Annotated in this window: 219 protein-coding genes, 7 tRNA genes, 2 rRNA genes and 5 pseudogenes (2 of these 233 cut by a window edge); 91 read left to right on the top strand and 142 right to left on the bottom strand. The window is 34.2% G+C overall.

Going from position 1 to position 230686, the window contains the following annotated elements; genetic code table 11:
* The 3 genes from ASM33_RS01630 to ASM33_RS01620 all read right to left on the bottom strand — a co-directional run.
* A protein-coding gene (locus tag ASM33_RS01630) for a glycosyltransferase (RefSeq protein ID WP_112477195.1) crosses the window boundary here: on the bottom strand, positions 1–1445 show its 5' portion. It extends 883 nt beyond the left edge of the window; the window shows 1445 of its 2328 coding nt (coding positions 1–1445); its start codon is at positions 1443–1445; its stop codon lies beyond the left edge, outside the window.
* Positions 1402–1833, bottom strand: coding sequence for an NAD-dependent epimerase/dehydratase family protein (locus tag ASM33_RS01625; protein WP_237342933.1), 432 nt, complete (start codon positions 1831–1833; stop codon positions 1402–1404). Before ASM33_RS01625 ends, ASM33_RS01630 begins: the two co-directional genes overlap by 44 nt.
* A gap of 68 nt (positions 1834–1901) precedes the next feature.
* On the bottom strand, positions 1902–2810 hold the full coding sequence (locus ASM33_RS01620; protein WP_110409331.1) for an IS4 family transposase: 909 nt from the start codon (positions 2808–2810) through the stop codon (positions 1902–1904).
* 40 nt (positions 2811–2850) lie between these two features.
* Here ASM33_RS01620 and ASM33_RS01615 point away from each other — a divergent pair, with 40 nt between their 5' ends.
* Both ASM33_RS01615 and ASM33_RS01610 read left to right on the top strand, forming a co-directional pair.
* Positions 2851–3837, top strand: coding sequence for an integrase core domain-containing protein (locus tag ASM33_RS01615; RefSeq protein ID WP_157956347.1), 987 nt, complete (start codon positions 2851–2853; stop codon positions 3835–3837).
* 235 nt (positions 3838–4072) lie between these two features.
* Positions 4073–5041 (top strand): IS110 family RNA-guided transposase, encoded by a 969-nt coding sequence (locus tag ASM33_RS01610; protein WP_110409333.1) that lies wholly within the window; start codon positions 4073–4075, stop codon positions 5039–5041.
* Positions 5042–5399: 358 nt separating this feature from the next.
* Here ASM33_RS01610 and ASM33_RS01605 read toward each other — a convergent pair whose 3' ends face one another.
* Complete coding sequence (locus ASM33_RS01605) at positions 5400–5708, bottom strand: transposase (protein ID WP_237342907.1); 309 nt, start codon at positions 5706–5708, stop codon at positions 5400–5402.
* A 38-nt stretch (positions 5709–5746) separates the two neighbouring features.
* Between ASM33_RS01605 and ASM33_RS01600 the strand changes: the two genes are divergently transcribed.
* Positions 5747–7222 (top strand): IS4 family transposase, encoded by a 1476-nt coding sequence (locus ASM33_RS01600; protein WP_157956338.1) that lies wholly within the window; start codon positions 5747–5749, stop codon positions 7220–7222.
* On the opposite strand, the gene ASM33_RS01595 is transcribed toward ASM33_RS01600, so the two are convergent.
* The 3 genes from ASM33_RS01595 to ASM33_RS08460 form a co-directional block, all read right to left on the bottom strand.
* A complete protein-coding gene (locus ASM33_RS01595) occupies positions 7148–7705 on the bottom strand; it encodes an NAD-dependent epimerase/dehydratase family protein (RefSeq protein WP_237342932.1) in 558 nt (185 codons plus the stop codon). The two genes, ASM33_RS01600 and ASM33_RS01595, sit on opposite strands and share 75 nt — an antisense overlap.
* A 149-nt stretch (positions 7706–7854) precedes the next feature.
* Positions 7855–8592, bottom strand: coding sequence for an NTP transferase domain-containing protein (locus ASM33_RS01590; protein ID WP_237342931.1), 738 nt, complete (start codon positions 8590–8592; stop codon positions 7855–7857).
* Between the two features lie 259 nt (positions 8593–8851).
* On the bottom strand, positions 8852–9034 hold the full coding sequence (locus ASM33_RS08460; RefSeq protein WP_162297600.1) for a hypothetical protein: 183 nt from the start codon (positions 9032–9034) through the stop codon (positions 8852–8854).
* A gap of 2309 nt (positions 9035–11343) precedes the next feature.
* On the opposite strand from ASM33_RS08460, the gene ASM33_RS01575 reads away from it, so the two are divergent.
* Together ASM33_RS01575 and ASM33_RS01570 are read left to right on the top strand one after the other, a co-directional pair.
* Entirely contained in the window at positions 11344–12378 is a 1035-nt protein-coding gene (locus tag ASM33_RS01575) for a virulence RhuM family protein (protein WP_110409336.1), read from the top strand.
* Between the two features lie 984 nt (positions 12379–13362).
* Entirely contained in the window at positions 13363–14409 is a 1047-nt protein-coding gene (locus ASM33_RS01570) for a hypothetical protein (RefSeq protein ID WP_110409337.1), read from the top strand.
* Positions 14410–16084: 1675 nt separating this feature from the next.
* Here ASM33_RS01570 and ASM33_RS01565 read toward each other — a convergent pair.
* The 3 genes from ASM33_RS01565 to ASM33_RS01555 form a co-directional block, all read right to left on the bottom strand.
* Positions 16085–18283 (bottom strand): AAA family ATPase, encoded by a 2199-nt coding sequence (locus ASM33_RS01565; RefSeq protein ID WP_110409338.1) that lies wholly within the window; start codon positions 18281–18283, stop codon positions 16085–16087.
* A gap of 259 nt (positions 18284–18542) precedes the next feature.
* Complete coding sequence (locus ASM33_RS01560; RefSeq protein WP_237342930.1) at positions 18543–19430, bottom strand: BRO family protein; 888 nt, start codon at positions 19428–19430, stop codon at positions 18543–18545.
* 84 nt (positions 19431–19514) lie between these two features.
* The gene (locus ASM33_RS01555; protein WP_110409339.1) at positions 19515–23066 is read right to left on the bottom strand and encodes a DEAD/DEAH box helicase; all 3552 of its coding nucleotides are present in this window, start codon (positions 23064–23066) and stop codon (positions 19515–19517) included.
* Between the two features lie 491 nt (positions 23067–23557).
* Between ASM33_RS01555 and ASM33_RS01545 the strand changes: the two genes are divergently transcribed.
* From ASM33_RS01545 to ASM33_RS01500, 10 genes are all read left to right on the top strand, one after another.
* Positions 23558–24229, top strand: coding sequence for an ankyrin repeat domain-containing protein (locus ASM33_RS01545; RefSeq protein WP_110409340.1), 672 nt, complete (start codon positions 23558–23560; stop codon positions 24227–24229).
* A 216-nt stretch (positions 24230–24445) separates the two neighbouring features.
* Positions 24446–25039, top strand: coding sequence for an ankyrin repeat domain-containing protein (locus ASM33_RS01540; protein WP_157956358.1), 594 nt, complete (start codon positions 24446–24448; stop codon positions 25037–25039).
* A gap of 15 nt (positions 25040–25054) precedes the next feature.
* Complete coding sequence (locus ASM33_RS01535; protein ID WP_110409342.1) at positions 25055–25432, top strand: recombinase family protein; 378 nt, start codon at positions 25055–25057, stop codon at positions 25430–25432.
* A gap of 94 nt (positions 25433–25526) precedes the next feature.
* Positions 25527–25946 carry a DUF2924 domain-containing protein gene (locus tag ASM33_RS01530; RefSeq protein WP_110409343.1) on the top strand — a complete coding sequence of 140 codons (420 nt, stop codon included), beginning with the start codon at positions 25527–25529 and terminating at the stop codon, positions 25944–25946.
* Entirely contained in the window at positions 25947–27215 is a 1269-nt protein-coding gene (locus tag ASM33_RS01525; RefSeq protein WP_110409344.1) for a recombinase family protein, read from the top strand. It begins immediately after the preceding gene.
* The gene (locus tag ASM33_RS01520) at positions 27199–27630 is read left to right on the top strand and encodes a hypothetical protein (RefSeq protein WP_110409345.1); all 432 of its coding nucleotides are present in this window, start codon (positions 27199–27201) and stop codon (positions 27628–27630) included. The genes ASM33_RS01525 and ASM33_RS01520 overlap by 17 nt, the downstream gene beginning before the upstream one ends.
* Positions 27631–27800: 170 nt before the next feature.
* On the top strand, positions 27801–28484 hold the full coding sequence (locus ASM33_RS01515) for a JAB domain-containing protein (protein ID WP_110409346.1): 684 nt from the start codon (positions 27801–27803) through the stop codon (positions 28482–28484).
* Between the two features lie 16 nt (positions 28485–28500).
* Entirely contained in the window at positions 28501–29484 is a 984-nt protein-coding gene (locus tag ASM33_RS01510) for a hypothetical protein (RefSeq protein WP_110409347.1), read from the top strand.
* A 14-nt stretch (positions 29485–29498) separates the two neighbouring features.
* Positions 29499–29837, top strand: a complete 339-nt coding sequence (locus ASM33_RS01505) for a helix-turn-helix domain-containing protein (protein WP_237342929.1) — start codon at positions 29499–29501, stop codon at positions 29835–29837.
* A 56-nt stretch (positions 29838–29893) separates the two neighbouring features.
* Positions 29894–30292 (top strand): helix-turn-helix domain-containing protein, encoded by a 399-nt coding sequence (locus ASM33_RS01500; protein WP_110409348.1) that lies wholly within the window; start codon positions 29894–29896, stop codon positions 30290–30292.
* Here ASM33_RS01500 and ASM33_RS01495 read toward each other — a convergent pair.
* Complete coding sequence (locus ASM33_RS01495) at positions 30289–31494, bottom strand: hypothetical protein (RefSeq protein WP_110409349.1); 1206 nt, start codon at positions 31492–31494, stop codon at positions 30289–30291. The two genes, ASM33_RS01500 and ASM33_RS01495, sit on opposite strands and share 4 nt — an antisense overlap.
* Before the next feature lie 340 nt (positions 31495–31834).
* On the opposite strand from ASM33_RS01495, the gene ASM33_RS01490 reads away from it, so the two are divergent.
* The 3 genes from ASM33_RS01490 to ASM33_RS01480 all read left to right on the top strand — a co-directional run bounded on the left by ASM33_RS01490 (position 31835) and on the right by ASM33_RS01480 (position 35559).
* Entirely contained in the window at positions 31835–32899 is a 1065-nt protein-coding gene (locus ASM33_RS01490; RefSeq protein ID WP_110409350.1) for an ankyrin repeat domain-containing protein, read from the top strand.
* Positions 32892–34775, top strand: coding sequence for an ankyrin repeat domain-containing protein (locus ASM33_RS01485; protein WP_162297599.1), 1884 nt, complete (start codon positions 32892–32894; stop codon positions 34773–34775). The genes ASM33_RS01490 and ASM33_RS01485 overlap by 8 nt, the downstream gene beginning before the upstream one ends.
* 364 nt (positions 34776–35139) lie before the next feature.
* Complete coding sequence (locus tag ASM33_RS01480) at positions 35140–35559, top strand: helix-turn-helix domain-containing protein (protein WP_157956356.1); 420 nt, start codon at positions 35140–35142, stop codon at positions 35557–35559.
* Between the two features lie 224 nt (positions 35560–35783).
* Here the strand turns inward: ASM33_RS01480 and ASM33_RS08890 are convergent, their stop codons facing one another.
* From ASM33_RS08890 to gatB, 9 genes are all read right to left on the bottom strand, one after another.
* Positions 35784–35852 (bottom strand): hypothetical protein, encoded by a 69-nt coding sequence (locus ASM33_RS08890; RefSeq protein WP_410543249.1) that lies wholly within the window; start codon positions 35850–35852, stop codon positions 35784–35786.
* Complete coding sequence (locus ASM33_RS08790; RefSeq protein WP_257791005.1) at positions 35839–35961, bottom strand: hypothetical protein; 123 nt, start codon at positions 35959–35961, stop codon at positions 35839–35841. The genes ASM33_RS08890 and ASM33_RS08790 overlap by 14 nt, the downstream gene beginning before the upstream one ends.
* Positions 35962–36296: 335 nt before the next feature.
* A tRNA-Ile gene (locus ASM33_RS01475) sits at positions 36297–36370 on the bottom strand.
* 9 nt (positions 36371–36379) lie between these two features.
* On the bottom strand, positions 36380–36652 hold the full coding sequence (rpmA, locus tag ASM33_RS01470) for a 50S ribosomal protein L27 (protein WP_110409353.1): 273 nt from the start codon (positions 36650–36652) through the stop codon (positions 36380–36382).
* Positions 36653–36662: 10 nt separating this feature from the next.
* Positions 36663–36965 carry a 50S ribosomal protein L21 gene (gene rplU / locus ASM33_RS01465; protein ID WP_110409354.1) on the bottom strand — a complete coding sequence of 101 codons (303 nt, stop codon included), beginning with the start codon at positions 36963–36965 and terminating at the stop codon, positions 36663–36665.
* Between the two features lie 107 nt (positions 36966–37072).
* Positions 37073–38713: an ankyrin repeat domain-containing protein gene (locus tag ASM33_RS01460; RefSeq protein WP_162297598.1), complete on the bottom strand. Its 1641-nt coding sequence runs from the start codon at positions 38711–38713 to the stop codon at positions 37073–37075.
* 4 nt (positions 38714–38717) lie between these two features.
* Entirely contained in the window at positions 38718–39467 is a 750-nt protein-coding gene (locus ASM33_RS01455) for an IS5 family transposase (RefSeq protein WP_110409356.1), read from the bottom strand.
* A gap of 79 nt (positions 39468–39546) precedes the next feature.
* Positions 39547–41547, bottom strand: coding sequence for an NB-ARC domain-containing protein (locus ASM33_RS01450; RefSeq protein WP_112477193.1), 2001 nt, complete (start codon positions 41545–41547; stop codon positions 39547–39549).
* Between the two features lie 41 nt (positions 41548–41588).
* On the bottom strand, positions 41589–43013 hold the full coding sequence (gene gatB / locus ASM33_RS01445) for an Asp-tRNA(Asn)/Glu-tRNA(Gln) amidotransferase subunit GatB (protein WP_110409359.1): 1425 nt from the start codon (positions 43011–43013) through the stop codon (positions 41589–41591).
* A gap of 333 nt (positions 43014–43346) precedes the next feature.
* On the opposite strand from gatB, the gene ASM33_RS01440 reads away from it, so the two are divergent.
* Genes ASM33_RS01440 through gmk form a run of 3 tightly spaced genes read left to right on the top strand, consistent with a single transcriptional unit; the run spans position 43347 to position 47115 of the window.
* A complete protein-coding gene (locus tag ASM33_RS01440) occupies positions 43347–44597 on the top strand; it encodes an ankyrin repeat domain-containing protein (protein WP_110409360.1) in 1251 nt (416 codons plus the stop codon).
* Complete coding sequence (locus ASM33_RS01435; protein WP_110409361.1) at positions 44594–46528, top strand: pentapeptide repeat-containing protein; 1935 nt, start codon at positions 44594–44596, stop codon at positions 46526–46528. The genes ASM33_RS01440 and ASM33_RS01435 overlap by 4 nt, the downstream gene beginning before the upstream one ends.
* Positions 46525–47115, top strand: a complete 591-nt coding sequence (gmk, locus tag ASM33_RS01430) for a guanylate kinase (protein WP_110409362.1) — start codon at positions 46525–46527, stop codon at positions 47113–47115. The genes ASM33_RS01435 and gmk overlap by 4 nt, the downstream gene beginning before the upstream one ends.
* Before the next feature lie 48 nt (positions 47116–47163).
* On the opposite strand, the gene ASM33_RS01425 is transcribed toward gmk, so the two are convergent.
* Positions 47164–47556 (bottom strand): TraR/DksA family transcriptional regulator, encoded by a 393-nt coding sequence (locus tag ASM33_RS01425; RefSeq protein WP_110409363.1) that lies wholly within the window; start codon positions 47554–47556, stop codon positions 47164–47166.
* Between the two features lie 103 nt (positions 47557–47659).
* Here ASM33_RS01425 and ASM33_RS01420 point away from each other — a divergent pair, with 103 nt between their 5' ends.
* Positions 47660–48310 (top strand): heme exporter protein CcmB, encoded by a 651-nt coding sequence (locus ASM33_RS01420; protein ID WP_110409364.1) that lies wholly within the window; start codon positions 47660–47662, stop codon positions 48308–48310.
* 49 nt (positions 48311–48359) lie between these two features.
* Here the strand turns inward: ASM33_RS01420 and rimM are convergent, their stop codons facing one another.
* From rimM to ASM33_RS01400, 4 genes are all read right to left on the bottom strand, one after another.
* Positions 48360–48869, bottom strand: a complete 510-nt coding sequence (gene rimM, locus ASM33_RS01415; protein ID WP_110409365.1) for a ribosome maturation factor RimM — start codon at positions 48867–48869, stop codon at positions 48360–48362.
* 65 nt (positions 48870–48934) lie between these two features.
* Entirely contained in the window at positions 48935–49381 is a 447-nt protein-coding gene (gene ybeY / locus ASM33_RS01410; RefSeq protein ID WP_110409366.1) for an rRNA maturation RNase YbeY, read from the bottom strand.
* Between the two features lie 135 nt (positions 49382–49516).
* A 5S ribosomal RNA gene (rrf, locus tag ASM33_RS01405) occupies positions 49517–49623 on the bottom strand.
* A 69-nt stretch (positions 49624–49692) separates the two neighbouring features.
* Positions 49693–52460: ribosomal RNA gene (locus ASM33_RS01400) — 23S ribosomal RNA — on the bottom strand.
* Between the two features lie 346 nt (positions 52461–52806).
* Here ASM33_RS01400 and ASM33_RS01395 point away from each other — a divergent pair.
* From ASM33_RS01395 to ASM33_RS08455, 3 genes are all read left to right on the top strand, one after another.
* Positions 52807–53883 carry a methyltransferase domain-containing protein gene (locus tag ASM33_RS01395; protein ID WP_110409367.1) on the top strand — a complete coding sequence of 359 codons (1077 nt, stop codon included), beginning with the start codon at positions 52807–52809 and terminating at the stop codon, positions 53881–53883.
* A gap of 61 nt (positions 53884–53944) precedes the next feature.
* Positions 53945–55729, top strand: coding sequence for a ribonucleoside-diphosphate reductase subunit alpha (locus ASM33_RS01390; protein ID WP_110409368.1), 1785 nt, complete (start codon positions 53945–53947; stop codon positions 55727–55729).
* A 311-nt stretch (positions 55730–56040) separates the two neighbouring features.
* Positions 56041–56193, top strand: a complete 153-nt coding sequence (locus ASM33_RS08455) for a hypothetical protein (RefSeq protein WP_162297597.1) — start codon at positions 56041–56043, stop codon at positions 56191–56193.
* A 32-nt stretch (positions 56194–56225) separates the two neighbouring features.
* Here ASM33_RS08455 and ASM33_RS01385 read toward each other — a convergent pair whose 3' ends face one another.
* On the bottom strand, positions 56226–56861 hold the full coding sequence (locus tag ASM33_RS01385; protein ID WP_157956354.1) for a P44/Msp2 family outer membrane protein: 636 nt from the start codon (positions 56859–56861) through the stop codon (positions 56226–56228).
* A 125-nt stretch (positions 56862–56986) separates the two neighbouring features.
* Positions 56987–57445 (bottom strand): P44/Msp2 family outer membrane protein, encoded by a 459-nt coding sequence (locus tag ASM33_RS01380; RefSeq protein WP_157956353.1) that lies wholly within the window; start codon positions 57443–57445, stop codon positions 56987–56989.
* Positions 57446–57899: 454 nt separating this feature from the next.
* Between ASM33_RS01380 and ASM33_RS01370 the strand changes: the two genes are divergently transcribed.
* Positions 57900–58082: a hypothetical protein gene (locus tag ASM33_RS01370; protein ID WP_112477191.1), complete on the top strand. Its 183-nt coding sequence runs from the start codon at positions 57900–57902 to the stop codon at positions 58080–58082.
* 239 nt (positions 58083–58321) lie between these two features.
* On the top strand, positions 58322–58789 hold the full coding sequence (ruvX, locus tag ASM33_RS01365; RefSeq protein WP_110409372.1) for a Holliday junction resolvase RuvX: 468 nt from the start codon (positions 58322–58324) through the stop codon (positions 58787–58789).
* Between the two features lie 16 nt (positions 58790–58805).
* Here ruvX and gyrA read toward each other — a convergent pair whose 3' ends face one another.
* Positions 58806–61508, bottom strand: coding sequence for a DNA topoisomerase (ATP-hydrolyzing) subunit A (gene gyrA / locus ASM33_RS01360; protein ID WP_110409373.1), 2703 nt, complete (start codon positions 61506–61508; stop codon positions 58806–58808).
* A gap of 199 nt (positions 61509–61707) precedes the next feature.
* Between gyrA and petA the strand changes: the two genes are divergently transcribed.
* On the top strand, positions 61708–62292 hold the full coding sequence (gene petA / locus ASM33_RS01355; RefSeq protein ID WP_110409374.1) for a ubiquinol-cytochrome c reductase iron-sulfur subunit: 585 nt from the start codon (positions 61708–61710) through the stop codon (positions 62290–62292).
* A 17-nt stretch (positions 62293–62309) separates the two neighbouring features.
* Here the strand turns inward: petA and ASM33_RS01350 are convergent, their stop codons facing one another.
* The 4 genes from ASM33_RS01350 to ASM33_RS01335 form a co-directional block, all read right to left on the bottom strand.
* Positions 62310–63038: an ABC transporter ATP-binding protein gene (locus ASM33_RS01350; RefSeq protein ID WP_110409375.1), complete on the bottom strand. Its 729-nt coding sequence runs from the start codon at positions 63036–63038 to the stop codon at positions 62310–62312.
* Positions 63031–63813, bottom strand: coding sequence for an MlaE family ABC transporter permease (locus ASM33_RS01345; RefSeq protein WP_110410529.1), 783 nt, complete (start codon positions 63811–63813; stop codon positions 63031–63033). Before ASM33_RS01345 ends, ASM33_RS01350 begins: the two co-directional genes overlap by 8 nt.
* Before the next feature lie 195 nt (positions 63814–64008).
* Positions 64009–64362, bottom strand: coding sequence for an Asp-tRNA(Asn)/Glu-tRNA(Gln) amidotransferase subunit GatC (locus ASM33_RS01340; protein ID WP_110409376.1), 354 nt, complete (start codon positions 64360–64362; stop codon positions 64009–64011).
* Positions 64352–65290, bottom strand: a complete 939-nt coding sequence (locus ASM33_RS01335) for a ribose-phosphate diphosphokinase (protein ID WP_110409377.1) — start codon at positions 65288–65290, stop codon at positions 64352–64354. Before ASM33_RS01335 ends, ASM33_RS01340 begins: the two co-directional genes overlap by 11 nt.
* A gap of 42 nt (positions 65291–65332) precedes the next feature.
* On the opposite strand from ASM33_RS01335, the gene ASM33_RS08290 reads away from it, so the two are divergent.
* On the top strand, positions 65333–65476 hold the full coding sequence (locus ASM33_RS08290; protein WP_157956352.1) for a hypothetical protein: 144 nt from the start codon (positions 65333–65335) through the stop codon (positions 65474–65476).
* Positions 65477–65541: 65 nt separating this feature from the next.
* Entirely contained in the window at positions 65542–66564 is a 1023-nt protein-coding gene (locus ASM33_RS01330) for an Mrp/NBP35 family ATP-binding protein (RefSeq protein WP_110409378.1), read from the top strand.
* A gap of 170 nt (positions 66565–66734) precedes the next feature.
* Here ASM33_RS01330 and prfB read toward each other — a convergent pair.
* A protein-coding gene (gene prfB, locus ASM33_RS01320; protein WP_179947424.1) for a peptide chain release factor 2 occupies positions 66735–67833 on the bottom strand; the annotation gives its coding sequence in 2 pieces (ribosomal slippage) (positions 66735–67757 and positions 67759–67833; 1098 coding nt in all).
* Between the two features lie 154 nt (positions 67834–67987).
* On the opposite strand from prfB, the gene mgtE reads away from it, so the two are divergent.
* On the top strand, positions 67988–69355 hold the full coding sequence (gene mgtE / locus ASM33_RS01315; RefSeq protein ID WP_110409381.1) for a magnesium transporter: 1368 nt from the start codon (positions 67988–67990) through the stop codon (positions 69353–69355).
* Between the two features lie 361 nt (positions 69356–69716).
* Positions 69717–70676, top strand: coding sequence for an IS5 family transposase (locus tag ASM33_RS01310; RefSeq protein ID WP_110409214.1), 960 nt, complete (start codon positions 69717–69719; stop codon positions 70674–70676).
* Between the two features lie 196 nt (positions 70677–70872).
* Here ASM33_RS01310 and rho read toward each other — a convergent pair whose 3' ends face one another.
* Positions 70873–72288 carry a transcription termination factor Rho gene (gene rho / locus ASM33_RS01305; protein WP_110409382.1) on the bottom strand — a complete coding sequence of 472 codons (1416 nt, stop codon included), beginning with the start codon at positions 72286–72288 and terminating at the stop codon, positions 70873–70875.
* Between the two features lie 299 nt (positions 72289–72587).
* On the opposite strand from rho, the gene ASM33_RS01300 reads away from it, so the two are divergent.
* Genes ASM33_RS01300 through plsY form a run of 4 tightly spaced genes read left to right on the top strand, consistent with a single transcriptional unit; the run spans position 72588 to position 76693 of the window.
* On the top strand, positions 72588–73931 hold the full coding sequence (locus ASM33_RS01300) for an alanine/glycine:cation symporter family protein (RefSeq protein ID WP_110409383.1): 1344 nt from the start codon (positions 72588–72590) through the stop codon (positions 73929–73931).
* Positions 73932–73936: 5 nt separating this feature from the next.
* Positions 73937–75400 (top strand): alanine/glycine:cation symporter family protein, encoded by a 1464-nt coding sequence (locus ASM33_RS01295; protein WP_110409384.1) that lies wholly within the window; start codon positions 73937–73939, stop codon positions 75398–75400.
* A 10-nt stretch (positions 75401–75410) separates the two neighbouring features.
* Complete coding sequence (locus ASM33_RS08285; RefSeq protein ID WP_157956351.1) at positions 75411–76118, top strand: hypothetical protein; 708 nt, start codon at positions 75411–75413, stop codon at positions 76116–76118.
* Positions 76118–76693, top strand: coding sequence for a glycerol-3-phosphate 1-O-acyltransferase PlsY (gene plsY, locus ASM33_RS01285; protein ID WP_110410530.1), 576 nt, complete (start codon positions 76118–76120; stop codon positions 76691–76693). The genes ASM33_RS08285 and plsY overlap by 1 nt, the downstream gene beginning before the upstream one ends.
* On the opposite strand, the gene ASM33_RS01280 is transcribed toward plsY, so the two are convergent.
* From ASM33_RS01280 to ASM33_RS01260, 5 genes are all read right to left on the bottom strand, one after another.
* A complete protein-coding gene (locus tag ASM33_RS01280; protein ID WP_110409386.1) occupies positions 76684–78552 on the bottom strand; it encodes a hypothetical protein in 1869 nt (622 codons plus the stop codon). The genes plsY and ASM33_RS01280 overlap by 10 nt on opposite strands.
* Positions 78553–78607: 55 nt before the next feature.
* The gene (locus ASM33_RS01275; RefSeq protein WP_110409387.1) at positions 78608–79504 is read right to left on the bottom strand and encodes a cation diffusion facilitator family transporter; all 897 of its coding nucleotides are present in this window, start codon (positions 79502–79504) and stop codon (positions 78608–78610) included.
* Between the two features lie 26 nt (positions 79505–79530).
* Positions 79531–79603 (bottom strand) — tRNA-Val (locus tag ASM33_RS01270).
* A gap of 50 nt (positions 79604–79653) precedes the next feature.
* On the bottom strand, positions 79654–80331 hold the full coding sequence (gene radC / locus ASM33_RS01265; protein ID WP_110409388.1) for a RadC family protein: 678 nt from the start codon (positions 80329–80331) through the stop codon (positions 79654–79656).
* A gap of 230 nt (positions 80332–80561) precedes the next feature.
* Positions 80562–81593 (bottom strand): extracellular solute-binding protein, encoded by a 1032-nt coding sequence (locus tag ASM33_RS01260; RefSeq protein ID WP_110409389.1) that lies wholly within the window; start codon positions 81591–81593, stop codon positions 80562–80564.
* Between the two features lie 189 nt (positions 81594–81782).
* Between ASM33_RS01260 and ASM33_RS01255 the strand changes: the two genes are divergently transcribed.
* On the top strand, positions 81783–82907 hold the full coding sequence (locus tag ASM33_RS01255) for an IS4 family transposase (protein WP_110409390.1): 1125 nt from the start codon (positions 81783–81785) through the stop codon (positions 82905–82907).
* A gap of 204 nt (positions 82908–83111) precedes the next feature.
* Here ASM33_RS01255 and ASM33_RS01250 read toward each other — a convergent pair whose 3' ends face one another.
* From ASM33_RS01250 to rpmE, 5 genes are all read right to left on the bottom strand, one after another.
* Positions 83112–84071 carry an IS5 family transposase gene (locus ASM33_RS01250; protein ID WP_110409214.1) on the bottom strand — a complete coding sequence of 320 codons (960 nt, stop codon included), beginning with the start codon at positions 84069–84071 and terminating at the stop codon, positions 83112–83114.
* A 116-nt stretch (positions 84072–84187) separates the two neighbouring features.
* A complete protein-coding gene (locus ASM33_RS01245) occupies positions 84188–85174 on the bottom strand; it encodes an integrase core domain-containing protein (RefSeq protein ID WP_157956349.1) in 987 nt (328 codons plus the stop codon).
* A gap of 199 nt (positions 85175–85373) precedes the next feature.
* The gene (locus ASM33_RS01240) at positions 85374–86834 is read right to left on the bottom strand and encodes a hypothetical protein (RefSeq protein WP_110409391.1); all 1461 of its coding nucleotides are present in this window, start codon (positions 86832–86834) and stop codon (positions 85374–85376) included.
* Positions 86835–86941: 107 nt separating this feature from the next.
* Positions 86942–87733 carry an NAD kinase gene (locus tag ASM33_RS01235; RefSeq protein WP_110409392.1) on the bottom strand — a complete coding sequence of 264 codons (792 nt, stop codon included), beginning with the start codon at positions 87731–87733 and terminating at the stop codon, positions 86942–86944.
* Between the two features lie 34 nt (positions 87734–87767).
* Entirely contained in the window at positions 87768–87980 is a 213-nt protein-coding gene (gene rpmE / locus ASM33_RS01230) for a 50S ribosomal protein L31 (protein ID WP_110409393.1), read from the bottom strand.
* A gap of 124 nt (positions 87981–88104) precedes the next feature.
* Here rpmE and fabD point away from each other — a divergent pair, with 124 nt between their 5' ends.
* Positions 88105–89079 carry an ACP S-malonyltransferase gene (gene fabD / locus ASM33_RS01225; protein WP_112477189.1) on the top strand — a complete coding sequence of 325 codons (975 nt, stop codon included), beginning with the start codon at positions 88105–88107 and terminating at the stop codon, positions 89077–89079.
* Here the strand turns inward: fabD and gpmI are convergent.
* Both gpmI and ASM33_RS01215 read right to left on the bottom strand, forming a co-directional pair.
* Positions 89076–90611 carry a 2,3-bisphosphoglycerate-independent phosphoglycerate mutase gene (gpmI, locus tag ASM33_RS01220; RefSeq protein WP_110409395.1) on the bottom strand — a complete coding sequence of 512 codons (1536 nt, stop codon included), beginning with the start codon at positions 90609–90611 and terminating at the stop codon, positions 89076–89078. The two genes, fabD and gpmI, sit on opposite strands and share 4 nt — an antisense overlap.
* Before the next feature lie 32 nt (positions 90612–90643).
* A tRNA-Asn gene (locus ASM33_RS01215) sits at positions 90644–90715 on the bottom strand.
* Positions 90716–90888: 173 nt separating this feature from the next.
* Between ASM33_RS01215 and ASM33_RS01210 the strand changes: the two genes are divergently transcribed.
* Positions 90889–91122, top strand: a complete 234-nt coding sequence (locus ASM33_RS01210; RefSeq protein ID WP_110409396.1) for a hypothetical protein — start codon at positions 90889–90891, stop codon at positions 91120–91122.
* Here the strand turns inward: ASM33_RS01210 and ASM33_RS01205 are convergent.
* Positions 91113–92588, bottom strand: coding sequence for an IS4 family transposase (locus tag ASM33_RS01205; protein ID WP_157956338.1), 1476 nt, complete (start codon positions 92586–92588; stop codon positions 91113–91115). The genes ASM33_RS01210 and ASM33_RS01205 overlap by 10 nt on opposite strands.
* A 106-nt stretch (positions 92589–92694) precedes the next feature.
* Here ASM33_RS01205 and ASM33_RS01200 point away from each other — a divergent pair, with 106 nt between their 5' ends.
* The 4 genes from ASM33_RS01200 to ASM33_RS01185 all read left to right on the top strand — a co-directional run bounded on the left by ASM33_RS01200 (position 92695) and on the right by ASM33_RS01185 (position 98188).
* Positions 92695–93621, top strand: coding sequence for a hypothetical protein (locus ASM33_RS01200; protein WP_110409397.1), 927 nt, complete (start codon positions 92695–92697; stop codon positions 93619–93621).
* 220 nt (positions 93622–93841) lie between these two features.
* The gene (locus tag ASM33_RS01195; protein WP_110409398.1) at positions 93842–95323 is read left to right on the top strand and encodes a hypothetical protein; all 1482 of its coding nucleotides are present in this window, start codon (positions 93842–93844) and stop codon (positions 95321–95323) included.
* Positions 95324–95545: 222 nt separating this feature from the next.
* Positions 95546–96514 (top strand): hypothetical protein, encoded by a 969-nt coding sequence (locus ASM33_RS01190; RefSeq protein ID WP_110409399.1) that lies wholly within the window; start codon positions 95546–95548, stop codon positions 96512–96514.
* A 144-nt stretch (positions 96515–96658) separates the two neighbouring features.
* On the top strand, positions 96659–98188 hold the full coding sequence (locus ASM33_RS01185) for an ankyrin repeat domain-containing protein (RefSeq protein WP_110409400.1): 1530 nt from the start codon (positions 96659–96661) through the stop codon (positions 98186–98188).
* 68 nt (positions 98189–98256) lie between these two features.
* Here the strand turns inward: ASM33_RS01185 and ASM33_RS01180 are convergent, their stop codons facing one another.
* The 4 genes from ASM33_RS01180 to ASM33_RS01165 form a co-directional block, all read right to left on the bottom strand.
* A complete protein-coding gene (locus ASM33_RS01180; RefSeq protein ID WP_110409401.1) occupies positions 98257–100560 on the bottom strand; it encodes a hypothetical protein in 2304 nt (767 codons plus the stop codon).
* 509 nt (positions 100561–101069) lie between these two features.
* Complete coding sequence (locus ASM33_RS01175) at positions 101070–102428, bottom strand: DNA recombination protein RmuC (RefSeq protein ID WP_110409402.1); 1359 nt, start codon at positions 102426–102428, stop codon at positions 101070–101072.
* Between the two features lie 106 nt (positions 102429–102534).
* Positions 102535–103815, bottom strand: coding sequence for a hypothetical protein (locus ASM33_RS01170; RefSeq protein WP_110409403.1), 1281 nt, complete (start codon positions 103813–103815; stop codon positions 102535–102537).
* Positions 103816–103955: 140 nt separating this feature from the next.
* On the bottom strand, positions 103956–105209 hold the full coding sequence (locus ASM33_RS01165; RefSeq protein ID WP_110409404.1) for a phage major capsid protein: 1254 nt from the start codon (positions 105207–105209) through the stop codon (positions 103956–103958).
* A gap of 36 nt (positions 105210–105245) precedes the next feature.
* Here ASM33_RS01165 and ASM33_RS08785 point away from each other — a divergent pair, with 36 nt between their 5' ends.
* Positions 105246–105368 (top strand): hypothetical protein, encoded by a 123-nt coding sequence (locus ASM33_RS08785; RefSeq protein WP_257791004.1) that lies wholly within the window; start codon positions 105246–105248, stop codon positions 105366–105368.
* Positions 105369–105584: 216 nt separating this feature from the next.
* On the opposite strand, the gene ASM33_RS08280 is transcribed toward ASM33_RS08785, so the two are convergent.
* From ASM33_RS08280 to ASM33_RS01135, 5 genes are all read right to left on the bottom strand, one after another.
* Positions 105585–105845 (bottom strand): hypothetical protein, encoded by a 261-nt coding sequence (locus tag ASM33_RS08280; RefSeq protein ID WP_157956350.1) that lies wholly within the window; start codon positions 105843–105845, stop codon positions 105585–105587.
* Between the two features lie 37 nt (positions 105846–105882).
* Positions 105883–107331, bottom strand: coding sequence for a hypothetical protein (locus ASM33_RS01160; RefSeq protein ID WP_110409405.1), 1449 nt, complete (start codon positions 107329–107331; stop codon positions 105883–105885).
* A 406-nt stretch (positions 107332–107737) separates the two neighbouring features.
* Positions 107738–108688 carry an IS5 family transposase gene (locus tag ASM33_RS01155; RefSeq protein ID WP_110409406.1) on the bottom strand — a complete coding sequence of 317 codons (951 nt, stop codon included), beginning with the start codon at positions 108686–108688 and terminating at the stop codon, positions 107738–107740.
* 302 nt (positions 108689–108990) lie between these two features.
* On the bottom strand, positions 108991–110379 hold the full coding sequence (locus ASM33_RS01150; RefSeq protein WP_237342928.1) for an iron-containing alcohol dehydrogenase: 1389 nt from the start codon (positions 110377–110379) through the stop codon (positions 108991–108993).
* A gap of 84 nt (positions 110380–110463) precedes the next feature.
* The gene (locus ASM33_RS01135) at positions 110464–111450 is read right to left on the bottom strand and encodes an integrase core domain-containing protein (protein WP_157956349.1); all 987 of its coding nucleotides are present in this window, start codon (positions 111448–111450) and stop codon (positions 110464–110466) included.
* Positions 111451–111697: 247 nt separating this feature from the next.
* On the opposite strand from ASM33_RS01135, the gene ASM33_RS01130 reads away from it, so the two are divergent.
* Together ASM33_RS01130 and ASM33_RS01125 are read left to right on the top strand one after the other, a co-directional pair.
* Complete coding sequence (locus ASM33_RS01130; RefSeq protein WP_110409408.1) at positions 111698–112465, top strand: polysaccharide deacetylase family protein; 768 nt, start codon at positions 111698–111700, stop codon at positions 112463–112465.
* Positions 112466–112482: 17 nt separating this feature from the next.
* Complete coding sequence (locus ASM33_RS01125) at positions 112483–114069, top strand: penicillin-binding transpeptidase domain-containing protein (RefSeq protein ID WP_110409409.1); 1587 nt, start codon at positions 112483–112485, stop codon at positions 114067–114069.
* 220 nt (positions 114070–114289) lie between these two features.
* Here ASM33_RS01125 and ASM33_RS01120 read toward each other — a convergent pair whose 3' ends face one another.
* On the bottom strand, positions 114290–114676 hold the full coding sequence (locus tag ASM33_RS01120) for a hypothetical protein (protein ID WP_110409410.1): 387 nt from the start codon (positions 114674–114676) through the stop codon (positions 114290–114292).
* 263 nt (positions 114677–114939) lie between these two features.
* Between ASM33_RS01120 and ASM33_RS01115 the strand changes: the two genes are divergently transcribed.
* Positions 114940–115926: an integrase core domain-containing protein gene (locus tag ASM33_RS01115; RefSeq protein WP_157956349.1), complete on the top strand. Its 987-nt coding sequence runs from the start codon at positions 114940–114942 to the stop codon at positions 115924–115926.
* A gap of 64 nt (positions 115927–115990) precedes the next feature.
* On the opposite strand, the gene ubiB is transcribed toward ASM33_RS01115, so the two are convergent.
* A complete protein-coding gene (gene ubiB / locus ASM33_RS01110; RefSeq protein WP_110409411.1) occupies positions 115991–117412 on the bottom strand; it encodes a 2-polyprenylphenol 6-hydroxylase in 1422 nt (473 codons plus the stop codon).
* Positions 117409–118149: a metal ABC transporter ATP-binding protein gene (locus ASM33_RS01105; protein ID WP_110409412.1), complete on the bottom strand. Its 741-nt coding sequence runs from the start codon at positions 118147–118149 to the stop codon at positions 117409–117411. The genes ubiB and ASM33_RS01105 overlap by 4 nt, the downstream gene beginning before the upstream one ends.
* Here ASM33_RS01105 and ASM33_RS01100 point away from each other — a divergent pair.
* Positions 118141–119025, top strand: a complete 885-nt coding sequence (locus ASM33_RS01100) for a zinc ABC transporter substrate-binding protein (RefSeq protein WP_110409413.1) — start codon at positions 118141–118143, stop codon at positions 119023–119025. The genes ASM33_RS01105 and ASM33_RS01100 overlap by 9 nt on opposite strands.
* Here the strand turns inward: ASM33_RS01100 and ASM33_RS01095 are convergent.
* The 10 genes from ASM33_RS01095 to ASM33_RS01045 form a co-directional block, all read right to left on the bottom strand.
* Complete coding sequence (locus tag ASM33_RS01095) at positions 119015–120232, bottom strand: ankyrin repeat domain-containing protein (protein WP_157956348.1); 1218 nt, start codon at positions 120230–120232, stop codon at positions 119015–119017. The genes ASM33_RS01100 and ASM33_RS01095 overlap by 11 nt on opposite strands.
* A 249-nt stretch (positions 120233–120481) precedes the next feature.
* Positions 120482–121840 (bottom strand): ankyrin repeat domain-containing protein, encoded by a 1359-nt coding sequence (locus ASM33_RS01085; protein WP_110409415.1) that lies wholly within the window; start codon positions 121838–121840, stop codon positions 120482–120484.
* A gap of 229 nt (positions 121841–122069) precedes the next feature.
* On the bottom strand, positions 122070–122780 hold the full coding sequence (ccmC, locus tag ASM33_RS01080; RefSeq protein WP_110409416.1) for a heme ABC transporter permease CcmC: 711 nt from the start codon (positions 122778–122780) through the stop codon (positions 122070–122072).
* Between the two features lie 100 nt (positions 122781–122880).
* Complete coding sequence (locus ASM33_RS01075; protein ID WP_110409417.1) at positions 122881–125097, bottom strand: type IV secretory system conjugative DNA transfer family protein; 2217 nt, start codon at positions 125095–125097, stop codon at positions 122881–122883.
* A gap of 28 nt (positions 125098–125125) precedes the next feature.
* Complete coding sequence (virB11, locus tag ASM33_RS01070) at positions 125126–126118, bottom strand: P-type DNA transfer ATPase VirB11 (protein ID WP_110409418.1); 993 nt, start codon at positions 126116–126118, stop codon at positions 125126–125128.
* A gap of 1 nt (position 126119) precedes the next feature.
* Entirely contained in the window at positions 126120–127619 is a 1500-nt protein-coding gene (locus ASM33_RS01065; protein ID WP_110409419.1) for a TrbI/VirB10 family protein, read from the bottom strand.
* Positions 127620–127635: 16 nt separating this feature from the next.
* Positions 127636–128445: a P-type conjugative transfer protein VirB9 gene (gene virB9, locus ASM33_RS01060; protein ID WP_237342986.1), complete on the bottom strand. Its 810-nt coding sequence runs from the start codon at positions 128443–128445 to the stop codon at positions 127636–127638.
* Positions 128432–129115: a VirB8 family type IV secretion system protein gene (locus ASM33_RS01055; protein ID WP_110409420.1), complete on the bottom strand. Its 684-nt coding sequence runs from the start codon at positions 129113–129115 to the stop codon at positions 128432–128434. Before ASM33_RS01055 ends, virB9 begins: the two co-directional genes overlap by 14 nt.
* A gap of 63 nt (positions 129116–129178) precedes the next feature.
* On the bottom strand, positions 129179–130264 hold the full coding sequence (locus ASM33_RS01050) for a GTP cyclohydrolase II (protein ID WP_110409421.1): 1086 nt from the start codon (positions 130262–130264) through the stop codon (positions 129179–129181).
* Positions 130265–130294: 30 nt separating this feature from the next.
* A tRNA-Leu gene (locus tag ASM33_RS01045) sits at positions 130295–130382 on the bottom strand.
* Between the two features lie 196 nt (positions 130383–130578).
* Between ASM33_RS01045 and ASM33_RS01040 the strand changes: the two genes are divergently transcribed.
* Together ASM33_RS01040 and ASM33_RS08630 are read left to right on the top strand one after the other, a co-directional pair.
* The gene (locus ASM33_RS01040) at positions 130579–131850 is read left to right on the top strand and encodes a metallophosphoesterase (RefSeq protein WP_110409422.1); all 1272 of its coding nucleotides are present in this window, start codon (positions 130579–130581) and stop codon (positions 131848–131850) included.
* A 140-nt stretch (positions 131851–131990) separates the two neighbouring features.
* Positions 131991–132682 (top strand): annotated as a pseudogene (locus ASM33_RS08630) (IS5 family transposase); the annotation flags it as partial.
* Here ASM33_RS08630 and ASM33_RS01030 read toward each other — a convergent pair.
* Positions 132676–134133, bottom strand: a complete 1458-nt coding sequence (locus ASM33_RS01030; protein ID WP_110409219.1) for an IS4 family transposase — start codon at positions 134131–134133, stop codon at positions 132676–132678. The pseudogene ASM33_RS08630 and the gene ASM33_RS01030 overlap by 7 nt on opposite strands.
* A gap of 56 nt (positions 134134–134189) precedes the next feature.
* Between ASM33_RS01030 and ASM33_RS01025 the strand changes: the two genes are divergently transcribed.
* Positions 134190–134498, top strand: coding sequence for a transposase (locus ASM33_RS01025; RefSeq protein ID WP_237342907.1), 309 nt, complete (start codon positions 134190–134192; stop codon positions 134496–134498).
* A 358-nt stretch (positions 134499–134856) separates the two neighbouring features.
* Here the strand turns inward: ASM33_RS01025 and ASM33_RS01020 are convergent.
* Together ASM33_RS01020 and ASM33_RS01015 are read right to left on the bottom strand one after the other, a co-directional pair.
* A pseudogene (locus tag ASM33_RS01020) lies at positions 134857–135824 on the bottom strand (IS110 family RNA-guided transposase).
* Positions 135825–136059: 235 nt separating this feature from the next.
* Positions 136060–137046: an integrase core domain-containing protein gene (locus tag ASM33_RS01015; protein ID WP_157956347.1), complete on the bottom strand. Its 987-nt coding sequence runs from the start codon at positions 137044–137046 to the stop codon at positions 136060–136062.
* Between the two features lie 40 nt (positions 137047–137086).
* On the opposite strand from ASM33_RS01015, the gene ASM33_RS01010 reads away from it, so the two are divergent.
* The gene (locus ASM33_RS01010) at positions 137087–137995 is read left to right on the top strand and encodes an IS4 family transposase (protein ID WP_110409331.1); all 909 of its coding nucleotides are present in this window, start codon (positions 137087–137089) and stop codon (positions 137993–137995) included.
* Between the two features lie 349 nt (positions 137996–138344).
* Here ASM33_RS01010 and ASM33_RS01000 read toward each other — a convergent pair whose 3' ends face one another.
* Positions 138345–138881 (bottom strand): 5-formyltetrahydrofolate cyclo-ligase, encoded by a 537-nt coding sequence (locus ASM33_RS01000; protein ID WP_110409425.1) that lies wholly within the window; start codon positions 138879–138881, stop codon positions 138345–138347.
* Positions 138865–139494 (bottom strand): ferredoxin reductase domain-containing protein, encoded by a 630-nt coding sequence (locus ASM33_RS00995; RefSeq protein ID WP_110409426.1) that lies wholly within the window; start codon positions 139492–139494, stop codon positions 138865–138867. Before ASM33_RS00995 ends, ASM33_RS01000 begins: the two co-directional genes overlap by 17 nt.
* 83 nt (positions 139495–139577) lie before the next feature.
* Here ASM33_RS00995 and ASM33_RS00990 point away from each other — a divergent pair, with 83 nt between their 5' ends.
* The 3 genes from ASM33_RS00990 to ASM33_RS00980 are packed head-to-tail and all read left to right on the top strand — an operon-like array spanning position 139578 to position 142240.
* Positions 139578–140687: a D-alanine--D-alanine ligase gene (locus tag ASM33_RS00990; protein WP_237342984.1), complete on the top strand. Its 1110-nt coding sequence runs from the start codon at positions 139578–139580 to the stop codon at positions 140685–140687.
* On the top strand, positions 140668–141510 hold the full coding sequence (locus tag ASM33_RS00985) for a cell division protein FtsQ/DivIB (protein WP_110409427.1): 843 nt from the start codon (positions 140668–140670) through the stop codon (positions 141508–141510). The genes ASM33_RS00990 and ASM33_RS00985 overlap by 20 nt, the downstream gene beginning before the upstream one ends.
* Positions 141511–141532: 22 nt before the next feature.
* Positions 141533–142240: a pyridoxine 5'-phosphate synthase gene (locus tag ASM33_RS00980; protein WP_110409428.1), complete on the top strand. Its 708-nt coding sequence runs from the start codon at positions 141533–141535 to the stop codon at positions 142238–142240.
* On the opposite strand, the gene ASM33_RS00975 is transcribed toward ASM33_RS00980, so the two are convergent.
* From ASM33_RS00975 to rplM, 3 genes are all read right to left on the bottom strand, one after another.
* Entirely contained in the window at positions 142233–142544 is a 312-nt protein-coding gene (locus ASM33_RS00975; protein ID WP_110409429.1) for an HU family DNA-binding protein, read from the bottom strand. The genes ASM33_RS00980 and ASM33_RS00975 overlap by 8 nt on opposite strands.
* A gap of 135 nt (positions 142545–142679) precedes the next feature.
* Positions 142680–143126: a 30S ribosomal protein S9 gene (rpsI, locus tag ASM33_RS00970; protein WP_110409430.1), complete on the bottom strand. Its 447-nt coding sequence runs from the start codon at positions 143124–143126 to the stop codon at positions 142680–142682.
* Between the two features lie 10 nt (positions 143127–143136).
* Positions 143137–143595 (bottom strand): 50S ribosomal protein L13, encoded by a 459-nt coding sequence (gene rplM, locus ASM33_RS00965; protein ID WP_112477185.1) that lies wholly within the window; start codon positions 143593–143595, stop codon positions 143137–143139.
* A gap of 132 nt (positions 143596–143727) precedes the next feature.
* Here rplM and ASM33_RS00960 point away from each other — a divergent pair, with 132 nt between their 5' ends.
* The 3 genes from ASM33_RS00960 (at position 143728) to ASM33_RS00950 (ending at position 146219) form a co-directional block, all read left to right on the top strand.
* Positions 143728–144969 (top strand): TolC family protein, encoded by a 1242-nt coding sequence (locus ASM33_RS00960; protein ID WP_110409432.1) that lies wholly within the window; start codon positions 143728–143730, stop codon positions 144967–144969.
* Positions 144970–144988: 19 nt separating this feature from the next.
* Positions 144989–145564: a DUF2497 domain-containing protein gene (locus ASM33_RS00955; RefSeq protein WP_112477183.1), complete on the top strand. Its 576-nt coding sequence runs from the start codon at positions 144989–144991 to the stop codon at positions 145562–145564.
* 91 nt (positions 145565–145655) lie between these two features.
* Entirely contained in the window at positions 145656–146219 is a 564-nt protein-coding gene (locus ASM33_RS00950; protein WP_179947423.1) for an RlmE family RNA methyltransferase, read from the top strand.
* A 166-nt stretch (positions 146220–146385) separates the two neighbouring features.
* Here the strand turns inward: ASM33_RS00950 and ASM33_RS08780 are convergent, their stop codons facing one another.
* Positions 146386–146514 carry a hypothetical protein gene (locus ASM33_RS08780; protein WP_257791003.1) on the bottom strand — a complete coding sequence of 43 codons (129 nt, stop codon included), beginning with the start codon at positions 146512–146514 and terminating at the stop codon, positions 146386–146388.
* 182 nt (positions 146515–146696) lie between these two features.
* Between ASM33_RS08780 and ASM33_RS08925 the strand changes: the two are divergent.
* Positions 146697–147682, top strand: a pseudogene (locus ASM33_RS08925) (IS110 family RNA-guided transposase).
* A 299-nt stretch (positions 147683–147981) separates the two neighbouring features.
* Here the strand turns inward: ASM33_RS08925 and ASM33_RS08625 are convergent.
* Entirely contained in the window at positions 147982–150552 is a 2571-nt protein-coding gene (locus ASM33_RS08625; RefSeq protein WP_237342925.1) for a WD0745 family porin, read from the bottom strand.
* Between the two features lie 444 nt (positions 150553–150996).
* On the opposite strand from ASM33_RS08625, the gene ASM33_RS00920 reads away from it, so the two are divergent.
* Positions 150997–152325: a lipase family protein gene (locus ASM33_RS00920; RefSeq protein WP_110409437.1), complete on the top strand. Its 1329-nt coding sequence runs from the start codon at positions 150997–150999 to the stop codon at positions 152323–152325.
* A gap of 44 nt (positions 152326–152369) precedes the next feature.
* Here the strand turns inward: ASM33_RS00920 and ASM33_RS00915 are convergent, their stop codons facing one another.
* From ASM33_RS00915 to ASM33_RS08620, 3 genes are all read right to left on the bottom strand, one after another.
* Positions 152370–153197, bottom strand: coding sequence for a 3'-5' exonuclease (locus ASM33_RS00915; protein WP_110409438.1), 828 nt, complete (start codon positions 153195–153197; stop codon positions 152370–152372).
* Positions 153190–154074 (bottom strand): GTPase Era, encoded by an 885-nt coding sequence (gene era / locus ASM33_RS00910; protein ID WP_110409439.1) that lies wholly within the window; start codon positions 154072–154074, stop codon positions 153190–153192. Before era ends, ASM33_RS00915 begins: the two co-directional genes overlap by 8 nt.
* A 62-nt stretch (positions 154075–154136) precedes the next feature.
* Entirely contained in the window at positions 154137–154916 is a 780-nt protein-coding gene (locus ASM33_RS08620) for a hypothetical protein (protein ID WP_237342924.1), read from the bottom strand.
* A 162-nt stretch (positions 154917–155078) separates the two neighbouring features.
* On the opposite strand from ASM33_RS08620, the gene ASM33_RS00900 reads away from it, so the two are divergent.
* The 3 genes from ASM33_RS00900 (at position 155079) to lpdA (ending at position 159065) form a co-directional block, all read left to right on the top strand.
* Positions 155079–155936, top strand: a complete 858-nt coding sequence (locus tag ASM33_RS00900; RefSeq protein ID WP_110409440.1) for an Rpn family recombination-promoting nuclease/putative transposase — start codon at positions 155079–155081, stop codon at positions 155934–155936.
* Between the two features lie 380 nt (positions 155937–156316).
* Positions 156317–157432: a hypothetical protein gene (locus ASM33_RS00895; RefSeq protein WP_110409441.1), complete on the top strand. Its 1116-nt coding sequence runs from the start codon at positions 156317–156319 to the stop codon at positions 157430–157432.
* Positions 157433–157679: 247 nt separating this feature from the next.
* The gene (lpdA, locus tag ASM33_RS00890) at positions 157680–159065 is read left to right on the top strand and encodes a dihydrolipoyl dehydrogenase (protein ID WP_110409442.1); all 1386 of its coding nucleotides are present in this window, start codon (positions 157680–157682) and stop codon (positions 159063–159065) included.
* On the opposite strand, the gene ASM33_RS00885 is transcribed toward lpdA, so the two are convergent.
* Positions 159062–159544 carry a hypothetical protein gene (locus tag ASM33_RS00885; protein ID WP_110409443.1) on the bottom strand — a complete coding sequence of 161 codons (483 nt, stop codon included), beginning with the start codon at positions 159542–159544 and terminating at the stop codon, positions 159062–159064. The genes lpdA and ASM33_RS00885 overlap by 4 nt on opposite strands.
* Before the next feature lie 91 nt (positions 159545–159635).
* Here ASM33_RS00885 and murG point away from each other — a divergent pair, with 91 nt between their 5' ends.
* Both murG and ASM33_RS00875 read left to right on the top strand, forming a co-directional pair.
* Positions 159636–160709: an undecaprenyldiphospho-muramoylpentapeptide beta-N-acetylglucosaminyltransferase gene (gene murG, locus ASM33_RS00880; RefSeq protein ID WP_110410532.1), complete on the top strand. Its 1074-nt coding sequence runs from the start codon at positions 159636–159638 to the stop codon at positions 160707–160709.
* Positions 160710–160859: 150 nt separating this feature from the next.
* Positions 160860–161984, top strand: coding sequence for an IS4 family transposase (locus ASM33_RS00875; protein WP_110409390.1), 1125 nt, complete (start codon positions 160860–160862; stop codon positions 161982–161984).
* A 147-nt stretch (positions 161985–162131) separates the two neighbouring features.
* Here ASM33_RS00875 and ASM33_RS00870 read toward each other — a convergent pair whose 3' ends face one another.
* From ASM33_RS00870 to carA, 36 genes are all read right to left on the bottom strand, one after another.
* Complete coding sequence (locus ASM33_RS00870) at positions 162132–163439, bottom strand: M48 family metalloprotease (protein WP_110410533.1); 1308 nt, start codon at positions 163437–163439, stop codon at positions 162132–162134.
* Positions 163440–163513: 74 nt separating this feature from the next.
* Entirely contained in the window at positions 163514–164158 is a 645-nt protein-coding gene (ribB, locus tag ASM33_RS00865) for a 3,4-dihydroxy-2-butanone-4-phosphate synthase (RefSeq protein WP_110409444.1), read from the bottom strand.
* A gap of 3 nt (positions 164159–164161) precedes the next feature.
* Entirely contained in the window at positions 164162–164656 is a 495-nt protein-coding gene (gene greA, locus ASM33_RS00860; protein WP_110409445.1) for a transcription elongation factor GreA, read from the bottom strand.
* A gap of 9 nt (positions 164657–164665) precedes the next feature.
* On the bottom strand, positions 164666–166207 hold the full coding sequence (gene atpA, locus ASM33_RS00855; RefSeq protein WP_110409446.1) for a F0F1 ATP synthase subunit alpha: 1542 nt from the start codon (positions 166205–166207) through the stop codon (positions 164666–164668).
* On the bottom strand, positions 166204–166764 hold the full coding sequence (gene atpH / locus ASM33_RS00850; RefSeq protein WP_110409447.1) for an ATP synthase F1 subunit delta: 561 nt from the start codon (positions 166762–166764) through the stop codon (positions 166204–166206). The genes atpA and atpH overlap by 4 nt, the downstream gene beginning before the upstream one ends.
* A 12-nt stretch (positions 166765–166776) precedes the next feature.
* Complete coding sequence (locus ASM33_RS00845; protein ID WP_110409448.1) at positions 166777–167148, bottom strand: YraN family protein; 372 nt, start codon at positions 167146–167148, stop codon at positions 166777–166779.
* Positions 167149–167168: 20 nt separating this feature from the next.
* Positions 167169–167597, bottom strand: a complete 429-nt coding sequence (rplQ, locus tag ASM33_RS00840) for a 50S ribosomal protein L17 (protein WP_110409449.1) — start codon at positions 167595–167597, stop codon at positions 167169–167171.
* Between the two features lie 7 nt (positions 167598–167604).
* Entirely contained in the window at positions 167605–168672 is a 1068-nt protein-coding gene (locus tag ASM33_RS00835; RefSeq protein ID WP_110409450.1) for a DNA-directed RNA polymerase subunit alpha, read from the bottom strand.
* A 22-nt stretch (positions 168673–168694) separates the two neighbouring features.
* Complete coding sequence (gene rpsK / locus ASM33_RS00830) at positions 168695–169081, bottom strand: 30S ribosomal protein S11 (protein WP_110409451.1); 387 nt, start codon at positions 169079–169081, stop codon at positions 168695–168697.
* Between the two features lie 23 nt (positions 169082–169104).
* Positions 169105–169473 (bottom strand): 30S ribosomal protein S13, encoded by a 369-nt coding sequence (gene rpsM, locus ASM33_RS00825; RefSeq protein WP_110409452.1) that lies wholly within the window; start codon positions 169471–169473, stop codon positions 169105–169107.
* 59 nt (positions 169474–169532) lie between these two features.
* Positions 169533–170183 carry an adenylate kinase family protein gene (locus ASM33_RS00820; RefSeq protein WP_110409453.1) on the bottom strand — a complete coding sequence of 217 codons (651 nt, stop codon included), beginning with the start codon at positions 170181–170183 and terminating at the stop codon, positions 169533–169535.
* The gene (secY, locus tag ASM33_RS00815; protein ID WP_110409454.1) at positions 170180–171508 is read right to left on the bottom strand and encodes a preprotein translocase subunit SecY; all 1329 of its coding nucleotides are present in this window, start codon (positions 171506–171508) and stop codon (positions 170180–170182) included. The genes ASM33_RS00820 and secY overlap by 4 nt, the downstream gene beginning before the upstream one ends.
* Before the next feature lie 3 nt (positions 171509–171511).
* Entirely contained in the window at positions 171512–171982 is a 471-nt protein-coding gene (gene rplO / locus ASM33_RS00810) for a 50S ribosomal protein L15 (RefSeq protein WP_110409455.1), read from the bottom strand.
* A gap of 3 nt (positions 171983–171985) precedes the next feature.
* Positions 171986–172498: a 30S ribosomal protein S5 gene (gene rpsE / locus ASM33_RS00805; RefSeq protein ID WP_110409456.1), complete on the bottom strand. Its 513-nt coding sequence runs from the start codon at positions 172496–172498 to the stop codon at positions 171986–171988.
* 12 nt (positions 172499–172510) lie between these two features.
* Entirely contained in the window at positions 172511–172882 is a 372-nt protein-coding gene (rplR, locus tag ASM33_RS00800) for a 50S ribosomal protein L18 (RefSeq protein ID WP_110409457.1), read from the bottom strand.
* A gap of 5 nt (positions 172883–172887) precedes the next feature.
* The gene (gene rplF / locus ASM33_RS00795; protein ID WP_110409458.1) at positions 172888–173433 is read right to left on the bottom strand and encodes a 50S ribosomal protein L6; all 546 of its coding nucleotides are present in this window, start codon (positions 173431–173433) and stop codon (positions 172888–172890) included.
* 16 nt (positions 173434–173449) lie between these two features.
* Positions 173450–173845 carry a 30S ribosomal protein S8 gene (gene rpsH / locus ASM33_RS00790; protein WP_110409459.1) on the bottom strand — a complete coding sequence of 132 codons (396 nt, stop codon included), beginning with the start codon at positions 173843–173845 and terminating at the stop codon, positions 173450–173452.
* 21 nt (positions 173846–173866) lie between these two features.
* On the bottom strand, positions 173867–174175 hold the full coding sequence (gene rpsN / locus ASM33_RS00785) for a 30S ribosomal protein S14 (protein WP_110409460.1): 309 nt from the start codon (positions 174173–174175) through the stop codon (positions 173867–173869).
* 16 nt (positions 174176–174191) lie between these two features.
* Positions 174192–174725, bottom strand: a complete 534-nt coding sequence (rplE, locus tag ASM33_RS00780) for a 50S ribosomal protein L5 (RefSeq protein ID WP_110409461.1) — start codon at positions 174723–174725, stop codon at positions 174192–174194.
* A 6-nt stretch (positions 174726–174731) separates the two neighbouring features.
* Entirely contained in the window at positions 174732–175049 is a 318-nt protein-coding gene (gene rplX / locus ASM33_RS00775; protein ID WP_110409462.1) for a 50S ribosomal protein L24, read from the bottom strand.
* Positions 175049–175408 carry a 50S ribosomal protein L14 gene (rplN, locus tag ASM33_RS00770; protein WP_110409463.1) on the bottom strand — a complete coding sequence of 120 codons (360 nt, stop codon included), beginning with the start codon at positions 175406–175408 and terminating at the stop codon, positions 175049–175051. Before rplN ends, rplX begins: the two co-directional genes overlap by 1 nt.
* Positions 175409–175421: 13 nt before the next feature.
* Positions 175422–175658: a 30S ribosomal protein S17 gene (rpsQ, locus tag ASM33_RS00765; RefSeq protein ID WP_110409464.1), complete on the bottom strand. Its 237-nt coding sequence runs from the start codon at positions 175656–175658 to the stop codon at positions 175422–175424.
* Complete coding sequence (rpmC, locus tag ASM33_RS00760) at positions 175651–175854, bottom strand: 50S ribosomal protein L29 (RefSeq protein WP_110409465.1); 204 nt, start codon at positions 175852–175854, stop codon at positions 175651–175653. Before rpmC ends, rpsQ begins: the two co-directional genes overlap by 8 nt.
* A gap of 11 nt (positions 175855–175865) precedes the next feature.
* Positions 175866–176279 (bottom strand): 50S ribosomal protein L16, encoded by a 414-nt coding sequence (gene rplP / locus ASM33_RS00755; RefSeq protein WP_110409466.1) that lies wholly within the window; start codon positions 176277–176279, stop codon positions 175866–175868.
* A gap of 14 nt (positions 176280–176293) precedes the next feature.
* Positions 176294–176914 carry a 30S ribosomal protein S3 gene (gene rpsC / locus ASM33_RS00750; RefSeq protein ID WP_110409467.1) on the bottom strand — a complete coding sequence of 207 codons (621 nt, stop codon included), beginning with the start codon at positions 176912–176914 and terminating at the stop codon, positions 176294–176296.
* A 3-nt stretch (positions 176915–176917) separates the two neighbouring features.
* Complete coding sequence (gene rplV / locus ASM33_RS00745) at positions 176918–177304, bottom strand: 50S ribosomal protein L22 (RefSeq protein ID WP_110409468.1); 387 nt, start codon at positions 177302–177304, stop codon at positions 176918–176920.
* Between the two features lie 5 nt (positions 177305–177309).
* Positions 177310–177603 (bottom strand): 30S ribosomal protein S19, encoded by a 294-nt coding sequence (gene rpsS / locus ASM33_RS00740; protein WP_110409469.1) that lies wholly within the window; start codon positions 177601–177603, stop codon positions 177310–177312.
* A gap of 3 nt (positions 177604–177606) precedes the next feature.
* Positions 177607–178431, bottom strand: coding sequence for a 50S ribosomal protein L2 (rplB, locus tag ASM33_RS00735; protein ID WP_110409470.1), 825 nt, complete (start codon positions 178429–178431; stop codon positions 177607–177609).
* A gap of 1 nt (position 178432) precedes the next feature.
* A complete protein-coding gene (locus ASM33_RS00730; protein WP_110409471.1) occupies positions 178433–178720 on the bottom strand; it encodes a 50S ribosomal protein L23 in 288 nt (95 codons plus the stop codon).
* Entirely contained in the window at positions 178717–179331 is a 615-nt protein-coding gene (gene rplD / locus ASM33_RS00725) for a 50S ribosomal protein L4 (protein WP_110409472.1), read from the bottom strand. The genes ASM33_RS00730 and rplD overlap by 4 nt, the downstream gene beginning before the upstream one ends.
* A gap of 2 nt (positions 179332–179333) precedes the next feature.
* A complete protein-coding gene (gene rplC, locus ASM33_RS00720; RefSeq protein ID WP_110409473.1) occupies positions 179334–180056 on the bottom strand; it encodes a 50S ribosomal protein L3 in 723 nt (240 codons plus the stop codon).
* A gap of 10 nt (positions 180057–180066) precedes the next feature.
* Positions 180067–180387 (bottom strand): 30S ribosomal protein S10, encoded by a 321-nt coding sequence (gene rpsJ, locus ASM33_RS00715; RefSeq protein WP_110409474.1) that lies wholly within the window; start codon positions 180385–180387, stop codon positions 180067–180069.
* Between the two features lie 13 nt (positions 180388–180400).
* Positions 180401–181573 carry an elongation factor Tu gene (gene tuf / locus ASM33_RS00710; RefSeq protein WP_110409475.1) on the bottom strand — a complete coding sequence of 391 codons (1173 nt, stop codon included), beginning with the start codon at positions 181571–181573 and terminating at the stop codon, positions 180401–180403.
* A 77-nt stretch (positions 181574–181650) separates the two neighbouring features.
* Positions 181651–181721: transfer RNA gene (locus tag ASM33_RS00705), tRNA-Gly, on the bottom strand.
* A gap of 4 nt (positions 181722–181725) precedes the next feature.
* A tRNA-Tyr gene (locus ASM33_RS00700) sits at positions 181726–181808 on the bottom strand.
* Between the two features lie 108 nt (positions 181809–181916).
* On the bottom strand, positions 181917–183041 hold the full coding sequence (carA, locus tag ASM33_RS00695; RefSeq protein WP_110409476.1) for a glutamine-hydrolyzing carbamoyl-phosphate synthase small subunit: 1125 nt from the start codon (positions 183039–183041) through the stop codon (positions 181917–181919).
* Between the two features lie 217 nt (positions 183042–183258).
* Between carA and ASM33_RS00690 the strand changes: the two genes are divergently transcribed.
* Both ASM33_RS00690 and ASM33_RS00685 read left to right on the top strand, forming a co-directional pair.
* The gene (locus tag ASM33_RS00690; RefSeq protein WP_237342923.1) at positions 183259–183729 is read left to right on the top strand and encodes an SDR family NAD(P)-dependent oxidoreductase; all 471 of its coding nucleotides are present in this window, start codon (positions 183259–183261) and stop codon (positions 183727–183729) included.
* Between the two features lie 450 nt (positions 183730–184179).
* Positions 184180–184776, top strand: a complete 597-nt coding sequence (locus tag ASM33_RS00685; RefSeq protein ID WP_110409477.1) for a hypothetical protein — start codon at positions 184180–184182, stop codon at positions 184774–184776.
* Between the two features lie 12 nt (positions 184777–184788).
* Here the strand turns inward: ASM33_RS00685 and fsa are convergent, their stop codons facing one another.
* The 5 genes and pseudogenes from fsa to pstC form a co-directional block, all read right to left on the bottom strand.
* Entirely contained in the window at positions 184789–185430 is a 642-nt protein-coding gene (gene fsa / locus ASM33_RS00680; RefSeq protein ID WP_110409478.1) for a fructose-6-phosphate aldolase, read from the bottom strand.
* Between the two features lie 4 nt (positions 185431–185434).
* Positions 185435–185668, bottom strand: a complete 234-nt coding sequence (locus ASM33_RS08275; RefSeq protein WP_157956346.1) for a hypothetical protein — start codon at positions 185666–185668, stop codon at positions 185435–185437.
* Between the two features lie 269 nt (positions 185669–185937).
* On the bottom strand, positions 185938–186279 hold the full coding sequence (locus ASM33_RS00670; RefSeq protein ID WP_110409480.1) for a F0F1 ATP synthase subunit epsilon: 342 nt from the start codon (positions 186277–186279) through the stop codon (positions 185938–185940).
* A 5-nt stretch (positions 186280–186284) separates the two neighbouring features.
* The gene (gene atpD, locus ASM33_RS00665) at positions 186285–187715 is read right to left on the bottom strand and encodes a F0F1 ATP synthase subunit beta (RefSeq protein ID WP_110410534.1); all 1431 of its coding nucleotides are present in this window, start codon (positions 187713–187715) and stop codon (positions 186285–186287) included.
* 93 nt (positions 187716–187808) lie between these two features.
* A pseudogene (gene pstC / locus ASM33_RS00660) lies at positions 187809–188738 on the bottom strand (phosphate ABC transporter permease subunit PstC); the annotation flags it as partial.
* 136 nt (positions 188739–188874) lie between these two features.
* Between pstC and rpmH the strand changes: the two are divergent.
* The 3 genes from rpmH to ASM33_RS00645 all read left to right on the top strand — a co-directional run bounded on the left by rpmH (position 188875) and on the right by ASM33_RS00645 (position 189732).
* Positions 188875–189009, top strand: coding sequence for a 50S ribosomal protein L34 (gene rpmH, locus ASM33_RS00655; RefSeq protein ID WP_110409482.1), 135 nt, complete (start codon positions 188875–188877; stop codon positions 189007–189009).
* A 52-nt stretch (positions 189010–189061) separates the two neighbouring features.
* Positions 189062–189361: a ribonuclease P protein component gene (gene rnpA / locus ASM33_RS00650; RefSeq protein WP_237342922.1), complete on the top strand. Its 300-nt coding sequence runs from the start codon at positions 189062–189064 to the stop codon at positions 189359–189361.
* A gap of 86 nt (positions 189362–189447) precedes the next feature.
* Positions 189448–189732, top strand: coding sequence for a hypothetical protein (locus ASM33_RS00645; protein WP_110409484.1), 285 nt, complete (start codon positions 189448–189450; stop codon positions 189730–189732).
* Between the two features lie 162 nt (positions 189733–189894).
* Here the strand turns inward: ASM33_RS00645 and ASM33_RS00640 are convergent, their stop codons facing one another.
* The 3 genes from ASM33_RS00640 to ASM33_RS00630 all read right to left on the bottom strand — a co-directional run bounded on the left by ASM33_RS00640 (position 189895) and on the right by ASM33_RS00630 (position 192331).
* Positions 189895–190050, bottom strand: coding sequence for a GIY-YIG nuclease family protein (locus tag ASM33_RS00640; RefSeq protein ID WP_110409485.1), 156 nt, complete (start codon positions 190048–190050; stop codon positions 189895–189897).
* A gap of 240 nt (positions 190051–190290) precedes the next feature.
* A complete protein-coding gene (gene groL, locus ASM33_RS00635) occupies positions 190291–191943 on the bottom strand; it encodes a chaperonin GroEL (protein ID WP_110409486.1) in 1653 nt (550 codons plus the stop codon).
* Between the two features lie 97 nt (positions 191944–192040).
* Positions 192041–192331, bottom strand: a complete 291-nt coding sequence (locus ASM33_RS00630; RefSeq protein ID WP_110409487.1) for a co-chaperone GroES — start codon at positions 192329–192331, stop codon at positions 192041–192043.
* A 142-nt stretch (positions 192332–192473) separates the two neighbouring features.
* Here ASM33_RS00630 and ygfZ point away from each other — a divergent pair, with 142 nt between their 5' ends.
* Complete coding sequence (ygfZ, locus tag ASM33_RS00625; protein WP_110409488.1) at positions 192474–193268, top strand: CAF17-like 4Fe-4S cluster assembly/insertion protein YgfZ; 795 nt, start codon at positions 192474–192476, stop codon at positions 193266–193268.
* On the opposite strand, the gene dxr is transcribed toward ygfZ, so the two are convergent.
* Positions 193227–194423: a 1-deoxy-D-xylulose-5-phosphate reductoisomerase gene (gene dxr, locus ASM33_RS00620; protein WP_110409489.1), complete on the bottom strand. Its 1197-nt coding sequence runs from the start codon at positions 194421–194423 to the stop codon at positions 193227–193229. The genes ygfZ and dxr overlap by 42 nt on opposite strands.
* 369 nt (positions 194424–194792) lie before the next feature.
* Here dxr and ASM33_RS08920 point away from each other — a divergent pair.
* Positions 194793–195760, top strand: a pseudogene (locus tag ASM33_RS08920) (IS110 family transposase).
* A 65-nt stretch (positions 195761–195825) separates the two neighbouring features.
* Entirely contained in the window at positions 195826–196086 is a 261-nt protein-coding gene (locus ASM33_RS00605) for a GIY-YIG nuclease family protein (RefSeq protein ID WP_410543247.1), read from the top strand.
* A gap of 178 nt (positions 196087–196264) precedes the next feature.
* Here ASM33_RS00605 and ASM33_RS00600 read toward each other — a convergent pair whose 3' ends face one another.
* Entirely contained in the window at positions 196265–198733 is a 2469-nt protein-coding gene (locus ASM33_RS00600; RefSeq protein ID WP_110409493.1) for an ATP-binding protein, read from the bottom strand.
* Positions 198734–199037: 304 nt separating this feature from the next.
* Between ASM33_RS00600 and ASM33_RS00595 the strand changes: the two genes are divergently transcribed.
* The 7 genes from ASM33_RS00595 (at position 199038) to ASM33_RS00565 (ending at position 206628) form a co-directional block, all read left to right on the top strand.
* Positions 199038–199583, top strand: a complete 546-nt coding sequence (locus ASM33_RS00595; RefSeq protein WP_110409494.1) for a hypothetical protein — start codon at positions 199038–199040, stop codon at positions 199581–199583.
* 116 nt (positions 199584–199699) lie between these two features.
* On the top strand, positions 199700–201478 hold the full coding sequence (locus ASM33_RS00590) for a hypothetical protein (protein WP_110409495.1): 1779 nt from the start codon (positions 199700–199702) through the stop codon (positions 201476–201478).
* Positions 201479–201585: 107 nt separating this feature from the next.
* Positions 201586–203343, top strand: coding sequence for a hypothetical protein (locus ASM33_RS00585; protein ID WP_110409496.1), 1758 nt, complete (start codon positions 201586–201588; stop codon positions 203341–203343).
* Positions 203344–203459: 116 nt separating this feature from the next.
* Positions 203460–205217: a hypothetical protein gene (locus ASM33_RS00580; RefSeq protein ID WP_110409497.1), complete on the top strand. Its 1758-nt coding sequence runs from the start codon at positions 203460–203462 to the stop codon at positions 205215–205217.
* 5 nt (positions 205218–205222) lie between these two features.
* Positions 205223–206050, top strand: a complete 828-nt coding sequence (hemF, locus tag ASM33_RS00575; RefSeq protein ID WP_110409498.1) for an oxygen-dependent coproporphyrinogen oxidase — start codon at positions 205223–205225, stop codon at positions 206048–206050.
* 137 nt (positions 206051–206187) lie between these two features.
* Positions 206188–206511 (top strand): thioredoxin, encoded by a 324-nt coding sequence (trxA, locus tag ASM33_RS00570; protein WP_110409499.1) that lies wholly within the window; start codon positions 206188–206190, stop codon positions 206509–206511.
* Between the two features lie 43 nt (positions 206512–206554).
* Positions 206555–206628 (top strand) — tRNA-Ile (locus tag ASM33_RS00565).
* 54 nt (positions 206629–206682) lie between these two features.
* Here ASM33_RS00565 and ASM33_RS00560 read toward each other — a convergent pair.
* The 4 genes from ASM33_RS00560 to trmB all read right to left on the bottom strand — a co-directional run bounded on the left by ASM33_RS00560 (position 206683) and on the right by trmB (position 209073).
* Positions 206683–206889 carry a hypothetical protein gene (locus ASM33_RS00560; protein WP_110409500.1) on the bottom strand — a complete coding sequence of 69 codons (207 nt, stop codon included), beginning with the start codon at positions 206887–206889 and terminating at the stop codon, positions 206683–206685.
* A 158-nt stretch (positions 206890–207047) separates the two neighbouring features.
* On the bottom strand, positions 207048–207560 hold the full coding sequence (locus ASM33_RS00555) for a hypothetical protein (protein WP_110409501.1): 513 nt from the start codon (positions 207558–207560) through the stop codon (positions 207048–207050).
* Between the two features lie 110 nt (positions 207561–207670).
* Complete coding sequence (locus ASM33_RS00550; RefSeq protein ID WP_110409502.1) at positions 207671–208375, bottom strand: TerC family protein; 705 nt, start codon at positions 208373–208375, stop codon at positions 207671–207673.
* A gap of 44 nt (positions 208376–208419) precedes the next feature.
* On the bottom strand, positions 208420–209073 hold the full coding sequence (trmB, locus tag ASM33_RS00545; protein ID WP_110410535.1) for a tRNA (guanosine(46)-N7)-methyltransferase TrmB: 654 nt from the start codon (positions 209071–209073) through the stop codon (positions 208420–208422).
* Between the two features lie 156 nt (positions 209074–209229).
* On the opposite strand from trmB, the gene ASM33_RS00540 reads away from it, so the two are divergent.
* From ASM33_RS00540 to ASM33_RS00525, 6 genes are all read left to right on the top strand, one after another.
* Positions 209230–210879 carry a 30S ribosomal protein S1 gene (locus ASM33_RS00540; RefSeq protein WP_110409503.1) on the top strand — a complete coding sequence of 550 codons (1650 nt, stop codon included), beginning with the start codon at positions 209230–209232 and terminating at the stop codon, positions 210877–210879.
* 27 nt (positions 210880–210906) lie between these two features.
* A complete protein-coding gene (locus ASM33_RS00535) occupies positions 210907–211185 on the top strand; it encodes an HU family DNA-binding protein (RefSeq protein WP_110409504.1) in 279 nt (92 codons plus the stop codon).
* 99 nt (positions 211186–211284) lie between these two features.
* Positions 211285–211452, top strand: coding sequence for a hypothetical protein (locus ASM33_RS08270; RefSeq protein ID WP_157956344.1), 168 nt, complete (start codon positions 211285–211287; stop codon positions 211450–211452).
* Positions 211453–211461: 9 nt separating this feature from the next.
* The gene (locus tag ASM33_RS08265; protein ID WP_157956343.1) at positions 211462–211641 is read left to right on the top strand and encodes a hypothetical protein; all 180 of its coding nucleotides are present in this window, start codon (positions 211462–211464) and stop codon (positions 211639–211641) included.
* Entirely contained in the window at positions 211632–211958 is a 327-nt protein-coding gene (locus ASM33_RS00530) for a cell division protein ZapA (RefSeq protein ID WP_110409505.1), read from the top strand. Before ASM33_RS08265 ends, ASM33_RS00530 begins: the two co-directional genes overlap by 10 nt.
* Positions 211959–212119: 161 nt before the next feature.
* Positions 212120–213076, top strand: a complete 957-nt coding sequence (locus ASM33_RS00525; protein ID WP_110409506.1) for a hypothetical protein — start codon at positions 212120–212122, stop codon at positions 213074–213076.
* Between the two features lie 49 nt (positions 213077–213125).
* Here the strand turns inward: ASM33_RS00525 and ASM33_RS00520 are convergent, their stop codons facing one another.
* Positions 213126–213404: an FAD assembly factor SdhE gene (locus ASM33_RS00520; RefSeq protein WP_110409507.1), complete on the bottom strand. Its 279-nt coding sequence runs from the start codon at positions 213402–213404 to the stop codon at positions 213126–213128.
* 99 nt (positions 213405–213503) lie between these two features.
* Between ASM33_RS00520 and rseP the strand changes: the two genes are divergently transcribed.
* The 4 genes from rseP to fabZ are packed head-to-tail and all read left to right on the top strand — an operon-like array spanning position 213504 to position 217959.
* A complete protein-coding gene (gene rseP / locus ASM33_RS00515) occupies positions 213504–214628 on the top strand; it encodes an RIP metalloprotease RseP (protein WP_110409508.1) in 1125 nt (374 codons plus the stop codon).
* 8 nt (positions 214629–214636) lie between these two features.
* The gene (bamA, locus tag ASM33_RS00510) at positions 214637–216943 is read left to right on the top strand and encodes an outer membrane protein assembly factor BamA (protein WP_110409509.1); all 2307 of its coding nucleotides are present in this window, start codon (positions 214637–214639) and stop codon (positions 216941–216943) included.
* The gene (locus tag ASM33_RS00505) at positions 216944–217504 is read left to right on the top strand and encodes an OmpH family outer membrane protein (protein ID WP_110409510.1); all 561 of its coding nucleotides are present in this window, start codon (positions 216944–216946) and stop codon (positions 217502–217504) included.
* 8 nt (positions 217505–217512) lie between these two features.
* Complete coding sequence (gene fabZ, locus ASM33_RS00500) at positions 217513–217959, top strand: 3-hydroxyacyl-ACP dehydratase FabZ (protein ID WP_110409511.1); 447 nt, start codon at positions 217513–217515, stop codon at positions 217957–217959.
* A gap of 308 nt (positions 217960–218267) precedes the next feature.
* Here fabZ and ASM33_RS00495 read toward each other — a convergent pair whose 3' ends face one another.
* The 6 genes from ASM33_RS00495 to ASM33_RS00470 form a co-directional block, all read right to left on the bottom strand.
* Positions 218268–220046 (bottom strand): actin-bundling T4SS effector WalE1 family protein, encoded by a 1779-nt coding sequence (locus ASM33_RS00495; RefSeq protein WP_110409512.1) that lies wholly within the window; start codon positions 220044–220046, stop codon positions 218268–218270.
* 157 nt (positions 220047–220203) lie between these two features.
* Complete coding sequence (hemA, locus tag ASM33_RS00490; protein ID WP_110409513.1) at positions 220204–221418, bottom strand: 5-aminolevulinate synthase; 1215 nt, start codon at positions 221416–221418, stop codon at positions 220204–220206.
* Between the two features lie 73 nt (positions 221419–221491).
* Complete coding sequence (locus ASM33_RS00485; RefSeq protein ID WP_110409514.1) at positions 221492–224158, bottom strand: host RNA manipulator TomO; 2667 nt, start codon at positions 224156–224158, stop codon at positions 221492–221494.
* A gap of 113 nt (positions 224159–224271) precedes the next feature.
* A complete protein-coding gene (locus tag ASM33_RS00480; protein WP_110409515.1) occupies positions 224272–225183 on the bottom strand; it encodes a hypothetical protein in 912 nt (303 codons plus the stop codon).
* A 40-nt stretch (positions 225184–225223) separates the two neighbouring features.
* Positions 225224–227131: a molecular chaperone HtpG gene (gene htpG, locus ASM33_RS00475; RefSeq protein ID WP_110410536.1), complete on the bottom strand. Its 1908-nt coding sequence runs from the start codon at positions 227129–227131 to the stop codon at positions 225224–225226.
* Positions 227132–227222: 91 nt separating this feature from the next.
* Positions 227223–228416: a bifunctional 2-C-methyl-D-erythritol 4-phosphate cytidylyltransferase/2-C-methyl-D-erythritol 2,4-cyclodiphosphate synthase gene (locus tag ASM33_RS00470; RefSeq protein WP_179947421.1), complete on the bottom strand. Its 1194-nt coding sequence runs from the start codon at positions 228414–228416 to the stop codon at positions 227223–227225.
* A 135-nt stretch (positions 228417–228551) separates the two neighbouring features.
* Between ASM33_RS00470 and ftsY the strand changes: the two genes are divergently transcribed.
* The gene (ftsY, locus tag ASM33_RS00465; protein WP_110409517.1) at positions 228552–229466 is read left to right on the top strand and encodes a signal recognition particle-docking protein FtsY; all 915 of its coding nucleotides are present in this window, start codon (positions 228552–228554) and stop codon (positions 229464–229466) included.
* Between the two features lie 58 nt (positions 229467–229524).
* Here the strand turns inward: ftsY and ASM33_RS00460 are convergent, their stop codons facing one another.
* Together ASM33_RS00460 and ASM33_RS00455 are read right to left on the bottom strand one after the other, a co-directional pair.
* Positions 229525–230028, bottom strand: coding sequence for a protein-disulfide reductase DsbD domain-containing protein (locus ASM33_RS00460; protein ID WP_110409518.1), 504 nt, complete (start codon positions 230026–230028; stop codon positions 229525–229527).
* A 195-nt stretch (positions 230029–230223) separates the two neighbouring features.
* Positions 230224–230686: the end of an acetyl-CoA carboxylase biotin carboxylase subunit gene (locus ASM33_RS00455; RefSeq protein WP_110409519.1), read on the bottom strand. Its footprint extends 1658 nt past the window's final position; the window shows 463 of its 2121 coding nt (coding positions 1659–2121); its start codon lies off the right edge, out of view; its stop codon occupies positions 230224–230226.

Raw genomic sequence — 230686 nt, 5'->3', positions numbered from 1 at the left:
ATTGACATTATCTTAGGTTTTATCCCTTTGGCTTTCTTCTCCTCTTTAACATTACTATATGGTGAAAAACATTCACACATTACACAAGCAAAGTTACAATAATCTGGATTAGTATCAAAAGTAATTCTCCAAGGACCAGGTTTTACAGGTACTGATTTACCTTTACTTGTAATAACATTACGGTAAACCTTGTTAAGTTGCTCAGTGTGCTCACTTATAGAAGGTACATCACCACTTTTAGTATAAAGATAACCTCTTTGGGCAAGTTTACTATGTAACTTCTGATCTGTAGATAGAACTTGCATTTTCTCTAACAAGCTATTTATATCTCTATGTTTAAATAATAATCCATTTATTTCATCTCTTACATATTCTGCCATACCAGCATAGTTAGCTGTTATAACTGGTACTCTAAGTTGCTGTGCTTCATGTATTACTAATGGTGAATTTTCACTCCAAATTGATGGAACAACTATAGCATCAAGTTTATTAAATACATCGGTAACTATATTTTCATTGTTATAACTTCCCATCCATTCTATTCTTTCTTTGACTGTCTGTGAAAACTGACTAGCAATTGCTTTTAAAGCTTTAGTTTCTTCTCTTACTGCTCCCCAAATTCTAAGTTTTGCTTTAGATGGTAAGCGAGAAAAAGCCTTCAATAACATGTCAACACCTTTCTCAGGAGTATGAGTACCAATATAACCAAAAATAAACTCTTCTTCTTGTACTCTATTTCTATTCCTAAGACGGTTTAGATTAAAACCATAATCAAGATAAGAAATTTTATTTATCGGAATATTAAAATCTTGAATAAATTTATCCATCAAGAATTTCGATGGGGCAATAAAGTGATCTATATAGTCTATTACTTCTCGTGAGTGCTTCATTCTAGTTGAAATCCATTGTGTCCAGTAATTCAAGTCTGAATTAATACACTCTTTATCTCCTGTAAAATACCCCTTATAACATTGGGTTGCACATTTTTGATCTTCTTGTCCATCACAAAGCTGTAATAAATCTTCAGAATTACGTTGAATAAATCTTCCTCGTGGACACATTAACCAGAAGTCATGTAGTGTGAAAACTGTAGGTATATTTTCTTTAAAAGCAACTTCTGGTAGAGTTAAAGATAGGTGATTAAGGTGACCGAAATGAATAAGGTCTGGCTGAAAATCATCTATTATATTTTTGAATACTGTATCCACTTCCTCACTAATGAATCTATTACGATATTTAATATTAATTATATGTAATAAGATACCATTATGGTTATAGTCCAACACCGTACTATAGTGAAAATCAGGTAAGAAAACATTTTCTTGCCTAGTAAATACTTGCACCTCATTGTTATTAGCTAGTTCATGTGCAAGAGTTTGGCTGTACACCTCTGAACCAGCACTATAATAAGGAGGGTAGCCATGAATAACTTTTAATATTTTCATATATTACCATATCTATATTTTTAGGATATTCTTGTGTATTATTTTTCAGACTTTTTATAAATTTGCCTAATCCTACTTCTAATGAATGCTTTGGAGACCAACCAAGTAGCTCTTTAGCTCTAGTAAAATCACCACAAAACTTAGCTACATCAAAATTTCTTGGAGGATAAAAATCAATTCTAGAATGACTCCCTGTAATTTTTAATATAGTTTTTGCTAAATTTTCCAAATTGTATGGGTTATTAGTAGTAAGATGAATAGGGGGGAGAGAAGATTTTTCGTTTTGTAAATATTGAACAGTTAAGTATACACCCTCTATAACATCATCTAAATAGGTAAAATCAAAAACACATTCTTTACCTTCTACTCTAATCGGATTATCTTTCAATGCATTGGTACAGAGTGCAGGAATTACCCTACTACTATGATCTAGTAACCCACCATATACACTTACTTTTACCCATAACTTTGAGAAGTTATTATGTGAAGCATAACCATGCTCTCTCTAAGATTTTCATAGCCTCGCCATAGAGTCATACTTCCTGGTAAATTATCACCTTTTCTATTCATAAACCCACCTAATTTTCCTAACCAAATAATAGCTTGTTTTATGTTTGGAGGTTCTTCGGGCAATGTGGCCACTTGATGCTCACGTATGTAAAGAGCTTTCCACTCTTCATTGCTTAGAACCTTAGTGCAAGCCTCCATAGGATGCGATAAAGCCACTTTTGTTAAATATAAAATTTTAAATGTAATAATGCTCTTTATAGCAATTAATTTCTGTAGCCTTTCCTTTGTAGTTAAACGAGAGCTTTCTATTTTACATCCTGATTTTAAAATTCTAAAGTATTCTTCAATTTTCCATCGTAGCTTATACCAATTTATCCTTTCTATGGCATCTAAAGTGCTATTAACTGGTACATTAGTTAACAAAGTCCAATCGATAGCTTCAACTCCTTTAGGAGGATCCATTTCCTTTGCGCTTACCACATATACAGCGACTTTATCACTTATTTTATGTGCTGTATCTTTTGACCCATAAATGTAAGGCGCTCTGATAGGTATATAGCCTTTCATATATTTTACTTCAATATTTGCTTTTCTTGACTTCTGGTGCCCGTTTTTAGCAACTTCCAAGACGATTTTCTCTTTTACCGGAAGTTGAGCTATGCGTGTTTGCAAATCTGTTTTTCCCTCTTCAGTACAGATAAATTTTCTATTAGCTCGGTTACGGATTACATAAAAACTACCCAATGATTCAGCTATCCATAAAAATTTGAAGATATCTGCTTCCCTATCACCAAGAGTGACAAGTTGTACATCTTTGGAAACGTTATTTATGGTTTCTTTTAGTGTAAAGGTCAACTAATTCGATGACAAAAATGTTAAGATAAAAGAAACATTTTTGAGGGAGTTAGGTATGAGAAGAAACACAGAAGATAAAACTTTAGAGAGAAATTACCAAAGTAAATGGAGATTTTTGATCAAAGAATATGAGCAAACAAAGGCAAAAAAGCATCCATTTTATAGATTTGTAGGCGATTTTTATCACGCTAATGGAATCAACAGACAAACATTCTGTAAATATTATAATAGGTATAGAAATAGCGGATTAGAAAAAGAGTTTTTACCAAGAAAAAGAGGTCCAAGATGGGAAAGTAGAAGAACAGATATTGAAATAGAAAAAGCAGTTATAGAGGAGCGGAAAAAAGGGATAAATAAATATGAAATTTGTGCTATACTAGCAAAAAAGTTGGGCAACAAAACACCTTCTCCATCTGGTATATATAATATTATTAAGAGAGCCGGCATGAATAAGTTGAGCACAAAAGAAAAAGAGGTGAAGAGAAAGATAATCAGGGAAAAAGCTGGAGAATTGGCACATATAGACTGTCATTATTTGAGTAAAGATATGATAATAAATGAGAGCAAAAGATACTATTTAGTGTGTGTAATAGACGATGCAAGCCGTATAGCATGGGCAGAAGTTTTAGAAAATATTCAGAGTCTGAATGTAATGTTTGCAGTGCTCAGATGTTTTAATTATATAAAGCAAAGTTACAGTATTCAGTTCAAAGAAGTAATGACAGACAATGGACCAGAGTTTGCATCAAGAAGTAATTTGGATGGACATCCATTTGAAAGAATGTTAGTTGAAATTGGCTTAAAGCATTTATATACAAGGCCATATAGACCACAAACAAATGGAAAAGTAGAGCGCTTTTGGCGGACTTTAAATGATGATTTGATTGAGGGTACAACGTTTGAGACTGCTCAGGAATTTAAAGATGAATTGTTTAGATATTTAATTTATTACAATGAACACAGGCCGCATCAAGCTCTTGGAGGTATCGCTCCTTTGGGCTTTTTGCAAAATTTGTCAATGAATTAGTTGACCTTTACAATCCCAGTGCGTGACACTTGTATCTTTATGATGTGAGGCATTAGAGCTAAAATACCACGCAGGGAGGGTGAAGCCGACTTGACACTAACGCCAATAAGGCCGAATTCCAGATTTTGCTCCCCTCCCATAGAGTTAAAAGACTGAACAGTATCTTTGGAATTATATCCCGTATTACAAGGTTAGTCTAAACTCTCAGTTTATTTATAGTCTTGGAGGTAATTTTATGCAAGTAAATGCTATTTTGGGTGTGGATATTTCAAAAAAGAAATTTGATGTTTGTTTGCTGATGGACAATAAAAAACGACACAAAGTCTTTCAAAATAATCAGGATGGCTTTGCAAAGCTTGTGGTTTGGTGCAATGGCCATGGAGCAAATCTTATTCATCTGTGTCTTGAGGCAACTAGCTGGTATGGGGAAGATTTGGCTACTTTTATGCACGATTTAGGGCATAATGTTAGTATAGTAAACCCGGCTCAAATCAAGGCTTTTGGCAAAAGTGAGCTGCTCAGAAATAAAACAGATAAATCAGATGCAGCTATGATAGCTAGATTTTGTATCGCTAATAAACCTGCTCTTTGGAAACCAATTGCACCTGAAATGAGGCATTTAAGAGATCTTTACCGTTGTATGCAATCGCTAAAAAATGATAAATTGCAACAGATGAACCGCTTGGAAAATGAAAATATGCATTCCAGCTGCAAAGAAGCTATATCTAAGGTAATTTTGGCAATAGAGGAGCAAATTATTGTTCTCGAAACAGAAATTAATGAGCATATAAATCACTATCCACATCTAAAAAATATGGTAGAAAACCTCAAGACTATAAAAGGTATAGGACATCTTACTGCTGTTGCTGTTATTGCAGAAATGCCAGCGGCTGATAATTTTGACAATGCTAAGCAATTTACAGCTTTTGCTGGTCTAAATCCAGGACATTATGAATCTGGATCGTCTGTAAGTAAGAGAAGTTGCATATGTAAAATAGGATCTGAGCGCGTCCGAAAAGCCCTTTATATGCCAGCTATAGTAGTCAAAAACCATAATAATCATTTTCAAAAATTTTGTCAGCGTCTAGCAAGTAAAGGTAAATGCCCAAAAGTCATAGTCCTTGCGTTAATGAGAAAATTAATGCATGTCTTTTTTGGTATTCTTAAAAACAATCAACCATTTAATTGTAATTTAGTTGGATAATTTGTTTGACATCAAAGACAGTATCTGGGATCTAGCAAGCGAAGGTTGCATATAATACGTTGTTGGCATTGAAAATATATAAATAGATTCTAGCGTCACGCGCTAGAATGACAAAGGCGTGTAGTATTTTTGAGCTATGCAACAAAGCCGGATGACAGGAGGAGTGCTAATGAAATGACACCAAAGGTTGATGTTTTTGGTTTACTTTCTCGCTAAATTAGACGTTCGTACAGTTGTGGATTTATTCGCGGTATCTCAGCATAGATCCCGCTGACAAGCAGCAGGATGACGAGGTTTTTCGATTATTAATGGCTTTGTTGCATAGCTACTTTCTCATTTCCTTTCCCAAGAAATTAGATCATGCAATCAACTGAAATTTAGCGATGCCAATATTAATAAATTCATTGAGTAAATTGCATTTTATTATTACTTCGTTTCTGCGATTTTCTTCCGATTTGTTCTTTAAATGAAATCCAAATATACGCTTAAATCTCCAAAAAAAACCCTCTATGTGAGCCCTTTTTCCATAATTTACATCTTTTTTCCACACCTCTACACCTTCTGCGTGATTTTTATGCATTTTTATTAATTTAATTGCTTCATTTCGATCACACATATAGTCGAATTTTGAACATTCTACTGCATTAACATACTTACTTTTACCCACAAATATAAAAAAGCTAGTAAAATAGCAAATTCATATATTTGATAAAGGGTTTAAAAATGTACGGAGTAAATACAAATACGCAATATACTGATAGCTTAGGGGACAAATGGCTAGAAAGAGAGTTGAGACATGTTAATCTGGGAGATATAAGGCTTAATAAGAGGCTTATTACAACAAGTTATCTTATAGAGCGTAAGGCATCTGGATCAATTAATCAAAGTTGTGGTGGATGGAAAGAAGCTAAGGGCGCGTACAGGTTGTTTAGTAATGAAAAGCTTGAGGCCGAGAAAATTTATTCTTCTCATCATAAAGAAACAGCGGAAAGGATAAAAGGAAATAAGCTTATATTTTCAATCCAAGATACTAGTTATTTGGATTTTGACTCTCATATAAATACCAAAGGGCTAGGCAGTATTTCTAAAGCTTATACAAAGCATAAAAAGGGTTTGCTGCTGCATAGTGCCTTAATGGTCAGTAAAGAAGGATTACCTTTAGGTTTATCTTCTCAACAGTGCTGGGCGCGTCCCGCTAGAAAAGAAGAAACAGCAAAAGAAAAAGCAAATAGGAAATACCGTACTTCTATAGAGGAGAAAGAAAGTTATAAGTGGATAGCAGCACTAAAAGAAACCATAAATAACGTTTCCAAAGATGTACAACTTGTCACTCTTGGTGATAGGGAAGCAGATATCTTCAAATTTTTATGGATAGCTGAATCATTGGGTAGTTTTTATGTAATCCGTAACCGAGCTAATAGAAAATTTATCTGTACTGAAGAGGGAAAAACAGATTTGCAAACACGCATAGCTCAACTTCCGGTAAAAGAGAAAATCGTCTTGGAAGTTGCTAAAAACGGGCACCAGAAGTCAAGAAAAGCAAATATTGAAGTAAAATATATGAAAGGCTATATACCTATCAGAGCGCCTTACATTTATGGGTCAAAAGATACAGCACATAAAATAAGTGATAAAGTCGCTGTATATGTGGTAAGCGCAAAGGAAATGGATCCTCCTAAAGGAGTTGAAGCTATCGATTGGACTTTGTTAACTAATGTACCAGTTAATAGCACTTTAGATGCCATAGAAAGGATAAATTGGTATAAGCTACGATGGAAAATTGAAGAATACTTTAGAATTTTAAAATCAGGATGTAAAATAGAAAGCTCTCGTTTAACTACAAAGGAAAGGCTACAGAAATTAATTGCTATAAAGAGCATTATTACATTTAAAATTTTATATTTAACAAAAGTGGCTTTATCGCATCCTATGGAGGCTTGCACTAAGGTTCTAAGCAATGAAGAGTGGAAAGCTCTTTACATACGTGAGCATCAAGTGGCCACATTGCCCGAAGAACCTCCAAACATAAAACAAGCTATTATTTGGTTAGGAAAATTAGGTGGGTTTATGAATAGAAAAGGTGATAATTTACCAGGAAGTATGACTCTATGGCGAGGCTATGAAAATCTTAGAGAGAGCATGGTTATGCTTCACATAATAACTTCTCAAAGTTATGGGTAAAAGTAAGCCATATACATTGGAGAAGCGTAATATTGCTATATTAAAGTTAAAATCTTTTAAATTTGTTACTTGTTCTTCAACAAATGCTTTACCTTTGGCATAATTATTTATTGGGCTAATACTAGAAGATTCTGTAACTGGTAGTTCCTTTTGTTCTCCATAAACTTCCCTACTGCTAGCATATATAAACCATGGTTTATTTGAAAGTGACTTGCACAATTCTAATAACTTCATTGTACCATCAACATTAACTTTTTGACACAACTCAGGATAAAGTTCACCATGCACAACTCTAGAAATTGCAGCTAGATGAATAACCCCTGTACACTTAGTAAGTAGTGGTATTATGTCTTCAGAAAAAAAACTCAATGGATTGTCACGTAACCTGATATCACAGTTGATTACTTCATAGCCCTGCTTTTCCAACTTTTCCATTAAAGCTGATCCTATCAAACCAGCTGAACCTGTTATCAATACTCTCATATATCTTTCTTACTAGAAAAACCTTCAACACCTACTACTTTCCAAGTAAAACTTGAAAAACATTGACTATTATAAAACTAGTATAAAACAAGTGTCAACTTAAATTAAGTTATAGATTAAATTAAAGAGTAATATTGACTGCTTTTTAATCAAACTTTCTGAAAATAATGCTCAGCTTTAATTAATTCTTCTCTATTATTAACTCCCATTGCTTCTCTTTCGTCAGTGATTACATAACCTATACCTAAATTATGACTTGCCGCAATTGGTACTATATCATTAAGACAACACTCATTAGTCAAATCATTAAATTTTATTTCTTTCACTAAAGTATAAAGATCCTTAGCATATGAAACCATTATCCCAGAGTTTGCAAGAAGCATTTTATCTCCATTTTTTAAGACTTCTTGAACATTGTTATCACTATTAATGATTAATCTTCCATATTGTTTATTTTGACTATTAAATCCAAGAAGAACTAAACTTTTATTGTTATTTCTTAAGTGATCAATCATTTTCATTATTGTATTACTCGATATAAAAGGGGTGTCTCCATACTGTATCAAAACTATATCTTGGTCAGGTAACTGCTCTAGATTTTCTAGGGCAACTTTAACTGCAGTGCCAGTACCTGTAATGTCTTCTTGAACTATTAATTTTATATTATATTTATTGATTGTATCTCTTAAAGTACTAAATCTTTCTAGCTCCTTCAGAACAGGCTTATTAATGACAATTGATAGACTTTTTAAACTCAGCAGTTTTGCATTATGAATTATATGCTCTAAAAGAGTAAAATTTCCTACTTTGTGTAATGTTTTTGAGTACTGTGAACCCATTCTACTGCTTTTTCCTGCTGCTAATATTATCAATGTGTTATTCATCATGACTTAAAAATTGATCAAGGAATAAGTTAAATAATAATTGAAAAGCTGTAAAGTCTATATCTACACTGCGTGTAATCATGTTATGACTTTCTAACAACACAAGAGATGATATAAATTTAGGTTGAGAGCTACATCAGGTCTGTGATAAGTATAGCATACACTATCAATCTTAGATGTACAGTCCACAAGTATTGAAAGTGGCATAAAAAGAAGATAAATAAAAGGGTTGTTGTTGCAGAAAAATGAAGGCAATAATTGATCAAATAGAAAAAGTATTAAATTTAATCCAAGATGAGGATTTAGAAAAGCTAGGAAGATTAAGTGGGATGGATAAATATAATACTAAATTAGTTGGTAAAATGGTATTCAAGGGTTTAATCTCAGCAGCTTCTGCATTAACCCATTCTTTTTTACAATCTGTTGGATGTTCTACCTTCAGCATAAAAACCCCTGCTTATTCTACCCAACTATGCTAAACTTATTACTATGGTAATCAAAAAGATCAACAGTGCAAGTCATAGTGCACATTTTGGTATTTCATTTTCATGCTGTTTATTTGCGTTTTTAAATTGGAAGATACAAGCATTCTGAACAAATTTACCATAGCTTTTAGTCTAATAATTCTCCAAAATCAATTATATTTGAAAAGTAATTACTATCTATTACATCATTAACGTGAATAAGGACTGGACGACATGAAAAGCATTTTGGATTGTTTAGTGTATCTATTTTCGTTTGTACATCTATGACCAATTTTATTTTTTGAAAATTTGATTTCGCAAATGTTAAAGGGTATTAAACTTTGTTTGAATCATATAATCAATCTGACAACCAGCACTATTACCTGTCTTCCTCTGAAAAAATGGACTTTCACTTTACTACTACAAAAGATGCAGTATTTTTTTCTGTAAGCTCCACTAGTTGCTTTAACTCAGCTTGCCTACCAATAAATGATGGAGACATAAAACACGAAATATAAATCTTCGTCTCCATTATGCGTGATAAAATTGGAGACGTAAACAAGTAAATTTCGATCTTTGTCTCCGTGGTAGTTTATTAAAAAGTTCCATTGCGCTTGAGTTTTCAAGAATCAAAAAGGTTTTGCACGTTAAAATACATAGAAACCACCTACCATAAAAGAAGGGATTTTGTATGTCACTTAGAAAGCTAGCTTCTATTCTTTGAAAGGATGTAAACATATCTATTAACTTATCAGAAGGATTCTGATGAACCTTATGGTGTTTGTAGGTTAGTAAGCTTTTCTAATGAGGTTTTCAATTGGGTAGTAATAGATTACTAAGTTCATAAATTTAATAAATTAGTATACCAGTAAAGTAGTTAACATTCAAAATAGATCTAACGCTAGGAAACGCCCGGGCCCTTCGCCACCCACGCGAATTTTATTATGGGAAGGACCCGTAAATTTGGTTAATATGCGAAGGTTTTTTCATTATATTTAGAATAAAATTATATACTATAATTAACTTATTTACTTATATTGCTTCTTATTTAAAATTACTACCTAATGACTCAAGGATACTATTTCTAGTGTGGATATACATGATATATCTTAATATTTAAGCATATTTGTTTTATATCTTCATATTTTTTGTTAACGCTCTGAGTCCAAATCGTCAAAGCACGACTATCAGCTCCATTGTCATTTTGAAGATAAATAAATTACCTTTATATTCTAATTTTAAATAAAAATATATTAAGAAATTAATAGAGAGAAGATGATGCTTTCTAAAAGTAAAAATATTCTGATATCTACTTAAAGATTTTATATTTTGTTGCCAGTTAAAAAAGCAAGGTATGATAAACTTATATTGGCCCTTTAGCAACTTAAAAAATGAGTAGGTTGTAGTAGAGGAAATAGATAGCTCTACATGAATAGCTTTAAAAAATATGGATAGCTTTAAAAACGTTGTTATAGGCGGTAAGGCTGTATTGCTATTCAAGTTCTAGTCTCACCTTATTTTATCTTTAGAACATAGTCACTGCTAAGCAAAAGAAGCCTTCTGACGACAATAACATATCCAGCCTCTGTGAGTTCTTTATATTAAAATAGACATTTAGTAGCAACTCTCAACCTTGAAGAAAGCTGTGGGAAGAACGTATCTATAGACATTTGCCCTAACCTTAACGTCTATAAAGATAAAGTAGTAAAGTAGAATAGAACACATGTACATACCAACTCCTTAAAGCTCAGCTAGCCATAATGATTTTTATAAATCACTTTAAATTCTTTTCAGTATCCATTAACCTTTTACAGCTATAAAACAAAGCTTCTTGTCAATGAATAAAAATGATGATAAGCTTAGTAAGGACTTTTTGTAGTTAGTAAAATTCATGATATAAGAAATAACTTAGAGATGTCTTGTATTCAAGTTTAAACATGGGCTACATTAGCGATAAGGGTATGGGTGGCAAATTTAATCCTAAAATTGTAGAATTGCTTCTAAATCTCATTAAGGGTGGCTTTTGTTTCTGAGCATTTTAAGGTTAAAGGTTTTGCTTAATTAAAATCATTACTTATAATATAGGTCAAAATTTGCAATCATTAACTTCTAAACTAATACTTTTAGTTAAGTCAGTAGTGAATGGAGAAAAGTTCTAAGCATCCTATCGATCTTGCCTGCAACTGACTCAAGGACGAGGCCACAGATTTTGAATAGAAGCAGAACTCGTACGAATATAGTTGCCACTGAAAGTAGAAGAGGCCATAATAACTTAAAGTATGTAAGGTGTATGAATAATAAGCTGCCAGATTACAATGAAATCTTATTCTATGAAACCGATGATGGAAAGGTATGCATAGAAGTCAGGTTTGAAAACGATAATCTATGGCTTACACAGAAACATATGGCTGAACTATTTGGCTGCTCAGGTGATAATATTTCGTTGCACCTAAAGAATATTTATCTAAGCAAAGAATTAGATAAAAGTTCAACTACCGAGGAATCCTCGACAGTTCAAAAAGAGGGACAAAGAGAAGTAAAACGTAATGTAGTGTTCTACAATTTGGAAGCTGTTATATCAGTAGGCTATCGTGTTAATTCAGAACGTGGTACAGCTTTTCGTACATGGGCGACTGATAAACTAAAAAAGTATATTTTTAAAGGCTTTGCAATCGATAGTAATAGATTTAAGAATGGAACAAAATTTGATGCCAGGTTCTTTGACGAGCTAGTTGAAGAAATAAGAGAAATTCGTGCTAGTGAACGTATGGCTTACCAGAAGATTACGGATGTTTATGCAACTTCAGTGGACTATTCAAGTTGTACCATTGAAACAAGAAATTTCTTTGCTATGGTACAAAATAAACTACATTTTGCTATTACTGGAAATACAGCAGCGGAAATCATCGCAAATAGAGCAAATAGAAATAAACCAAATATGGGTCTAACAAGTTGGCGAAAAGCTCCTAAAGAAAAAATTTTTCTTTCTGACACTCAGGTAGCAAAAAACTACTTAGATAAAAATGAAATTGCTCAATTGAATAAAATAGTGAATATGTATATAGATTATGCAGAGTTTCAAGCTGCTAGAGGTAAAGTAATGTATATGAAAGATTGGAAGGAAAAGCTTGATGCATTTTTAAAATTTAATGAGCAAGAGATATTAGACAACCGCGGGAAAGTTTCTCATGAACTAGCAATTGCCTTAGCTACAAAAGAATATGAAGCGTTTAGAAAAATACAAGATAAATCGTACAAATCAGACTTTGATAGATTGGTAGAAGAAAGTAAAAAGAAAAATCTCAGCCAAACCAACTCTGATTAAGAGATCCTATATCCAATTACCTAAAAATTAAATGTTCCTTTTCTATACTTACGCTACAGCAACAATTTTGACATAAATCTCGTTCCCTTAAAATTTTTCTTTTCAACTAACAAAAAATGTGATAGACTAAACTATGGTTTCTTTTACAAAGATAAAAGTTTGGAGTAGATCATGACTTAGGAATGCCTTTTTCTGAAGTTTTAAAGCCTATTACAAGCGTTACTTAGGTATGGTTGGTATAATTTTACCCTCAGGCCTTAGGATCGTCTTAAAAATGGCATTAAGAGCTATTTGTTGTGTTTATGAATATTTTAAGGCTTTTTATTGTAGCGTTTTCATGGCTTTCTACTTCCTAGACATTCTAATTTACTCTAACTTTAATTAACCTTATTATTAACTTACAATCCATTATATATTTTCACATTGTTTATTATTATTTCCTATTATTATTTTATATATATATGTTAGTATTATTTACATATTATAATAATATATAATATTTTCGGAAAGTGGAAAGCTAGCTACTATAGCGGGTTTCAGGGCAATCTGATTAACTAACTCTTTTGGAAATGGAAAAATAACGTCTTAAAGATATTGAATGGATAAAAGCGCAGAATTTCAATAGCTTAGGTGTATTATATTTCCATTTCCTTATTTTGAAATTTTGCCGGAAATTGCGGAAAGTATAAAACTCAGAACGTCCTCTAATTGCTAAAATCTTATTATAAATATTTAAGGTTTTTTCTTTTTTCTCATGCATGTTTTTTGACATTTCCTCTCATCTCTATCTTGAACTATGTATTTCTTTATGTTCTGAAGAATTTTCTTTCTGAGCTGAAACCACCATTTTGCAGCAGCCTTCCTGTAAACAATCTTATCCTCTAAAAATAAGGATCTGTAGAAATAAGCAGGCTCTCTAAAAATTATTCTAGTTTTAACAAAAAATATTTAGTATAAACTGCATATCTTTAGGTGGTATTTGAAATGGCTAAAGATATGTACAAAAGACAAGATATAATAAAGCAAATAATATCAACGTTTTTTCGATATCCTAAGAGCTTTAAGGCTGTATGCAGCATATTTCATGATTCCCAGAAAAGGATAATTTATTTTGAAGGAATAAAACAGGTTTCAGATGCAATAAAAAAATATAAGCAAAGTTGCAAAAAAGACTATCATCGGTTCAAATATAATTACTCTCAAATTAAACAAATAAGTGAGTTGCTTGCTTGGCTTGAGAATAACACAGAACTTAAACTATTTGATGAGTTTTACGATTTTAACCACCTAGTCAACATTGAATTACCGATATTAGATAATGAAAAAATGACAAACTATCTGTTTAACACTGGCACATCATCTCAGTTGTTTGACTTATGCGAAAATAAAGAAGAAGCGCTTTATCGTGCTCTCTGTTCAGATAATATTGGTTTAATAAATAGGGTGTTCATGGTACTTACTATAAATCTTTGTAAAAGTACAAACAACATTATAGAGTTGCATGAAATACTTTCTAACCTCTGCACTAAAGCTTTATCCAACGCAGCTCAGAATTATATTAGAGAAAAGTTAAATTGCTATGATATTTTCTTACATAATAATGATGCGTTTACTCTACTGAGCGAAGCTGAAGAAGTTGAAAAGAATGACAAGCTTTCACTCAACGCTAAAAATAAAAGAAAGCAAGCAATTGTAAGCCTTATAAAATCATTTGCTAGCCAACCACAAGAGCTAGATAAGCTAACACTGACTATAATTGCAGCTAACATTAAAATATTAGGGTTAACAACTTCACATGAATTATCAGCTGCATTTATGAGCATGGATGATGTGTTAAATATGGAAGATCAACTTTACTGGCTCAAGCAAATGTTAAAAATAGCAAAAAGAGAGAATGAACTTCATGCAAAAACATATGAAAACGAAATTAGGAAGTTTACAGCTGATATGAAGCTAGCCGACTTTAAAAAGGTAAGAGAGCGTATGGTGTCACAGTTGAATGAATTTGCCAAAGCTCTATATAAAATATAAAAATTTTGTTAGATTCGAAAAAGTTTCTTTTCAACGAGAAAAAAGTATGTTAAACTTAGCTGTGAGTTTGAGTAGAGATAATTAAATTATTAGAATACCTTTTCCTGGAGTTTTAAGTGGTGTTACAAGCGCTACTTAGGTATGGTTGGTGTAATTCTACCATCAGGCCTTAGAGTCGTCTTAAAATGGCATTAAGAGCTATTGTCTTTTCATTGCATTTTATGAACGTTTTGATCTTTAAGTAAAGCTTCTTTTGCTCAACTACCATTAACTTCCCTTGAATTGTAAATACCTGAGTATTCTTGACACAAGCCATACTGCCAAAAGATACAGGGTAACAGTATGAATCAAGTCCTCAAGTGCAACTGCAAAAAGAATTGAACACCACGACTAAACTCTATAGGCAACAGGAGCTTCTATACCAATAAAACCCTGGTCTCTTACTTGCTATCACTTCGATAAAAGCACTTGTAACAGTATCTTGAAAATTTTTCTTTTCAGCTGACAAAAAATGTGATAGCATAAATTAAGTTTTCGTTAAAAATAAAAGTTTGAAGCAAAGGGTAGAAGTGTTTTTTATTCGGCTTTTAAGAGCTATTATAAGCGTTACTTAAGTATGGTTGGATAATTATTTCCCTCAAGTCACAGAATCGCTTTAAAATGTCATTAAGCGCTATTTGTTTTTCTATGTTGCATTTATGAATATTTGTGGACGGTCTTTTCGGTGTTTTCTTCTCACTTATCTCTTTCTTTAGCAGCTGCCTTTATGAACATGGATAAATATAACCTTATTGGCTTAAGCAGGTGCTAAATAAAGAGATTCTGTGCAAAAGCATATGAAAAAGAAATTAGTGAGCTGAATATACGAATCCAACCAATTAAAAAAAATATGAGAGTATGCAGCTGAATGAATTTGCTAAAGCTCTATTATAAAATTTTGTTAGGTGTGAAAAAAATTCTTTTCAACAAGAAAAAAGTATGTTAAGCTTACTTGTAAGTTTGAGTAGAAGTAATTAAATTATTAGAATGCCTTTTGGTGAGGTTTTAATGGGTGTTATTTATGTATAGGTGGAAAAATAATCACGAGGTTACGGAGTCGCTTTAAAAACGTGGTTATGAGCATTTAGTAGGTAGTGGGTTTTTTACGCTTTTATCCTTCAAATTTTTATTTCAAATGTTTAATATTAATATACTATGTATAATATATAGTATATTATTTATTATATATATAAGGATTTTTCTGCCAACTACCAACTTCCAAAAACACGCTACAGAGAAGGATTTTTAAGTATGCAATTCTAGTTGGCGACCTTCCGTTGATACTCTTCCAACTCCCAACTCGTTATTACTATAAACCATCGATTTTCTTGTGTTTTTATCTATCTAGAGTTGGTAAGATGGTGAATTCCTTAGTCTGCCAACTTGCTATTTTTTACCATCTTATTAGCTATTTGCCATCTTGATTTTTATTACCAAGCGTCTGACTGAAAAAATTTTCTATTGGCTTTAGCATTTATTTTCAAACCATCTATACAATAGCAAAAGTCGAATTTTCCTTCAAAACATCTAGTGAAAGTATAAATATTAACATTGATATAGCTAAAGTAACACATAACTTGTGATATACATAATCAATAGCTACGTTTTCAGGCAACTTTAGCTATAGTAAAGGTTGTTAGTTAAGTTGACAAATTGGTAATTCCTTTTCTCCAAACTTTCCATCTTCCCAAATGTCTGGATTTTCAACTGGAATAAATTCTCCATTTGCTAGTGATAAAGAATAGTTTGGCTTTACTAATACATGTTTATTCTTAGATACCTTGTATTTCATGCCTTCAACACACAAATATCCATACTTTGATTTAGTACTTGGTATTTCACATTCAGCAATTTCTTTGAAGAACTTTATTTCTCCAGTACTTGCAAGATTACTAATTCTCTCTCTGATATTGCGCTCACTTCCAAGCCCTTCTTCTCCTTCAAAGAGCTTTGCAAATTGTCCAGCAGTATAAATGTTACCTTGATAGGCTCTACTACGAATTAGCTTTAAAATGACTTCATATTTTCTTATCCTCTCTGCATCTAACTTTTTACTATATTGATCTCTAATTATCGGTTCTGAATTTAAAACTGAATCATTATGCATAAAGGCTCCATCTTTCCAACAAAGCGTTATTTGTTCATTATTACACTGAGAGTAATTAGACTTTTTACGTGATAAAATTCTTTCATCAGGAGAAGCCTTTGCTTTATCTGCTTTAGTCAAATACCAACGTGATCTTACTGTATTATTCCATGCTGTTGAACCTCCTGTACCTGTTTTCCTTTGTATTCCAACATCAGAGGGATGCATACATAATAACACTGCACCACCTATTTCTCTTGCAATTCGACCACAACAATCCTGCACAAAATGCCTGACGTGTATACGATTGTTTTCGTTTCCATCAAATAAATCTGCAGCTGTATCTAGTATAACAAGTTTTGGTTGAAATGATTTAATACTCTCAAGTAAATCGCGGAAAAAAGATGTTGTCTTACCTGAATCTTTGCTATTGAAATCCATTAATGTATTATCTTTACCCACTCTTGTCAGCATTCGAACTTTGTATTCAATTGAAGATCCTGTAATTTGATAAAACTGGTTAATTGCATATTGGCGACGTGTAAGTTCAAGTCTATCATCCTCACAAAATAAAGCATACACCTTTATAGGATTTAATTTGATACCAAGCCATGATTTACCTGCTGCAAGAGCCGTCATTAGCTGCTGAGCAAGAAGTGATTTTCCAACACCACCATCACCATAAAGAGCAGCAACATAACCTGATGGAAGCCAATCTTGAATTATCCACTCTCTTTTTGGAGGGATCTTATCGCTTTCTGGCAAGCTAATCATGTCAGTAATAAGTTTATCATCAATGGTAGGAGTATAGGATTTTCCAGTGTTAATAAACTCTTGCACATTAAACCCCTCAATAATACCATCTGCAACATCCCAACCTTTTGGTTTATCTTGTGGAACTTTGAGAATAGAAAGCGAGGCAATACCTAAACTTGTAAGTTTCATGGCAGCATTTTCAGCATACTTTTTACCTGGTTCATCATTATCTGGCCAAATGACAATATGTTTATCTTTAAGTGGAGTCCAGTCTGTTTTATCAATAAGTGCATTTGCTCCAGACATTGCGGTTGTTGCTGTAATTCCTTGATTTATTAGTGCTTCAGCGCATTTTTCTCCTTCAACTAGAATAACTTTATCAGATTTCAAGACACCTGGTATATTGTACAAAGGCCTTATTTTTGGCGCAACATAGTCGGATTGCTTAATATCAAAAGGGAGATATTTTTTTCCATCAGGTGTATCATAGCGGGAAACCTTAACAATAATTTGGCCATTTTCATCAAGGTAGTTCCAACTGTACGTAATGAATTGCTTAAGATTTTTGATAGCACTTTGTTTTTTTGTATATTTTTTGCTATCTCCAAGCCATTCACCAATTGAAGATATTACTTCGAGAAATTCTGTTTTTGCATTTTTGCCATGTACAGCTGCCCAAAGATCAATAATATCACCACCATCATTTGTGGCAAAATCATACCATAGCCCAGCTTTTTCACCGCTTAATGCTACTCTTAGGCTCTGTCCCCTGTCACCTTGTATGTTACCAACTCGAAATTCATCGCCATGGAAGGTCCCATTGGGAAATAGATAAGAAAGGCATTGCCTTATGCTTGATAGTAATTTTCTTTTAATTTCTTCTGAATTAAGTTTTTGTAATGGTTCTAAGTGTGAGATAGCATTGTTAAAATTACAATACTCATTGGTTAAAGTATTTTCTTGCTTGATATCAGTTGAAAAATTTTCTACCATAAAACTAAACTCCTTTATAATTTAAGCTTTGAAAGATTTTTGAGTAAGACTCTTCAATTACTCGTTAAGGAAAGCTGTGGGTATTGCTTCGCCTTGTCTCAAGCGAGAACACCTTATTATAATTCTACAATACTTTTCTTATCATGTCAAATTTTTATTATAATCTTTTTAAGGCATAAGGAAATTTTTCATTCAGTGTTTTTGTTCAAGTTCACCTCCACCTCATGCTTGCCTTTCTAAAAACATGGACAACTGAATCCTAGCTTTTATCTTCTTTTAATTCTTTACGTACATTATTTTGAATCTTCTTTAGGAAATTATTGGGAGATACAACTTGTACGCCTCTTGCTTTCTCAAATGCCTCCCTTGCTATACCAGCACTTTTGCCACCTTTCTTTGCAGCTTCTAAGTTCGCATTGTATCCTTGTACATCTTTATCTTTTACTTCATCAATAGTGGCTTGTTCACCCAACATGTTAAAGATTAATTCTATCGGCGTCATGTGATCTCTTAACGACTGTTTCTTTAATTTTTTTATTTCTTTATGTTCTTTCGTTTTTACCCCAAAAGTTGCCTGAGAAATCACATCAGTTAATATTGCATATTCTTTACCTTCGATGCGTTTATTATTATGATCAGTGATATTTCTGTTGTCCCATTCTCTGGTAAGCTGATTTCTAACAGATATAGATTGTATTCTTTTATCTATCCACTCTTGAGAATATCCTTTTGCAACGTAGTTAGCGTAAGCTCGTTTAAATGCAAGCTCAGGATTATCGTACTCTTGTAACCTTTCATACCCAACTTTTGCAAGCCAGCGTTTAAATTTTTCAACCTTTTTAGAAGGAACAGACTGTAAAATACGAAACAAACCTTCAACACTTGTACAATTAATCTTTTGTATACCACCTTTTGTCTTAATTTCAAGGGGGGTGACAAGTTGTCCCCATCCTTTAGAAAGCCCTATATCTCTGCTTTTTATCTTCTTTAAGTAATCTGATGGGTTGGGGCTACCTGTAAGAGAAGCAATTACTTCTGTTACAACAAACCACCATTCCCCATTATGTAATACCCTAGTTAAATTGCTGCTATCAAATGAGGTAATTTCAATATCTCCTTCGTTTGGGTTTAAAATATCGGTTATCATGTACCTTGATATGTGAAACTGAAAAACTTTCAGAACAAGTTAAATACTTTATTCCATAAGGTCAAGAATTTTATTAGCCAACTTTTATAGTGCATTTTTTATATTAACTAAATCTCTTAATTGATCATTGTTAAATTCTGTAATCCAATTCTCACCACTACTTATGGTAAGGTTCGCTAATTCCTTCTTGCTTTGAATCATCTCATCAATACGCTCTTCGAAGGTACCTGTTGAAAGTAGTCTATATACCATAACATTACGCTCTTGTCCAATACGATAAGCTCGATCTGTTGCTTGCGCTTCCACTGCTGGATTCCACCATAAGTCATAATGTATTACATGATTTGCTGCTGTTAAATTAAGTCCTATTCCTCCAGCTTTTAAAGACACTATAAGGATGTTGGACTGGAATAAGTTTTGAAAGTCATTAATCATTGTATCACGTGCTTTTCTAGACAGTCCTCCATGTAAAAATGGCACTTTTGATTTAAATCTTTCCTCAAGTAACTTAGATATAATTTCACCCATTTCAGTATATTGAGTAAATATTAATGATTTCTCTGCAAGATCACTAATCCCAGTCAATACTTCTTCTAGCATCTGCATTTTACCAGATTGTTCAATACTTGCATGCTTTTTCTTGCCGTACTGTGATGGATGATTACAAATTTGTTTTAAAGCATTGATGAGCTTGAAGATTAGACCCTTACGTTCAATTCCATCACTCTTTTCTATCTTCTCCATAGTTGTATCAACAACCTTTTGATAAAGTGCTGTTTGCTCTGAAGTAAGTGCACAATAACGGTTATTCTCAATTTTATCTGGTAAATCCTGAATAATGCTTTTATCATTCTTAAGTCTACGTAACATAAAAGGACTAGTGATTTTCATAAACCTTTCTAGACAAGTTTTATCCCTTTCCTTTTCAATCGGTGTTGCAAAGCGTGTTCTAAACTGCGCAGAAGTACCAAGATAAGATTTATTGATAAAGTCAAAAATGCTCCAATACTCAAGCAACCTATTCTCAACAGGAGTACCGCTCATTGCTATTCTATGTGTTGCCTCAATAGCTTTAATTGCTTTGGTTTGTTCAGTATTAGGATTTTTTATATTTTGTGCTTCATCAATCACGAGCAAAAACCATCTTATTTTGTTGAGTTCTTTTTTGTCACGACGTGCAAGACCGTAGGATGTGAGTGCTACATCATAATCACTGGCTAATTCTCGATTTTGTCCATGATAAATGAAAAACTTCAACTCTGGTGCAAAACGCTCCATCTCTCGTTGCCAATTACTTAAGATACTTGTTGGTGCTACTATTAAAACTCTTTTTTCATCTAAAAATCCTGTATTTTTGCAATATAGAATAGCTGCAATAACTTGTATAGTCTTACCAAGGCCCATATCATCAGCAATTATACTACCAAACCCGCTTTCTATATTCTGTATAAGCCAACTAAATCCACGTTCTTGATATGGGCGTAGCTGTGCTATTAGATTATTTGGCGTGTTAACAGGTGTGTAAGTGTTAAGTTTACTAAATAAGTTTGTAAGCTGATGGTCAAATGCTACTTTAGCTTCGTTCATTTCACCAGTCAGAGCAGCTTGCATAAGTTCTGCTTGATTTAAATAATTAGGTGTTTTATCAAGTTTTTTGAGTAAAGATTCTACCTCTTTATCATCCAAAAGCACATACTGATCGACAATGCGCACAAGTCCACGAGAGTCTTTTAGCAATTTTTTAAATTCTTTAACACTTATTTTTTTATCGCCTATTGCTACTTTCCAATCAAATTTCAACAAACTTTCAAGCGTTAAAAAACTTTCTCGATCTTCTTTTATTTTATCTTTAGCAGATACATTAAGGCTTAATTCTGGCTTGAAGATTTTTTGTAAAGATTTTGGCAAAATAACTGTGATTCCTATAGCTCTTAGCACTGGTAAAATACCCAGAAACAATGGTGCAAAATCATCTAAGTTAAATGATAACTTGCTATTGCTATCAATCGCTTTTTCTAATTCAGGTATGTATTGAGATAAGAGTGCAAGATCAGATAAAATACTAAGCTTTATGTTTTGATTAGAAAGTGCTTTTTCCAGCTTTATGAATGACTTCTCATCATCCAGTGATAACTTTACCTCAAGTTCAAATTTTTCATTGTGATCTTTTATCATTAGATAGAATTTATAAGCCTTATCTGCTAAATAAAGGCGTGACAACCAGAGATTAATTGCTTGTGGTATTTCTTTGTTGCTAAATTTAGTAAACTTGTATGAATTTCCAGTAAAGAATAACTCAAAGATGCACTTATCTCTATACTTAGAGAGTGATGTAGGAAAGTTATCTGTTATATACCCTAAAAGGACAAGAGAGATAGCAACATTCACTTGTTTCTCTGGTTCCAGAGCAGTTTCTTGATATTTGATCAATAGAGGTGGACAAATAGATGCCATCTTTCTATGAATCTCCTTAACTGAAGCATTGGATAATGCTGGAATCCACCTGATTATGACTTCTTCTCTTCTGTTCTGTAATATCTGTGGTATGAAAGCTGATTTTTCCATCATGATACGTGCAAATTGTGAAATCATATGCATAAAGCGAAGTTCAGGGTTAAGCTTGTGAAGTAACGAGTTAGGAATATCTTTCAAAAACCTTGCTATATCTTGCAATATATTTTTACTGAGCATAAACAAATTAGTTGCACCATTGCTCGCTTGAGTAAGGTAATGCTGATCATTAATAGATAGTTGAAATGTTTCCCAATTCTCAATATTTCCCCATTTTTTTGTAAATAATTCTTCCTCTGATAGTTTCTTCTTAGAACGTTGGAGATAACCATAGTACCCTACTTTTCCTGCTGGATGCTTTTGCCAATGCTTATATGCTATCTGCAGGATATTATGAAAGTTTTTTTCAAAGAAAAGTGGATTGTCTGTTAAAATACCACTGATGCAATCAAAAAGGTTAGGAATAGCTGATAAATCAATATCATTTAAAATTGCTTGGTTAAAAGTTGTGTGTATTCTAACTTGAGGACAAGTTTTAAGTACATTATTGATCATTAAGACATTTTGAGCATTTTCTAATTTTCCATTTCCAAAATCATCGATAAGCGTTGACAAATTACAATTATGAATATTAAAAATTATGAAGGGGTTTTTATCAATTTCTGCAGCAATAAGATAAATTACAGCGGCAATGTGTTTACAAGGCATAGCCCAATCAGGACAACTGCAACTTGCATTCATCTCCTTCCAATTTGAAGGAAATAATTTAATCCCAAGATCACTAAGCTTATCAAATAAGCTGGCTGGTAATTGCCTATTTATTAATTTAGATAATATAGAAGGTGATGTTTCAATAATCTGACGAATAGTGCGTTGTTCTGATGGACTTAATTCATTAAGTATAATTTCTACTTGATATGGTTGAGGTTTTGAACCACGAATTTTATATGGGTAAGATCCTGAGCTATGAACTTTAGCTGTAACTATGTGGCCATTAATTTTAACACCAAAAGCTCGGCCAGTATTAGCACAAGTCCTACCACGTGATAGGCGATTATCATAATCAATTCTATTGAAACACTGAAGCCATTTCTCTCCCCACCAAGTTCTTCCATAGATAGCCATTTTATAAAATCGTATATTTCAATATAAAAAACATTAATCTTATAGATAATTTATGTCAAATCCACCTTAAAAAAAACAAACTAAAGATTCAGCGTTACCTATCACTATAAGGCAAAGAATTTTACTGATCAAAAAGTTATAGAATTTAACCTGACCGAATACCATGTAAACTGCAATAATGACTCAGATCCAAAACAGGATGATCCAATTCACGAACTAGAAAATTATGTAGTGGTACTTTACCCAGGTGTACTTTTGTGGCACGAGCATAGGCACTTGAACCGTTCTTGGAAGGACATACAGCTAATTAGCTTAATATACTAACCATATATGCTTATATTTTCATATATATTAATATTTAGTTAAATACGTATGCGTGATTGAAAAAATAATTTGCCTTTAGCGCTTAGCTAGAATATAATAGTAATAACGATTAAGTAAACATACAAATTTTACTTGGCGTTAGAAAGGCTATAATTTTGGGGGTTAAGATGAGGGAATTAAATAAAAGACTTAGGGAATTATTAAAGAATTCATTCGAGGATATAAATTCAAAAGATGAAAATGGTAATACAATATTACACTTAGCAGCACAATTTTCTAGCTATAAAACAGTAAAATTACTGATAGAAAAAGGTGCTAATATTAATATTGAAAATAATGAAGGAGAAGTACCACTACATCGAGCTGCACTTGCAAGAAAGGTAAGGAACGTTAGGGCACTCATAGAAGCAGAAGCTGATGTTCATTGTACAAACTATAATGGTTCTACACCATTACATCTTGCGAGTGGGTCTGTATGGTTATTTAGAGAGAAAGGCGGTAATGCTAAAGGAACAGTAAAAGAGCTGCTAAAAGCAGGCGCAAATGTTAACGCTATAGACAGATTTGGAACCAGTCCATTATTTCGCGCTAAAGATCAACCAGAGTTAGCAGAGCTGATCAAAAAATATGGAGGAAAGATAATAGATAGGATTGGTACAGGTGTACAAGAATTCGCGAATTTTTATGGTGATCATCTTATAAAAGAAATATCATCAGCAGTGAAAAATTTATATGCAGAAGAAATTGAAGAACTTAAGCAAAAAAAATATAAAGAACCAGATGTAGAAGACGATAAAGAACCAAGTGTAAAAGACGATAAAGACAAAAAATACCATTAATTTATAGTTAAAGAAGCTTAAAAAGATTAGCAATTGATTATCAATATATTAATTATATATATCAATATTCTAATATATATTAAAAAAGAGCTAATTTCAATCACAGAGTGTACAAATAACTTGCTTTTAGTAGCAAAAGCGAATATACTAGAATAACATCAAGTAAATAAAACAAATTTGCTTGGCGTTAAAAGAGGCAATTTTATGGGGGTAACCATGAGTAAATTAGACAAAAGAATTCAAGAATTATTAGCAAACTCATTTTATGGAATTAATGAACAAGATGAGTATGGTGAAACTGTATTACATTTAGCAGCAAGATCTTCTAATTATGAAAGAGTAAAATTACTAATAGAAAAAGGAGCAGATGTTAACGTTAAAAATAAGGAACAAAGAACTCCGTTACATGATGCTGCTCTTGCAGAGAATGCAGAAACCATTCAAGCGCTTTTAGAGGAAGGAGCTGATGTAAACGCTACTGACTGTTCTGGATATACACCATTGCACTGGGCAAGCACAATGTGCTGCAAAGATGCAGTAATAAAGCTAATAGAAGGAGGGGCAAATGTTAATGCTCAAAATCATATAGGAAGGACTCCGCTGCATGAAGCTGTATTTATGAGGGAGATAGGAAATATTAGAGCAATACTGGAGGCAGGAGGTGATCTGAATGTGAGAGACCATAAGGGGTATACACCTATAAATTTAGCTCACAAGGCTGGTGTTAAAGAGATAGTGGAGGAGCTAACTGCATATAAAGATAGCACCGAAAGCTTTCCAGAGCTAATGAGCAAACAGTATAAATTTTAAAAAGGAGGGGAAGCAATGGAGGTTCAAATGGAAGTAGTAGGTTTATATATCGTATCAAAAAAGCAAAGAAAACAAATTGAAGAGTTGAAAAATAGGATTATCAAGGATGGACATGATTTGTTGGAGGAAAATGAATTCATCGGTAAAGCTGAGCTGGAAAGCTTAAGATATCAAGTAGCGAAAGGTAGAATTGAAAAAATATATGTATATTCTCCTGATGATCTATCTGAGAAATTTGCAGACCAAATTAAACTAGTAAGGGAATTTCATCAAGCAGGAGCAGAAGTAATTTTCTTAAAGCACGAGACTAAAGGCCTGATATCTAGCTTACTATGGAAATCACAATGGGCAATGGAAAAATATAAGCATGCAATGGAGTGGCAAATAAGTTGAAAGCTATAGCAATTTATAAAAAGGAGAAAAATAAGGTAGCACCGGAGCTAAAGAGCAAACAGTATAAATTTTAAATAAAGGGGGTAAAAGACAAGTGAATACATCTATTGTTGATGAGGTAAAATCTTTAGAGAGTAAAACACTAAAAGAACTTAGGGCAATTTGGAAAGATTTATTTCAATCTGATGCACCACCATATTGCCGAAAGTATTTAATCACAAGAATTGCTTATCGGTTACAGGAAATAGCATATGGTGAATTATCAAGAAAATCAACCAAAAAACTTAATGATCTAGCAAACCAAATGGAGAAAGGTAAAGGCTTGAGTAGCAGCAACCTACCAAGGCCAGGTACAAAACTTATTCGTGAATATAAAGGAGAACGTCATGAAGTATTAGTTACAGTGGTGGGATTGGTTTATAAAGGTCAGGCTTATACATCACTTTCTGCAGTTGCTAACAGAATCACAGGCAGTCATTGGAATGGTTTAGTATTTTTCAAGGAGAAAGAATAAATGAGTAAGGAAGTTCGTTGTGCAATTTATACGAGAAAGTCTGATGAATCTGGGTTAGAACAAGCATTTAATAGTATAGATTCACAGAGGTCAGTGTGTGAAGAATATTTTGCAGCAAATAAACAAGAAGGCTGGGAATTACTATCAAAAAGATATGATGACGGAGGGTATTCAGGAGGTAATCTAGATAGACCAGGTTTACGAGAATTACTACAGGATATAGAAATAGGAAGAGTTAATTATGTAATAGTTTTCAAGCTAAATAGACTAACAAGGTCATTAGTAGATTTTATCAGAGTAATATCAGATCGCTTTAATAGGAATAGAGTAAGATTTAGATCAGTAACAGAGCCATACTTAAATGAAGAAAGCACAGATAATGAGTTCATGTTATATTTAAATTTAGGTATTGCTCAACGAGAAAGAAAAGCAGTAGGAGATCATATTCGCATAAAAATCGCTGGATCAAAGCAAAGAGGAATATGGATGGGTGGTGTGGTACCACTTGGCTACGATGCTAAAGAAAAAAAACTAATTATTAATGAGGAAGAAGCAACAGTAGTTAAACATATTTTTGAAAGATTTATTGAGCTGAAATCAATGGCTGCAGTGGCAAAAGAATTAAACAGCCAAGGATATAGAGTAAAAGAACGAAAGGTAAAATCAGGAAAGACTTACGGAGGAGGAGAATTCAAAAAAGCAACAGTTAGAGGAATAATAACTAATTCTACGTATATAGGAAAAGTAAAATACAAGGAAAAGTGCTATCCAGGGCAACATCAAGCAATAATCGATGAGGAGCTATGGAATAAAGCACAAAAGATAATAAGAACACGCCAAGCAAAGTATGTGCTAAAGTATGAAGAGATGTTACTGAAAGGGGTAATAAGATGCCATTCATGTAACGTCAGTATGGCAGCAACACATACAAGAAAAAGAAACAAAAGCTATAGGTACTATGTTTGTCGTAATCATGTAAGAGGAATTCACTGTCCATCAAGTAATCGAACAATAGCAGCAGGGGAGGTAGAAAAGTACGTAATAGAGGAAATAAGATACCTACTGGCAAACTCTGAACAAGCGCTTACAGATATTAATGAAACAAAAAGGTTAAAAGAACTTGGTGAAATGTGGAGTAATTTATTTCCAGTCAAACAGCAAGAGATAATCAAGCAATTGGTTAAGACAGTTTGGATAAGAGATGATGGAATAGAGCTAAGTGTGAAAGTAAAAGACCTACAGGAGCTATCGTATGCCTATGCAGCTTAAAGATGAAGAGATATTGTTATGTAAGAAAAAAGAAAGTACAACAAGGATGCAGGTAAAAAATGGAGAAATTTCTCTATTTAGGCAGCTACAGTTAAAGAAAAGTGTTGGTAGATGTATGATACTTGCTCCAGAAAATGAAGAAAATGATAAGAAAGATAATACACTACTGAAAGCATTAGTAAGAGCACATCTATGGCAACGTCAAATAAAAGAAGGAAAATACGCAACAACGAGGGAGCTTTGTACTGAAATTAATGTACGACATATACAACGAATTTTACGTTTAAATTACCTTGCTCCAAGGATTAAAGAGAATATTCTAAATGGAACACAGCCAAGGAATCTGAAATTAGCTGATTTAAAGAAAATACCACATTCATGGAATGAGCAAATGAAGCTTTTTTATGGACAATGAATTTTAATAGGCGTATTAATATCTTCTCTATTATCATTAGTAAATAAATATTTAAAAAAATTGCAAAAAAGATTTGACTTCCCCCCAAATCCATGGCTTCATGACGACCACCGCGCGAAAAGCGTAGTAAATAATAAAAAAAATTTAGTCATTAATTAGTAGGAAATTTTATGAATAATAACAAAAATAAAACAAAAAATGAAAGAGAAAAACTAGAGACAATAATATTATCAGGCAAAGATGGAGTAGAGGATCATGAGCTACTGGGATTAGCTATATGTTCAGGAAATCGCTTGGCAAAAAGTATAGCTATTGCAGAAAAATTGATTCACTTTTTTGGTGGTATAGGAGGAGCAATAAACTCTGATTATCACCAGCTTCTAAGTATAGACTCGGAAATGACAGACTCAATGGTTACAATAATTTTTTGCATCAAGAAAATGCTAGCCAGAATATTAAGAGGTCAGTTAAAAGAATTACCCGTTATTGATAATGAAGTTATACTAAGGGATTATTTGAAATTAGTAATAGGACAATCAAGAAAAGAGCGCTTACGGGTAATGTACTTAAACCAAAGTTATCAATTAATCTATGAGTATATTCAAGATTTTGGCACTGTAGACAGAACACCAATGTACTTAAGAGAGATAATTGGGAAAGGATTAAATCTTAACGCAACGTCTATTATAGTTGCACATAATCACCCCAGCCGAGATCTAAAACCTACAAAGGAAGATAAAGAAAGTACGTTAGATTTAGTTTTGACATGTATGAAATTAGGGATAGAATTTGTGGATCATATAATTGTAACGGAAACAGGTTATTTCAGCTTTAAAGAAAATAATCTGCTATAGAATAAAGGAGTGAGAAATGGAATGTTTGTTGTATTCTGATGAGCAGCTAAAGCAGCACTGCCAAGGGTTAAATGATAAGGAAAGACAAGATCTTTATTATCAGGTACTGGCTAGAGCTAAAGAAGCAATGAGAAGTACCAAAGAAATTAACCAAATAAAAATGTTAAGCAGGGCTGCAGTTGCGATAGAGGAAATAATAGGCAAAGAGTCAATCGAATTGTCTAATGCAGACCATCCATTTCGAAACGTGAATATAGTCACTAATACTCCTGAAGGTAATGTAAATTATCTATTCAGTACATGTGACTCCTCAGAATTATATGATGTGAGAGAAGATAGGGAGAAAGCACTATATCAAGCAATAAAGTCAAATGATGTAGAAATAGTAAGACATCTACTTATGATACTTGTTCCTGAAGGTATTTGTTTAGAACGTCCAATAGAATTAGAAATATCAATTTACGGGAAATGCAAAAAAGCAGAGAAAATAAGGGATATGGGAACTGATGAGATCAGAGGAATAGACCTGAAATACTTGAAGGAGCTAGAAACATTATTGCAAAAGTTTTATGAAGAGTTAAAACCGGATCTTATAAAAGACATGGAAAATTATCTTCAGAAAAAGTTAATATTTTATCATTTTTTGTATGAAGCAAGAGTTAGTGAAAAAACTACAATTGACCTGATTAAGATATTTACTGCTCAAAGTGAAATAAACTACCAGATAGACCTGTTGTTACTGTCGTTAATAGAAGATGGTATCGAAGAAAAAGAGTTACGTGAAAAAATCAATAATATGATAGATCTACTAGGAAAATATAGAAAATTTGAAGAGCTAGAGTATAAGGTTAGAAGATTAAAGTTAGAACTCGCAAGTGGAAAAGCAGACAAAGAAAGCTTAGAGAGACGGGAAGATGAGATGAAAGAAATAGAAGAAAAATATATCAAAGTGACCGACTTAGCTGGCGAAAGAGATAAATTGGTAAAGCAGTTACAGTAAATGATTAAACTGATATGTCAAGCCTTAGTATACAGCTAGGAAGAAAAATAAAGCACTTTAGGCTAATGCGTGGACTGAACCAAACTCAGCTTGGAGAAAAAGTAGGCGTTTCATATACACAAATACAGAGATATGAAAATGGCTCAAACCAGGTTTTGGTCAGTAGGCTATGTGAGCTGGCAGAAGCTTTATCAGTTGATATTTTAAGTTTCTTCACTGACACACATATAGAGTCAACAGATCCATGGGATGAAGAGAGTGAAGATGTATTGAAAGAATATAGCAAAATTAAAAGTAAGAAGTCACGTGATTTTGTTTATTCATTAACCAAGTTCTTGTCTCAGCTTTCGTAGTAACTTGCACAAAAATCGAAATTGCTTTAATATTTTTACTCTTTAGCATTTCTACTATGATTTCAACCATTGACATACAAATAGGAAAGAAAATAAGGGAGAGAAGACTAATTTGTGGTTTAAGCCAAGCAGACTTAGCAAAAAAGGCTGGCATTTCACCTCAACAGGTACAAAAATATGAGACTGGAGTAACTCGTATTGTGGTTGATAAATTATACGAATTAGCAGAAACTTTATCAGTTAATATTTCATATTTCTTAACAAATATTTCTGAAAATGCAGCAGAATTGCATGATAAAAACAAGACATTTGATTATGACAATAGTAATATAGACGGCGAAGAAATGTTAAAATTCGTGAAAGAACACAGAAAGATTAAAGAAGAGATGTCACGTAATGTTATCCATTCACTAATAATGTGTATTCTTTCAGCGGAGCAGCAGAAGCAGACCTAGCTTATTCCGTGTATCACAGGTTTTGTGTCTTCTAACCTCTCTGTCCAAGATAGAGATTCTCTGCTTTTAAAGTTACTGATTGGCTTTATTGTTTCCATAGACTTTTGGCCACAAGACTTTTGATCACAGAATCTACCAGACCTAAGGAAGCCTCCACTTGCTACTGCTTTACAAACAGACATTCCACCAAATAGGCAGCCTTGTCCTATTGATTCTCCAGTTTTTTGTAGTTTGTTCCATAGATCTTTATTTTCTACTTCAAGTTGGATTGTATTGTAATTTTTTATATCTTGGTAAATTCTGACGTGTAATTCTCCAAGAGTGGTAGGAAATGTGACTGTAAATGCGCTGGTATCTGATATATCCGTGTAATTTCTTTTACCGTTTTTCTCAGTCTTAATTTCTACTTCACTTTCACCTAGTCTTACGATGTTGCCACCTAAACTTAAGTTACCTCTACTTAGGCCTAAATCCCTTGCACCACTTACAACTTTGGCAACATTGACTCTGCTATTTTGTGAAAATGCCATGTAAAAGGTCTGATTATCAAATTCAACCTTTTTTACTGTTCCTTCAATAGCAGCACTTTCCCCAATTTCCCTGAGTTTTTGTAGTCGATTATATATCTGAGGTTCAACTTCCTTTTCGACCTTATTGCAAATTTCAATAGTGTTCTTATTGCCCTGTATATAACTCTTATCAAAGTAAGCTCCACTCAGTGCTAACTTTTTAATTATGTTTGCTTGCTTATCTTCCGTGAATTTATCTTCACACAGCTTAAATATCGCAATATTAGAAAAGCTATACCCATCTTCGTTGTGTGCATTTATTCTTATCCCTAAGTCCAACGCTTGATTTACAATTTTGTCTAATTCTTCTATATCTTTAGCCGCGATAACTCTTTCTAAAAATTCGTTTAACTTAATATTTTCATCTTCATTTAGCCTGATTTCACTTAAAGCTGCTTGGAAAGGATTGAGATTTTCAGGGTATAAAGAAGGTTTTGCCGGTAGTTCTACCTTACTATCCAAGTCTATTTTTGTAGATGCGTTAGCCTTTTCTATTGAGCCAGTTTTACTTGAAGCCATAGCAGACTTATCCGTTAAATAAGGTAGTAAATCCTTACTAACTATTTCACTTAATAACCTTTTAGATAACTTTTTAGATAACTTTTTACGATGAATTGTTTTTTTCTTAACCATAATACCCTCTATCACATTAGATAATATTTAAATATACGGTGACAAATGCTAACAAACTGTTAACATATGTGCGTCTATTGATTTATTATATATAATAATATCTAATATAGCAAGTATTATCGTACAAGAATAATAAGACTAAATTCAAAAAAACATAGATGATACAGAAGCAATTATTAGAGTTTTAGATAATTTATATAATATATTAATCTGCTGTTTTATTGTTATCGCATTGATGGTATTACAAATATATATAGCAATTTTTGCGCGATAAAGTTAATATAAAAAAAATATCTGTATCTGTAAACTGGAATAATGTTATTAATTTAGTGAGGTTTATATGACAAAGGAAATTGAAAAGGTAATATCAATCGATACTATCAGGGAATATCTTAAAAAGAATGATAAGGCTAAAAAAATTGCTGATTACAATGCTAAAGTGATGCAAGATGCAAGGTATAGCAGGACATCTGTATATGGTATAGCTAAAACTCAAAATGATTCAGGTAAAACTCCGTTACATTTGGCTGCTCAAAGCGATAACTTATACCTAATTACATACCTTATAAGTGAAGGAGTAGACATTAATGCTCAAGACAAATTTGGCTCTACTCCGTTACATTATGCTGCTGATATGGGCTATTTTGATATAGTAAAATTCCTTATAGATAATGGTGCTGACTTTAAGATTACTGACGACCAAGATAATACGGCTTTGTTCTATGCATTTGAGCACGGTAATTTTAAGCTTATTAAATATTTTCTTGAGGAAAAATCTGTTGATCCTATGCAGACTGAAAGTGGTTTTAATTGGACCCTTTTTGACCGAGCCGTTTCAAGTGGTAACTTAGATGTTATACGGTACCTCATAGACGAGAAGAATGTTACTTATAAAGGCAATGATATGCTCGCAAATGCAGTATCAATCGGCCATATGGAAACTATCAAATATCTTATAGAAGAAAAAGGAATTGATCCAAATTTTCCTGATGAGAATGGCTGGTCGCCACTATTCGATGCTGTTGCAGACAGTAACATTGAAATAACAAGGTATTTACTGGAGAAGAAGGCTAATATAAATGCTACAATTAAAGATGGCTCTACTGTATTACACATAGCTGCCCATGAGTGTAAATTTGAAATAGTTTCACATCTTATAGAGAAAGGCGCAGATGTTAATGCTATTAATCATAAAGGAAATACTCCGTTACACGTGGCTGCTGAAGGTCATGAATTTCAAAATAAAAGACATCAACAAGATGTAGTAAAATACTTTGTAAGTTGTGGTGCTGAAGTTAATGCAAAAAACAATGATGGTATGACTGCTCTTGATGTTGCAGCAAACAGTAATGTAACACAATATCTAAATTCTACTAATAAATTAAATGGTGGTCTGTATGAGTAAAGAAACTATGGTTGCAAAATTATTTTCTGCAGCTGAGAAAGGAGATTTTGAAGAAATTAATAGATTAGTTATCCAAGAAGGTATAGATATTAATACTAAGTTTGATGGAGAAACAGTAGCAGACATAGCTTATCAGTGTGGCCATAAAGATGTAGCAAGATCTTTGGTGATAAGTGGTGTAAAAAGTACTTATTATGTTGGATTACTATGCTATGCAGCTAAAACAGGAGACAGAGATTTGTTCAGAATATGTAGCAAATTCGTTTATCTAAAAGGAGTTATTGATTCAGAAGATCAAACACCAGTGGAACTAGCTTACTATAATGGACACAAAGAATTTGCAATGGAAATATTAGAAAAACATTACAAGTCTCCTACTAAATACAGCATATTAAGTAAAATAAGCAACAAAGATCCTAACGTTATTGAAGGGTTATTTTCTGCTGTTAATTTAGGGGATGTAAACAAAATTGAAGAATTAGTAAATGTACAAAATGTTGACCTTAAAGCTAAAGATAAAAGCGGGAAAACTATCGTAGAGAGAGCATACGAAAATAAAAAAATAGATAGGCTTAAATCACTTATGGATAAAAATGAATATGTCAAAAATTGTATTAATGAAATGACACATATTGCTATCGGGGAAGGAAATCTTGATCTATTAAGGTTGCTCGTAAACGAGCTGAATGTAGATACGAAAAGCAATAGAATGGTATATATTGCTATAAGAGAGAAAAAGCTTGATGTAGTAAAGTTACTTGTAAACGAACTGAATGTAGATATTAGAGCGGAAAATAATGCTATCCTGTGTGAGGCTATAGAATATATGCCTGTCTGCGATATTGATAAGTTGAATAAAGACAAAAAAGAATATACAAAGATGGGGAAAGAAACAGCAGGATATACAAAAATTGTAGAATTCTTACTGGAAGCAGGAGCTAACCCTACAGAAGGGATGTATAGAAGTGATGTACCTATATTTAGGGCTTTTTCTTGCATACGCATTGAGCGCCAAAGATATATGGTGAAGTTATTACTTGAAAAGGCAAGAGTAAAAACTAATCTAAATGTCAAGGATAATACAGGCGATACAATTCTACTTTGTGCGATCAAGTATCAGGATGTACAAACAGTTCAATATCTACTGCTCAAAGCAAAAGTTGATCCAGATATTGATAATTATGGTAAAACACCATTAATGAGAGCAATAATATTAAATAATATAGCGATAGTAAAAGAATTACTGATGGCAAAAGCTAATCCTAATACCAACTTTCATTACACACCTCTTGTACAAGCTATTCGAGGTATAAGAAGAAATAGTCTGGAGATAGTTAAACTACTTGTTAAAAACGGAGCAAATCCTAATATGACTTCTGATACAGGACATACACCACTTATGGAAGCTGTTTTAATGGACAGTGAAGAGGTTATAGAATATCTTTTACCATGCCTAGAAAGGAGAAGTGATAGTGATTTATATATGTATGAATCTAACTTAAAAACTACATTAAAAAATTATCCAGAAGTAATAGAGTTTTTTATAGAAAAAGGTATTGAGATTAAGCAAATTGATGACTATATATCAAAGAATCCTGATATTTTTAATACTTTTGTACAGGGCTATGTAAAAAATTATTTGAGTATTTTAGAGTTTCTTCTGCAAAATGGAGCAGAAGTTAATTTAATTGAGCCAGAATATGAATGTACTGGATTACATGATGCTGCAGGAAAGGGTAATTTAGGTGCAGTAAAATTACTGATTAAATATGGTGCTAACATCAATCTCAGAAATGAAGGAGGCTTTACCCCACTAGACCTTGCTAAAAAAAATGAACATAAAGGGGTAGTAACATTCCTAGAGCAACTTAATTAGGCAAGCAATCTTTTAAAATCCAGAGGTTATAAAATTCTTAGAGATTGTATCTAGTAGAGAAAGAAGCTGATATGAATCTTGTAGGTGATAAAAGCCTTAGACCACACTCTTAAAGCTCTAGATATTTTTTACAATAAGTCTTTCCTTTAAGCATGAAAAAAAGTCTGTAATTCAAGAAACTTTAAGAAAGTAAAATTACTCAAATATAACGTTTCTATGTTGTACTCTTGGAATGTAACAGCAAGAAAAATTTAATAAAATTCTAGGATCATTAGATTAAAGTAATATCTTTACAACACTTTTAGCCTACAATACTATGCAGGTTGAGTGTAAACTTTTTTTTAAGTTTTTAAGAGGGACTAGAATGACTATTACCAATGTGAAAAATGACTCTTCCTGTACAGGGGAAAGAACCGATACTGGCTGTCCTGAAATGGGAAGAAAAATAAAAGAATGGCGATTGATAAGAGGATTTTCTCAAGAAGCATTGGGAAAGAGAGTTGGTATTACATTTCAGCAAATACAGAAATATGAGTCTGGAAAAAACAGCGTTTCAATTGAAAGGTTATATTCTATAGCCGCAGCGTTGTCTGTTGATTTTGCAGTTTTACTTCCTACTCCTCCAGTAACAACAGAACTACATGAAGAGAGTAGTTTTGAACATAATGATGATGAAAGCAGTAGAGAAATATTAGAGTTGGTTAGGGAATATAAAGAAATTAAGAGTCAAGAGTCACGAAAGGCAGTTCGTTCACTAATAAGGTCCTTATCCTCATCACAATAAATTTAAAACATAGCACACAAGCTCACTTCTCAAATGCTGTTAACTTACTTTTCATGTTAGCTGCTTTTAAATTATACTGGATTTTATTTTATATTTTAAGATAAATCTCCATAATGAAATATAGATCATACATATCAAATAGAACGTAAAATGTTCATTATTTTACATTGCTCTATCAAAAATAATTAAAATAACAACAAATAATATTATGTAGAATATCACCTCTATAACCTTAGACCTTTATCCATAATATACCTTACTATATCTAGATGACCATACTCAGCGGCTAAGATCAGCGGCTAAGAGTAGAAGAGACATGTCATTAGTTGTAATATTACCTTTGCTAATAAACTCTATAACCTTTTTTATAGCATGGAGCAATTCATCATCGCATAAAACCATATTTATATAGATATACTCAATTTAGTATTTTATGGTAAGCAAATTTATCTACAAAGCAACATTTTTTTGAATAAAATATTTTAAGAAAAACCTTTTCTTTAGTGTGATAGAAAATTTAATTATTTACTTATTGACTTTCTCTAAAATGGGCAAAAATGTCCTACCTTTTAGAGAAAATTAATAGAAATTTAACCAAATATGGGGAAAAAACGGGAATTTTGGGGGGAATAATTAGGTACGAAATGTCGTATGTATAGGGATGAAAAGTAGGCTAATATAGGGGATTTTGGCTATGCTAGAATTAATCTAGAGAGGAGTTCGCGTATTAGGAGTGATGGGTCTGGGAAGAGTTGAACCTCCGACCTCACGCTTATCAGGCGTGCGCTCTAACCACCTGAGCTACAGACCCCTGATTTATTTAAGCTGAAGCTTGAACACGATCAGCAATTGAGATGACATCAATAAAAGTTTTCTTATTTGCTGATCTTCTAAAGCTAACCCAACCTTCTGTTTTAGCAAAAATTGTATGGTCCTTACCTATACCAACATTCTTTCCAGGGTGAAATTTCGTACCTCTTTGACGTACAATTATGTTACCAGGAATAACTTTCCCATTCTTCTTTATCCCTAGCCTGCGACCTGCGGAGTCTCTACCATTACAGGAACTACCACCTGACTTTTTAGTTGCCATATCTTACCTCTTACTTTTGAAGATTAATTTCATTAATGCGAAGAACAGTTATATGCTGTCTGTGACCAGTTTTTCTACGGTAATTTTTTCTTCTCTTCTTCTTAAAAATTATAATTTTTTCACCTCTGCACTGCTCTAATACTTCAGCTTTAACAGTAACATTAGATGAATAAGACAAACCATTATTTGAAACACAAACCACTTTACTGATTTCTACTTCTTTTCCTTCCTCGGCTTCTAATTTCTCTACTTTTATTATACTGCCCTTTTTTACTAAATATTGCTTCCCGCCGGTCTCAATTACTGCAAACATTATAGATGTAAATTATTGTTATTAACTTTTATCGTAAATGATGTCATATATATTGTCAAGACAAATAAAAAACGTGTTTAACGTACCTTTTCAGGATTTAAATGCTTTCAAGTAGACTCGAAAATAGGATTTGCATTGTGAGCTAAAAGTAATTTTACAAGCTCCTTATGATTACTATTAGTGGCATAATATAATGCTGTCTTTCCCTCGTTATTTTTAGCGTTGATATCTGCGTTGTACTTTAACAACACTTTTGCTATATCAACCCTCCATCTTATAGCAGCATAATGCAATGCTGTCATCCCATCTTTATCCTTAGCGTTAACATTAGCACCTTTTTCAACAAGATATTTTGTTATTCCTAGATTTCCATTTCTAGCAGCATAGAACAGCGGAGTCTCATCTTGTTTGTTCTTAATATCAACATTAATACCTTTTTCTACAAAATATTTTACTACTTCTAACCTTTCACTTCTAACAGCAAAGTGTAATAAAGTATTGCCAATTTTAGTCTTAATATTAAAACAAGTATCTTTTTCAAAAAAATACTCTACTACTTTTAAATTTCCACTTCTTGCAGCATAGTGCAACAGAGTTTCATTATATTTGTTCTTAGCATTCACATCAGCACCTTTACTAACCATGTACTCTACCATTTTCAAGCTTCCACGTAAAGCAGCCATATGTAGAGGAGTACCACTGAAAAATGCTCCTTTGTTTTTAGCTTTAACATCAGCACCTTTTTTAACGAGGTATTCTACTATATCTATGTTACCACTCTCAGCAGCAGAGTGTAACGGTGTACTATCACTCTTGTTTTTAGCGTTAATATCAGCACCTTTACTGATAAGATATTTTACCGCACCTAATTTTCCATTATAAGCAGCAACATGCAATGGTGTATCAGCATACTTACTCTTGATATCAATATCAGCATTCTTACTAGTAAGGCACTTAATTATCTCCAACTCTCCATTTTCGGTAGCAATATGTAGAATAGCTCTACCATCTTTGTCCTTAACATTAACATCAGCGCCACTATTGATCAGGTATTTTGCCATTTCTGGTTTTTCACCACATATAGCAAAATGTAAAGGAGTGCCATTAAGAAATGGCTCCACAGCATTAGCATTAATATCAGCACCTTTGTTCACTAGATATTCCACAACATCCAAATTCCCTCTATAAGCAGCTCTATGTAGTGAAGTACCACCATATTTATTTCTAGTGTTAACTCCAGCGCCTTTGTTAATAAGATACTTGACGACGTCTAATTTTCCACTATAAGCAGCTGTGTGTAACGGAGTCCAGACACTTCCCTCAGCGTGAATATTAGCACCTTTACCTACTAAATATTCTACTACATCCAATTCTCCATTTTCAGCAGCAATATGCAACGGTGTTTGACCATGATTATCCTCAACATTAACAGCTTCTGCCAATTTACCTTGGTAATGTTCTTCTATATGTGTTAGTATCCTTCGAATTGCCTCACAATAACCGTTTTCAGCAAGCAAGTGCAAAGGAATACTTTCCTTTATAAAAAACGGTTCCCTGTATATATAAGTTGAATTAAAATAAAAATCATCAATTAACTTATCATATTTACTTGTGTATCCCCACACAGATGCAACATGGATTGTATTACCTTGGGTAACATTACTGCCATTTATTAGTTCAAGAGTTTTCCTTAAAACCCCTTCTTCTCGGCCTTCCTTTTCTAACTTTAATCTAGGCTCTGTGAACAAAATTTTAGAGTAGCCATATAAGTGCACCAACAAAGTTCAAAAAGCCCATAAACACTATAGCAGTCTTGTCGAACCTCGAAAAAATCCGTCGAAAATTTTTGATTTTACCGAAAAAACACTCGATCAAATGCCGCTCTTTATAAACATGTTTATCATAATCTCTTTGCACTTTTCGATTCCTTTTTGGTGGAATGGTGACCTCACATCCCTTGCTTTCAAGGCTGCCAATAAATGCGTTACTGTCATAGCCCTTATCTGCTACTACAATAGAGTTATAGACATTGTCTGTTAACGCTTCAGCCTGTGTAATATCATGTCTTTGACCGGCAGTAAGCGTAAATTTTAACGGATTTCCAAGAGCATCGACAAGTGCATGAATTTTTGTTGTAAAGCCACCTTTACTGCGTCCCAATGCCTCTTGAGCTCCAGAATCCTTCTTGTATCCAGCCGAACAAGCATGCGCTCGAACGATTGTGCCATCTATCATGTGCACCTCTAAATCTGGATCTTGTGTATATTTAAATAGCTTTTCCCAAATTCCCTTTTCGCACCACTTTTTAAACCTCCTGTGTATACTCCTGTAATTACCATATATTTCTCCTAAAAGACGCCACTGGCAACCACTTCGGACCATGTACCAGACTGCTTCCACGAACCTTCTCAGTTGCGTTTCATCTTTGCTGTGTATACCTTTCACACTTTTCAAAAATGCAAAAATTTGTTCCCATTTTGTTTCTTGTATGTAATATTCCATTCGGTAGTTTCTCCTTTTTTATTGCTTAATTGGGTTAAACTACCACTTTCTCCTCCTTTTTTATATCCTTTTTCCCATCTTATTCTTTCACAACGAAATTTTGTTCACAGAGCCTAGTAAGCATCTGCACTAGTTCGTGAATATTCGCTATTCCTGCTTTTAAATTGATTATGTGATACCTGTTAAGTAGCTTAACAGCGTCCCATAGCTTTCTTTCGTTGTCTGCAACTAATTTTACAAAAATCTCTTTTATATAAATATCGTTAGAGGCAAGATAGGCCATTATTTCCAAGATGTTTAATGCCTCAGAACCACATTCCTCTTGTATTATATCTTCAATAGCAATGCTCAATGTTGTTAAAACGGCTTTGGTATAGAGAATTGTATTGTTTTTATCTTTCTCCTCCTCACTATCACATGACAATTGTTTAAGTAATTCTTCTACTTCCTTAAATAATTCCTTCTTTTTTGCTTGTTGATTACATTTCTCTAGGTAATTACTTATTGTGAAGTTTTCATGGCCTATTAATTTTAACTCCCCGTCTTTGTTGCAAATATATGAAACCGCTTGCCCCAAAGCCAATGGAAAATGTTGCAGCTTTCTTGTCAGCTTGTCTATTTCCTCATCTTGCTCATCGTCTTGTATGTCCAAGGCTTTTCTCACAAGCTCAAAAGCTTCCGTTCTTTCAAGTTCATTTAACCATATAACTTTTATCTTTTCCGCTGATTTAGTGACCTTCCATTCTTCATCATAGGAAGTAATTAAAATATAAGGTCTCTTACCATCAGGATACTGTGAATATGAAAAAGGTGACAAAAATTCACTAATGTCCTCATATCTTTTAGCATTATCAAAAATAAATATACATCTTCTCTTTACAAAAAAAGCATATACTTCCTCAACAATTTCTTTTATTTTCTTGTTCTCTTCATACTTATCTTTAATAGAAATTTCCAACCTATTTTGAGCTAGCTCCATGAAAGAATTTTCCATGGTTTTATAGTCACAAGCATTTATCCATATAACATTTTTATCGTAATCTTTTTTGTAATCATGAACATACTTTCTCGCACACTCGGTTTTGCCTACACCTCTAATCCCACCAATAACAATAATCCATGGTTCTTCTTTTGTATTTTTTTGCAGTGCACAATGCAAATCACCTAACTCACGACTTCTCCCATAAAAATTTTTCACTTCGTTTATCACATTAAACTCAACAGATTTTTCTTGGATTTCTTCTTCTATTCTTTCAAGAAGAGCTTGCCATTTCTCACGTGATAAAACCCTCCCCTTTTCTTCATCCATCAAATTCGTGATCTCTACTAAACAACGACTAAGGAAGTTCTTTTTATCGATGTTATTTAGCCCCTTACCCAACTCATCTTTTATGATCTCATAAAGTTCAGCTTTATTAGGCAAATTAACTGTAAACACTAGCTTATTTAGGAATCCTTTTATTTCTTTATCACCTATCTTTTTACCCACCTGAGCACTTATAAAATCCATATTTTCCTGCAGGTATAGGATAATACTACTATCAAGCTTATATCTCGTACTACCACATATGTTCAAAAATTCATTTTTTTTTGTATTTATTTTTCTGACTGAAATTTCCTTTCCTTTGTTTTTTCCACTTAACATTGCTCTAAGTTTTCTCTTTCGACCTTGCATTGGAGAATTTTCAAAATCAATATTTGTAGCAATAATAAAATACCTTGGATCTTTACTTAGAAATTTTTTACCACTCTCGATTTTTAAATGAGCAATAAAATATTTTATTAAGCCAAACTCACTCTTCTTTTTCCGTGTTAATAAGTCACCTATGCTGACCTTTTCACTCCTATTTCGCTTGTGTTTAATTTGTATGAATCTATGTATTATTTTTCCACTTTGTTCGTACCGAAAAACAATATCATCAAAACCTGTAACCGAGTTTATTTCTATACCTGAGTGGAAAGGACATCCACTATCCACTGCACGTTTAAGAAATAGAAGGAAACACAATTTTTGATAGGTAATACCATGGGAAAAGCGTCTTGATCCACAAGTAGAATTACATATCTCTTGATCTAACATGATTTTAAAGTAGACAACAATAAATGGTAAAAATCAACAAACTAGTTACTTAATCTTTCATTTAGGATTGAATTCACTATATCAGGATTGGCTTTTCCCTTTGTGAGTTTCATGACTTCACCAACAAAAAATCCATAAAGCCTTGTTTTACCGCTTTTATACTCCTGAACTTTATCTTGGTGAGTTTCAATGATTTTGTTAATAATTTCAGATATTTGATCCTTATCAGTAATCTGCTTCAGGTCTTGTTCTTCTATAATTGAAGCTGCGGATTTGCCAGTTTCAAACATAATATCAAATATCTGTTTGCCAAGTTTAGCAGAGATTGTTTCATCAACAATAAAATTCAAAAATTCAGATAATGCATTTGCTTTGATTGGAGAGTCAGTAATATTAATTCCAGCTTTGTTCAAACGACCAAAAAGTTCAACAGTGAGCCATGTTACCACGATTTTTGAATCGTGTGTCTTTATTAACTCTTCAAAATAATCAGCAATTGCTTTATCAGAGGTAATGACATCTGCATCGTATTCATTGACGCTGAGCTTTTCAATATATCGTTGCTTTTTCTGCTCTGGCAATTCAGGTAAAGATGATTTAATCAAATCAATCTTTTCTTGACTGACCTCAACAGGCAACAGATCAGGTTCAGGAAAGTATCTATAGTCACTTGCATCTTCTTTATTTCGCATCACCTTTGTTTTTCCTAAAGCAACGTCGAACAATAAGGTATCTTGACTTATTTCTCCTCCATTTTCTAAAATTTCAATTTGTCTTTGTATTTCATAATCTATGGCTTGTACAACATAACGTATTGAATTTAAATTTTTTATCTCACAACGAGTTCCAAATGCGTCACTGCCTTTTGGACGAATAGATACATTTGCATCACAGCGAAGTGACCCTTTTTCCATATCACCGTCACACGAGCCAATATAGCGTAAAATCTGCCTCAATTTTTTCATAAATTCTGCAGCTTCCTCAGATGATCTAAGGTCTGGCTCGGAAACAATTTCCATTAATGCAACACCTGCACGATTCAGATCCACATACGTTTTACTCTCATCGTGAATACTCTTTCCCGCATCTTGTTCTAAGTGAATTCTAGCAATTCTTATCTCTTTTTTATCATCTCCAATAAACATTCTACCATTTTTAACTATTGGCTCAAAAAACTGTGTTATCTGATAACCTTGTGGTAAATCAGGATAAAAATAATTTTTCCGATCAAAATAAGAATTCTTGTTAATTTCTCCAGATATTGCAAGACCAGTGCGTATTGCTTGTTCTACGCAGTAGTAATTTAGTATTGGTAGCGTCCCTGGCATTGCTACATCTACTAAAGAAACTTGAGTGTTATGTTCAGCACCAAATTCAGTTGACGAGCTAGAAAATAGCTTTGTCTTAGAAGAAACTTGAGCATGCACCTCAAGTCCAATTACTGCTTCCCAATCCACTTTTACCATGCATTTGATTTAAATATAATCTTATATTCTGCAAAAATTAACACAAAAGTCAAAACAAAACCCTGAGTTAACATTATTAACGATAACAAAATTCGAAAAAATAAGGCCAGAATTGACAAAAGTCGAGAAACAGAAGAAATGCCATGAAAGAAAGTTGCATGTACCAATGCTTGAAAACAAGATTTTATGTACATAGCTAAATGGTAGGAAGTTTCGAAAGGAATTTATTGATTTTTTAATAAATTATAAATAGAATACCAAGACATTTTTTACTATAGATTAATTGTTTGGTTATAGTATCATCTTAGTTAAGCCTATGCTTGGGGAATATTTATGAAGAATATTTTATATTTTGTATCGCTGTTTGCATTATTTGGATCATTTAATCTATTTGCAGCAAACCAATTTGAAGATGAGTGGAATGAGAGAGTTGATACAGATGAATTAGTTGATTCTGCACATGAAAACGATAATGTTGATGTAAAGGAAAATTTAAAGCAAGATTTACCAAATAGCGTAAATCAAGAAGATGAATTGAAATCTTGGAGAAATAACTATCCCGATCTCGATGAATTAAATACCAAACACCAAACACAAGAACCAGATGAAAAGAAAGTAGATAGTATTTTAAGTAAAGAAGAACTGAATAATAAAAGCCAGGTTCCTACAATTGGAAGTTCTATAAATGAAGATAGGAAAGTTGATGAAGATTTTGGCAATAAATTGCAAGAAGATGAAGCTCTTCAAGATTTACCAAATGTGATCAAGAAGGAAAATTTGGATTTGCCTTTTATTGCTGACGCGAATGCAAATACATCTGAGTCACTTCCGCAGAAAGGCTTACAGACTGGTCAAAAGAGCGCTACAAAAGATAATGAGCCTTCAGAAGATGACGTAACACAACTATTAAAGAAAAAAAAGGAAGAAGACGCTAAAGAAAAAAAAGTAAGCATTGATTTCAAGGATCGTAATAGGAAAAATCGAGCAAAACCTATAGCTGAAAGAGATGAAGATGGCGAACAAAATGAAAAGAAAAATTTACAAAAATGGACAAAATTAAACAAAGATCCAACAAAAGAATGGAATCATAAAAATGCGCAGAGCAAGTCAATATATAAGCGACAGTATGACAGCCTTAACGAGCATCTTCCACCAACGATATTCATTGATGATTACAGTAAGCAGCTTTTCTACTGTATAAAAAAGAATGACTTGTCTTGCCTCAGAGGAATAATCAGTAAATTAGAACGAATTGGATTAACTACTCAAGAAATACTAAGATTTAAAAATAAATTTGGTGACACCCCTCTAATTTATGCAGTCAAAAAAAGTGAAATAGATATAGTACGTTTTCTTTTGTTACAAGGTGCAGACCCTAGAGTGGTTAATAACAAATTTCAATCCCCTATTGATATAGCAATCGAAAGAAAGCAGATCGATATAATAAATGCGATTGCTGAAATGACTTCACGTCTTTTAGAACATAGAAAGATAAATAACAAAGAAAGCTCAGAAATGTATGATTGGGCTAGAGAAACAAAAGAAAGCAATAAGTCTCAGTGTGATGAAAATCAAACAAAATGATTAGATTTTTAATATTAATTTTAGCTTGTCACTTATGTTACGGCAATGAAGTAGGTAATAGACTTCTTTCGAAACTCGCTTTTGAGAGGCAAGTGTTAGGAGCACACGGAGCGGAAAACCGGAGTGTATTAGAGATACATGAGGATTTGAGCACCGGAGCGACAACGCAATTGCCCACAGAAGTAGCGTTTCAAAAGAAGTCTAATGAAAAAAACTTGATTGGTGACTTTTTGAACACCTTGCATGACATAAAATATGTATCTTACAATAAAAAAGATTTTGCTAAATTTTTGGTAAAGTGCCACGAAGCAAGAGTCCCAGAAGATTTTAAGAAAGGTTTTGGCTCTAACTTAAATGGAGCTAATTTTAGTCAATTGTACCTAAATGGATCTATTTTTAATGGAGTGAGCTTAATCGGTGCTGATTTTTCTAACACCGATCTATCTAACGTGTCTTTCATTGATGCTGACTTACGTGGTGCTAATTTCTCCAATGCTAATTTACACGGTATTAAAATAAAAAATACAAATTTAAGTTTTGCAAAATTTGTATCTGCAAATTTAACAGATATGATATTCAATAATTCTGATATAAGTTATGCTGAATTTGTCAATTCTGATTTGAAAAAAGTGAGCATGTATAATATCACTGGCTTGCATACTAATTTTTCGAATGTGAAAATAAGCTTTTCCAACTTATCAAATTCAGATATTAGCTATGTAAATTTTAATGATAGTGAAATAAATGATATTGTTGTGCAGAAAAGCAATCTTGATAATGCAAATTTCTTTGGGGTGGATTCATATAAGTTAAAAGTACAATTTTCTTCGTTAAAAAATGCTAACATATATGGTGCAGAGATAAAAGAATCAGATTTCACAGGTAGCGATATTTCCAGTGCCTGCTTTAATTCTTCTACTATAGTTGCTAGTAATTTTAATAGAGCTAATTTAAGCAATGCACAATTTTCCTATGTGAATGGCGATTATTCAAGCTTTGTTAAAGCTACGCTAAATGGCTCCAAGATAAAGCATACAAATGCTTACGCGGTAAACCTTCAGGACGCTGATTTATCTAATATTGATTTTAGCTTTAGTGAATTAAATGAAGTTGATGTTTCTGATGCTGATATTTGTCGCGGAAAATTTTATAATACTAAAGTTGCAACTTCTAACATGCATGGTTCGTTTTTTGACCATTCACTATTTATTTCAGCAAAGATAGAAGGTGCAGACCTTTCTGAAGCTTCGATGTACAAGGTCAAAATCCAAGATTCTCAAATTTACAACAGTAACCTCTCTCGTCATAATATTGATTCAAGCGAGATAGAAAGCTCAACGTTCTTTAACTTAACAGCCGATAATTCAAGTTGGTCTAATGTAAAAGTAACTAATTCAAATTTCATTGAAAGCAATTTTATATCTTCCTTCTTGCATGATAATACTTTCAAGAAAACTAGCTTTTTTCTCAGCAATTTGAATAATTCAATGATTAGTGATGTATCTTTTCTCTCTTCAAGCATATACAAAAGTTCAGTGCTTAGTGTTCATTTCACAGATTGTGAATTTGATAATTCAATTGTGATTGACAACAAGGGGCAGAAAAAACTCACAGATTTAGAAAACGCTATAACTTCGATTGAAGATCTACAGGAAAAAATATCACAAGGTAAGAAATTTGATGTAAATTATTCTTATTTCAAATTTGAGGATATGGATTTAGAAAATGCTGATTTTTCTAATTCAATACTGAGTAGAGCAAAGTTTGTAAATGTGAATCTGAATAAAGCGAATCTTGAAAAGACAGATTTGCGTTATGCTATCTTTGATAATTCTTCTCTTATTGAAACAAATTTATCAGATTCTAACTTAGAATATGCTAGTTTTTTTAAATCTGATCTAAAAAATGCTATATTAAAAAAAGAAAAATGACTCTAAACAGTGAGGGCGTATTACTGGTTCTATCATCTCCATCTGGAGCTGGAAAAACTACGATATCAGAAAAATTACTTAAGCGATCAACTAATCTAGTGAGGTCTGTTTCCATGACAACACGCAAACCTCGCTCTGGTGAAATGAATGGAAGAGACTATTTTTTTGTAACTGAAGAAAGGTTTCATGAGTTATGTGAAGCTGGCAGGATGCTTGAGTATGCTAAAGTTTTTGAGAATTTTTATGGCATACCGAGAGATTTTATAGAGCAAAACTTGAATAACGGGATAAGTGTTCTGCTAAGCATAGATTGGCAAGGAGCATTTCATTTATTTAAAATCATAAGAGAAAGAGTTGTAAGCGTGTTCATACTACCACCTTCAATGGAGGAGCTAAGATTGCGTTTGCAAAAGCGTAATAGTGATAGTGAAAGCGAAATAGAGCGCAGATTAGCCGAAGCTCAAAAAGAGATAAGCAAAAGTGATCAATATGATTATGTGATAGTAAATGATGATATTGATCAAAGCGTGGAAGAGGTAATGTCTATACTAAATAGAGAGAGGCTTAAAAAATCAAGGGAAAAATGAAGTTTTTAAACTTTATAAAAATATTAGCCTAGATGCTTAATATGGATATCAATCATCAATATTATACACGTTCTTTTCCTTTTCGATCCTTTCCTGCTCCTCAATGCAATATATAGCAAGAGGATTGGCCTTCAGTCTTTCAACTCCTATCTCCTCCCCTGTACCGTCACAATAGCCATAAGTACCTAATTTTATTTTTTCTAATGCTTCTTTAATTTTCTCTTTCCTATCTTTTCGTCGCTTGATCAACTTTTCATTTCCACTATCTTCATCAGAATAGTATATACCAATACTATTATCTTCTAGCTCTTGTTTTTCTAGCTCATCAAGCATTGATTGTAACTTTAAGCTAAAATATTCCAAATGTCTTAAGCCCATATATTCTTCATCCTCTGAAGGAGCGTAATCTTTTGGTAATTTGATTTCTGGTAACTTTTCCATAATTACATTATCAATTAAACAATAAAACCCATATAATCAAACAAAAAATTATACTACCTCAAAGTAAACACTATAATTTATAATAAACATTTAAAATCCTAGTATGATTAACTCAGTAAGAAAATTAATAGTAGACAAGAAGAATTTCACCTATACAGTGTGTCTTTTTATCATAATGCTAAGTTTATCCTCATTTTCAATTGAAAACAACAATAATAAACAAGAAGTCATGTTAACGTTAACGTGGATATGTGCTGCATTTGTTTTGCAAATCTCCACAAGCAATTTATTTTCATCTGATTACCATGATGGAATATTAGAGCAAATTTTCATACAGCCATTTTCTTCTAAACTTATAATTACTTATAAAATCTTCGCCCATTGGTTATTATTTGGATTACCAATTTCAATGATTTCCTTCATATTCAGCTTCATAGTGCTGGATAATAATGTTGAATATTCAACAGCAGTGGGACTATCCTTGTTGTTTAACACACTAATAATAATTAATATTTCAGCTACTGGAAATGCATTAGTAATTGGCAGAAACAATTTAGCCTCAGGAATATCACAAATTCTTGTGTTACCAATGATAATGCCAACTTTTGTATATTTTAAACTACTAACTCAATTTGAAGCGTTATCATTAAATATTAATATACTACTGATCACTGTTTTGATTTTTCTCACTCTGATAGCCAATAGTTCTATAGCTACCCATATGGCATTAAAGTTTGCCGTGGAGCAAGATTAAATATGTCTTATTCGGTAAATATAGAGGTATACAAAATTTTGAAAGAAGTTTAATCATCAATAAACTCAGGCATATTGAGCACTATATATCTTTCCTTAACATTTATATGTGGAAATATTTCTTTAGTAAAAGATAGCATAATGTTTTTTTTTGTGCTGATAACTAAAATTTCTAATATGTCTCCTGAACCGAAATTATATATAGATTTTACATAGCCATATAACTCGCTATTTTCTAGTCTGACTTCCATATCTATAAGATCTTCTTGATAAAATTCATCGTCATCACTCAGCTTTGGTAGCTTAGCTCGCTCTATATATAGCTTTTTACTTCTTAAAAGCTCTGCTTCATTACGAGAATGCACACCTCTGATTGTAGCTATTACTAAATTATCACCTACAACAGACACTGAATTTATTTTATAGCTCTCTTCACCATTTGTCAGCTCACCATATAAGGAAATATTTTCTGGCTTTTCAGTAAAAGTTTTGATTTTAACGGCCCCTTTAATTCCGTGAGGAGAAGTAATAACTCCCAAACATACTAAATCATCATCCATATCCATATTAAAATAATAACAAGAGTTGTTTTTTTTGTCTATAAATTACAGAATTTTGGAAAGCCTCACGTAGATAAATAACCAAGCGAAACTAAAATTTTATTTTCTAGGTTTTTCATTATTGCTTCCTCATCTTCATTTTGATGATCATAGCCTAGTAAATGCAGTAATCCATGTATCAGCATATGTGCAATGTGGGCAAGGATCGGTATAGAGTACTCATGCGATTCTCTCTCTATTGTATCTATCGAAAGCGCTATATCGCCTAAATCGCTCTTATCAGATAATTGCTCACATGGAAACGACAGCACGTTTGTAGGCTTGTCTATTTTTCTGAATTTTAGATTAAGTTGATGTAATAAATTATCGCCCGCCAAAGCTATTGATATTCTTGGTTTATATTGGTCTATTTTCAATTCTATTAAAGATAAACTTATAATATTTAATACAAAATCCTCTGAATTTTCAACAACATTACACCATCTTTTATCAAGAACATTTACTTCTAACACAACTAATAGTTTATATAACTAATACAATAACTTAAATCCAAATATCAAGATAAATAAAGGAAGATTTATGGAATCACGCAAGGTAGTCAAGAGATTATAGCAAAGCTATCTGGTAAGTAAAAAAGACTTTTATAAACTTGGCAGCGACCTACTCTCCCTTTTCAAGTACCATCAGCGCTAAAAAGTTTCACTTCCGAGTTCGAGATGAGATCGGGTGTTTCATTCTTGCTATAGCCACCAAGTCAATAAAAGTCTCTTAAATTCAATATTTTTTTATTTAATATTTAACACTGCATATACACATACAGAAAGCAAATAAATCGATCAGGCTATTAGTACTAGTTAGCTTCACATGTTACCATGCTTCCACACCTAGCCTATCAACGTGGTAGTCTCCCACGGCCTTAATTGGGAAATCTTTTTGAAGAGGGTTTCTTGCTTATATGCTTTCAGCAATTATCCCATCTATACATAGCTACCCAGCGATGCTATTGGCATAACAGCTGGTACACCAGAGGTATATCCATCTCGGTCCTCTCGTACTAGAGTCAGATCTTCTCAAATTTCCTTCACCCACGGCAGATAGAAACCGAACTGTCTCACGACGTTCTAAACCCAACTCACGTATCACTTTAATCGGCGAACAGCCGAACCCTTGGGACCTTCTTCAGCCCCAGGATGTGATGAGTCGACATCGAGGTGCCAAACGGTGTCGTCGATATGAACTCTCGAACACCATCAGCCTGTTATCCCCGGCGTACCTTTTATCCGTTGAGCGATGACCCTTCCATACAGAATCACCGGATCACTATGACCGACTTTCGTCTCTGCTTGGCTTGTCAGCCTCGCAGTCAGGCAAGCTTATGCCATTATACTATCAAGCTGATTTCCGACCAGCTCTAGCTTACCTTCGCACGCCTCCGTTACTTTTTAGGAGGCGACCGCCCCAGTCAAACTACCCACCATACAATGTCCTAGTTCCAGATAATGAAACATAGTTAGGTATCAAAAGCGTAAAGGGTGGTATTTCAAGGGTGACTCCATTATAGCTAGCGCCATAACTTCAAAGTCTCCCACCTATCCTACACATTAGGCTCTTAATAGCAATGTAAAGCTATAGTAAAGGTGCACGGGGTCTCTTCGTCTAACCGCGGGTACCCCGCATCTGCACGGGGAATTCAATTTCGCTGAATTGATGTTGGAGACAGTGGAGAAATCGTTACGCCATTCGTGCGGGTCGGAACTTACCCGACAAGGAATTTCGCTACCTTAGGACCGTCAGTGTTACGGCCGCCGTTTACTGGGGCTTCGATTCGGAGCTTGCACCCTTCTTGTTAACCTTCCAGCACCGGGCAGGCGTCAGACCCTATACTTCCACTTACGTGTTTGCAGAGTCCTGTGTTTTTAGTAAACAGTCGCTACTCCCTATTTTGTGCCACCTGCCAGTAGTTGCCTAAAGACAGGTTACCCTTCTTCCGAAGTTACAGGTATAATTTGCCGAGTTCCTTCAACATCATTCTTTCAACACCTTAGTATACTCTACTCATCCACCAGTGTCGGTTTACGGTACGGCCTCATAAATATAAGTGCTATTTCCTGGGACTCCTTTTAAGCATAAACCAATCCAATAAGGCCTATACAAATACAAAATCCGTCACACTTACGAGGTTCAGGAATATTAACCTGATTGCCATCGACTACTCCTTTACGGACTCGCCTTAGGAACCGACTAACCCTACGCAGATTAACTTAACGTAGGAACCCTTAGATTTTCGGTGAGAGTGTTTTTCACACTCTTTTACGCTACTTATGTCAGCATTCTCACTTCCGATACCTCCAGCAGTTTTCACAAACCACCTTCACAGGCTTACGGAACGCTCCGCTACCGCGCCTATCGATCGAAATCAATAAGCACTCACATCTTCGGTATACAGCTTTAGCCCCGGTACATTTTCAGCGCAGAAAAACTTATTTAGACAAGTGAGCTGTTACGCTTTCTTTAAAGGATGGCTGCTTCCAAGCCAACCTCCTAGCTGTAATGGTTTTTCTACTTCCTTCCCCACTTAGCTGTAATTTTGGGACCTTAGATAGTGATCTGGGTTGTTTCCCTTTTCACCACGGACTTAGCACCCGTAGTGTGCCTGCTGTATAATTAATTATCGGTATTCGGAGTTTAGTTAGATTTGGTAAGACGGTGAATCCCCCTAGTCTATCCAGTGCTCTACCCCCGATAACATACATACAACGCTCTACCTAAATAGATTTCGCGGAGAACCAGCTATTTCCAAGTTTGATTGGCCTTTCACCCCTAATCACAACTCATCCAATAATGTTGCAACATTAACTGGTTCGATCCTCCAGTGTGTTTTACCACACCTTCAATCTGGTCATGACTAGATCACTTGGTTTCGGGTCTAATCCATAAAACTAAAACGCCCTATTCAGACTTGCTTTCGCTATGCCTACACCTAACGGCTTAAGCTTGCTTCATAGATTAACTCGCTGACCCATTATGCAAAAGGTACGCTGTCACTCAAATATCAATAAATTGATATGAGCTCCAACTGTTTGTAAGCACTCGATTTCAGATTCTCTTTCACTCCCCTCCCGGGGTTCTTTTCACCTTTCCCTCACGGTACTCGTTCACTATCGGTCGTTAAGGAGTATTTAGGCTTGGAGGATGGTCCCCCCATATTCAAACAGGATTTCACGTGTCCCGCCCTACTCAAGGATTTAAAAACTTTCTACTTATACAGGACTATCACCTTCTATGGTTACTACTTCCAGAGTATTCTAATTCTTATTCTTAAATCACTGGCCTTTTCCGCTTTCGCTCGTCACTACTAACAGAATCTCGGTTGATTTCTTTTCCTTTGGCTACTTAGATATTTCAGTTCACCAAGTTTGCTTTACATATTTATTCAATATGTAATAACTAGCTAAACTAGTTGGGTTTCCCCATTCGGAAATCTGCGGATCAAAATTTGTTGACAATTCCCCGCAGCTTATCGCAGCCTGCCACGTCCTTCATCGCCTCTTAACGCCAAGGCATCCATCAAGTGCTCTTAATAATTTATTTACTGACTATATGCAGAATATGCAGAGTTAAATATTATTAAAATTGAATTGAGATTAAAATTAATCTCTACCATAAAACTTGTCAAACATCTAAAAATTAAACTAACTTTCTATATCTTATAACCCAACAAATAATATGTCAACGCTTTTTTATACACAAAACATTTACTTACACTTCGAACAACAATATACTAATAATCCTTAAGTAGCTAAAATCTATAATTTAGATATTTATGCAATAAATTATGTACAATGAAGATTAATGAAAAAGATATTTTGTAGTATAAAATGTTTTAAAAATCAATTTTTCCTAAAGATGATATGAACATTCGTGGTATTTTTAAGGTATGAAAAGTAGTTTATCCTTTATAAAAAATGTTGTTTTAAGTGTTATATGTAAATTCATTAGTGTGTTTAATATCAAAAAAGTAACGCACTTTACTGTGAATAAATATAACGCTCTTCACAAAGAAACGACAGCGCTCCTTGAAAAATCTAAAAATCTACTAAATACTAATATTGAAATTGGTTTATATCACTTTTATAAAGGAAACATATCAGACGCAAAGTTAAGATTTTGGTTAATCAGCATATTTCACTCCAATTTACCTATAGTTTGGTACAATATTGGTAGATGCCATTTTGCAGTAGGAAATACAAATAAAGCTTATACCTATTTAACAAAGACACTAAAATTAGATAACAATCACCAAGAAGCGTCTTATTATATAAAAAAAATGATAAACCCAACACCCATTACAGAATTACCTAAAAATCTAATAAAACAATATTTTGATTACACAGGTGAATATTTTGTAGAGCATTGGTTGATTGCTAAACAATATAGAGGTCATGAACTTGTGCATATGATTATCACAAAAATTTTTAATGACTCCACTTCTAAACTTACCATACTTGATCTTGGCTGTGGAACTGGAATATGCGGTCACTTTTTAAAAATACATAATACTGGAAATCACATAACAGGAATTGACATTTCAAGTAGAATGCTCAACATTGCAAGGGGGTGCTTTATAAAAGGTAAACCTGTTTATAATGAATTAATACATATGGAAATAACAGAATTTTTAAAACAAGAGAAAAGTCGCGAGTATGATGTTATTATCCTTGCTGAAGTGCTACATTATCTACATGATTTTCAGTCAGAATTGGAATTAGCAAAAAGATTTATGAGTAAAAAAGGAGTTATCGTATGTTTAATAAGAAGAAAGGAAGGCGAAGGTGTTGACTTTGTAAACAAAGGGGATTATTTTCGACACTCAGAAAGTTATGTTCAACATGTTGCAAAAGAAATAAGTATGCAAATAAGTTATATGAGTTACTGTAAAATATATGGAAGTCAGGTTGACGGTATCTTGTTTGCATTACAGCATCCACAAAAAAATTTGAAAAACCTAACTTAAAAATTGCTACAAGCGATCTTTAAGTATCTATATATCATAAAAAGATAATAAGAGGAATATTATGAATAACATTACTATTAATTATGAAAAGGACAGCAAATTAACCGACTTTGGAAAAGCAGTTCTGTCGGACAGATATTTAATAGAAAATGAAAGTTATCAAGACCTCTTCATACGTATTGCAAATTATTACTCTGATGATAAAGAGCATGCACAACGTCTTTATGATTACATGAGCAACTTATGGTTCATGCCTTCAACACCAATACTCAGTAATGGTGGCACTAAAAGAGGACTGCCCATCTCTTGCTTTCTTAATGAAACCGAGGACAGCTTGCAGGGAATAGTTGATTTATGGAATGAAAATGTTTGGCTCGCTGCACGTGGTGGCGGAATAGGCAGTTATTGGGGGAACTTGCGTTCAATAGGAGAAAGTGTAAAAGGTAGTGGTAAAACATCAGGAATTGTTCCGTTTATCGTAGTACAAAATGCTTTAACACTCGCAATTAGCCAGGGGTCATTGAGGCGAGGAAGTTCTGCAGTCTACCTTCCAATATGGCACCCAGAGATAGAAGAATTTCTTGACTTACGCAAGCCAACAGGTGGAGACCCAAACCGCAAAGCGCTAAATATACATCACGCTGTAATGGTAACTGATAAATTCATGCAAGCTGTTGAGAATGATCAAGAATGGGATTTAATTAGCCCTCACAACAATAAAGTTATATCAACTGTAAAAGCACGCGATATGTGGATTAAAATATTAACAGCAAGAATTGAGACTGGGGAACCATATATCATTTTCCTTGATGCAACAAATAATAATAAGCCAGAGTCTTACAAAAAGCTCAATTTAGACATTAAAATGTCAAATCTCTGTAGCGAGATAACTTTAACTACAGGTTATGATCACCTGAACAATTCACGCACCGCTGTGTGTTGCCTATCATCCGTAAACCTTGAGTACTATGAAGAATGGAAAGATAACAAGCTCTTCATAGAAGACATAATGCGTTTTCTTGACAATGTATTAGAGGACTTCATAAACAAAGCGCCTGACGAGATGAAGCGGGCAAAATACTCAGCAATGAGAGAACGCAGTATTGGCCTTGGTGTTATGGGCTTTCATTCATTTTTACAAAGCAAAATGGTTCCTTTTGAATCAGTAGCAGCACAACAATGGAACAAAAAAATATTCAAATATTTACGTGAACAAGCAGATATAGTTTCTAAAAAGTTAGCAGAAGAAAAGGGATCATGCCTCGATGCTCAGGAAATCAACTTACTTGAGAGATTTACACATAAGCTCGCTATCGCTCCAACTGCCTCAATCTCTATTATTGCAGGCAATACTTCTCCTGGCATAGAACCATACGCAGCAAACGTATTTATACAAAAAACACTAACAGGCTCATTTGTAGTGCGTAATAAATTTTTGCAAAAACTGTTAGCAGAAAAAAATCAAGATAATGATAAAATATGGTCTTCAATTTCAACAAACGAAGGCTCTGTACAACATTTGGATTTCCTTAGTGAACATGAAAAACTAGCCTTTAAAACAGCATATGAACTTGATCAAAGATGGATTATAGAACATGCAAGTGATAGAACACCATATGTTTGTCAGTCCCAATCAGTGAATTTATTCTTGGCTGCGAACGTACATAAACGTTACTTACACAAAATACATATGCTTGCCTGGAGAAAAGGGCTCAAGAGCCTATATTACTGCAGGTCACAATCAATGCAGAGAGCTGATAAGGTTTCGCATGACATATTTAAAAAAAGTGAAATATTGCAGCAAAAAACAGATATTAATTATGATGAATGCATATCATGCCAATAAATTGTACATGCCTTACTGTCACCCAATCTCCACTCTTCTTCTTGCCATCCCAGCTCAACCCTCTATGTCATCCGAATGCACCATTGCCTGTCATCACAGTGTACACTTGTTTGTCATGCCAGTGTCACGCGCACAACTGTACGAACATCCCGTAAAGCAATAAGACGTGTATTAAATATCAACTACTGATGCCATACGAATAGCCCTCCTCCTGTCATCCCAGTGCGTGACACTGGGATCCATCTTGCAGTACAATTCCATTAACATACTGTATCTTAGTATAAAAACTTTTATCCTTTCCGTTATCCATTATGCTCACTTGCAAGCAAGTTCGCTGGATTCCAGTGTCACGCACTGGAATGACACCATTTCTCTTGCACTTTTGTCTTAAAGTTGCAATGTTCTTACAGTTCTGTGTCACGCGCTGGAATGACACCGTGGGTCGGCTGTTGGTTTCTCATTAAATAGTTATGCAAGAGGTCTAACGTTAAGAGTATTAGAAGTTATAGCTTATTCCGATTTCTATGTTACTTCTTCTATTATATGAAAATGTATCAACAACATTAATTGCCAAGTCACGGTTTATTGTGATAATCCTGATTTTGCTATAACCAAAAAAAGCATTTACTTTTGGTGTAAAGCTGTAGCTGAAACCGAATTTTCCTTGTTGAGCAGCGGTAATACCTAATTTATCTGTGATGTCAAATGTACTTTCAGATTCCATCATTCCAAACCCTGCGCCGATACCAACATAAAGAGAAAGTGGTGTATCTGAAATATTATAATTGTACAGAGCATTTATCACACCTATACGAGTAGATAATCTAATTTTTTTTATACTTCCTCCTTTTATATTTTCTTTCATTATTCTGAAAAAAACTAGCCCGCATTCAAGTTTCACATTGCCTATAGAATAGCCTATAGCAGCACTACCAGCGAAACTGAAATCTAGATTTTCGCCTTCACTTCCTTGCGTACCAGCAAATATATCGGTGATAACGTTACTTAAAGTTGTTGCACGATTATCAACTACTATGTCGTAATGTATTGCAGCATGGAAGTTGCTTTTTTCACTTGTTGTATGGCTTACACTTAAATCTGAACACTTACCTGTACAAGTTTCTGTCGACATAAAAATAAGTAATACAATAATAAAGCGCTTGTATGTGGAAAATATATCTGTAGCTTTTTGTAAAGTATACAATATCGGTTTTTTAATGTAGTACTTAACCATAAAAATTACCATGCTTATTACGCTTAAAAAGCGTAACTAAATCCTACTCCTATGTTATTTCTGAAAATTTCTCCTGGAGCAGCAAATCCATAAAAAAGACGGTATCCTACAGAAACTCCTATTTGTGGTGTGAAATTATAACTGATGCCTAGCTTTCCTTGGTAAGATAGAATTGGAAGTGGGAAAGGAATGCCATACATCATAGTGGTGGTGTCTTCTGATAATCTAATTCCAAATCCTATACCAACACCAGCATATGGAGCAAAAGAAGTATTTTGGTTATAGTGATCATAATAAAGATTTATCATTCCTGTGTAGACACTAATGTCTTCTCTATTCTTAATGTCTCCCTTAACTCTAGAATTGATCAATTCAAATTCCACTCTAGCATCCTCGCTATAATAACCCATAGCTAATCCACCAAAAAAAAAGAAATCTTCTATATTCCTTTCTACATTTTCCACTTCCTGTGCTGATTTCATTTTTCTTATATCGACAGACAATATTTTATCATAAAAAACACCCACGTAAGTTTTGTAATCTTTGTGTGAACTACATGAATTAAAACCCTCAGCACAAGCAAAGGAACTGTGTGCAATAGTCAAGGCAAATAGTGTAATAAATGTGAAGCACAACCTTAGCATGTATAAATAGATATTTTGATATGGTTAATATTAACATATAAACATTAATTTATTTATATTATAGTTAGCATTAGACATAAGAGAAAATTTTAGTTTAATTGAAGTTAACTCATGATATATTGTTTGTAGGTTTTAAAGCAGGTTTTATGACTAGGATATCATTTTTATTAATTTTAATACTGCTAGTAGCAAGTTTACCAATAGTAAATAATTGGCTTTCAAGTCACAAAAGACATATGAGTATAAAGAAAGAAATGAGAAAAAGCGAGCTCAATTTGTGAAGGTTATAGCAATGAAACACACTGATCCCAGTGTCACGCACACAGCTGCACAAACATCCCGTAAAGCGATAGTATTGATTGTTAAACATCAATTACCGGTGTCATCCCAGCATCCTCTTCCTGTCATCCCAGTGCGTGACACTGGGATCCATTTTGCAGTACAACTTCACCAAAAATACTGTGTTTTAATATGAAATCAGCTATTTTTGTTGTTATCTATCCATCAACCTTCTACTTGTTTGCTAGCACAGCAATTAAGGACTGGATTCCAGTGTCACGCACTTGAATGACACCATTTTTCGCATTTTTGCCTTCAAATTTACAATGTTCGTACAGTTGTGTGTCACACACTGTGATGACAGTAGAAGGTTACTGGAATGACACCTTGCCTCAACTTATGTCGTTCATTCTGACTCTAAAGGAAATCCAATAAATGCTACATAGAGATATAGACGAATTTCTAAAATGCATTCCCAAAGATAAACGCATAATGTCCCTTGATATGGGGGGAAAGCAAATGGGTATAGCATTTAGTGACAAAACACAACTCATAGCTACTGCTCATAGCGTGTATCACAGAAAAAATATGACCAAAGATCTTGGTTACCTGAACAGAATACTCAAAGAAAACGAAGCTGGATCAATAATAATAGGGATACCACTTGAAGGAAGCGGACAAGAAAATGAGTGGTGCAGAGCCATAATTGACTTTGCAAATAAAATAATAAAAAAATATAAAGTAAATATATATTTACAAGACGAAAGTTTTTCCACGGCTATGGCAACTCATGCGCTAAAAATCACAGGTATATCAATCACAAAATCAAAGAAAATAGATGATAAAATTGCCGCATGCATCATTTTACAACGAGCGTTAGATCAAATAAATGCTATTAAATAGTTTTTTATTACAAACCTCAATCTTGAATAGCATCCCCAACATCAGAAATATTTTCTTCGGTCGAATCAGGATCTTCGACTTTTGCAACTGACACTACTTTTTCACCATGTTCTGTTTTAAATAAAGTAACCCCTTGAGTGCTGCGCCCTGCAATTCTGATATCATTGACTGAAATGCGGATCAATTTCCCTTTATCTGTGATAAGCATGATATTATCACCTTGCTCAACCGGGAAACTGGCAACAACATTACCATTCCTATTGGTAGTTAGAATATTTGTAATACCAACACCACCTCTGTTAGTTATTCTGTACTCATATGCTGAAGTTCTTTTACCAAAGCCATTTTCAGTAATGGTTAATATGAACTCTTCATTCACAGCTAGCTTTAAGAACAACTCGTTCTCTATTCCTAAATTACTTAAGGCTTTCTCTAATTTAGGATTGATAGAATTACTACTTGCAGTTTCTAATCTTTTCTCAAGTGGTGTTTTTAGGTAAAGTTCTTTTACTTCTGTAGTAATTTCTATCCCATTCAGCATCGTCATTGAAATTACGCTATCGGACTTTGCAAGCCTAATACCTCTTACACCATCTGAATTTCTACTCTTAAATTGGCGAACATCACTCGCAACAAATCTTATACTTTTTCCAAGTCTTGTTGAAAGTAAAACATGATCGATTTCATCACAGACTTTAACTGATATTAATTTATCTCCCTCATCAAGCTTAATTGCTATTTTCCCATTGCTTGGAATGTAGTGAAAATCCGTTAAAGAATTACGTCTTATATTTCCATGGGCAGTAGCAAAAACTATATTTTGATTTTCGTCATTCTCACTTGGTAGCGGCATGATGTTAGTGATTGTCTCACATTCGCTAAGCGGAAAAATGTTAACAAGCGCTCTTCCACGTGCAGTTGGTTCTGCAAGAGGTAATTTATAGACTTTTAATCTATAAACTCGACCAATATTAGAAAAGAATAAAACGCTAGTATGAGTATTTGTCACAAATAACTTTGTGATTACGTCTTCTTCTTTCAACCCCTGCCCTAGCTTTCCTTTTCCACCACGACGCTGAGTTCTATAATGAGAAAGCTTAACGCGCTTAATATAACCATTCATGGTTACGGTGATCACCATGTCCTCTTGTGGTATCAAATCTTCTGCTTCAATGTCTGTATCTGACTCTTCTATTGTAGTTTTTCTTGCTACAGCAAATCTATTCTTTATTTCTTGTAAATTGTTTTTTATTTCTTTCATCAATCTTTCTTCTGAGCCAAGGAACTCGATGTATTCTTTGATTAAGTCAACCATTGTTTTGAGCTCAGCTTCTAATTTTTCCTTTTCAAGGCCAGTTAAACGCTGTAGTTTCATATCAAGAATAGCCTTAACTTGTAGCTCAGTTAATCTATACACTCCACCTTTCAAAAAGCTTGCGCTATCAGAAATCAACTCAATAATAGTGTTGATTTCATTTGAAGTTTTCCATTCTTTGTTTAAGAGTTCCTTACATGCTTCCGCCGGATCTTTTGAGCCACGGATTATCTTAATAACTTCATCTATGCTTAAAACTGCAATATAAAGCCCTATATATATATGAGCTTTCTCTCGTGTTTTTCTAAGTCTAAACTCTGTTCTTCTGATTAATACTTCTTTTCTAAAGTCAACAAAAGCTACTATGATTTCCTTTAGTGACATCAAAGCAGGTCTATTATTATTAAGCACTAAAGTATTAACACTAAAGCTACTTTTTAATGGAGTGAGCCCCAATATTTGATTTAATATGAAATCTGCTGCAGCGTTTCTTCTGAGATCAATTACTACTCTAATACCTGACTTGTCAGATTCATCCCTGATTTCTGTTATGCCATCAATTCTTTTTTCTTTTACAAGTTCGCCTATTTTCTCTATCAACCTAACTTTATTTACTTGATACGGGATTTCGTCAATAACAATTGCTTGCCTATCTTGCGGCAAGTCTTCCATATGAGTTTTGCCTTGTACAACAATTGAACCTCGACCTGTCGCAAACGCTGACCTTATTCCTGACCTTCCAAGAATCGTTCCACCTGTTGGAAAGTCTGGCCCTGGTATCACTTCAAGCAATTCATCCAGAGTAACTTCCGAATTATCTATATATAAAATACAAGCATCAATTATTTCCCCAAGATTGTGAGAAGGAATATTAGTTGCCATACCAACTGCAACACCACTTGCACCATTGACCAATAAGTTTGGAAATTCTGCAGGCAGAACAACCGGCTCAGTTTCATGCCCATCATAGTTTGGCCTAAAATCAACAGTATCCTCATCAATATCATTGAGTAAAAAGTGTGACACTCTCTGAAGCCTTGCTTCTGTATAACGCATCGAAGCTGGCGGATCACCATCTATAGAACCAAAGTTACCTTGCCCATCAATAAGCGGTAAAAGAAGTGAGAAATCTTGAGCCATCCTCACCAAAGAGTCGTAAATAGCTGCATCACCATGCGGGTGATATTTCCCCATCACGTCACCAACTATACGTGCTGCTTTTTTATACGGCTTACCAGCATCGTACCCTGCCCTTGACATTGCATACAATATACGTCTATGAACTGGCTTAAAACCATCACGCACATCAGGTATAGCGCGGCTGATGATCACACTCATCGCGTAGGAAAGATAAGAATCCTCTAATTCCTTTGTGATTGATACTGATACTATATTATCTGACATTTAAATATTAATTCGTTTAAGGAAGTTTAACACTTAATTTAGCAAATGGTCAATGATAAATCAGGTAAAAATGGGAATTGCTTTATATTCCATACAATAGCAGAGCGGAAAGACAAGTTTAGATTATCTATACAAGTTTTTGTTGATTAATATATAGTATTTAAACTAAAATATATGATTATAGCTAAGCAGACGATAAATGGACAAAAAGTTAAAAAAAACAACGGTAGGCAAAAAAAAAGATACAACAAAGGTGCCTATTATAAAAGATGAAAGCAAGAGAGATTTTATAACATTAACTACATGCGCCATGGCTGGAATAGGAGCTGCAAGTGGACTTTGGCCATTGGTTAAGTCCATGAATCCTTCTGCTGAAGTTTTAGCAATGTCCTCGGTAGAAGTTAATTTATCTGGAATTCAAGAAGGACATGGAGTAAAGGTAAAGTGGCAAGGCAAGCCCGTGTTTATTCGTAAACGTACAAGACAAGAGATTGAAGCTGCAAGGGCTGTTGATGTAAAGAATTTACGTGACCCTCAACCGGATGAGGAAAGGGTATATGAAGGAAAGGATGAATGGTTAATTATGATTGGAATATGTACACATCTTGGATGTGTGCCGGTTGACCATGATACAAAAGATGGTAATGGCTGGTTTTGTCCTTGCCATGGCTCATATTACGACACGTCAGGTCGAGTGATTGGTGGACCTGCACCAAGAAATATGGATGTACCTGATTATTTTTTTCCTAGTGAAAATGTTGTTGTAATTGGTAAAAAGGCTTAATTCACACTATATATTTATCATTTGCTTTTGGAAGTACCATATGTTCGCATATAGCGAATGAATTTTTGTATGTATTCGTTATTAGTGCTATGTATTTCCTGAACATTTCCATGAAAGATGATGTCTCCCTCATATAATACAGCTATTTTATCAGCTATTTTAAATGCGCTATGAATATCATGTGTGATTGTGATGATTGTAGGATTAAGATCGTTAGACAGTTTTATTATTATCTCATTTACTATATCTGACATAATTGGATCCAGCCCTGAAGTTGGTTCATCCAGAATAATAATTTCTGGATTGTGTGCTATTGCTCTTGCAAGCGCTACCCTTTTCTTCATACCACCTGATAATTCTATTGGAAACATGTCTGCTATATTTTCTTCCAATCCAACGTCGCTCAGCTTTTCGATTGCCAGCAGCTTTGCCTCTTTTTTGCTAATATTAAAGCGTTTTTTATAATTAAAAGATATATTTTCCCACACTGTAGCATAATCAAATAAAGCAGAATTTTGAAATAAAACACCAAATCTATTTTTCTTTTTGCTATCTATTTTTATAGATCCTGAATCTGGTGCCAGTAAGCCGATAATTATTTTTGTTAGTACGGATTTACCGCTTCCTGAGCCACCAAGTATAACTAATGATTCCCCTTTTAATATATCAAAACTCAGGTCGTTTAATATTGTTTTATCATTAAAAGACAAGTTTAAATTTGATATTGATATTATTGGGCTATGCATAGATCAAAGTAAGCATATAATTTGTTAAAATGATTAATATAGATGATACAACAACAGTTGATGTTGTAGCAACACCAACTCCTCGAGCACCTTCCAGGCAGTGATAGCCGTAATAGCAGCTTGTGATGGAAATGATAGCTCCAAATACAGTTGCTTTGACTAATCCGGTTATAAAATCATACATATTAAAAAACTGAGCTGTATATTTGATATATATGTTTAAATTATGGTGAAATTCAAAAACAGCGGTGATATAACCTCCAAATATCCCGATTAGATCTGCACACACCGTAAGTATAGGAAACATTATCACTGACGCTAAAATTCTTGGCGCAATTAAATATTTAAAAGGGTTGATACTCAAGGTTGTAAGAGCATCTATTTGCTCGGTAATGCGCATTGTGCCAATTTCTGCTGCAATTGATGACCCAACCTTCCCTACCATTATCAAACTAATTAACACTGGACCCAATTCCTTTATGATTGTAATCGTAACAATTTTCGGCACAACTTGTTCTTGATTAATTAGCATGCCACTCAAGCTACTTTGTAAAACTATTACTGCTCCTATAAATACCCCAGTCAGCCCAACAATTGGCAAAGAGAAAAAACCTATCTCTATAATTTGCCTTGCCACGTTGCTAAAATAATATGGCGGCACAAAGCAATGGTATAGAGATTGAATAAAAAATATGAATGCGCTACCAAGCCTCGACAAGAAATTGATGAAATACCTACCAATTATTCTAATGCTATTGATATCAAAAAAGCTCACTGCGTTTATCTTAGATAAAAAACTGATTTTATTAAAATCTTTCATCCAAAGTATATCTGAGATATATATAAATTCAATGTATACTAAAATAATTTAGATTTATGTAATTATGTATGTACCCGTACTTTAGTATAATACACTTTTAACCACAATTCTGGATGGCGTTGTTACATAGAAATTTATTAAATATCAAATTCAGTCGTTTATAGCTTTTGGCACTACAAAATATCCATGCTCAGGCTTTGTGTTAGATAATATCTCCTCTTTAATGTTTTGAGAATTAACAACGTCGTCACGTACATGAACATCCTTATCAATGCTACCGTAGCGTATAGGAGACACACCTTCAGTGTTAACTTGCAGCAAAATATCGTGTATCCAATCCAGCATTGTTAGCTCTTTAGAATAGTGTTCAATTTCATCATTTGATAGCTTAATCCTTACAAGCCGGGCAATTTTACGCATTTCTTCTTCGGTAATTGTTATTTTTCTTTTATTTACAAATTCTATTAGCGAAGTAATTATATCTTCTGTCGATTTAGTGGGCATCTTCACCTCCTTGGGTCTCTAACATAAAGTTAGCTAAAATATTTGCAACTGAAACAACTTCTATCTTATCAGTTTTTTCAAATTTTGGAAGTATGGTATCTGTGATGATCAATTTATCTAAAGCAGAAGAAGAGATTTTGTCAACTGCAGTGCCTGAAAGCACCCCATGTGTAATACAAGCAATTACAGAATTTGCTCCATTGTTTTTAAGTGCAAGTGCGGCATTGCATAAAGTTCCACCAGAATCAACTATATCATCAACAATCACGCAATTTTTGTCTGCCACTTCTCCTATTATATTCATCACTTGAGATGTACCTGCTTTCTCTCTATATTTATCAACTACAACGATCTTATCACTTAACTCTATGTTATATTTTTCTTCTAAAGTCTTTGCAAAAGCACGCGCTCTGCCAATTGCTCCAACGTCTGGTGCAATGATTGCTAAGTTTTCTTTATGTACTATAGATTTAGTAAATATCTCAAAACAGTTTAAATTAGCTATTGGCACATTAAAAAAGCCCTCAGTTTGACTTGAATGTAAGTCAACGACTGCAACACTATTCACACCTGCAGTTTGAATAAGGTTTGCAACAAGCTTAGCACTGAGAGCTGACTGCATCTTACCGTTTTTGATAGTCCTGTCTTGCCTGCTATATCCATAATAAGGAATAATTGTCGTTATCCTCTTAGCTCCAGCTCTTTTTGCTGCATCAATTGTAAGGAGAAGCTCTATAAGACTATCATTCACAGGAGGAGAAATAGATTGTATTATACACACTTCTTTATTATAGAGGTCACTCCCCACTTCAACGTTTATCTCACCATCAGCAAACTTTGATATATGAGACTCAGATGATTGAACGCTCAGCTTATTAGCTATTAATTCCCCTAATTCTTTACTAGCATTGCCTATTATTACCTTCATAATGTATTAATTGAGTTTTTTAGATTATACATAGATTATTAAATGATTAAAGTTGTTAGTTTCTTTATCTTGTCATCCCAGTGCCCTACTCTTCTTGTCATCCCAGTGCGTGACACTGGGATCTCGTTTGAAAAATACAAGCCTAAAATCATGGATTCCAGTGTCACGCACTGGAATGACAGGTGAAAGGCTACTGTAATGACAAGGGAATGGTTACATAAAACAGTACGCATAGTTTTGAGAAGCATCTAATGATTAATGAGGAGATTATAAAAGATCATTTAAAAAAAGTTATAGAGCAAAAAAGCAGCAAGGATGTTATTGCCCTTGGCATAGTATCTTCAATTATTATTAAGGAAGGACACGTTAGTTTTGCTCTTGAAATTGACGGTAACACAAAAGAAAACGAAGAGTTAAGAAAAAATTGTGAGCAAGCTGTTAAAGATATACCAGGTGCAACAAAGGTGACAGTAGTTGCAACTAGTGCTACTACTCCAAAACAACAAAAAGCTAAATTACATATCGAAGGAGTTAAAAATATAATTGTTGTTGCCTCTGGCAAAGGTGGCGTGGGCAAATCCACAGTTGCACTAAATCTCGCTCTTTCACTCGCAAGATTAAAGCATAAAGTTGCACTGCTGGATGCGGATATATATGGTCCTTCAATTCCTAAAATGCTTGGTGCTGAAGAATTAAAGCCAGAGGTATTAGGTGGTAAAGTCATACCTATAGAAAAGTATGGACTTCATACTATTTCAATTGGCTATTTCATCGATAAAGACCGTGCAGCAATATGGCGCGGACCTATGATCACAAAAGCACTTCACAATTTGCTAATGGGAACAAAATGGCCTGATATAGAATATTTGATAATTGACACACCGCCTGGAACCGGAGATGTACATTTAAGCCTGATGGAAAATTTTCACTTAACTGGAGCAATAATAGTTTCAACACCACAGGAACTTGCTTTAATTGATGCACGTAAAATCTACGATATGTTTACAAAGCTCAGTGTGCCAGTTATTGGCATTGTGGAAAATATGAGTTATTTTATCCAAAACAGCTCAAAAATATACATTTTTGGAAAAGACGGTGCAAAAAAGATGTCTGAGGAGCTAGGCATAACACTCTTAGGCAGCATTCCTATAGACCCACAAATATGCCAAGCCTGTGACTGTGGAGATCCTTCAATTTTAAGTCAAAATTTAGTAGAGATTTACGATGATATTGCTAAAGGAATTTTAGTATTACCAATCAAAGAAAAAACATAACCTTAAGCCTTGTAGGCAACAGATCTCTTGCAGAACTCGATTTCTGATGAGAAATTTTTAGGAGAAGTGCAGACGAGCACCGCAGAATACTCGGATGTATTTGAGGAGCGCAGACAAGCTTTAACGACAAAATTGCCTTCAGAAATCGAGTTATGCAAGAGATCTAATAGTTATTTAGTTAATACGCTGATTATAAAACAGTCTATGTTGCCATCAAAAACAGAATTTATATTGCCTACTTCATACCCAGCTCTTAAATCCTTCACCATTTGATATGGATGCACAACGTATGATCTAATTTGATTACCCCAACCTATATCGCATTTTTTTCCATATTCTTCCGCCATTTTTTGTTCTTTCTTTTCCAATTCAATCTGGTACAAACGTCCTTTTAGTAATTTTAGTGCCTCATCTTTGTTTTTATGTTGAGAACGATCATTTTGACATTGCACTACAACTCCTGTTGAAATATGTGTAATGCGTACTGCACTTTCAGTTTTGTTCACATGCTGTCCACCAGCACCAGAAGCACGATAAGTATCGACCTTTAAATCTTTCTCGTCCACAACAATGCTAATTGAATCTTCAATCACTGGAGTCACACCTACACTTGCAAAACTTGTATGACGTTTACTATTTGCATCAAATGGTGATATTCTAACAAGCCTGTGAATACCACTTTCACTTTTTGCCCATCCATAAGCTTTTTCTCCAATAATTTTTATTGTTGCAGACTTTATACCAACTGCATCACCATCTAATTTTTCTACAATTTCAACCTTAAAATTGTGATAAATCTCTGCCCATCTTACATACATTCGCATAAGCATTTCAGCCCAATCATTGCTCTCTGTTCCACCAGCTCCTGAGTGAATTTCCAAAAAACAATCATTGTTATCCGCTTCACCAGAAAATAATGACTCTGTTTCTTTATACTTGATTAGTTTCTCTAGCTTTGTAAGCTCGTTTTCAACTTCAGAAAAAAACTCTTCATCATTTTCGTCAATAGCAGATTTCATTAAATCAATGGCGTCATTGTAATTACTTTCTAGCTCTAAAAACGACTCTACATCATTTTTAATTTTAGAACGTTCTTTTAAAATTTTTTGTGCTTTTTGATTATCTTGCCATAGGTCATCATTCGACGCTTGTGAGTTCAACTCTTCAAGACGCAGCTTTAATTTTTCTATGTCAAAGACACCTCCTGACAAGAGAAACACTTTTACTTAAGCTCTGAAAGTGTTCAAGGATTTCTGAATAAGTTTTCATTATGCTTTAGATTTTAATATGTTTACTATCACCAATAATAACAGCAAACAAAATAGAAATTTAACCATATAGTAGTTAATTCAAAACAACTTCATTATACTCTAATGATCGAAGGAATCAAGCATGTATATTTATTAAAAAGCAAGGTAAAATAATGAATGTTGAAACAAATTTTCACTACGATTTAGATCAAAAGGTTGTTAAAGACCTGATAGAGTCAATTGACAACCGAGATCTAGAAAAGGTTAATGAGATTATAAAAACTATAGATAGTGTTCAGCTAGCTTATTTTCTATCAACGGCAATTAATGACCATAGGGAAGAATTAGTAAATGTCCTTGATCACTATTTGTTAAGTGATGCTCTAGTGCATGTTGTACCAGACTTACAGATAAAAATAATAGAAACATTAGGAGCAGAAAATACTGCACATTTACTGATGCTTTTAGATATAGAAGACATAGTAACCATAGTAAAAGACTTAGATAGCAAGCACTTAGAAAATATACTCAGCTATCTGCCAGATCAAACAAAAAAATCAGTAGAAGAATTGCTATCATATCCAGAAGAAAGTGCGGGAAGGCTGATACATAAAGATATGGTTATAGCTCCATATTATTGGACAATAAATCAGTTGATGGAGTTTTTGCGCAACTATAAAAAAATACCAGAAAATTTTTACCAAATTTTTATTATTAATTCAAAATTGGAGCCGATAGGCAGCGTTAACTTAAATAAAGTGATATCCAATTCAGGGGAAACCATAATAGAGGAAATAATGGACCGTGATATAAAAATCATAAAAACTGGTGTAGACCAGGAGGAAGTAGCAAGAGTGTTTCAAGATTACTCTCTGTTATCAGCTCCGGTAGTAAACAAGCATGGGAAAATTATCGGTGTAATCTTAATTGAAGATGTAATAAAAGTCGTTCAACAAGAAACAGAAGAAGATGTGCTAAAAATAAGCGGTGTATCGGCTAAAGCTGATATAAATGCACCTATACATAAAACTATAATGAAAAGACTACCTTGGTTATTGTTTAATCTCTTAGCTGCAACAATATGCTCTATAGTGGTTGGTTTTTTCGATAACGTAATAGAAAGGTTCATAGTGCTACCAATAATCATGCCGATAATCGCATCAATGAGTGGAAATGCAGGATCTCAAACAGTAACGCTAACTATCAGGGCACTCGCAACAAAATATTTAACTGAGCAGAATGCAAAAAGAATACTCGTAAAAGAATTTTTAATAGGCCTTATAAATGGAGTAATGTTATCTACAATTTCATTGGTAGTGTTAGCAATAAGGTTTCACAACTTCAAAGTAGAGATGATCTTTGTTGTTTCAATGATTATGATGTCAATTATTGCAACATTTATCGGTGCTTTTATTCCCATAATGCTCCATCGTTTAAAGTCTGATCCTGCAGTTTCTTCTTCAATTCTAACATCAGCAACAACTGACATCCTTTCAGCTTTAATATTTCTTGGGCTTGCAACGATGCTTTTGTGTAGTTAGGCTGGGCCATTTTCTCTATCATCCTATAACTTGATCCACATCTGTACGAACGTCGTACTTCAAGATCATTCTGTTCTCATCCCAGTATCCTCTTTCCGTTTATCCAAGTCGCCCCTTCCTGTCATCCCAGTACCCAGACACTTGGATCTCACTTAGTAATTTCGTAATGTAAATTATACCAATCTTAGTTTTTTCTTGCAACTAAATCGATTTTCCATTGCAAGTATATAAATAGTGTAATTTCCCATAAAACCTAGATCCCAGTGTCACGCAGGCTTTGTTGCATAGCTAGGGAGAAAAAAGCTGGAAGTTACTGACTAAATTCATTATAAAATGGCCATTTAACCGCCAAAGGAAAAATATGCCAGTCAAAATGAAAGTCAGTAACCAAAGTGAATATAACAAATTTCTTCAAGAAAGGGGAAATATTTTTCATTACATCAACGACGCCATTGAAAATTGGCACGAAAATAGACCAAAAGTAGCAGGTGGCAATAATATTTACACCGATAAAGTTGTGATTTTAGTTCATATAATAACTTATCTATTTAGGATTGGCCTGAGGCAAACGGTAGGATTTATAAAAGGATACCTCGAGCAAATAGGAAAAAGCCTACAAGTCATCAGCTATTCACAGGCCTCAAGAAGATTTAAAAAACTGAATATTAAGATTAATGACAACAGGGTTGATAAAAATAATATGGAAAATATTGAAATTGCTATAGATAGCACTGGTATTGGCATCTATAACACTACTGCTGGCCATAACAAAAAAAATAATGAAGTGAGACAATACAGAGGGAGAGAACAAGCAAGAAAAATGCATGTAATGTTAGATATAAGCAGCAAAAAAGTTATGGATTTAAAATACACTGAACTATATTATCCTGACCACTGGGCAGCTAGTAAGCTGATGAAAAATGATTATGGTAAAATAGAAACGTTATATGCAGATGGTGCATATGACAGAGCCATGATTTATCAGCAATGTTACAAGCTTAGAATAAAAACGAAAATACCACCAAAAATTGATGCAGTAGAGCATCAGAATTTGGATTATATGGCCCAAAGAAATACTGCAGTTAGGTTAATAAGATCGTTTGATGGAGATACAATAGAGAAAATAAAGCAATGGAAAAAGGAGGTAGGATATGGAAAAAGATCCTACATAGAAGCATTCTTTTCGCGATTAAAGCAAATATTTGGGTTTAGTTTTAGGAATAAATCTGAGGTTAATCGTGAGAAGGAACTGCTACTCAAGTGCTATTTGCTGAATAAATTTACTGATATAGGTATGGCTAAATTTCAGGTAGCCTCATGAACTTATCATATACTACCTGATGCCAACTAGCTATGCAACAAAGCCTGTCACGCACTGGGATGACAGGAGGAGTATACTTGGATGACACCATTAGTTGTGCAGGTCGATTTAAAATACAACATTCGTACAGCTTACGATAGTATCTATAGCATAAATCTTACTAATGCCAAATAAAAGCTACATCTCTTCCGGTTCGCTAATTATTCATAGAGTTAAAAAAGTCAGCATTACTCTTTGTTAAAAGCAATTTATCACGTAAAAACTCCATTGCTTCAATAGATCCCATAGGGTTAAGTATTCTACGTAACACCCATATTTTATTGAGTATAGCTTTCTCAATCAATAATTCTTCCTTTCTAGTTCCAGATCTCGTAATGTCAATAGCTGGAAATATTCGTTTATCAGCAAGTTTTCTATCAAGAATGATCTCAGCATTTCCTGTACCTTTAAATTCTTCAAAAATAACCTCATCCATTTTTGAACCAGTGTCTACCAAAGCTGTAGCAATGATTGTTAAAGAACCGCCATTTTCTATATTGCGGGCTGCTCCAAAAAAACGTTTTGGTCTTTGTAGCGCATTTGAGTCTACACCACCAGTTAACACTTTTCCAGATGAAGGAATAACTGCATTATAAGCACGTGCAAGACGAGTTATAGAGTCGAGTAAGATGACCACATCTTTTTTATGCTCAACCATTCTTTTAGCTTTTTCTATTACCATTTCAGCAAGTTGTACATGGCGATAAGCAGGTTCATCAAATGTAGAGCTCACTACCTCGCCTCTCACAGAACGCATCATATCTGTAACTTCTTCAGGTCTTTCATCTATTAGTAATACTATTAATTCTATTTCAGGGTGATTTGCAGATATAGAAGTAGCTATTTGCTGGAGTAACATTGTTTTCCCAGTACGAGGTGGAGCAACTATTAATGCTCTTTGTCCTAGACCAAGAGGCGCAACTATGTCTATAGCACGCATGTTTATATCTTTTCTATTATCATCGCTGCTATTGTTTTCAAGGATTAATCTTTTTTCAGGATAAACAGGACGCAAATTATCAAAATGAACGTACTTCCTTAACTCACTCACCTCAGCAGAATTAATACTTTCAACCTTAGTCAAAGTAAAATATCTTTCTTTATCACCAGGTGGCCTTAATTCTCCGCAGACTATATCTCCTGTGCGTAAATTAAATTTCTTTATTTGTCCATTGGAAACATAAACATCATCAGCACTGGGAGCATAATTTGCGCTTGCTGAGCGTAAAAAACCAAAACCATCAGGCAATATTTCTACCACTCCACTTCCTGTAGTAATGCCTCCTTCCTCGCTCATTTTCTTCATCAAGCTGAATATCATTTCCTGTTTCAGCATTCTGCCGTTACTCTTTCCATTAGCTGAAACTTTTCTTTCTTCAGTCAATTGTAATAATTCTTCTACTGTTCTTGCTTTTAAATCACTTAAATCTAATGTTTTGATATTTTTTTCATTATCTTCATGTGTTACTTGTTTTATCATATCGTTATCGGAAATTTGTTCGTTTTTCTTTGTTGATTCGCGCTTAGCCGTAATCTTTTCGCTTGTCAAAACATCATCATTAATTGTTGCCATACTCCTCCAAAAATTTTAATTGATTCTTGCTCACCTAAAATGTGACTATAAGATAATAAATTAAGTTGAGTTAAGTTTTTAGAATGTGCTAAACCCAATTACCACAGGGTCCACATACTTTGCTTACATTATATCAATAACTACTGGTAAGTCAAGTTAATTTAGTATTAACAGTATGTAAAAGCAAATAAATAATTTTAGAAGCCTTTAAGTATCAATCTTATTCAGATATTCAATCTGATTGTATTATAGCGGTAAATAGGCTATATATCACTGTATTCTCTCAATATTCAAGCTGTATGATTGTAAAAATAAGTGAACTATTAAACTCACTTCTATGTATAAAGATATTTAACATTCCATTTATAATTATTTGGGTAATTGCAACCGGGATTTTTTGCACAGTTCAGTTTAAATTCATTAATTTCAGATTATTTAAATACGGAATACAAACACTATTTAACATGAAATGTAATAGTGATAACAAAGGTATAATCACTCATATTCAAGCATTTGCAACAGTAATTTCAGGAACAGTAGGGCTTGGAACGATATCAGGAGTTGCAATTGCTATTACAATAGGGGGACCAAGTGCAATTTTTTGGATGATAATTACTGGAATGCTTGGTATGTCAATAAAGTTCGCTGAAGTGGTGCTTGCATTTACTCATCGCTCTGACAACACAACTGGCGGGGCTTTTTATTACATGAAAGACGGGCTTGCAAAAATTGGATTTCCAAAAACTGGCAAATTTCTTGCATTCGCCTATGCGATTATGCTTATTATCGCAATGATATTTGGTGGAATACCATTTCAAGCGAATCAAATGGCAGCATTGTCAGATAACCTCTTTGGTTATAACGTATCTATTATAATATCTCTGCTTGTTTTAGTCGTGATACTTGGAGGAATAAAACGCATTGCTTTTGTGGCAACGAGTTTAGCACCTATTATGATAATGTTATATATAGGTATGTGTGTGTATCTAATCTACGTGAACAAAAGCAATCTACTCAATGCTTTATCTATAATATTTCAAGATATTTTCAGTAAATCAGCCGTAGGAGGAGGGGTATTCAGTGGTTTAATAGCGGGAGTGAGAAGATCAGTGTTTGCTAATGAAGCAGGTACTGGAACAGCAGCGATAGCACATTCAACTGTTAAAGAAGTAGATCCAATCAAAGTTGGGTGTGTTGCGATGATTGCACCATTTATAGATACAATATTAATCTCATTTTTAACTGGTATTGTGATAATCATTACAGGTATCCACAACGTTGATAATATTGGTGATATCACATTAATTAGTTCGATATTTTCAACAGCTTTGCCCTTGTTCAGCAAGTCGGTCTTTCCTCTTATAATGTTTTCATTTGCATTTTCCACAATAATCGCTTATTGTTACTACTCTGAAGTTGCTTTACTGTATTTATTTGGTAATAAAAAAGTACTGCTGATATTGTTCCAAGTTTTTATAGTAATCTCAGTATATGTGAGTTGTATGTCAAAAAATGTGGAATTTATATCTTATTTGGGTGATACATTATTTATGTGTCTTATGATCCCAAACACTATTGCAATATATCTGCTGAGAAGAGAAGTTTTAAATACGATAGATTCTTATTACAGTTCCAAAAGGTAGTAAAAATGATTTATAGATTACTTTGTATGGCATTATTTTGCCTATTGTTTAATGATGCGTATGGTTCAGGTTTTTATGAAAGTTATGATACTGTACTGAATGGAATAAGCACCTTTATGAATGAAGTGCTGTTTTTCAAAATCTTTTATATACCGTTCATACTTCTTTTACTATCCTTTGGCTATATATTTTTAACCTTACGCTTTAAGTTTCTTAACATAAGAATGTTTAAGCACGCATTTGCTATTCTTTTCGGAAAGTACGATACAGATCACCATGATGGCCACATCACACATTTTCAGGCATTTATAACTGCACTTTCAAGTACTGTAGGCCTTGGAACTGTTGCAGGTGTTGCAATTGCAGTTTCAATGGGTGGACCTGGAGCGGTGCCTTGGATGATGATTACAGGTTTTTTTGGTATGTCAGCAAAATTTGCTGAAGTAACATTGGCATTTAGACACAGAACAGAAGATCAGGACCAATTATTTAGTGGACCTTTTCAGTACATAAGGAATGGTTTAGAAGAGTTTGGCTTTAAAAAACTTGGCATTTTTCTAGCTGCAACATATGCAGTATTTTTTGTGTTATCAGGTCTTGGAGGAAGTGTAGCGTTTCAAACTAATCAAATGGTTTCAATATTATCTGGTTATTCAGATTGGGTAGACGGTCATCCTTGGTTTCTTTCTTCTATAATCTCTGCACTGCTTGGCTTGGTAATTATCGGCGGAATTCAGAGAATAGCGAGAGTATCTTCTGCATTAGTTCCTATTATGTCACTCATATATATATGTAGTTGCCTTGTTATCATTGGGTTTAATATCCACAACCTTGGTCACACATTTAAGATATTATTTTCCAGCATGATAGATTTTAATGCTGTTGGCGGAGGAATGGTAGGAGCATTTGTTGCTGGAATTCAAAGAGCAGTTTTTGCAAGTGAAGCTGGTGTTGGTTCTGCTGCAATTACTCATGCAACAACTAAAGATGAAGAACCAGTAAGAACTGGGCTTGTTGCGATGATAGAGCCGTGTTTTGACACAATGTTAATTTGCTGTTTAACGGGAATAACAATAGTAATAACAGGTGCATACCAAACAGGTGTTGGCGAAGGGATATTAATCACTCAAAAAGCATTTGAGACAGTTTCTCCATGGTTTCCTATACTTTTGACAGTAGCAGCACCTTTGTTTGCATTTTCTTCGGTAATTTCGTTTGTGTATTGTTGTGAAATGGGATGGCTGTACCTATTTGGTGCAAAAAGTATAATAATATACCGTATATTGGTTGTAATTGTAGCATTTTTCTCTGGCTTATCTAAAGATATCATGACTATTTCCAATATTGGTGGAACTCTATTTTCTTGTTTAGCTTTGATCAACATGACAGCACTTATACTGTTTAGCAACCAGATCAATGATGAAGTTCAATGCTATTTGAAAAGACTGAAAAATAATAAAATTAATTAAATTTTGGTGTATGAAGGTACAGCAACAGGTGTCATTTCAGTACTATCTTCTTGTTACAGCAAAACTCTTCCTAGTACAATCTTCTTGTCATCCAAGTGCTCGTTTTTTGTCATCCCAGTGCGTGACACTGGGATCCAGTCTTTCATATAATTTCATCACAATACTGTATCTTGACACAAGAACTTTTATACTTTTCGTTATTCATTGTGCTCACTTGCAAGCAAGTTCGCTGGATCCCAGTGTCACGCACTGGGATGACAGGAAGGGCTATTCGAATGACACCCTTGGAGCTACTTTCATGACAAGAGATGTGGCAATGTTTTGGCTATTGTCATCCAAGTACAATCTTCCTGTCATCCCAATAACTGACACACAATTGTACGAATGTTGTATTTTAAGGCAGCTTGCACAACTAATGGTGTCATTCCAGTGCTCATTTCCTGTCATCCCAGTGCGTGACACTGGGATCTATTTTGCATGTAGTTCCGCTATAGTATTATGTTTTAATGTAAAATTTTATATTTATCCTCTAGATTCGCTTGCGAACAAAGTTCGCTGGATCCCAGTGTCACGCACTGGGATGACACCTTGGGGGTACTCGGATGACAGCGATGTTTTGGGTATTGTCATCCTATGGCTTGACCATAGGATCCAGAAAGAAAAAAGCATGGGTTCCAGTGTCCGCTACTCGAATGACACCATTTGGATACTGGGATGATGGAGAGGTATATAGTTCTTATACTATCCTACATACTCGGTTCAATACCGTTTAGTTTAATTATTACAAAAGCTCAAGGTATAGATTTAAGAAAAATAGGTTCAGGAAATATTGGAGCTACAAATGTCTTAAGGACAGGAAATAAATCTCTTGCTGCTTTAGCATTATTGCTCGATTCCTTAAAAGGATTCATTGCAGTTTATATAGCGCAGCAATTTCTTGATGATGGTTTTGATGTGTATCTCTGTGCAATTTTAGCAGTTTTTGGGCACATGTTTCCTATATGGCTAAAATTTAAAGGAGGCAAAGGAGTTGCAACCACTCTAGGAGTGTTGATAGCACTTAATATTCAGATCACTGCAGCATTCGTAATAACTTGGATAATAGTCTTTCTTGCCTTTAGATACTCTTCTCTTGCTTCGCTCAGTGCTACTGCAATATCCGTGATAACTTCATGCTTTTTTGAAGTGGATTTGTTCTTAACATTACTAACTATAGGAGCACTGGTTTTTCTAAAACACCACAGAAATATTGTGAACCTTTTGCATGGTAAGGAACATAAGTTTTATAAGTGATGCATTGCCAAATGAATAACACTCAAGCTACGAGATAAATTGCTTGATGGTATTATCCTTGCCTCATTATTCAAAGTTATCATTCTTTCTTTTACTATTTTATCTATTTCTTGTGTTGTCAAAAGACCATCTTCAATGAATTCATTTTTTGTTTCTCTTATTTTTTCATAAAGCTGCTCTATATTATTTTTATTTCTATCATATATATCCTCAACTTCTAACTTTAACTTATATGAAGCTTCTTTTTTTAACATTTCATCTATTTCTAGTTCTGTTATTTCTAACTTTTCTTGCAAAGTTTTCTTTATTTTTTGCTTATCATTGTTTTTACTGAGTTCTGCATATACCCTATAGCACTTTTTTTCTTTTTGTAGCGTTCTTAGCTTATCTAACATGCTAATTATCTGACCTTCAATAGCCTTTTCAGCTTTTAACTTAAATTCTTCCACTTCTTTTTTTATTATCGTATCAGCTATTTTTTTAGCATCGTCATGAGAAAAAATCCCCACAAAAAATTGTGTGCTAAGCAGGCCTTTATTTCGCAACTTTAAAAAAACTTTTTCTTTAACCTTGTCTAATAAATTTTCTTGATTATCAAGGCCATGTTGTTCCAACTTATCTCTTATATGATCAAGAAGAAAATCCTCTAACACATTTAATTTGATAGAACCAATATTTCTCATTAATGTCAGTACAATTTGTTCAGTATAACCTGAACTAAAACTTAACAACTCTCTCATTAAAGGAATCCTTACTTCTGAAAGAAAATCATCAACTATTTTCTGGCTATTGCGATCATCAGGACCATTTTGAACTTTATACCAAGCATTAAAGATTTCTTTGTTGTTTTTCTTTTCTTTTAACTTGTCTAACATGAACCAACGTACTTCACTTTCTGCTTCTGAAAGCAATATTTGTCTTGGAGGTGTGAATCTAATTTCTGGATCAGGATGGATTCCCTCCAAGGTACTGAGCATCCTGTAGATCACGCCAGTAAAACAAGTGTTAGGAATTCGTTCTTTTCTCGAGAATACTTGAGTATCAATTAAATTAGCAATTAATGCATCCTTTTTACTCTTAACTGCTTCTCTTTCTCCATCATTGCAAGCTCTTAAAACAAAAAGTAGAACCTGCCCACCTGTCAACCCAGAACTATGCTTCTGGTCATTACTACAAAAATCATTCAAAAATGTACTTACTTTGTTTTTATCTTCACCACTAAATTCATATGAATTGTCTATATATTGGGTGAATTGAATATACTCACGGCTATTAATTACATCTTCAGGTATTTTTTCACCATACTTGTCTTTTAATTTATCAATATTTTTAATAATATCATCGTTTAATTGGTGAGGGAGTAAATGTTCGAGCTTAACATCAAAGCTATTAACCAGCCCTCGTGAATTCTCTTTTATGCCTTCTAAAAAGAAACTTATAGCAGCCTTAAATAATGTAATCGGATTAAAATCTTTTGGTCTTAACTCACTCTGCAATAGAATTAATATCATTGAGAGTGGTATTGTTCCAAGTAATGATACTAGTAGGAAAGTGGTTGTAAAAGTTAAGTATGTTATAAATGCTGAAAACAGGGCAAAAGATATCAGCTTAATTATATTATCCTTAAAAAATATTTCCCAGTAATCTTTCCTGGTTATTTTTTCTTTTTTTGCAATTTTGATTTCTTTGTAAATATGAAAAGTTTTAATTTCGGATCTAAAAAACAAAGTGCCAGCCATGAAAAGAAGATCAATAGGATTTACTAGAATGCTTAACGAAACAAAAGTTGCAAAATAACCAGCAAATTTTAGCCGACTAGAATCCTTTGAAGGAAATTGTAATTGAGAAATGCCTATCATAACCTACACCCATAACATTATTACAATTTAAGAATAATAGAATGGTCTGTTATTGTCAATGTTTTAGTACTTTATCATCTGCACATTCATCATATTCAATTTCAACGGTAGAATGCGCTATTTCGAATTTCTCCAGTAGTATTTTTTTTATGTTACATAGGACATCAGTGTGTTGTGCATTTTGCTTTATTTTAGCGTGCATAGTTATTATAAAATAATTGTCAGACAGCGACCATGTATGTATGTGATGTACATCCATTACCTCAGGCAGCTCGGACGTAATTTTACTTTTTATTTCTTCAATTGATATACCTTCAGGTGTACCTTCAAGAAGAATATGGCAAGAATGCTTTATTATTTTATAGCCACTATTTAAGATTATTACACTCACAAATACTGATAAAATAGGATCTACTATTTGCCAGTTGGTAAACATTATGATTATAGATGCAAGTATGGCAGCTACAGATCCTAAAATGTCTCCTATCACATGCAGTACAGCACTTTTTATATTTATGTTGTTTTCACATTTACTATGTAATATAAAAAAAACTATTATATTAGAAATAAGCCCTAGAGTTGCAATTATCAGCATTACTTTCCACTCAACATTGACTGGATAAATAAATCTCTTTATCGACTCAACTATAATAATTATTGCAATGAAGAATAAAGTTAAACCGTTAACAAATGCTGCAATTATCTGTAATCGATGATATCCATATGACCTCTGCAAATCAGATTTCTTAGCTGCAAATTTGTGTGCTAACCAACTCAAAACTAAAGCAAATAGGTCTGTGAGCATGTGCCCAGCATCTGATAATAAAGCAAGTGAATGTGAAATTATTCCACCTGCTATTTCCATAAACATAGTTATTGCAACTATTATTATGGAATAGATTAAGCGTTTAGACTCAGCTGCTGAATGTTTGCCGTTATGTGTTACTGCCATATGAAATCTTTTTATAAATAAAAACGTGGGTAATACCGGACTTGAACCAGTGACCACTTGCGTGTCGAGCAAGTGCTCTACCAACTGAGCTAATTACCCATCGTGGCTGTAGTATAATGCTGCAGCATAAAGAAATCTACTCAAAGTTTTCATAACAACCTATTTTCCTTAAAGCTAAAGTGGTTATTAAATGCGATTATAATGTGATCTACTAACTCTATTCCTATACTTTGACAAGCTTCTGCCAATTGTTTAGTTAGAAATATATCGCTATTTGAGGGCTGAACATCCCCACTTGGATGGTTGTGAGATATCACAATGGATGTTGAGCCAATCAAAAGAGCACGCTTAATAATCTCTCTTATATAAACGGGTGTTTGATCGACTGTACCAACATCTTGCAGATCCTCAGCGATTAAACGATATTTTTTATTCATGTAAATAACACGAAAATTTTCCTTATTGATACTGCCTATACTAATTCTTAAATAATCAAGTAATTTTTTCCAATTGTTAATTATTGGTAGATTCTTCACTTCATCTCTTGCAGAACGAACAAAGGCTTGTTTTACACAAAAGATAGCAGATATTGCAGCATTATTGACTCCATCAACATCTTGCAGTGCTTCCAGATCAGCATTAAAAACTTTATTCAAACTACCAAAATTATCTATCAAGCCCTTTGCAATAGGTTTAACATCAATCCTACTATATGCTGAATACAAAATGTGCTCTAAAACCTCATAATCACGTAACGATTGTCCATTATCTAAGATAATTTTCTCTCTTAATCTCTTTCTATGTCCCTTTGTATAATCTTTAACCATTAATGCACTACTTACTCGCTATCTCTTAGATGATAAGAAATTAAATTTTAAGTAAAATATTTAATAAATCTATGTATTTATTTACGCCAGTTGCCATGGAAAATTTAGAATATTTTGTCCAATTATTATATAATCCATAAGGAGTTGTGCCACTAGTGGAGATGATTTATATAGGCGTATTGCCCAAATAGTTAGAGATAGCAAGTAAAAGGCTTCTACCTCCCCTTATACTACTTCCACTTACACTCATCTGCTATCATAACAGCCTGAAAGAGATGTTTTTCAAGCTCACTAAGTGGTAAACCACTTTGTAAATAATCTCCCCAAGATTTTAATATATCAGAAGTTTCAATACCTTCAATTACAGGATATTCTTGATTCTTTTTAGCGTACAACTCTTGAGCTTGTTTACTCACTAAAAATTCTAGTAATGTTACAGCATTTTCCCTGTTTTTTGCATTTTTTGTTACTGCTGCACCACTAATGTTCACCATTACACCATTATTACCCTGGTTAGGAAAAAAAGCTCCGAGCTTGTCTATAACATTTTTTTTATTTTCACCACTTGATGAAAGAACCCTTGCAAAGTAGTAACTATTTACTATTGCAATCTCACCCTCACCAGCAGCCACTGCATAAATTTGGTCAGTATCTCCACCACTTGGCTTCCTTGCCATATTGTTCACAATTCCATTTACCCACTCTTTCGTCTTTTCAAAGCCATTGTTTGCAATCATAAAAGCAATCAATGATCTATTGTATGGACTTGTGGAAGAGCGTACTAATATCTTTCCTTTCCACTTTTGATCTGCCAAATCTTCATAAGTACTTAAATCTTCAGGATTTACTAATTCCTTATTATAGACCAACATTCTGGTTCTTTTTGTGAGACCAAACCAGTAATCTTCACTATCCCTCAGCTTTGCAGGTATAGCACTTTTCAAAACATCTGAATCTACTTGAGCCAAAAGCCCCCTTTTTTTTGCTAAAATTAGGTTTACCGCATCTGCAGTTAAAAATAAATCAGCTTCACCACCATTTTCGATGCGAGAAAGGAGCTGTGAATAATCATCAATGATATAACGTACTTTAATGCCTGTATCTTTTGTAAATTCATCAAATAAAGTACGGACTAGCTCTTCTTTACGCGACGAATATACGTTAACTACTTGTGAATCAGTAACTTCATTGTTTTTATACAAGTAGGTGATTACTATTAATATAATCGCTATGAAAGACGTGAAAATAAAGGCTTTTTTCATATTGGATAAAATAATTTCTTTAGCTAAAGATACTAAAATAACGCGATCTTAGCAAGAGCTAAAAGACTGTTTGAGATGATAAAACCCTGTTATCCAAGTAGCCTTCTTCTTGTCATCCCAGTGCGTGACACACAACTGTACGAACGTCTAATTTAGCGATAAGATAGGAAAAAAATTAGGGTGTGAAGTGTGTTTTATTACAAAGAAATAATATCAAAATTGCCGAAAGCAGTGTTAGATGAAATAGGCAAAGCGGTTGGCGTTGATTACAAAGTGGGCAAACTTACGGGAGAAAATATATTTAATTTACTGCTGTACAGCATATTGGAGAAAAACGAGCTGAGCTTGCGGACTATCGAGGAAAATTATCGTCGGATGTTTTGCCTGAATACGCGCCATTCATCGGTGGCAAGCCGCTTAAAAACGATACCAATTAAGTACTTCGAAAGAATTTTTTCGTTCGTTTTACAAAGTTTTTGTAACCAAAAAGACCAAGAAAAGCTATTAATTATAGATTCCACAACCCTGCAGTTATCGAGCAAATTACTGCAATCTGCAATACCATGGCGTGGTGGTGCAAAGAATATGGTAAAGTGCACCGTTGCCACTGACGGCAGGTTTGCAAAGTTGCTGAACTTGTATACTCAAGCCAAGGGCTCCTCTGACAGCACATCGTTCCGGGAAATGATTTTAAATCACGGTCAAGAGTCGATTTGCATATTTGATCGAGGACTGCAAAAACGTGCAACTTTCGAGGAGTTTATAGATAAAGGCATACATTTTATCACACGTGGCAACGATAATATTCGTTATCAAATTGTGCGTATCCACGGAAAAGTTGCAGGCATGCAGACTGGAACGCTTGAGCTAATGGAAGATGTAGTAGTCAGGCTGGGGCAAAAAGGTTCAAGATTTTTGTCGTTTGAAATCAGGCTAATTAAAGCGCAAAATCGACAGAATGGCGAAGTTCTCACATTTTTGACTAATATTTATGAAATGTCTGCTGAAGAAGTCTGCGCTCTTTACAAAAGGCGCTGGTCAATAGAAGTTTTCTTCAAATTTATCAAGCAGGAGCTCAACACGAAGCATTTTCTTGGACATAGCAAAAACACAATTTTGGTCACACTATACATGATTCTTATTGCTTCGGTTTTATTAACAGAATACAGAAAACGCAGCGAAATCAAGAGTTATAAGTTTGCAAGGAGAGCTTTTATGAATGAACTCAGGCTTGAAATCCTAAAACCTGTCATTGAATATTGTGGTGGAAACCCAGAAAAAGTCTACGATTATTACCTTTTTCACTTTCCATAACAAACGTTCGTACACTTGTGTGCGTGACACTGGGATCTTTCTTAATTTCGAAATATAAATTATATCAATCTTGATTTTTTCTTGCAACTAAATAGATTTTCCATTGCAAATATATAAATATAATAGTTTTTCATAAAACTTAGATCCCAGTGTCACGCAGGCTTTGTTGCATAGCTAGTTGGCATCAGGTAGTATATGATAAGTTCATGAGGCTACCTGAAATTTAGCCATACCTATATCAGTAAATTTATTCAGCAAATAGCACTTGAGTAGCAGTTCCTTCTCACGATTAACCTCAGATTTATTCCTAAAACTAAACCCAAATATTTGCTTTAATCGCGAAAAGAATGCTTCTATGTAGGATCTTTTTCCATATCCTACCTCCTTTTTCCATTGCTTTATTTTCTCTATTGTATCTCCATCAAACGATCTTATTAACCTAACTGCAGTATTTCTTTGGGCCATATAATCCAAATTCTGATGCTCTACTGCATCAATTTTTGGTGGTATTTTCGTTTTTATTCTAAGCTTGTAACATTGCTGATAAATCATGGCTCTGTCATATGCACCATCTGCATATAACGTTTCTATTTTACCATAATCATTTTTCATCAGCTTACTAGCTGCCCAGTGGTCAGGATAATATAGTTCAGTGTATTTTAAATCCATAACTTTTTTGCTGCTTATATCTAACATTACATGCATTTTTCTTGCTTGTTCTCTCCCTCTGTATTGTCTCACTTCATTATTTTTTTTGTTATGGCCAGCAGTAGTGTTATAGATGCCAATACCAGTGCTATCTATAGCAATTTCAATATTTTCCATATTATTTTTATCAACCCTGTTGTCATTAATCTTAATATTCAGTTTTTTAAATCTTCTTGAGGCCTGTGAATAGCTGATGACTTGTAGGCTTTTTCCTATTTGCTCGAGGTATCCTTTTATAAATCCTACCGTTTGCCTCAGGCCAATCCTAAATAGATAAGTTATTATATGAACTAAAATCACAACTTTATCGGTGTAAATATTATTGCCACCTGCTACTTTTGGTCTATTTTCGTGCCAATTTTCAATGGCGTCGTTGATGTAATGAAAAATATTTCCCCTTTCTTGAAGAAATTTGTTATATTCACTTTGGTTACTGACTTTCATTTTGACTGGCATATTTTTCCTTTGGCGGTTAAATGGCCATTTTATAATGAATTTAGTCAGTAACTTCCAGCTTTTTTCTCCCTAGCTATGCAACAAAGCCTGTCACGCACTGGGATTGTAAAGGTCAACTAATTCATTGACAAATTTTGCAAAAAGCTCAAAGGAGTAATACCTCCAAGAGCTTGATGCGGCCTGTGTTCATTGTAATAAATTAAATATCTAAACAATTCATCCTTAAATTCTTGAACGGTCTCAAACGTTGTTCCCTCAATCAAATCATCATTTAAAGTCCGCCAAAAGCGCTCTACTTTGCCATTTGTTTGTGGTCTATATGGCCTTGTATATAAATGCTTTAAGCCAATTTCAACTAACATTCTTTCAAATGGATGTCCATCCAAATTACTTCTTGATGCAAACTCTGGTCCATTGTCTGTCATTACTTCTTTGAACTGAATACTGTAACTTTGCTTTATATAATTAAAACATCTGAGCACTGCAAACATTACATTCAGACTCTGAATATTTTCTAAAACTTCTGCCCATGCTATACGGCTTGCATCGTCTATTACACACACTAAATAGTATCTTTTGCTCTCATTTATTATCATATCTTTACTCAGATAATGACAGTCTATATGTGCCAATTCTCCAGCTTTTTCCCTGATTATCTTTCTCTTCACCTCTTTTTCTTTTGTGCTCAACTTATTCATGCCGGCTCTCTTAATAATATTATATATACCAGATGGAGAAGGTGTTTTGTTGCCCAACTTTTTTGCTAGTATAGCACAAATTTCATATTTATTTATCCCTTTTTTCCGCTCCTCTATAACTGCTTTTTCTATTTCAATATCTGTTCTTCTACTTTCCCATCTTGGACCTCTTTTTCTTGGTAAAAACTCTTTTTCTAATCCGCTATTTCTATACCTATTATAATATTTACAGAATGTTTGTCTGTTGATTCCATTAGCGTGATAAAAATCGCCTACAAATCTATAAAATGGATGCTTTTTTGCCTTTGTTTGCTCATATTCTTTGATCAAAAATCTCCATTTACTTTGGTAATTTCTCTCTAAAGTTTTATCTTCTGTGTTTCTTCTCATACCTAACTCCCTCAAAAATGTTTCTTTTATCTTAACATTTTTGTCATCGAATTAGTTGACCTTTACAGGGATGACAAGAGTATGGAAACTGGGATGACATCATTTTTCGTACTTTTTCCTTCAAAATTGCACATTCGTACAATTATGCACATAAGTAGCATGACACTAAAATAACAAGGTTTCGCAAGGAATCTGCTATATGTTTTATAATTTATTAACAACATTCTATTAAAAGGGTTGAACAATTATGAGCCTTAACTACAACTCGCTCAGTCAGTAAACTGCTGCATTTACCGTCTTGACTGTGATTTTCTCCAAGAACGTTCGTTCTTTCTTCTTTTATTTTGTCAATTAATTTCGGATTAACATTTTCACCTTTAGGATCGTCATGAGGATATACACGATTGGTGCAATTTGTTTTGTTATAGTAATGAACGCCAAGACATAAAATTGATAATGCAAGCACACTTGAAGCTACAAGTAGTGATAACCCAATGTTAGTAGCCAGGAGGCTTTGGTAAAATGTTGTTACATTACTTATACCACCTGCTGCATAGAGCCCCAAAGGAAGCGCTACATTTGCAACAACAAAACCTGTTAGTAACGCAGTAAATACCGGCCTATCGTTGAATACTGATTCTATTTTACTAGTCCTATTAACTATTTTTTCATCAATATTGACAAAACCTTTCTGAGATTTCCAAGTATTAAACGTGAAATTTGAATGAGTATTATTACTATATTCTAATCTTACAGATTTTATGATTTTGTCTTTAGGTTGAAGCTCTAATACTTTCTTTAAAACTTTATCAGGGTTTTTTTCCTGAATTTCATGCTCTATAGTATTATTAGCTTGTTTAATAACACAAATTATGCCAATCGCAAATAATGAAGCTGCTATAATACCAGGTACAGTAATAAATTTAGGATTATTTGTAATGAATGCAATAAACATGCTCTTGTTTTGCATATACGATAGAGTAGTGTATGCAGCCAGATACAGTGTGATGAAAGTAGCACCGACCGTGGGGATTATAAAACTCTTCTGCTGCATGGAATATTTTGCTCTTGGCCAGAATCTATTTGTTATTTTATCTGATTTAATCAGTGGAGTATTAGAGTCTGCTTCACTATTAGTATCATCACTGTATGATGGTAAGCCAGTTGAAGGTGTATCTGAACTATTACGAGATACTTCCTCAAATCTCTTATTTAAATCTTCAACAGCTTGAGCACGATCCCAAGGCTCGCTATATAATGTTCCTACAGAAGCTGATCTTTTCATTCCTGAACTTGGATCATCTACTCCGCTATCACTACCAGAACTCTTTTTTGAAGATTTTGTTCTTGGATCTATAGCTGCATAAAGATGTTCTTCTGACTTATGATTAGCTGATCCTTCGACACTTGATGTGTCTTGTTCTTCACAATCAGGGTCACCAAACGGATTTGTATCTATAGGTGGTGGTGGACTATTTTCTTCTCCTGCATTTTGTAGACTTATGCTTCTAGGTTTTGGTTGTGGCGTGCTTTGATTTGAAGATGCACTGCTACGAGGTGGTGTTTGAGCGCCAACTGATCCCCGAACGCTTGAGCTTGGTGATTCAAAATGCTTCTTTAGCTCTGGCACGCTTGGACTTCCTGTTTCATTATCTTGTGTTTTTGGTGTTAGCATATTTACCCTCTTAAATTAATTACTATGCTGTGTTGATTACGTTATACTGATTAAAAGATAGTAAATACTAGTGTACGAATAACTACTGCAGTTATACCTAGAAAGTTTTAATACAAAAATTGCTTGTCAAAAATTCTTTCATTGAGAGAATAATCCTTATCAAAAAGCAGCGTGATTGTGTTTTCTTGGTCTTTTTGTATTTTTATCTGTGATATATCGTGAAATTCTTTATAATCTGAAACGACAATTGCTGGACGATTTTTTACGTCGTTAATGTCAATTTGCACTACAGTATCATTTGAGATAAGTGCTCCATTCCAATGCCTAGGGTAATAACTATTGATAGAAGTAAGTGAAAATAAGTTTGAATTGAGTGGTAATATTGGACCGCCAGCAGAGAAATTATATGCAGTGCTGCCCGTTGGTGTGGAGAGTATTATCCCATCTCCCCTAAATTTTTCTACTTTTAGCTTGTTATTAATAGTGACATTCATTTCCACTATTTGATTCGTTTTCCTAAAAACGTATACCTCATTTACCGCTGTATAGTGATATTTATTGCCACTTGTATCTATGGCTTCCATTTTTAATAAGGTTAACTGAGTTGAAATTGTATGCTCTATATGATCAATTAAATCTTCACTGCTGTTAAAACACTTATTCATTAAAAATCCAACATTACCTGTGTTTATGCCATACACATGCATGTTTTTATTATCCATAACATAATTATGTAATGTACGAAGCATAAAGCCATCGCCACCAACAACTATGAGTAGATCAATTTCGGATTTATTTTCCTCTGCTATATTGATAAAATCAAGCTCTTGTAATAGCTTAGATACTTTCTGTGATTTTGGTGATTCAGAAGCAATATAGCCTATATTTCTGTAACTCATGCTCTGCCAAGCTCTTTACAAAGCCAAGGAAAAATTAAAAAATATCCCCATACTTATCGTTAAACTTAGCCATTCTGCTGGTTTTGCTTGTTGATCCACTCGTTAAACTTCCAGTCCATGCAGGGTGAGTAAGAGGATCCCTATCAAGCTTCACTTTATCACCTTCCTTTCCATATGTCGAGCGAGTCTCAAACTCTTCACCATTTGTCATGATTATGATAATTTTATGGTAATTAATTTCTGCCATTGCTAACGCGTAAATCTTCAGTTCATTTTTATGCTACTTAAATTTTACCACTTGGTCAAGCATTATTACAGAATGTTGACAGAAAATAAACAAAGTAATATACTTAATAAAAAATAAATAAATCATGATTTTCGCTTTTCCTGGTCAGGGTTCCCAGTTTGTAGGAATGGGAAAAAGTCTATACAGTGAATTTTCTGCCGCCAAGCAAGTATTTGACGAAGTAGACAGCATACTAAATAGAAAATTATCTAATGTAATTTTCAACGGACCTATTGAAGAATTAACGATTACAGAAAATGCCCAACCAGCTATAATGGCAGTTTCAATTGCAACACTGCGCGTTATGGAGCATGTGTTTGGCAAATCACTTTTCTTGGATCATAATGTTAAATATGTTTGTGGACACTCAGTTGGTGAATATACAGCGCTATGTGCCGCAGAAGCTTTGACTCTTGAGTCCACAGTAAAGCTGCTAAAAATCCGTAGCGAAGCAATGCACGAAGCCTCACTAAAATGCAAAGGTGGTATGGTTGCACTGCTCGGAGCAGATTTGACTGAAGTAGAAGACATATTAAAATCAGATGGAATTTGTGAAATTGCCAATGATAATGGTGGTGGACAAGTAGTTATAAGCGGAACTATGGAGGCTCTTGAAGCATTACCTGATTTGCTCAAGAACTCTGGTATCAAGAAACTAATAAAATTGCAGGTTAGTGGACCTTTCCATTCATCTCTCATGAGACCTGCTGATGAAAAAGTTTTGGAGTTTTTAGATGGTATCGAAATGAAGCACCCTACTCTTCCTTTATTATCAAATGTTACAGCTAAAGAGGAAAGCGATTCGAAAATCATAAAACCTTTGCTCGCTAAACAAATCGTAAGCAGAGTGAGATGGAGAGAGATGGTTTTACATATGGCAAGTAATGGAATTAACAAGTTTATTGAAATTGGACCTAACAAAGTTTTATCTAATCTAGTTAAAAGAATTGATCAATCTATCAGTGTGCAAAATATAGATAATATTGATGATATTAATATTTTTTTTAATGAATCACCATTATTATTAACAGCAAAAAATTTAAAACTTGGGTTGAGTTAAGCCTCATCCATTATAATCAGCGAACTACTCGTCATTTCGTCTGGTTTTTTAATTCCAAGTAACTGTAGAATGGTAGGCGCAATGTTAGATAAATTTCCATCTCTCAAATTTAGACTGTCACAAAAATCAGAGCATACAATAAATGGCACTTTGTTTAGAGTGTGCGCTGTATGTGGAGTGTTGCTTTCTTCGTCAAACATACATTCCACATTTCCATGATCTGCAGTAACAATCAACGCAGTATTACCAATTTCCTTAACAACATTTAGCACTTTTTGAAGACAATCATCTACAGCTAATACAGCTTTCTCAGCCGCTTTGATATTGCCAGTATGCCCAACCATATCAGGATTAGCGTAGTTTACAACTATCAGTGCAAATTCTTGTGAATAAATCTTTTTTACCAGCGTTTCTGTGAGTTCAAAAGCTGACATTTCTGGCTGCAGGTCATAAGTTTTAACTTTTGGTGAAGGAATGAGTATTCTTTCTTCGCCAGAAAAAGGTTCTTCTTTGCCACAATTAAAAAAATAAGTCACATGTGCATATTTTTCAGTTTCAGCAATACGTAATTGTTGCAATTTATTGTCCGATATGATCTGACCTAAAGTGTTAGAAAAAGATGTAGGAGAAAAAAGACAAGGAATTTTAAAGTCTTCTTTATACTGCATCATACTTAAATGGGATCCATTTACTCCGGCGTTACTAGCTGGAATGACACCTAAATGTCCTGATCTGCCAAGCAACATACTTGTTAATTGTATCATTCGGTCAGCACGGAAGTTAGCTAGAAGCACTCCATCTTCAGGTTTTATACCTTGATAATTCCCGATTACCGCAGGCCTAATAAATTCATCTGTTATATTGTCTTGATAATTTTGATCAATGAGTGATATCGCATCATTATGACCTGGCGCTTTTGCAAATGCGATAGCCTCATAAGCTTCAATTGTTCTTTCCCACCTATTATCACGGTCCATAGCGTAATAACGCCCCGAGATAGTGACAATTTTTATATCATTGTTCTTTATATCATCTTCAAATTCTTGAATGCATTTTTTTGCCGAATTAGGAAGTGTATCTCTTCCATCTAAAAAGGCATGTATCACTACTTGAACTCCACATTGTGATATTTTGTTTGCTAAGATTGAAATATGCTTTTGATGCGAGTGCACGCCACCATCTGATATTAACCCCATTATATGGCATATACCATTCTTGGCTTTTAAATTACTGATAAAATCTTGTAGGTTTTTATTGTTTTCTATTGCCTCAATTTCCTGGTTAATACGCTGCAGACTTTGCATTACCACTCTGCCACTTCCAATATTCATATGGCCGACTTCTGAATTACCTATTTGACCATCTGGTAATCCAACATCAGTTCCACAGGCGAATAAATTACACTTTGGATAATTAGAACTAATATGCTGCCAGCAACGTGGGTTTACGTTACTAATAGCGTTATACTTGCTGCCCTCTATTCCATTTCCCCAACCATCCAGTATACACAAAACCACAGATTTAAAGTTCATACCTTATGAATGCTGGAACCTTACGAAAAACGCTCCCCGGGCCGGATTCGAACCAGCGACCAATTGGTTAACAGCCAACTGCTCTACCACTGAGCTACCGAGGAATAAGCTGCTTTCAATTTATCACGTCAAGCGTTGATTGTAAATATTTTTTATGTGCTTTTACTTTAGCGTGCAATCCAGCATGTTTTCTATTTTAAAGATGGAGATATATTGACAAATTATAAGTTATATGTCATAATTAACCTAGTTTATTATTAACTTAAAGGAGAAAAATATGAACGCAGCAAAAGCAAAAAAGACTTTTTGGGGTCGTATTAAAAGCTGGTTTGCAACAACTTGGATATGGAATACTATTAAAAACTTGTTTTCTAGTAATGATACAAGTAAAGTAAATACTGCTAACCGAAAAGCTCAAACAGCAAGTCAACCTAAAGATAAAGGTGTGGAAGTTGGTCAAAAACATAAGGTTACCAGTACGCCACCACTGAAGCCTTACTTTTACCCATAACTTTGAGAAGTTATTATGTGAAGCATAACCATGCTCTCTCTAAGATTTTCATAGCCTCGCCATAGAGTCATACTTCCTGGTAAATTATCACCTTTTCTATTCATAAACCCACCTAATTTTCCTAACCAAATAATAGCTTGTTTTATGTTTGGAGGTTCTTCGGGCAATGTGGCCACTTGATGCTCACGTATGTAAAGAGCTTTCCACTCTTCATTGCTTAGAACCTTAGTGCAAGCCTCCATAGGATGCGATAAAGCCACTTTTGTTAAATATAAAATTTTAAATGTAATAATGCTCTTTATAGCAATTAATTTCTGTAGCCTTTCCTTTGTAGTTAAACGAGAGCTTTCTATTTTACATCCTGATTTTAAAATTCTAAAGTATTCTTCAATTTTCCATCGTAGCTTATACCAATTTATCCTTTCTATGGCATCTAAAGTGCTATTAACTGGTACATTAGTTAACAAAGTCCAATCGATAGCTTCAACTCCTTTAGGAGGATCCATTTCCTTTGCGCTTACCACATATACAGCGACTTTATCACTTATTTTATGTGCTGTATCTTTTGACCCATAAATGTAAGGCGCTCTGATAGGTATATAGCCTTTCATATATTTTACTTCAATATTTGCTTTTCTTGACTTCTGGTGCCCGTTTTTAGCAACTTCCAAGACGATTTTCTCTTTTACCGGAAGTTGAGCTATGCGTGTTTGCAAATCTGTTTTTCCCTCTTCAGTACAGATAAATTTTCTATTAGCTCGGTTACGGATTACATAAAAACTACCCAATGATTCAGCTATCCATAAAAATTTGAAGATATCTGCTTCCCTATCACCAAGAGTGACAAGTTGTACATCTTTGGAAACGTTATTTATGGTTTCTTTTAGTGCTGCTATCCACTTATAACTTTCTTTCTCCTCTATAGAAGTACGGTATTTCCTATTTGCTTTTTCTTTTGCTGTTTCTTCTTTTCTAGCGGGACGCGCCCAGCACTGTTGAGAAGATAAACCTAAAGGTAATCCTTCTTTACTGACCATTAAGGCACTATGCAGCAGCAAACCCTTTTTATGCTTTGTATAAGCTTTAGAAATACTGCCTAGCCCTTTGGTATTTATATGAGAGTCAAAATCCAAATAACTAGTATCTTGGATTGAAAATATAAGCTTATTTCCTTTTATCCTTTCCGCTGTTTCTTTATGATGAGAAGAATAAATTTTCTCGGCCTCAAGCTTTTCATTACTAAACAACCTGTACGCGCCCTTAGCTTCTTTCCATCCACCACAACTTTGATTAATTGATCCAGATGCCTTACGCTCTATAAGATAACTTGTTGTAATAAGCCTCTTATTAAGCCTTATATCTCCCAGATTAACATGTCTCAACTCTCTTTCTAGCCATTTGTCCCCTAAGCTATCAGTATATTGCGTATTTGTATTTACTCCGTACATTTTTAAACCCTTTATCAAATATATGAATTTGCTATTTTACTAGCTTTTTTATATTTGTGGGTAAAAGTAAGCACTGAAGCCTAAAAATCAAGGAGCTGTACAACCTGAAAAAGGTGAACAAGACGTGGATTCAGGCGCTAACGATGATAAAAAACCACAGATTGTAGAAAAGCCACAAAAAAAACCTGAAGGGGTTATAATGTCTGATGATTCTGGAAGTCCAATATTAGTAGTACCAAAATGTTGGATAGAAGGGTTAGAGTATTTTGAAAACCCAAAAACATCAGGAGAATATCTGGTATATATACAAATTGGTAATGATGCGTATCGTATTACTGGTAGTAACAAGTATAGTACTACTATGCATGTTTATACTCACAGTGATAAGCGTTTTAAGATGCCTAGTGAATATACTTTCCATATAAACTCAGTGTTAAAACGAGGTGATAATAATGAATATGAAGAGGCTAAAGTGGTTAGCTCTAATAAGGCCATGGCAGATATGTTTGACTTGCTTCGTACGCAAAATGTTAATGTAACTCGCATATCTGGCGTTGCATTACATACACAAGCTAAAGCAAATGAATCTGGATTGACTTTTATGATTCATAATGGGAATTTAATATTAAGAGCATCAGAAGACTGTAAATGCCAATTAAGGACTATGCTTCACAACCCAGAAGACCACACAGAATATCTGGCGTGTGTAAAGCGTGGTGAAAATGTCTATCGAGTTACTGGTAATAAGCACTGTATTCAGATGGGTAGAGAATATGGTTTCGTTGTCAACTCAGTGTTAAAACGATGCGATGATGGTAAATTTAACGAGAATGAAGTAGTCGATCCTGTTGCTAATATGAGCGCTGTAAGAGATATGTTAGATTTAAATGACAAAACAACAGAGGGTAATATAACTAATATATTTGGTGTTGAAGCTACACCTGAAACTGAACTCACTGCAACACCAACAACTACAGGTGAGCCTGAAGTGAAGCCTGGAATGACAAAAGTACAACAAGAAGCTGTTGGTAATGCTCATAATAAACAATAAACATCATAACAAATTCTCCAAAAAGGAGCATCTCTTCAGGTGCTCTTTTTTTATATACGCAAATTGCAAGCTTGCGTCACTCAAGTAGTTGATACTTGAATCTACATTCCATTTTAATGTACAATCCAGCATGCTTTCCATTTTCAAGGGAAATATATTGAAAATTATAAATTATATGTAATAATTAACATAGTTTATTATTAACTTAAAGGAGCAAAATATGAACGCAGCAAAAGAAAAAAAGACTTTTTGGGGTCTTGTTAAAAGCTGGTTTGCAAAAACAGAGTTTGGAAAATGGATATCTAGTACTAGAGTCTGGAAATTTCTGTTTGGTGGCAATGGCACAAATAATCAAGAAAACTCTACTACTAAACAAAAAGCTGAAACAACAAATCAACCTAAAGGTAAAGGTGTGAAAGTTAGCCAAGAACATAAGGTTACCAGCACGCCATCACTCAAACCTAAAAATCAAAAAGCTGTGCAACAACCTGAAAAAGGTGAACAAGACGTTGATTCAGGCGCTAACGATGATAAAAAAACCAAGATTGTAAAAAAGCCACAAAAAAAACCTGAAGGGGTTATAATGTCTGATAGTTCTAGAAAGCTAAAACCAACTACAGATATTAAAGCTTCTTCTAAAAAATCTGCCCGTAAGCAACCACTGAAACTTAAAAAAGGTAAAGGTGGAAAAGATACAGATATTAAAGTTGATCCTAAAAAAGTTACTCATAAGCAATCACTGGAGCCTAAAAAAGGTGTACCAAAGTTTGACTCAGGTGCTAACGATAGTAAAAAACCGCAGAGTGTAAAAAAGCGACAAGGGGTTATAATGTCTGATAGTTCTGGCAATCCAGTATTAGTAGTACGAAGAAATTGGATAGAAGGGCTGAAGCATTTTCGAAACCTAAACGAAGAAGAATTTTTGGTATATATACAAATTGGTAACAATGCATATCGTATTACTGGTAGTATTGAGCAGTATACTACTATGACTAATGTTACTGCTCAAAATAATCAAAATTTTTATGAGCCTGATAAATATGCTTTCCGTATAAACTCAGTGTTAAAACGAGGTGACAATAATGAATATGAAGAGGCTAACGTGGTTAGCTCTAATACGGAAATGGGAGGTATGTTTGGGTTACCTAATACAGAAAATGTTAATGTAACTCGCATTTCTGGCGTTGCATTATATGCAGAAGCTGAAGAAAGTAAATCTGGATTGGCTTTTATGATTCATAATGGGAAGCTAATATTAAGAGCCTCAGAAAGCTGGAAATACTCGTTTCAATGTGAACTTCCAAACCCAAAAAACCCCAAAGAATATCTGGTGCTTGTAAAGCGCGGTGAAGATGTCTATCGAATTACTGGTAGTAATAAGTCTATTCAGCTTGGTACAGAATATGGTTTCATTGTAAACTCAGTGTTAAAACGAGGCGATGATGGTAAGCTTGACGAGACTAAAGTGATTAGTCCTGATAATAACATGCAAGGTGTAAGAGATATGTTAGATTTAAATGACAAAACAACAGAATGTAATATAACTTATAAATTTGATATTAAAACTACACCTGAAGTTGAAAGCTCTAAAATACCTGAAAAAACAACCACAGGTACACCTGTAGTAGATCCTAAAATTACAAAAGCACAACAACAAGCTGCTGGTAATGTTAAATCTGCACCTGGTGCTGGTCAACAATAATCAATGTAACAAACTCTTCACAAAGGAGCGCCTCTTCAGGTGCTCTTTTTTTTATATACGCAAATTATAAATTCGCGTCACCCAAGTAGTTGATACTTGAATCTATATTCTATTTTAATGCGCAATTCAGCGTGTTTTCTATTTTAAAGGGAGATGTATTGACAAATTATAAATTACATGTAATAATTAATTTAATTTATTATTAATTCAAAGGAGTAAAATATGTTAGAAAAAATAAAAAAAATGTTGGATCATATTAAAAGCTGGTTTGCAACAACTTGGATATGGAATACTATTAAAAACTTGTTTTCCAGTAATGATGCAAGTAAAGCAAGTAGTGCACAATATGAAGGTCCCGTATATGACCCAAAAGCAGAGGAAAAAGCTCTGGCTGCAAAGCGTTTAAAGGAAGAAGCTAAAGATGCTGAAACACCTAAAGAACCTGAGGGCAACAGACCTGAGGAGAAAGTGAGCGCACCTAATAAAAAAATGCCACAACCTGAAGAAGTTAAAATAATTGGAGGAGTTGAACAAGCGGAAAATGGCAATAAGGAAAATCCTGGAGTAACATCTGAGCCTGTGGATTTAGGTGCTAACGGTGATCAGCAAGAAAAGCATGTAGAAAAGCCACAAAAGGAACCTGTAGGATATATAAAAAAAGTTACTGACAGTGATCATTACCCACAATTATTTGTACAAAAAGATTATGCATTTCTCGTTGAAACCAATCGAAACATAGAAGGAGACTGGTCTAAGATATATGTAACAATTGGCGGAAAAGCATGTCATATGATTGTTCGTTTTATTGAATCTAACACAATTGGAGAACATACATTTTTTTATATCCTCTCAGTAGGAATGCAGGATGGTAAATATGTGTCTTTCGATGATCTGCTAGATTTAAATGGTGGAACAGAGGCTAAGGTAACTGATATATCTGACAAGCCATTTCCTGAAGTTGAAAGCCCTGCAAATGGTGAAGCACCAAGTCCATCAACCGTTAGTAAAAGTAGAAAGATTAATATTAGCCTTCTTCTAAAAGGAGGAGAGTTAGTATTCTCTCCAGTATTACCTGATCTTTTGTCAATGAAAAGGAAAGAATCGATGAAAATGGGTAGCCCATCCTCAGAAACTGCTAATCCACAATCACAACAACAAGCTGCTGCTGGCACTGGTACTTCTAGAACATAATCACTATAACAAACTCTTCAAAAAAGGAGCATCTCTTCAGATGCTCTTTTTTTTATAATGGATAGTCCAGCTCTTGCAGTTGAATCAAAATTAATTAAGTAGAAGTACTATTTATATATAAATAATTTGACTGAGGCAAGAGTGATGTTGCACGACACAGCACATGAAGAAGAAATAAATCAATTAGTAGAAAGTGGGTTTGATATTAATTCAAAAGATCCAAACGGGATAACTCTTTTACATAAATTCACAAAAAAAGGCAATGTGGTTGGGGTAAAGTCGTTATTAGAGCACGAAGCAGATTTTAATGTAATAGATAATGAAAATAGAAAGCCACTGCATTATGCTATTATACATGGACATAAGAAAATTGCTAAACTCCTTATCAATCAACTGACAATCAATTCCAAGGATAAAAATGGATTCACTCCATTGCACCTTGCTACACTACGGGATGATATAGAGTTAATTGACTTTTTGATAGCAAGAGGAGCAAAAATTGATGAAAAAGATGTGCAAGAAGGCTATACTCCGCTTCACATAGCTTCACTTTATGGCTCCAAAAAAAGTGTACAAATCTTGATTGATAATGGAGCAAGCCTTGAATCTGAAGATAATTATTCACACACTCCTTTGTTTTCAACTATTTATCAATGTACCGCACATTATGAAAGTAGAGCAGAGATTATAGAATATCTGATAAAAAAAGGTGCAAATGTAGAAAAAAAGGACCTAGAAAACAATACTACGCTTTTCTTAGCAGCATATAACAACAAAATGCAAATAGTGAAGCTAATTGCTAAAAGACAAGCAGCCAATGATAAAACTAAATTTAAAGAATTTCTCTGCACAAAAAATAACCAAGGTTTTGACCCGCTCGATTGTGCTATTGAACATAATAATAAAAAAATGATAACATTTCTTACATCAAAAGGAATAGATCCAAATGACAAAGACTTGAGCGGTAACTCTCGACTGCATAAGGCTAGCCATAATGGCGACACCAAGGCAGTTAAGCTCTTATTGAAGCTCAAGGTAGATGTTAATGCCACTACCAAAAGCAATAGAACCGCTTTGCTACTTGCAGTTAAAAAAGGTCATGTAAAAGTTGTAAAAACATTATTGGAAGCTAGGGCCAACGTGAATATTCAAGATAAACAAGGATATACACCTATGCACCTTGCTATTCAAAAGGATTATTTTGATATAGCTCAGCTTTTAATAGAAAAAGGAGCAGATCTTAACATCAAATGTAATAGACTTCTTTCGAAATTCGCTTGTGAGAGGCAAGTGCTAGGAGCACACGGAGCGGAAAACCGCAGTGTATTGAACATACACGAGGATTTGAGCACCGAAGCGACAACGCAATTTCCCACAGAAGTAGAGTTTCGAAAGAAGTCTAATGGTGGTGATACTGCAATAGATACATTTATTAGAAAAGCCTACAGAAAAGAAAGTCTCCAAGGAAATCATAAAAAATTTTGTAGATTTTTGGTGCTTTACCTAAAAGAAAGGCAAAGTAAAGACAAAGTCTTCTACATATTTTTTACCTTAGCTTTAAGCGTAACAATCCTGGGGTTACCATTTACTTTTCGGCCTGTGATGAGATATATAGAAAAAAGCAAAGCATACGAAAAAACAAAAGCTATGCTTGAAAACTTGCTCTATATTTAAATATGATGACAAAGAAGCACATAGAATAAGGTGCTTCTTTGTGAAGAGTTTGCGAATGATTGTTTATTCTACAAGGTAAGACGCCTACCAAAAACAAATTGTTGTTTTGGATCCGTATTAGTAACTGATGGGTTTGGCTGACTACCATTCGCAGTGCTTGTAGCTTCAGTAGCCTTTTTTGGAGACATAATAGTTACATTAACCTCTGTTGTTGTTTCCTTTAAACCTAACTTGTCTCTCATCTCACCTAATTTAGAGGATACACTGGCACCATCTTTCATTGCTACTGAGTTTATAGAAAAGCACTCACCGTCTCCATCACTCATATGATATCCACCATTACAAGTAATACGAAGTACATTATTACCACATTGTACATATAGCAGATTACTATTGTTCTCAATAAAAAACACTTTCTTCTTTGGCACAACTAATTTTAAGTTATCACCTTCAACTTTTATAGATCCTACAAACTTCTCTTGATTACCGTTAGATGATTCAGAACTTCCTCCTCCCGCTTGTCTGCTTTTTTGAGGCGTTTTAGGTTTTTTAGTTGGCTTTACTGGCTTAGACCTATTCTCTGGTTTTTTAGCTTCGGATAACTTAGGAGCAGCAGATTCAGAGCTTGAAACTTTAGGTGCAACTTGAGCTTTAGATATGCTAGTTACCTCAATCTCTTCTGTACCAACTAGACCTAGCATTTCCTGAATTTTTTGCATTCCTTCTTTTTCAGTGTAACGTACAGTTTCACCATCTTTATCTGTTACTGAATCTATAGCTATTATAGAACCATGCAATGTTCTCTTCGACCCATAATTACCAGTGATATGGAATTTGCCATTAGCACATTCCATAAGTACACAAAATTCCTCAGGTTTAGCTGGATTTTTACATCCTTGTAATTTCTTATAATTTTTATGTGTTAAGTGTAATTCTAACACTGATAGATGCTTAGAAGGAACAATTTTTCCAGAAAATTCTTCTGATCCTTTTTTCACTACAGGCACAGATTCAGAGCTTTCAACTCCAAGTTCAATTGGATTTGGAGATATTTTAGTTACCATAATAGTTTCTTTACTATCATTCCAATTTAAAATTTCTTTCATTCGCTTCAACTCGCAAGATACATCTTCAGCATCTTGAGGTTTCACTGAATCGATAGAGAAAACATTCCACTCCCTCCACTGCTCATCTAAACCTTGCAGTGTACTTATTCTAACATCTTTAACAGTAATTTGGTACGCTTTTTCATCACATTCTACATACGCAGAATATTTTCCTGATTTACCCTGTTTTTTGGAATAATTTGCTAAATCTTCCTTTTTTGGCAATTTTAATATTAACCTATCATTAAATGTTGATCCAACCTCAACACTAAAGGTTTCTTCCTTAACGATTTGTATAAAACCGTAAACAATTTTTCCCTTTGCAGCATCTTCAGGATTCTGTGCTTTATGAACATTACCTTGAGGTTTTACAGGTGGTTTAGCACCTGTTTCAGTGTTGCCATCATTCACCTGTCCGCCTTTTTCAGACACTTTAGGCGTTTCAGATTGTTGTTCCACTGTTCTAGATCCATTCTCATGTCCTTTACCATTACCTTTAGGTGATTCTGGTGTTTTACCGTCTGGTTTTGCAGCGTCATCTGCACTCGCTGAATTAGATACACTCACTTTCTTCTCATGTCCTTTACCATTACCTTCTGGCTTAACAACAGCACTTACTTTTTCTGCAGCAGGTGCAGATTTATGGCTTGAAACTACGGGATTAAATGGCTCTGGAGACATCTTAGTGATTTCAATAAACCTTCTGTTGTCATCTAAGCCCACCTTAGTCTTCATTTCTGATAGTTCTTTTTTTACATACGCTTCACTGGCTTTTTCATTCTTTACTGATGTTACAGATATAGCTTTCTTTCCATCACTCACATCTTTCTGCGTTTCATAAAAACCAGTAATACGAAGATTTTCACCATCACATTGTACAAACGCACAAAATTCTTCTTTATTATCTTTATTTTGATAATTATTTTTAAGATCCCTATAACGTTGCTCGGTTATAATTAATAGCAGACTATTTTCGTCACTACTAAACTTCGCTTGTGAAACAGCTTCAATACCATCACCTTTTGGTCTTGCAACGCCATCTGCTCTACCAGCACCATAATTTTGTGGTGCTTTACTTTCTGGTGTAGCAGCACCTTCTTTTCCAGCACCCTTACTACCAAATACACTCTTCAAGACTGACGAAATTCCACCTAAAACCCATGAAATGCCTGTATACTTGCCAAGAAAACTCAAGGTTTTCGAAACCAAGCTTGTAAAACGATCCCACACAGTCTTTTTTCCTTCTTCTGATTTTGAATCTTTCATATTTTACTCCTTAAAATAAAAAATATTAATACTTAATTATTACATATAATCTATAACTTATCAACTATTTTATCTCATTAGTTGCCATTTGAGTTTTTAGCTAGATCCCAGTGTCATGCACACAACTGCATGAACATCCCGTAAAGCGATAAGACAGACATTAAGTATCAACTACCGGGGTGTCATTCCAGCGCGTGACGCTGGAATCCATTTCCGTATTTTCAATGCCAACGACGTATTATATGCAACCTTCGCTTGCTAGATCCCAGTGCTACGACACTGGAATCCAGTAAATTTATTCATTATATATGAAAAACTATTATATTTATATAACTGCAAAAGGTTTATATGATGAAATTATTAAGTAAGAAGACTAGATTCCAGCGTCACGCGCTGGAATGACACCAAAGGTTGATGTTTTTAGTTTACTTTCTCGCTAAATTAGACGTTCGTACAGTTGTGTGCGTCGACACTGGGAAGACACCTTACATATCCAAGCTATATATAACTTAATCAGTTTGCAATTCTTCAACATGCAAATTGCGTGGTAAAAATTCCAAATCTTTTGCAACGCTTAATTCTTTGTTTTTTGAATGTATACCGAGCTTATTAAACTCCCGAGCAGCAGGAAATACCCTTGCTTCAAGCGAACCAGCAGTTTTATTATAATTATCCACAGCACTCTTTAAACTCTTACGCAAATTATCAAAATTCTCACCCATGGTGCAAATGCGCTCATATAATATATGTCCGAGCTCACTGATTTTTTTCGCACTTTCGGCTATCATCTCTTGTTTCCACCCATACGCTATAGCTCTTAAGAGCGCAATTAAAGTAATAGGTGTTGCAATAATCACTCTTTTTTCCACTCCAATCTCTATCAAAGCAGGCTCATATTCAAGTGCTGCACTGAAAGCCCCCTCCCCTGTGAGAAATAAAACCACAAGCTCTGGCGTATTTTCAAATTGATTCCAGTATTCTTTTTTGCCTAAATCATTTATATGCTTTTTTATTGCCAACGAATGATCCTTCAATTTTTCCTTTTGTATTTGCAAATCATTTTGTGATATAGCGTCCATGTAAGAATCAAGTGGCACTTTAGCATCTATTATTATTTGCTTTCCAGATGGCATTTTGATTATCAAATCAGGACGTAATAAATTGTCGTCACTCTTATCAATTACTGATGGCTGAATTAAAAAATCACAGTATTCTATCATTCCAGCCATTTCAACCACTCTTTTTAACTGCATTTCACCCCATTTTCCTCTAATATGAGGTTTTCTTAAAGCATTAGCTAAATTAGAAGTTTGATTCATCAGCGCTCCAATTTGCTCCTTTAAACCTTCATAGGCCCCCACTCTTTCTTTCTCCAGCTCACGTATTTCATGGTCAAATTTTTCTAATTTTTCTTTTATTGGAGTTACAACTTCGTTGATCGTTGCTTGTCTTTTATTAAAATCACTAGCTGTTTCTTTCAATTTATTATCGATGACTTCCTTTGCAAGATTCAAAAAATTATTGTTATTTACCTGCAAAGCATCAAGAGAAAGCGCTTTAAAAGTATTTGTTAATCTTTCCTCTGCTTTTGTGAGCAACTCTATTTCTCTCTCCTTCTCATCACGCTCCTTCTGCAAAGTTACTTCAAGCTCAGCTTTTCTGATTCTTAAGTTCACTATTTCCTCATCCTTTGTGAGCAGTATTTGTTTTTTTTCTTGAAGTTCATACTCTAATTTACATAAATTACCCTCAAGATTCACCGATTTTATTTTCTCCTCATTTAATCTTCTATTCTTTTTTATGATTATATATAAGAAGAGTAGTAAACAAACGAAACTTGATCCTAGAACTATAGAGTTGAAAAGCATCGAAGTAAAAAAACTATACTCGCAATTCTATCTGATTAATGGTTTGTGTATATAAAAAAAGAGCACCTGAAGAGGTGCTCCTTTGTAGAAGAGTTTGTTATAGTGATTATGATCTAGAACTACCAACTTTAGGTGCAGATAGACCATTACCAACAACTTGTTGTGGGTTTGGAGTAACAACTTCTGAGAATGGTGTATTACCATTTGCAATAGGGCTTTTAACTTCAGGTGTAATTATAACATCAGATATATGAGTTATCCCAACACTCGTGATTGTATCACCTAAACCTAACTTGCTTATTATTTTAGGTATATCATAACATTCATCTTTGTTATCAGCTCCTTGCTCCCTCATTGAGGTAACAGAGAAGGATTCATCTTCTCCCATAGTTGTAGAACAAGGATTACCAGTAACACAATATGCTTTTCCGCCAATTATAACATATATCCAATATCCTAAGATTGGATCTACAGTGCTCTCGATACGAGATTTACAACTTTTGTGAACAACTAATTGTACATTACCATCATCATCAACTTTTATAAACCCTAACTTCGGTTTTTTCTTACCGTTAGCTGGAACAGGTTTTTTTGGTAGGTCAGATTCACCTTGTGGACCACCTTTAGCACCAGTTTTTTCTGGATTAGGATCTCCATTATTGCCACCTTTCCCTTGTGTAACTTCTTCAGTTACTTTCACTTCAGGCTCTTGTTGCAACCCAGTAGTAGGTATTGCAGGTCCATCACCTTTATCTTGAGGTTGCTCTGGTGTTACGACGTTTGGTTGAGCAGCAGCAGTTGCTTTACTTTTATTACTAGAAAACCAGCTTGTAAAAGCATTAAAAGCTCTCCGGTACAATGGAGTGTCAGATACACGAGATTGATCACCTTCTGGCACAACTACTTTTAATTCTTGACCATCAACGTTTATAACCCCTGACTTCGTTTTTTCCTTACCGTTAGCTAGAACAGGTTTCTCTGGCAGGTCAGGTTTACCTTGTGGATCACCTTTAGCATCAGTTTGTTTAGGATCTCCCTTACTGCCATCTTCACCTTGAGCAAGTTTTTCTACCGCTTTAGGCTTCTCAGTCTGTTCTGGATCAGAACTTCCATTATTACCATCTTTTTCTGGTTTAACCACTTCAGGTGTTGCATCTTTAGGTTGCTGTTGTGGCGTTTCCACAGCAGGTTCTGTAGTTACCTGTTGTTGAACAGCTTCCACACCTTTACCTTCAGTTGGCGTTGGTATTACATTGCTAGATTCAGCAACAACAGTTGTTTTACTTTTATTACTAGAAAACAATTTTTTAATAGCACTAAAAATCTCCCCTAACCAGCTTGTGAAACGACTCCACAAAGTCTTTTTTTCTTCTTTTACTCCTTTCATACTTTACTCCTTTAAATTAATAATAAATTAACTTAAATTATTACATTTATTCTATAACTTGTCAACATTTTTCTCTTTAAAGTAGCAAATGTACCATATTACACATCAAAAAGAATAACTGCGTAGAGTGAGAAGATTGATTATTGAGTTTTTGCAGGTTCAGTTGTAGTGTCAGTTGCAGGTCCAATCTTTAATAATTTAATAGCATTCGTATTGACAGCCTCTCCCCCTACCCGCTTAGTGATAAAAAATCTAATATACGGTTTATTAGTGTAAGGATCTCTTAAGATTTTCATTCCTCTGCTATCTACAATTTTATAAGCTTGTTTAAAATCTGCCACTGCAATAATCGGAAGCCACTTGCCATCTTTACTTTCTGCTTCAATCGGTGCAGGCGGCATGTTAGCAGATTGGTATACAGGAACTCCCATTAACGTATCTGGTGCTTCAAGTGACAAACTTGGTTGCCAGAGATATTGGCCAGATTGAGATTTAAGTAATCTAACATCCTTAAGCGTACTTCTATTCATTAGAAATGATGCATTTTTGGAGTAATATTCATTCAGAGAATAATATAATATCATTATAGAATCGCTATCCAGCTTACCGCTTTTAACTTGCTCTATTTCACCATAATTTTTTCCATCTTCGTAAGTTAAAATCCCTTTAGGCTGCAAAGTCCCATTACCTTTGATAAAAGCTTCATTTTCTTCTGTGCTAAAAGTCTCAACAACTTTTTCAACTAACCAACTTTCAACATCAACAAATGCATCATCAAGTAGCTTTTGTGATATTTGTGGTTGAGCGTATAACTCGTAAGTTGTGATAGAGATTTTTTTAATTTTAGGTGTCTCAGTGTCCCTGTTAAAATCATATTTTGACTTCTTCCCACCTTTCTCTTCATCAGGCACTGTTTCGCCACTCCAACCAGCCCAAGCACGATCACAATTTTCTACAATGCAATCTAATGTTTCAGTAGAAATTTTTTGAGTAGAACATATTTGCCGCATTGGAGATGAATCAGTCACACATTTGTTTATACGTTTCAAAATATGTGGCGCAATTAAGTATCCTCCCGTCTCTTTGCTACTTCCACTTAGAGTTTTCTGTGATAATACATTTGACGTTCCATTGCGGATGTAATCAGTAAAGTATTTATCGCTTGTGCTAAAATCTGTATTTACCTCCGGCCGCTGCACTGCTGTTTCGATCAAATCTAAACGCTCTTTGCAGCTATCTATGGCATTATTTACTCTGCAGAGCTGCTCAATCGTTCCAGAGTCAGGACGCCCTTTGCTTTCAATTTCTTTTAGTTTGCGATCATTTATTAATTTAAATTGCTCCCATGATGAAGATAATTCATTAATACGGTGAGCGATATCAGTTAGTGACATAATAGCCTCCTTTGAAAATAAAATGAAATTTGTAATGTGGTAAATTTAGATTCCAATATCTCTTTACCTTGTCATGTAAGTGGCAGACCTTTTGCCATTCCAGCATCTCTTCTTGTCATCCGAGTAGCGGACACACAACTGTACGAACTTCTAGTTTAATGCATATAACCGTTGATGTCATTCCAGTGCTACGACACACAACTGTACGAACATCCCGTAAAGCGATAGAATGGGTGTTAAGCCTCAACTACTGGTGTCATCCGGCTTTGTTGCATAGCTCAAAAATACTACACGCCTTTGTCATTCTAGCGCGTGACGCTAGAATCTATTTGTATATATTCAATGCTAAAACGTATTATATGCAACCTTCGCTTGCTAGATCCCAGTGTCCGCTACTCGGATGACGAAAAAAGGGAAAGTTTTATTAATAATTTCAAATCTTTGCGTAGCGATGCAACAAAGCCGGATGACACCCTTAGAACCTACTGGGATGACAACTTTAGGGCTACTTGGATGAAAATATGGTGTGCACTGAAGTGACACCAAAGAGTGGATGAACTTAAGTTCAAAAAGCCTCTCTCTATTGCCACTATAATGAGACTTTTGAACATGCGGAAGTAATTTTTTACAGTTCAAGTAAAAAAAATTGCTGCTATAGCACAAAACCTATAAATTAAGCAGCGGAAAACCTTGCATGACTTGCACAAAACGTTTTCACTCTTTCAAAGTAAGTAGAAGGTTCTTGAGGAATTTCTACATCATCTATAATATTATATATTGTTGAGTCTAGAAGTTCATCTGTTATTAACTCTCTCAACCTTTGTTTTATAGGTCCTCTTTGAATATGCTGCCCGTAATCATCATAAAATTTTATATAAAGCTCTCTGAATACAAACTCTTTTATATCTTTTCTTATGGAACAAATATCATTTTTTACTTCATCACTTAAGTTGCTTAAATTCACTTCAGAACCAGGAGAATAGAGATCATCAAAATTTTCTTTTAGTACTTTTATTCTGTGAAAGTGTTTACCAACATATTTTTGAAAAAAACTTCTGGTAACATCACGAGCTAACCCCCCTATCAACTGAGGCCCTAATTGAGCTGCGAAGTTATTTTCTGCCTCAAGGCTACTTAATGAATAGATAACGCGGTTAAACATTCCCCCTCCACATAATCCATTACTTTCTTGAAATCTAACTACCAGAATAGCTTTTAAGAGCTCTATATCTAGATTCTGTTCCCTAGCTACAGTTAAAACTAGATTTACAGCTTGTGTTACTGTCATTCCGACAGTTACCCCTTCAGAAACCCAATTTCTCCAAATACTATTTGGATTAAAGTAAGTTCCAAACATTCTTTGCTTCTGCTCACTTGTAAACTCATCTAAACTATTTATGTGATCTTTAAATTCTTTATCTAGCTCATTTGAAGGAGTGCCATGCTTTTCCTTCAGCTCTTTAGCACATTTAATAACAATTTCCTCAAAACTTCTTGTATGCACACTCTGACTATCGGTCCCTACATCACTCACATTGAATAAAAAGCTAAGCTGCTTAACATTCAAGCCCAAAGGTGAAAAGAGTTTTATTAGTGGGTATTTTATCAGCTCAAGGATTGCTACTGGAATTAGTAGTATAGCGTTTATTAACACAAGAGCTATTTTAGCACCTATCAGCCTATCCACTGATACCATTATTCTACTAAGCTCTGATACCTTCGATGCACAATATAAAAATGGCAACTGAATACAATATATTAAGTATATAGAGAAAAACAAAATCTTATCTTTTATACCTATTGTTGGATCGTTATATACTTCAGAAAAAATATTATCATCACTATTTTCATTTTTAAAAGACTGATATCCACTTGCAATTTTTTCTGTAAAAAAGGAACATATTTTATGTATTTGGTAGCATGCAACACAAACAGAAAGCAACACAGCAAGTGATGCAAAAAAAGTTAAGACTTCACTTGAAGTTTTTGCAAGGAAAAATGCATGAAGTGTATCAAGAAATAAATCAAGTAAATACTCAAATAAAATCATTACTGCGAAAGCAGAAACACCTAGTAAAATATATCCTGAAATAATTAAAAACTGCTTTAATTTTTGATTCATAAGCCTCACCTAATAATTTATCAATACAGGCTATTTTAGGCATAAATCTAAGAAAATGCAAGTTTTTATACTACAAAGTGACAATAAATTATGTTTTTTATAATTAAAATAAGCTCGACGTCATACCGCGAATAAATCCACAACTGTACGAACGTCTAATTTAGCGAGAAAGTAAACCAAAAACATCAACCTTTGGTGTCATTTCATTAGCACTCCTCCTGTCATCCGGCTTTGTTGCATCGCTCAAAAATACTACACGTTTTTGTCATTCCAGCGCGTGACGCTAGAATCCATTTCCGTATTTTCAATGCCAACGACGTATTATATGCAACCTTCGCTTGCTAGATCCCAGTGTCACGCAGGCTTTGTTGCATAGCACATTATACAGTAGGCAAGCTACAAAAATTCATGCAACCATTTCAAATGTAGCCATACCTATATCGGTAAATTTATTCAGCAAATAGCACTTGAGTAGCAGTTCCTTCTCACGATTAACCTCAGATTTATTCCTAAAACTAAACCCAAATATTTGCTTTAATCGCGAAAAGAATGCTTCTATGTAGGATCTTTTTCCGTACCCTACCTCCTTTTTCCATTGTTTTATTCTCGTATCTCCATCAAACGATCTTATTAACCTAACTGCAGTATTTCTCTCGACCATATAATCCAAATTCTGATGCAGTACGGCGTCCTTTTTTGGCGGGATTTTCGTTTTTATCCCAAGTTTATGACATAACTGATAGATGTGGCGCGTATCGTATGCTCCATCTGCGTACAAAACGGACACATTATTGACTTCTTCCAATAAATCGTGCCCCCCACGACAATCAGAATAAGTTCCATTGGTGTACTTTGCATCTATAGCCTTTTTGCTATTTACATCCAGCATCAGATGAAGTTTTCTTGTTTGGTCATGGTGACGATATTTGCGATCTTTACTGTTTACTCCGCTGTGTTTTGGAGTATTGTTGTAAATGCTAATGCCCGTGCTGTCTATAGCAACTTCGATATTTTCCATATCATTCTTATCTATTCTATTATCATTAATTTTTATGTTAAGTTTTTTAAATCTTCTTGAGGCCTGTGAATAGCTTATGACAGATAGATTCCTTCCTATTTGTTCGAGGTATCCTTTTATAAATCCTACCGTTTGCCTTAGGCCAATCCTAAATAGATAAGTTATTATGTGCACTAAAATCACAACTTTATCACTGTAAATTCTATTTCCGCCCTGTATTTTTGGTCCAATTTCATACCAATTTTCTATTGCTTCATTGATGAAATGAAAAATATTTCCTCTTTCTTGCAAAAATTTGTTATATTCGTTTTGGTTACTGACTTTCATTTTGACTGGCATATTTTTCCTTTGTCGGTTAAATGCCTGTTTTATAATGAATTTAGTCAGTAACTGCCAGTTTTTTTCTTGAGCTATGCAACAAAGCCGGATGACAGGAGGAGTGCTAATGAAATGACACCAAAGGTTGATGTTTTTGGTTTACTTTCTCGCTAAATTAGACGTTCGTACAGCTGTGGATTTATTCGCGGTATCTCGTAGTAGGTCCCGCTAACAAGCAGCGGTATGACGAGGTTTTTCGATTATTAATAAGTAAATCTTACCTGTGTTAGCTATATCAGCAGCCACGCCATTGGAAAAAAATTTCACTTCCATTCTACGCAGTTAGCAAAATCAAGAAAGGTAAATCTATCCCTCGTAGCGAACGCAAGGTTGACCACTTTGCAATATTGTTCCTTGTTCCAACCAAGGTGCTCTGGTAAGTGTGGAATTGATAACTCTGCAAATATTTTCTGTAGGTGCTGTGCAGGGAATAAATTTTGTTTAATAACATTAGAGATATGTCTCCATTCTTTACGAATTGTTTCTTCGGCTTTCTGCTGCATTGTTTGTTTCTGCTCTAAAGTTTTCGCAAACTCGATATTACTAAAGCACTCCATTATATGCTTTACATCAACACCACTTGGTTTTATAGTAGGGTTTTGTATCGATAGCATTTGTTCCTGTAAATGAGCCATAGTTAAAGTTGTAACAGCAATTTTTTCACCGTGAAGTGAGGAATAATCTTCAGTGATCATCTCCATCGCGTGAGCTATCATGTGCTCCCCTTGACTTGCAGGATAGCTGCCCTTTGCTATAACCATTCCAGATCCTGAAGTAAGCAAGGCTTTCATCAACGACAAGATTGTGTCTTTATCTTTTTGAGTAAGCTTTATGTAGTCTCTAAGCAGAACTTGCTCTAAGTCATTTGTGAGTGAGAAGGGTAATTCGTTATATTCTGTACCAAATAACAGATGAGACAACAACCAGTCAGCCTGGACTGTTGAACGACAGATAAAATCTGCAAATCCGCTTAGTGTAAGGCGTAGTGGTGCATTAGTGAGTATATCAATATCAATATATATCGCTTTTGGAAGGTGCGCTTCAAATGACTTTTTATGTCCATTCACTAATATTGAAGCATTTGCAGAGGTATATCCATTCATAGAAGCAGCTGTTGGGAATGATATGTAATCCTTTCCTTCGAGATAACTTGCATATTTGCAAATATCGTTAATAGTGCCACTGCCAAATGCAACTATTAAATCACTATCTTTTGCTTTGCTTCTAACTAAATCCACAATTTCAAGAGAAGGAGTAACACCACTGTCTATTGTCATTCCAGCGCTTTTTTTCCTGTTATCCGAGTAGCGAACACTGGGATCCATCTTATTTTCATCATGGACATTGTTTTTGATATATGTTCCTAGGATCCGCTGCCCATTGTATAATTTGCAAGTATGTTTATACCTAGATCCCAGTGTCACGCACTGGGATGACAAAATTTGAGGAGCATCTGGAATGACAGGTGGAAGGGAGTGACATGGAACAATTAAGTGGGAAATTTTGTTAAGTACGTTTTTATTTAAAAGTTTTGCTGTGTTTTCATCTGCAACTAAAAAAATATCATTTCCATATAGCGTGCATATTTCATAAATATTATCAGCGAGATGATAATCTACGCTTATAGGACATATTTTGCCGCGCTCTGTCATTCAAGTGCTTTTTTCCCTGTCATCCGAGTGGCCCACCTTTTGTCATCCCAGTGCTTTTTTTCCTGTCATCCCTGTAAAGGTCAACTAATTCATTGACAAATTTTGCAAAAAGCTCAAAGGAGTAATACCTCCAAGAGCTTGATGCGGCCTGTGTTCATTGTAATAAATTAAATATCTAAACAATTCATCCTTAAATTCTTGAACGGTCTCAAACGTTGTTCCCTCAATCAAATCATCATTTAAAGTCCGCCAAAAGCGCTCTACTTTGCCATTTGTTTGTGGTCTATATGGCCTTGTATATAAATGCTTTAAGCCAATTTCAACTAACATTCTTTCAAATGGATGTCCATCCAAATTACTTCTTGATGCAAACTCTGGTCCATTGTCTGTCATTACTTCTTTGAACTGAATACTGTAACTTTGCTTTATATAATTAAAACATCTGAGCACTGCAAACATTACATTCAGACTCTGAATATTTTCTAAAACTTCTGCCCATGCTATACGGCTTGCATCGTCTATTACACACACTAAATAGTATCTTTTGCTCTCATTTATTATCATATCTTTACTCAAATAATGACAGTCTATATGTGCCAATTCTCCAGCTTTTTCCCTGATTATCTTTCTCTTCACCTCTTTTTCTTTTGTGCTCAACTTATTCATGCCGGCTCTCTTAATAATATTATATATACCAGATGGAGAAGGTGTTTTGTTGCCCAACTTTTTTGCTAGTATAGCACAAATTTCATATTTATTTATCCCTTTTTTCCGCTCCTCTATAACTGCTTTTTCTATTTCAATATCTGTTCTTCTACTTTCCCATCTTGGACCTCTTTTTCTTGGTAAAAACTCTTTTTCTAATCCGCTATTTCTATACCTATTATAATATTTACAGAATGTTTGTCTGTTGATTCCATTAGCGTGATAAAAATCGCCTACAAATCTATAAAATGGATGCTTTTTTGCCTTTGTTTGCTCATATTCTTTGATCAAAAATCTCCATTTACTTTGGTAATTTCTCTCTAAAGTTTTATCTTCTGTGTTTCTTCTCATACCTAACTCCCTCAAAAATGTTTCTTTTATCTTAACATTTTTGTCATCGAATTAGTTGACCTTTACAATCCCAGTGCGTGACACTGGGATCCAGCGAACTTGCTTGCAAGTGAGCATAAAGGACAACTTGGATAACAAATATAAATGTTTGAACATTAATAACTGATATGTTATATACATCTTATCACTAAACTAAACATTCGTATAGTTGTGCACACTAGCAAAAAGATGCATAGTATGGTATTGCTTTGCTGATTACAAAATGTTTGTAAGGATAATCATTTTTTTCTTATTATATTCAAGTGCAGCTTTTTCTGGAGATTGCAATTTTAATCTACCTTACAATGGCCTTAGCTGCAGTCTGGATTTATCACATAAGAATTTAAACAATATAAAAAAACTGCTCAATAAAGGCGATAAGTTTGTTGCACTCACATTTGATGATGGGCCTTCTAGCAGAAGAGTGAATGATATTCTTAATGTTCTCAAAAAACATAAATCAAAAGCAACATTTTTTGTGCTTGGTGAACGTATAAATGAAAAAACGTCTGAAATAGTAAAGGAAATCCATAAAGCAGGTCATGAAATAGGTAATCATTCTTGGTCGCATAGAAAATTAACGTTATTACCCAGCGAAGAACAGATGCAAGAGTTGGAAAAAACAAATATAGCAATTAAAAATATAACAAAAAAAGATGTAAAATGGTTTCGTCCGCCATATGGATGCCACGATGATAATTTAATTGAAAATACCAATCAACTGAATATGTATTCCATATTATGGACAGTTGATTCGCTAGATTGGCAAGGCGATAAGCCGGAAATCCTAGTTGAAAGAGTTGCAAGTAATGTACATAACGGAGCTATCATGTTATTTCATGACCATGATAGTCGATCAAACACTGCTCAAGCTTTACCTAACATTATTAGAATGCTAAAAAAATCAGGTTACAAGCTTGTGACTTTAAGCGAGTGGGAGAAGATGGTTTGTGATGCAGTAAAAGCCAAAAGTATGCTGAATAGAGAGTAGTATCCTAAAGAAATGTTATGCGCAGAAAAAACAAAACCTTTAACCGCAGAGCGCTTATATTAGGTGGCCTTCAGCTAACTATTTCCGCTATTTTTAGCTATAAGTTATATAATTTACAAATCAGTAACAAACTAAAATATGAAGCTCTTTCTAATAAAAATAGAGTACGGATTACTAACATTATGCCTGAGCGAGGCAGAATAATAGACAGGAATGGCATCGAACTTGCGGTAAACAAAATTTCATATGTTGTTTTATTCGGTGGAGAGAAAGCTTCAAGCAGAGAAGTTGACTCAGAAACGTTATCAGAAATTGAATCTGATATAGCAAAATCTCCAAAAACAAAAATAACTGCTCTTTATAAACGCTACTACCCATTTGGTTCAATATGCTCTCATGTACTTGGGTATACAAAAAAACAACAAGGTACAAACGAAATAGGAATCAGCGGAATTGAATATACACATGATGATGCATTAAAAGGTGAGCCAGGAAAATCCGAGCAGGAAATAAACTCTAAAAAACGAGTCATAAGAGAATTATCAAATATAGCGCAGCAAGACGGACAAGATGTACAGCTAACAATTGATATTAATTTACAGAAAAAAATAGCTGAGGTATTTAGAGACCACAAAGGCTCTGTAACTGTAATCGATGTGAATAATGGAGAAATTTTAGCATTATATAATTCACCTTCTTACGATAACAATCTTTTTGCTAGCAGATTATCAAATGAGACTTGGGAAAGCTTAAATACCTCCTCTTTGCCACTTGTGAATCGCGCATTATCATATCAAATTCCGCCTGGTTCAGTATTTAAGGTTATTGTTGCGCTTGCAGCTTTAAAAGATGGAATAATAACACCAGAAAGAGAATTTTTATGTCGCGGACATATGAAAATAGGCGAGCGAAAATTTCGCTGCTTGAAAAGTGAAGGTCATGGATACGTATCTTTAAATGAAGCAATAGCTTCATCATGTAACACTTATTTTTATAACATAGGAAAAGAAATCAGTGTAGATTCGATTGTAGAAGTGGCCAGCAAATTTGGTATTGGAAGTGGACCATTAATTAAAACATTTAAAGAGGAAGCATCAGGGTTGTTACCAAGCAGAGATTGGCGCGCACGAAAGCTGTATTCAGAGTGGCAATTAGGCGACACTATAAATTTAGCTATAGGACAAGGATATATACTTACAACACCATTACAGCTTGCAGTGCTTTCGGCTAGGCTTGCAACAGGAAAAGAGGTGATCCCACACATTGAGATTGGTAAAACAATACAAAACTTTCCTGATATTGATATAGACCCAAAGCACCTTAATATAGTTCAAAAAGCTATGTTTGATGTAGTTAATTCCAGAATTGGCACTGCATCAGCACATAAAAAGAGGTTTAGCTTTTTTACTAAAGTTCAAATTGCCGGCAAAACTGGCACACCAGAGACAAACTCTCATGGTAAAAGTCATAAAGTATTTATTGCTTATGGTCCTTACCACAATCCACGTTATGCAGTTTCTGTATTTATAGAGAACGGCAAGACCCCACGCCAAGATTTTCTTATAGCTAATCAGATATTCCAATATATGCTTGAAACACAATAGACCTTTTGCATAACCAATTTATGGTAAGGGATTTTTAGGAGAGATGAAGGTGAGCACCGCAGAATACTTGATGTATTTGAGGAGCGTAGGCAAATTTTAACGCAAAAATTACTATCAGAAAATAGGTTATGCAAAAGGTCTAATTCTGAACTAGCAAACAATAGGGGGCTTATTGCCACTTTAGCGGTAACATGTTGCAATTTTCCAGCTAAAGGTGAAGTCAAATTAAGTAATAATCCTGTTCATAGCTATGATATTCATCAAGCAAAACAAAATCCTCAGGATGATCAGCTCTTTTGGTTTTTGCTAACTCCTTGCTCTCTGATGCTACTCCGTATTTCTGAATAAACTCATCCATATTTGCTATTACATCTTGAAGCAGTGAAACCATTGTGGATTCCTTAACTTCTTTCTTGCTGCTGGATCTTCTTGCCTCAATAGCTTTTGCTACATCTACATGCCACATTTCATTAACTCTATAAAATTCACTTTCAAGTTCTTCACTAATGTTATTTTTACGCTCATTTTCTCTATATGTTTTTATAAAGAAATGCATTTTGTATAGTAATTGATTCAATGTGAATTCATATTTTGCTCTGGTGCTCATAACTTAATCATTTATTATTGAAAGACTATAAGACACAAACGTTAAGTTTTTATGGATATTTTATTATAACCAAAATAGGCCAGGTTTTTCTGTCATCCTATGACTTGGTCCATAGCGGTACGAACGCTGCAACTTTGAATGCAAAGGTAAAAAATGGTGTCATTTCAGCTTCTATACTCCTGTCATTCCAGTCTCTTCCTCCTGTCATCCGTGTAAAGGTCAACTAATTCGATGACAAAAATGTTAAGATAAAAGAAACATTTTTGAGGGAGTTAGGTATGAGAAGAAACACAGAAGATAAAACTTTAGAGAGAAATTACCAAAGTAAATGGAGATTTTTGATCAAAGAATATGAGCAAACAAAGGCAAAAAAGCATCCATTTTATAGATTTGTAGGCGATTTTTATCACGCTAATGGAATCAACAGACAAACATTCTGTAAATATTATAATAGGTATAGAAATAGCGGATTAGAAAAAGAGTTTTTACCAAGAAAAAGAGGTCCAAGATGGGAAAGTAGAAGAACAGATATTGAAATAGAAAAAGCAGTTATAGAGGAGCGGAAAAAAGGGATAAATAAATATGAAATTTGTGCTATACTAGCAAAAAAGTTGGGCAACAAAACACCTTCTCCATCTGGTATATATAATATTATTAAGAGAGCCGGCATGAATAAGTTGAGCACAAAAGAAAAAGAGGTGAAGAGAAAGATAATCAGGGAAAAAGCTGGAGAATTGGCACATATAGACTGTCATTATTTGAGTAAAGATATGATAATAAATGAGAGCAAAAGATACTATTTAGTGTGTGTAATAGACGATGCAAGCCGTATAGCATGGGCAGAAGTTTTAGAAAATATTCAGAGTCTGAATGTAATGTTTGCAGTGCTCAGATGTTTTAATTATATAAAGCAAAGTTACAGTATTCAGTTCAAAGAAGTAATGACAGACAATGGACCAGAGTTTGCATCAAGAAGTAATTTGGATGGACATCCATTTGAAAGAATGTTAGTTGAAATTGGCTTAAAGCATTTATATACAAGGCCATATAGACCACAAACAAATGGCAAAGTAGAGCGCTTTTGGCGGACTTTAAATGATGATTTGATTGAGGGAACAACGTTTGAGACCGTTCAAGAATTTAAGGATGAATTGTTTAGATATTTAATTTATTACAATGAACACAGGCCGCATCAAGCTCTTGGAGGTATTACTCCTTTGAGCTTTTTGCAAAATTTGTCAATGAATTAGTTGACCTTTACACGGTTGTGGATCAAGTCATAGGATGACAGAAAAATGGTAGATCTTACCTATTTTAGCTATACAAGAATTTAATAATTAAAATTACGATTATAGACCACAGTAAAAAATAGATTTTTCCATTTGGTCTATTTTTTACTTGAATGTTTTCTAGTTTATGATCAGCTATCAGGTTTAATTTTTCTACAAGACTAAATAATCCCTGAATTGTTTTTATAGGATAAGAGCTTTTTATTTTTTCCTTATATCCTATTTTATTTTCATGTTGATTTTTCATCCAAGTTTCAACTATTTTCCACATATTGATTTCTGGATAAATTTTTCTGCATGTTCCCTCTAGTAAAATCATAGTTTTCTGTAGCAATAACAATTGTGTTTGAACTTGCATGTCAAAATCACCAGTGATTTTTAATAATTGAGCAAGTAAACTCGCAAACGAAATTTTCTGTATAGGATGCCCGATAATAGGTTCACCTATTGCTCTACAGGCTGTTACAAAATTTTTGTATTGTGGTGAAACGTAGCCAGCTTTAAAGTGCATTTTTGCAACATGGTCATAATCACGATTTAAAAAGCCTCTCAGTATCTCTATAACATAATAACATGTTTCACGATCTATTCGGCCCATAATTCCGCAATCTAAAGCAATAATATTGTTATTACTATCGATCATTAAGTTTCCTGGATGCATATCAGCGTGAAAAAAACAATCTCTGTATACTTGATTACAGAACGACTCTATAAGATTGGTAGCTATTTGCTTATGATTATTGAGTTTTTCAACTTCATATATTGGGGTTGCTTCCATCCACTCTAGTGTTAAAACCTTTTTCGAAGTTCTGTTCCAATCTACTGCGGGTACGTAAAAGCTTCTATCATTTTTTGTATTTTCCTTCAGCTCCGAAGAGTGAGCAGCTTCAAAACGTAGATCTAACTCCAATCGGCAAATTTCAGCAAAAGTTTTGACTAATTCAACCGGCTTTAACCTTTTTGATTGCTTTTCTGCAATTTCTGCAAGCCAAAAGAGCATTTTTATGTCCCTTGAGAATATTTTCTCAATATTTGGTCTTAAAATTTTTACAGCTACTTCTTTCCCTTCAATTGTAATTGCTTTGTGAACCTGGGAAATCGATGCTGCTGCAATCGGTTCTTTAGAAAAACTTGAAAAAATGTCACTTAATTTACAATTAAACTCGCTTTCTATAGTTTTAACAGCTACCTTGTATGAAAATGATGGCAACCTATCACATATTAATAATAAGTTATTTGTTATATCCTCGTTTAAAATATCAGAACGTGATGAAATAGACTGCCCAAATTTAATAAACACGGGGCCTAATTTTTCAAGAGCACGCTTTAGTTTCTTGCCTTGTATTTTATTTATTGATTTCTTTGATGGTGGAAGTAAGTAAGGCAATATGTTGTAACGTATCAACACTGCAGTTATATGCAAAAGGCGCAAAATATTTTGAATCATTTTGCTCTGTAACTACTAAATATGTCGTTGAGTGTTTTGTTCTTCATAATCTCACCAGGCTTACCTTGGCAATAGATAGTATTATTTATACAAATTATGTAATCCGAGCATGGGACAACGGAGTTAAGATCATGAGACGTCATAAGAATTGATACTAGTCGTTTTTTTGCTATTTTGTTTATAATATCATAAAATTTAGCCCGCGCATTAATATCCATTGCACTGACTGGTTCATCCAAAATAATCAAGTTAGGTTCTGTAATTAAGCAACGTGCAAGTAGTAATAATTGTGTTTGCCCTGCAGAAATTTCTAACACTTGATTTTTCAAAATGTTACCAATACCAACTAGTTCTATTGCCTCTGAGATAATGGATTGATTTTTCTTTAGTTTTTTTGAGAAGCTGTTTAAAAGGAAATATTCAACTGTTATTGGCATCAAATTACTGATACTAAAATTTTGTGGCATGTAGCTAATTTTTGTATTCTCAGCCAGCACAATATTTCCAGTATAATTTTTATTTATGCCAGCAACCGCTTTCACTAAGGAGGTTTTACCTCCGCCGTTTGGACCAAGTATTGTAACTACGTCCCCTCTTTTTATTGATATATTAATATCATCAAGGACTGTTTTGTTATCATATGCAAGAGCAAGATTCTCTATTTCTAGGATATTATCATTGACATTATTTAATTTTTTGACAAAATTTAATTTTTTCTCAACGTTTTCATGAGACATTTATTAACTTTCTCTCTATTACTTCTGTTTACACTATACTATAATACTGCTTTTTCATCCAATTTAAAAGTTGTAGCTACAATCAAACCTATCCACTCACTTGTGGCTTCTGTGACAGAAGGGATTTTAGAACCCGAATTGCTTGGCTATGCAACGTCTGCACACAATTATATATTAAAGCCATCGGATGCTAGTAATTTAGAATCAAGTGATGTTATATTTTACGTTGACGATAATTTAGAGACGTTCATTAAAACTTTTGCTAAAAATAATAAGGAATTAGTGCAATTTTCAGATGCAGTGAACCTACTTCCTGTCAGGCCACATTCATTTTCTAGAAAAATGACGAACATTCAAGATGAAAAAGACTTACACATTTGGCTGAGTCCTGAAAATGCAAAGAGCATGATACTTTCTATAAATGCAACATTGTCTAATTTAGATAAAGAAAACTCCTACAGGTACAGTCAAAATGCGATGAAAGCGATAAAAAAAATAGATGAAGTAGTAGAAAAAATTAGGAAAGAATTAAATGATTTTAAAAATCAAAAATACATAGTAACTCACGATGCTTACCAATATTTTGAGAAATATTTCGGTTTAAACAGCCCAAGCGCTATTCTTTCTTTGGAAGAGGATTCATATATAGGTATGAAAAGCTTAATGAAGTTAAAAAAAATAATGAGAAAAGAGAACGTTAAATGCATATTTTCTCACTCATGGGAAGACAATGTAAAACCTAAAGTTCTCTCTAATGATGCAAAAATGGTAGTTCTAGATCCAATTGGGTCAGATATAGAACCTGGAAAAAATGCATACTTAGCTATACTCGATGATATCGCACAAAATTTTAAGTCTTGTTTTGCTACAGAATAACGCACTTATTATGTTTTTTCACTCTTACATTGCTAAGATAGCTATTTACAGTCTTATCCTCTTCCACAGATAGTTGAGGATCTGATGAATTTTGTGCTCCTTTTACACTTGCCAATTCATCTCGATGTGGAAGTATTTCTTTCAATAGTGCATTATCTGCATATTTAAATATTTCCTGAAATATATACTCATCAAACTTCTCCCTTACAACAGCTATAGTGGAAGAAAGACGTTTTATACTGTAATAGTTTTTTGCTGAATTTAGAACACAGTTTCTCTCCATTCCTTCTTTATATTGCTCTTCTATTTTACTAGCATATCCAAGAAATTTCTCTTTATAATCACTAGTATTCAATATTGCTACAATATCTTCATTACTCATGTATAATGCTAACTGATTCGAATCATTTGCAGCAAAAAAATCATAAAGTGATACCTTTTTCTTGCTCATGTTACCAAGAGTATATTCTTTCATTTTGTTAATTTCAGTTATGCATTTATCCCAATAAGTTGAGTATTTTTCCGTTAGATAATCAGGTTTATCTGCTTTGTGATTATGTACTAATGTGTATTTGATAAGTAACGCTGCCACTTCCTTATGCCCTGCAACAATGGCATGAAGAAGTGATATCCAACCATAATTATTTACAGCATTAACATCAGAGTTCTTACTTAGAAGCGCTTCAACAACTTTCAAGTGGCCTTCTTTAGAGGCAATATGAAGTGGTGTTCTTCTATAATCGTCTACAGCATTAGGATTAGCTCCTATTGCTAGCAGCAGCTTTACAATTGCGTCATATCCACGATGAGAAGCATCATGAAGTGGCGTGTTGCCATAATGATCTTTGCTTTCAATATTTGCACCATGTTTTAAAAGTAACTCAGCAACTTCTTTGCTACCACAGAAAGCAGCTTCATGAAGCGGCGTGTTTTGAAACTGATCAACACTTGTGGCATTAACATCAGCACCTTCCTCCATCAAAAATCTGGCAATTTCTACGCAATTCCACCTAGCAGCAACATGAAGTAAAGTTATGTTTTTTGTGTATTCGCTATACCAAGGCATTACTGACCTTAATACATTATTACTGATCCTAGCATGAATAATATCAGGATCTTTTTTTAAGATAGATCTGAATTGTTCAACTTTTTCTGTAAGTTGATCGTTTATAATAATATCTATAAGCTCTTGAAAATATTTTATCATAATGTTCCTCGCCATTTGATTAATCTATCAAAATTATATGTGATGATCGATTAATTTTCCATAATCTTTAATATCATATTTCTATTTAATAGATTGTGAAAATATATTTTTGAGTAGACTTAAGTAGTTACACTATTTGGATTATGCGTTGATTGCATTGCAAAAGTGGTGGTTCTAGATCCAATTGGATCGGATATAGAACCTGGAAAAATGCACATTTGGCTATACTTGATGATATCGCACAAAACTTTAGGTCTTGTTTTGTTGAGTAACACTCTCACCACACTCTGTCACTCTTATATCACTAAAACGGCTATTTACAGTATTATCGTCTTCCACAGGTTGCGCAGGAGCTGCTAAATTTCGCGTTCCTCCTACACTTGTCAATTCATCACGATGTGAAAGTATTGCTTTCAATAGTGCATTATCTGCATGTTTAAATATTGCATCAAATATATACCAGTTAAACTTCTCCTGCACAACAGGTATGGTAGAATCATGTCCTGCGTTACTGAAATAGTTTCTTGCCGGATTTAGAGCACATTTTCTCCACATTCCTCTTTGAAATTGACGTTCTATTCTACTAGCAAATATAGGAAATTCCTCTTTATAATCACTTGTGCTTAATACTTCTACAACATCTTTGTTGTTCATGTGTGATGCCAATTTATTTTCATTTCCTATTAGGATATCAAAGAGCGAAATTGTGCTATTGCCAAACTTATGCTTTTGCATTTTTTTACATTCCATTCCTTTTTGGACTTGACGTTCTATTCTACTAGCACATATAGGAAATTTCTTTTTATAATCACTTGTGCTTAATACTTCTACAACATCTTTGTTGTTCATATGTGATGCCAATTTATTTTCATCTGCTACTAGGATATCGAAGAGCGAAATGCCAACCTTGTGCTTCTGCATTTCTTTAATCTCGTCATGGCATTTGGTCCAATGATGTAACAGTATTGGATTGAGAAAATCAGGTTTCGTTTCATTAAAATTTTGTATCAACATATGCTCAATGATAAGTTGAGCATCTTCTGTTTTACCAATTTGGACAGCAATGAGTAGAGGTGTCTTGCAATCTTGATCTGCAATATTAACATTAATATCTTTACAACCTAAAAGCACTTTCACAGCTTCTAAATTGCTACCAAGCTGAACAACATAACGAAGCGCTGTCCAACCATCTTTATCTACAGCATTAATGTCAGCACCATTTGCATCAAGCTCTTTAATGACTTCTATGTAACCTCTATTAGCAGCAATAATAAGAGGAGTATGACCAGATTTTGTTCGAGAATTAACATCAGGATTATGTTTAAGAAGCTCTTTAACAACTTCCAAGAGACCTTCTTCGGAGGCAGTAAAAAGTGGTGTCCAGCCACGATTGTTTGCAGCATTAACATCAATTCCTTCTATAGCTAAAAGCGCTTTAACAACTTCTAAATAACCTTCTTGAGAGGCAATATAAAGTGGTGTCTCACCATATTCATTTTTTGCATTAACAAGATCAGGATTTTCACACAAAATAGCTTGTATTAGCTCAACTTTTCTTTCCTCTGTAAGTGCGTTGCTTTGAATAATATCTATAAGTTCTTTTGTCATAATATGTCTAATTATTTAACTAATATATTAGTATTATATATACTAATAGTTTAATTTGCAATGAATTTTAATATCGCGTTTAAATTTAATAGATTGTGAAAGTATATTTTTTAGTAGATTTAAGTAGTTACGCTATTTGGATTACGTGTTGATTGTATTGCAAAAATCATTTGAGAATTATTTCCAACTTAAACGAATGCAGCATTTTCAGGGTAGAGGATATGGTATACTAATATCGCATACTAATTTCTCTTTTTATTTTATATGAATTAATTAAATGAAGTGAATAGAGTAGCCACACTATTAAAAAAAATGTGGTACAAAACATAAACATAACGATTAGTGGAAGCAATAACGAACCTTCAATAGCAATGCCACCTTTTCTCATAATACTTGCTGGTTGATGTAGGGTAGACCATAAATTCACTGAAAATTTTACTATGGGAATGTTTATAGCGCTAAAAATGGCAAACACTGCTGCTGATTTTTCTGCCCTTGATTCATTATCAAAAGCACTCCATAATGAAAGATATCCAACATACAGAAAGAATAAAACTAACATTGATGTGAGCCTTGCATCCCATACCCACCAAGTGCCCCATGTTCCTTTTCCCCATATACTCCCCGTGATTAAGCATATTGCTGCAAAAATTGTTCCTGAAGGGGCAGCAGCGCGAGCTAAAACGCTAGCAATACTGTTATTCCACACTAGTGAAATGAAGCTTAGTGATGCGATTAGTCCATATATTCCAAGAGAAAGCCATGCAGAAGGTACGTGGAGGTACATGATTCGTACAATTTCTCCTTGTTTGTAATCTTCAGGAGAAAAGAATAAGGCTAAAAATATTCCAAGTAAAAAACATAAAAAACAAATAGCACCAAGCCAAGGCAATGCTTTTTTAGCAAAAGAAGTGAAACTTGTAGGCCTTAATAAAAACATTTTGTTTCAAGATAGCTGTACTCAGAATTTATCAGTTAGTTTAAGTTTTATCAACTAATATAGACTACATCAAGCCATGAATTGCCTTATTAAAGTACAATTAGCTGTCATCTTTTTTTGATTTATTGTCAATATCTTCATCCTCATCGTCGAATCCATCATCACTTTCTTCTTCTTCAAGCCAATCATCGTCACTTTCTTCGCCTTCAAATCTGTTATCAGCATCTTCGTCATCGTCATCATCGAATGTATCATCGTCGCTTTCTTCATCTTCAAATTTATTATCAATATCTTCATCATCGTCGAATCCATCATCATTTTCTTCTTCTTCAAAGCCATCATCGTTGCTTTCTGCGTCTTCAAATCTGTCATCAATATCTTCTTCATCGTCATCATCATGTTCTTCTTCTTCATCTTCTAATTCATCATCAATATCCTCATCTTCTTCATCTTCAAAAACTTCTTCTTCTGGTTCATCATATGCTGCATCTTCTCGGGTTTCAGCTTCAGCAGGATAATCAGGAGAGGTAGGTCCTTCAATAGCTTTATTGTCCTCATTATCAACCTTATCTGTACTAGCAGCCGCAGCAAGAGCATTATTAGGATCATATGGCTCTTGTGTAGGCACAAAGGTTTGTTTCATTAGCCTTCTTGTGAAGGTGCTGTCGTTATAGTACAAAATTTTCTTTGATTTAATTGGAAAAGTCGATTCTATTAAAATTATCTGATCATCACGCGGCAACATGATAATTTCCTGAGGTAATAGCAATGCTCTTTGTACCTCAGAAATATGTAATGACCTTGACGCGGGATTCAAATCCAAAAATTTAGGTTTATTGAGTGACTCTTGTGTTACGGTTTTGTTTCCTATTAATTGCGATATTAAGTTTGCAGTTTCAATGTTATTTGCTGCAAAAGTTATTCTATATGTTGAGTTTGATAAAAAGGAGTTCATTCCTGCTTCTTCATATATTCCTTTAAGCTGCTCAGTATCTTGAACAATTATGAATAATCTCACTCTATAACCACGAAAATACGCAATACCTGTCTGAAATTGTTCCATTTTTCCAAGTGTAGGAAACTCATCCATCAAAAAGAGCACACCGTATGGCTCGTCACTTTCTGGTATTTTTCTACATAAAAATTCAGTTGCTTGTTGGTAAAAAACCTGCATTAAAGGTCTGAGCCTGGTCAAGTTATCAGGAGTTAAGCCAACATAAACTGTGATTTTTTTCTTTTTAAAATTTAATATATTAAAGTCGCTTGTTGCAGTTGCAGTGTCAATCAATGGGTTTGCCCACAATTCAAGTGATGAGTTCATAGTTGATACAACACCTGATCTTTCTTTATCAGCTTTTTGCAAAAAAGCTGCGATGTTCATATACGATACAGGGTGTATTATTTTGCCCATTGTGTCCAAGACAACAGCAAGATTGTAAACCACATCATCACTACGCATTGTGCGCACTACTTCACCAAAAGATTTAATTTTGTCTGGTGCAGCAACTAAATATAACACTACTCCAACAAATAAGCTTCTCGCTTCATTTTGCCAAAAGTCTTGCTCAGGCATGATTAGGTTGGCTATTTTTTGCACATCATCAACCATTTGTCCAGGTTTTGCACTAATCCAGTCCAATGGATTATAGCAATGGCTTATTCCATCTGGCTGTGCTGGATTCCACACAAATACGTCCTGCTTTTGCTGCTTTCGCCAGCCACTTGTTAACTCGTAGTTTTCTAATTTTATATCGTGCACAATGACTGAATCATTCCAAAATAACAAATTAGGAATTACAAAACCGACACCTTTACCAGAACCTGTAGGTGCAAATAGTAAGGCATGCTGAAATCCATCTGCAATAAAGTAGCCCCTTTTATCTTTACCAAGCATCAAACCCCTTTTGCTTCTAAGTCCTGCCTTTCGTATATCTTTTTCTGACGCCCACTGTGAATCCCCATGAAGTGATTCTTTCTTCTGAAATGGCCTCCATTCAACTACCCTGTCTTTTAAATTCCATAGAATAATTATTAAAATAGAGATAGGAATAGCAGAGGATGTAATTAATTTGATTTTGAGTTCAAGAATATACAGCTCCGGATGGTGCCAACAATGCTGTATATACTCAAAAATTGTTGGCCAAAGAGCCTGAGGAAAAGGCGTTAAACTAGGGTTGATTGCCTTAAAATCCACAGCATCTGGACCATCGACCATTAGAAAAAACAATATACCTGATAAAAAGAAGCAAAACTCCAGTACGGTAAAAGCTACAACACCCCCTATTAGAATATTGCGTAAATGATTTCCGTGACTCATAAATTACTTTTTCTTACCATGTATAAATTTAAGCATTTTCGTTCAAAGATCTAGTAAATAATATTTCAGAAATATTTCTTTTCCCTCCGCTGCTTCTTTTTAGCTGAATAACAATATCAATCACATTTCTAATATATGGTATGATTTGATCTGGAGGAATGCCAAGATTTGCCTGCATAACCATCAATTTTATTTGTTCAAGAGCCATTGCTGGACTATCTGCATGAAGAGTTGATATTGACCCAGGATGACCTGTATTTATTGCCCTAAGAAAACTAAACGCTTCCGCTCCACGAAGTTCTCCAACTATTATTCTATCTGGTCTTAAACGGAGGCACGCTTCTATTAAGTCTTGAGTTGTTACTTTTGCTCTGCCTTGACCTCCTTTGGAAGCAATCAAGTGAACTTTATTAGGATGGTCACTTAAAACAATTTCTCTTGCATCTTCAACAGTGATAATTCTTTCATCATGTGGAATAACGCGTAAAGTAGCATTAGTAAAAGTGGTTTTACCAGTTGAAGTTCCACCACTAATTATGATATTTTTCTTATTTATTACAGCGCATTCTAAGAACTCTTTTATTTTCTTTTGTTTGAGTAGTGAGTTCAGATGATGATCCACAGGATCATCAGTAACTTCTGTAACAGTTTGAGAAAAAGCCCCCATTTTTTCATAATCGTCAAGAGCCAATTGCATGCCAGATGGCTTACGAATTGACATTACTACTTTATCAGGCTCACATGCTGGCGGAAATACTATTTGTATACGATAACCATTTGGTAATGTAGCTGAAAGTAGAGGTGCTTCTTCACTCAGTTTTTGTTCTGTTGCTTGTGCAATCAATCTGCTTAGAGATTTTAAATGATCAAGATCAAATGCCTCTAAGTGTTCGCATCTTGTCTCTCCACGATTTTCAATCCATACTTCCTTTGGCTTGTTTATTGATATCTCATTTACGCCTTCTTCTTGAAATATGCCTTGTAATGGCTCTAAATACGTATCAAGTGCAGCATAATTCATTTTATCGATGTAATATTGCTTGTGGAGGGAATACTATATCTTGGTTAACAAACACTTTGAGTGAAGTACCTTGATGAACATAAATTGTTGGCTTTTTATCTATACTCCTATCAACTATATCTCGCATATCTTTAGAAAAATCATTAATCGATTTTTCAATTGCAGTATCATAAACAGATTTGCTTTTTCTCTGAATTTGTTTTAATAACGCATTTATATCATCCAGATCTATACCAACCTGATCGTCTCTGATGCCCAGTAAGCTTGCTATTTCTTTCTTCATTATGCTCAATAAATCCTGCTGCGTTTTAGCATTGTTAATTTTTTCAATCGCTTTGGCATCTAGTTTCCACTTTTCTTTTGTCGCATCTTGAACTTTCTCTTTTATCTCTCGATCTGTATCTTTATCTAGACCCTTTATAATGGAATCTCTGAAAGAATAAACGTCTATTTCAGTTCCAACAATAGATCTTGCTGCATCCATAATAGTCAATGAATCAACAAGATTAGAAGCTTTTTGTCCTATAACGGCTGAGCCAATTGAAACGCCTGCAAGTAATATTGAAGAAAACAAGGAACTTGCTATTTTATTGTCAACTATTCCACCGATCCCTGCTCTACCGAGTTCATCTGTGCCAGGTGATGAAATAGCAATGTCTATTCCATGTGGAAGAATAACTCTATTCCAATTTATATTCACACGAGCTTTTGCAATATTGGAGTCAAATGTATAGCCACCTATTAATCTTGAGCCTTTAGGTATTAAAATCGTGTCACCGGTTTCCGCATAAACATCTCTACTGACTACTGCACGGAGCATTCCTTGCAGATCAGAGCTTATTGCAGTTTCAAGAATAACGTCAATAATTTTGCCTTGAGTAATCATGAAACCAAGCTTGCCTACTTTAGTAGCTTTGCTGGACTGTGCTGAAGTGTTAGACAAAGTAATGTCATCTATTTTACCCTCTTTGTCACCTCCGCCTGAAAGTGCTAGCATTTGCGCAGTACGTCTGTCTTTAGGATAACCACCACCTCCTATTGTAGGAAATGAAGTGGGAAAATTACTGTTGATATTACTAGAAGAAATGTTCCTTTGTGTAGGCAAAAGTGGTATATTTGACATTGGAGTTTCTTTTGGTTTCTCTTCTGCCTTTATTACTATTTCTTCTTTTTTCTTGACTGCTGGTATGATTGGTGGCGTTGGAAGAGGAGGTAAAGGTGGTAATGGATTAGTTATTATCCTTTCAGGAACTATTATATTATCTGGAACTTGTTCTAGATTTTCTTTCAATTCTTGAAAATTTTGCTTTATCTCTTCTTTTGTAATGATTTCAGGAGACTCTGTACTGGGTGGTCTCAAATAAAAATAATATACTCCCCCGATTAGAACCGCTAAGGCAACAATCATTAATGCTCTGTGACCTTGATTAGAGCCAACTGTTACTACTTTGCTCTCTATCTCAGATTCGTTTTCTGAATTGTTACGTTCATCTTTATTCATATTGCATGTACCACAGCTAAAGTGACTTATTTATAATTTCAACTTCGTCATCTTCATAACGCATAAACAATTTCTTATGCACTCCTTTTATTATGATATAATCATCAAATAATAACCTCTTATAAGGCAACCTAGTTTTATCCTTTTCTTCGACAAAAATCTGAGGTATTTTATTATTATCTTTAAATTTAAAATAGGTTAGATAACCATCATCAAACAGCTCAACCGGTATGATATCTTCATTACTACCCTCATCAAGATACGTATAGTTATACTTCGTATCATTTTCTTGTATCACCATTTCTGGCTCTTTCACTATATGTTGCATTTGAGTAGGTGGAGATATTTCACCTAAATCAACGTCAAATTCATTTGCATCTTGAGGATAGTAAAAACGTACTATGTAAGATATATCCTTTTCAGCGGAATAATCATGACTTACTTTTTCGGCATCAGTTTCTGGATGTTTATCGTAGTTAGGCCTTGAGATTAAATCAAAAATATAGTTCCTTTTTTTAGTTGTTGTAATAATCATGTTAGTGCGGCTGCTCACTTCAAATGGCATTATAAGCAACTTATTTTCATAAGGATTAATTTTCCAACTTGATGCGTCACCAACAGCGATGTTTTTGACTTTTTCTCCTTCTGCGAATTCGATATAAGAATAATAGCCTTGACTAAAAACCACTGTAAATACTTCATTGGGGTTGTACACAAGAGTTTTTATTCTGCTATCTACAGAAATAGGCTTACTGTAGTTAATAGATGCGTTTAAATTACAGCTTATTAGTAAAGCTAAAACTAACAATATTCTATACATATTCATCATCTACCCTATAAGAAATAACTTGAAACCCTAACGGGTTAATATATCTTTGCTGATCATCCATTTCAAGTGATGCATACCTATATGACATAATAACTATTTTATTTTTTCTTGTAGAACTGCCATCCTTTCTTGTGAATTCTATAGTAAATCTCACTTGAAGAGCATCATTACCCAATTTTTGAATTGAGCGAACTTTAAATTCATTTTTGACAAAGTCTGAATATAAATTAAAAAGATCATCCAAATTTTGTGACCTTATATAATTTCTAAACTCATTATATACGCCTGATGAGGAAAATAACCTCACCTTTGTATAGTAGTTATAATTGTAATGATATGGGTCAAAAACCTCTCTTGCTTTTATATATTCTGTAATAAAATAATTATTTAATACTTCATTTGCGGAATATTGTTTCACTGTAACAGGATCAACCAATTGCACTATTCCTGACTTCTTTTCAATTTCTATAACAAATGGCTCAATAGTGCTATTAGTGCTAATTTTAAATATAGCTAATATGCTGATAGAAATTGCTGCTAATAATATTAATGCAAATAAAAGTAAAACATTCCTTTGAGCAGCAACTGTGCTATAGCGGCTCGAATTCCAATTTATGTCCCTATCTAATGATTCGGTACTGTCTTTTCGCTTGAAAAATTTTAGCATTCTAAAAATCTTAACCTATATTAACAAACATAGCAAATTAACAAAATAGTTACAACAAAAAAGCTAAGAAACCCTTAATCTATGCCCCAATTTATCAGACTTCGTCTCCATATATGAATTATTATATTGATTACGCTCCACAATAAGAGGTATACATTTTGTAATTTCTATACCGCTATTTTCCAACTCTGACAACTTTCTGGTATTATTTGTGAGTAATTGAATTTTTTTTATATTGAGTTTCTTAAGCATTTCTGCTGCAACAACAAAACTTCTTTCATCATCTTCAAAACCCAATATTCTATTTGCATCCACAGTATCAAGGTTATGTTCCCTCTGCATATTATACGCCCTTAACTTATTAGTTAGACCAATACCCCTTCCATCCTGCATTAGGTATAATATAATGCCGTTTCCATGATCAGATATCATGTGAATAGCTTGGTGTAACTGACTTCTACAATCACATGATAAGCTGTCTAACAAATCACCTGTGTAGCACGAAGAGTGAATTCTGACTAATGGTTCATTATCTTTATTCGGATTGCCAATAATGATTGCATAATGCTCTTTTTCGCCACTCTCAGTTCTGTAAGCTATGATATTTACTTTTTGAGTTTGTTTTAAAAATAATGACGTTTTGCAGACTTCATATATATTCTGGTTCCGCTCAAAATTATTTATGAGTAATGTGTGCAGCATAATAATATCATTTTCATCACACCAATTTCGCATTTCGTGTTTATTTTTAAAACGCATATCAGCAACTAATGCGTATGGAAGTAATTCTGAGAGTTTAAGCAAAGAAATAGCATAATTATCGATTGATTTTGAGCATTGTAACTCTTTTATGTGATTTTCTTGCGTACAGTTTATTAAATTTTGCAGTTCAACAAAATTATTTATTAATAAGCGCTTGCCACTATGTTCTTCATTTTGGGATATGTATTTTACCTTACTTGAAGTTAAAGTAATATATACACTATCTGATATAAATTTATACTGGTCGAACAAATTCTGTTCTAAAGTTTCAGCAGAAGCTACTAATAGGTAATTATCTTCATCATCATGTAATATAATTGGCAGGCCGCGCCTAGTTTCACTAATAGCTCTTTCTACTTTATTTCTATCTTGGTTTTTTATAAACATTTTACCCACATTAAATGGCAATAAGAAAATTGGTGCGGTCGAGAAGACTTGAACTTCCAAGGCCTTATGAGCCACAGCGACCTCAACGCTGCGTGTCTACCAATTCCACCACGGCCGCACTTTCGTTATATGCTGGTTATTATATAACTATTTCAAATTACTTAATCATTCTAGAATTTCCTGCTTAAAATGTCAACCTGATACTAGAATAATTAGAAAATTACCATTATAATATGGTTATGAATTTTGTGATTGTAAATTTTAACTATTTAAGATAATTTTACTATTATTTTTTAACTTGGGTTTTTATACGAATGAATATAGTTAATGTTTTTATTTTTTTGGCCTTATCTCTTATACCAAGCTTCCATTCTGCTCATTCAGAAGTATTATACACGTGGTCTCAAGTTATTCCGGAAAATAAGTTAAGCGTACGCGCGATCATAGATGATGAAACATGCCCTATTGCTCATGTTGATGGCGAAGAGATAGAAATGCTGGATCGTACCTCAGTCAATAATCGAAACAATATTGAAAAAGTTTGTGAACTTTTAATACAAACAGATGCCAAAGACGTTAGTATTGACAATGTACAAGTTCCTACATTACCAAAAAAGATCAATAAAATTGCTTTTATCGGTGATACAGGCTGTAGAATAAATATGCTATTTCAGCAAGAATGTAATTCAGTAGATAGTTGGCCACTAAAAAAAAATTTGAATTCAATTGCCATTCACAAACCAGATTTAATTATCCATGTTGGCGATTATCACTATAGAAAGACAAAGTGTAGGAATACAAAAAAGTGCGGTGATATCTACGGGTATAACAAGGAAGCTTGGTATACTGATTGGTTTGAGCCAGCAAAGGATATATCTCTACAGTCTCCATTCCTTTTTGTCCGAGGAAATCATGAAAATTGTGATAGGGCCTATGAGGGGTGGTTTAGATATTTAGACCCATACCCATTTTCCTCTAAAAAATGTGAAAACTTCGTTTCTAGTTGGTCTTTAGATGCTGGACCAATGAGATTTTTTATATTTGACTCCTCGTCCGGTGAAGATATTTTCACAACTCAAAATGAAATTGATGCCTTTGAGAAACAATTTGATAAGCTAACGCAATATGGTCCTAATGAACCTATATGGTTTTTAACTCACAGACCTTTGTGGAGATCTCCGAAAAAGAAAATTTTAACATTTGAAAGCCATGGAAACCTTGCACAAATTGAAGCTTTTGGGGACAAATTTCCAAGTAACGTTTCTGCTGTAGTTTCTGGCCACATTCATATAGCTCAGATTTTATTAATGAATAATGTTCCAGACCAGATTATAATTGGAAATGGTGGTGCATTATTGCATGCTCAAGATCAAGAACCTATTTATAAAAACGTAGAATTTGACTACTCAAATGGTAAAAGCTACTTAGCACACGAGGTAAGAAATTTTTTCGGTTTTGGTTTTGCAGTGCTAAATTTAGATGATCATGAATTTACTTTCTATAATCAAGATAACGAGGAAGTATACTCTACGAAGTTAACAGAAGATTTTAAAATCAAAACAGAATTTGCTAAAAAAGAATCTTAGATATGCAGTTTCAGAGTGATATAGCTAACACAGGTCAGGTTTACTGATTAATAATGGCTTTGTTGCATAGCAATTAGAAAATGTAATAGTTAACGACTGATTTTATTGTAAAATGGTTATAATTAAGCACAAAAATAGCCATGTCACAAAGAATGAGAGTCACTAACCATAATGAGTATAATAGATTTCTTGAAAAAGGGGAGATTTTTTTGACTACATAAATAATGCTATTCCAAATTGGTATGAAATTGGGCAGAAAGTACAAGGTGGTAATAAAATTTATAGTGATAAAACGATAATTGTGGTGCACGTAGTGCGCTATATTTTTAATCTCGCTCTCAGACAGACAGTAGGTTTTATAAAAGGATATCTAAAAAACATAGGTAAAAACCTACAAATCATCAGTTTTTCGCAAGCTTCCAGGAGATTATCTCAATTAAATCTTAAAATTATAGATAATAGAAAGGATAAAAATAGTATAGATGATATTGAAATTGCCATAGATAGCACAAGCATCAATATTTATGACAACGGCTGTTGTCATGAACGCCGCAAGAATAAGGATAAAACAAGAAAATATAGCGGGTATGATCAGGTTCGTAAGTTGCATGCTATAATTGATATAAATAGTAAAAAAGTAGTAGCTGCAAGATATAGTAGCGGTACATATTCTGATCATAGCGGAGCTTGTGATTTATTAAAAAGCACCAATAATAACTTTAAAACATTATATGCAGATAGGGCATATGATAGACGGAAGCTTTATAAATTGTGCAAAGAAATAGGTATCAAACCCATTATTCCACCATATGTTAATGCTTACTTTTACCCATAACTTTGAGAAGTTATTATGTGAAGCATAACCATGCTCTCTCTAAGATTTTCATAGCCTCGCCATAGAGTCATACTTCCTGGTAAATTATCACCTTTTCTATTCATAAACCCACCTAATTTTCCTAACCAAATAATAGCTTGTTTTATGTTTGGAGGTTCTTCGGGCAATGTGGCCACTTGATGCTCACGTATGTAAAGAGCTTTCCACTCTTCATTGCTTAGAACCTTAGTGCAAGCCTCCATAGGATGCGATAAAGCCACTTTTGTTAAATATAAAATTTTAAATGTAATAATGCTCTTTATAGCAATTAATTTCTGTAGCCTTTCCTTTGTAGTTAAACGAGAGCTTTCTATTTTACATCCTGATTTTAAAATTCTAAAGTATTCTTCAATTTTCCATCGTAGCTTATACCAATTTATCCTTTCTATGGCATCTAAAGTGCTATTAACTGGTACATTAGTTAACAAAGTCCAATCGATAGCTTCAACTCCTTTAGGAGGATCCATTTCCTTTGCGCTTACCACATATACAGCGACTTTATCACTTATTTTATGTGCTGTATCTTTTGACCCATAAATGTAAGGCGCTCTGATAGGTATATAGCCTTTCATATATTTTACTTCAATATTTGCTTTTCTTGACTTCTGGTGCCCGTTTTTAGCAACTTCCAAGACGATTTTCTCTTTTACCGGAAGTTGAGCTATGCGTGTTTGCAAATCTGTTTTTCCCTCTTCAGTACAGATAAATTTTCTATTAGCTCGGTTACGGATTACATAAAAACTACCCAATGATTCAGCTATCCATAAAAATTTGAAGATATCTGCTTCCCTATCACCAAGAGTGACAAGTTGTACATCTTTGGAAACGTTATTTATGGTTTCTTTTAGTGCTGCTATCCACTTATAACTTTCTTTCTCCTCTATAGAAGTACGGTATTTCCTATTTGCTTTTTCTTTTGCTGTTTCTTCTTTTCTAGCGGGACGCGCCCAGCACTGTTGAGAAGATAAACCTAAAGGTAATCCTTCTTTACTGACCATTAAGGCACTATGCAGCAGCAAACCCTTTTTATGCTTTGTATAAGCTTTAGAAATACTGCCTAGCCCTTTGGTATTTATATGAGAGTCAAAATCCAAATAACTAGTATCTTGGATTGAAAATATAAGCTTATTTCCTTTTATCCTTTCCGCTGTTTCTTTATGATGAGAAGAATAAATTTTCTCGGCCTCAAGCTTTTCATTACTAAACAACCTGTACGCGCCCTTAGCTTCTTTCCATCCACCACAACTTTGATTAATTGATCCAGATGCCTTACGCTCTATAAGATAACTTGTTGTAATAAGCCTCTTATTAAGCCTTATATCTCCCAGATTAACATGTCTCAACTCTCTTTCTAGCCATTTGTCCCCTAAGCTATCAGTATATTGCGTATTTGTATTTACTCCGTACATTTTTAAACCCTTTATCAAATATATGAATTTGCTATTTTACTAGCTTTTTTATATTTGTGGGTAAAAGTAAGTATGTTAATGCAGTAGAATGTTCAAAATTCGACTATATGTGTGATCGAAATGAAGCAATTAAATTAATAAAAATGCATAAAAATCACGCAGAAGGTGTAGAGGTGTGGAAAAAAGATGTAAATTATGGAAAAAGGGCTCACATAGAGGGTTTTTTTTGGAGATTTAAGCGTATATTTGGATTTCATTTAAAGAACAAATCGGAAGAAAATCGCAGAAACGAAGTAATAATAAAATGCAATTTACTCAATGAATTTATTAATATTGGCATCGCTAAATTTCAGTTGATTGCATGATCTAATTTCTTGGGAAAGGAAATGAGAAAGTAGCTATGCAACAAAGCCATTAATAATCGAAAAACCTCGTCATCCTGCTGCTTGTCAGCGGGATCTATGCTGAGATACCGCGAATAAATCCACAACTGTACGAACGTCTAATTTAGCGAGAAAGTAAACCAAAAACATCAACCTTTGGTGTCATTTCATTAGCACTCCTCCTGTCATCCGGCTTTGTTGCATAGCTCAAAAATACTACACGCCTTTGTCATTCTAGCGCGTGACGCTAGAATCTATTTATATATTTTCAATGCCAACAACGTATTATATGCAACCTTCGCTTGCTAGATCCCAGATACTGTCTTTGATGTCAAACAAATTATCCAACTAAATTACAATTAAATGGTTGATTGTTTTTAAGAATACCAAAAAGACATGCATTAATTTTCTCATTAACGCAAGGACTATGACTTTTGGGCATTTACCTTTACTTGCTAGACGCTGACAAAATTTTTGAAAATGATTATTATGGTTTTTGACTACTATAGCTGGCATATAAAGGGCTTTTCGGACGCGCTCAGATCCTATTTTACATATGCAACTTCTCTTACTTACAGACGATCCAGATTCATAATGTCCTGGATTTAGACCAGCAAAAGCTGTAAATTGCTTAGCATTGTCAAAATTATCAGCCGCTGGCATTTCTGCAATAACAGCAACAGCAGTAAGATGTCCTATACCTTTTATAGTCTTGAGGTTTTCTACCATATTTTTTAGATGTGGATAGTGATTTATATGCTCATTAATTTCTGTTTCGAGAACAATAATTTGCTCCTCTATTGCCAAAATTACCTTAGATATAGCTTCTTTGCAGCTGGAATGCATATTTTCATTTTCCAAGCGGTTCATCTGTTGCAATTTATCATTTTTTAGCGATTGCATACAACGGTAAAGATCTCTTAAATGCCTCATTTCAGGTGCAATTGGTTTCCAAAGAGCAGGTTTATTAGCGATACAAAATCTAGCTATCATAGCTGCATCTGATTTATCTGTTTTATTTCTGAGCAGCTCACTTTTGCCAAAAGCCTTGATTTGAGCCGGGTTTACTATACTAACATTATGCCCTAAATCGTGCATAAAAGTAGCCAAATCTTCCCCATACCAGCTAGTTGCCTCAAGACACAGATGAATAAGATTTGCTCCATGGCCATTGCACCAAACCACAAGCTTTGCAAAGCCATCCTGATTATTTTGAAAGACTTTGTGTCGTTTTTTATTGTCCATCAGCAAACAAACATCAAATTTCTTTTTTGAAATATCCACACCCAAAATAGCATTTACTTGCATAAAATTACCTCCAAGACTATAAATAAACTGAGAGTTTAGACTAACCTTGTAATACGGGATATAATTCCAAAGATACTGTTCAGTCTTTTAACTCTATGGGAGGGGAGCAAAATCTGGAATTCGGCCTTATTGGCGTTAGTGTCAAGTCGGCTTCACCCTCCCTGCGTGGTATTTTAGCTCTAATGCCTCACATCATAAAGATACAAGTGTCACGCACTGGGATTGTAAAGGTCAACTAATTCATTGACAAATTTTGCAAAAAGCCCAAAGGAGCGATACCTCCAAGAGCTTGATGCGGCCTGTGTTCATTGTAATAAATTAAATATCTAAACAATTCATCTTTAAATTCCTGAGCAGTCTCAAACGTTGTACCCTCAATCAAATCATCATTTAAAGTCCGCCAAAAGCGCTCTACTTTTCCATTTGTTTGTGGTCTATATGGCCTTGTATATAAATGCTTTAAGCCAATTTCAACTAACATTCTTTCAAATGGATGTCCATCCAAATTACTTCTTGATGCAAACTCTGGTCCATTGTCTGTCATTACTTCTTTGAACTGAATACTGTAACTTTGCTTTATATAATTAAAACATCTGAGCACTGCAAACATTACATTCAGACTCTGAATATTTTCTAAAACTTCTGCCCATGCTATACGGCTTGCATCGTCTATTACACACACTAAATAGTATCTTTTGCTCTCATTTATTATCATATCTTTACTCAAATAATGACAGTCTATATGTGCCAATTCTCCAGCTTTTTCCCTGATTATCTTTCTCTTCACCTCTTTTTCTTTTGTGCTCAACTTATTCATGCCGGCTCTCTTAATAATATTATATATACCAGATGGAGAAGGTGTTTTGTTGCCCAACTTTTTTGCTAGTATAGCACAAATTTCATATTTATTTATCCCTTTTTTCCGCTCCTCTATAACTGCTTTTTCTATTTCAATATCTGTTCTTCTACTTTCCCATCTTGGACCTCTTTTTCTTGGTAAAAACTCTTTTTCTAATCCGCTATTTCTATACCTATTATAATATTTACAGAATGTTTGTCTGTTGATTCCATTAGCGTGATAAAAATCGCCTACAAATCTATAAAATGGATGCTTTTTTGCCTTTGTTTGCTCATATTCTTTGATCAAAAATCTCCATTTACTTTGGTAATTTCTCTCTAAAGTTTTATCTTCTGTGTTTCTTCTCATACCTAACTCCCTCAAAAATGTTTCTTTTATCTTAACATTTTTGTCATCGAATTAGTTGACCTTTACACTAAAAGAAACCATAAATAACGTTTCCAAAGATGTACAACTTGTCACTCTTGGTGATAGGGAAGCAGATATCTTCAAATTTTTATGGATAGCTGAATCATTGGGTAGTTTTTATGTAATCCGTAACCGAGCTAATAGAAAATTTATCTGTACTGAAGAGGGAAAAACAGATTTGCAAACACGCATAGCTCAACTTCCGGTAAAAGAGAAAATCGTCTTGGAAGTTGCTAAAAACGGGCACCAGAAGTCAAGAAAAGCAAATATTGAAGTAAAATATATGAAAGGCTATATACCTATCAGAGCGCCTTACATTTATGGGTCAAAAGATACAGCACATAAAATAAGTGATAAAGTCGCTGTATATGTGGTAAGCGCAAAGGAAATGGATCCTCCTAAAGGAGTTGAAGCTATCGATTGGACTTTGTTAACTAATGTACCAGTTAATAGCACTTTAGATGCCATAGAAAGGATAAATTGGTATAAGCTACGATGGAAAATTGAAGAATACTTTAGAATTTTAAAATCAGGATGTAAAATAGAAAGCTCTCGTTTAACTACAAAGGAAAGGCTACAGAAATTAATTGCTATAAAGAGCATTATTACATTTAAAATTTTATATTTAACAAAAGTGGCTTTATCGCATCCTATGGAGGCTTGCACTAAGGTTCTAAGCAATGAAGAGTGGAAAGCTCTTTACATACGTGAGCATCAAGTGGCCACATTGCCCGAAGAACCTCCAAACATAAAACAAGCTATTATTTGGTTAGGAAAATTAGGTGGGTTTATGAATAGAAAAGGTGATAATTTACCAGGAAGTATGACTCTATGGCGAGGCTATGAAAATCTTAGAGAGAGCATGGTTATGCTTCACATAATAACTTCTCAAAGTTATGGGTAAAAGTAAGACATATGCGTTGGAGATCCGAAGAGGCTTCCTATAGCCTTACCTATGGCTTCTATTTGTTCACCCCACTTTTCATTCGCGTCATGCCCTATTGATCTATGAATAGTACTTGCAGGATTCTGAATAATCTGAGGATAATGAGGCTTTTGAACGCTTAAATAATTTTCATAAACTTTTTTCATAATAAATTCCCTAGTTTATCAAAGATAATTATTAATATTAGCATATAAGTATGAATATTATATTAATAAAGATATAATATTCACATACGTAAGTTAACAAAAAAACAAATTGGTACGATTATATTACAAAATTACTAAGTGAGATCCGAGTAGTCCTCCACTCAAATAATAGCAAGTGTATTTCTATATCTAACACACGTTTCAGTTATTATCACATCCAGTCTTTGATCATGTTTTTCTGTAGGCAAGTCTTTACAATATTGCTTTTCATATGCCATACCTATAAATATTTTCCCAAGTGGCTGCAGCTCTTGCATCATCCTATCATACCAACCGCCACCAAACCCAAGTCTATGAAAATGGTCATCAAAAGCGATAACAGGTGTAATGATTATATCAGGAATGATATCTCCTCTTGATTTATTCCATTCCTCAAATTTTAGTAGCTTCTCTTTGCTTGGGATTGCTATTTTATAACCTAAATCAAGTAAACTATACATCAAAGGCAGAACATTTATTTCTCCATCGATAGGAATGTAGGCTGCTACTGTTTTACCTTTAACATCACTTAAATTCTGATGAAAAAGATTAGTAATGGATTTTGCTACATAACAAGCATATCTCTCATTAATACTTTTTCTTATAGCTCTGTATTGTTCTCTTATCCACTTTTTCTGTTGTTTAATATCTTTGAGCATAATCTATCCATTTTGCAGTGAGCTTTTCCTGTAAACTATTCTGCCTTAAACGCTGACTTAGAAAATCGAAGTCAACAGATTCCATATCCTGATCTTGATTGCTGCAACTATAAATAAAACTCTCTTCTCCTGTTTTTATATCTATATGTCGCTGCACACATTGTGCACAAATCTCTTTCATCATACACTGCATAGGAGAATTGATTGATGATATTGCCACGTGGTTTGGCTTTAGATATGATTTTAAAGTTGATTTTCTTGCTTCATTTATAGCTTTCATCATTCTGTCAGAACCAATAGTAATAATTTTATCTATGGCATTTAAATCAATTGTGGTTGGACCTAGCATCCCTTTTTGATAGGAGATCATTGCATCCACTATATTACCATGAAAGGATTTATCTTGATCTCTGCTTGTTTCGATCAATCCTTCTTCACATGCCCAAATCACCACACTTGATGCATTCTCTATCAGTGCTTGTTTAAATACATCATTTAACTTTTTATAGCCAGCAAAGTATAGAACTCTATTGTTATTTTCAAGGCACGCCTTGCCTATTGAAAACAACACTGCATTTCCAACTCCACCACCAATGAGCATTATATTCTTCATGCATTATTTTAATCATAGTAATTTATTATATTCAACTTTTTTCGAAATTTTGTTATCTTTTAGGGAAACAAAAAGATATAAGCATATTTATGTCTCCGACTATAGCAGTTTTGAGTGGTGGATTTTCTCGTGAAAGAGAAATATCCCTTATGAGTGGGAAAGCCATAAAAAAAGCTCTTGATAACCTTTCATATAACGCAGTAGAAATAGATGTTGATAGGAATATTGCTGAGAAACTTAAAGCGATTAATCCTGATCTTGCTTTTATCGCGCTACACGGACCTTACGGAGAGGATGGCTCTATTCAAGGTTTGCTGGAGATTTTAGGTATAAAATATACACACTCTGGAGTAATGGCTTCTGCTGTTGCTATGAACAAAGTGATGTCAAAGCATATATTTAAGTCTCTTAATATTGATACTCCAAAAGGATACGTAATTAGCACAGAAGATGTACTGAAAAATAATATTAAGGTTGATTACCCGTACGTTTTAAAACCAATTAATGAAGGATCAAGCATCGGAGTGCACATTGTTTTCTCGCATGAGGATTATTTAAAACTGAAATTTGATGTCATTCCAGCGCTTGATGCTGGAATCCAGGAAAAAGAAGAATGGATCCCAGTGTCAAGCACTGGGATGACATGGGAAAGAGGCACTGGGATGACATGGGAAAGAGGCACTCGGATGACATGGGAAAGAGGCACTCGGATGACAGGGCAAGAAGGCACTCGGATAACAAAAGATTCAATGATCATAGAAGAATACATACCAGGTGTAGAATTACACACCGCTGTGTTACTGAGTAAAGCAATTGGAACAATTGAAATACGGCCAAAAAATAAATTTTATGATTATGAAGCAAAGTATACAAACGGGTTTGCAGAGCATATATTTCCTGCTGAAATCCCTGATGAAATATATCAAATGACTCTGGAACAGGCACTTAAAGCACATCAATTTTTAGGGTGTAAAACTATTTCTCGCTGTGATTTTCGTTATAATCCTGAAAACAACACTTTAAAAATGCTTGAAATTAATACTCACCCAGGCTTTACTGAGCTATCTCTAGTGCCAGAAATTGCAAAATTGGCAAAAGGGATTGATTTTAATGAGTTAGTGAAAATTATCGTTGAAGATAGTTTGCAGCACAATGAGATTAGAGAGCAAGTAAATGTTGAGCAATGTTACTAGAAGCCAAAGACGTTTTTTGCGTAAATGTGCTTTGTTTATTATAATAACACTTTTTCTGACATTAGTCCTCTATAGCTCACTTGAAAAAATAACTAATAGATTTAATTATTATTTTACTTGGTGTGACGAATGTGTATCCAGCTTATTACTTAACAATGGATTTACAATTGATGAAGTAGTGGTTACCGGCAATAAATTTACAAATGAGAAGGACATTTTTAATTTGATAGATAGAGCTGAGCCAATTATGTATGTATCACTCTCAAAACTTATAAATAGTATACAGTCTGTAAGTAAGTGGATAAAAAACGTAAGCGTTCATAGGATTTTACCAAATACTGTAAAGATTAACATAGAGGAACATGAGCCGTTTGCTATGTGGCAAGATAATAATAACACATCAATAATTGATTCTGAAGGTAAAATTATTATTGACAAAACCCACTTCGATGTTATTCCAACACACGATGCTAGAGTCGACGATAGATCACAGTATCAAAGCACTGAGATAGCAGAAAGAAAGGATTTAATAGATAATCTTGTTGTTATTACAGGACAAAACTCGTTGTCAAATTTAAAGTTTGTTAAAGATATATTAGAGAATAAAACACAACTGAGTAGCCAAATTTCTTCTTTTATTTCTGTAGGAAACAGAAGGTGGAATATTGTTCTTGATAACGAACTCACAGTAAAACTTCCTGAAGATAATCCTTATGGCGCGTGGGACTATTTAAACCACTTGCACAATACAACTGATTTTACATTTAGTGATTGGAGTATAATTGATATGCGTATTGCTGATAAAATCTTCGTAAAAAGATAGAAATAGTTTTCGAGGTAAAAATATGAAACTAGGCGTGAATATTGATCATATCGCAACTCTTCGCAATGCACGTGGAACTTCCTACCCAGACCCACTCAAAGCAGCAGAAATAGCTATTGATGCCGGAGCAGATTTTATTACCGTGCATTTACGAGAGGATAGAAGGCATATTACAGATGAAGATGTGCATAATCTAAGAGAGCACATTAACATTGAGCTAAATCTTGAAATTGCAGCCACTAAAGAAATGCTTGAAATAGCAAAAAAAGTAAAACCCTACTCAATTTGTATAGTACCAGAAAAAAGAGAAGAACTAACGACCGAAGGGGGCCTTGATATAGTTAGAATGTACAGCAAATTCTCTAGTATAATAGAGGAAATGCATAACTTTAATATCAAAGTCTCACTGTTTATTGATCCAAACATTGATCAATTAGAATACCTTGAGAAGCTAAACTTAAAGCCTGATATAATAGAAATTCACACAGGAGATTACTGCAATAGCCCGTCAGAAGAGAGGCTACGGTTAATTACTAATGCCGCAGAGTACATTAACAAGCTAGACATAGAATGCCATGCGGGACATGGCATAACTTACGAACATGCTAAAAAAATTATAGAGATACCCCACATTTCAGCTATCAATGTAGGACATTATTTAATTAGTGAAGCTGTGTTTCATGGTTTGCATAATGCAATAAAAACAATGAAAGCAACAATATTTAGTTAGCTCCGACTTCTTCTTTCTCATTTAAATGATCTAAAAGAGTTTTACTTGCTTTAAATTTCATCCTTTTCTTTCTAGGAACAGTAATCATTTCACCACTTTGAGGATTACGACACTGTTTCTCCTCTCTGATAACAGCAGAGAATGTTCCTATTCCATGTAGACGTATTTCACCAGTCTCATCTAACTCATCCTTTATGATTTTCATAAACGCATCATAGATCTTGTTCAAATCAGATTTCGTTATTTCAACCTTGTCCAATAAACAATAGTCTTTTAGTTTTTTTATTATATCTTCTTTACTCATAAATTACCTTATATTTAAAAAAATTACACAGATAGCATATTATGTTGGCGCTGATAGTCAACTAAATTTATTGTGAAAATAGAAAACATCACATACATTCGCAAACATTTGTAAAAAAACACCATAACAAAATGGCTATCTCTTAGAAAATTGACACTTTTTCCTAGCTTTATGTTGACCATATTTCTTACGCTCAACGACACGTGAGTCGCGAGTTAAGAATCCGCCATTACGCAATATAGAATGGAGATCTTGGCTTATACTACTTAAAGCTCTACTTATTCCATGAGCTAAAGCACCTGCTTGACCAGATAATCCTCCACCTTTTACAGTTGCAAATACATCGTATTTATCCAATGTGGAAGTTACAACAAATGGCATCTTTACTATTTGACACACTGACTCCCTCTTGAGGTAATCCAGAAGTTTGTCTTTTTTATTAATACTAAATTTCCCGCTTCCTGGTTTTATCCATACTCTTGCTACAGATTCTTTTCTTCGACCTGTGGCATATGAGCGACCAAGGGAATCAACTGCCGATTTAATCGGCTTTTCATTGTTATTTACCGTAGAACTTTTCATTTTTACTCCATTATTTTTTATTTTTACGATTCAAAGAGGCAAAATCTAGCACTTGAGGTTGCTGCCCATGATGTTTATGCTCAGGACCAGAGTACACATATAAATTTTCAAATCGTCTACGTGCCATAGGGCCATCATCAAGCATTCTTTTCACTGCCATTTCCACCACACGTTCAGGAAATTTACCATTTAAAATGTTAGCTGGTGTGGTTTGCTTTAAACCGCCAGGGTAGCCTGTATGCCTATAGTAAATCTTATCTTTCAGTTTCTTTCCAGTAAGATGCACTTTTTCTGCATTGATGATAATTATATTATCGCCACAATCCATATGAGGTGTATACTCAGGTTTATGCTTTCCACGTAATAATGTTGCTACAAAAGCTGCGAGCCTCCCTAGCACTACCCCATCCGCATCTATGACAAACCATTTTTTATCAATTTGTTTCTCTTTTAAGAAAAATGTCTTCATTATAATTTAACTAAACAACAGTAAGCTAATATATACTTAATTTCTCAATAGTGTCAAGAACATTAGGTATTGATTATTAAAACAATTTGTGCTAAGAATTTAACTGCACAACCAATGTACAAAAGGAATAAAATGTTTCGGTTGATTATTATACTTGCGGCCATTTTGAGCACTACAAGTTGCTATGGAATTGATTTAGAAGAAGCTATCAGTAAAGCAGTTAAAAATAGCTCAAAGATTAAATCTCAATTTTACCAGTACAAAAGCACAGAGAAGCACTATAAATCGGCTGGGATTGCTGGATTTTTACCTGATATAAGTTTACAATATAATTTCGATAGTAACTTTAATCTTTACCCTTATAGTCAATCTAATGCATCTGGAAAACGCCTGATATTGAACCAGAAATTAATGGATGGAGGTACCAACTTTGCTACATTCAATAGGTTACAATATCTTCTCAAAGCAGAAAAAATAAAATTTCTCCAGCTAAAACAAGATGTTGCTCTGAATGCTGTAAAAGCATATGTTAACGTTCTACAAAGAACAGAAATATTGAAATTGAGAGAGCATAAAGAACGTGTTTCTTTGGAGCACCTGTCAGCTATGAAAAAGCGTTTTTCTCTTGGTGAGGTTACTGGAGCTGAGGTTTCATTGGCAAAAGCGAAATTTTCATCTTCCGTGTCCGAAAGGGTAGATGCTGAAGGTAAATTAAAATTGGCAAATATTGGCTACTATCACTTAATTGGCGAAGATCCATATGACCTTTCTGAAGCTAATGGCACCTTGCCCTCTGTTCCAGAATTGAATGAGTGTTTACAACTAGCAAAAACTAATAATCTTAATTTGAAAGCAGCAGTTTATCAGAAAAAGGCAGCTGGAATGGAAGTTCTTGCTGAGCACTCCAAGTGGCTACCTTCTTTGCATCTCAGCGCAGGTAAAAATTTTCAGGATAATAAAGGTTTCATAGAAGGACTTTCAGAAGGTGTGAGTGTTAGTCTTACTCTTGATGTTCCAATTTTAAAAAGGGGAGCAAATGTTTTTGGTGTTAGTAAAGCTAAAATGGATGTAAAAAGATCTACTTATGATTATTATGAAGCTGTGAAGAATGTAGAACAAATGGTTGTGAATGCTTGGAATAATGTTTTAACAGCAAAAGCTATTATTAAAGCAAGTCACGAAGCAGAAAAAGCAGCAACTTTAGCATTGGAAGGAGTGGAACAAGAGGTAAGCTTAAATTTGAAAAGCACAAGTGACCTTTTGGACACTGAGGATGAACTATTCAAAGCACGTTCAGGTCTGGTTGAAGCAAAAAGCAATTATGTGACTAGCGTTTATCATTTGCTTTTTATTATAAATCGTATAAATCTCTAAATTTAATGGTATTAGCACTATGAGTGATGAACAAGGCAATCAATCTGTAAAAGATATCCTAGAAGATATAAAAAAAGCTATATCAGGCAAGAATACAGGCGATGAAGAAGAATTAGACGATGCAAATGAGGACTTATTATATCTTGAGGACGAGTATTTAGAAGATACAGAAGAAGAAAGCGATGAAGAAGATAGTGAAGAAGAGGACGATAATAATGATCCACACAATGAGGGAGCAATATTTAATAATCATCAACGATTGAGTAGCAATAGTCACAATAACTTAGAAGAGAAAAAAGAAGTTTTTTCACATAATAATATCAAAATGAGCAGCAGCAACAGTGGTTTACAACCACAAAATAATGATCATCTAATTTTAAAAGAAAATATGCAAGAGATCAAAACGTTGCTTGGAAAAATGCAAAGCGAATTACAGCACCAGCAACAACAAAAAAGGCCAAACCTTACTATTGAAGAATTAGTTACATCTCTTTTAAAGCCACAATTGTCAGAGTGGCTAAATCAACATCTATATAAATTGGTAAAAGAAGTGGTTGAAAAAGAGCTTAAAGATATAATCAATAATAATAAATAGGGTACTCACAATAAAAACCAGAGTTAAAACGGCAAGAGGTAGAAAATTATCTTCAACAAGATGGCTGCAGCGCCATTTAAATGACCAGTATGTGCAAAAAACTAATAAAGAAGGATATAGGTCGCGCTCGGCATATAAGTTGATAGAAATAGATAGTAAATTCGCATTATTTAAACAGGGGCAAAAAGTTGTTGATCTTGGTGCTTTTCCTGGTGGATGGTCACAAGTTGCATCTCAGAAAGGCGCAAATGTGTTTGCTATTGATCTAAAACCAATGGATGCAATTCAAGGTGTAGAATTTATACAATGTGATGTTATAAACGAATTTGAAATTTTGAATGAAACATTCAAAGATCAAAAATTTGATGTGATTCTATCTGATATGGCTCCAGGATCTTGCGGATTAAAGTCGCTAGATCATATACGAATTATGCTTTTATGTGAAGCAGCGCTTGATTTTGCAAAGCATTTTTTAAGCAGTGGTGGTAAATTTGTAGTAAAAATCTTTCAAGGAGAATCAGACAAAGATTTTTATAATGAACTAAAAAAAATATTTAAAACAGTAAAATACTTTAAACCTAAATCAAGTAGATCCGAATCTCCAGAGATGTATTTGGTAAGCTCAGGCTTTATTAACTCCAATACAGACATCTAGTTACACAAAAAGTAAACATAAATTATCAACCTTGGTATCACCCACAACGCCTAAACCACACCTGTACGGACATCCTGTAAAGCTATAGTGTGGGTATTAAGTATCAATCATCCCAGTGCATCGACACACAACTGTACGAACATCCCGTAAAGCGATAGAATGGGTGTTAAGCCTCAACTACTGGTGTCATCCGGCTTTGTTGCATCGCTACAGAAAGATTTGAAGTTATTAATAAAACTTTCCCTTTTTTCGTCATCCCAGTGCGTGACACTTGTATCTTTATGATGTGAGGCATTAGAGCTAAAATACCACGCAGGAAGGGTGAAGCCGACTTGACACTAACGCCAATAAGGCCGAATTCCAGATTTTGCTCCCCTCCCATAGAGTTAAAAGACTGAACAGTATCTTTGGAATTATATCCCGTATTACAAGGTTAGTCTAAACTCTCAGTTTATTTATAGTCTTGGAGGTAATTTTATGCAAGTAAATGCTATTTTGGGTGTGGATATTTCAAAAAAGAAATTTGATGTTTGTTTGCTGATGGACAATAAAAAACGACACAAAGTCTTTCAAAATAATCAGGATGGCTTTGCAAAGCTTGTGGTTTGGTGCAATGGCCATGGAGCAAATCTTATTCATCTGTGTCTTGAGGCAACTAGCTGGTATGGGGAAGATTTGGCTACTTTTATGCACGATTTAGGGCATAATGTTAGTATAGTAAACCCGGCTCAAATCAAGGCTTTTGGCAAAAGTGAGCTGCTCAGAAATAAAACAGATAAATCAGATGCAGCTATGATAGCTAGATTTTGTATTGCGAATAAACCTGCTCTTTGGAAACCAATTGCACCTGAAATGAGGCATTTAAGAGATCTTTACCGTTGTATGCAATCGCTAAAAAATGATAAATTGCAACAAATGATAAATTGCAACAGATGAACCGCTTGGAAAATGAAAATATGCATTCCAGCTGCAAAGAAGCTATATCTAAGGTAATTTTGGCAATAGAGGAGCAAATTATTGTTCTCGAAACAGAAATTAATGAGCATATAAATCACTATCCACATCTAAAAAATATGGTAGAAAACCTCAAGACTATAAAAGGTATAGGACATCTTACTGCTGTTGCTGTTATTGCAGAAATGCCAGCGGTTGATAATTTTGACAATGCTAAGCAATTTACAGCTTTTGCTGGCCTAAATCCAGGACATTATGAATCTGGATCGTCTGTAAGTAAGAGAAGTTGCATATGTAAAATAGGATCTGAGCGCGTCCGAAAAGCCCTTTATATGACAGCTATAGTAGTCAAAAACCATAATAATCATTTTCAAAAATTTTGTCAGCGTCTAGCAAGTAAAGGTAAATGCCCAAAAGTCATAGTCCTTGCGTTAATGAGAAAATTAATGCATGTCTTTTTTGGTATTCTTAAAAACAATCAACCATTTAATTGTAATTTAGTTGGATAATTTGTTTGACATCAAAGACAGTATCTGGGATCCAGTAAATTTATTCATTATATATGAGAAACTACTATGTTTATATAACTTCAAGTGAGTGTAATGGATGTTGGTATAATATCAAATTTAGTTAAATGAATTTAGAAAATTGATTTGATTGAATAAGAAAACCAGGATTGTGAAGATTTATATGATGAATTAAGTAAGAAGACTGGATCCCAGTGTCTGGGCACTGGGATGACAAGAAAAGGAGCACTTTGATGACAGAAAAGAAACATACCGCAGTTCCCCGCGGTATGTACTGCCCGTTAGAAAGAAAACTTCACACCAGTGAGCAGAAGAGCTCCTTGATTAGAAGGTGCATCACCACCACCACTCTTACCAACCTTATGGGGTGCCTTTTGTTTTTCATCAGTTATAAAGTAATGAAGAGCCGCATAAGGGACAAATTTGCTCTTAGTGCAAGCAGGAGATAGATCATATTGAACGCCAAGCGCAACATCATGAAGCATATCGCCATCATTCATTGTGCTGCCAAAATATGTCAAGCTCGTATACGCATTTTCGTACTGATAACCAGCACCAGCAGTCCAATACATAGTGTTTTTATCATCACCATCAAACTGAGCTTTTAAGCCTTTAACCCTTTCATCAGTATCAAGAAGTTTCCTATATTCACCAGAAATCAACGTTTTTATACCCTTAGGTTGACCAGATTTGCCCAAATATGCAAAAGATGCAGCAAATTTCGCGCTTTGATCTTCATTAACCTTATAGTCAGCACTGACACCAAAGTTAACGCCCATGAGGTCGTTATATTCTACATATTCATTATAAACATGCTTATTAGCGTTTGATTCTTTCGCTTGACCGTATTCACCAACTGCAGAAGCCTTAACTTTAACATTCTGTTCAGCAAAGTCATACTCATACGACACACCAGCACTGAATATGTTCTGATAGTCAGGACCAACGTGCTTGATAGCTGAACTACCATGAGGGCCATTTTTTATAGCATCAAGTACAATGGCATTGCCATATACTTGGTTTACTTTATCTATAATTTCTTTCCTCTTGGTAGCACTTATTCTGCTTGCATTTAATTCTAAGTCTGAAATTAAATCTTCTACTGCCTCTTTTATTACAGCATTCACTGCAGCTTTTGCTTCTGCTACATTAGCTTTTCCTGTATCATCCTTAGTAATATAATCAGAATTCTTAGCATTAATCTTTTCTGTTAAAGCAGCCTTAAAAGCATCTGGATTATCATATTTTTTAGTAGCTGCTAATGTTGAGATATCAATCTCATTTTTAATATCAAACCCTGGCTTCATTCCTTGAATTGCAGTATCTTTCTTTATTGCAGTATCAATATCAGCAGCTACAGGCTGTTTTATACTAGGAAATAGAGCTGTAGCTACTGCTTCAATTGCTGCTGTTTTGTCAACAACAGTAGCACCTGTAGCACCCTTGATTGAACCAGTTGCCTTACTTATATCATCTGCTAAAGTAGCCTTTCCAGCTTCAGCATAAGAAAAATTACCAGCTTTTATAAATTTACCAGCAATGTCATCAGCGTGTGAGTCAAGGTTAATAGCACTTGATCCTTCGTTTACACTAAACAAACTACTATCATAGCGAGGTGAGTAACTAATACCAAACCTTGCTCCCATATAATTCGGTGAGTAGTAAGCCACTCTGAACGGCAACGTAGTCATAACACCTTTATTGTACCTTCCTGCCATGCGGAAAGAAAGCTTTTCACTTTCGCTTGAAAAGCTTTCAGTATAAAGACGTGGTGTTACGTAGAATGGAAAGCTTGCAGCGCTTCCTTCTAAGTTCACTTTTCTGAACCAATCGCTATCTGCAGCTCCGTCAGCAGTTGCAATTCTCGTTGCATCAAGTCTCATCAGAGACTCAGGACCAAACTGATAACCGAGTTTTACATCACCATATTCTGAATTAACAAATATATGTGCGCTTCTGCCCCTTGCAGCATAAACACCTTGTGAAGCTCCCTTACCTTCGGTAACCGGAACATGGAATTGCACATCAGCACCATAAAGAAGGCCTAAATCTTCATTTTTATTTTCAGCTCTCAAATGCAATATCGCATCTGTAAGCATACCCTTATTATCACTATAATCGCCGATATTTCCTATCCCTCTAGGAAATATTGGATTTGCTCCTTTTATTTTATCTGCATCAACGTCATAGTACTTCGTAGATCTGCCTGTCATAACGTTATAACGTTTGTAATCGTCACCACTTGGACCAACCTTACCATAACCTTGAGCATCAACAACACCGCCAAAAGTTATCCTCAAACCACTTTTGCCTTGATTGGTGTCTATAACATCAACCCCCCCAACAGAAACAACAGGGTTTGCCTTTGCTTTGCGCTCTACACTTTTATTAACTGCAGATTTTACACTATCTTTTACATCTTGAGCAGTAGAGTTTTTGACACTTACTGTTTTAGCCTTTTTAGCATTCGCTTCAGAGATCCTAGACTTAGCTTGATCATCTTTAAGCTTTGCACTTTTTTCATTTGCTAACCTGATCTCTTCTGCTTTTTTCTTTTCAGATGCTAGCCTTATTTCATCCTTTTTTTTCTGCTCAGCTACTAGCTTTGCATCTTCCTTTTTCTTAGCCTCCTCAGCCTTTTTTCTTGGAACAGCATTGCATATCCTGTCCACTTTTTCTTTTAGCTTTGTATTTGATGTTTTCACAACTTCCGCTTTTCCAGAAGTGTTAGTGCTCTCTTGCTTTTTTATTTCCCTCATGTTTTCACTAGGAAATTCAGCTGCAAAACAGCCGAAAGAACAAAGAGTTAATAAAGAAGCTAGAGCAGTTCTAGTATATGTAGACTTTTTCATTGAAGTGCCCCCAAAAAATTTCAAAATAAATTAAATTAATATGTTTTATTTTAAGTAATATCTAAGCGTTAACTTAAAACAATCTTATAGCGAAAAGAAAAGTGAAATGCAACACCTTTAAAACAGATTTTTTAGTAAAATTCGCATACTAAACACGCATGTTAACTAAAATTTAGTGTAATCTTCTGATTTGCCTGATCATAACTCTGCTGCTCATTTTATGGAAGTAAAATTTTTATAGATAATAGATAAAAGTTGCCAGGAAAGGTTGTGAAATCTTCCAATATATTTTTTCATTCCAGCGCATAACTCTGGAATACAGAAAAAAGAAAACCCTTTAAAAATAAGTAGTTGCAAAATACTACTTATACTATACAGGTTTACAACAGTACTAACGTTAGTTATACTAATCAAGACTTTATTAGTTTGTGTGAGGCAAGCATTATGGATTTTAACTTTTTACGTAATTATTGGTTTGGTACTACAAGTGCTGATCCGGATAACGCCAGTTCAGAACTGGATAGTGTTAAACAATCAACTTCTACATCACTAGGCAGTTTCCAGGTTATAAGTGGTCTTAAGGTAGAAAAAGAAGGAACTGATTCTAGTATTGTAAAAATCAACAATGATCTTGAAGTAAGAGAAGCAGCAAGCGACTCTGAGATTATAGAAGACGACGATAATTTTGAATTTATTAACCTTCCTGATGAAAACGAAATACATTCTTTGCCTTATTGCAAGACTGGTGAAAGTGTTGCAGAAATTGCTGGATTTAATAAAGAGAAGTTACTGGAGATGTGCACCTTTTCTAAGATGACCTATGGCAATAATGATACAAAATTATCTGAATCTGGGTATAAACCCAAAGCTGAATTTATTAATGAAGGCTATAGTATTATTCCATTCTATTCTGAGAAGAAAAGCTATTCTGAAGGTAAAAGACTTGCCGGTTTTGTTTTTACAAAAGGCAAGGAAGTAACGATCGCTTACAGAGGTACTAAATATCCTGATGATGTAATGATCGATCTTAATGCAATATTTTCTCTTACGAGAATTTCACCTGAAGGTGAAAAGATCTACAATGGAAGGGTGCACAGAGGATTTCATTACGGATTTCAAGACTCATGGCCTAGCCTTTATAAAATATTAGCAACTAATGCAAATGAACAAAAGGTAAAGATAAAAGACCTTAAATTCAACTTTACAGGTCATAGCATGGGAGGAGCTATTGCTAAAATAGCTGCTTTATATTTTAATAAAAAAGCAGGTGCTGAAGACATTCATGTTGCAACTTTTGGTGACCCAAGAGTTTTTGATCTTACTGCTAGTGAAGTTTATAATGATGTTCTTCAAGAAAAAACTATTACAGTTGCTCAAGATAAAGATCCGGTACCAATGGTAGCACCATGTGGTTTTGGTTACGATCATGTTGGTAAACCATTAACACTTGAAGTGCCACCAACACACGGTGTTCATAGGATTGATGGTTATTATCAAGCTATTAATGACATGGAGGAAAAAGACTTTAAGTCAAATAATACTGTTTCTTTCTTTTCCCGCCCTGCCAGAATACTAAATCAAGTGAACTGTGCAGTTTTAGGAAACGCTCAGTACTACGCCGATAATTTAATCGAACGTATTTTTGGTGAGTCAAAAAATTTCTTTGAGAAAATAAAGGAAGAATATGATATTACCTCTTGGTTTAAGGAAGTAAAAATTGAGAAAATAAGTAGTACGTGTGAGAGTTTCTTACACATTACAAGGTGTTTATAACCCATTATTATGGAGCAATGATTAAATTGCTCCATACATTCAATTTATTTTGATTCAGTATAAAAATTACCACCACTTGTTATTTCCCACTCTTCTTTGAATTTTTTTAGATGTTCTTTTTTTTCACACTCTAAAAGCAATTCTTCTACACTTTTATTATAGCTTTCTGTAGTAATTCTTCCTTGATGATGCATGAACTTTAAGTAAATCAAATAAGTATTAATCACATCTGTTTCGCAATAATCCCTAATTTCTTGTAACCTGCCACTATCGTATAAGCTCATCACTTGCGACCCATCAACTCCGATTTTACCAGGCAAGTTAAACGCTGCACAAACCTCATTCATTTTCACTCTTGCAGAAGCTCCAAAATCAGAGAGAGTCTCAAGCAAATCACAATGCCAATCACTACTGTATCTTTGATTATAGCTGTTCCACTTATCACCAGCTTTATGAAAATATTCCGCCTGAATACCATGAACCATAGCGCGATATTTCAGCACCGGTATATCAAAAGTGCGCCCGTTGAAGGAAACTAGCCTCGGTTTTTTTTCCGACATATAATTGAAAAATCCTTTCACTAGCTCTTTTTCACTAGAACTTAGTGCTCCTCCAGATCTAATTTCCTGCAGAGTAAATACTTCATATCCACTGCGATGACTTATATTGCAGAGTAAAAAACTGATGGCTACAATTTGGTGGAATGGCTGACGCAAAAAAGAATTTTGCCCATTTGTTATTTCCAGGTGATATTTTGTTAATGCCTCTCTTTTTTCCTCTAAGCTGCTGTTTTCATCAATATCCAGCAAATTCTTGCAAGGATTTACATCCGGTATAGTTTCAATATCAAATACTAATAAAGAATTAAGCATCACTTATATACTCCTCAGGGCGGTCAATCCAAGACCTCACTTTTATAAACAAAAAGAGATGAACTTTGCACTCAAACATTTTTTCTAGCTCAGCACGCGCTTCAATGTTAATTTTCCTAATATTACTTCCATCTTTTCCTATCACTATTTTTTTATGACTATCTTTTAATACAAATACTATCTGCTTTATAACTAAACTCTTATCTTTTTTTTCCTCAGATTGCTCAGTTATAACTGCTGTAGAATATGGCAATTCTTCACGCAAATTCAAGAATAATTTTTCTCTTGTAATCTCTGCTGATAAAAAATTCATCGATGAATCGGTTATCTGATCTTCTTCATAAAACCAAGGGCTTGCAGGTGCAATTTCAGAGAGATAATTCATTAAATCAGAAAGTCCATCACTTTTTAGTGCTGATATTATAAAAATCTTTTCAAATTTATATAATAAATTTAGATGTTCATATGCCATCTTTAATTCAGGCTTTTTTATCAAATCAATCTTGTTTATAACTAAAATACATTGTGCTTTTGTGCGCTGCAGTCGTGCGAATATTGTCTTGATTCTCTCTATGTCTTTCAAATAATTGCTTGCATCGATAAGTAATAAAGTAACATCACCACCATTAACTGCTGACCATGCAGATTTAACTAAAGCTTTTTCAAGTTCAGTTTTTGCTGAAAAAATCCCTGGGGAGTCAGTAAAGACAATCTGCGTATTGCCCAATACCGCAATTCCTCTCATTTGCGTTCTTGTTGTTTGCACTTTGGGAGTTACAATTGCAATTTTCTTGCCTACGATACTATTAATTAACGTAGATTTACCAGCATTCGGTAAACCAGCAATAGTAACGAATAAGCATTTTTGTCCTTTCACAGATGAAATTATAAAGGAAACTGAGTGCCAGTGTCAAGCTACTTACATAACAAAATTAGCACTCAACGATGCCTATCTTTAGATAAAATTCGCTCCACTTGCACTTCCGTTAAAATAGACGCAACATTCTCTTGTATTTTTTCATACCTAGCGATTTCCAAATCATTGCTTCTTTCCTCCAATCTATTATGTAATAAATCAGAAATGTTTCTCACTAATTCTGGTGTTATTTGTGCAAACTTATGCGCCATAGTTCCAAAAGTAAAGCCAATAATATTATTCACTCTATTAGCAATAAAATCCGTACTGCTTCGATGAATAATAGGAATAATAGAATTATTATAATAATCGCCGTTAATAGCATTAATAATCATAGTAGTAGTAGTATTAACAATAAGCCCGACAGTAGCGGAAACCAAATGCTGCAATACATTTTCTGCGCTAGTAGTGCTGCGTATTGCATCGCAGATATTGGAAATATTAGCTTCATTAATTAATGAAATTCTCCTGGATTTTTTGCAATTTTCCCATATTTTGTTACTGACTTCGCGATTGAAGTCACTAATGTTCATACCACATGACTTTAAAATACGCACCATACCCTGATTAAAATTTTCTGATGCAGGATATAATGCCGTTTCGCCTTTATGATCGCGAAGATTAATATCTCCGCCACTTGATCTATAGACGCTACGTATAAATTTTTCTAAGCTTATATTTAAATTGTGTTTTAAATATTTTGAGATTTCTTCAAAATATTTTTTATCAGTAGCAAGTTTATGTAAGAACGGCTGGTCTAATTTTTTCTCTAATTGATCTATAATGATTTTTTGTAACGACATAACTTACCTCATCAGCTATCACATAACCAGTATAACATAAATTTATTTATTATGCAAAATGCAGTTAGACTAGCACCGTGGCATTCAGGTGTAGATAAATAAAAACATTGAATATTTGTCGCAAATTATGTATAATTACTAATATTTCCAAGCACTGTAGCCATGGCTATTTCTAAGTTTCTAGATCCGAAGAATGATTTATGTTTTAAGAGAATCTTTGGGACGGAAAGAAATAAAAATATTCTCATTCACTTTTTGAATGATATTTTAGGATTTTCTGAATCTGATGCAATAGAAGAAGTGGAATTTTTAAGCACTATTCAAGATGCTGAAATTGCTTCTGACAAACAGAGTATTGTTGATGTTTTATGTAAAGACTTGAGTGGAGTTAGATATGTAGTGGAAATGCAGCTAGCTCGTGATAAGGGCTTTGAAAAACGTGCTCAATACTATGCTGCCAGAGCTTACTCTCGCCAAATTGATAAGTCTGGTAGGTATATAGATCTAAAAACAGTTTACTTTATTGCTATATCAAATTGTAACTTATTTCCTGATCAGTTGGATTATATTTCAACTCATAATGTAAGAGATATAAGAACTAATGGATGCTATTTAAAAGATCTTCAATTTGTTTTTATAGAATTACCAAAATTTCCCAAGGATAAGGAAGATGAACTGGAAAATATAATAGAAAAATGGTGTTATTTCTTTAAGTATGCAGAAGAAAGTACAGATGAAGACGTGCAAAAGGTCACTCAAAAAGCACCAATTATAAAACAAGCATATAGTGAGCTTGATAAATTTAATTGGTCAGAAAAAGAACTAATTAATTATGAAGAAGAAATTTTAAGAATTAGCAAAGAAGAAGCCATACTCGAGTATAAGCTCGATCTTGCAACTCAAAAAGGCGCAATGAAAGCCAAAATCGAAGTAGCAAAGAATCTATTTAAAGCTGGAGTGTCAATTGATGTAATATCCCAAACCACTGGACTTTCTTTTGATGAAATAAAGCAGCTATAAGCCGAAAAGACTATCAAGTAGTGTCTCTTTGTCGTTCCAGTGCATTTTTTCCTGTCATACCAGTGCGTGACACACAACTGTACGAATGTCTAATTTAGCGAGAAAAGAAACTAAAAGCATCAACCTTTGGTGTCATTCCAGTGCGTGACACTGGGATCCATCTTTTTCTTTATTAAGACATTGCTTTAACATATGCTCTCAGAATCTGTTGTTCACCACACAATTTGTAAAGATTTTTATACCTGGATCCCAGTGTCTGTGCACTGGGATGACAGGAGGAGGGTACTGGAACGACACCATAGCTGATACCATATTTAGCATTCACAGAAATTACACAATTTTTGTGCATTGTATGTTTTTTACAATTAACGGAGAGTTATATGCCAGCTAGTTTAAAATTTGAAAGCGTTTCAGGTACAGCAGCAACAGGCCTGAGTGATGTTAAACTTGTAACTTTGGAAGATAAGATAGGTAATCAATATACTTTAAATATAGGAGGAGGAGCAGGAAGCGATGAACTTGAATTGGGATATCAAGCACAAGGTGCTCAGGCAGCTACAACACATACAATAAATGGTTTGGCTACTGCTCTAGGAAGTTTACTTAGTACAGAAGATGCTGGCAATAAATCAGTTTTAGTAACCAAATTAGGAGAATTGCTTGCTTCTAACGCAACACCTGCACAGTATGATGGCGCAACTGATCAAAAACCAGTAGAGTACTTAGCAGCTCAAGGAAAGCTTATTACTGAAGGGAATCTTGAAACAAACGCAGGAACTACATTTGTTAAAACTGCAGATCTTGCGAAAAGCGCTGTGGTGAATCCAATTATAGGTTCTGCTGAGTTCAAAACAGCTGTATTAAATGACGGTACTAATCCGATAACAGGTGTAGATGCTTTAGTAACAGCAATAACAACAGGTGCTGATAAGAGTAAGATAGTATATACTAAAACAGCAGCAGATACTGCATTAGCACTCAAAGCTGATACTGATGGTGCTAATGCAACTGCAAATGGAGTAAATGCTATGTTAGCTAAGCTTGATACAGATGTACTAAAGAAACCTTTTGCAGAAGCACTACTTGGTGCAAAAGATGGTCAAAAATTAGTTTTAGTAACGAAACTAGCTGAGGCTCTTGGCACTACTGAAACACCTTACGGTGCTAGCAGTAATCAAACAGCAAAGGTTTTCTTAGGTGAAACAGTACTTGGCGCACAAGATGGTAAAAAATCAATTTTAGTAACAGAGTTAGGAAAAGCTCTTGATAGAACCGGAAATAATGCTGATGACAAAGTGTATGGTGAGCTTGCTAGTTTAAAGATAGCAAAAGATTTCTTAGGTACAAAAGGTCTAGAAGGGCCAGAAGGTCCACGAGGACAAGCAGGAGAAGGAGCAGGTGGTATTAGTGCAACTGATCCAGATTTCATAGCCGCTGTAAGAGGAGTAGTGTCAACTGATTATATATCTGGTGATCCATCTCATTGGGATTTTTAATGTACGTCATACTACAAAAACCTTAGATTACAACTTATAGATCCCAGTGTCACGCGCTGGGATCTTTAGACTTCCTGCAAAATCATCTGTCATCCGAGTAGCCCTCCCTCCTGTCATTCCAGTATCCTCTTTCTGTCATCCAAGTGTCACACACTGGGATAACACCATCTTATAGTCTACTATCTCAAATAATTGATCATATGGTTACCTTATGGTATACATAGTCTTTTGAATACGAAAAAAGTTAATGAACAATTATGATATCACAGTTATAGGTAGCGGTCCCGGTGGTTATATAGCAGCAATTAGAGCAGCGCAGCTTGGATTTAAAACAGCAATTGTCGAAAAAGAAAAGAATTTAGGCGGTATATGCCTAAACTGGGGGTGCATACCAACAAAATCACTGCTTAGAGCCTCTGAAGTTTATGGGCTAATAAAAAGATCAGAAGAGTTTGGTATAAAAGTAAAAGACGCAAGTTTTGATATAGAGTCAATAGTGAAATACTCAAGAAGTGTCGTTGATAAATTATCAAGTGGTGTTGCGTATTTGATGAAAAAAAACAGCATTACCGTCTTAAAAGGGTTTGGCAATCTTGCAGGCAATAATGCTATAAAAGTGATAAATGATAAGGAAGAACAGAAGATTTCTTCTAAGCATATCATTTTAGCAACTGGAGTTAGAGCACGAAATCTGCCTGGAATAGAAGCAGATGGAAATTTAATATGGAATGCGCAGCACGCCATGATGCCAGGCAAATTACCAAAATCGCTCTTAATTATAGGCTCTGGTGCAATTGGAATAGAGTTTGCAAGTTTTTATAGCACACTAGGCACTCACGTAACAATAATAGAAATAAGAGACACCATTTTACCACTGGAGGATAAAGATATTTCGAATTTGGCGGAAGAGATCTTCACAAAACAGGGAATAAAAATATATACAAATAGTAGTGTGAAAACCGTTACTAAAAATAAAGATTCTGTTCATGTACAACTGAGTAATGGTGAAAGTAGAGAATTCGATAGAGTAATTGTTGCAGTAGGCATTCAGCCAAACACTGAAAATATAGGACTCGAAAATACGAAAATTAAACTAAATTCTTCTGGTTTTATTGAGACGAATGAGTGGTGTGAAACAGGTGAGACCAATGTATATGCAATAGGTGATGTAGCTGGTCCGCCGTGTTTAGCGCATAAAGCAAGTCATGAAGCAGTAATTTGTGTTGAAAAAATTGCTGGTAAAAATGTTCATGCATTGAAAAAAGAATGCATACCAAACTGCACCTATTCACATCCACAAATAGCAAGTGTTGGGCTCACTGAGGAAGATGCAATAAAAAATGGATACGATATAAAAATAGGGAAGTTTCATTCTAACTTTAATGGTAAGTCTATTGCACTTAGTGAAACTGAAGGGTTAGTGAAAACAATTATAGATAAAAAAACAGGAGAGATTCTTGGTAGCCACATGATAGGAGCAGAAGTAACTGAGCTAATCAGTAATTTCGCTCTTGTAAAAGAGCTAGAAGGCACAGACTCTGATATAAAATCTACAATCTTTCCTCATCCAACCATTTCAGAGATGATACATGAATCAGTTCTTGCTGCAGACGATGAATCGTTAAACAGCTAACCAATCTGTTTTCCACCGCTTTTTTCTTGCTTAGCTTCAGGCGGAGTTTGATTAGGTACCATTCCCTCAATAGGTCGATCACTACGACCATCAAGCTTTACCTCTTCTTTTAACAGCCCTTCAGCTGCTTTTTTCGCTTTCTGCTTTGTCTCTGGAGAAAGATTGAGCCATTCACCCTGTCGCACACTCTCTGGCTGAATTAGATCTTCTTGTGATCTTTTGTCTCTATTATCAAACTGCCCCTGCTGAGGCATATCAATAGTTGCAGTGAATATACCTTTAATGAATTTAAGAACACCTTTGAATAATCCCCCACCACTTCTGCCTTCTTCTTTACCCTTTGGTTCTTTTTTATTTAAATTTCCTTGATTTATTGCAGCTTGTTTTGCATCTTGCCCTTTCACCTTAATAGAAACTTCTTGCTGTGGAAGTTTATTTTCTACCCTAGATCCTTTTTTTTTATTGTTATTTTCAGGCATTTTCAACTCAACTATTACAAAGCTTGATAAAATTCTACGTGCAAATTATTAAGTAATGATTAATAATATAGCATTAATTTGTTATTTGCAAATGGATATTATCCTAGCAACTGGCGGCACAGGTGGACATATTTTCCCAGCCGTCACTTTAGCGAAAGCACTAAATGCACAAGATTACAATTGTATATTGTTTACTGACAAAAAAATAAGCAAAAATAACAATTTAGACATATATGTACTGCCGTTATGTAAATCAAGTGGAAATATTATCCACAAACTCAAGTTTTTTTTCTTATTATTTTACAGCTCTATATTAGCTCTACATCAGATAAGAAAGTTAAGACCAAAATTGGTAATCGGCTTTGGTAGCTACGCTTCTTTTCCTGCTCTTCTTGCAGCAAAGGTTCTTTCTATACCAATAATTTTGCATGAGCAAAACACAGTCTTAGGCCGAGTAAATAGATTTTTTCTCAAGAGTGCAAAGTTGATTGCAACCAGCTTTCCGATAACTAAATATGCAAAAGGAGAAAAATGTGTTTTTACAGGGAATTTTATTAATACAAAAGCGCAAGAATATCCTATTCCCCTTCCCACTGTCACTCCAGCGCGTGACGCTGGAATCTGCATATTAATCATAGCAGGAAGCCAAGGTGCAAATTTTTTTGACAACGTAGTAAGCAGTGTAATTTGCAGCTTACCCATAGAAATAAAAAAGAAAATCAGAGTAATGCAGCAATGCACAAAAAAAAATATCAATACTGTTGATGGCCAATATAAAAAAGAAAAAATTAACTATGAGCTAAGTGAATTTTTTGATGATATGGAAAATAGGTTAGCCAGTGCACACTTGGTAATCAGCAGAGCAGGAGCAACTTCAATAGCAGAAATCACTCTTGCTGGGCGCCCAGCTATATACATCCCCTATCCTCACTCAAAAGATAATCATCAATTCTATAATGCTAAATATATTGAGGATTTCAGTGCAGCTTTAATAATTGAGCAAAACAGTGAAACACAAAAAAATCTAGCAGAGTTGCTAATTAACCTATTAAATGATCCAAAAAAATTACGCGATACAGCTAATAACACGAAAAAAACAGAGATAAAAGATGGAATAGCTGAATTCATGCGAATCCTTTCAAAGTTTTTTTATCCAACTAGCTGACACATAGCTAATATAAATAAGGTTTTCCGAATAGAATCAGTAATATTTAAACAATTTTGAAAAGAAGAAGTTGTCATCCCAGTGCGTGACACACAACTGTACGAACGTCTAATTTAGCGATAAGATAGGAAAAAAATTAGGGTGTGAAGTGTGTTTTATTACAAAGAAATAATATCAAAATTGCCGAAAGCAGTGTTAGATGAAATAGGCAAAGCGGTTGGCGTTGATTACAAAGTGGGCAAACTTACGGGAGAAAATATATTTAATTTACTGCTGTACAGCATATTGGAGAAAAACGAGCTGAGCTTGCGGACTATCGAGGAAAATTATCGTCGGATGTTTTGCCTGAATACGCGCCATTCATCGGTGGCAAGCCGCTTAAAAACGATACCAATTAAGTACTTCGAAAGAATTTTTTCGTTCGTTTTACAAAGTTTTTGTAACCAAAAAGACCAAGAAAAGCTATTAATTATAGATTCCACAACCCTGCAGTTATCGAGCAAATTACTGCAATCTGCAATACCATGGCGTGGTGGTGCAAAGAATATGGTAAAGTGCACCGTTGCCACTGACGGCAGGTTTGCAAAGTTGCTGAACTTGTATACTCAAGCCAAGGGCTCCTCTGACAGCACATCGTTCCGGGAAATGATTTTAAATCACGGTCAAGAGTCGATTTGCATATTTGATCGAGGACTGCAAAAACGTGCAACTTTCGAGGAGTTTATAGATAAAGGCATACATTTTATCACACGTGGCAACGATAATATTCGTTATCAAATTGTGCGTATCCACGGAAAAGTTGCAGGCATGCAGACTGGAACGCTTGAGCTAATGGAAGATGTAGTAGTCAGGCTGGGGCAAAAAGGTTCAAGATTTTTGTCGTTTGAAATCAGGCTAATTAAAGCGCAAAATCGACAGAATGGCGAAGTTCTCACATTTTTGACTAATATTTATGAAATGTCTGCTGAAGAAGTCTGCGCTCTTTACAAAAGGCGCTGGTCAATAGAAGTTTTCTTCAAATTTATCAAGCAGGAGCTCAACACGAAGCATTTTCTTGGACATAGCAAAAACACAATTTTGGTCACACTATACATGATTCTTATTGCTTCGGTTTTATTAACAGAATACAGAAAACGCAGCGAAATCAAGAGTTATAAGTTTGCAAGGAGAGCTTTTATGAATGAACTCAGGCTTGAAATCCTAAAACCTGTCATTGAATATTGTGGTGGAAACCCAGAAAAAGTCTACGATTATTACCTTTTTCACTTTCCATAACAAACGTTCGTACACTTGTGTGCGTGACACTGGGATCCAGGAATTTTTTTTACACTGGATCCTATGATCAAGTCATAGGATGACAGAAAAAATGGTAAACCTTACATATTTTGGCTATAGCTGTATTAGCTCTCCTTATAGTAATCATCAAGAAAGTTTCTTAACATTACCATTAAACCGCTTCATATCTTCAATTTGTAGCAAGTAACGGCTATTTTTTGGTAAAGCTTGAACAGCGAGCTCTGCATATTTCATAAACTGCTTTGAATTGCCTTCAATACAAGCTTTTTTCGTTAAAGCAAAGTAATACATTGCCGTATCAGCATCACGTTTATACGCAATGCTCAAATATTTCCACACAAAAGAGTTATTTGGTTCCACACTTACAATCTGCTCTAAATAAAAAATCGCTTTCTTCGCATCACCATGCAGTAACAAAGTATGAGACAACGCAAGTTTTACTAAATAATTGTTGTCACCAGACAAATATTTAAGCGACTCTTCATACATTTTGACTGCTTCACTTAAACTTCCAGACTTGTATAGCATTTCTGCCTTTAATTCATATAAGTATGGGTCACTGAGTGACTCCTGTATTAATAAATCAACTCTAGCAATAGCTTCCTCTACCTTTCCTTGCCTATAGCAAACTATAGCATTCACATACTCAGAAATTTTATCATTACCTTCGTATTTACTAGATAACACATGAACAGGAGAGAAAAAAGAGTCTAGCTTTGCAACCATACGCTCAAATTTCAGCAATTTATCCGTAAGAACTGGTTTTACATTATTTTTAACCTTATAATTCTGCACAGCAAATACACGTTTATCACTAAGCGGATGAGTGCGGAAATATTGTTCAGTGCTTTCACTCTCAATGCTTTTAAAGTAATCAAAAACCTCTTTCATGCCTACATTGTCATAGCCAGATTCATCAAGGTATCTTAAAGCATAGCTATCTGCCACGCTTTCTTGTTCTTGAGAATAGTTAAAAAACAACCTACTACTTATACTTATACCACTAAGTAGAATTGCACCAGCAATCTGAGGATCAATAACAATACTAGAAACCAATCCCACCATATAACTAATCATCGCTATCGATTGAAAATAACTCATAGCGCCACTCATCTGCAATATATGACCAGCAGATATATGAGCCATTTCATGTGCTAAAATACCAAGCAGAACATAAGGTTTAGTAGAATATTGTAAAAGTCCTAAATGAATGAAAATACTGTTATTGTTAATAACGAAAGCGTTAATCGAATTATCATTAATTATAAAAACTTTCATTCTATCACTATCAATACCCGCAGCAGAAAATAAAGGTTGCGCCAGCTCTTTCACCATCGCTTCTACTTCGCTATCCCTGATGATATTAACAGAGTAAGCACTATCACAATATGCAAAAAAGAATAATAAAATAAAAAATTTAGTAAATTTAAACATAGACATTGCGTACTATTTATACAATTTACAGGAATTCTATATTTTAACACTAAAATTATATAAATTTATAAACGCTAGTTTAATTTTTCGACGTAACTGATAAGTTTATCGATGGTAGTTAACTTAATTTTATGATGTTCAGCAAATTTAAGCAGCTCTGGTAACCGCATCATAGAGCCATCATCATTTACTAATTCACAAATCACTGCTGAATGGTCAAGCCCAACTAGCTTTGCTATTTCAACGCTTGCTTCAGTGTGACCAGCACGTTTTGTTACTCCGCCTTCGTTCGCAATCAGAGGAAAAACATGCCCTGGTGTTATGATGTCATCTTGAGTACTATCCTTATCAATAGCAGTAAGTATAGTTTTTGTCCTATCCTCTGCTGAAACACCAGTTGTGATACCATAGCGTGCATCTATAGACGTAGTAAATGCTGTATGATTATCACTAACATTTTTTTTCTCCATGAAGTTAAGATTTAAATTCTCCATGTGAGATTTAGTCATTGCCAAACAAACAATGCCTGTGCCATAATTTACCATAAAAGCCATATGTTCTGGCTTTATTTTCTCAGCTAAGACAATCAAATCGCCTTCATTTTCTCTATTTTCATCGTCAACTAAAATAAATAATTTACCTAAACGAGCATCTTCCAGTACATCTTCAACAGAAGAAATGCCAGGTAGATTCACTGATTTGAAATTAGCTTGTACCATAATCTATTTAAACTCAATCTTAACTATTTTATACAATTTTTCTCCACTTGGCACTACCACTTCTACATATTCACCGACTTTCTTGCCAATTAAAGCACTTCCCAGTGGTGAGCTGCTGGATATCAACTTTTTTGAAACATCAGCTTCATATTCACCCACAATTTTATAAATATATTCTACTTCAGTATCATCATGATTAAACATACTAAGTGTGAGAGTTGCGCCAAACATTACTGTATCACCAGACAAATTTTCCACTTTAATCACTTCTGCATGTGAAAGCTTATTCTCTAGCTCCATTATACGACCTTCAATAAAACCTAACCTCTCCCGTGCAGCATGATACTCTGCATTTTCAGATAAATCACCGTGATCACGAGCATCAGAAATAGCCTGTATAACACAAGGTTTCTCTTCATTTAATTTTTCAACTTCAGCTTGCATAAGCCCAAAACCTTCCTTTGTCATAGGAATCTTATTAATAATGGATGAAGCCATAACCACCACCTAAACGCAATTAAATTGAGTAACAAAATTACTCACAATATTGAAAACATCATTTTTTATACCATCACCCATGTCATTTGACAACTTTTTTAAAACTCCAGGATGCGCAGCATTAAAATAACTAATAAGGTCATGCTCAAATTTACCAACGTCACTTACACTGATATTGCTTAATTGATCATATAGATTAGAAAAAATATACATCAGCACCACTTGCTCTTCTACCGGCATAGGTGAATGTTGCTTTTGCTTTAATAACTCAACAAGGTATCGCCCTTTTTTTAAGGATAATTGAACACTAGCATCAAGATCAGAACCAAATTTCGCAAAATCTTCTAGTTCTCTATATTGAGCTAAACTTAACTTTATAGAACCCGCAACTTTTTTCACAGATTTGAGTTGTGCAGCAGAACCAACCCGCGAAACTGATAACCCTATATTCACTGCAGGACGAAACCCTTTGTGAAATAATTCAGATTCAAGGAAGATTTGTCCGTCAGTAATTGAGATAACATTTGTTGGAACATACGCTGACACATCACCAGCTTGAGTCTCAATAATTGGCAAAGCAGTTAAAGACCCTTGCCCTTTTTCATCAGACATTTTAGCAGCTCTTTCAAGCAACCGAGAATGTACGTAGAATATATCACCAGGGTAAGCTTCACGACCAGGAGGACGCCTGAGTAGTAAGGACATTTGTCTATATGCCACAGCATGTTTAGATAAATCATCGTACACAACTAAACAATGCATTCCATTGTCACGGAAAAATTCCCCAATAGTGCAACCAGCATAAGGCGCTAAAAACTGCATAGGCGCGCAGTCAGATGCACTAGCCACCACTACAGTCGTATATGCCAATGCTCCACTCTCTCTTAGCTTATTTACAACTTTCGCTACTGTTGAAATTTTTTGACCAATCGCAACATAAACACAGTAAACTTTTTGATTATCATCTACTTCATCATTAATCTTTTTCTGATTGATAATAGTGTCCAGAGCAATAGTAGTTTTACCAATTTGCCTATCACCAATAATTAACTCACGCTGCCCTCTACCTATTGGGATTAGCAAATCTATAATTTTCACTCCAGTTTGAAGTGGCTCATGCACAGACTTACGATCAATAATGCCAGGCGCTTTGGACTCTATATCCATCGTGTTTTTAGATCTAATTTCCCCATGACCATCTATAGGATGCCCTAAAGCATTCACAACTCTGCCCAATAACTCATGTCCTACAGGCACTTTAACAACATCACCACTACATTTTACAATATCACCTTCTTTAACATCGCGGTCATTACCGAGTATCACAACTCCAGCTGTGTCATGATCTAAATCAAGAACTATTCCTTCTATGCCGCTTGCAAAAAACACCTTTTCACCGAATTTTGCCTTTTCTAGCCCATAAATGAGCGCGATACCATCAGTTACTGAAATCACCTCACCTATATTTTCTCGCTTTATAGGATTATCAAATGCCCCAACTTTCTCTGTTATTATCTTTACTATTTCAGAAGCATTCATACGATCTGTCATACACAATTCCCTATTTTTAATATTTCCATTTTACTTAAATCAACTAACCTATCTAAGTAACTTTTTAGCGAAGCATCAATCAAATTAAAGCCATATCTAACTATAAAACCACCTAATATGGAAGGATCAACCACATTACTCACTTTTATTATTTTACCAAGAAAACTCAAAGATTCAGTAATTATTTTTATATCTGATTCCTTTAAAGACTCTGCTGATTTGATAGTAATCTCGAATTCATTTTTATTTTCTCTTACAAAATGCAAGAATTTTTCTAATATGGGAATTAAAAAACCAGAACGCTTATTGGCAAATATAACTATGATAAATCTTATTAAATCTTCACTTAAATGCTTTTTCATAGAAAGCATTACTTCTTTTTTGCTTGAAAAAGAGACCCTCGGATTCGATAAATATACCAAAACATCACACTGATTTTCAAAAAAAGCCAACAAAAACTCTACTTCCTTTCTTACAGTATCTAATTTATCACATGCAACATCTAACAGCACTCTAGCATAAGATGAAATTAAATTATTATACTCAGTCTTTCTCATATTTTTAATTACCTATATAAATTTCTCGCCAACTGATCCTTCCATCCAAGCATTTTTTATATAAATAGGTTTACTTTTCAAAGAAAGAAAATATAAATCATACCTAATTGAATGCCCTAAAAACTCAGGATTTTTACTCAAGAAATACTTAGAAGAATTTATAATAGACTGGCACTGAATGTTAGATATCGGTATTTCTTGGCCAAATAAACTTGTTTTAACTTCTATAAAAATAAGCTGTCTTTTTTTCGATACAATTAAATCAACTTCACCGAACTGAGAGCAGTAACGATGTTTTAAAACATCATACCATTTCAATTTTAAATATATTAAAATCAATAACTCACCAAAATAACCTATAAAGTAGCGCAAACCGTTCACCATAAGCAAGCTATAACAAAAAATTAGTTTTGTACTACTACCTTGTCGTCTTCCTGATTTCTGCCATAAGCCTTACCTTTTGCTGAAATATCTCTATCAACTAACTCGATTACTCCCATTGAAGCACAATCACCATTCCGAGTGCCAAGCTTCATTATCCTAGAATACCCACCTTTACGATTCTTATAACGATCAGCTAAAATAGTCAATAACTTATCAACTGTTATCTTATCATTATGAAGGCGCGAAAGTAAAAGTCTTCTACCATGTAAATCATTTTTATTCTTAGCAATTGTAATAAACTTCTCCACATATGGACGAAGTTCCTTAGCTTTTGCTAAAGTTGTTACAATCTGCTCATGATTAATCAATGAGATAGATAGATTCTTTAGCATTGATACCCTATGCTGACTATCACGAGAGAACTTACGCTTTTTTATTCCATGTTTCATATACTACCTAATCTTCATCAGTATGTTGCTTAGCCAACGCTTCTATATCTTTAGGTGGCCAATTTGGTACATCCATACCTAAAGATAAGCCAAAATTGGTCAAAACTGCCTTAATTTCATTCAAAGATTTTCTACCAAAATTAGCAGTCCTGAGCATTTCACCTTCTGTTTTCTGAACAAGATCACCTATATAAGTAATATCCTCATTCTTCAAACAATTATGCGACCTAACAGATAATTCCATCTCATCTACTTTACGTAATAAAACTGGATCATATCCTAAATCTTTAGCACTAGAAGATAAAGAAGTCTGTTGTTTTTTATACCCGACGTCAGAGCTAATAAAAGGTTGAAGCTGTTCCTGCAATATCCTTGCAGCAGAATCAACAGCTTGACTAGGGGAAACTGTACCATCAGTTTCAATTGACAATATTAATTTATCTTTATCTGTCACCTGACCAACACGACTATTCTCTATTCTGTAGGAAACCATTTTGACAGGACTATACAAAGCATTAACAGGAATAAACCCTGTTAAATCCTGCTCATTAATAAGCTTTAAAAATTCATTCTCTTTATATTTTGATACAGGAAGATAACCTTTCCCACTAGAAACATATATAGTCATGTTAAGCTCTACATTTTCTCCTAACGTACATATTAACAAATCTTTATTTACAATAGAGCACTCATCATCAGTCTCTATCATACCTGCCAATACTTCACAAGGACCTTTAACACTCAAATTCAAGGACTTATTAGAAACGCCATCCAGCTTACACCTCAGCATGCTCATATTTAGCACCACATCAGTTACATCTTCTCTGACTCCTTGAACTGAAGTAAATTCGTGCGTTACACCTTCAATTTTTATTCCATAAACAGCACTGCCTCTAAGAGAAGACAGCATTACACGTCTCAGCGCATTACCTAAGGTTAAAGCAAAACCACTTTCGAGTGGCTCTAAGACTATATCGCCTCTTTCACTTGAATCACCTAATATTACTTTAACTGAATTAGGCTTAGTCAACTTATCAACATTGTCACAGACAGAAACACTATCATTATAATACATAAAACAACCTTTTCCAATAATCCTATACTCTTCTTTTCTTTCTTAACCTGCATCCATTATGAGGAATTGCGGTTTTATCTGCAATCGAAGTAACAGTTAACCCACAGCCACGAAGCGCTTTTACCGCAGCTTCAGTACCAAAACCAGGACCACGAACTATTACAGAAACAACCTTCATACCAAATCTCTCTGTTGCGTTCTTCGCAGCAGACTCTGCAGCCTTACCTGCAGCGTAAGGTGTAGATTTTCTTGATCCTGAAAAACCATATGCACCTACAGAAGTTTGATATAATGTATTACCTTGAACATCGGTTACATTCACAAAAGTGTTATTAAAAGTTGCACGAATATGAACAACACCAGTAATAAACTTCTTTGTACTTTTACCAACCGTTTTGACTTTTTTCATTAAAACTCACAACAACAATAAATTTATTTTTTTCCAGCAATAGGCAAACGAGATCTACCTTTACGAGTCTTAGCGTTAGTATGGGTTCTTTGCCCTCTAACAGGTAAACCTTTTCTATGCCTCACTCCTCTATAACATCCCATCTCCACTAAAGACTTTATATTCATAGCTACTTCTTTCCTAAGCTCACCTTCTATAGCATAATTTTGCCTAATGAAGCTGCCAATCTTTTCTATGTCTTCATCTCGTAATTCCGAAACACGCTTCGATCTATCAATTTCACAAGCGTGGCAAATTACATTCGCAGTAGCAATACCTATACCATATATATAAGTTAATGCAAAAGGAACACATTTCTTTACCGGAACATTTATACCTGCAATACGTGCCACTGATACCTCGATATTTTATTAATAATAACTCTTAATTTATACCATAAAACAACTCTGAGTCAAACTAAATTACAAGAAATTTTATTTTCAATCTCTTGCGTCACCTTATTAACGCCCAAATTAGCATCAATTGTTAATAATTTGTCTCTATAATACTCGCGTAAATCCTTCATTTGAAGGTGATATTCGCTTATTCTCTTATTAATTGCAGATATATCAGCATCGTCAATTCTTTTCTCTAATCTCGTACTTTTACATTTAAGACAAGCAGGATTATCACTGCCTTTAAAAGAAGATACACTATATATACTCTTACAATCCAAACATACAAGACGATTTTTTAACCTATCAATCGCAATCTCATCATCAAGCTGCAGCTCAATTACAATATCAACATCCCTTTTATATTTCTCTTGCAAAATTTGAGTCAAAAAATGAGCCTGATTCAAATTTCTAGGAAACCCATCCAGCAAACAATTATCATCCACTAATGCAAGTTGATCGCGCAATAACTCACATATAATATTATCTTGTATTAAATTACCAGACTCGACAGTATCCTTTATTTTTTTACCCAATTCACTACCGCTAGATATAATATTCCTTAATAAATCTCCCACTGAAATTAGTTTTAAGTCATATTTTGCCATTAATAAGCTTGATTGAGTACCTTTACCAGAACCTGGAGGACCAAAAATCGTAATGATCATCTTACTTTCCTCGTTTTAGACTCATATTTCTTTATCCAGCTATCATACCTATTTGAAAAAATATAGGATTGTATTTGCATAATAGTATCGGTAATAACATTCACTATAATCAACAAACTCGTCCCACCAAAAATAAATGGTATATCATAATGATATCTCATGATTTCAGGCACAGTACATATTACCACCAAATACGCAGAGCCAATAAATGTTAATTTGAAAACTATATCTTGAAGGTAATCAGAAGTATGTTTTCCAGGCCTTCTACCAGGAATAAAACCACCATTTTTTTTAAGAAAATCAGCATTTTCCTCTGAATTAAATATAAAATTGGCATAGAAAAAATTAAAAGACACTATAAGTACTAAATAAGCTATGATGTACACTACTTTATTTGCCATAAAGTAATTTAAAATAAAATCAGCAATAGCATGCCCCTTATAGAAATTTGCAATTGAAATAGGTGTCAACAAAATTGCATTAGCAAAAATAGTTGGTATCACACCAGACAAATTAATTTTGAGTGGAATATAAGTAAAATCATCATTATGTAATCTTTTAAATTGCTTTTTGGGATATTGAACAATGACCTTTCTATATGAGGATTCTACAAAAATCACCAAAAGAAGCAGTGAAAAAAATAACACTATAACAAAAAGAATAATAAATAAAGATATGCTCCCATTTTTATTTAACGTGAGTAGAGATGATAAAGCATTGTGTAATTCCGATATTATGCCAGTAAAAATGATTAATGAGATGCCATTACCTACACCATTTGCACTAATTCGCTCACCAAGCCATATCAAAAACATAGTTCCACCTAAAAGGCTGAAAACGCCTATTGTACGAAACATTACACCTGGTTCGATTACAACTAATACGCCTTCTCTATTCATTCCCTCAAGTCCAATCAAAATTGGGATTGATTGAAATACACAAAGCACCATGGTAAGATAGCGTATATAAGAATTCATCTTTCTACGCCCTGACTCCCCATCGTTTTTAACTTCATTAATTCCCTTAATAGCAGAAGATAGCAACTGAATAATTATAGAAGCCGTTATATATGGCATAACATTTAATGCCAAAATAGTCATTCTAGCCAATGCACCGCCAGAAAATAAATTAAATACTCCAAAAACGCCAGCGCCCTCTTTGGGAAATATATCATTAATTATATCAAGATTAATTCCAGGAATAGGAACATAAGTGCCCAAACGATAGCAAATTAAAGCCATTAGTGTAAAAAATATATGCTTTAATAAGTCGCCCTTATATAACAATGCAGGATTTAAACTATTAAATGCGGACTTACTGCTCATAATTTATGATAGTATTTCTACACTACCACCAGCTAAAGCCACAGATTTTTTTGCAGCTTCTGAAGCAAAATCAACATGAAGTGCAAATTTTTTGTTCAATGTACCTTTATTAAGAAGCTTGATTCTATCTTTCATAGATTTTATAAAACCTAGTTTATATAGCATTTCTTTATCTATAACAGAATTTTCTGCTATTTTTCCAGCATCCATCAAGCGCTGCACATCACCAACGTTAATTATAGAGTATATATTTCTGCGTATTGGTTTAAAGCCTCTTTTAGGTAAGCGAGTATATATAGATTGTTGTCCACCCTCAAATCCATTTATAGACACACCACTTCTAGCTTTTTGTCCTTTATGCCCTCTACCAGATGTTTTTCCTTTACCACAACCAATACCCCTACCTAACACCTTAGGCTTCTTTTTTTTAGATAAATTAGTAAATATAGAATTTAATTTTATAGCATCGCTCATACTTTACCTATTTCCAACTATTTCACTAATCTTTTTACCCCTTTTGCCTGCCACTTGGCGAGGAGACAACATAACATCAAAAGCCTTAAATACCGCACATATAACATTATGAGGATTATTTGACCTAGTAGACTTAGCTACCACATCTTTTATACCCAAAACTTCAAAAACAGACCTAATCGCCCCACCAGCAATAATACCTGTGCCGGGTCTTGCTGATCTTAAAACTATCTCACCAGAACAAAATTTAGCTTTAATATCATGATGCAGAGTCCTACCTTCACGTAAGTATACTCTTATCATCGATTTCTTTGCAGCATTTACAGCTTTTATCCTTGCTTCAGCAACCTCTGCATGCTTGCCTATTCCGCATCCTACTTTGCCCTTTCCATCACCAACAACAACCAAAATTGAAAATGAAAATCTTCTACCACCTTTCGTAACAGTTGTTACTCTTCGTACTGAAACTAAAAGCTCTGATAAATCATTATTATTTTGTAAATTCTTTACAGCCATATTAAAAACCTTCTAAAACTTAAATCCAGAGCTTCTTAAAGCTTCAGCAAACTGAGAAACTAACCCTGTATATTTATATGCTCCACGATCAAACACCAGATCTTGCTCTAATTTTAGACCAGATAAGCGCTCAATCATTAAAGAAGAAACCTGTTTTATAGTTTCAGCATTGACTTTTCCCTTACATACATCCTTGATTTTAGCATCTAAAGTAGAAGCTGAAGTGAGAGTTACTCCTTTTACATCATTAATTAACTGGACATAAAAATGCCTATTAGATTTAAATATAGATATACGCAAACGCTCAGCGCTCTTGTCGAGCTTCGCTCTATTACGGAGCTTCCTTTTTTCATGGTTACTTAAAAAATTATACAATCTTTTCATCTTAATTACTTCTTTTTACTTACAACTTTACGCAACATAAATTTACCCTTTATTACAATACCCTTACCTTTATAAGGATCGTACTTCCTAATCCTACATATATCAGATGCCACCATATAGACTTTTTGCTTATCCATACCACTTACTACCAAGTGAGTTGGCTTTATGCACTTAATCTCAACATCTTTAGGCACTTTATATTTAACATTATGGCTATAACCAAGATATAAAGTCAAATACTTCCCATCGCACTCTGCTTTATATCCAACACCATTTATTTCAAGATCAACAGAAAAACCATCAACCATTCCATTAATGATATTATTAATATTACTTCTATAAGTACCCCACATAGGCTTTATTTCATCATAATTATCTTTATCTTGATCCACAGAAAGAAGTAGCTGATTATCAATAACCTGGCATACAACATCACTGATCAAGCTAAGCTCTTTTTCAGCCTTAGCACTCTTTATTAACATCCTACCATTATTATATTCCACTGAAATACCAGCAGGAATATTGATAGGAGCAGCACCTATACGAGACATGAATTTCTCCTATTATTTAAAACACACGACACAAAACTTCTCCACCAACCTTTAATTTATGTGCATTATAATCGGTCATCACTCCTTTGGATGTGGATACAATAAAAATACCAAGACCATTATATGCTTTAGAAATGTCTTTATACTTAGAATAACGACGACAACCAGGCTTTGACACCCTAACTATTTCACTAATTACAGGTGACTTCTCATAGTACTTCAATTTTACAGTAAAAGAAGGTAAATTATCTACAACTTCCTTTTCATAAGCAAGGATATACCCTTCCTCTTTTAAAATCTCCAATATAGAAGAATTCATCTTAGAAAACAGTACCCTTGTCGTCCTATGCATTGCCAATTGCGCATTACGTATTCTTGTTAAAAAATCACCAATAGTATCAGATAACGCCACTATATACTCCTTATATTATATTTACCAACTAGACTTTGTAACTCCTGGAATGTGCCCAAAAGAACATAAATCACGCAAAACAATTCTACACAAACCAAACTTGCTATATACCCCTCTTGGCCTTCCAGTCAATTCGCACCTATTTCTAATCCTAACTTTAGAGGAATTTCTAGGTAATTTCTTGATCAACTTATTTTGAGCCGCAAACCTCTCACTAATAGATAAATTCTTATTATTTATTATAGATTTCAACTCTGCCCTTTTTTCCTTATATTGATCGCACAACTTTATCCTGCGAAGATTTCTTTCTATCATAGATTTTTTTGCCATATATCTCTTCTCTCAATTAATCAAAAAAAGGAAATTTAAAAGCTACTAATAACTCCTTTGCTTCCTTATCACTAGCTGCAGTTGTTACAATATTAACATCCATACCTATAATCTTACTTATTTTATCGTAATCTATTTCTAAAAATGATATATGCTCCTTTATACCGAAGGAAAAATTACCATTACCGTCAAACTGCTTTACACTAAAACCTCTGAAATCTTTTTCCCTTGGCAAAGCAATATATACCAATCTTTCTAAAAACTCATACATTTTGTCTCTACGCAAAGTCACTTTACAACCTACTTTAGCATCTTTTCTAATTTTAAAACCAGAAATAGATTGTTTTGCAGAAGTCGATACAGGTTTTTGCCCTGCAATTAAATATAAGCTCTCAAGCGGTTCATCTATTGCTTTACTATCTGCAGCAGCATCTCCAACACCCATATTAATACAAACTTTTACAAGCTTAGGCACTTGCATTATGTTGCTGTAATTAAACTTATCCTTTAAGGACTTTACTACGCTATCTTTATACAATTCTTTAAACATATCAACCTAATCTATCACTTCTCCAGAAACTTTCGCAAAACGCACTTTTTTACCATCTATAACCTTAAATCCAACTTTAGTTGCAGTTTTATATTTAGGATCTAATGTTGCAACGTTGGATATATCAACAGGTAACTCTTTAGTTAATATACCACCACTATTACCACCCCTCGGTTTAGTATGCCTCTTGCAAACATTGACCCCAGAAACAATTACTTTCCTTTTATTATCACGCGCTACAACCTTGATTACTTTACCAATTTTTCCTTTATCTTTACCAGTTAAAATTATAACGTCATCACCACTTCTTATCTTAGCACTCATTATAAAACCTCAACAGCTAGTGACATTATTTTCATAAAAGCACCAGACGATAACTTTTTCACCGGACCAAATACCCGTGTGCCAAGTGGCTCGCCTTGATTATTAATTAAAACTACAGCATTGCTAGAAAAACGAATCACAGAACCGTCAGACTTCCTAATAGCCTTTTTCACTCTCACAATAACTGCTCTATATACTTTCCCTTTCTCAACCTTTCCTCTTGGAGTAATAGATTTAGTAGATACAATAATCGTATCACCTACAGTTGCAGATTTTCTGCCACCCAATAAACCAATACAAAGCACCGCACGCGCACCAGAATTATCAGCTACTTCCAACAATGTATTCTTCTGAATCATATAAATATCCTATTTAATTTGAGCTATTAACAACAACCCATTTTTTAGTCGCAGAAATAGGCTTATGTTCTTGTATTGAAACCTTATCCCCTTCTTTACAACTATTATTCTCATCATGTGCTGTATATTTCTTATATTTTTTTATAACTTTTTTATACAGCTTATCTTTATACACTTGCAATACTGAAACTTTTACAGTCTTATCACACTTAGTCTTAATTACAGTACCACAAAAAACCTTCTTAGGCATTCTTTTCCTCTCTTTTTCTTTCATTTAATGCAGTTAAAATACGAGCTATGCTCTTTTTTATCAAACCAAAACGCGAAATATTATTAGACTGGCCTAATTTTTTTTGAAAAACCAAATTAACAAACTCCTTTCTCAAATTCACGAGAATCTCATGTAATTCCTGCGAAGATTTCGATCTAATATCAGTTATATCCATTGCAACCCCATTTAATTATGATTAGATATAAATTTACACTTTATGGGAAGCTTAGCAGTTGCCTTATCAAGCGCTAATTTCGCTAAATGCATTGGAACATCATTACTAATTTCAAATAAAACCCTGCCAGGCTTAGCTTTAAATACCCAAAACTCAACACTACCTTTTCCCTTACCCATACGCACATCCGCTGGCTTTTTACTAACAGGAGTGTCAGGAAAAATCCTTATCCAGACTTTACCAGAACGTTTTAAAGTTCTAGATATCACACGCCTTGCAGTTTCAATATGTTTAGATTGAATCCTACCAGCTTCCATAGCCTTTAGACCATAATCTCCAAAAGATAGCGTACTGCCACCTTTCGTGTTACCCTTAATTCGTCCTTTAAATACTTTTTTATATTTACTTTTTTTGGGAACAAACATTTCAATATACCTAATTAGTTACCAATATAAACCCAGACCTTAACTCCTATAATGCCATATATAGTTTTCGCTTCAGCAAAAGCATAATCTATATTAGCACGTAAAGTATGCAAAGGCAAACGGCCTTCTTTATACCACTCAGTACGAGCTATCTCAGCTCCGCCAAGACGCCCAGAACAACTTACTTTAATACCTTTACCACCCATCCTCAAACAACTTTGAATGGCCTTTTTCATTGCCCTTCTAAATGAAACCCTTTTTTCCAACTGTTGCGTAATGCTGTTTGATATTAAAGTTGCATCTATCTCAGATCTCTTAATCTCCACTACATTCAATTCTACACTATTTTTCACCTTTTCAGCTATTTTTTGCTTCGTCTTTTCAATATCTGCGCCTTTCTTACCTATTATTACTCCAGGCCTAGCAGAATGTATTGTTACAGATACCAAATCAACCTTACGCTCAATAATTACTTTAGAAACACCAGCATGCTTAAAAGATTTATTTATATAGCTACGAATATATAAATCTTGATGCAACCTTTGCTTATAATCTTTATTAGCATACCAAATAGAATCCCAGGTATTAGTATTTATTTTTAACCTGAATCCTATAGGATTAACCTTTTGTCCCATATCTTATACTTCCTTTTCTAACTTCTTATTTTTTACTAGCTGTACAACTTCTCCCAATTTTATAGTTATATTGCTATAACGCTTACTAATTCTATTAGCTCTACCCATAGCTTTTGGATATACCCTACGCAAAGTAAAAGACTTGCCTATTAAAATCTCTTTTATATATAAATTATCGATATCCAACCCATAATTATATTGAGCATTAGCAATTGCAGAGTTTAATACTTTACTTATAAGACCAGCAGCTTTCTTTTCACAAAATTTTAATTGCACCGTAGCAAAAGAAACTTTCTTATTACGCACCAAACCAGCAGCCAAATTCAACTTACGAGGAGTTGATTTTAAAACTTTAGAGCTAGCTTCAACTATTACATCCCTGTTTTTCATATCAATTACCTTCTTGTCGCCTTTTTATCACCACTATGCCCAGCAAATTTGCGAGTAGGTGAAAACTCACCAAATTTACGTCCTATCATATTTTGATCACTAATATTAACAGGAATATAATCCTTACCATTATAAACAGCAAAACTATATCCCAAAAACTGAGATAGTATTACAGAAGACCTAGAACGTATTTTTATCTTCATACTACGAGTCTGAACACCACCCTTCTCACTTAACACCCTCCATTTTCGTAATACAGAAGGATGACAAAAAGGCGGCTTCCACACGGATCTACTCATAAATTACCCTTTTAATTGTTTTATATACTTATTACTAGCTTTATTTTTCTTTCTAGTTTTCTTACCCTTAGTTGCAACACCCCAAGGAGTAACAGGATGACGTCCACCAGAAGTTTTCCCTTCCCCTCCTCCATGAGGATGATCAACAGGATTCATGGCAACTCCACGAACACTAGGTCTAACTCCGAGCCACCTATTCCTTCCAGCCTTGCCCAATTTTCTATTTTTATGATCAGAGTTAGACACTACACCAATAGTAGCCTTGCAAGCAGATAAAATCAACCTCACTTGACCAGATCTGAGACGCAATAAGACATATTGACCATCACGACCAACGATCTGTGCATAGCAGCCAGCAGATCTAGCAATTGCAGCACCATTACCTGGCTTAAATTCAATATTATGTACAAAAGCACCAACAGGTATATGCTTGAGTAGCAAACAATTCCCTGGCAGGATATCAGCATCACTTCCAGACATAATAACATCACCAGGTTTCATACCCTGAGGAGCTAATATATAAGACTTAGTACCATCTTCCTTATATGACACTAATGCTAAAAACGCACTTCTATTCGGATCATATTCTATCTTTTCAACTACCGCTTGATCATTTCTATTACGTTTAAAATCTACAATTCTATAAGTCTGTTTATGACCACCACCTTTATGACGAGTTGTAATCCTACCATAATTATTTCTTCCACCAGTAGAACTTTTACCACGCGTAAGACACTTTTCTGGCTTATCTTTTGATAAACCAACTCTACTTACTAAAACAGTTCCACGAGAAGATGGAGTAACAGGATTAAGAAATTTTATACCCATATTAAACACTCATTATATCTAATTTTTGACCATCCATTAAAGAAAAATAAACCTTCTTTTTTTGTTTTTCACAACCAACCACACCCCTAAAGCGCCTAGATTTAGGCTTAATTTTAAGAACATTCATAGAAGAAATTTTAACATCAAACAAAGATTCTATTGCTAATTTTATTTGACGCTTACTTGCATTTGCAAATACATACAAAGAATATTTATTAAATTTCTCCCTTAAAAAAGAAGCCTTCTCTGTAAGTATAGGAGACTTTATTATATTATTATATTTAATCATAGCAATCTACCTTCAAGATGCTTCAAAGCATCACTTGTCAACATCACACACTCATGATTTAGTATATCAAAAACATTTAACCCTATAGGCTTAATTAAATCTACATAGTGCAAATTTCTAGCAGCACGCAGTAAGTCGTCGCTATAATCACCCACTATGAGAAAAGAAGAAAATTTAAAATTTTGAATATATTGACACATCTCAGATGTTTTTTTGATATCAACGTTTAAATTATCAAGAATAATCACTTGATTATTTAAATGTTTTAAAGATAAAGCAATTCTTAAACCAAGCTTGCGCACTTTCTTATTAAGAGAATAAGCATGACTCCGAACAACAGGGCCAAAAATAATTCCACCACCTCTAAATTGAGGAGAACGCAAACTCCCTTGTCTTGCCCTACCAGTCCGCTTTTGACCATAAGGCTTAGCAGTCGTACCGGAAACATCACTAATACCTTTTGTTTTATGAGTACCAGCTCTTCTCTTCGCTAATTGCCATCTAACTATATCATGCAAAATACTCATCTTTTGCTTAACAGAAAATATCAAAGGATTAAGCTGGGCAGTGCCCACATCGCTATTAGATAAATTCACCAACTTACATTCCATAATTAACTCACTACACTACTATCATCACTCATATTATCTGACAAAAAACCTACAGGAAAAGGAACGTCTTTATGTAAAGATTTCTTGACCGCATCCCTCACGAAAACACAAGAAGTTTTAAATCCAGGAACATTATTGCCCTTTACAGCAATGATACCGTTTTCATGATCAATAGCTAATATCCTCATATTTTGGACAGTCACTCTGCTATTACCCATATGACCAGCCATTTTCTTTCCTTTAAACACTCTACCTGGATCCTGACATTGACCAGTAGAACCTTGCGATCTATGAGCAATAGAAACACCATGAGATGCTCTAAGCCCACTAAAATTATGTCGCTTCATCACACCAGCAAATCCTTTACCTATAGAATAACCTGTAATATCAAGATACTGACCAACTACAAAATGATTAACACCTACCTTCTTACCGCATTCTATTCCTGATAGATCATTCAATCTACTTTCGTATAATTTACATTTATTACTTATGCCAATTTTTTTCAAATATTCTAGCTGAGGCTTTGCAATATTTTTAAAATCTCCAACACCTAAAATAACTGAGTTATAGCCACATTTATCTTGTTTTTTTACATCAATAATACAAGTTTCACTGAGGCGCAATAAAGTTACAGGTGTGCAGCCAGTAGCTGAATATATAGATGTATGACCAATATTTGTCATTAATAAACCAATTCTTCTCAGCGAATTTATTCTCTTCATTATTACTCTCTTAAACCTTAACTTCCTTAACTTTCAAATCGACTTCCACACCAGCAGAAAAAGATAAACCTGTAAGCATCTGCATCATAGTAGGAGTAAGATCATGCAAAACAATCAAACGCCTAGAAATTCTCATTTCAAACTGCTCACGAGATTTTTTATCAACGTGAGGAGACCTGTTGACAGTAAATTTAGAATCCTTTCTCGGTAATGCAATCGGACCAGATAACTTTGCACCAGATCGCTTTAACTCATCAATAAATTTTCGAACGCATCTCTCTAATAAAGAACAATCAAAAGCCTTAATGTTAATATATATATCCTGCTTCATCTTAACTACTTACTCACTCTAAAATCTCAGAAACAACGCCAGAACCAACAGTCCTACCGCCTTCTCTTATCGCAAAACGCAAGCCCTTATCCATTGCTATGGGCACTTGCAACTCCACTTCTATACTTACATTGTCACCTGGCATTACCATTTCTTTTCCATCGAGCAACTTTATACTTCCCGTTACATCGGTCGTTCTTAAATAAAATTGCGGCTGGTAATTTGCAAAAAATGGCGTATGCCTGCCTCCTTCCTCTTTCTTCAGTATATAAACCTCTGCCTTAAACTTCTTGTGAGGCTTTATCGACCCCGGCTTTGCTAATACTTGCCCTCTCTCTACTTCTTCTCTTTTTGTTCCCCTCAGTAATATTCCAACATTGAGTCCCGCACTGCCTTTATCCAGCAACTTCTTGAACATTTCCACGCCCGTACATATCGTCTTTTGCGTATCTTTCAAACCTATTATCTCTATTTCATCACCAGTCTTTATTTCTCCACACTCTATCCTTCCTGTTACCACAGTTCCACGCCCTGATATCGAAAATACATCCTCAATCGGCAATATAAATGGCTTTTCTACAGGTCTTGGTGGAATTGGCACATACTCATCCAATTTTTCCATCAATTTAGCTATTGATTTTTTGCCATATTCGCTATCCTCATCCTCAAGCGCCTTGAGTGCTGAACCAACCACAACAGGCACATCGTCTCCAGGATAGCCGTATTTAGTCAACAACTCCCTGATTTCCATTTCCACTAAATCTATCATATCAGGGTCAGCAACATCGGCTTTGTTTATATAGACTACGATACACCCAACTCCAACTTGCTTCGCGAGCAATATATGCTCTCTGGTTTGCGGCATCGGTCCATCAACCCCTGATACCACCAATATCGCTGCATCCATCTGCGCCGCACCCACAATCATATTTTTCACATAATCGGCATGTCCAGGGCAGTCAACATGTGCATAATGGCGAGTCTCGCTCTGATACTCAACATGCGCAGTTGCTATTGTTATTCCCCTTTTTCTCTCTTCTGGGGCTTTATCTATCTGATCATACGCTACGAAACTTCCATAATGTTTTGTTATTGCAGCCGTTAACGTCGTCTTTCCATGATCCACATGCCCTATCGTTCCCACATTTACATGCGGCTTTCCAAATGCTTCTACTACTGTTGTCATAATTTAAACTTTTTTACCTAAATACAAATACATCAATAAATAATATGTTGATTTTATAAAAATACAACAAAAAAAAGAGCGGATAGTGGGAATCGAACCCACGTCACTAGCTTGGAAGGCTAGAGCTCTACCATTAAGCTATACCCGCGCAATGGAGGAGGTAGGATTCGAACCTACGTACGCTCACGCGGACAGATTTACAGTCTGTTACCTTTAACCACTCGGTCACTCCTCCACAAAAATTGTTAAGAAAATACTATTTTAGCATCTTAACCGGAGCTTTCATTGCACTTAATACTAAACACCTAAAATTAAAAAATCAAGCAATAAAACTTGGGTTTTACTAAGAACACACAGATTTCATCTTATATGATGCGATGTTATCAATAAAACGTCTAAATAAATAATGCGAATCATGCGTTCCAGGAGCTTCTTCTGGATGATATTGCACTGAAAAAACTGGATAATCCTTCATCATCACGCCCTCTATACTATTATCAAATAATGAAATATGAGTAACCTCAATATTACTTGGCAAAGAATCTGAATCAACAGTAAATCCGTGATTTTGGCTAGTAATCTCAATTTTCCCACTACTTACATCATAAACAGGGTGATTGCTTCCGCGGTGACCATTTTCCATTTTGATAGTCTTTGCCCCCATGGTTATTGCAAGTAATTGATGTCCCATGCATATACCAAAAATTGGTATTTTAGATTTTATAATTATATCTATCTCTGGAACTACACTCTCTCCTATTTCCTCCGGATCGCCAGGACCATTTGAAATCACCACACCATCTGGATTCATGTTTAATATTTTTTGAGCAAAACCTGGACTTGGTTTGATTAGCTCCACTGCACACCCAAGCTCCATTAAGCGCAAAACTATACTGATTTTTACACCAAAATCAACTACGGCTACTTTATATTGCGCATTAAGATCTTTTTTTACATTACTATGCAAACTAACCTTATTAGTTATTCCTATTCCATTTACAGATTTATACTCTTTTAACTCATCATAGATTCCAGTGTCAAGCGCTGGAGTGACACCAAAATCAGATGGCAATGAGCATATCATTCCATTTTGAGATCCATGCTCTCTCAAGTGCCTAGTCAAAGCCCTGGTGTCAACCCCTGAAATTCCAACTATATTATTTTTCTTGAGCCAATCACTCAGATTTATATATGAAGATGTGTGTGATGCATATGAAATCTCTCGCACAACAACACCACTTGCAAAAATTTTTTCTCCCTCATTATCCTTGTAGTTTATTCCAACATTACCAATATGAGGAAAAGTAAACGTTATAATCTGATCAGCAAAAGAAGGATCAGTGATAGTATGTTGATATCCTGTCATACCAGTAGTAAAACAGACTTCACCTATGCACTTGCCTTTTTTGCCTATCGACTTTCCCCGAAAGCATTTACCATCTTGTAAAACTAAAACTGTGTCCTGCACTTTATTATCTATTTAATCGATTCATAAAGAGTATACAAGAATTTCAAATAATACGTAAGCCTGAAAAATACTAAACCTACCTTCTCAATTTGTGTGATTAAACAACTCAAAATTATAAGCAGCTTTTCCTTCTTATATTGTCAATATTATAGGACATTTTACTTTTATGGACAGGTAATATCTGTTACAGTCCATGCTTCACATTAGCTTGAATCTCATGGATAGAAAAATTTGTCTCATCACAGGAGCGTCATCTGGAATTGGAGAAAGTCTAGCACTGTTACTCATTAAGGATGGGTGGTTTGTGGTTGGCGTTGCAAGGCGCACTGAAAAATTGGAAAAATTAAAAGAAGAATTAGGTAGTAATTTTTTACCTATAACGTGTGATGTAGGCAATAGCGAAAATATTAGAAATTCGTCTGATTTTTTAAAAAGGCAAAATATTACACCAAATCTCTTTTTCCTTAATGCAGGATGTGGTGAGATAGAAAATGAATTTCATACCGACACTCATAGAAAAACATTTGAAACTAATTATTTTGGGGTTATTAACTGGATTGAAGAATGGCTTAGTTACAACCATTCAGCAACTTTTGTGACAATATCCTCTCTTGTTGCTGTGCATGCAACGCCACATGCTTCTGCATATTGTGCAAGCAAAGCAGCACTAAGAAGTTGTTTTGAATAACTAAAAATTCAATATGCTAATAGCACCACAAAATTTATTACTGTGATGCCAGGACCTGTAAAAACTGACATGTTTAAAGCTAACAAATCACTTCCATTCATATGGGAATCACAAAAAGCTGCAGCACATATTCTAAAAAATGTATTTAAAGAGAAGAAAATTATAGCGTTTCCAACCTTTTGGAATTTATTTTTTCATATCTTACGCATTCTCCCAACTAAAACGGTTGCAAAAATCTTACGATAATCATCAGATACCGATCTATCAAAAAAGAATTCACCACTTTGTAAAATCGCAACCTCTTCACAAAAAATTCCAAATTTAATCATGAAGCAACAGAAAATAGCATACGAAAACTTTTTTAAGCACCTCTCTGATGTAGAACATATCTATTGACTATTTGCACATTTTATATTAAGCATAATATTATTGTGAAATTATAGGGTTTTTATGCATTCAAATACAGCTCAACATAACAAAGTAAATAATAAGTTGTTAATAGGAGCTGCTGCATTATTTGTTGTGATGTCCCTGCCATCAATTTTTATTCTAGCTAAAGTAGCAATAGGGTTAGCTATGCTCTCAGTTGGAATAATAGCTTTTAAAGTTACTCTGAAAGTACTGCTAAATACTTTAGAGCAAAGTGAAACTAATAAAAATCATTCCATACGAGATAAAATAATAAATATTGCTATTGGACTAACATCTGTATTTATAGGCGCATTATCATTATTAATAATGGCAAAAACAGGATTAATTGCTGTATGCGCTGCTTTTACTGCTCTTGTTTTACATGAATATACAAAATCTGAGGAAAAAGAAGCTGCAAAAAAAGATCAACCTCTCAAGTCAAGTGAAAAAGACGGATTTATATACCTAGAACAAGGAAGTGCACCTATTCATAATGAAGAAAAAAGTAAATCTATAAATGAAATATTCGATGAAACAGCGGTTCGTATAGTAGAATGTGCAACTAAACTTTGTATCACTGGTGTTGAAAAATTCTCTCCAGCGCAAAATCTTCAAGCAGAAAGCCGCCAGGTATAATTTTATCTGGCCTTATTTTGCATTCCAGTCCTTTTCAAATATCGCAAGTCCCTGATCAGTCAGTGGATGGTGAATTAATTGTCTTAGTATTTTTGCTGACACAGTAATTGAATCAGCTCCGAGCCTTGCAGCTTCCACAACATGTGCTGGGCTTCTTACCGACGCAACAAGAATTTTAGTATCAAAATCGTAGTTAGAATATATAGTGCATATATCCTCAATGAGAGACAATCCATCATAACTGATGTCATCTAAACGACCAACAAAGGGGGAAATAAAACAAGCACCGGCCTTAGCGGCGAGCAGTGCTTGTCCAGGAGAAAAACATAATGTGATATTAGCATGCACGTTATGCTCTGTCAACAACTTTTTACAAGAAATTAATCCTTCATGTGTAAGTGGTAATTTTACTACAATATTATTAGAAATTTTTGCTAGATTTAGCCCTTGCTTTATCATCTCTTCATGATTATCGGCAACCACTTCAACGCTTACAGGCCCATCTATAATAGAGCATATTTCAGACACCAAACCTTTATATTGATCCTTGCGTCCAGATTTTGCTATTAATGAAGGATTGGTTGTTATCCCGTCAATAAAATCTTTTAACTCTTCAATTTCCTTTAAATCAACACTATCAAGAAAAATTTCCATATTATTATCCTATTAAAAAATTATTTTTGTAAAATCTTGTCATCCCATAGCTTGACCATAAAATCCAATTGTCAAAATTTCTAGATCCCAGTGTCACGCACTGGGATGACAAAGATGAGCACTTGGATAACAAGGAAGTGATAATCGACCTATGGCCAAGTACATAACTATACGAACGTTCAGTAAGGCAAGATGTCATTCCAGTACCACCTCCTCTTGTCATCCCAGTGCGTGACACTGGGATCTAGATATAAAAATATTTGAAAATTATACAACGGACAACAGATTGTAGGAGCGTATGTTAAAATAATGCCCATGATGAAAATAAGATAGATCCCAGTGTCACGCACTGGGATGACACCATTTTTTGTACTTTCGCCTTCAAAGGTACAACGTTCATATAGTAGTGGACTCGACCATAGGATCCAGTTGTCAAAATTTCTGGATCCCAGTGTCACGCACTGGGATGACAAAAGTCGGACTACACGGATAACAAAAAAAGAGCACCTAGAGAGATTTGCCATCAAGATAACTCAAATATATATTAGCCCTTTTATCTTTGAATGACTTCTCATCATGAGTCAAATTATCAAAAATATGAACATGACTCGCTATAATGCTACAATTATTATCTGCAACTTCTAATATACCATTATCAATTACAATTTTTTCTTCTTGTTGATTATTTATCTTAACAGTCACTATACCAGGCAATATATAAATTAAATAAGGAGCGTGATTAGCTAAAATCATAAATTCCCCCTCTAGTCCACTCAGTGTAAGAGAAACTACATCACCGAATTGAATTTGATTATCAGGAGAAAAAAACTGTACTTTAAAAGTATCCATAATCTTTAATTTTTAGCTTCAGCTTTTATTAATTCAGCCTTCTTTATTGCTTCATCTATATTTCCTACCATATAAAAAGCAGCCTCTGGCAAGTGATCATATTTACCCTCAATAATACCTTTAAAACTAGAAACAGTATCAGAAAGTGAAACAAATTTACCAGGCATACCAGTAAATATTTCTGCAACATGGAAAGGCTGAGAAAGAAATTTCTGAATTTTACGAGCTCTATCAACAATAATTTTATCTTCATCAGACAACTCATCCATACCAAGTATGGCAATAATGTCCTGTAAGGATTTATAAGTTTGCAAGATACGCTTTACTTCGGAAGCAATATTATAATGTTCCTCACCAATTATTTCAGCAGACAAAGACTGAGAAGTTGAATCAAGTGGATCAACAGCAGGATATATTCCCATTTCAGCTATTTGCCTCGATAATACCGTAGTAGCGTCAAGGTGAGAAAACGTAGTTGCCGGAGCTGGATCAGTTAAGTCATCTGCAGGAACATATATGGCCTGAACAGAGGTAATAGAACCAGCTGTTGTTGAAGCTATTCTCTCTTGCATTGCACCCATGTCAGTTGCAAGTGTTGGCTGATAACCAACGGCTGATGGTATTCTTCCAAGCAAAGCAGAAATTTCAGAACCAGCTTGAGTAAATCTAAAAATATTATCTACAAAGAATAAAACATCTTGGTTTTCCTTATCACGAAAATACTCTGCCATAGTAAGCGCTGTTAAAGCAACCCTAGCTCTCGCCCCTGGAGGTTCATTCATCTGACCATAAACCAAGACAGCTTGAGATTTTTCATGATCATCTATATTAATTACATTTGAAGTAATCATCTCATGATAAAGGTCATTACCTTCACGCGTTCTTTCCCCTACCCCTGCAAACACAGAAAATCCTTTATGGGCTTTTGCTATATTATTAATTAATTCCATTATCAGGACTGTTTTACCAACACCAGCTCCACCAAATAAACCGATTTTGCCACCTTTCAGATAAGGAGCAAGCAGATCTATAACTTTTATTCCAGTAACTAAAACTTCCTCTTGTATCCTTTGCTCTGTAAAACTTGGCGGCGCCCTGTGTATAGGCTCTAAGTCACACTTTCCATTCAGCGGACCACGCTCATCTATAAGCTCTCCCACAACATTAAAAATTCTTCCTAAAGTTGCGCGCCCAATTGGCACTGATATTGGAGCACCAGTATCAACAAACTCGTCATTCCTTGATATACCATCCGTGCTATCCATTGCAATGCAACGAACCACGCCATCACCTGCATGTTGTGAAACTTCTAAAATTAATTCCTTGTCTTTGTATTTTGATTGACTTTTTAAAGCATTAAATATCTGAGGTAACTCGCCATCAAATCTTAAGTCAATAACTGCTTGAGTTACTTTAACTACCTTACCTACATTCATCTTTTTATTTTTACCGCTTGACACTACAAAAGAACTTCTAAAAAAAACAAATTTTATATTGTTAATAGAAATTTTGCAACATTAAAACGTTTGCTAGTTACGCTTTATTATAAACAGTGCAAATGCATTGAGCAACCAAGTAATAATAAAGAGCACTAAACTAAGCGCATAAGCAGCAAGAGTTTGCACACTACTGAAGTCCTGATCTCCAGTGAGTAGTGTAGCAATTTGCACAGTGATGGTAGTCACTGAATGAAGAGGATTAAAAGTCAAATTTGCGTTGATACCAACAGCCATTAATACAATCATTGTTTCACCTATCACCCTTGAAATTGATAATAAAATTGCACTTAAAATTGTAGGCATTGCATATGGTATTGTTATATGCCATATAGTTTCCGCTGGAGTTGCTCCAAGCGCCATAAAGCCATAACGCAAGCTTTTTGGTACAGACCTTATTGCATCTTCAAGTAATGAAATAATAAAAGGAAGAATCATTATTCCAATTGCGAGCCCAGCAACCAATGCACTCTCTGAATGTATACTCAAACCAAATAAATTTGCTATCTGTTTGATAAAAGAAGACAGAAAAACAACCGAGAAATATCCATATACAACTGTAGGAATAGCCGATAAAACCTGCAAAGCTGTGTTAACAACATAACGCACTTTCTCACTGGCATATTCACTAATATATATTGCAGAAAATAAACCAAGCGGAATAACAACTATCATCGCTACAATGGTTATGAGCAACGTACCAACTAAAAGCGGAGCTATACCAAAACATCCTATCTTTTCTTCATTGATGATTACTGCGTTATGGCTCCATTTCAGGCAAAACAAGAACTCTGAAAGAGACACTTTGTTAAAAAAACCAATAGATTGAGTAAAAATGGATAGCATTATAAATAAAGTGATAAGGAATGATATAGCTAAAGCAATAAATAGTGAAAGCTTTATTATCTTATTCCTTTTACTTTTAAAGATAAAAGCAAACACCAAAAAAAATAATGCAAATATGAATAAGGCTGTTATCACGCTTGATATAAACTCATTTTTAATATATTAGTAATTCTACTTTACAATAACATTTAAGCATTATTTGACAATGAAGTAAAATAATCTAAAATAAGTAATTATATATAATATAAGAACAATGAAGAGAACATTTCAACCAAAAAATTTAATAAGAAAGCGCAGGCATGGCTTTCGTTCACGTATGGCAACAAGAGCTGGAAGAAACATCCTCAACAGGCGCCGCTCACTCGGATGTAAGAAATTATGCGCATAGTTAAACTATCGAGCATAAAAAAAAAGATTTTTCCTTTGCTTTCAAAAATAGGTTGATATCTAAAAGTCTTTTTTATCGTGGGCTTTATATATCGTTATACGCTATAAAGGAAAGAGAACCTGAAAAACACATCCACACCGTTAGAGTAGGCCTCGCCGTCAGTAAAAAAACAGGAAAAGCAAATAAAAGAAATAAAATCAAAAGACGGTTACGAGTGCTTGCTAAAACTAGCATTTTAAATCCAAGCAATGTAGGACACTACTACATAATATTAACTAATAAAAATATTATGCAAGCAAGTTATCAAAATTTACAGAAAGATCTAACTATTTGCTTAAAAAGAATAAAATAAGAAAAAACCTCAATTAAAGTATTTACAATTACTTTTTTAATGATAGTATGAATAAAATTATTTAAAATAAAGTTAATAGGTGTTTAATGGTAGGGGATAACTTTCAACAAAAAATGGCAGAAATACTTGCATGGTTTGAAAAAAATATATTAGGTGCAGGAGGTCCTGAGCGTCGAGGGTTAGAAATTGCAAAATCAGCAATGCTACAATTAAATTATGTTATTGAAAGCAGTATGAATGATAGACCTGATATACAACAGAGTTTATTTCAGGAAAATAACAAAGCTTTAGAAGAACCTCTCTCACAATTATCAGAACACACTATCAAGCAAGTAAAAGAAAGAAATAGACAACCTGGTAGCAGTAAATAAGATTTACTAGAAAAACCAAGCGATTTTTTTTAAATAAGTAATTGTCACCCCAGCTTCCATACTGTTGTCATCCCAATGCGTGACATACAACTGTACGAACTTCTAGTTTAACGCGTATAATCGTGTTGTCATTCCAGTGCATGACACTGGAATCTAGTCTTCTTACTTAATAATTTCATCATATAAACCTTTCCAATCTGGGTTTTCTTCTTCAATTAAATCAATTTGCCAAATTCGCTTAATTAAATTTGATGTTATACCAGCATATAAAGTACCATTACGCTCACTTGCAATTATATAAATATAATAGTTTTTCATATATAATGAATAAATTTACTGGATCCCAGTGTCTGGGCACAGGGATGACACCCTTAGTTGATACTTAATACCAGTCCTATCGCTTTACGGGATGTTCGTACAGTTGTATGTAATGCTACTTGCATGACACCATTTTTTGTACTTCTTCCTTAAAATTGCAATGTTTGTACAGTTGTATGCGTAACACTGGAATGGAAACATCGGAGCAACACAACAGTTGCTCCAAATAGCTTCTGTATATTAGAATCCGCCCATACCGCCCATTCCACCGCCTCCCATAGGAGAAGCGTTATCATCTTTGCTTGGAACATTAACTATAATAGCTTCAGTGGTAATGAGCATAATTGCAATAGATAACGCCGTTTCAAAAGCAACACGTGCTACTTTTGCTGGATCAATTACACCAGCTGCAAATGCATTAGCATAGTTCATAGTTTCAACGTTATAAATCAGCTCTTGATCATTTTGTTTTAATAAATGATCAACTACAACAGCAGATTCTAACCCTGCATTCTCAACTATTTTTCTAATTGGAGCACTTAGAACTTTCTTGACAATGTTTATCCCTATTTGTTCTTCATCACTTCCACCCTTTAATTTTTCAAGAACAGATGAAGCATAAAGAAGCGCAACTCCGCCACCTGGAACTATACCTTCTTCAATTGCAGCTCTTGTTGCATGCAGCGCATCCTCAACCCTATCTCTACGTTCTTTAACTTCTACTTCAGTTGCTCCACCAACTTTTAACACTGCAACGCCACCTGATAATTTCGCTAAACGTTCTCTTAGCTTTTCTTTATCATAGTCAGAAGTTGAAGCGTCAATTTGAGATTTAATTTGCTCGATTCTAGCTTTCACTGCGTCAGAGTCACTATTCTCACTAACAATTGTAGTGTTATCCTTAGTGATTTTAACATTTTTTGCAGTACCAAGATCTTCAAGCGTTAAATCTTCCATCTTGATCCCAAGTTCGTCTTTTATGACATACTTAGCGCCAGTTAAAGTTGCTATATCCTCAAGTATTTCTTTTCTTCTGTCACCAAAACCTGGAGCTTTTACAGCAGCAATTTTTAAACCACCGCGCAACTTGTTAATAACCAAAGTGCTTAATGCTTCACCTTCGATATCCTCTGCAATAATGAGTAGAGGTCTACCAGACTTAACAACCGCCTCAAGGATAGGAAGTAATGGTTGTATTATATTTAGTTTTTTCTCTGTAATTAAGAGATATGGACTATCGAGTTCCACTATCATTTTTTCATTATTTGTAATAAAGTACGGAGAAAGATAACCACGATCAAACTGCATACCAGTAGTAAGCTCAACTTCTAACTCTTTTGAACCTTTACTCTCTTCAACAGTAATCACCCCTTCTTTTCCAACTTTTTTAACAGCATCAGCAATACTATTACCTATATCTTTATCACCATTAGCAGAAATTGTAGCAATTTGCCCCAACTCATCTAACTTATCTAAAGACACTGTACGTGACATAGATTTTATTTGTTTCAATACCTCTTCTTTTGCCTTCAATATGCCATTTTTAATAGCAATTCTGTTAACACCAGCAGAAATAGGCCTATAAGCCTCTTCTACCATTTTACCAGCTAATATAGAGCATGTTGTTGTACCATCGCCAACTTTATCATTACACTCAGAAGTACTTTTAATAAACATGCTCATCAGAGCAGCAGATGTCGGGTTTTCCGGCTTTAGACTTTTTAATACATTATAACCATCTTTTGTGATCTTTAACGGACCATAAGCCTGATCAACTCCTATATTTAGACCCTTCGCGCCTAAAGTTGTTCCTGCTATTGAAGAAAATTGTCCTGCAGTTTCAAGAATAGCTCTGTGAAATTGCTCACCTGATATCACCATATTAGTAGTCATCTATATACCTCTTTTAATAAAAAATTAATAAAATTATAATAAACTGTCTACAATGCACTTATTGTGCTTTGTTTTAATTTAGTAAAAATAAAGTCCCTTACTTGATGATAGCAAGTATATCAGACTCCTTCATTACAATGAGTTTCTCATCGTTGTGTTCTATTTCTGTTCCAGCCCACTGACGATAAAATACTTTATCACCAAGTTTCACAGTTAAAGCTGCACGTTCTCCATTTGAATTACGCGAACCTTCACCAGTTGCGATAACTTCACCTTTTACAGGTTTTTTCTCAGCGCTTGATGGTAACATAATTCCACCTTGTTTTTCTTCACTGATAGGCTTGATCAGCACGCTATCATCGAGCACATTTAAATTTATATTTGACATTTGTTTTTCCTCATCAACAAATTAACTTATTAGTCTATATATATACTTGTAAACTAGATTTCAAGGGCTGCAAAATACTAGAAGACGAAAATTAGCTTTGAAAAGTGTCTAATGTTATATTTAGATTTATTGATAAAAATTTATGAGTTATATACCATTACTGAATCGCGGTGTAATAGCATTACACGGGCCAGATACAAGGAATTTTCTGCAAGGTATTATTACAAATGATATTAGCAAGTTAAACGATCAAAAGGCTATCTATTCTTTATTACTTAACCCTCAGGGAAAATATTTATACGATTTTTTTCTTGTTGAACATGGTAAATATATTCTCTTAGAATGTGACAAGATACATTTGCAACAAATAATCGAAAAACTGGATTTGCTTAAAACTTATCTAAAAGTAAGAATTAAAGACATTAGCACATCTTATAAAGTTGGAGTTCTTTTTAATAGCGAATTAACAGAATGTAGTGAAATCATTTTCCAAGACCCGAGGCACACATCACTTGGAACGAGGATTGTATATAAGGATGAAATAAAAGAACCGATTGGAAGTTTTGCTGAGTATGAACTGACTAGAATTCAAAACCTCATTCCAGATGGGCCAAAAGATATGGTGCAAAATTCGTCGTTTCCACTGCAATATTTAATCGACAAGGTAAATGGTATAAGCTTTAACAAGGGGTGTTATATAGGTCAGGAAGTTGTGAACCGAATGAGCAGGCAGGAGATATTGAGAAGAAAACTTTACCTTGTGAGTGGAGATAATGCACTTCCGAATATTGGCACCAAAGTAGTAAATATTGATAATGAAGAAATAGGAGAACTGCGCTCTAGCATAAATAATATTGGGCTTGCACTCCTCAATACGGCAAAAGATCATGCAAATTTATATGCTGACAAGGTTAGTATATCCATCCTGACCAGTTGAAGCTTTTAATATAGCTGAATGAGCAATAGCACGACTTTCACAATCAATATTCATTACATCAGATAGCGAGTTAATACACCTATGATTATCAAAACTTTCTATTGTTGACCTTACTACTTCTACTATCCCTAAAAAGCTTATTTGTGATTTTAAAAACGCATTTACAGCTATTTCATTTGCAGCATTGAGCACTATACTATTTGTGTGTGGTGCAGAAGAATTTAGCACTTCCATACTAAGACTTAGCGCAGGAAAAAGCGCATAATCTGGCTCATGAAAAGTAAGTTTTTTGTGCTTTGTTAAATCTAATTTATAGTTTGAAATAGATCTCTCAGGCCAAGACAAGGCGTACGATATTGGAATTGCCATGTCAGTTTCTGCAAGCACAGCAAAGTTAAAACCATCATTATAAACCACCATTCCATGCACTATCGATTCAGGATGTATTACCGCTTCAATTTTATTTGGGCTGATGTTAAACAAGTTATGCGCTTCTATTATTTCCAGCGCTTTATTCATCATTGTTGCACTATCAACTGAAATTTTTTTTCCCATCTTCCAAGTTGGATGAGCAAGCGCCTCGTTTACTGTGACATTTCTTAATTGCTCAAGGTTATAATTTAAAAATGGTCCACCAGAAGCAGTAAGTATAACTTTCTCTATGCATTTGCTGTCATTTTGCAAAACTTGAAAAATTGCATTGTGTTCAGAGTCAATAGGAATTATTTGTACGTTTTTCTCTTTTGCTTTTTTCAGTAATAATTCTCCACCACAAACAATGCTTTCTTTATTTGCCAGTGCGATAACCCTAGTGCCACTTTCTATAATTTGCATAACTGGTTCAAGGCCCGCGATTCCCACTATTGCAACAACTGAAAGGTCAACAGGTAGAGAAGCAATGTTTGCCAAACCTTCACTACCTACTTCTATTTTGATATTTGTACCCAGTAAATTTTCTTTGAGGTCTTTGTAGAACCTTTCATCTGAGATAGCAACATACTTTGCACCCAGCAGCTTTGCTTGGCTCGCCAGTAGAGCAAAATTCGAGTGAGCACTCAACGCCTCAACTTGGTATTCTTTCTTCCTCTTTGATAATAACTCTACAGTTTTTTTCCCTATACTTCCTGTGGACCCTAAAACTGAAACCTTTTTCACTATAAATAAGCTCAAGATAAATTTTAATTATAGCAAGTAAGGAATTTTATTCAGCAACTTTGAGCAGCATGTTTTCGAAAGGTGATAAATTGCACGAACTTCTAATTTAGCGAGAAAGTAAACTAAAAACATCAACCTTTGGTGTCATTCCAGTGCGTGACACTTGTATCTTTATGATGTGAGGCATTAGAGCTAAAATACCACGCAGGAAGGGTGAAGCCGACTTGACACTAACGCCAATAAGGCCGAATTCCAGATTTTGCTCCCCTCCCATAGAGTTAAAAGACTGAACAGTATCTTTGGAATTATATCCCGTATTACAAGGTTAGTCTAAACTCTCAGTTTATTTATAGTCTTGGAGGTAATTTTATGCAAGTAAATGCTATTTTGGGTGTGGATATTTCAAAAAAGAAATTTGATGTTTGTTTGCTGATGGACAATAAAAAACGACACAAAGTCTTTCAAAATAATCAGGATGGCTTTGCAAAGCTTGTGGTTTGGTGCAATGGCCATGGAGCAAATCTTATTCATCTGTGTCTTGAGGCAACTAGCTGGTATGGGGAAGATTTGGCTACTTTTATGCACGATTTAGGGCATAATGTTAGTATAGTAAACCCGGCTCAAATCAAGGCTTTTGGCAAAAGTGAGCTGCTCAGAAATAAAACAGATAAATCAGATGCAGCTATGATAGCTAGATTTTGTATTGCGAATAAACCTGCTCTTTGGAAACCAATTGCACCTGAAATGAGGCATTTAAGAGATCTTTACCGTTGTATGCAATCGCTAAAAAATGATAAATTGCAACAGATGAACCGCTTGAAAAATGAAAATATGCATTCCAGCTGCAAAGAAGCTATATCTAAGGTAATTTTGGCAATAGAGGAGCAAATTATTGTTCTCGAAACAGAAATTAATGAGCATATAAATCACTACCACATCTAAAAAATATGGTAGAAAACCTCAAGACTATAAAAGGTATAGGACATCTTACTGCTGTTGCTGTTATTGCAGAAATGCCAGCGGCTGATAATTTTGATAATGCTAAGCAATTTACAGCTTTTGCTGGCCTAAATCCAGGACATTATGAATCTGGATCGTCTGTAAGTAAGAGAAGTTGCATATGTAAAATAGGATCTGAGCGCGTCCGAAAAGCCCTTTATATGACAGCTATAGTAGTCAAAAACCATAATAATCATTTTCAAAAATTTTGTCAGCGTCTAGCAAGTAAAGGTAAATGCCCAAAAGTCATAGTCCTTGCGTTAATGAGAAAATTAATGCATGTCTTTTTTGGTATTCTTAAAAACAATCAACCATTTAATTGTAATTTAGTTGGATAATTTGTTTGACATCAAAGACAGTATCTGGGATCTAAATTTTATGAAAAATTATTATATTTATATACTTGCAAGTAGACACGGCTCTGTATATAGGCATTACGTCGAATTTAATTAAACGAGTTTGGGAGCATAAGAACAAGGTTGTTTCTGGTTTTACGTCGAAATACAATGTGCAAAAATTAGTTTATTTTGAAGAATTTCAAGACATAGATTCAGCTCTTAATAGAGAAAAACTTTTAAAAAGTTGGAAAAGGGAATGGAAAATCGACTTAGTTGCAAGAAAAAACCCAAATTGGTATGATTTATATTATGAGATTATTAAGTGAGAAAACTGGATTCCAGTGTCAAAAGCACTGGAATGACACCATTTTTTACACTTTTGCCTTAAAGTTGGAATGTTCGTACAGCTGTGGATTTATTCGTGGCATCTCGTAGTAGATCCCGCTAACAAGCAGCGGGATGATGATGTGGTATGAGTTAGCTCTATATTATCCGTAAAGCAATCTATTGTTTTTTTATCGAGTGTAATACACTTTGAACTTTATTTCCTAATTCATTCAGAGTGAAAGGCTTTGGTAAAAAGTGAAAATCTCCTATATTGATATCATCATTCTTTGAAAAAGCTTCTTCTGCATATCCAGAAATAAAAATGACATTAATATCTGGCCTGAGAATTAATGCTTCTTTGACTATTTCAGGACCACTGGCCTCTGGCATTACTACATCCGTGATTATCAGATCTATGTGCTGGCTTTTTTTGCTGATTATTTCTAATGCTTTGCTACCCATGCTAGCTTCTATTACATCAAATCCCTTTCTTTTAAGCGCTTTAGTGGTAAATTCTCTTACTGAATCCTCATCTTCAATTAATAAAATTATGCCATTACTTTGAATCTCATTTACCATTGGCTTTTCTATTTTCTCGCTTTCTTCTTCCCTATCATATTCATCGAGTACATAAACCATAGGCAAGAATATGCTAAATTTAGTGCCACTTTTTACTTTACTAGCAACATAAATATATCCTTCGGTTTGTTTAATAATTCCATAAACAGTAGATAGGCCAAGACCTGTACCAGAAGTAATATCTTTGGTAGAAAAAAATGGATCAAAGATCTTTTCAATTATATCGCTTGTCATACCACACCCGGTATCAATTACTTCAATTACAACGTAATTTCCATGTTCAATTGTTTCCTTATCTGGAGAAATCATATCCTGAGGTGTGGAATTTAATGAGTCGATCTTTTGATTAAAGGTTCGTATGGTTAATTCCCCACCATTTTCCATAGCAGCACTAGCATTAATTGCTAAGTTAATTATCACTTGCTCTAATTGTCCTTGGTCAGCTCTAATAGCACCCAGATCTCCATCATAATAAGTAGTAAATTTTATATTCTCACCTATTAATCTTTTTATCATTTCACAAAGATCAGCTATTGTGCCATTCACATCGACAATTTTTGGCTGCATTGTCTGTCTTCTTGAAAAAGCAAGTAGCTGCTTCACTAAATTTGATCCACGCTTTGCATTTTGTTGTATTTGTATTATATCTCCAAAAGACGGGTCGCCAGCTGAGTGTTGTAGTAAAAGCAAATCACAAAACCCTATTATACCTGTTAGTATGTTGTTAAAGTCATGCGCTATCCCACCTGCAAGTTGTCCTATAGCTTGCATCTTTTGATAATGTTCAAGCTCAATCTTTAGATTTTTGTGCTCAGTATTATCAATAAAATAACAAAGTATGAACAATATTTTATTGTGAAGAAATTTATTGAAATATATTTTCACATTATTATCGTCTTTAAACTGTACATCAAAAGACGCGTTATTTATTCTGTTACTTGAAAAATATTCACGTATTTTTGCATGATAATCAGCTGAGATTAATGTAAAGATCGAATTATTATCTGGCCCAGCAAGCTTTATTATTGCCGTATTTTTCTTGATAAAATTACCGCTTATATCACATTGTGCAATAGCAATTGATGAATTTGCAAAACAAGGATGTAATTGATAATCAGTAATATTTGATTCAACAGGTGTGATGAAACCATGCATATAGTTATGATTATACTTATCACAGAACATAGTGGTGCTCATATAAGCTTTGAACGGAACACCGTTTACAGTAGAAAATAGAATTTCGTTATCGTTTGTTGTATTATTATATTTAGATTGGGATATAAAATCGTTGATTGAGCTGCCTTTTTCAAATTTTTTCAGTTCAAATATATCCAAAAACCTTTCATTTACAGATAAAATGACACCTTTAGCATTTGCAATATAAGTTCCTATTCTATGTTTCTCTATTAATTCTTCATATACTTGCTCCTTATTCATTTGTGTTGCTTTTAACACAAAATACCCGTGAGGTCTTGCTACTGGTGCTAACGATAAATTTAAAATTTTTGTAGCAATCTGAGGATTATCTGGTATCGGTTCAAAGAGCAAAAGAAAGTGAGATACTCTATTTTTCTTGCTTAAGGCAATGCATATCTGCACAGAAGAATTATTTTTTAATGCATTATAGAGCGCTTTTTTATCTTTCTCTGAAACTCCCCCTGCTTCAAGGATCTTTCCTAAAGTAACGTCATCATCTATATTATCTTTAAATCTTTCATAGAATCTTGCATCAGCATAAACAATACCTTCATCCTTATGCAAAATAAGGCAAAATTCTGTATTATGGTTTAGTGCATTTGCAAATATTGCATTTTGAAATTCTATGGAATTAAGCAGGTATCTGTAGCGTTTGATATTATATATTATAAAGAGAGTCATTAAAATGCTAACTAATAAATTAATCTCTATATTAGTATGTTGATCATATATATCAAAAAAGTAGAGTGCTGATATCACTATTGGAGGTAAGAACATAATAATTGCCATTACAGCAATTGACATTCCATAATTTCTTAATATAAAATCAACTCTATTCTCTTTCTTGCTATCTATATATCTTTTACTCATTGCGCCTACAAAAACGTTTCATTATATTTATTTAATTATTATAGATTGATTAATATTACTGATAGGTATGCTACTATAACTTTACCTTAAATATCACGTGATGTTTACCAAAAATATTAATAAAAGTAAATATCTAGTTAACAAAAATTATGGAAAAACAAAAGAAACAAGCTTTTGAGTAGCTCTGCGTGTTAAGAGATGAACTTATTCAGCTTTTTATTATGCCAAAAAGAATTAAGAAAAACATTGCTTTATAAATCAACCTTCTTATTATACCATTATGTAAATATATTTAGAGGGTTTTATGTTAGTTGCTGTTGGTGTTGGTATTGTACAAATCGTGCAAGGTGTTGTTATATATAACCAAAGTAATACTATATCAAAGCTGGAGGCTGAAAATAAAAATTGGCCAGAGAGATTTGATAAAGGATTAAAGGAAGTAGCAGAAGAAAAGCAAGAAATTATCGATGCTATGAAGGCAGAGAAACAGGAATTAGTCACAAAAAACGATGCATTAATCAAAGCGAATCAAGAATTAAGCAAGAAAAACGAAGACTCAATCAGGAAAAGTGATGAGATGATTAGCAGAATGGATGCAATACTTGGAATACCTGGCATTCAAGCTTCAGTGCAAGTGTGGCAAGAAGCAGGTGATATGTATCGATCTAATATCAGTGAACCGCATAGTGAACCTTCTACAGTAAAAACTTCTGAAGAAGAAGGGAGCTGCACCGAGACTGCCAGCGTAGCAGAGTCAGAAGAATCAGATATTGAAATAATAGATCGCATACCTCCAAGCACAAGTATGAATGGATTAACACTAAGTCACTCAGCAAGCAATCAAAGGTAAGCTAATTGAAGGAAGTGATGTTTTTACTTTTTTCATGGCAGGTCTTTCTTGCGTCATTGATGCTCTATATACTTGTTAAGGCATTAATATATTGTTACTTAAAATGGAGGGAAAAAATGAATGATAAAATATTTATGCAAGAGCATGAAGCGTTTATGCAAACTGAAAACAACAATGAATCAAGCATGGATCTTGATTCCACTGAAGAAGAGCAGCTAATAAATCATATGACTTTGGAAGGCGCGCTAAAAGCGCTCAAACTTGATAATTTATTGCCTGAGCTTGATGATAATCTTGAATTGATTGCAACAGGAAAAAAGAGTGTGGACGATCATAAGGAATATTTTAAAACACAGGTTGATCCTAAACTTAGAAACGTTTCTAGAAATTATCACCCCGATATAGTAGAAAATAAAGGAGGTTCTAAGGAAGAAATATTACAAGCTACAGAAATGCAGAAAAAAATAAACTCTGTGCGAATGATATTAAGTCACTTTAATAAAAAATTTTCTAAATGTGTTGGCTTTGAATACAGCTTTTTTGCTCAAATAGAAATTAATGTTCTAAGTGACGAAAAGAGATTAGAAGAACTAAGTTATGGAGTTTTAACAAAGCTTGGTAAGTTAGCTCGTATTAAGCATGAGAAATTAGTGCCCAATCTCAACGGATTTTTGCGTTCAAGTCAAGCCAGTATGAAGTGTTTTTCTGAAAATAATTTAGGTGGTTTTTTACAAGAAAAAGATAATGCTTTGAGTTATTTTAGTAAGTATTTAAGTAGTCACAAAGAATCAGTTAATGAGTTGAAGCTACTAAAAGCATCCTTCAAGCAAGATGATCAGCTAAGCTCTATCTGTTCTATGATAGATAAAATGCTCAAGAAAAGCATGATGCAGTTTGAAATATTAAATCAACTAAGTAAGCTTTTTAATGGAAACGGTCTTGAGCTTATATCAACAAAATTCAAATTTTTTAGAGACCTTGATTGCAAGCAGGATTATCAGCAGGCAGATAAATATTTTACTTTGCCATTTATAGCATACATCAATATTTTATTTTTGTGCAATGAGGTTTATTTAAAAGAGCAATCTGAAGAACAAAAGAATGGAAAATCACAAACGCTGGTATCTTACATTCCTTTTCAAACAGTTGCTAATTTTTTTAAAAAAGGTAGTGCGATGTATAAAATCGCGCCAATTGATGAGGAAATTGCAAAAAAAGTTGATGTGTTGCAGGCTAATGATCTTTATAAGATCTCTCGTTATCTTGTAGCTTATTATTGTGATGATAATAAAAAAGGTCGCAAATTAGCAGCTGAGCTTTTGGGTGTTGATGAAATTAGTAAAGAGATGGCAGGAGCATTGCTGATTAAAGTCATTGGCGTATATGCGAATCATTTAGCAGAGGAGTTTAAGCCTGGAAAAACTTATGAAGAGCGAGTTATAGAGTTGCTAATGGAACAGCAAGAAATCATTAAAAATGGATTTGGTAGATTGATTGAAATAGAGAGAGGATTTAACGATGAATTACGTGGGGTGTTGGAGAAAATGAAGGAAGCGAATGCAACGCTAATCCCAAGAACTGAAGAAGCTATCAGAAAATCCAAAGAATTAAGCAAGAAAAACGAAGACTCAATCAGGAAAAGTGATGAGATGATTAGCAGAATGGATGCAATTCTTGGAATACCTGGTGTGCAAGCTGCAGTACAAATTTGGCAAGAAGCAGGTGATATGTATCGATCTAATCTCAGTGAAACTAAAAGTTCTGAGGAGGAAAGCTGCACTGAAAATGTTAGTATGTCAGGATCGGATATCGAAGTAATAGATCCTATTATTCCAAGCACTGCTATGGATGAGTTAAGGCTAAGCACTTGTAATCAAATAGGTAAATCATTTTAAAGAGCATGACTCTTTCACCTTTATTATTGAGGGTCTTTTTGATATTATTGGCCCTCTCTATACTTATTTGGGCATTAATATATTGTTACTTAAAATGGAGGGAAAAAATGAATGATAAAATATTTATGCAAGAGTATGAAGCGTTTATGCAAACTGAAAGTGATAATGAATCAAGTACGGATCTTGATTCCGCTGAAGAAGAGCAGCTAATAAATCATATGACTTTGGAAGGTGTGCTAAAAGCACTTAAACTTGATAATTTACTACCTGAGCTTGATGATGATCTTAAGTTGATTGCAACAGGAAAACAGAGTGTGAATGATCATAAGGAATATTTTAAAACACAGGTTAATCCTAAACTTAGAAACGTTTCTAGAGATTATCACCCCGATATAGTAGAAAATAAAGGAGGTTCTAAGGAAGAAATATTACAAGCTACAGAAATGCAGAAAAAAATAAACGCTGTGCGAATGATATTAAGTCACTTTAATGAAAAATTTTCTAAATGTGTTGGCTTTGAGTACAGCTTTTTTGCTCAAATAGAAATTAATGTTCTAAGTGACGAAAAGAGATTAGAAGAACTAAGTTATGGAGTTTTAACAAAGCTTGGTAATTTAGCTCGTATTAAGCATGAGAAATTAGTGCCCAATCTCAACGGGTTTTTGCGTTCAAGTCAAGCCAGTATAAAGGGTTTTTCTGAAAATAATTTAGGTGGGTTTTTACAAAAAAAAGATAATGCTTTGAGTTATTTTAGTAAGTATTTAAGTAGTCACAAAGAATCAGTGAATGAGTTAAAGCTGTTAAAAGAGTCATTCAAAAAGGACAACCAGCTACATTCTATCAGTACGATGATAGACAAAATGTTGAAGAAAAGCATTATGCAGTTTGAAATATTAAATCAACTGAATAAGCTTTTTAATGGAAACGGTCTTGAGCTTATATCAACAAAATTCAAATTTTTTAGAGACCTTGATTGCAAGCAGGATTATAAGAAGGCAGATAAATATTTTACTTTGCCGTTTATAGCATACATCAATATTTTATTTTTGTGCAATGAGGTTTATTTAAAAGAGCAAGCTGAAGAACAAAAGAATGGAAAATCACAAACGCTAGTATCTTACATTCCTTTTCAAACAGTTGCTAATTTCTTTAAAAAAGGTAGTGCGATATATAAAATCGCGCCAATTGATGAGGAAATCGCAAAAAAAGTTGAGGTGTTGGAGGCTAATGATCTTTATAAAATCTCTCGTTATCTTGCAGCTCATTATTGTCACGATAGCGAAAAAGGTGGCAAATTAGCAGCTGAGCTTTTGGGTGTTGATGAAATTAGTAAAGAGATGGCAGGAGCATTGCTGATTAAAGTAATTGGCGTATATGTAAATCATTTAGCAGAAGAGTTTAAACCTGAAAAAAGTTTCTATGAGCAAGTTGAGGAAGTGCAAAGGGAATTTTACGAAGATTTGGGAAAAATAGTTGATAGATATTGTGAAATACAGAGAAAATTCGACAATGAAGTGCTTAGCTTAATGAAGGAAAGGAATGCAATCCTAATACCACAAATGGAAGAAGCTATCAAAGCAAACAAAGAAGCAATAAGAGAAAGCCAAGAAGCCAGAAGAGAAAGCCAAGAAGCAACAAGGGCAAATCAAGAAGCAATCAAGAAAAGCCAAGAAGCAACAAGGACAATGAAAGAAATGCATGCAAAACTTGATGCAATGCTTGGATCAGCAGGAAAACCACAAAAAGCAGAGGGTGTTCATAAACCAAGTTGCAGTAAAGTTACTCGGCCTGATAATAACTCAACACTTCCAAGCACAAGTATGAATGGATTAACACTAAGTCGCTCAGCAAGCAATCGAAGGTAAGCAAATTGAAGGAAGTGATGTTTTTACTTTTTTCATGGCAGGTCTTTCTTGCCTCATTAATGTTCTATATCCTCATTCAAGCATTAATATATTGTTACTTAAAATGGAGGGAAAAAATGGAAGATAAAATATTTATGCAAGAGCATGAAGCGTTTATGCAAACTGAAAACAACAGTGAATCAAGCATGGATCTTGATTCCACTGAGGAAGAACAGCTGATAAATCATATGACTTTGGGAGGTGTGCTTAAAACGCTTAAATTTGACAATTTATTGTCTGAGCTTGATGACAATCTTGAATTGATTGCAACAGGAAAACAGAGTGTGGATCATCATAAGGAATATTTTAAAACACAGGTTGATCCTAAACTTAGAAACGTTTCTAGAGATTATCACCCAGATATAGTAAAAAATAAAGGAGGTTCTAACGAAGAAATATCACAAGCTACAGAAATGCAGCAAAAACTAAACTCTGTTCGAATGATATTAAGTCACTTTAATGAAAAATTTTCTGAGTGTGTTGGCTTTAAATATAGCTTTTTTGCACAAATAGAAATTAATGTTCTAAGTGATGAAAAGAGATTAGAGCAACTAAGTTATGGTGTTTTGACAAAGCTTGGTAATTTAGCTAATATCAAGCATGAGAAATTAGTGCCCAATCTCAACGGGTTTTTGCGTTCAAGTCAAGCCAGTATAAAGGGTTTTTCTGAAAATAATTTAGGTGGGTTTTTACAAAAAAAAGATAATGCTTTGAGTTATTTTAGTAAGTATTTAAGTAGTCACAAAGAATCAGTGAATGAGTTAAAGCTGTTAAAAGAGTCATTCAAAAAGGACAACCAGCTACATTCTATCAGTACGATGATAGACAAAATGTTGAAGAAAAGCATTATGCAGTTTGAAATATTAAATCAACTGAATAAGCTTTTTAATGGAAACGGTCTTGAGCTTATATCAACAAAATTCAAATTTTTTAGAGACCTTGATTGCAAGCAGGATTATAAGAAGGCAGATAAATATTTTACTTTGCCGTTTATAGCATACATCAATATTTTATTTTTGTGCAATGAGGTTTATTTAAAAGAGCAAGCTGAAGAACAAAAGAATGGAAAATCACAAACGCTAGTATCTTACATTCCTTTTCAAACAGTTGCTAATTTCTTTAAAAAAGGTAGTGCGATATATAAAATCGCGCCAATTGATGAGGAAATCGCAAAAAAAGTTGAGGTGTTGGAGGCTAATGATCTTTATAAAATCTCTCGTTATCTTGCAGCTCATTATTGTCACGATAGCGAAAAAGGTGGCAAATTAGCAGCTGAGCTTTTGGGTGTTGATGAAATTAGTAAAGAGATGGCAGGAGCATTGCTGATTAAAGTAATTGGCGTATATGTAAATCATTTAGCAGAAGAGTTTAAACCTGAAAAAAGTTTCTATGAGCAAGTTGAGGAAGTGCAAAGGGAATTTTACGAAGATTTGGGAAAAATAGTTGATAGATATTGTGAAATACAGAGAAAATTCGACAATGAAGTGCTTAGCTTAATGAAGGAAAGGAATGCAATCCTAATACCACAAATGGAAGAAGCTATCAAAGCAAACAAAGAAGCAATAAGAGAAAGCCAAGAAGCCAGAAGAGAAAGCCAAGAAGCAACAAGGGCAAATCAAGAAGCAATAAGAGAAAGTCAAGAAGCAACAAGAACAATGAAAGAAATGAATGCAAAACTGGATGCAATGCTTGGATCAGCAGGAAAACCACAAAAAGCAGAGGGTGTTCATAAACCAAGTTGCAGTAAAGTTACTCAGCCTGATAATAACTCAACGGTTCCAAGCACTGCTATAGACGAGTTAAGACTAAGTAGTTATAATCAAGTAAGTAAATAATTAAAATGGAAAAACAAAAAGAACAAGCTTTTGAATGGTTCTGTGCACTGAGAGACGAAATTATAAAGTCTTTCTTATCAATTGAAAAACAGTCATCCAGAACGGAACCAAAAATTGAACAGAGAAAGTGGGAACGTCCAGGTGGTGGAGGTGGCGAATCTACAATTATTTATGGTAACGTTTTTGAGAAAGTTGGTGTGAATGTTTCAAAAGTGCATGGAAAATTTGCAGATTCAGTTATGAACGAGATTCCTGGCGCAAATGAAAGTAACGGAGAGTTTTGGGCAAGTGGCATATCTTTAGTTTCCCATATGCAATCACCGCTTGTTCCTGCAGCACACATGAACACAAGGCTAATATATACATCAAAACAATGGTTTGGTGGAGGAATGGACTTTACTCCAATATATAAAAATGAGAAAGATTCTAAATATATTCATGAATCAATAAAAACAACGTGTGATGAGTTTGATACTGAGTATTACCCAAAATTTAAAGAGCAATGTGATAAATACTTTTTCTTGCAACACAGAAAAGAGCCGCGTGGCATCGGTGGTATTTTCTATGATAATTTGAATTCTGGTAATTGGGAAAATGATTTTGATTTTACAAAAGCAGTAGGAAAAACCTTTTTGGAAATTTATTCGCATATCATATGTGAGCATATGCTAAAACCTTGGACAAAAGAACAGCGAGAAGATCAGCTAATAAAACGTGGTAGATACGTAGAATTCAATCTTTTATATGATCGTGGCACAAGATTTGGTCTAATGACTGATGGAAATCCAGATGCAATCATGATGTCAATGCCACCACTTGTTAAGTGGTTGTAAAAATGATTCAACTTATAATTATGCCTCTCAAAAAATGAGAGTTCATACCTATAGTGAAATTAAGTAAGAATTTAGTTGATCAATTACCAATTGATGTGCTATATTTTTGAAACAATCGTTTTAAATTTAGGTATTTTATGGATGATAGCGTTAAATCAGTAGATGATAAAAACTTCAAATCTGAGGTTGCTGATTATAAGGGATTTGTATTAGTAGATTTTTGGGCAGAATGGTGTAGACCATGTAAAAGTTTAATGCCATATATTGAACAATTGGCTAAAGATAAGAAAGACAAGATTAAGATCTGCAAATTTAACATAGATGATGGAACTGATATTCCAGGCAAATATAAAATTCTATCTATACCAACTTTAATTATTTTTCAAGACGGTGAAGAAATTGCAAGAAAGGTGGGAGCAGTTAGTGATTTACCAAGTTGGGTTGATAGCGAAATAAGCTAATAGACAAATCCACTTTTTTGTGTATCATAAATATTGATAATAGGGGACTGTAGCTCAGTCGGTTAGAGCAGTTCGCTCATAACGAATTGGTCGTAGGTTCGAGTCCTACCAGTCCCACTCTGCAAGCTACAATTTGTTTTAATTACGTCTTCTTTATTTTACTTATTGCTTCTACAAATAATCCAAGTATTCAGAATATTGACTATCACCAGGAAATTCGATTCTATTTGCTATAGAATACAGATCATCACTAGCCCTCCCATACCTCTCACTACAAAACGACTCACAGCGCTCAAGACACTTCTTATCCATCCAAGAACCTTCCCCATCAATCCTCACACAATGATCATTACTACAGTTACTAAAACAGTCTGACATAAGTTACTCCTAAAATATAAATTATGCTATATTATATATAAATATCATTAAAAAATTTATAATTAGCATGAAAGATCTACATACAGCTAACCCAAGTAAGCTTTCTTAATTTTAGCTACATTTATGCATTAAATTTTTCTTTATGGTACTTATTGCTTCTACAAATAATCCAAGTATTCAGAACATTGATTATCAGTAGCAAATTCCATTCTATTTGCTATAGAATACGGCTCACCACGAGACCACTCACTAGACCCACTAGTACACCACTTAGTACACTGCTGCGCAGAGTCCTCGAAACATTCCTTATTTAGCGGAATACATTTCCCACTATATTCCTTAGTACATTCCATAATACACTTGTGATCACGATGTATAGGATCATGATCAACTTTTACAATGTGGTTGAGTTTGCACGGAAGATCGGATTCTACTGTACCCAAAGAGGCATGATAAATAAATTTTATATTACCATCACGTGAGTTGGCGATATAATCCACCTTATCTCCATTAATACGACATTCAGTAAGTCTAGCACAACTAGTCCTCTCAGACCCCTTATTACTACACAGCAGCGACTCACATCCACTAAGACAGTTCCCATCCATCCAAGCATGTATCCCACTAACTCTCGCACATTTCTCAATACATTTATTAAAACGGTCTGACATAAGTTACTCCTACGATATAAATCATGCTACATTATATATAAATATTATTAAAAAATTTATAATTAGCATGAAAGATCTACGTACCGCTAACCCAAGTAAGCTTTCTTATTTTAGTTACATTTATGCATTAAATTTTTCTTTATGGTACTTATTACTTCTACAAGCAATGCAAAGATAAACGAAGAATATAAATATTCTTTTGGTAATTCCACATGAAATCCATCAAGTATGAGATATACACCAACGAGTAAAATAAATAAAATGGCAATTACCTTTAAGCCAGGATTAGATTTGATTAATTTACCAGTATAGCTTGATAAAAACAGCATTGCTAATATGGAAAATGTGAACGCTGTAGCAATGATTACCATGTTATGCGTCAACGCTATAGCAGTTAATATTGAATCAACTGAAAAAACTAAATCTATCAAGATAATTTGTAGTAAAACCAAAAAAAATTGGGATTTAGTGTCTGTATTTTTTTTGATTTGCGTATGTAAAAAAATGTCGTTCCACAATTCCATAGAGCTCTTAATAATAAGAAACAATCCACCTGCAATCATAAGCAAGTCCTTTGCTGAGATATTAAGCGATGAAGCCTGAAATATAGGTTTTTGCATTGATAATATATTTGATGTGAAAAATAATATTATAAAACGCATTAATAGTGCTAATCCAAGGCCAATAAACCGCACTCTTTCTCTGAGTAGCTTTGGCACCTTGTCTATTGCTAAAGAGATAAAGATTAAATTATCTATACCAAGTATAGTCTCAAGTAGCGTAAGTATCAGTAAAGTCCAAGCATCAGCTAACATTTTGAGATGAATTTTTCTTATACTTTACAATATGTTTGTAAAGATTAAGTGACCGTGCTGTGTTTTGATGGAATGCTTACTGTAAAGAACCTTACTTTACGTTCGCATTTTAGTGCTTTTTTATGGTATTTTGTAAAAGGACAGTTTGAAAAATCATTTTCTCTATAGTTTAAAAAGCCACACTGCTTTATGTGTGATGCTATCCACTCTGCATAATCTGGGTGGTCTGTTGCAATTAATATTTCCCCTGTTATAAGCATCTTTTTTGCTAATAAACTTAAAAATTCTGCGTTAATTAACCGTCTTTTATTATGGCTTCGCTTCGGCCATGGATCTGGAAAGAGAATAAAAAATTTTTCAACACTATTATCAGGAAAATTGGCAATCAGCTCTCTTGCATCTTCTGTCCATATTAAGATATTTTTTATACTGTGTTTTTCTATGTTAACTAGTAATTTAGAAACCCCTTTTAAATAGGGTTCGCATCCTATAAATAACAGGTCAGTTCCGTTCAGTGCCTGATATAGCATGTTTTCACCGCTACCAAAGCCTATCTCTATCCATATCCTTTTTTGTGAGCTCACAACGTTCTCTATAGAGTCCTTATTATTTTGAATAGAGTACTGTTTCAATGTTTCATCGACATCCGGTTTTAATCTTGATCTTCTGGAAAATGACCTAATCCACTTGCATAGCATATTCTTGATACATATATAATCTCTCACTATTTTTATTTATAGCTCAAATAATTCTCCAGTATGCTTTATTGGTTAATGAAAAATTACTTGTCACTAATTATTAATATTATATAATATAACTTGTTCTGATAAAGTTTAAATTAAAGGTCGCCTTGCATGAATAATAATCCGTCTATAAATCTACCGATTGCTATTAAGAAATTATCATCAAATAAGTTTATAGAAGATATATGCCAAGGCCAGTTTGAAGATCAAAATGATATCTTATTTGAAGATTCTTTCGTTAGTAAAATTAAAGAAGGAGATGTCATAGATGGTATGATTACTAGAATAAATCCTAATGACATTGTGGTGGATATTGGTTTAAAATCTGATGGAAGAATTTTGCTTAAGGAGCTTGGCACTAATGATGAGATAGCTGTTGGCTCTAAAATTAAAGTATATGTAGAAAGAATTGAAGATTACCACGGTAATGTTGTTCTGAGCCGTGAAAAAGCAATTAGGGATGAAAAATGGAATGAATTGGAGGATGGTGCAGTTACAAAAACTGAAGTCAGTGGAGTTATTAAACGCTCAATTAAATGTGGATTTATTGTTGATCTTAGTGATGGAATAAGCGCTTTTTTACCACTCAGTCATGTGGATTTAAAACAAGTAAAAGATGCTAAGCACCTTGTTGATACTGAGCAAAAGTTCATTGTACTTAAGATGGATAAAAAGCAGGGTAACATTGTAGTATCAAGAAAATTGGTGCTAGAGAAATCACATGCTGGTGAAAAAACTAAGTTCTTAGAATCTTTAAACGAGGGTGACGTAATAGAAGGAAAAATAAAAAGCATCACTCATTATGGTGTCTTCGTCGGTATTCACGAATCGGATGTAGTTGGGGTAATAGATGGTTTGCTTCATATTACAGATATATCTTGGAGCAGGGTAAGCCACCCATCTGCAGTTTTTACTTGTGGCCAGGCTATAAAAGTTAAAATCATAAAAATAGATAAGGAAAATGCAAAAGTTTCCTTAGGTGTAAAGCAGTTAGAAGATAATCCTTGGCAAGATGCGGAGTCAAAGCATCCGATTGATAGTGTACATAAAGGCCACGTAACAAGTATAGAAGATTATGGGTTATTTGTTGAGCTTAAACCTGGAATTGAAGGTTTAGTGCACTCATCTGAAATAACTTGGGTTAAGAGTAATTTACCAGTAAGTAGCCTTGTAACTAGGGGACAGGAAGTACATGTAAAAATTCTTAGTGTTGATGTTGCTAAGAATAGAATGAGCTTAAGTATGAAAAGGTGTGTAGATAACCCTTGGCAGATGTTTGTTAATAAATACCCTGCTGGTTCTATCGTTCCTGGTGAAGTCAAGAATAATACTGGATCATATATATCTGTCGCTTTCAATGATTCTGAAATAGATGAAAATGTGGAAGGGTTGATATATGCAAAAGATTTAAGTTGGTCTGAAAGCAGTGCAGATGAGATAAAAAACTATAATGTAGGCGATAAAATAGAAGCGAAAGTGATAAGAGCTAATGTGAATCGAACAAGGATTTATCTTGGCATAAAGCAAATAGACCATGATCCTCTTGATAATCTAATAAAAAAGACTAAAGTAGGTGATACAATACAGGTTACTGTAAGTAAGAGAGAAGATAGTGGCTTAGTCGTTGAAGCTGAAAACGATGTAACTCTTTTTATCGATCAAGAAAATTTACCAGAGAATAAAAAGTTTTCTATATCAGATAAAATAGAAGCTGAAGTATTGGGTGTTGAAGAATATAACATAATATTATCTGCTAAATAAGATATATTACTATTTTAGTTTTGTATAATGGCAACAAAATCTGATATAATAGCGAAGGTAGCAAAAAAGCATCCTTTTTTGGATAAGATGGTCATATCAACTATAGTTGATAGGTTCTTTAAAATATTTTTGGACACATTAAAACACCACAATAGAGTTGAAATCAGGGGATTTGGTTCTTTTTCAATTAGAAGCTATAACTTAAAAAAATTAGATTATCCAACATCACCCAAGTTTAGAAAAAATCAGTACTTTAAACCCTATTTTCGTAGCAGTGAAAAATTATCTAATTTGATAAATGAATAAAATGGGTAAGGGAAAAAGTACAAAAATGGTGTCATCCCAGTGCGTGACAATGGGATCCAGTGAATTTATTCATTATATATGAAAAGCTATTATGTTTATATGATGAAATCGTTAAGTAAGGAAACTGGATTCCAGTGTCATAGCACTGGAATGACAAAAACGTATAGTATTTTTGAGCGATGCAACAAAGTCTTGTCATCCCAGTGCGTGACACTGGGATCTAGTTGTAAAATATTTGCAAATCATGCAATGTATAATAGGTTTTAGGAGCATATAATGTACATGATAAAAATAAGATGGATCCCAGTGTCACGCACTGGGATGACACCATTTTTTGTACTTTTGCACTCAAAATTACAACGTTCGTACAGTTGTGTATACGATACTTGGATCCAGAAAATTGACTTATTATACATTTTATGGAATATTGTATTTATTAACCATATATGCAAGTAGTAGAAATAGTTATATGTAATAATAAATACAAAATATCTTGCGAAAGTGAGAAAAAGGACCATTTATTACGTCTAGCTGGCAACTTTGATAAGCTAGTTAGCTCTATATCTCAAAAAACTGGCAGTAAAGGTTCCGAAGCACTAAACTTCTTACTTGCAGCACTAACTCTTGAAGATAAAATTTTAGAATTAACAGGACAATTGGGCGAAATAAATCAAGAGCGTGAAAAATACAGAAACGAGAAAAAGACGAAGTATACCAAAGTATTAAATAGAGTAAACAAGATTATAACTAACCTTGAGTACACAAAGGATTAGCTTCAATAAAACAAGTAATCAAGTTAATCATCTCCCTTTTTTTAATTCACATATACAGAGTAATCGTGACAAATTGCACTAAAGCCATTTTGCATGACAAATTATTAATTGTTTTACTATTTTATAGTAAAATAGATATTTAAATCAATTGAAGGTGAATTATGGTACAAGTAAAAAATTGTACAAGTGATAAAAGTATTGCTGAAATAAAATGTCAGAAAGAGGTTGCATGTACTATGCTCCAAGGAAGTGAGTGCGATAAGGTAAGGAAAGAGTGTGAAAAAATAGTACTTAATCAATTTCGTGAGGGGTGCGAACGCAAAGTTGAAGAAAAGTACCAAAGAATGGAGAAAGATATAGAAAAAGAATGTAATGACAAAATAAACGTGACACCATGTGAAGTCTGGTGTTCATGGCTACAAGAAGGGTGTTATAGCAAATTAAAAACAGAACGTAAGCATGATGCGCAAAAGAAAGAAGAAATGAAATGTGAGAATACACAATCCCTTAAATTAGCTAATGAAGGCAAGCTTCACATAAAAGAAGCATTAGACAAATTTTATCCCTATCTCACCAAAGATATCACTAATAAAGTAATAGATGGTACTTATTTGGCTAAACAATTTGGTGTAAATGTTAATCATCTTGATAATGGTGTAAGTGAATTTGGGGCTATAACCTGGGCAGGAAACATTGATAAAAGTTGTTTCAAAATTTCAGATAGTAATCCTGGTGGTACTGAATCATACAAAATAGATCATGATTCTAGCGATGCTACAGTTGCATGTCACAACCAAATTTTTAAAAATGATTCTCATATACAAATTACAAAAGTAGTGCAAAATGACCCAACCATTGACAAGAGTAAACCAGTGGTAACAATCTCTCAAAACCAGCCATTGATACTTGTAAATGCAGAGAATGATAAGGTTATTAAAATAGATGGTACTGAAACTAACACTACCTATGAAACATGCAAACAGTTTTTCGATGACAATAATAGAATAACAGATTGTACAGATAAAGGAGAAGATTGCAGCGCTTGTAAAGAGTCAATATGGGACTTTACAGGAGAAATTTATGTTTATACAGAAGATTACTCAGCATTGAACATATAAGATTTCTCTTGAAACTTTCACGCTAGTGCTGTGATAATTAAAAAACTTTTTAATCGTGTAATTTTTTTGCCTGTGTCTGAGTAAAACAAATAATTAAGTTAATCATCTCGCTATTTAAGTGCAAAGGTAGGCTTTTTTTGCCTGTTATATAACAATATAACTCGTGATCATCAAGATCAACTATCTTTTCATATTCAATTAACTCATCCGTGGAGAATTTTCCAAGGTGTGCTAATGCAAAATACCCTAAAAGTATATCAGTTTCCTTGCAGCCTCTATGCCAGCTTCTATACATCAATTTTCTTTTCAGTAGTGAGATATCAGTCATAATGATTAAACTTTTTTTAATTTAAAGATCAAACTAAACGCTTGTCAAGTGAGGTGTGCTTTAATATACTGAATATTTGGTTAAGATCTAAATATACAGGTGGAGTTAATTTCAAGTTTCATTCATCAGCTTGGCGATGGGATATACTATTTTTTGTCATTTTCCTTAATAATTGCTGTTATAGTGTTTGTACATGAATATGGACATTATATTGTCGCTAAAGCATGCAAAGTTAAAGTTGAATCTTTTTCTATAGGCTTTGGTCCTGAAATTTTTGCTTTCAATGATAAGTCTGGCACTAGATGGAAATTGAGTATTTTCCCACTTGGTGGCTATGTTAAAATGCTGGGTGATACCAATGCAGCAAGCGTTCCAGGTGATCAGGAAAAATTGACTGACGAAGAAAGGTTATATTCATTTCATACAAAGCCGCGGTATCAAAAAGCAGCAGTAGTTTTTGCAGGCCCTTTTGCAAATATACTATTTACTATTATCGCTTTTACAATATTTTTCAGCATTGCAGGCTATTATCACACTCCACCGATTATCGGAAATGTAGTAGAAGGCAGCGCAGCTAAACAAGCTGGTTTGTTACCAGGGGATACTATCACACGCATTAACGAATACAAAATAAAGTATTTTGAGGATATTTCACGCGTGATCATATCGAACCCTAAGACAAAAATGGAAATTGAGTATATTAGAAATAATCAGCAGCACAGGACTAGTCTCACTCCGTTAATGATAGAGGATAAGGACGCTTTTGGCAACAAAATAGACAGAGAAACGATAGGGATTGGTTCAGTTAATATGGCAGGACTCAAGCAGTCATCTTTTCTTGGAGCTGTAAATTTATCAGTAAGCGAAACTTACTACACTATGTGTTTAACAGTTAAAGCTGTTTTTCAAATGATCGTTGGTAAGAGGAGCACAAGTGAATTAGGTGGGCCAATAAAAATTGCAAAATATTCAGGTCAATCAGCTAAGAAGGGGTTCACTACGTTTTTGTATTTCATGGCAATTATTTCAGCTAACTTAGCAGCTTTTAATTTGCTGCCAATTCCACTGTTGGACGGTGGACATTTATTTCACTATATTATAGAAGCAGTTATACGCAGGGATTTAAGTTTAAAATATCAAAAATATGCCGCTGCTTTTGGTGTTTCAGTGTTGTGTTTGCTTATGGCAATTGCAATGTCAAATGATATTAGGACTCTTTTTTAAGATAAGGTATGAAAAAGCTATTTTATATATTAGTGGTAATTTTTCTTTCTTTTCCTGCCATGCTTCTCGCTTTGGATGGCAAGGAAAAAGGACAGATAAAAGATCTCAGGTATATTGGTAATGAGCGTGTAAGTAATCAGACGATAGGTTTTTATATAAAACTAAAACCTGGTGATTATGTAGACAACGATGATATAGACTCAGTTATAAAAGATCTATATAAAACAAAGTTATTTGCTAGCGTTAACGCTTATATCGATGATGAAAAAAATTTAGTAGTAGAGATTCAAGAAAATCCATTGATTAATAGGGTAATGGTAAAGGGTAACAAGTTATTTAACAGCAAAGAGCTGCTAAATAATGTTATTCAGTCAAAATCGCTAACTATTTTTACTGAAACAAAATTGCAAAGTGATTTAATGAATTTAGCCGCAACTTATAGAAATAATGGAAAAGTTGGCGTTAAAATTGAGTATGTGCTGGACAAGCTCGATAGTAATAGGATCAATCTAATTTTTAAAATACAAGAAGGTAAAACATCTAGAATTAAGGATATAAGATTTATAGGAAATAAAAATTTTTCTAGAAGCGAGCTAGAGAAAGCTATTAAAGTACACAATAATGATATATTTAGTAAGTTATTTAGTGCCATTTTTAAAAATTCGAATAATTACTCGCCACAACATTTATTGATAAACACAGAATTGCTCGACCGTTTTTATTCATCCAAGGGATATATTCAAAATACCATCCAGCCAATCGTTGAAGTTGATAATAACAATCAAATAGAGCTAACTTTTTTGATTGATGAAGGACAGCAGTATTTATTTGGAACTAATGAAATTACTATTGAAGCAGAAATTCAAGATGTAAGTTTAAAAGAAGAAATATTGAAATTTACAACAGAAGAAAACAATAAAATATTCAATAGAGTTAAAATTAATAATACAGTAGAAAAAATAAGTAAATATTTGAATGAGAAAGGATATATATTTGCAAAAGTTAATCCAGAATATGCACAGCGTGACAATGTTGTGCATATAACTTACAAAGTATTGCCAGGTAAAAAGATTTACATAAACCAAATTACAATTGATGGCAATGATCGCACTTTAGATAGAGTGATCCGAAGTAAATTAAATGTAGCAGAAGGCGATGCATACAATATATCTAAAATTCAAAAATCACGCAGAAAATTGGTCAGTACTGATTTTTTTGAATCAGTAAAAATAAACAGTTACCCAATCAACGATAATACGGTGAACCTTGATTTAAATGTAAAAGAAAAAAGAACTGGTTCATTATCTTTGGCAGGGGGTATGTCTTTCCCTGGTGGAGCATTTATTAAAACTGATATGAAGGAGCATAATTTACTTGGTACTGGTAAAGAACTTTCTTTTGCCCTTGAAAAGAATGAGCACTCATTTTTAACTGACATAGAGATTGTTGAAAATAACTTTAATGATTCTGATACATCACTTGGTGGCAGTGTATTTTACAATACAGATACCAGGCCTAATAGCAGCTTTGACAGTTGTGACATGGGATTTTCAACAAAGTTATCGTATAAAGTTATAGAAAACCTAACTAATTCGATTCGTTATTCTTATAAGTATAACCACATACACCTTGATAAAGATAAAGAGATATCACCTATAATAAGAGATCAAGAGGGTGAAAATACAATTTCGTCAGTAGGCTATACACTCGCGTATAATAAATTAGATAACCTATATGCTCCAAAAGAAGGATATTTATTGCGCCTAAGTCAAGATATCTCGGGACTCGGAGGAAATGTAAATTTCATAAAATCCGAATTCTTGTCTTTTTATATAAATCCTATATTAACTAAAATTGATGATGACATAACACTGCGCTTTAAAATGGCAGCAGGTTATATTTTTTCTTACACCGATAATCCACTCAATATTGGCCAGCACTTTTTTAAAGGTGGTAATGAAATTAGAGGATTTGACCTCTCCGGTATCGGTCCAAGGGATGAAAAAAAACACTCATTAGGAGGCAAAGCTTACTTTAATTTAACACAGCAAGTAGATTTTCCATTACCAAAATTATATGATTACTCTGGTATTAAAGGCTCATTATTTGTTGATTATGGAACGCTTTTTGGTTTAGACTATGAAAAGGATAAATATATGGATAGTAAGCTTATAAGGGTTTCACCAGGTTTTGGTTTCTCAATGCCATCTCCATTTGGAAAACTTAGATTAGATTTTGGATTTCCTTTAGTTAAGGAATCTTACGACGTGATACCATCACCAAATTTTAAATTTTCTATTGAAGCGGGGATTTGAATGAAACATATACAGTTATTTATATCGGTTATTGCCTTAGTTGTTTCCTTATTTGTGGGATATAAGTTTGTAAACTATCAACCCCAGGGTACATTCCACACAAAAGCTGCCATTGTTGATAGTGATGAGGTTATTAATAAATCTCTTGCTTTACAAAGTGTACAACAGCAGATAAGAGACAGAAATTCTGCATTACAACAAGAATTTGAAAAAGAGTTAGACAAATTTAAACCATCAAAAGAAGAATTTGACCTTTTATCAGAAGCTGCTAAAGAAGAAAAGACAGAGCAATTTAACAAACGCGCTGTAAAAGCTAGAGATGATTATGCTAAAAAAATGTCAGATTTGGAAGAAAGTTATAGAGATGCAGTAGATAGCATTTTTAATAAAATAAAAGAAGTGGCGAAGAAAACTGCAGAAAAAAACGAAATAAATTTGGTATTATTTGTTTCAAAGAAAAATCAAGTTTTATACTCTACAGGTGAAGTTGATTTATCAGTTATGGTCTTAAACAATATCAATAAAGAAATACCAGAATTTGCTATTATGGTTGCAAAATAATATAAAATATGGTCCAACTCAATATTGGTGATATAATAAAAATATTACCACATTCTTATCCATTGCTCTTGGTAGACAGAGTTATAGAATGCGATCCTGGTAAAAGCATAAAAGCACTTAAAAATGTGACATTCAATGAACCATTTTTTACTGGTCATTTTCCTGGCAATCCTATAATGCCTGGAGTGTTGATCATTGAGTCTCTAGCTCAGGCATCTGCTATATGCGTGCTTAGTGAAGGACATCAGGATATGATAGAAAATACAGTAGTTTACTTTATGTCTATTGAAAATGCGAAATTCAGAAAGCCTGTTACTCCAGGAGATACATTGATTCTTCAATCTAACATTAAAAGTACACGCCTCAACGCATGTAAATTCGAGTGCATCGCATATGTGGGTGGAGAAAAGGTTGCAGAAGCAACAATTTTAGCTACAGTACGAAATGCAAAGTAGTGTGTTTTTGAGGGGTTATAGATTAAGATTGTATCTGTCTATAGTGTATTAATCGTAAAGATATAGCCAAAATAGTAAGGTTTACCATTTTTTCTGTCATCCTATGACTTGATCATAGGATCCAGTATAAAAAAATTCCTGGATCCCAGTGTCACGCACTGGGATGACAACTGCTTATTTTCAAAAATTGTTTAAATATTACTGATTCTATTCGGTAAACCTTATTTATATTAGCTATACAAGTTGGAATTTAAAAGGAGATTCAAGGGATGCTACTTACTAAGTAACATCCCTTTGAAGAAAGTGAATTATTCGATATGGCAAGCGTTGTATTTACCTTTAGACTCTACAGTTGTGTCATGTTGGTGAACTTCAGCATGAACAGTCATTTTAGTAGAAGGCTTAATAAATTCCCCATCTTGCAATGAATTTCTTCTTTTTAAGCCATTCTTCACTTTATTAATCTCGTCCTCAGAACCTTGCATTTTTAGCCCAGAGTGCCTTAGAGAAGAATCAGACGAGCCCATTCCACTATCAGAATTACGACGATAACCAAAAGAACTTGTAGATTCGCTACCACTCAATCTGCTAGTAGTACTTGAAAAGCTAGCATCTGAAACTCCACTACTGAGAGAATTACTGGGATCTCTATGTGGTTTCGGTGGTCCCTCTACACTAGGTACTGCTGGTATAGAAACTGGAATAGAAGCACTAGCTTGGGAAGGGTTGCAGTTAGCTCCTATTTTTGCAGTCTTCACCTCAGAGAAAGCTTGATATCCAACTTCTGTAGTATTCTCTTTTGCTGATTTACCTATTCTAGGAAATGAGAAAAAAGACCATTTTGCCTTCTTGTGCTCTGTAGGACTCAATAGCTCTGCTGTACTGCCATCAGTACTTACAGAATTTAGTGAATTTAATGAACCACTGTTTGGTAAGCTACTAGTGGAACGCACAGAGCTACTTTTGCTTTCTGGTAAAGTCAGTGAAGAAGGCTTCTTAGCTTTTCCCTCTGCTGTGTTATTACGTCTCACAGAAGCATGAAATCTTTCTTCTCTGATAATATCCTTAATCTCACCATAATGTTCGGAGAAAATGCTATCAATTAAATAGCTCTCTTTAGGCAATGACCTTTCTGTTAACAACTTCTCTAATGTTCGTAGAGTTAAATTATTAACAAATTTTTTCTGCCATTTCAGGTCAGTAACATGTTCTGTTTGACCTGCACTTTTTTCTTCTGCTATTTTTAAGTCAATTTTTGCTGATATTTCAGAAAGTATATTTTTAACTAACTTGGAACTATTCTCTGTATCAGCAAAAATTGTTTTCATGTTCTCTCTTATTTCATTAACCTTCTTGAGTTCCTCTGGAGTAAACTTTTTTATTTCGTTTAAATAGTTAGTTTCACCAGCAAGACGATACAATTTATCTGCTGTAGCATTTAACATGCTGCTAGCTCTCTCTTTTATTTTTTCCTTTGAGTGCCCGTAACCTCTTTTTAATGAATCCCTTGAGTCCTCGTAACCTTTCTTAGCACCTTCACCTGCTTGTTTTGCAACATATCCGAGACCCTTAACTACTTTTTCTCCTGACCATTTTAATCCTTGAAACGCATAAGAAACTGCTTTTACAGCAAAAAACAGAGCAAGACTAACAACAGCACCTGTTGCAGCAAGTGGTAAAGCAATTGCCAAAATTGGAAGTGCTGCAAAAACTATAGCACCTACAGAAGATATAGCAAGTGCTTGCTTTTGCGTAGGCCAATCAGCAAAATCTTCTACTGATTTTTTTAGCAATTTAAAAAATTCATTTTTCTGTTGACGTTGCTCAAACGATTGATTACCAGTAAAAGCTAAATAGTCAGCTTCCCATTGAGAATATCGACTACCAGACCCTTCTTGAACTGTTTGAACTTCAGGAGCATTCAAATCTATTAAATCTCCTTGTTGATTTTGCTGTGATGCAGAACCTTTCTTCGATTCAATGAAATTTGCTAGCTCTTTACTGATTGGAAGAGTTTGACTTTGTTGATTGTGCTGTGATGCAGAACTTTCAGCAAAATTTGAATTTCCTTGTTTATTAGGTGACATTTTAAACCTCACTATTAATAAAATATATTATAATTGTATACTTTTGATTCTTAAGTTAGTGTTAAATCTATTGTCGATATTCATTTATCGTTGAATAATTTTGCTTGACGCGTTTTTTAAGACTATACGCTTGTATCGCTTAATGATTTTGGATTTCTTACCCTAAGCAAGCCTGCACAGAGGCTATAGGAATGGATAATTTTTCAAAAACTTTTACTAAAGACTCTGTCAAATGTTCTATCATTTCATCAGTATGGTAAGGTGTTGGTGTAATGCGAAAACGCTCAGTTCCCTTTAGCACTGTAGGGTAGTTTATATGCTGCACATATATTCCATGCTCATCAAACAATAATTTTGATGCTTTTTTGGATAATTCTGAATCACCAATTATTATTGGAATTATATGAGTATCTGTAGGTATGAAGCTCATTCCTGCATTTCTTAATGATTCTTTTACCTTTTTTACTACTTGCCTTTGTTTTTCCCTTTCAATATTACTCGATTTTAGGTGTTCAACGCTTGCCCTTGCTGCCGCTGCAAGAACCGGTGACATAGCGGTAGTGAAAATAAACCCAGGAGCGGAACTTCTGATCACATCAACCAGACTTTTTGATGATGCTATATACCCTCCCATAACTCCAAAAGCTTTCGATAACGTTCCTTGAATAACTGTTATTCTATCCATCAAACCTTCTTTTTCTGCGATTCCACCACCATGTGCACCATACATTCCAACAGCATGCACTTCATCCAAATAAGTAATTGCATTATGTTGATCAGCAAGATCACATATTTCTTTAAGTGGAGCTATATCACCATCCATTGAATATACGGACTCAAGAGCTATTATTTTTGGTGTCTTTTTATCTATAGAATTGAGCAACTGCTCTAGATGATTAACATCATTGTGCCCAAATATATGTTTTGGTCTTTTTCCCGCCTTTATCCCTTCTATCATCGAAGAATGATTTTTCTCGTCCGAAAAAATCACAACATTGGGGATAACCGATGATAAAGTGCTGAGCGTCGTCTGATTAGCAAGGTAGCCACAAGCAAAAGTTAAAGCAGCTTGCTTTTTGTGCAGGTCAGCTAAAGATTTTTCCAACTCTACAACTTCTTTTGTTGTACCAGATATATTTCTTGTTCCACCTGCACCAACTGATGAGTTTTGAATAGCAGCAATGACATTCTCATTCTGCGACATTCCCAGGTAGTTATTACTGCACCAAACGATTACTTCCCTATTCCTTTCATAATCCATAATGTGAGGAAGCTTTCCAGGTAAAGAAGCGAAGTGCGTAAACTCACGGTAACGGCCTTCGCTTTTTATATCGTTTATTTTGTTTGAAAATATTTCTTCGTAGTTTACCAAGTTTTGATCTACTAATAATTAATACAATTATAATAAATTATTTAATGGTAAACTACAATCTTTATTCTTCAACTTACGATACAGCAGGTGCTTTAGTAGCTGCAACTTCAGTAATATTATTATCTTTAAGCTCACTTGAAGGCCCACAGCAATATAAGAACGTAGCACCAATTACACACAAAACTGCAACTGCTATTCCGACAGCTAGCATTTCTAAGTAAAATGCAACAGCTAATCCTGAAGCAATTCCAGCTATTGCTAGTCCAGAAGCAGCTACAACGGACCACTTACTCTTTTGTGCATCTTGTAAATTTTTATTTGGATCACTAGGCTGTCCACCATCGTTATGAGTATTATTTGTAACTTCTACCACATGATCTTCTTCGTCAGAACTGTCCTCAAGTAACGCTGTATCCTCACTACAATCATCTACCAGAATGTTAGTGTCAGTTCTCTCACTTGAAGAAGAATCTTCATGATCGCCTAGAGTCGCTTGACTATCACTCACATCTTTAACCATATCACTCAGAAGACCAACAATTTCTGGATCAATATGTTCTGAATGACTTGCACCGGCCTGATCATTAGTAGAAGTGACTGCCATATCGCTCACAGATTCACGAATTTCTTGATCGATATGTTGTGCATGACTAACATCAGCGCTTGGCTCAACTTGAGTATTAAGAAGCTCCTCATTATGAACCTGAGATTCCTTAGCTTTCGCTTTTCCACTTTCAGTAGGTGCACCCTTCCATGAAGTTGGGTTGTTACCCTTACCATATTTATTATTACCACTTTTTTTATTTCTAGCCATTACACCCTCCGTTAAACTATTTACTAAAAATTCATTATTATCTTGTTGAGGCTCCTGCACAAGAACATCAGTAGCATTTACAACTTGTGTATTTGCTTGTCTTTGTATACCAGTATTGCTCTGTAGAAAACCTCGAATACGATACAAGGTACTAATGATAGCAGTAATTTTACAGTACTCAACAAAAGTTATATCAGCAAAAACTTCTTCTTGGGCTGCTTCACCATAAAAAGGGATCATTTGGACTATATTATAGATAACCCCACCTGCTTCAGGTGTTTTGACAAGACGTTGACTTGTTTTTTCAATCTGTTCCTCAACTATTGCCAAAGCAGTGTCAAATTCCCCTTTATATATTGCCTGCATAGCTGGAGTTTGCTGATCAGAGCAGCTCAAATCACATAACAGCGCAATCACTATTTCATCTGCTTCTTCTATTGCATTTTTCAGTATATTTCTTATAACTTTCCTTATTACATCTTTACTATTTCGTCCATTCTCTTGATAAATTTGCATATAAGCAAACACACTGGTTACAATATCTTTATTTCTGGTATTAGATAATGCAATTAGAATCGATTCGTATACGTTATCAAATTCATTATTTTTCAATTTTTGCTTAAGGTAATTAATAACATCGTCGCTACATTCGGAACATTTTTTACATAAGCTCTCAATAAATCCGATATTGCCAGAATCGAGTGTAATTTTCAGAATTAAATCATAAATTTTCCTTCTACTACGAGCGTTTATATTTTTTAAGATTTGCTCCTTTAGTACTGAAATTACCTTATCATCTGCAAATGCTTGTTCATATATACTATAAGTACCGCGACCTGCACTCCGTATGTATCGCTGGCATAAATACTCAACAATAGATACATGCTCCTGGCTCATTGCAGACGCTAAAAGGTTCACAATACTTCTAGTTAACAGATCTTTTTTGATTTCATCATCAGCACACTTCTCAAATATATCTAGCACCATCGTAATAAATGGCTCGTTTTGAGCGAGAGATGCAGTTTCAAATACACCATATACATATAAAGGATCAGAGCGACTTGTCTGTAACGTTTCTATAAGATCCTTTAAGACATATGGAACAAGAACTGCTTGTAAAAAGGCTTGCTCATTTCTTAATGCTATAACTGAGAAAAAGTTAACTTGACCACATTGCGTTTTAATTATTTGTTCTTTTAAGCTCTGATAAAGGTCAGGGAATTTCTCTGTAAAGATTTCAATATATCTTCGACCACCAACAAGTGAAGATAGAAGAATTGAATTTTCTTGATTGAATAATATTGCTTTATACCTTTCTGTAAGTTTATCGTTAGCTGCAATTGCTAAAAGCACCAGTTCTTTTACTGAGTAATCACACTTGAGCTCTTGATTAATCTTATATGGCAAAAGTATATTCGAATATATATGTTGGTGATCACTTCTTTCTTTTAAATTCAGGTGAAGTTGCTGTAAACAAAAGCTTTTGAAATTTTCACTATCTAGATCAACAACAGATATGATTCCATAATTGTCAATATCATTTACAATCTTATCTAATTCTTCATAGCTATTATCTTGTTCATAACTATTATCGTTTATGGCATTATTTAGGATATCTGTTATTTCTATAATAGTTAAATTTTTAGGCAGAGTAACAAATGACTCCTCTTCATTACCCTCGATTATAAATGATTTATTACCTTCACCAATATTCCCAATAAGAGACACAATAAGTGAATTATCAGTTAATACAGCTTTTTTAACAGGATTTTCAACTTCTTCATTCTCTGAACAATTACCTGAGTCTCTAGAATCTGACTTTTCAAATCCATGCCAACTCTTAATTAATCTTTCATCTTTGATGTCTGAAAAAACTGTATCTTCTGATACGGATGATACGAAATCGCGAAAATTAGGACCAAACATAACTTACCCCCACAAAGTACATGCTTATTCAAGCATAGTACTAAATAGGAATATTGCCAAGCAAATTGTTTAATCTCTTAAAAATTCACTAATATCGTTTACTCCTTTACCTTCTACGATACAGCAACGGTTGGTCTTTGAGCAATTGCAATAACTGAAGGGAAATCAGCATCATCGAGATTTTGAAAAGTCATAAAAGACGACAAATTATCATCAGTTGGAGTGTTCTTACCATCATTGGGATTTTCAGGAGCAGGAACAATAAAAAATGATTCATAATATTCATCAGCATTATCTTCATCAGCATTTTTACTAATGGGCTGAACCCCTCCAAAATGTTTACTGATATCATTAAGTAAACTTGTACCATTGGCATGGTACTTTTCAAATTCTTTAGGGATGGTAAATTCTACTTCGCCATTTTTGTATACTACTTCGCCATTTTCCTGAGATTCAAGTGTAAATTTTAGCTTGTTATTAAATTTATATTGTTCAGGTGGTTGTTCTGGATCTGAATTTTTTACAACCATAACCTCACTATACTCAATGTTTAAGGAATTTACACTATTACAACGAATGCTGATTGTTTTTTCAGGAATTGTTGGTATTAATTTATATTGAGCAAATATATGATGAATTTGATCATATACTAAAGCTTCATGCCCTGCTTGATTACAACTTCTGATTAATTCTCGTAGAATGAGTGGACATGGAACTTCTGCTCCAGGAACAGATTCAAACATTCTTATAAAAGTATATTCTGCACGCATAAGATAATCAAGATTTTCACCTACATCTCCAAGCCATTGTTTAACTGTTTCCTTAGATATACCTCTATTATTAATTATAAAGGCCATTGCAGGAAGATCTCTACACGCCTGCTTACCAGAATCTACATAGACATTCTTTTTAATGACTCTTGCCTGATCAAGCAAAGATTGTTCCAATTGAAATTCTAGGCTCTTACTTGAATTTTTGTTGTTTGTTGGTTCCGTTAGAAACCATCCAAAGAAATTGCCAAACATGTTTTACTCCTAAATAAATATAATTAATTAAAGTATAGCACTAAACAGTAACTTTGCCAAGCAAGTTATTTAATTTTTTAATAAAGCTACTAGTATCTTCTATTTCTTCACCTTCTACGATGCATGCTTGATAGAACAATAAGTGAATCATATCCTCTAATGTAGCGTTTTCAACATTCTCAGCGTGTGACTGCATTATGCTTTTTATTACTGGGTGTTTGATGTTAATCTCCAGCACTTTTGGAGTGCGGTAATTTAGCTGCTTCTGTTCACGTAAAAAACGCTCCATTCTAAGGTCCATCGCACCTTCATCAACCGCTAGACATACAGGGCTATCGGTCAGTTTTTTAGAAATTTTCACACTTTTTACTAAATCTCCGAGTATCGTGGTGAAATATTGCAGTATAGACTCTGCACTTTCTTTCGACTCTTCTGCAGTTGATCTATTTTCTTCGTCTTGTTTTTTATCTTCTTCGGAAGAGAATTTTTCTAAATCTACATCCGCACGAGTTACAGACTTAAACTTTTTATCTTTATATTCATGAATTACACTAGTCCAGAAATCGTCAACTGGATCAACAAATAGGAGCACTTCGAGTCCCTTACTGATGAACCCTTCAAGCTGCGGACTATTTTTCACTGAATCAAGGCTATTGCCTGTGAGATAATAGATCTGTTCCTGCTCAGGCTTCATTCTGCTTATGTAGTCATCAATGCTGACTAATTTGTCACCCTCAGTGCTCTGAAATCTACAAATTGAGAGTAGTGCTTCTCTTTCATCAGTTGGCATAGCTTCACAAAGCCCTTCCTTTAAAACGGCACCAAAATTAGTCCAGAATTTCGTATATTCTTCCAGGTTTTCTTTTGCCTTTTTCCCAAGTTCTGCTATTACACGTTTCGTTAGTGATTTTCTGATTTGCTCAACAACGCGGTTGTTCTGCAGGGTTTCTCTGCTAATGTTGAGTGGTAAATCTGGTGAATCGACCACGCCTTTCAAGAAACGTAAATATTGCGGTATAATCTGCACATTATCTTCAGTAATGAAGACTTTATTTACGTATAATTTCACAGAGCAACGTCTGTCTGGGTGAAATAAATCAAATGGTTTGATGGATGGTACGTAAAGCAAATTTGTATATTCAATTGCGCCTTCATTTTTATTGTGCAATATCATCCATGGTTCTCCACCAACATGCGCAACACCGCGGAAAAAATCGTTGTGCTCTTCTTGAGTAACTTCGTTTTTTGATTTAGTCCAAATTGCAGCCTTACTATTCAACTTTTCACTTTCTCCTTTCTCATCTATAAACTCAACAGGAAAATTTATGTGGTCTGAATAAGTAGTAACAATATTTTCAATACGAAATTTATCTAAAAATTCATTTTCTTCAGGACGCATAATTAACGTGATTTTCGTTCCCCTAGAGATTTGCTCATCTAATTTACTTATTGAATATTCTCCATCTCCTTTTGATTTCCATACCCATGAGTCTTCTTCACCTGCTTTTCTGGACTCAACTATCACTTCTGAAGCAACCATAAAGCTTGAGTAAAAACCGACACCGAACTTACCAATAAGCTCAACAGCTTGATTTGAGTCTTGATTATTTTTAATTGCATTCAAAAATTTCTGTGTACCAGAGCTCGCAATTGTACCCAAGTTATCTATTAAATCTTGTCTGCTCATTCCGATACCATTATCAGTGATACATAGCTCACTCTCCTCTTTGTTGACTCTAATAGTAATTTTTAACTCATCACTGGAATCCAGCAAATTTGAATTAGATTGAGATTCATAGCGTAATTTGTCGCACGCATCCGATGCATTTGATATTAGTTCACGCAGGAAGATATCTTTGTTAGTATAAAGCGAATGAATTACTATATTTAGTACTTTTCCTACTTCAGCATCAAATTTTAAATTTTCAGTTTCTTTTACGCTATGCATTTTGAGCTCCATTATTTGCCACTACAACAATAGATTTAAGTACTGAACTCAGATCTTTCAAGGTTAAAAGCTAATTTATAGGCAAAGTAGGTTATATTTTATGCAATAATACAGATGCATGCGCTGCTATTCCCTCCTCTCTTCCAATAGAACCTAATTTTTCTGCGGTAGTTGCCTTAATATTTACAAATTCATCATCAATTTCCAATATCTCTGACAGAGTTTTTTTCATTTCTGCCTTATAAGGTGATATTTTAGGTTTCTCACAAACTATAGTGACGTCTAAATTTGATACGCCGTATCCTTTCTCTCTTGCTTTTTTAGCGGCAAAATCAAGAAAGTGGAGTGAATCGCAATCTTTCCATTTGAGTGAATCAGGAGGAAAGTGCTCTCCTATATCGCCACATCCAAGTGCCCCTAATATCGCATCAACGATTGCATGTATTGCAACATCACCGTCTGAATGTGCTTCTATTGTCATATCGTGTTCAATTTCTACACCGCAAATTTTTATAAAGCATTTAGTATCATTTTTAGGTTCAGTAAATTTATGTATATCATAGCCAGTTCCAACACGAAATTTTGGTTCTTCAAGTAGAAGCTTTGCCATATTAATATCCTCTTCAGTAGTTAACTTAAAATTGCTTTTCTCACCTTGAATAATTGCAACGCGCTTTTTGTGCTCTATCACTAGCGATGAATCATCAGTGAATTCTTTAGATGACTCATGACATGATAATAATTCTTTGAAATTAAAAATTTGAGGGGTTTGTACAGCTCTAAGTTTTGCTCTTGAAATCGTAGATTCAATGAAGCCATCGTTTACTAATGATATAGTATCTGTAACCTCTATTGCAGGTACAATTCCTGTGCACTCACTATCGCAACTGATAGATTCAACTAGTTTATCTATTAGGCTGAGCGAAACAAAAGGCCTACAAGCATCGTGTACTATGACAAATTCAGGGTCAATTGTTTGTAAGCTTTCAAGTCCAAGTTTTACGGAATCTTGTCTGCTTTTTCCACCATGTACAGATTCTAGTAGTTCAGCATCTGTAATTGATGAGATCGCTTCTCTATAAAAACCTTCATGATCTTTATTAATCACTACTCTGATATAATCTACATACTGATTAACTAGAAATTTTTTAATCGTATGAAATAAAACAGATTTACCTGCTAGTTTTATGTACTGCTTAGGAATTGTGGCGTTGCATCTCTTTCCCACCCCTGCTGCAACGATTAATGCTGCTATTTTGTGTTTCTCAAGTTTGATGTTGGTCATATTTATCACTTTAAACCTACGTATATAATAACATGTTATCTAAATGCGATGACATAGTTTCTGTGTCCTTTACTTTTTAATCAGTATTTTCTATATTGTAATTGTTAGGTTTATCACATAAAAAGGAGTGTTACCTTGAGTTTATTTAATAACCTTTATAAAGGTTTGTTAAAAACCTCTTCTCGCTTTAGCAATGAAGTAAAAAATATTTTTTCTACTAAAAAAAAATTAGATCAAACGCTCTTAGATGAGCTAGAAGATTTGCTAATCAGCATGGATATTGGTCATAAAACTTCTAAGTTAATTATTGATAAGCTAGCAAGTGCTAAATTTGAAAAGGAAGTTGAGCACGATATCATCAAAAAGCAATTGATGGATGAAATCGAAGCGATATTAAATCCAGTTGCTGAGCCGCTAATTTTAGAGAAAAAGCCACATATTATAATGGTATGCGGAGTAAATGGTAATGGTAAAACCACAACTATAGGAAAGCTTGCGTCTCAATACACGAAGATTGGAAAATCAGTGATGCTCGTTGCATGCGATACGTTTAGAGCTGCTGCTAATGAGCAGTTGAACGTTTGGGCAGAGCGATCTGGCTGCTCTATTATGAGTGGAGAGCACGGTACCGATTCTGCAAGTGTAGCGTATAAAGCTGTAAGTCAGGCTATAAAAAATAATATAGATGTTGTTATGATCGACACAGCAGGAAGGCTGCAGAATAACGTGAATCTTATGGAAGAATTATCAAAAATATATAGGATCATAAAAAAATTAGACAACACTGCTCCTCACGATGTTATTTTGGTCCTTGATGCAACTACAGGTCAAAACGCGTATAGCCAATTGGAGGCGTTTAGCAAAATGGTGAACGTTACAGGGTTAATAATAACAAAGCTAGACGGCACTGCTAAAGGTGGAGTAGTGGTTGGGTTAGCCCAAGAATACAAGATAAAGTTACACGCCATAGGAATTGGTGAAAATATAGAAGACTTAAGAGAGTTCACTGGCAAGGAGTTTGCTGAAGCGCTATTTAATGATAATCAGTGATTGTGATTAATGAAGGAAGCTACAAAAATCTCAATGGTTTATCCACAGGAGAAATGTGCTATTTTTTATACCACTCGTTTATAAGTTTATTGGTTTCAGCATTAAAAAAATTTTTCAATGGCTGTCTAGTTGTGATTTCGGCCTTTTTAGCAATACATCTATCTTTGCATATCGCATATTTTATATGAAAGTTTAGATCAATGTATTCTTGATTTGAAAGTACGCTTACCTTAAAGGGAAATAATACTACATTTTCATATATATTGCTGACAAATATCTCTTTTCCTACTTCATCTTTATGCTCACTTGGAGCAGGCCAGTGAATATCTATGCTTGATGTATTACCTCTATAGCTAATAAACGTTGGCAAACCAAAATCTCCTGGATCTTTATAATATATATGCCAATCTGGATCTATTGAGATTTTTATTGCACCCTTAATAGTGAGATTTGCTTTATCTATCTCCCCAATAAGCAAATCAAATTTTACAACTTCTTCATCAGCGTATAATTGAACACAAGAAAAAATTAAAAATAATATTGAATATATGTATATTTTCATGAAAGTAATTTGATTTTTTAAAAGAAATCAATTTGAATTTTAACTGATATATTAATGATATTATATACATTCTTTATTAATATAGCGTTATGTTAGCGTACACATCATCGCACCTTGTGCTTGCGCAGCTAACAATAATTTACATGTATACTTTAATTTGTAAGAACATGGTTTTAATATATAAGATCTAATGCATTATACATGCAGACCTAGCACCACATCACCCACCTGCACATTCTTTCCCTCTTGAATAGGAATGCTTTTGATTACCATCGTTGCTTCTGCACATATAATATTTTCCATTTTCATTGCTTCCACAACAAACAAAGACTGTCCTATTTCTACCTGATCTCCTATATTCACATATAGTTTAACTAATAAGCCAGATATCGGCGACTTTACAGCCTCTGCTGAAATTTCCTCCGCTTCATTACTCAGCATTAATTTATTTAATTCAGCCACATGTGGATGGAATACAGAGCACTCTGTCTTCATTCCGGCATGCTTTATTAAATATTTATTATTTTGTCTCTCTATTTTTAGAGTAATATCTACATCATCATTAATTGTTATATATAGTAATTTATAGCTATTTTGTTTCCATTTACCTCTCACAGAGTATGTATTATGATTATATACTGCTGTTAATGTGCTATCT

The sequence above is a fragment of the Wolbachia endosymbiont of Folsomia candida genome, from assembly GCF_001931755.2.
GTDB lineage: Bacteria > Pseudomonadota > Alphaproteobacteria > Rickettsiales > Anaplasmataceae > Wolbachia.
This window is presented reverse-complemented; position numbering and strand designations above follow the sequence as displayed.

Coding starts and splice junctions, on each gene's coding strand:
- fabZ (WP_110409511.1), top strand. CDS start 217,513: ATGGTCCAACTCAATATTGGTGATATAATAAAAATATTACCACATTCT.
- ASM33_RS01555 (WP_110409339.1), bottom strand. CDS start 23,066: ATGGCTATCTATGGAAGAACTTGGTGGGGAGAGAAATGGCTTCAGTGT.
- ASM33_RS01000 (WP_110409425.1), bottom strand. CDS start 138,881: ATGCTCAAAGATATTAAACAACAGAAAAAGTGGATAAGAGAACAATAC.
- ASM33_RS01565 (WP_110409338.1), bottom strand. CDS start 18,283: ATGGTAGAAAATTTTTCAACTGATATCAAGCAAGAAAATACTTTAACC.
- ASM33_RS00470 (WP_179947421.1), bottom strand. CDS start 228,416: ATGACCAACATCAAACTTGAGAAACACAAAATAGCAGCATTAATCGTT.
- rplM (WP_112477185.1), bottom strand. CDS start 143,595: ATGAAGACATTTTTCTTAAAAGAGAAACAAATTGATAAAAAATGGTTT.
- atpD (WP_110410534.1), bottom strand. CDS start 187,715: ATGAATGTAGGTAAGGTAGTTAAAGTAACTCAAGCAGTTATTGACTTA.
- gpmI (WP_110409395.1), bottom strand. CDS start 90,611: ATGAACTTTAAATCTGTGGTTTTGTGTATACTGGATGGTTGGGGAAAT.
- ASM33_RS00480 (WP_110409515.1), bottom strand. CDS start 225,183: ATGTTTGGCAATTTCTTTGGATGGTTTCTAACGGAACCAACAAACAAC.
- rpmC (WP_110409465.1), bottom strand. CDS start 175,854: ATGGATATAACTGATATTAGATCGAAATCTTCGCAGGAATTACATGAG.
- ASM33_RS01155 (WP_110409406.1), bottom strand. CDS start 108,688: ATGCCAGTCAAAATGAAAGTCAGTAACCAAAACGAATATAACAAATTT.
- ASM33_RS00525 (WP_110409506.1), top strand. CDS start 212,120: ATGGTACAAGTAAAAAATTGTACAAGTGATAAAAGTATTGCTGAAATA.
- ASM33_RS01495 (WP_110409349.1), bottom strand. CDS start 31,494: ATGGTTAAGAAAAAAACAATTCATCGTAAAAAGTTATCTAAAAAGTTA.
- rplF (WP_110409458.1), bottom strand. CDS start 173,433: ATGTCTCGTATAGGTGCTGCTCCTATCAATATTCCTGCTGGTATTTCA.
- ASM33_RS08790 (WP_257791005.1), bottom strand. CDS start 35,961: ATGGTTTTATGCGATGATGAATTGCTCCATGCTATAAAAAAGGTTATA.
- virB9 (WP_237342986.1), bottom strand. CDS start 128,445: ATGAATATGTATAGAATATTGTTAGTTTTAGCTTTACTAATAAGCTGT.
- ASM33_RS00980 (WP_110409428.1), top strand. CDS start 141,533: ATGAAACTAGGCGTGAATATTGATCATATCGCAACTCTTCGCAATGCA.
- ASM33_RS01250 (WP_110409214.1), bottom strand. CDS start 84,071: ATGCCAGTCAAAATGAAAGTCAGTAACCAAAGTGAATATAACAAATTT.
- ASM33_RS00690 (WP_237342923.1), top strand. CDS start 183,259: ATGGATAGAAAAATTTGTCTCATCACAGGAGCGTCATCTGGAATTGGA.
- virB11 (WP_110409418.1), bottom strand. CDS start 126,118: ATGAATTATGCTGCACTTGATACGTATTTAGAGCCATTACAAGGCATA.
- rpsN (WP_110409460.1), bottom strand. CDS start 174,175: ATGGCAAAAAAATCTATGATAGAAAGAAATCTTCGCAGGATAAAGTTG.
- ASM33_RS00535 (WP_110409504.1), top strand. CDS start 210,907: ATGGCAACAAAATCTGATATAATAGCGAAGGTAGCAAAAAAGCATCCT.
- atpA (WP_110409446.1), bottom strand. CDS start 166,207: ATGACAGATCGTATGAATGCTTCTGAAATAGTAAAGATAATAACAGAG.
- ASM33_RS01435 (WP_110409361.1), top strand. CDS start 44,594: ATGATTAGATTTTTAATATTAATTTTAGCTTGTCACTTATGTTACGGC.
- htpG (WP_110410536.1), bottom strand. CDS start 227,131: ATGCATAGCGTAAAAGAAACTGAAAATTTAAAATTTGATGCTGAAGTA.
- ASM33_RS01510 (WP_110409347.1), top strand. CDS start 28,501: ATGGAATGTTTGTTGTATTCTGATGAGCAGCTAAAGCAGCACTGCCAA.
- rpsS (WP_110409469.1), bottom strand. CDS start 177,603: ATGAGTAGATCCGTGTGGAAGCCGCCTTTTTGTCATCCTTCTGTATTA.
- ASM33_RS01370 (WP_112477191.1), top strand. CDS start 57,900: ATGAAACACACTGATCCCAGTGTCACGCACACAGCTGCACAAACATCC.
- ASM33_RS00845 (WP_110409448.1), bottom strand. CDS start 167,148: ATGGTGAACGGTTTGCGCTACTTTATAGGTTATTTTGGTGAGTTATTG.
- ASM33_RS01480 (WP_157956356.1), top strand. CDS start 35,140: ATGACTATTACCAATGTGAAAAATGACTCTTCCTGTACAGGGGAAAGA.
- rho (WP_110409382.1), bottom strand. CDS start 72,288: ATGGCAACAATTAATGATGATGTTTTGACAAGCGAAAAGATTACGGCT.
- trmB (WP_110410535.1), bottom strand. CDS start 209,073: ATGCTATGCAAGTGGATTAGGTCATTTTCCAGAAGATCAAGATTAAAA.
- ASM33_RS00975 (WP_110409429.1), bottom strand. CDS start 142,544: ATGAGTAAAGAAGATATAATAAAAAAACTAAAAGACTATTGTTTATTG.
- ASM33_RS08265 (WP_157956343.1), top strand. CDS start 211,462: ATGTACATGATAAAAATAAGATGGATCCCAGTGTCACGCACTGGGATG.
- rpsJ (WP_110409474.1), bottom strand. CDS start 180,387: ATGAAGCAGGATATATATATTAACATTAAGGCTTTTGATTGTTCTTTA.
- ASM33_RS01280 (WP_110409386.1), bottom strand. CDS start 78,552: ATGATAGGCATTTCTCAATTACAATTTCCTTCAAAGGATTCTAGTCGG.
- ASM33_RS01050 (WP_110409421.1), bottom strand. CDS start 130,264: ATGTTTATAAAAAACCAAGATAGAAATAAAGTAGAAAGAGCTATTAGT.
- ASM33_RS01165 (WP_110409404.1), bottom strand. CDS start 105,209: ATGTCACTAACTGATATCGCTCACCGTATTAATGAATTATCTTCATCA.
- ASM33_RS00640 (WP_110409485.1), bottom strand. CDS start 190,050: ATGAAAAACTATTATATTTATATAATTGCAAGTGAGCGTAATGGTACT.
- ASM33_RS01055 (WP_110409420.1), bottom strand. CDS start 129,115: ATGCTAAAATTTTTCAAGCGAAAAGACAGTACCGAATCATTAGATAGG.
- ASM33_RS01570 (WP_110409337.1), top strand. CDS start 13,363: ATGGCTAAAGATATGTACAAAAGACAAGATATAATAAAGCAAATAATA.
- ASM33_RS00580 (WP_110409497.1), top strand. CDS start 203,460: ATGGAAGATAAAATATTTATGCAAGAGCATGAAGCGTTTATGCAAACT.
- ASM33_RS01390 (WP_110409368.1), top strand. CDS start 53,945: ATGAATAACATTACTATTAATTATGAAAAGGACAGCAAATTAACCGAC.
- ASM33_RS01490 (WP_110409350.1), top strand. CDS start 31,835: ATGACAAAGGAAATTGAAAAGGTAATATCAATCGATACTATCAGGGAA.
- ASM33_RS00985 (WP_110409427.1), top strand. CDS start 140,668: ATGTTGAGCAATGTTACTAGAAGCCAAAGACGTTTTTTGCGTAAATGT.
- ASM33_RS01235 (WP_110409392.1), bottom strand. CDS start 87,733: ATGAGTTACAGAAATATAGGCTATATTGCTTCTGAATCACCAAAATCA.
- rplX (WP_110409462.1), bottom strand. CDS start 175,049: ATGAGTGCTAAGATAAGAAGTGGTGATGACGTTATAATTTTAACTGGT.
- ASM33_RS01095 (WP_157956348.1), bottom strand. CDS start 120,232: ATGATAAAATATTTTCAAGAGCTTATAGATATTATTATAAACGATCAA.
- rplQ (WP_110409449.1), bottom strand. CDS start 167,597: ATGAAACATGGAATAAAAAAGCGTAAGTTCTCTCGTGATAGTCAGCAT.
- ASM33_RS00920 (WP_110409437.1), top strand. CDS start 150,997: ATGGATTTTAACTTTTTACGTAATTATTGGTTTGGTACTACAAGTGCT.
- atpH (WP_110409447.1), bottom strand. CDS start 166,764: ATGAGAAAGACTGAGTATAATAATTTAATTTCATCTTATGCTAGAGTG.
- tuf (WP_110409475.1), bottom strand. CDS start 181,573: ATGACAACAGTAGTAGAAGCATTTGGAAAGCCGCATGTAAATGTGGGA.
- ASM33_RS01195 (WP_110409398.1), top strand. CDS start 93,842: ATGAACGCAGCAAAAGAAAAAAAGACTTTTTGGGGTCTTGTTAAAAGC.
- ASM33_RS01350 (WP_110409375.1), bottom strand. CDS start 63,038: ATGCATAGCCCAATAATATCAATATCAAATTTAAACTTGTCTTTTAAT.
- ASM33_RS08285 (WP_157956351.1), top strand. CDS start 75,411: ATGAAGGTACAGCAACAGGTGTCATTTCAGTACTATCTTCTTGTTACA.
- ASM33_RS00895 (WP_110409441.1), top strand. CDS start 156,317: ATGCCAGCTAGTTTAAAATTTGAAAGCGTTTCAGGTACAGCAGCAACA.
- ASM33_RS00555 (WP_110409501.1), bottom strand. CDS start 207,560: ATGTCAGACCGTTTTAATAAATGTATTGAGAAATGTGCGAGAGTTAGT.
- ASM33_RS00550 (WP_110409502.1), bottom strand. CDS start 208,375: ATGTTAGCTGATGCTTGGACTTTACTGATACTTACGCTACTTGAGACT.
- greA (WP_110409445.1), bottom strand. CDS start 164,656: ATGGCTTCATCCATTATTAATAAGATTCCTATGACAAAGGAAGGTTTT.
- ASM33_RS00630 (WP_110409487.1), bottom strand. CDS start 192,331: ATGTCAAATATAAATTTAAATGTGCTCGATGATAGCGTGCTGATCAAG.
- ASM33_RS00485 (WP_110409514.1), bottom strand. CDS start 224,158: ATGTTTGGTCCTAATTTTCGCGATTTCGTATCATCCGTATCAGAAGAT.
- ASM33_RS00960 (WP_110409432.1), top strand. CDS start 143,728: ATGTTTCGGTTGATTATTATACTTGCGGCCATTTTGAGCACTACAAGT.
- ASM33_RS00585 (WP_110409496.1), top strand. CDS start 201,586: ATGAATGATAAAATATTTATGCAAGAGTATGAAGCGTTTATGCAAACT.
- rpmE (WP_110409393.1), bottom strand. CDS start 87,980: ATGGCAGAAATTAATTACCATAAAATTATCATAATCATGACAAATGGT.
- ASM33_RS00460 (WP_110409518.1), bottom strand. CDS start 230,028: ATGAAAATATACATATATTCAATATTATTTTTAATTTTTTCTTGTGTT.
- ASM33_RS00730 (WP_110409471.1), bottom strand. CDS start 178,720: ATGATTAAATATAATAATATAATAAAGTCTCCTATACTTACAGAGAAG.
- ASM33_RS01540 (WP_157956358.1), top strand. CDS start 24,446: ATGAGTAAATTAGACAAAAGAATTCAAGAATTATTAGCAAACTCATTT.
- ASM33_RS01575 (WP_110409336.1), top strand. CDS start 11,344: ATGAATAATAAGCTGCCAGATTACAATGAAATCTTATTCTATGAAACC.
- fsa (WP_110409478.1), bottom strand. CDS start 185,430: ATGGAAATTTTTCTTGATAGTGTTGATTTAAAGGAAATTGAAGAGTTA.
- ASM33_RS01075 (WP_110409417.1), bottom strand. CDS start 125,097: ATGAGTCACGGAAATCATTTACGCAATATTCTAATAGGGGGTGTTGTA.
- rplE (WP_110409461.1), bottom strand. CDS start 174,725: ATGTTTAAAGAATTGTATAAAGATAGCGTAGTAAAGTCCTTAAAGGAT.
- rplP (WP_110409466.1), bottom strand. CDS start 176,279: ATGTTTGTTCCCAAAAAAAGTAAATATAAAAAAGTATTTAAAGGACGA.
- ASM33_RS01545 (WP_110409340.1), top strand. CDS start 23,558: ATGAGGGAATTAAATAAAAGACTTAGGGAATTATTAAAGAATTCATTC.
- ASM33_RS01330 (WP_110409378.1), top strand. CDS start 65,542: ATGATTAATGAGGAGATTATAAAAGATCATTTAAAAAAAGTTATAGAG.
- mgtE (WP_110409381.1), top strand. CDS start 67,988: ATGAATGTTGAAACAAATTTTCACTACGATTTAGATCAAAAGGTTGTT.
- ASM33_RS01610 (WP_110409333.1), top strand. CDS start 4,073: ATGCAAGTAAATGCTATTTTGGGTGTGGATATTTCAAAAAAGAAATTT.
- ASM33_RS00670 (WP_110409480.1), bottom strand. CDS start 186,279: ATGGATACTTTTAAAGTACAGTTTTTTTCTCCTGATAATCAAATTCAA.
- ASM33_RS00530 (WP_110409505.1), top strand. CDS start 211,632: ATGCAAGTAGTAGAAATAGTTATATGTAATAATAAATACAAAATATCT.
- hemF (WP_110409498.1), top strand. CDS start 205,223: ATGGAAAAACAAAAAGAACAAGCTTTTGAATGGTTCTGTGCACTGAGA.
- ASM33_RS01520 (WP_110409345.1), top strand. CDS start 27,199: ATGCCTATGCAGCTTAAAGATGAAGAGATATTGTTATGTAAGAAAAAA.
- ASM33_RS01130 (WP_110409408.1), top strand. CDS start 111,698: ATGTTTGTAAGGATAATCATTTTTTTCTTATTATATTCAAGTGCAGCT.
- ASM33_RS01535 (WP_110409342.1), top strand. CDS start 25,055: ATGGAGGTTCAAATGGAAGTAGTAGGTTTATATATCGTATCAAAAAAG.
- ccmC (WP_110409416.1), bottom strand. CDS start 122,780: ATGTTTTTATTAAGGCCTACAAGTTTCACTTCTTTTGCTAAAAAAGCA.
- ASM33_RS01505 (WP_237342929.1), top strand. CDS start 29,499: ATGTCAAGCCTTAGTATACAGCTAGGAAGAAAAATAAAGCACTTTAGG.
- ASM33_RS00520 (WP_110409507.1), bottom strand. CDS start 213,404: ATGACTGATATCTCACTACTGAAAAGAAAATTGATGTATAGAAGCTGG.
- ubiB (WP_110409411.1), bottom strand. CDS start 117,412: ATGATTCAAAATATTTTGCGCCTTTTGCATATAACTGCAGTGTTGATA.
- ASM33_RS01500 (WP_110409348.1), top strand. CDS start 29,894: ATGATTTCAACCATTGACATACAAATAGGAAAGAAAATAAGGGAGAGA.
- ASM33_RS01300 (WP_110409383.1), top strand. CDS start 72,588: ATGATTGTAAAAATAAGTGAACTATTAAACTCACTTCTATGTATAAAG.
- ASM33_RS00495 (WP_110409512.1), bottom strand. CDS start 220,046: ATGTCACCTAATAAACAAGGAAATTCAAATTTTGCTGAAAGTTCTGCA.
- ASM33_RS01385 (WP_157956354.1), bottom strand. CDS start 56,861: ATGTCGACAGAAACTTGTACAGGTAAGTGTTCAGATTTAAGTGTAAGC.
- rplR (WP_110409457.1), bottom strand. CDS start 172,882: ATGAAAAGATTGTATAATTTTTTAAGTAACCATGAAAAAAGGAAGCTC.
- ASM33_RS01105 (WP_110409412.1), bottom strand. CDS start 118,149: ATGTCTCATGAAAACGTTGAGAAAAAATTAAATTTTGTCAAAAAATTA.
- ASM33_RS01310 (WP_110409214.1), top strand. CDS start 69,717: ATGCCAGTCAAAATGAAAGTCAGTAACCAAAGTGAATATAACAAATTT.
- ASM33_RS00560 (WP_110409500.1), bottom strand. CDS start 206,889: ATGTCAGACTGTTTTAGTAACTGTAGTAATGATCATTGTGTGAGGATT.
- ASM33_RS01125 (WP_110409409.1), top strand. CDS start 112,483: ATGCGCAGAAAAAACAAAACCTTTAACCGCAGAGCGCTTATATTAGGT.
- ruvX (WP_110409372.1), top strand. CDS start 58,322: ATGCTACATAGAGATATAGACGAATTTCTAAAATGCATTCCCAAAGAT.
- ASM33_RS01175 (WP_110409402.1), bottom strand. CDS start 102,428: ATGCTTTTCAACTCTATAGTTCTAGGATCAAGTTTCGTTTGTTTACTA.
- ASM33_RS00820 (WP_110409453.1), bottom strand. CDS start 170,183: ATGATCATTACGATTTTTGGTCCTCCAGGTTCTGGTAAAGGTACTCAA.
- ASM33_RS01595 (WP_237342932.1), bottom strand. CDS start 7,705: ATGAGAGTATTGATAACAGGTTCAGCTGGTTTGATAGGATCAGCTTTA.
- lpdA (WP_110409442.1), top strand. CDS start 157,680: ATGAACAATTATGATATCACAGTTATAGGTAGCGGTCCCGGTGGTTAT.
- ASM33_RS01395 (WP_110409367.1), top strand. CDS start 52,807: ATGAAAAGTAGTTTATCCTTTATAAAAAATGTTGTTTTAAGTGTTATA.
- ASM33_RS00600 (WP_110409493.1), bottom strand. CDS start 198,733: ATGAGTAAAAGATATATAGATAGCAAGAAAGAGAATAGAGTTGATTTT.
- ASM33_RS00900 (WP_110409440.1), top strand. CDS start 155,079: ATGGCTATTTCTAAGTTTCTAGATCCGAAGAATGATTTATGTTTTAAG.
- ASM33_RS01450 (WP_112477193.1), bottom strand. CDS start 41,547: ATGTTAGATCAAGAGATATGTAATTCTACTTGTGGATCAAGACGCTTT.
- ASM33_RS01560 (WP_237342930.1), bottom strand. CDS start 19,430: ATGATAACCGATATTTTAAACCCAAACGAAGGAGATATTGAAATTACC.
- ASM33_RS00870 (WP_110410533.1), bottom strand. CDS start 163,439: ATGTTTAAATTTACTAAATTTTTTATTTTATTATTCTTTTTTGCATAT.
- ASM33_RS01210 (WP_110409396.1), top strand. CDS start 90,889: ATGAACGCAGCAAAAGCAAAAAAGACTTTTTGGGGTCGTATTAAAAGC.
- ASM33_RS01170 (WP_110409403.1), bottom strand. CDS start 103,815: ATGAAAGGAGTAAAAGAAGAAAAAAAGACTTTGTGGAGTCGTTTCACA.
- rplD (WP_110409472.1), bottom strand. CDS start 179,331: ATGGAATGTAAGTTGGTGAATTTATCTAATAGCGATGTGGGCACTGCC.
- gmk (WP_110409362.1), top strand. CDS start 46,525: ATGACTCTAAACAGTGAGGGCGTATTACTGGTTCTATCATCTCCATCT.
- ASM33_RS08290 (WP_157956352.1), top strand. CDS start 65,333: ATGATTAAAGTTGTTAGTTTCTTTATCTTGTCATCCCAGTGCCCTACT.
- radC (WP_110409388.1), bottom strand. CDS start 80,331: ATGGTTAAAGATTATACAAAGGGACATAGAAAGAGATTAAGAGAGAAA.
- plsY (WP_110410530.1), top strand. CDS start 76,118: ATGGAGAGGTATATAGTTCTTATACTATCCTACATACTCGGTTCAATA.
- ASM33_RS01525 (WP_110409344.1), top strand. CDS start 25,947: ATGAGTAAGGAAGTTCGTTGTGCAATTTATACGAGAAAGTCTGATGAA.
- rimM (WP_110409365.1), bottom strand. CDS start 48,869: ATGGATGATGATTTAGTATGTTTGGGAGTTATTACTTCTCCTCACGGA.
- ASM33_RS01040 (WP_110409422.1), top strand. CDS start 130,579: ATGAATATAGTTAATGTTTTTATTTTTTTGGCCTTATCTCTTATACCA.
- ASM33_RS00995 (WP_110409426.1), bottom strand. CDS start 139,494: ATGAAGAATATAATGCTCATTGGTGGTGGAGTTGGAAATGCAGTGTTG.
- rplO (WP_110409455.1), bottom strand. CDS start 171,982: ATGAGCGATGCTATAAAATTAAATTCTATATTTACTAATTTATCTAAA.
- fabD (WP_112477189.1), top strand. CDS start 88,105: ATGATTTTCGCTTTTCCTGGTCAGGGTTCCCAGTTTGTAGGAATGGGA.
- ASM33_RS00595 (WP_110409494.1), top strand. CDS start 199,038: ATGTTAGTTGCTGTTGGTGTTGGTATTGTACAAATCGTGCAAGGTGTT.
- ASM33_RS01260 (WP_110409389.1), bottom strand. CDS start 81,593: ATGAAAAAAGCCTTTATTTTCACGTCTTTCATAGCGATTATATTAATA.
- rpsC (WP_110409467.1), bottom strand. CDS start 176,914: ATGGGACAAAAGGTTAATCCTATAGGATTCAGGTTAAAAATAAATACT.
- ASM33_RS08625 (WP_237342925.1), bottom strand. CDS start 150,552: ATGAAAAAGTCTACATATACTAGAACTGCTCTAGCTTCTTTATTAACT.
- ASM33_RS01440 (WP_110409360.1), top strand. CDS start 43,347: ATGAAGAATATTTTATATTTTGTATCGCTGTTTGCATTATTTGGATCA.
- ASM33_RS00540 (WP_110409503.1), top strand. CDS start 209,230: ATGAATAATAATCCGTCTATAAATCTACCGATTGCTATTAAGAAATTA.
- ASM33_RS01190 (WP_110409399.1), top strand. CDS start 95,546: ATGTTAGAAAAAATAAAAAAAATGTTGGATCATATTAAAAGCTGGTTT.
- gatB (WP_110409359.1), bottom strand. CDS start 43,013: ATGGTAAAAGTGGATTGGGAAGCAGTAATTGGACTTGAGGTGCATGCT.
- gyrA (WP_110409373.1), bottom strand. CDS start 61,508: ATGTCAGATAATATAGTATCAGTATCAATCACAAAGGAATTAGAGGAT.
- ASM33_RS00505 (WP_110409510.1), top strand. CDS start 216,944: ATGAAACATATACAGTTATTTATATCGGTTATTGCCTTAGTTGTTTCC.
- ASM33_RS00645 (WP_110409484.1), top strand. CDS start 189,448: ATGGTAGGGGATAACTTTCAACAAAAAATGGCAGAAATACTTGCATGG.
- ASM33_RS01380 (WP_157956353.1), bottom strand. CDS start 57,445: ATGAAATCAGCACAGGAAGTGGAAAATGTAGAAAGGAATATAGAAGAT.
- ASM33_RS01065 (WP_110409419.1), bottom strand. CDS start 127,619: ATGAATAAAGATGAACGTAACAATTCAGAAAACGAATCTGAGATAGAG.
- ASM33_RS01160 (WP_110409405.1), bottom strand. CDS start 107,331: ATGAATCAAAAATTAAAGCAGTTTTTAATTATTTCAGGATATATTTTA.
- ASM33_RS01295 (WP_110409384.1), top strand. CDS start 73,937: ATGATTTATAGATTACTTTGTATGGCATTATTTTGCCTATTGTTTAAT.
- rplN (WP_110409463.1), bottom strand. CDS start 175,408: ATGATTCAGAAGAATACATTGTTGGAAGTAGCTGATAATTCTGGTGCG.
- trxA (WP_110409499.1), top strand. CDS start 206,188: ATGGATGATAGCGTTAAATCAGTAGATGATAAAAACTTCAAATCTGAG.
- ASM33_RS01425 (WP_110409363.1), bottom strand. CDS start 47,556: ATGGAAAAGTTACCAGAAATCAAATTACCAAAAGATTACGCTCCTTCA.
- rpsE (WP_110409456.1), bottom strand. CDS start 172,498: ATGGCTGTAAAGAATTTACAAAATAATAATGATTTATCAGAGCTTTTA.
- ASM33_RS01150 (WP_237342928.1), bottom strand. CDS start 110,379: ATGACAGAGCGCGGCAAAATATGTCCTATAAGCGTAGATTATCATCTC.
- ygfZ (WP_110409488.1), top strand. CDS start 192,474: ATGAGTTATATACCATTACTGAATCGCGGTGTAATAGCATTACACGGG.
- ASM33_RS08455 (WP_162297597.1), top strand. CDS start 56,041: ATGCTCACTTGCAAGCAAGTTCGCTGGATTCCAGTGTCACGCACTGGA.
- rplB (WP_110409470.1), bottom strand. CDS start 178,431: ATGGGTATAAAATTTCTTAATCCTGTTACTCCATCTTCTCGTGGAACT.
- ASM33_RS00915 (WP_110409438.1), bottom strand. CDS start 153,197: ATGCTTAATTCTTTATTAGTATTTGATATTGAAACTATACCGGATGTA.
- ASM33_RS00885 (WP_110409443.1), bottom strand. CDS start 159,544: ATGCCTGAAAATAACAATAAAAAAAAAGGATCTAGGGTAGAAAATAAA.
- ASM33_RS08620 (WP_237342924.1), bottom strand. CDS start 154,916: ATGTCGTTACAAAAAATCATTATAGATCAATTAGAGAAAAAATTAGAC.
- rpsI (WP_110409430.1), bottom strand. CDS start 143,126: ATGAAAAGTTCTACGGTAAATAACAATGAAAAGCCGATTAAATCGGCA.
- ASM33_RS01120 (WP_110409410.1), bottom strand. CDS start 114,676: ATGAGCACCAGAGCAAAATATGAATTCACATTGAATCAATTACTATAC.
- rpmH (WP_110409482.1), top strand. CDS start 188,875: ATGAAGAGAACATTTCAACCAAAAAATTTAATAAGAAAGCGCAGGCAT.
- rpmA (WP_110409353.1), bottom strand. CDS start 36,652: ATGGCAACTAAAAAGTCAGGTGGTAGTTCCTGTAATGGTAGAGACTCC.
- rplU (WP_110409354.1), bottom strand. CDS start 36,965: ATGTTTGCAGTAATTGAGACCGGCGGGAAGCAATATTTAGTAAAAAAG.
- ribB (WP_110409444.1), bottom strand. CDS start 164,158: ATGGTACAAGCTAATTTCAAATCAGTGAATCTACCTGGCATTTCTTCT.
- rplC (WP_110409473.1), bottom strand. CDS start 180,056: ATGAAGAGAATAAATTCGCTGAGAAGAATTGGTTTATTAATGACAAAT.
- ASM33_RS01485 (WP_162297599.1), top strand. CDS start 32,892: ATGAGTAAAGAAACTATGGTTGCAAAATTATTTTCTGCAGCTGAGAAA.
- ASM33_RS01185 (WP_110409400.1), top strand. CDS start 96,659: ATGTTGCACGACACAGCACATGAAGAAGAAATAAATCAATTAGTAGAA.
- ASM33_RS01180 (WP_110409401.1), bottom strand. CDS start 100,560: ATGAAAGATTCAAAATCAGAAGAAGGAAAAAAGACTGTGTGGGATCGT.
- secY (WP_110409454.1), bottom strand. CDS start 171,508: ATGAGCAGTAAGTCCGCATTTAATAGTTTAAATCCTGCATTGTTATAT.
- rpsK (WP_110409451.1), bottom strand. CDS start 169,081: ATGAAAAAAGTCAAAACGGTTGGTAAAAGTACAAAGAAGTTTATTACT.
- ASM33_RS01420 (WP_110409364.1), top strand. CDS start 47,660: ATGATTAACTCAGTAAGAAAATTAATAGTAGACAAGAAGAATTTCACC.
- murG (WP_110410532.1), top strand. CDS start 159,636: ATGGATATTATCCTAGCAACTGGCGGCACAGGTGGACATATTTTCCCA.
- bamA (WP_110409509.1), top strand. CDS start 214,637: ATGAAAAAGCTATTTTATATATTAGTGGTAATTTTTCTTTCTTTTCCT.
- ASM33_RS00685 (WP_110409477.1), top strand. CDS start 184,180: ATGCATTCAAATACAGCTCAACATAACAAAGTAAATAATAAGTTGTTA.
- ASM33_RS01515 (WP_110409346.1), top strand. CDS start 27,801: ATGAATAATAACAAAAATAAAACAAAAAATGAAAGAGAAAAACTAGAG.
- petA (WP_110409374.1), top strand. CDS start 61,708: ATGGACAAAAAGTTAAAAAAAACAACGGTAGGCAAAAAAAAAGATACA.
- ASM33_RS01240 (WP_110409391.1), bottom strand. CDS start 86,834: ATGCTAACACCAAAAACACAAGATAATGAAACAGGAAGTCCAAGCGTG.
- ASM33_RS01030 (WP_110409219.1), bottom strand. CDS start 134,133: ATGTACGGAGTAAATACAAATACGCAATATACTGATAGCTTAGGGGAC.
- ASM33_RS00955 (WP_112477183.1), top strand. CDS start 144,989: ATGAGTGATGAACAAGGCAATCAATCTGTAAAAGATATCCTAGAAGAT.
- rplV (WP_110409468.1), bottom strand. CDS start 177,304: ATGAAAAACAGGGATGTAATAGTTGAAGCTAGCTCTAAAGTTTTAAAA.
- ASM33_RS01275 (WP_110409387.1), bottom strand. CDS start 79,504: ATGGCAGTAACACATAACGGCAAACATTCAGCAGCTGAGTCTAAACGC.
- ASM33_RS01085 (WP_110409415.1), bottom strand. CDS start 121,840: ATGACAAAAGAACTTATAGATATTATTCAAAGCAACGCACTTACAGAG.
- ASM33_RS01455 (WP_110409356.1), bottom strand. CDS start 39,467: ATGGAATATTACATACAAGAAACAAAATGGGAACAAATTTTTGCATTT.
- ASM33_RS01590 (WP_237342931.1), bottom strand. CDS start 8,592: ATGATGAATAACACATTGATAATATTAGCAGCAGGAAAAAGCAGTAGA.
- ASM33_RS01100 (WP_110409413.1), top strand. CDS start 118,141: ATGAGACATTTATTAACTTTCTCTCTATTACTTCTGTTTACACTATAC.
- ASM33_RS08270 (WP_157956344.1), top strand. CDS start 211,285: ATGATGAAATCGTTAAGTAAGGAAACTGGATTCCAGTGTCATAGCACT.
- ASM33_RS08460 (WP_162297600.1), bottom strand. CDS start 9,034: ATGCTGAAGGTAGAACATCCAACAGATTGTAAAAAAGAATGGGTTAAT.
- ASM33_RS00835 (WP_110409450.1), bottom strand. CDS start 168,672: ATGTATTATAATGATAGTGTTTCTGTCTGTGACAATGTTGATAAGTTG.
- ASM33_RS08780 (WP_257791003.1), bottom strand. CDS start 146,514: ATGCCTCACATCATAAAGATACAAGTGTCACGCACTGGGATGACGAAA.
- ASM33_RS00590 (WP_110409495.1), top strand. CDS start 199,700: ATGAATGATAAAATATTTATGCAAGAGCATGAAGCGTTTATGCAAACT.
- groL (WP_110409486.1), bottom strand. CDS start 191,943: ATGACTACTAATATGGTGATATCAGGTGAGCAATTTCACAGAGCTATT.
- ASM33_RS01340 (WP_110409376.1), bottom strand. CDS start 64,362: ATGCCCACTAAATCGACAGAAGATATAATTACTTCGCTAATAGAATTT.
- rpsQ (WP_110409464.1), bottom strand. CDS start 175,658: ATGCCTAAGAAGGTTTTTTGTGGTACTGTAATTAAGACTAAGTGTGAT.
- ASM33_RS01335 (WP_110409377.1), bottom strand. CDS start 65,290: ATGAAGGTAATAATAGGCAATGCTAGTAAAGAATTAGGGGAATTAATA.